The organism is Enterobacter sp. N5-15, from assembly GCF_057221635.1.
Genome location: NZ_CM170150.1, coordinates 344,617 through 575,302, shown reverse-complemented (window position 1 = coordinate 575,302; position 230,686 = coordinate 344,617). Strand labels below are relative to the sequence as shown.

Sequence of the window (230,686 nt, the reverse complement as noted above, 5' to 3'; positions counted from 1 at the left end):
CGTCAGGTAGTCCTGATAATGGCGCGCTTCCGAGCGCAGCAGCGAGAGATAGAACTTCTGCAGGTCATCGTCGAGGAACGGGGCCAGCGCGGCGAAGCGTTCGCAGGAGCGGGCTTCGATGTAGGCGCCGCAGATGAGCTTGTCGATCAGCGTCAGCGGTTCGTGGGTGCGCACTTCCTTCAGCATCCCTTTGGCGTATCGGCTGGCGGTGATTTTGACGTACGGGATGTCGCGGGCCAGCATCGCCTCGCGCACCTGCCAGAAGTGGTGCAGCTCCTCTTTAATCAGCAGCACCATGCTGTCGATAAGCGCCTGGCCCCACGGGTCGTCGGTTTTGGGCATCACGCTTTTGCCAATCTGCTTGTGCAGGGCGATAAAGTCCGGCTCCGGGCCGTCGCGGAAGGTGAACTGTTCGTAGGGTTTGAGCCAGTCGAGCAGCGCGTCGGCACCGCTTTCGTCGGCGACGTATTTACGCACCAGCAGCAGCGCGGTCTGGGCGGCCTTGAGCTCGCACACCATGTGGTCGGTGAGCAGCAGCGGCAGGTTCGCCGGGTCGCGGGCTTTATCAATCCATGCTTGCGGGGTCGGGCACTGGAGGAAGTTGAGTACGGGGGCGAGTATCTGCGGGTAATCCATGGTTCTGCCTTGAAAAAGCGGTGGCGAGCGCCACCGCCTGAAACGCTTAGTGACGCACGCCGTCGTCGTCTTCGTCGACGTAATCTTCGTCGTCGCCTTCTTCGCCGTCTTCACCGTTCGGATCTTCGAAGTAGGTTCCCCAGCCGTCGTATTCCACTTCAAACTTCTCGGCCAGGTTCATCAGCTGTTCTACCTGCGCGTCGATAAGCTCCGCCTTCAGCGCGCCTTCGCTCAGGATGTCGCAGCAGATGACGGTGTCGCCCTCTTCCACTTCCAGCTCTTCCGGCTCGGTCACTTCGTAGCCCAGCTTGAAGGCTTCCACGGCCAGTTTTTCCAGCGCGTCGAAATCATCCGCAGAGAAATGGTGCTCGATGGTGTACAGCGCGTCCGGATCGCTACCGTCTTCCAGCAGTTCTTCAATAATCAGACGCGTCTCTTCGCGTTGCTCTTCCAGGTGTTCCGGGTTTGCCATGGCTCAATCCTCTTTAAAGTGCGGCAGATACTTCTATTTTCACACACGGACGGGTTTGCCTCCACCTTTGTAAGAAAGAATTGTGAAACGGGGTTGCAAATGAATAATTACACATATAAAGTGAATTTTAATTCAATAAGTGGCGTTCGCCATGCGAGGATAAAATGTCCGATTTATACAAAAAACACTTTCTGAAACTGCTCGACTTTACCCCTGCACAGTTCACTTCTCTGCTGACCCTTGCCGCACAGCTCAAAGCCGATAAAAAAAAGGGCAAGGAAGTACAAAAGCTTACCGGTAAAAACATCGCGCTCATCTTCGAAAAAGACTCGACCCGTACACGTTGCTCTTTCGAAGTTGCCGCATTTGACCAAGGCGCGCGCGTTACCTATTTAGGGCCGAGCGGCAGCCAGATTGGGCATAAAGAATCAATTAAGGACACCGCGCGGGTTCTCGGGCGGATGTACGACGGCATTCAGTATCGCGGCCACGGCCAGGAAGTGGTCGAGACGCTGGCGCAGTATGCGGGCGTGCCGGTGTGGAACGGGCTGACCAACGAGTTCCACCCGACGCAGCTGCTGGCGGACCTGCTTACCATGCAGGAGCACCTGCCGGGCAAGGCGTTTAACGAGATGACGCTGGTCTACGCGGGCGACGCGCGCAACAACATGGGCAACTCGATGCTGGAAGCGGCAGCGCTGACCGGGCTGGATCTGCGCCTGGTGGCCCCGAAAGCCTGCTGGCCGGAAGAGAGCCTGGTGGCGGAGTGCAGCGCGCTGGCCCAGAAGCACGGCGGGAAGATCACGCTGACGGAAGACGTGGCGGCGGGCGTGAAGGGCGCGGACTTTATCTATACCGACGTCTGGGTGTCGATGGGCGAAGCCAAAGAGAAGTGGGCGGAGCGGATTGCGCTGCTGCGGGGGTACCAGGTTAATGCCCAGATGATGGCGCAGACCGGCAACCCGAACGTGAAGTTCCTGCACTGTCTGCCGGCGTTCCATGACGACCAGACCACGCTCGGCAAGCAGATGGCGAAAGAGTTCGATCTGCACGGCGGAATGGAGGTGACCGACGAGGTGTTTGAGTCGGCGGCGAGCATCGTGTTCGACCAGGCGGAAAACCGGATGCATACCATTAAGGCGGTGATGGTGGCGACGCTTGGGGAGTGATGGGGTCCTCTGCGCGCTGGTGCCCTCACCCTAACCCTCTCCCACTGTACGGTCCGGGGACATAGTGAACACTTGTTCGGGGACATGGTAGACACTTACAACTAAGGCATAAGAACCCGTTTATGGAGTCGCTTATGCCCTGGGATGCGAGAGATACCATGTCATTACGTACCGAGTTTGTTTTGTTCGCCTCGCAGGACGGGGCGAACATTCGTTCCCTCTGCCGTCACTACGGTATTTCACCTGCCACAGGCTACAAGTGGCTTCGCCGCTGGGCTCAGGAAGGTGCCGCCGGCCTTCAGGACCGCCCGCGCATACCGCACCATTCCCCGAACCGCTCATCTGACGACATCACAGCCCTGCTGCGCATGGCGCATGACCGCCATGAGCGCTGGGGCGCACGCAAGATAAAGCGCTGGCTCGAGGACCAGGGGCACCGCATGCCCGCCTTCAGCACCGTCCATAGCCTGATGGCCCGCCATGGTCTGCTGCCGGGCGCTTCACCGGGCATTCCCCCCACGGGACGGTTCGAACATGACGCGCCGAACCGCCTCTGGCAGATGGATTTTAAGGGCCACTTTCCCTTTGGCGGCGGCCGCTGCCATCCGCTCACCCTGCTGGACGACCACTCCCGTTTTTCCCTGTGCCTGGCGCACTGTACCGATGAACGGCGCGAGACCGTGCAGCAGCAGCTGGTCAGCGTGTTTGAGCGTTACGGCCTGCCGGACCGGATGACGATGGACAACGGCTCACCGTGGGGCGACACCACCGGCACCTGGACGGCGCTGGAGCTGTGGCTGATGCGCCACGGTATCCGGGTGGGGCACTCCCGGCCTTATCATCCGCAGACGCAGGGCAAGCTGGAGCGTTTTCACCGCAGCCTGAAGGCGGAAGTACTGCAGGGAAAATGGTTCGCAGACAGCGGTGAGCTGCAGCGCGCCTTCGACCACTGGCGGACGGTCTATAACCTTGAACGCCCGCACGAGGCGCTGGATATGGCGGTACCGGGCTCGCGGTATCAGCCGTCAGCGCGGCAGTACAGCTGCACCACAACGCCCCCGGAATACGACGAGGGCGTGATGGTCAGGAAGGTGGATATCAGCGGAAAGCTGAGCGTGAAAGGGGTAAGTCTGAAGGCAGGCAAGGCGTTCAGGGGAGAACGGGTCGGGCTGAAGGAGATGCAGGAAGACGGCAGCTACGAGGTGTGGTGGTACAGCACGAAAGTGGGGGTGATCGACCTGAAGAAAAAGTCGATCACCATGGGTAAAGGATGATAAAAAGTGTTCACCATGTCCCCGAACACCTGTCTACCATGTCCCCGGACTGTACACCCACAGGGAGAGGGGACTTTTACACCCTCTCCCCCTGGGTGAGGGAAAATTACTCCACCAACATTTTAACGACCACTTTCCTGACCTTAGCAGGCGTCCCCACCGCGCAAAGCGGCTTATGCACTTCACCCGGCCAGAACACCACAAAATCCCCTTCGCTCAGCACCACGGTTTTCTCCTGCTCGCCTTCCGGCAGGAACGCGATGTCTTTGTCCGCCAGCCAGTCGGTGTCCGGCGTGCCGTACGGCAGGGTGCTGAAGGTCATCCCTTCCTGGCCCTTCGTCACGATCTGAATATCCAGATAGCGCGCGTGGTACTCGGCGCGGCGCTCGGCGAACGGCTGGGTCGTGTCTTCAGAGACCAGATAAAAGAGGCTATTGCCGTTGATGTCGTGTTTCCCGAGCGGCGTGGCGTCGGTGACGTGGGCTTTAACGTGCTCAATGGCCTGGCGCAGATCGTCAGGCAGCCAGGACTGCAGATGGTGGATGTTGCCAATAATCATGTTTCAACCCTCAATATAAAACGATGTTTCATTTTAATCTTTTATACGAGAATCCCGGCTGCCATACCAGCCCTTTTTGGACGAGGTTTGCGCGAGCGCATGTTTATCGGGAAAGGTGTTGATTTTCTGTTAACCCTGCCCAGGCAATTATGCAGGGGTTATGCATAACCTCGATCCGCGCTTATCGCACGACTGTTCTAACCTCTTGATCATGCTCTCTAATTAACAAAACCCGCTGCTGCCTCACACTTTACTGTTTTGATGATTTGCTCTAAAAATCCATAATTATTTATTGATTTTTCTTAAGTCAAAAATAGTTAATTGCATTAATTGCATAGCCATTCTCATGCATAATATTTATCATTTAAAATCAGCCACATAACAACTTATTTCAAAAGATTAAAATCTACAAAATAATAACAACCTCAAATAATGCCACCGGATCCTGCTTAGCTATTCACCCCTCAATAATATGAAATTAATCATTATCTGATGCGAATCATGCAAATGAAAACAAACCTCTTAATATCCGGTTTCGCGTGAGCAACATCACAATACGGATTATTTAACTGCCTAGTATGAATCACGAAATCAATTGAGCTTAGCCGCCATGCAAATAAATACATCACATGGCGCATGCCCTTTTTATTCTGAAAAACAGTTAAAGGAATAATTATGGAAAAGCATTACGTCGGTTCTGAAATTGGTCAATTGCGTAGCGTTATGCTGCACCGCCCAAATTTAAGTCTGAAACGCTTAACGCCATCAAACTGTCAGGAGCTGCTTTTTGATGACGTGCTCTCGGTTGAGCGGGCGGGTGAGGAGCATGACATCTTCGCAAACACGCTGCGCGAGCAGGGTGTCGAAGTCCTGCTGTTGACCGACCTTCTGACACAAACCCTTGATATTGCAGAAGCGAAAGCCTGGCTGTTGGATACGCAGATCTCCGACTATCGCCTCGGCCCCACCTTTGCCGGTGACGTCCGCGGCTGGCTGGCGGATATGCCGCACCGCGAACTGGCGCGCAGACTGAGCGGCGGATTAACCTACGGCGAAATTCCGGCAGCCATTAAAAATATGGTGGTGGATACCCACACGGCGAATGATTTTATTATGAAGCCGCTGCCGAACCATTTATTTACCCGCGATACCTCGTGCTGGATTTATAACGGCGTCTCTATTAACCCAATGGCCAAACCGGCCCGTCAGCGTGAAACCAATAACCTGCGGGCAATATATCGCTGGCACCCGGCGTTTGCCGACGGTGATTTTATTAAGTATTTCGGCGACGAGAATATTAATTACGACCACGCCACCTTAGAAGGCGGCGACGTATTGGTGATTGGCCGCGGAGCGGTATTGATCGGCATGTCAGAACGCACGACGCCGCAGGGCGTGGAGTTCCTCGCCAACAGCCTGTTCAAACACCGTCAGGCCGAGCGCGTGATCGCCGTGGAGCTGCCAAAACACCGCTCCTGCATGCACCTCGACACCGTGATGACCCACATCGACGTGGACACCTTCTCCGTCTACCCGGAAGTGGTGCGCAAGGACGCCCAGTGCTGGACGCTCACCCCGGACGGACGCGGCGGCCTGCTGCGCACGCAGGAAACCGACCTGCTGCACGCCATCGAGAAAGCGCTCGGCATTAGCCAGGTGCGCCTGATCACCACCGGCGGCGACGCTTTTGAAGCCGAACGCGAGCAGTGGAACGACGCCAACAACGTGCTGACCATCCGCCCGGGCGTGGTGATTGGCTACGAGCGCAACGTCTGGACCAACGAGAAGTACGACAAAGCGGGCATCACCGTGTTGCCCATCCCGGGCGACGAACTCGGACGCGGCCGCGGCGGCGCGCGCTGCATGAGCTGCCCGCTTGAACGCGACGGAATTTAAAGGAGCCATCATGGAACGAAAACCCACTCTGGTTGTGGCCCTTGGCGGCAACGCGCTGCTCAAGCGCGGCGAGCCGCTGGAAGCGGAGATCCAGCGCCAGAACATCGAGCAGGCAGCCCGCACCATCGCCGGGCTGACGGCGCAGTGGCGCGTGGTGCTGGTGCACGGCAACGGGCCGCAGGTCGGGCTGCTGGCGCTGCAGAACAGCGCCTACGACAAAGTGACGCCCTACCCGCTGGACGTTCTCGGCGCCGAAAGCCAGGGAATGATCGGCTACATGCTCCAGCAGGCGCTGAAAAACAATCTGCCGCAGCGCGAGGTGAGCGTCCTGCTCACGCAGGTGGAAGTGGACCCCGCCGACCCGGCATTCAGCAACCCGACCAAGTACATCGGCCCGGTGTACAGCGAAGCCCAGGCGAAAGCGCTGGCCGCGGAAAAAGGCTGGGTGTTCAAGGCCGACGGGAGCTACGTCCGCCGCGTGGTGCCGTCGCCGCAGCCGAAGCGCATCGTCGAGAGCGACGCCATCACCGCGCTGATTCAGCGTGACCACCTGGTGATCTGCAACGGCGGCGGCGGCGTGCCGGTGGTGGAGAACGCCAACGGCTATCGCGGGATTGAGGCGGTGATCGACAAAGACCTCTCCGCCGCCCTGCTGGCGAGGCAGATCGAGGCCGACGCCCTGCTGATCCTGACCGATGCCGACGCGGTGTACCTCGACTGGGGCAAGCCGACCCAGCGCCCGCTGGCGCAGGTGACGCCGGAGCTGCTCAGAGGCATGCAGTTCGACGCCGGATCGATGGGGCCGAAAGTGGCCGCCTGCCGCGAGTTTGTTGAAGCCTGCAACGGCATTGCCGGGATCGGCGCGCTGAATGACGGCGCGGAGATCCTGGCGGGCGAGAAAGGCACGTTGATTCGTAACTGAGCACCCTTTCCCCTCACCCACTTCTCCCTCTCCCCGTGGGAGAGGGCCGGGGTGAGGGCATCAGACAGCTAAATTTTAAAAAGGATTTCCCACATGACCATCAACCTGAAAAACCGCAACTTCCTGAAACTGCTGGACTACACCCCGGCGGAGATCCAGTACCTGATCGACCTCGCCATCGAGCTGAAGGCCGCCAAAAAGGCCGGGCGCGAAAAGCAAACCCTGGTCGGGAAAAACATCGCCCTGATCTTTGAAAAAACCTCCACCCGCACCCGCTGCGCCTTCGAAGTGGGCGCGTTTGACCAGGGCGCGCAGGTCACCTACCTCGGCCCAAGCGGCTCGCAGATCGGCCATAAAGAGTCGATGAAAGACACCGCCCGCGTATTAGGCCGTATGTATGACGGCATCGAATACCGCGGCTACGGCCAGGCCATCGTCGAAGAGCTAGGCGAATACGCGGGCGTGCCGGTGTGGAACGGCCTGACCGACGAGTTTCACCCAACCCAAATCCTCGCCGACCTGATGACCATGCTTGAGCACGCGCCGGGCAAAACCCTGCCGGAGCTGAGCTTTGCCTATCTCGGCGACGCGCGTAACAACATGGGCAACTCGCTGATGGTCGGCGCGGCCAAGATGGGGATGGATATCCGCCTCGTCGCGCCGAAATCCTTCTGGCCGGAAGCCGGGCTGGTTGAGCAGTGCCGCGCCATCGCGAAAGAGACGGGCGCGCGCATCACCCTCACCGACGACGTGGAAGAAGGCGTACGGGGCACCGATTTCCTCTACACCGACGTGTGGGTCTCCATGGGCGAGCCGAAGGAGGCCTGGGCCGAGCGCGTCAGCCTGATGAAGCCGTATCAGATTAACGCGCAGGTGATGAAGGCCACCGGCAACCCGAACGTCAAGTTCATGCACTGCCTGCCGGCGTTCCACAACGAGCACACCAAAGTGGGCCGCGAGATCGAGATGGCGTACGGCCTGAAGGGGCTGGAGGTGACGGAAGAGGTCTTCGAATCACCGAACTCCATCGTCTTCGACGAAGCAGAGAACCGCATGCACACCATTAAAGCGGTCATGGTGGCGACACTCGGCGACTAATCACCGCCCGGCGCGCCAAGGGGTGCGCCGGGTTAAGGAGCACATCATGGGCAAGTTTAAGTTTCCCTCCGCTTACACCATTCTCTTTTTTCTGATTGCCGTTGTGGCGGCGCTGAGCTGGGTCGTCCCCGCCGGTCAGTACCAGATGGCGATGAACGAAACCCTCGGTAAAGAAGTCCCGATTGCCGGAACGTACGCCCACGTGGCGGCACATCCGCAGGGACTGGTTTCCGTCCTGATGGCGCCCATCGCCGGGCTGTACGATCCGGTCTCCGGCCAGGCCGGAGCGATCGACGTGGCGCTGTTTATCCTGATCATCGGGGGATTTCTCGGGATCGTCACCAAAACCGGGGCGATTGACGCCGGGATCGAACGCGTCACCACCCGGCTGCGCGGGCGCGAGGAGTGGATGATCCCGATCCTGATGGCGCTGTTTGCCGCAGGCGGCACGATTTACGGCATGGCCGAAGAGTCGCTGCCGTTCTACACCCTGCTGGTGCCGGTGATGCTGGCCGCGCGGTTCGATCCGGTTGTCGCCGCCTCCACCGTACTGCTCGGAGCGGGGATCGGCACGCTCGGCTCCACCATCAACCCGTTCGCCACGGTGATCGCCGCCAACGCCGCCGGGATCCCCTTCACCAACGGTATTGCCCTGCGCGTGGCGCTGCTGGTCATCGGCTGGATCATCTGCGTGGCGTGGGTGATGCGCTACGCCCGCAGGGTACGCCAGGATCCGTCGCTGTCGATCGTGGCGGACAAGCAGGAAGAGAACCGCGCCCATTTCCTCGGCGACAAGGGCGAACAGTCGCTGGAATTTACCCCGGTGCGCAAAATCATTCTGGTGATTTTCGCCCTCGCCTTCGCGGTGATGATCTACGGCGTGGCGGTGCTGGGCTGGTGGATGGCGGAGATCTCGGCGGTGTTTCTCGCCAGCGCGATTATCGTCGGCCTGATTGCCCGCATGAGCGAAGAGGAGCTGACCTCAACGTTTATCAACGGCGCGCGAGATTTGCTGGGCGTCGCGCTGATTATCGGCATCGCGCGCGGTATCGTAGTCATCATGGATAAGGGCATGATTACCCACACCATTTTGCACAGCGCGGAGGGAATGGTCAGCGGGTTGTCGACGGTGGCATTCATCAACGTGATGTACTGGCTGGAGGTCGTGCTGTCGTTTCTTGTGCCTTCTTCGTCCGGCCTGGCCGTTCTGACGATGCCGATCATGGCACCGCTTGCCGATTTCGCTAACGTCAACCGCGACCTGGTGGTCACGGCTTACCAGTCGGCGTCCGGCATCGTTAACCTGGTCACTCCCACCTCTGCCGTCGTGATGGGCGGGCTGGCTATCGCCCGCGTGCCCTACGTGCGTTATCTGAAATGGGTGGCGCCGCTGCTGGGGATATTAACGGTGGTGATTATGGTGGCGTTAAGCCTGGGGGCGATGTTGTGATGTTTTGAAGTTGTAGGCCCGGTACGCGTAGCGCCACCGGGCGTTTTGTTTCAGCCACTTACATGGGAAATAGTTATGACGGAATATGGTGATTACTCTCCAAAAGAACAGCTTCAGCTGACGGTCTGTCAGCGCCTGATCGCAGAAAAGAGTTATCTCTCTCAGGAGGAGATCCGCCGGGATTTGCAGGAGCGTGGTTTTGAGACCATCAGCCAGTCCACCGTTTCACGTCTGCTTAAATTGCTCGGTGTCATAAAAATTCGAAATGCCAAAGGGCTAAAGATTTATTCGCTGAATCCCCAGCTGCGACCTGCCCCCGACGCCGCGCGTACCGTGTCCGAAATGGTGGTCAGCGTCGAGCATAATAGCGAGTTTATCCTTGTTCATACCGTCGCCGGATATGGCCGCGCGGTGGCGCGTATTCTGGATTATCACCAGCTACCGGAAATTTTAGGCGTGGTGGCTGGCAGCAGTATCGTCTGGGTCGCGCCCCGGGTCGTGAAGCGCACCGCACTGGTGCATAAGCAAATTAATTATTTACTCATAACGCATTAATATTCATAAAGAACCGTTTGCATTGAGTAAAGCGTGCATTAAATCGCTTGATCCGAAAAGCGAGCTGCGTATAATGCCCGACAATTTGCCGGGAGGAAGCATGGTCAAGCGTGTACGACATAACGTCTTACCGCGTCTGAAATCAGACGCTGGCCTGCCGTTTTTCTTCCCGTTGCTAAACCTATTCCCAGAGCCCCTCATTTGAGGGGCTTTTTTTTGCCCGGCGTCAGGAGATAAACATGAATCCGCTTTATCAAAAACACATCATTTCCATAAACGACCTCAGCCGCGAAGAGCTGGAACTGGTTCTGGAAACCGCGGCAAAACTGAAGGCCAATCCGCAACCGGAGCTGCTGAAGCACAAGGTGATTGCGAGCTGCTTCTTCGAAGCCTCGACCCGCACCCGCCTCTCCTTTGAGACCTCCATGCACCGCCTGGGCGCGAGCGTGGTGGGCTTCTCGGACAGCAGCAACACGTCGCTGGGTAAAAAAGGCGAGACCCTGGCGGATACCATTTCAGTGATCAGCACCTACGTCGACGCGATTGTGATGCGTCACCCGCAGGAGGGCGCGGCGCGCCTGGCGACCGAGTTCTCCGGCGGCATTCCGGTACTGAACGCCGGTGACGGTGCCAACCAGCACCCGACGCAGACCCTGCTGGATCTGTTCACCATTCAGGAGACGCAGGGCAAGCTCGAGAACCTGAACATCGCCATGGTCGGCGACCTGAAGTACGGCCGCACCGTCCACTCCCTGACCCAGGCGCTGGCGAAATTTAACGGCAACCGCTTCTTCTTCATCGCGCCTGACGCGCTGGCGATGCCGCAGTACATTCTCGACATGCTGGATGAGAAAGGCATTCAGTGGAGCCTGCACGCCAGCATTGAAGAGGTGATGAGCCACGTGGATATTCTCTACATGACCCGCGTGCAGAAAGAGCGTCTGGACCCGTCCGAATACGCCAACGTGAAGGCGCAGTTCGTGCTGCGCGCCAGCGACCTCGAGGGCGCGCGCGACAACATGAAGGTGCTGCACCCTCTGCCGCGCATCGATGAGATCACCACAGACGTGGATAAAACGCCGCACGCCTGGTACTTCCAGCAGGCCGGAAACGGCATCTTCGCCCGCCAGGCGTTACTGGCACTGGTTCTGAATCGCGAATTGGCACTGTAAGGGGAAACGACCATGACACACGATAACAAACTCCAGGTTGAAGCCATCAAGCGTGGCACCGTGATTGACCACATCCCTGCGCAGGTGGGCTTTAAGCTGCTGACGCTGTTCAAACTGACCGAAACCGACCAGCGCATCACCATCGGCCTGAACCTGCCGTCAGGTGAAATGGGCCGCAAGGACCTGATCAAAATCGAGAACACCTTCCTGACCGACGAGCAGGTTAACCAGCTGTCGCTGTACGCGCCGGACGCCACCGTCAACCGCATCGACGAGTATGAAGTGGTGGGCAAATCCCGCCCGAGCCTGCCGGATCGCATCGAAAGCGTGCTGGTCTGCCCGAACAGCAACTGTATCAGCCACGCTGAGCCGGTTTCCTCCAGCTTTGCAGTGAAAAAACGCGCCGATGACATCGCGCTCAAATGCAAATACTGCGAAAAAGAGTTTTCTCATTATGTGGTGCTGGCCAACTAATTGAGGTTGGTAAAGGATCCCGGCCTCCCTATAATGGCCGGGACTCTTAAATCAGCTGTTATTCTGGAGAAATCATGACCAAAGTACTCGCGACGGAAAATGCACCAGCGGCTATCGGCCCATACGTTCAGGGCGTTGATCTGGGCAGCATGATCATCACTTCGGGCCAGATCCCGGTGAACCCAAAAACCGGTGAAGTGCCGGCCGACGTAGCGGCACAGGCGCGTCAGTCGCTGGAAAACGTGCAGGCAATCGTTGAATCTGCCGGCCTGAAAGTGGGCGACATCGTGAAAACTACCGTTTTCGTGAAAGATCTGAACGACTTCGCGACCGTTAACGCCACTTACGAAGCCTTCTTCACCGAGCACAACGCCACCTTCCCGGCGCGCTCCTGCGTGGAAGTGGCCCGTCTGCCAAAAGACGTGAAAATTGAAATTGAAGCGATTGCCGTACGTCGCTAATTTATTTCAATAAACAGAAGGCAGCGTAAGCTGCCTTTATTATTTCGGCTATTTTTACTCTCTGGATAAAATGACACATAGCCCAGTCCATTATTAGACTCCTCCTCGCCTAGTAATATTCTCTAATAATGGATGAGTAATGAAACTTTCAAAAATTGCACTTGCCGTCGCGACGTTAACCGTTGCGTCTTCCGCACTTGCTCACGGATATATTGAATCACCAGCCAGCCGCGCCTATATGTGTAAGCTCGGCCAAAACGTTGACTGCGGCTCCGTACAGTACGAACCACAGAGCGTAGAGAAAACCTCCGGCTTCCCGTCAGGCGCTGAGCCTGCGGACGGACACCTCGCCAGCGCGGGTATTTCTCAATATTCTCAGCTGGACAAACAGAGCCTGAACGCGTGGACCAAAAACCCAATGACGGCGGGTCCTCATCAGTTCGTCTGGCACCATACTGCGCCGCATAAAACCACCAACTGGCGTTATTACATTACCAAACAAAACTGGGATCCAAATAAACCTCTGACCCGCGACCAGTTTGAATTAACGCCATTCTGTACCATCAACGGTAATAACCAGGCGCCGGCCGTCACGCAGTCTATGAACTGTAATGTGCCTGAGCGTACGGGCTATCAGGTTATTTACGGCGTGTGGGAAATTGCAGATACCTCGAACAGTTTCTATCAGGCCATTGACGTTGATTTCGGTAACGGCGGCAACGTTACGCCGGACGAAACGCCAGCGGTTGTTTCCCAGTGGAGCAAAACCCTGAGCGGCCAGATCGCGGGTAACAACCTGAACGCAGGCGATAAAGTGATTGCACGCTTCTTCGACGCGAACGGCGAAGTCACCTCTATGCGTACCGAAATGACCATCGGCTCAGCCGAGCAGGGCGACGCTAACCAGTGGTCTTACGATCTGGCGCAGAAAATCAACACCGCCCAGAGCGACGTGCGCGTCGGCGTGAAGGATGAAGCGGGTGAAATCAGCCCGGTTCACGGCGCAAACAGCGTATTCGTGAAAGACGGCAGCACGCTGCAGTCCGTGGCCGTCTCTTATGAAGAGCAGAAAGCGCAGGTGAATGAGACCATCGCCGTCACCGATCTGCAGTACAGCAAAATCGAGCATGGCAACGCGACCGTGACCTTCCACGTCAACACCAAAGGCGACGTGAATGTGGAAGCACACGTGATGAACCACCACGGTGCCGAAAAAGGCTACCTGAAGCAGGACATGAACAACGCCAACCAGGACGTGACCATGACCCTGAATGACGTGACGCCGGGCCACCACATGCTGAAATACTATGCGACCAACAAAGACGGCACGATGTTCGCCCAGGACGTGCTGAACCTGATGCTGGAAGGCGATGCCGCCGCGGACAGCACCGGTCATCACGACTTCACCTTCCCGGACAATATCGCCTCCTACAAGGCGGGTACCGTGGTGCTGCAGCCGAAAGACGGTAAGACCTACGAATGTAAGCCTTTCCCGTACAGCGGCTTCTGCGTTCAGTACAGCCCAACCGCCAACCAGTATGAGCCAGGCGTTGGCGCACACTGGAAAGAGGCGTGGGTGTTGAAGAACTGAGTTGCCTGATTCCCTCACCCTAACCCTCTCCCAAAGGGAGAGGGAACCGATCGAGCCCCTCGCCCCTTTGGGGAGAGGGGTTGGGGTGAGGGGTATTTTTTCTACTGATTCCGCGTCGCCCTAAGCAGCGTCTCCAGCGGATAGACCGCCGCAATCACCACCTCGTCCTGAACCTTCGCCGCGTTATCCAGCTCGCTCTGAATCGACGCGATCTCTTTATCATCCAGCGTGCCCTGGCGCGCCACCAGATCCGTCAGCCTCAGGCCAATTGAGGCCAGCTTATCCACCTCCTGAATCACCGGCTTCATCGCCTTCAGCTGATAGCTGTTTTCGCCTAGCGCCAGCGCGTCGCTGGTGTTGCTCTGCCAGCGGTTAAAGACGTGGCGCAGCGCGTCGGCGCTTTCCGTGTCTTCCGCATCGCTCACCAGACGGTCCGCCCATTTGTGCATCTGGCGCACGGTGGCGCTTTCGGCGTTCAGCGCATCCGCGAAGCGGTTGAGCGGTTCAAACTGATGGTAGTTTCCCGCCTGGAACTTCAGGTGCTGACGGGTGTAATACTGCGCGGGCTCTACCGCCTGCGCGAGGATCTGCAGCGGCAGCGTGTCGGCATTACCGGCGAGGCGCGTGAACTGCACCTGCTGCTGGGTATGCTGCTGCAGCCCGACCGACACCGTCGACCAGCTGTCCATCGCCTGCAGGCGGGTGTACATGTTGTCGACGTCGTTGACGTCCTTCGCGGACCATAAGCGTTCCGCCACCGCGAAGGCGCGCGGCCACAGGCGAATATCCAGCACCGGTGCGACCACGTTCTCCGCCCACAGCGCCGCTTCGCCGCCGAGCAGGTTGGCCTGATTCGCTACGTCCGGCACGACCGGCGGAATGCCTTTCGGCACCTCGTCCAGACGCGTACCGCTGATTGGGTAGCGCGTGTTCCCCACCAGGAAATAGCCGCTCAGCCTGTCGTTATCGACGGAGACCACCGGGCGCGTTTCGCCCATCCAGGTGTCGACGGTGAAGGTCACCTGATTGTCGTCACGCCATTCAATATCCTGCACCGCGCGGCGGGATTTCCCGGCAAAATCAATAAATCCGCGCCAGCCGGCATCCCCTTTCACCAGCGTGAAGCTCCCCTCCACCGGCTTGCCCTTCAGGCGCGGCATGGTGAAGGCCCAGCTCTGGACGCTGTCGGTGTCGGCAATCACATCCACGCCGTTCAGCCCCTGCGGGACAATTTCGTTGCGATAGTGATAGGCGGTGGACTGGGGCTGGTCGAGATAGAAGCCCGTCGAGAGAATCCCTTTGTAGCCGTTCTGCGCCACCTGCCCCAGCGCGTCCTGCCCCTGCCAGGACTGGATCAGAATGCTTTTCGGCAGGTCGGGATGGTAGATCTCGTCCCAGCCGACCATTTGCCGGTGGTGTTTCTCGAGGATCGTCTCCAGCCTGCGGTTGAAATACGCCTGCAGCGCGTGGCTGTCCGCCAGCCTGTTGTCGCGCATGAAATTCTGGATCGCGGCGTTCGCTTTCCACTGGCTGTCGTCGACCTCATCGCCGCCGATATGCAGATACGGATCGGGGAAGATCGCCGCCAGTTCGCTGACCATCGCGTCGGCAAAGGCGTAGGTTGCCTCTTTTGTCGGATCCAGCACCGGCTTCAGCACGCCCCAGTGGCGCTCCATAGCGTACGGCCCCGGGGCGCTCATCAGCTCCGGATAGGCCACGGCTATCGCCGAGGCGTGGCCCGGCATGTCGATCTCCGGCACCACGCGAATGCCGCGCTCGGCGGCGTAACGCACCACCTCCCGCATCTGTTCAGGCGTGTAAAACAGCCCGTCGCTGGCAAGCTGCGTCAACTTAGGGTAGCGCTTCGTGCTGAAGCGCCAGCCCTGATCGTCGGTCAGGTGCCAGTGCAGAACGTTGAGCTTCGCCGCGGCCATGCCGTCAATCTGGCGCTTGATATCCGGCAGTGGGATAAAGTGGCGCGCCGAATCGAGCAGCAGCCCGCGCCACGGGAAGCGCGGCGAATCTTCGATGGTGACCCACGGCAGCGAGGTGTTTTCCGCCCCGTTCTGCATCAGCTGGAGCAGGGTTTCCATGGCGCGCAGCGCGCCGAAGCGGGTGTTGGCGGAGATATCGACGCCGTTGGCGTCCACCGTGAGCCTATAGCTTTCATCGCTGTCCGGCAGCGGCTGCGGCTTGACCTTTTTGGCAATCGCGATGCGGATGGTCGGTTTGTCTGGCTTTTCAGCCTGCGGCTGCAGCGTCCAGCCGGTTTGCAGGGCAATGCGCTGGCGCAGGCGGTTGACCGCGTCGCCCAGATCGTCGCCGCTGACGCTGACAGAGATTTTATCGTTAAGCACCAGCGCGCCCTGGGTCGTCGGGCGTTCGACCTTCGCAGGCCAGGGCATCAGGGGGAGATCGCCTGCCGGAGCGGCAAAGGCTGAGGCGCCGAGCATCAGCCCGGCGGTTAAGAGACTGTACCGTAACATGAATGTTCCTTATCTGACGGGCCAAATAAAGGCAAAACATTCTGTTAACATGCGCTCAATTTGTCGTCAAGCGAATGCGCCGACGGAGATCACAGGTTGTTGAATTTGGGAGGAAAGCTATTGCCCGGTGGCGCTGCGCTTACCGGGCCTACGTTTCGTAAGTAGGCCGGGTAAGGCGAAGCCGCCACCCGGCAAACATAACTTACTGCCACCCGTACCGACGCGCATAGAATCCTTTCACCATCTGCGTCAGCACCATGTAGCCCGCGAGGATAGCCACCAGCCACGGGAAGTAGCTCAGCGGCAGCGCCTGGAGCTGCAGGTAGCCTGCCAGCGGTGAGAATGGCAGCGCGATACCCAGCGCCATCACAATCCCCGTCATCACAATCAGCGGCCACGCGGCACGGCTCTGGATGAACGGAATGCGGCGCGTACGGATCATGTGCACAATCAGCGTCTGCGACAGCAGGCCTACCACGAACCAGCCGGACTGGAACAGCGTCTGATGTTCCGGGGTGTTGGCGTGGAACACAAACCACATCAGGCAGAAGGTCAGGATGTCAAAGATAGAGCTGATCGGGCCAAAGAACAGCATAAAGCGCCCCAGATCCGCCGGGTTCCAGTGCTGCGGCTTCTGGATCTGCTCGTCGTCTACGTTATCAAACGGGATCGCCACCTGAGACACGTCGTACATCAGGTTCTGGATCAGCAGATGCAGCGGCAGCATCGGCAGGAACGGCAGAAACGCGCTCGCCACCAGCACGCTGAAGACGTTACCGAAGTTGGAGCTGGCGGTCATTTTGATGTACTTGAGCATGTTGGCAAAGGTACGGCGACCTTCGATCACGCCCTCCTCCAGCACCATCAGGCTCTTTTCCAGCAGGATAATGTCCGCCGCTTCGCGGGCGATATCCACCGCGCCGTCCACGGAGATACCGATATCCGCCGCGCGCAGCGCGGGCGCGTCGTTGATGCCGTCGCCCATAAAGCCCACCACGTGCCCTTCGCGCTTGAGCAGGGTGACGATGCGCTCTTTGTGCATCGGCGTCAGGCGGGCAAACAGCGTGGTACGCTGGGCAAGCTTCGCCAGTTCGTCGTCAGAGAGATGTTCAATATCGCTCCCCACGACCACGTCGCCCGCGTCCAGCCCCACTTCATGGCACACTTTGGCCGCCACCAGCTCGCTGTCGCCGGTGAGAATTTTGACGGTAATGCCGCTCGCCTTCAGCGCCTTCAGCGCCGGCGCGGTGGTCTCTTTCGGCGGATCGAGGAATGCGATGTAACCCTCGAGGATCAGATCGGATTCGTCGATACGCTGATAGTCACCCTCGCGGGCGGGCAGGAACTTGCTCGCGACCGCCACGACGCGCAGCCCCTGACGGTTCAGGTTGTCGGTGACGCGCTTGATGCGGCGCAGCATGGTGTCGTCCAGCGGCACGATGTCGCCGTTATAGCGAACCTGCGTCGACACGTTGAGGATCTCCTGCAGCGCGCCTTTGCAGATCAGCTGATGCACGTCCGTCTGCTCGCTCACCACCACCGACATGCGGCGGCGCTCAAAGTCGAACGGGATCTCATCCACCTTCTGCCAGCGGCCGGAGAGCGTGCGGGCGGACTCTTCATCCACCCCTTCCAGCACCGCGACGTCGAGCAGGTTTTTCAGCCCGGTCTGGTAATGGCTGTTCAGCCACGCGCTGTGCAGAACGCGCTCGCTGGTTTTGCCGGAGATATCGGTGTGGTTCTCCAGCACGATTTTATCCTGCGTCAGGGTGCCGGTTTTATCGGTGCAGAGAATGTCCATCGCGCCAAAGTTCTGGATGGCGTCGAGGTGTTTAACGATCACTTTCTGCTTAGAGAGCTTCACCGCCCCGCGCGCCAGCGTGGAGGTGACGATCATCGGCAGCATTTCCGGCGTCAGGCCAACGGCCACGGAGAGCGCGAACAGCGCCGCTTCCCACCAGTCGCCTTTGGTGTAGCCGTTGATCAGCAGCACGATCGGCGTCATCACCATCATAAAGCGGATCAGCAGCATGCTGACGCGGCCAATCCCTTTCTGGAAGGCGTTCGGCTCGCTCTCCTGCTCGCTGACGCGCCCGGCAAGCTGACCAAACCAGGTGTTGCCCCCGGTGGCGGTGACAATCGCCTGCGCGGTGCCGCTAACCACCGTGGTGCCCATAAAGCACAGGGTGTCGCACTCGAGCGGGTTCATCTGCTGCGGGTCGCGGCTGCGCGCCACCTTTTCAACGGGCAGGGATTCCCCGGTCAGGGAGGCCTGTGCGACGAACAGATCCCGCGCCTGGATGATGCGTAAATCCGCCGGGATCATGTCCCCTGCCGCCAGCTTCACCAGATCGCCCGGCACCAGTTGGTCGATAGGCAGCTCCACCCAGGCGTTTTCGCCGAGATCGTTAATCACGCGCGAGACGGTCGCGGTGTTGCTGACCATCGCCTTCAGGGCATCCGCCGCCCTGGTGGAGCGGGCTTCCTGAATGAAGTTCAGCAGCGTGGAGATGCCGACCATCAGGGCAATGACGCCTGCGGCAAACAGATCTTCAGTGGCGTAGGAGATGATGCCCAGCACCGTCAGCAGCAGGTTGAACGGGTTGCGGTAGCAGAGCCAAAGGTGCACCCACCACGGAGAGGGCTTCTGCGCCGGGATCTGGTTATCGCCGTGCACGGCGCGGATTTTTTCCACTTCGGACGCGTTTAGCCCTTCCGGGTGTCCGCCGAACGCGCGCCAGACTTCGTTTTCATCCATCGCCGCCACGTTCAGGCAGCGTTCGGTCAGGGACGCGGGGATCGCCGCCCCCGCCATGTTTTTGGCGTTTGGCAGCGGGTCGCGCTGAACAAGACGGTGTGGCAGGTGGCGGCTCAGCAGGGCCTGCAGCTGCCGGGTGATATTTTTAAACATAGTCATTCCTCCACATCCGCGAATGCGGACGCAGCATTTCCTTCAGGCGTGGCAAGGCCGTACCTGAGAGGCACTCAATTTTTCAAGCAGGAACGTATATGACGTTGCTGCCTCACATCACCGGTGAGTCAGCAACAGGCTGGCTTACCGGAAAGAACGCATTCTCCCGTTCAGGAGAAGTGTGGGATCGGGATCCATGAAGCCTCCGGTAAGTAAAAAGTAGGGTGTCGCCGCGCAGTATAAGGATTTAAGCGTACCCTTTGTGACCATTCGGGCGGTATTATACCCCCCTGCAAATAAACCGAACGTAAACCAGACTTTGCCCATAGCGAAATCGCGCTATAGCATTAGGCTCAATTCACTACATCGTCGTTGTTACAGGGAATACAGCATGCAGAACCGCCTAACGATTAAAGACATCGCACGTTTAAGCGGCGTGGGGAAATCGACCGTCTCACGCGTGCTGAACAACGAAAGCGGCGTCAGCGAACGCACCCGCGAGCGCGTTGAGGCGGTCATGAATCAGCACGGTTTTTCCCCTTCCCGCTCCGCGCGCGCCATGCGCGGGCAGAGTGACAAAGTCGTCGCCATTATTGTCTCGCGTCTGGACTCTCTGTCTGAAAACCTCGCCGTGCAGACCATGCTGCCCGCCTTCTACGAGCAGGGGTATGATCCGATCATGATGGAGAGTCAGTTCTCTCCACAGCTGGTTGAAGAGCATCTGGGTATGCTCCAGCGGCGCAACATCGATGGCGTGGTGCTGTTCGGTTTTACCGGCATTAAAGACGAGATGCTGAAACCCTGGCAGCCTTCGCTGGTGCTGCTGGCGCGCGATGCCCACGGCTTTGCCTCCGTCTGCTATGACGACGAGGGCGCGATCATCACCCTGATGCAGCGCCTGTTTGACGAAGGCCATCGCCACATCAGCTTCCTCGGTGTACCGCACGCGGACGTCACCACCGGCAAGCGCCGTCACGAGGCCTACCTGGCCTTTTGCAAAAGCCACAATCTCTCCGCCGTGGCCTCCCTGCCGGGGCTGGGCATGAAGCAGGGCTACGAGCAGGTCGCCAGCGTTCTGACGCCGCAGACCACCGCGCTGGTGTGCGCCACGGATACCCTAGCGCTGGGTGCCAGCAAATATCTGCAGGAGCAGCGCATCGATAACCTGCAGGTGGCGAGCGTCGGCAGCACGCCGCTGATGAAGTTCCTGCACCCGGAGATCATCACCGTCGATCCGGGCTACGCCGAGTCCGGCAGACAGGCCGCCACGCAGCTGATCGAGCAGATCAACGGGCGCGCTGACCCGCGTCAGATCGTTATTCCCGCTCACCTTTCGTAACCCCCCTAAAACAGATTATTGTGATCTTCGCCCGATTTCGGGAACGTTCCCATTTTCGCCGTCACGCTGAAGGAGTAGGCTTGCGCTCAGGTCATTACACCCCCTCACCATCTGTCATGAGGTTTCATGATGAGTAAAGTCAAACAAGCAGATATCGATCGGCTGATCGTCCTGGTCGGCGGCCGCGAGAACATCGCCACCGTCAGCCATTGCATTACCCGCCTGCGCTTCGTGCTGAACGATCCGGCCAAAGCCAACCCGAAGGCCATTGAAGAACTTTCCATGGTTAAAGGCTGCTTCACCAACGCCGGGCAGTTCCAGGTCGTTATTGGTACCGAAGTGGGCGATTACTATCAGGCTCTGCTGGCAACCACCGGGCACTCCTCCGCCGATAAAGAGCAGGCGAAGAAGGCCGCGCGCCAGAACATGAAGTGGCACGAGCAGCTGATTTCCCACTTCGCGGAGATCTTCTTCCCGCTGCTGCCCGCGCTGATCAGCGGGGGCTTAATCTTAGGCTTCCGTAACGTCATCGGCGATGTGCCGATGAGCGACGGCAAAACCCTGGCGCAGATGTACCCGGCGCTGCAAAGCATCTACGACTTCCTGTGGCTGATTGGCGAAGCCATCTTCTTCTATCTGCCGGTCGGGATCTGCTGGTCCGCGGTGCGCAAAATGGGCGGCACGCCGATTCTCGGTATCGTGCTGGGCGTCACGCTGGTCTCTCCACAGTTAATGAACGCTTACTTACTTGGTCAGCAGGTGCCTGAGGTGTGGAACTTCGGCCTGTTTACCATCGCCAAAGTGGGCTATCAGGCGCAGGTCATTCCGGCATTGCTGGCCGGTCTGGCGCTCGGCTTTATTGAAACGCGCCTGAAGCGCATCGTGCCGGATTACCTCTATCTGGTGGTGGTGCCGGTCTGCTCGCTGATTCTGGCGGTGTTCCTGGCGCACGCCTTTATCGGTCCGTTTGGCCGCATGATCGGCGACGGCGTGGCCTTCGCGGTGCGTCACCTGATGACCGGCAGCTTCGCGCCAGTCGGTGCCGCGCTGTTTGGCTTCCTGTACGCCCCGCTGGTGATCACCGGCGTGCACCAGACCACGCTGGCTATCGACATGCAGATGATCCAAAGCCTCGGCGGCACGCCGGTCTGGCCGATTATCGCCCTGTCTAACATTGCGCAGGCCTCTGCGGTCACCGGCATCATCATCGTCAGCCGTAAGCACAACGAGCGTGAGATCTCCGTTCCGGCAGCCATCTCTGCCTACCTTGGCGTCACCGAACCGGCGATGTACGGTATCAACCTGAAATACCGCTTCCCGATGCTCTGCGCGATGATCGGTTCCGGTCTGGCAGGCCTGGTGTGCGGTCTGAACGGCGTGATGGCGAACGGGATTGGCGTCGGCGGCCTGCCGGGCATCCTCTCCATCCAGCCCGCTTACTGGCAGGTGTTTGCCCTGGCGATGGCCATCGCGATTATCGTCCCAATGGCGCTCACCACCGTGGTTTACCAGCGCAAGTTCCGTCAGGGCTCGCTGCAGATTGTTTAATTCTCTCTTTCGGGGCGCAGTTGCGCCCCTTCGCATTTGCAGGAACGCACTATGAATACTCTCCCTCACTGGTGGCAGAACGGCGTCATCTATCAGATTTACCCAAAGAGTTTCCAGGACACCACCGGCAGCGGCACCGGCGATCTGCGCGGCGTGACGCAGCGCCTGGACTACCTGAAAACCCTCGGCATCGACGCCATCTGGCTGACGCCGTTTTATATCTCCCCGCAGGTGGATAATGGCTACGACGTGGCGAATTACACCGCCATCGACCCGTCCTTTGGCACGCTGGATGATTTCGACGAGCTGGTTGCCCGGGCGCACGAGCGCGGCATCCGCATCGTGCTGGACATGGTGTTTAACCACACCTCGACGCAGCACGCCTGGTTCCGGGAATCGCTGAACAAGGCGAGCCCGTACCGCCAGTTCTACATCTGGCGCGACGGCACCCCGGACGAGCTGCCCAACAACTGGCGATCCAAATTCGGCGGCAACGCCTGGCGCTGGCACGCCGAGAGCGAGCAGTACTATCTGCACCTGTTCGCCCCGGAGCAGGCGGATCTCAACTGGGAAAACCCGGCAGTGCGCGCCGAGCTGAAAAAGGTGTGCGAGTTCTGGGCCGATCGCGGCGTGGACGGCTTGCGTCTGGACGTGATTAACCTGATTTCAAAAGACCAGGATTTCCCAGACGACAACATCGGAGACGGCCGCCGCTTCTACACGGACGGGCCGCGCGTTCACGAATATCTGCAGGAGATGAGCCGCGACGTCTTCACCCCGCGCAACCTGATGACGGTGGGCGAGATGTCCTCGACCTCGCTGGAGAACTGCCAGCAGTACGCGTCGCTCGACGGAAGCGAACTGTCGATGACCTTTAACTTCCATCATCTGAAGGTGGACTACCCCGGCGGCGAAAAGTGGACGAAGGCGAAGCCTGACTTCGTGGCGCTGAAAACCCTCTTCCGCCACTGGCAGCAGGGGATGCACAACAAAGCCTGGAACGCGCTGTTCTGGTGTAACCACGATCAGCCGCGCATCGTGTCGCGCTTTGGTGACGAAGGGGAATACCGCGTTCATGCCGCGAAGATGCTCGGCATGGTGCTGCACGGCATGCAGGGCACGCCGTATATCTATCAGGGCGAAGAGCTGGGGATGACCAACCCGCACTTCAGCCGCATCACCGACTATCGCGACGTGGAAAGCCTGAACATGTTCGCCGAACTGCGGGCCGACGGCCGCGAGCCGGACGAGTTGCTGGCGATTCTGGCGAGTAAGTCCCGTGATAACGGACGAACCCCAATGCAGTGGGACGCGTCGCACAATGCGGGCTTTACCGAGAGCGAGCCGTGGATTGGCGTCTGCGATAACTACGAAACGGTGAACGCCCGCGCGGCGCTCGACGACCCGGATTCGGTGTTCTACACCTACCAGTCGCTGATTAGCCTGCGCAAGACTCTGCCGGTGCTGACGTGGGGAGATTATGAAGACCTCCTGCCGGAACATCCTTCCCTGTGGTGCTATCGCCGTCAGTGGCAGGGGCAGACGCTGATAGTGGCGGCAAACCTGAGTCATACGCCTCAGGAATGGGAAACGGACGTTCTCAGCGGTCAGCCGCAGGTCCTGATGAGTAACTATCCGGCACCGCAAACGACGTCGCTCCGTCCGTTTGAAGCCGTCTGGTGGTTGCAGCAGTAACGTTCCCTGCCGGGTGCCCCCAGTACCCGGCTTATTTTACTGTTTTTGTTGAATAATTAATCAGATTTTTCTCGCACGCCTTTACAATCGCTGAAGCGCCCGCCGTTTGTACTCTCGTCTTTTTACTTTGTTCTGCATCAAATAAATCGCAAACATGTTTGATGCAAATCACTATATGTAGCACTTAAAATGCACGCCGACCCAACATCTTGTATTTATCGTCTACTATTCCAACAACAAGACGGCGCTTACGCTGGCCGGAATTGTGGATAACACGAGCTGGGAACGCGGGAAGTCTTTGGCCCGGCGGGGAATACGCCCGGTGAATACTTCTCCACCTTTGTGGATAACCTGTTTTCAAAAAATGGAGTGATCATGACACCGCATGTGATGAAACGTGATGGCTGTAAAGTGCCGTTTAAATCAGAGCGCATCCAGGAAGCCATTCTGCGTGCAGCTAAAGCAGCGGGAGTCGATGACGCAGATTACTGCGCCACCGTCGCAGAAGTCGTTAGCAGCCAGATGAACGAACGCAGCCAGGTCGATATCAATGAGATCCAGACCGCGGTTGAGAACCAGCTGATGGCGGGGCCTTACAAGCAGCTGGCGCGCGCCTACATTGAGTACCGTCACGATCGTGACGTGCAGCGTGAGAAGCGCGGTCGTCTGAACCAGGAGATCCGTGGCCTGGTGGAGCAGACCAACTCCGCCCTGCTCAATGAAAACGCCAACAAAGACAGTAAAGTGATCCCGACCCAGCGCGATCTGCTGGCCGGTATCGTCGCCAAACACTATGCCCGCCAGCACCTGCTGCCGCGCGACGTGGTGTCTGCGCACGAGCGCGGCGAGATCCACTACCACGACCTCGACTATTCGCCGTTCTTCCCAATGTTCAACTGCATGCTGATCGACCTGAAGGGCATGCTGACCCACGGTTTTAAAATGGGTAACGCCGAGATTGAACCGCCTAAGTCCATCTCCACGGCCACCGCCGTCACCGCGCAGATTATCGCCCAGGTTGCCAGCCACATTTATGGCGGCACCACCATTAACCGTATTGATGAAGTACTGGCCCCGTTCGTGACGGCAAGCTTCAACAAGCATCGTAAAACGGCCGAAGAGTGGCAGATCTCGGACGCTGACGGCTACGCGCACTCCCGCACCGAGAAAGAGTGCTACGACGCCTTCCAGTCGCTGGAATATGAAGTGAACACGCTGCACACCGCCAACGGCCAGACGCCGTTTGTGACCTTCGGTTTTGGTCTGGGCACCAGCTGGGAATCGCGCCTGATCCAGCAGTCCATCCTGCGCAACCGCATTTCCGGCCTCGGCAAGAACCGCAAAACGGCGGTGTTCCCGAAACTGGTGTTCGCTATCCGCGACGGCCTGAACCACAAGTTTGGCGATCCGAACTACGACATCAAACAGCTGGCGCTGGAGTGCGCGAGCAAGCGCATGTATCCGGACATCCTTAACTACGATCAGGTCGTCAAAGTGACCGGTTCGTTTAAAACGCCTATGGGATGCCGCAGCTTCCTCGGCGTGTACGAAGATGAAAACGGCGAGCAGATCCACGACGGGCGTAACAACCTGGGCGTCATCAGCCTGAACCTGCCGCGCATCGCGCTGGAGGCGAAAGGCAATGAAGCTGAATTCTGGACGCTGCTGGACGAGCGTCTGCAGCTGGCCCGTAAGGCGCTGATGACCCGTATTGCGCGCCTAGAAGGGGTCAAGGCCCGCGTGGCACCAATCCTCTATATGGAAGGGGCCTGCGGCGTGCGCCTGAAGGCGGACGATGACGTGTCGGAGATCTTCAAAAACGGTCGCGCGTCCATTTCGCTGGGCTATATCGGTATTCACGAGACCATCAACGCCCTGGCGGGCGATACGCATATGTACGACAGCGAGGCCCTGCGCGAAAAAGGCATCGCCATCGTTCAGCGCCTGCGCGACGCGGTTGACCAGTGGAAAGAGGAAACCGGCTACGGGTTTAGCCTCTACAGCACGCCGAGCGAAAACCTGTGCGACCGCTTCTGCCGTCTGGACACTGCCGAGTTCGGGATTGTGGAAGGCGTGACCGACAAAGGGTATTACACCAACAGCTTCCACCTCGACGTGGAGAAAAAGGTGAACCCGTACGACAAGATCGACTTCGAAGCGGCCTATCCACCGATCGCCAGCGGCGGGTTCATCTGCTACGGCGAGTACCCGAACATTCAGCACAACCTGAAGGCGCTGGAAGACGTGTGGGATTACAGCTATCAGCACGTGCCGTATTACGGGACCAACACGCCAATCGACGAGTGCTACGAGTGCGGCTTTACCGGTGAGTTCGAGTGTACGAGCAAAGGCTTCACCTGCCCGAAATGCGGCAACCACGACGCGGCCCGCGTCTCCGTGACCCGTCGCGTGTGCGGCTATCTCGGCAGCCCGGACGCGCGCCCGTTTAACGCCGGCAAGCAGGAAGAGGTGAAGCGCCGCGTGAAGCATCTGGGGAATGGGCAGATCGGGTAAGTTCTGCGCAGGGTTCTCCCCCTCACCCTACCCCTCTCCCTCAAGGGAGAGGGAACTCCTCCCCCTCTCCCTCAAGGGAGAGGGAACTCCTCCCCCTCTCCCTGTGGGAGAGGGCCGGGGTGAGGGCATCAGCGCGCACACATTCTCTGGACATTTTCTATGCGATACCATCAATACTACCCCGTCGACATCGTCAACGGCCCTGGCACCCGCTGCACCCTGTTTGTTTCAGGCTGCGTCCACGAATGCCCCGGCTGCTACAACAAAAGCACCTGGCGCGTGAACTCCGGCATGCCGTTTACCGCTGAGATGGAAGACAAGATCGTCAACGACCTGAACGACACGCGCATTCACCGTCAGGGGATCTCACTTTCCGGTGGCGACCCCCTGCACCCGCAAAACGTGCCGGATATCCTGAAGCTGGTAAAACGCATTCGGGCAGAATGTACGGGAAAAGATATCTGGGTCTGGACGGGCTACAGGCTGGAAGAGCTGAACGCGCAGCAAATGGAAGTGGTGGATCTGATTAACGTCCTGGTCGACGGCAAGTTCGTGCAGGATTTAAAAGACCCGGCGCTGATCTGGCGCGGCAGCAGCAACCAGGTTGTGCATCATCTGCGGTGAGCGTTAGAGCCGTTTGTTTGCATCATGATAAACGGCTGCTTTCTCTCTCTTACCGATAGCGATAACAAATACCGTTACAACGTTGTCCTGAACCTGATAGACCAAACGATAACCCTGCGATCTGAGTTTGATTTTGTAGCAATCCGGTAGACCAGGCAGGCGGGCCGATTCGACCCTGGGGTTCACCAACACGTCCGCAAGTTTCTTCTTAAACTGGTCTTTTACAGTCTCCCCCAGCTTGCTCCACTCCTTTAACGCCCTCGGATCAAATGCCAGTTCATAAGTCATCCAGACTAACCTTAATTCCCTTTTGCGGATTAGCCAGCCGATCCCGGACTGCCTGTATCAGTTCATCTTCACTGTCGCTAATGGTGACCGTTTTCACGGGCATGCGTCCCGTCTCCGCGACGTACTGAAACAGTAATCGCACGGCTTCCGTTGGGGTGATATTAAGTTTTTCCAGCACGGCATAAGCCTCGTTTTTGAGTTTGTCATCCAGACGGACGTTCAGCGTGGCCATTATGCCTCCGGTAAAATCGAATGTGTAATGCAGTTTAGCATTACATTCGCATTACATCGAATTCTGGATAACGCCTCTCAAAACCGACTCAAACTCTCCATTGCCACCGCCTTAAACTCGGCAAAATCTCCGCAGCTACAGAGCCGCGACATCGCCCGTTCACGCAGGAAGGTGACGAAAATATCGTAAATCGCCATCGCCTCTTCGTATTCGCTTTTGCTGATGGCGAGCAGGAAGATGACGTGCGCGGTTTCGTCGCCCCACTGGACGCCGTGCGGGGCGAGCACGGTATAGACTACCGTTTTCTGCGCCAGCAGGCCGAGGGAGTGCGGGAGCGCAATACCGTCGCCGAGCATGGTGCTGACGATGGCTTCACGCTCGACGACGGAATCCAGGAACTCCGCGCCGACAAACCCCTCGCCTTCAAGCTGCGCGCACAGTTCCCGGAACAGCGTTTGCTGGTCAACGGGCTTGTCGAGAATACGGAAATGGGCCGCGTCGAAGTATTTATCCAGCATCCACGGGCGGGTACGGTCCACCAGCACCAGCTTGCCGATCTGCTCTAACTGATAGTCGGTCGGGAACGGGGCGATCGTCACCACCGGTTTGGACTTTTCGCTGACGCGGGCGGTGGCGATCACAAAGTCTTCGCCAATCGTTTCCGCCAGCTCGTACTCGCGCAGGGTGAGCGTGCGCGTGACCTCAATTTGCGGGTATTTACGCTGCAGCACGGCTTCAATCATGCGGACCATGGCATTACCGGCGTCGCACACCAGCAGCACGCGCGGCTGGCGCTGGTAGCCAATGTTGTAGTGGCGCTCCAGCCCGACGCCGATATGCAGCACCAGGAAGCCAATCTCGTTTTCGCTGATCACATACGGCGTGTATTTGCCCCAGCTCGATACTGCCGCGAGGGTCATATCCCACGCCATCGGGTAGTGCTGCTTGATGTTATCCAGCAGCGGATTGGGGATCATGATTTGATACCGCACGCGGGTGATCATGGTTTTGATGTGCGTGAGCAGGTCCGCGTGCAGCTGCTCGTCGCTGAGCAGATTGTAGTTATAGTGGGTGTTGATGTAGCGCAGGATGTAGTTGACCAGCGCTTCGTCGTCATCAGCGTTAATGGCGCTCGGGGCAATCTCCTGGATCTGCCGCGCCGCAATGTGCACGCAGAGCCAGCTCTCCTCCGAAGGTGAAAGCGCTTTGCCCGCCAGCTGCTGGATAGTGACGGCGATATCTTTCGCCGCCTCGCGCACGTTCTCTTCCACGTCTTCGGCGTGGAATTCCGGCAGCGGATAGCCCTCGCTGATGCGCCGCACCGACACCGCGCAGTACAGGCGCAGGAACAGCTCGCCTTCATCGGTCAGACGGATGTGATGACGCGTCAGCGCCTCGTGCAGCACGGGCACCATCTGCTCCGCCACGCCCGCATTCAGCGCCACGTCGGTCACCAGCGGGTTCAGGCTGTCCTGCTGCGCCAGCTCCCAGAGCAGATCGGTCAGGCAGGCGCGGGTCGACATCTCGCTGCCAAACAGCTTCATGCCGTGGCGCGGACGCGTTTCCAGCGTCAGGTTATAGCGGAGGAACCACTCGCGGACTTCCGCCATGTCGCTTTGCAGCGTGGCGCGGCTGACGAACCACTCGTCCGCCAGGTCCTCGAGCTTAAGAGAAAATGCCGAGGTGAGAAAACGCACCACCAGATAATGCACGCGCTCCGGCCCGGTCCGGGGAATACGCAGCGCGCGCGGGTGGGATGCCTGCAGCTGCTGGTAGCGCTGGGCATCATCAATTTTAAGCTGATAGCCGTTGCCCCGGCTCAATATAAACTGCGCGCCGTGGCCTGCCAGCAGCGCGTTCAGGGCGGTGATATCGGCACGGACGGTTCGCGTGGAGACCGACAGCCGCTGCGCCAGCTCGTCCTGCGGCAGCGTCTCGTTTTGCAACAGATCGAACAGTTGCGCTAAACGTTGGTTCGGAAATCGCACGGGTTTGTCCTCTTACGGCTTAAGGTGAAATGACCATCTGGGATGGGCTGCCGACCGGTGTGTAGTCCGGTTCGAAGCTGAGCTTGCCGTCCTGACCGACTCGGAAACGGGTGATGTTGTCGCTGCGCTGGTTCATGACGTACAGCCAGCGTCCCTGCTTATCAAGCGTCAGGGTGCGCGGATAGTCTCCCCGCGTCCACACGTCGTCCTGATGCGTCAGCGTGCCCTCCGCTGTTACGGTAAAGTGCCCGATGCTGTTATGCAAACGGTTAGCCACATACAGCTGTTTACCGTCGGCGCTTAATGCCAGCCCGGCAGCAAAGCTGGTGCCTTTGTAACCTTCCGGCAGGGCTGAAAGCGTTTTGCCCTCTTTTAAGGTGCCGTTGGCGCTCACGGTATAATGGGTGAGCGTAGACGCCTCTTCGTTAATCAGCCACAGGGCATCGCCTTTTGGCGTAAAGACAAAGTGGCGCGGCCCGGCGCCTTTTGAGGAGGCGCTGATAAACGGCGGATCGTTCGGCGTCAGCTTTCCTGTTCGATCGTCAAAACGGTACTGGTAGAGGCGATCCAGCCCAAGATCGGTTGAAAATACGTACTTCCCGCTCGGATCGGCGGCGATCATGTGCGCGTGGGGGCCGTTATGATCGCTGATGGCAAAGCTGCCCTCCGCTGCCGCTTCCGGCTTCGCCGCGCCCGCTTCGCCTTGATCCTGATGAGTGTCCGTGGCCTCACCCAGGCTGCCGTCTGCGTTGACGGGCAGCACTGCGATCGATCCGCTGACGTAGTTCGCCACCAGAAGATGGCGACCGTTCGGCGTCAGGGAAAGATACACCGGCCCCGCGCCGCCGGAGGCCACCTGATTCAGCTCGCTCAGCGCGCCGTTATCCCCCACCCGCAGCGCCTGCACCACGCCCTGCTCCACTTCGCTTGCCAGATAGAGCGTTTTGCCGTCGCGTGAGACGGCCAGCTGCGCGGCGTTCGGCAGCTTGCTCACCAGCGTTTTATTCGCCAGCGCGCCGCTTTGCGGGTCAACGGTAAAGCGGTACAGCCCTTCGCCGTTGGGGTTGTAGGTGCCCACCCAGGCGTACTGCGTCTGGGCGATGGCGGTGGTGGCGAACATTGAGAGTGAAGCAACAAGCAGGGTACGGGTGTGCATGGTGGCTCCTTTGGGTGTGTGCGGTTTGTTTCCCCTCACCCCGGCCCTCTCCCAAAGGGAGAGGGGGTAAAGGTTCCCTCTCCCTTTGGGAGAGGGTTAGGGTGAGGGGCAGGTTCTACTTAACCAGCGTCTTCGTCATCGCAAGCAGCGTACGCACATCTTCCGGGCGCGTATCGCCGCTGGCCTTGTCGATAATCGAGCTATAGATATGCGGGATGATTTTGCTTACGCCCGCGTCGAGGGCGATCTGCAGGATCTCCTCATAGTTTTCCAGATCGATACCTCCGGTTGGCTCCAGCCAGAAGTCGTGACGGGCGCAGGCTTCCGCCACCGCTTTGTACTCGTCTCGGCACTTCAGGCCGCCCATCGGGAAGTATTTGATGGAGCTGCCGCCGAAATCCTTCAGCAGGGCAATCGCGGTTTCAACCGGTACGATGCCGTCCGGGGCGGTGCTGCTCAGCGGGCCGGTGGAGATTTTGACCATCCCGACGGTGCCGGTCGGAGAGACCAGGCCGTTGACCACAGACTCATTCTGCCCCAGCAGCGCACGGCTGGTGGCCACGCCGGTAAAGACCTGGTTGACGTGCTGCGGCTGCACCTGACGGGAGATTTCACTCACCATCGCCGACTGGTTTGGATCCCCCGCGCCGAGGCCTACGGAGAGCGCGTTATCAATCAGCGCGGCATATTCACGCATATCGGCAACGGCGCTCGCCACGTCCGGGTAATTTTTGGAGAGCACGCCCACCAGCACGTGACCTTCCGCCGCCTCGTAAATGGCGCTGGCGTTGGCTTTCGATCCTGCCAGCACGTTCAGGCAGACGCGGTCACGGTAAAAGTTGGGGGTCAGTTTCATGCTTTTTTCTCCTGTCCTAATACTTCGCTAATACGGCGGTACACGATGTTCAGCTGGTCAGCGTTCACGCTGCGCACATCCGCCTCGATAATCCCTTCGTTGGCCTTGTAGCCACGGAAGTAAATGGCGTATTCACCCTGTTTCAGCTTCGCCACCAGATCGCCCGTGCCGACGCCCGTTGCGGCTTCGTCGAACTTAATCTCGGTGCGCGCGATATCGCGACCGGCGCTGTCCCAGACCACGCGCGCGGTGACGCCGTTCAGGGTGTTGAGCGCCTCGATAAACGGCGTCATTTTCGCCACCATCTCGGCCCCGCTCTCTTTGGTCGCCGTCAGGTAATGTTCGATGGCGCAGGTCAGGCCAAGAATGCCCTCTTTACCCACTTTCATGGCGCGGCCAATGCCCGCGGTCTGACGCTTCACCCACTCAACGTACTGGGTTTTGCCGATCACCAGCCCGCTGGTTGGCCCTTCAATTGCCTTCGCGCCGCTGTAGATCACCAGATCGGCGCCGGATCGGTAGTAGGTATGCAGATCTTCTTCCGCTGCCGCGTCGACGATCAGCGGCAGATCGTGCTTACGCGCGACCACCGCCGCCTGCTCGACGCTGAGCATGCTTTTCTGCACGCAGTGGTGAGATTTGATGTACATGATCGCCGCGGTACGCGGGGTGATCGCCGCCGCCAGCTGATCGGCGGAGCATTCGTTGGCGTAGCCCGCTTCCACCAGCTTACCGCCGCCCAGCGCCACCATGGTGCCCACCGGCGCGCCGAAGTTAACGTTATGGCCTTTCGGCAGGACGATCTCGTTGTTCTCAATCGGGGTCACGTGCAGGTTTTCCAGCAGCCAGTCGCTGTCTTTTACCAAAACCGCCGCCACGGACTGGGCAATGCCCGCCGACGCGCAGGAGACCACCGTCGCCCCTTCCACGTCCAGCAGCTTCGCGATGTATTCCCCGGTTTTGTTAACCAGATCCTTCATCTCGAAATAGTGATTCATGCCGTCCATCGCCGCCTGCACCACTTCCGGGCGCGGGGTGGAGACGCCCAGCGCCGTCATGCGGCCGGAGGTGTTGATCACCTGCTTTAAGTTGTACTTCTCATAAATCGAAGGCATGTTCCGTGCTCCCTTGTTCGGTCATGTAGCCCTTGCCCGCGCGGATCGCGGCAAGCGGCACCAGAATGTGTTCAGCCTGCAGGCTGTCGTTTTCGGCATCCGTCAGCACCGTCGGCTGGCGCTTAAGCGTAAACAGCGTCAGGTCGGCGTCGAGGCCCGGCTGAATGCGGCCTTTATGCGACAGGCGCAGGCCGTCGGCGGCGTTCGCGGTCACGCAGTCAATCACCTGCGGCAGCGACATGCCGATGGCGAGGAATTTCGACATCACGCTTGCCAGCGAGCCGACCGGGCCGTTGATGCGGTTGCGGCAGTAGATATCCGAGCTGATGGTGTGCGGCAGAATGCCCATCGCGATGGCGCGTTTCGCCACCTCAAAGCTGAAGCTCGCCGTGCCGTGGCCGACGTCCAGGCGCACGCCGCGCTTCAGAGCGGAGGTGATGGAGGCGCGCAGCTCGCCGTAGGGCGTCAGAATGCGGTTTGGCTTGCCGTTGTAGCAGTGGGTGATGATGTCGCCGGAGCTCAGCAGCTCGGCAATTTCGTCGAGGTTCGGCGGGTTATTGCCAATGTGCACCATCAGCGGCAGGTCGCCGTTCTCTTTCTGAATGGCCTTAGCGCGCTCCAGCGGCGTAATGCCGTTTTCACCGACCACGCTGCTGCTCATGCGCGCCTTCAGGCCGACGATAAAATCAGGGTGGCGCTTCACCGCCTGCTTCACCGCGTCGGCGTCAATATTCGCCATGTTGGCCAGTTCGTTCTGGGCAATCAGCCCCACGCGGGAGATGTTCAGCAGGGCAAAGACGTCGGTTGTCGCTTTACGGGTGATTTCATAGAAATCGTCCACGTCGTCGGCCCCGGTGCTGCCCGCATCCACCACGGAGGTCACGCCGGTGGCGATGCCGACGCTGTCCGGCTCGTCGTGGTAAATCGGGGAGTTCGGGTAGCAGTGGACGTGGGAGTCAATCCAGCCTGCGCTAACGAATACGTTGCCGTTCAGCTCAACCGTTTTGCTGGCGGGAGCGTCAATGTCGCCCAGCGCCGCAATCTTCCCGTCCTGGATGGCGATATCGGTCAGGGTATCGTCGGCAAGGCGCGCGCGGCGCAGGAGTAAATCAAACATGAGGATCTCCTGATAAGGCGGGCGCCTGAGCGCCCGCAGATATTAAAGGGCGACCGGGAACAGCCAGCCCAACAGCATTGCGCCGAGAATGGCGCCACCGGTGATCGGCTTCTGCCAGATGTAGAACACCAGTGCACCCAGCAGGGAGCCGACGCCGATAGGAATGGAGGCGGTCATGGCGCTGAGGATAATCAACGGCCCGAGGAAGCGGCCGGAGGCGTTACCCGCGCCCATCATCACGTCTGCACCGTAGGTGGAGTTGCTCTGGTTGATGGTGAACTTACGCGCCAGGATAATGACGTAGCCAATCGCCAGACCAATCACCAGGCCGGTAATCAGCGCGGCAATGAAGTTGGTCACCGGGAACATGATGCCCGCGCCCAGCAGCAGCGCCGGAACGCCGAGGCCCACGCCGGTCTGGATGGCGCCGCCGATATCGAGAATACCGACCAGCGACCCTTCGATAATGCGGGCGAACAGGAAGCTTGCGCCGAACGCCGCCACCGCGCCGTAGACGCCGGTATCCATCCCCGCTTTCAGCATCGCCACGAAGGCCACTTCGTTAAACGCGCCGATGCCGTAGAGGTAGTACATGTGCGTCCCGGCGAAGACGCCGGAGGAGAGCAGGCCAACGAAGATCGGGAACGACCAGTCGGCATACCAAAAACCTTTATTCTGTTCCATTTAGAGGCTCCTGTTATTTACCGCTGAGCGAGTTGTGGATCATGTCGAGCCAGTTCGGCACGGTCAGATGGAAGGATTCGATCATCTTCATGTCGAAGCCGCGGAAGAAGCCGCTCAGCACGAAGAGCAGGACGATCGCCGCCATCATCACTTTGGTGACGTGGTTCCAGCCGCTCTCTTCCACGCCTTTACCGATCAGGATCCCCAGCACCAGGCCCGGTACGGCGTTGCCCATGATCAGCTGCGCCGCGCCGCCAAAGATGGTGGCCCAGAAGCCCGATTTTTTACCCGCGTCTATGGCCGCTAGCCAGAAGATCACCGGCATGACGGTGTTCACCAGCAGGTTAGCCGCAGGCACCAGCACCTTGACGGCGGTGACCTGAAGCGCAGCCGGAACGGAGGAGGCGGTCAGGTTCAGGAAGGTCACGACGATCATGCCGATCGCGCCGCAGGCAATCGCCATTTTGCGGGGATCGTGCAGCGTTTCGCCGACGTTACGGTTTTTGATCATCAGAGCAGCAGCACCCCAGTTCGGGATGATGCGGTGGTCAACGTCCTGTGTGAAGGCACCTGCGGCCACGGAAGAGGCCCAGGCGTTAAAGAAGAAACCTAACCCAAAGGAGAAGTGGGATGCCGGATCCCCTTCACAGGAGTTCAGTTCCCCCAACGTACGAAACGCGCCCATACCCTGAGTGGTAGGCGCATGAAACATGCGTGCAGCCCCGGCTCCGACACCGACGCCAACCAGGCCGCCAATGATGAGCGATTTTATTAATATAATTAAGAACATCAGTCTGCCCTTTTATGAATAATCAGCGTTGCGTGACGAAATCCACCTGGTCAAGATTGATAGCGGTCACGTTGACGGTCACATCCAGCTCCACGCTGTAGGTGCGTCTTTCCCGGCGCAGAAAGAAGAACAGAAACGCTTCTTTACGCACCGCTTCTTGCGCCTGAACGACCTGCACATCCTGTGGCTCAATACGCAGTAAGATATGCGGTGAGGCTTTCATCACCGCGGCCTGAACGTGGTTGAGCGCGTCGGCAAAGGCGCGCGCTTTGGCGTCGCCTTTCCCCTTCACTCTCACCGTGGTTGTGAACTGTTCTTTCATGCTTATGCGCCGTATTTCTTCTGCCACGCCTGTACCAGACGCTCGCCCAGCTCTTCTTTATCCATAAAGCCAAAGCCCAGCACGTTGCAGCCTTCGTTGATGGCGGTCACGCCCTCTTCCACGGAACGCATGCCGTATTTGGCTTTGTAGCCATATTTGGTTTGGGCCGTGATGGCACCCGCGCCGCCGCTGCCGCAGAAGGAGATGCCGAAGGTAGCGTTCTCCGCCTTCATCATGTCGCCCAGCTTCATATCCGCCGCCATGCCCGGCACAACCACCGCGCGTCCACCCGCTTTTTCCACACCGGCAGCCACTTTCTGACCTTTACCCAGGCGATCGCCAATCACGACTGTAATCTGTTCCATGTGTTGCTCCTTAAAGGTTGTCTTTCGCGACTTCAAAGTGAACGGAGAGCAGCCAGGCTTCTTCATCAGGAAGATTGCCAAACTGCGCGACCACTTCACGGGCGAGCCGCATTGAATCCGGTGAAATTTCGTCAAACAGCTCTGCTTCAACCTCCGGCAGCGGCTCGCCGGTCACGGACCGGTGCGCCATTGCGCGCACGTGGGAGGTGAGCATCTGCTCCTGTACCGCATTGGGGATGATGTTGTTCCGGGCCAGCAGGGCATAAACCTGCTGCAGCATGGTGTTCGCGAGCTGTTCTGTTTGCTCCGCCTGTTCCCCAACGTCGTTCATTACCGCTCCGTTAATCACTGGTCTTACCCCGTTAATGGCTCTGGAATAAAACTAACGTTGGGGAGGAATTGTTTGTAGCGAGTTGTTTTCCACTTCGAAGTGGAAAGGCGAGCCGCAGCAGTGATCTGTGCCACATAAATGCGGTGAATCTGGATTAATAACGGTATTTGCGTGATGAATATCACGTATTCCAGCGGCAAAACGCGCGCCGGGGAAACGAAAACGTTCAGGCGTGGTGACGCAAAAATGTGATGGCGATAGGGTTTACTTATTACCGCGTAAAAAAAACGGGAGCCACTGGCCCCCGCTGATTGTTTGTCAGATGCGCTATCGGTTAACGGTATTTCTGGTGATAAGTATTACGCGTGGTCGCAAACTGCTCGGCCGCCGCCTGGGCTTCCTTCACTTTGCCTTCGTTAGCCAGCTTCAGCGCGCCGTCGATCTGGCCGACCAGCACGTCAAAGCCGTGGCGATAGTCTTTCATCTCTGCGCTGTCTGCCGCTTTGCTTTCCAGCTTCGGAGGCGTCGCTTTTTGCGCGTCCAGCGCCGCTTCACGCATTTTGGTCAGCGCGTCTTTCATTTCAGCCGCATTGTCCGTCTTCTGCACCACCTTCAGGTTTTGACCGAGGATGCCCATGTCGTCTTCAAGATCGGCAGCAAACGCAGAAGATCCAAGAACCAGCGTTGAAGCCGCGACGATCGCTAACAGGTGTTTACGCATTGCTCACTTCCTTTTTTATTATTAAAACGCCTTTACGGGTATTACTGGCCGGCGATTTTCATTTCCGGCAGAAGTACAGAACCACACTGTATATTGCTACGTGTTTCAATATCGTTACCGACCGTAACCATATTGCGCCACATGTCCTTCAGGTTGCCGGCAATCGTGATTTCGCTCACCGGATACTGGATTTCGCCGTTTTCCACCCAGAAGCCCGCCGCGCCGCGCGAGTAGTCGCCGGTGATGCCGCTTACGCCCTGCCCCATCAGTTCCGTGACGACCAGGCCGGTGCCCATCTCTTTCAGCATCTGCTCAAAGTTCAGGCCCTGCCCGGCAATGCGCCAGTTGTGGATGCCGCCCGCGTGTCCGGTGCTTTTCAGCCCCAGCTTGCGCGCGGAGTAGTTGGTCAGCAGCCACTGGGTCAGAATACCGTCTTTGATGATATCGCGACGTTCTGTGCGTACGCCTTCGCTGTCGAACGGCGTGGAGGCCAGTCCTTTCAGCAGGTGCGGATGCTCTTCGATGGTCAGCCATTCAGGCAGGATTTGCTTGCCCAGCGAGTCGAGCAGGAAGGTCGATTTACGGTAAACCGAGCCGCCCGCGATCGCGCCCACCAGATGACCAAACAGACCGGTCGCCACTTCGTTAGCAAAAATGACCGGGGCCTTCATGGTGGAGAGTTTACGCGGCGACAGGCGAGACAGCGTGCGTTCGGCACACTCTTTACCCACCCACTCTGGAGACTGTAAATCCCCCAGCGCGCGGCCAATGGTGTAGGCGTAGTCGCGCTCCATGTCACCGTTCTCTTCGGCGATGACGCAGCTGGAGAGCGAATGACGGGTGGAGCAGTAGCCCTGCAGCATGCCGTGGCTGTTGCCGAAGACTTTGATGCCGTAGTGGCTGTTGAAGCTGCCGCCTTCGGTATTGGTGATGCGCTTATCCGCCTGCAGGGAAGCCTGCTCGGCGCGCGCGGCCAGCTCGATCGCTTCGTCCGGGGTCACCTCCGCCGGGTGGAAAAGATCGAGATCCGGCGCATCAAACGCCAGCAGATCTTTATCCGCCACGCCTGCGTAAGGATCCGGGGAGGTATAGCGGGCGATATCCAGCGCCGCCTGCACCGTACGGGCAATGGCATCCGGGCTGAGATCGGTGGATGACGCGCTGCCTTTGCGATTCTGGTGATACACCGTGATCCCAAGCGCGCCATCGCTGTTGAATTCTACGTTCTCCACTTCACCATAGCGGGTACTCACGCTGATGCCGGTGGTTTTGCTGACCGCCACTTCGGCGCCATCTGATTTTTCTGAAGCAAGCATCAGCGCGGTGGAGACGGCTTCTTCAAGAATCTTACGCTGCGCTTCAACTTGTGAGGTTACTTTCATCGCAAATGCCATACTGTAAGAGAGAGTTATCTGAAGTCTAACAGAGAACCGTTTTTCAGTGCGCGTCTTAACTGGTAACATTAGCCTCTTTTTTTAAGGAGCCTGACATGACTAAGCAGCCCGAAGACTGGCTCGACGACGTTCCCGGTGATGACATCGAAGACGAAGATGATGAGATCATCTGGGTCAGTAAAAGTGAAATTAAACGTGACGCCGAAGAGTTAAAACAGCTTGGCGCAGAAATGGTAGAACTGGGTAAAAACGCGCTGGACAAGATCCCGCTCGACCAGGATCTGCGTGATGCCATTGAACTGGCACAGAAAATCAAAAAAGAAGGCCGTCGTCGCCAGCTTCAGCTTATCGGGAAAATGCTGCGTCAGCGCGACGTCGATCCGATCCGTCAGGCGCTGGACAAGCTGAAAAACCGCCACAACCAGCAGGTTGCGTTTTTCCACAAGCTTGAGCAGATCCGCGATCGCCTGATTGAACAGGGTGATGATGCCGTACCGGAAGTGCTGAACCTGTGGCCGGATGCTGACCGCCAGCAGCTGCGTTCCTTGATCCGCAACGCGAAGAAAGAGAAAGAAGGGAATAAGCCGCCGAAGTCTGCGCGCCTGATTTTCCAGTATCTGCGCGAGCTGTCTGAGAACGAAGAGTAATCTCTTCCCCTCACCCCGGCCCTCTCCCCTGAGGGGCGAGGGAGAAAACACGGGAAAGTAGGCCCGGTAAGCGCAAGCGCCACCGGGCTTTTTTTTACTCTGCGGCTGCCGCTTCCGCTTTCTTCGCCAGACCGTCCAGCAGCTTCTGATGGATCCCACCAAAACCGCCGTTGCTCATCACCAGAATGTGGTCACCGGGCTGAGCGGCTTTCACCACCATATCCGCCAGGACATCCACATCCGCGCTCCAGTGCGCAGGCTGAATGCAGGCGTCGGCCACTTCCGCCACCTGCCACGGAATATGCTGCGGCTGCAGCAGGAAGACTTCATCGGCGCGTCCTAACGACGGCGCGAGGTCATCTTTGCAGATGCCCATCTTCATGGTGTTCGAGCGCGGTTCCAGCACGGCCAGGATGCGGGCAGTGCCGCCGACCTTGCCACGCAGGGCGGCAAGCGTGGCCAGAATGGCCGTTGGGTGGTGCGCAAAATCGTCATATACGGTAACGCCGTGGGCTTCACCGCGCAGTTCCAGACGGCGACGGGCATTGATAAACGAGCCCAGCGCATTAGCCGCATCCGCAGGCAGAACGCCCACGTGACGCGCCGCAGCAATGGCCATCAGGCCGTTGTGCATGTTGTGCTCGCCCACCAGGCCCCACTTCACCTCACCCACTTTTTCACCGTCGAGCAGCACTTCCCACTCGGAGGCATCGGCGTTGAGTTTCTTCGCCTGCCAGTGGCCCTGCTCGCCCACCAGCTCCTGCTCGCTCCAGCAGCCCATCGCCAGGGTCTGCTTCAGGTTGATGTCGTTCTCCGGCAGGATGATGCGTCCCTGGCCCGGCACGATGCGCACCAGGTGGTGGAACTGTTTCTGAATCGCTTTCAGATCGTCAAAAATATCCGCGTGATCGAACTCAAGATTGTTGAGGATCAGCGTGCGCGGGCAGTAATGCACGAACTTAGAACGCTTGTCGAAGAACGCGCAGTCGTACTCGTCGGCTTCGATCACAAAGAACGGGCTGTCGCCCAGACGTGCAGAAACGTCGAAATTACCCGGTACGCCGCCAATCACGAAGCCCGGCTTGTAGCCGCAGGCTTCGAGGATCCAGGTCGCCATTCCGGCGGTGGTGGTTTTGCCATGGGTACCGGCAACGGCAACCACCCAGCGGTCGCGCAGGACGAAGTCATGCAGCCACTGCGGGCCGGACATGAACGGAATATTGCGTTCCAGTACCGCCTCGACGCACGGATTGCCGCGGGTCATGGCGTTGCCAATGATCACCAGGTCCGGCTCGGGATCCAGCTGGCTGGCATCGTAGCCCTGAATTAAAGAGATGCCCTGTTTCTCCAGAAGTGTGCTCATTGGCGGATACACATTGGCGTCCGAACCTGTCACTTCATGGCCCAGCGAGCGCGCCAGCATTGCCAGTCCGCCCATGAAAGTGCCACAAATCCCCAATATATGAATGCGCATACGTCACTATCCTTCTTCAATGTGGCGCACATTTTACTCACATGTTAGCGGCTGTGAAACGCATTTCAGGTAAATCCGTATGTTGCTGGCGCGATTCACCTCTGCGCTAATATTTGAATGTTTGTTAAGATTGTTGGGCTTTAGTCGTTTTAGTGAACATACAATCGCTCTACTCACAAAGATGCAGGGAAAGTGTTATGAAAACGTTAGGTGAATTTATTGTCGAAAAGCAGCACGAGTTCTCTCATGCTACCGGTGAACTCACTGCTTTGCTGTCGGCAATAAAGCTGGGCGCTAAGATCATCCACCGTGATATCAACAAGGCCGGTCTGGTCGATATCCTGGGTGCCAGCGGTGCCGAGAACGTTCAGGGCGAGGTTCAACAGAAGCTCGATCTGTTCGCAAATGAAAAATTGAAAGCTGCACTGCGCGCGCGCGACATCGTTGCGGGTATCGCCTCTGAAGAAGAAGATGAAATTGTTGTTTTCGAAGGGTGTGAACACGCTAAATACGTTGTTCTGATGGATCCGCTCGACGGTTCCTCAAACATCGACGTTAACGTTTCTGTCGGTACCATTTTCTCCATCTACCGCCGCGTCACGCCTGTTGGCACGCCGGTGACCGAAGAAGATTTCCTGCAGCCGGGCATTAATCAGGTTGCTGCCGGTTACGTCGTTTATGGCTCCTCCACCATGCTGGTGTATACCACCGGGTGCGGGGTTCACGCCTTTACGTACGATCCGTCACTGGGCGTTTTCTGTCTGAGCCAGGAACGCATGCGCTTCCCGCAGAAGGGCAACACCTACTCCATCAACGAAGGCAACTACATCCGCTTCCCGAACGGCGTGAAGAAGTACATTAAATTCTGCCAGGAAGAAGATAAAGCGACCCAGCGTCCGTACACGTCCCGCTATATTGGCTCTCTGGTCGCGGATTTCCACCGTAACCTGCTGAAAGGCGGTATCTACCTCTACCCAAGCACCGCCAGCCACCCGGACGGGAAGCTGCGCCTGCTGTACGAGTGCAACCCGATGGCGTTCCTCGCCGAACAGGCGGGCGGCAAGGCGAGCGACGGTAAAGAGCGTATTCTGGATATCGTGCCGGAAAGCCTTCACCAGCGCCGTTCATTCTTCGTCGGCAACAACCACATGGTTGAAGACGTTGAACGTTTTATCCGTGAGTACCCGGACGCGTAATACCTCTCTTCAGGGGAGCCGTTCTGGCTCCCCTGGTCATTTATATATTTTACCGTATAAGTGTTTATAAAAAACATGCTTTAATATTCACCACTGCTCCTGCATTATTTCCATAACAGTTTGACAGATATTTCGTGGAGCAGAATCGCAATGAAAAATTATTCCCGTGCTAATACCGGCATTGATTTAAATCTTATCCCTGTATTTATTGAAATCGTCCGCTGCGGCAGCATGGCAAAGGCCTCTTTGCGTCTGGAGATGTCCCGCCCCGCGGTAAGCCTGGCATTAAAGCGCTTTAATCAACTCTTTGATGAGCCGTTATTTTTCCGCAAAGGTTTATATCTTGAACCGACGGAAAAGGCGTTAGCCTTAACCAGCTCGCTGGAAATATTAATGGGTGATATTCATGATAATATTGCGGCAGTTAATTCCGGAATAAATAAAACCCCGGCACAGAGCGTACCGGGGCTGGGTAATATTATGCAGCGGTCTGAGTCGTCACTTTGAATGATGACATGGCTTCCATCAGCTGACGCGACTGCTCCTCAAGGGAGCGGGTCGCGGCGGAGGATTGCTGCACCAGCGCCGCATTCTGCTGCGCGGTTTCGTCCATCTGGTTCACCGCAATATTCACCTGCTCAATGCCGCGGCTCTGCTCCTGAGACGCGGTCGCAATCTCACGCATCAGTTTGGTCATGCGCAGCACTTCTGTTGCGATCTCGTCCATCGTTTCGCCAGCCTGCTGGGCCAGCTCGCTGCCCTCGGTAACGTGGGTCTGCGAATCACTGATAAGCGTTCGGATCTCTTTCGCCGCGTCGGCGCTGCGGCTGGCGAGGTTTCGCACTTCGCCCGCGACGACGGCAAACCCGCGCCCCTGCTCGCCCGCGCGCGCCGCTTCCACGGAGGCGTTAAGCGCCAGGATATTGGTCTGGAAGGCAATACCGTCGATCACGCTCAGGATGTCGGCGATGCGCGCCGAGCTGCCGGAGATATCGCGCATTTTTTCAATTACGTAGCAGACCATCTCGCTGCCGTGATCGGCCGTGTCGGACACCGACTTCGCCAGCTGGTGCGCCTGCTCGGCGTTATCGGCGTTGAGCTTCACCGTGGCGGTGATCTGTTCCATGCTGGCCGCCGTCTGCTCAAGCGACGTGGCGGTGGATTCCGTACGCTCGGCAAGATCGCGGTTTCCCAGCGTCAGCTCGCGGCTGCCGGTGTCAATTTGCGCGCTGGCATCGCGTACCCGCATAACCGAGTTCATCAGCGACTGGCGCATCTCCTCTATCACCGCGTTGAGGCGGTTAAACTCCTGGCTCGCGGGGGCATTCAGCGTATGGGTTAAATCCCCCGCCGCCACGTTCTCCAGCTGAGCAATGGAGGCCGAGAGCGGGTTGAGCAGCATATGGCGCAGCACCAGCCAGGCGAGCACGATAATGCCCGCCGTCAGCAGCGCGGCGACGATAATCAGGATCAGTACGCGGGTTTTACTCGCCTGCACGGCACTCACTTCCGCCTGACCACGCGCTTCGCTCCATTTCTGAAACGCCTGCATATCGTTATCAAACTGCTTCGCCACCGGTATCAGCGTCTTCTCCAGAAGATCGTAGTACCCGTCCGCGCTCTGGTCATTCAGGGTTTTCAGCATCGGGTTGATCCCCTGCTGGCTATACGTCGCCAGGCTGGCCGCCACTTTATCGAGCAGCTGTTGTCCCTGCTCGTCAGCCACGCCGCCGTCGATCACGCCTTTCAGCGTTTTCTGGGCCAGGGCAACTTCCTGATTGATGTTTTTTACCGCTTTAGCCGCATCGTCCAGCATGCCGATTTCCATCATGCGGACGGCCTGGCCCGCCTCATTGCGCGCGCGCAGGATCAGCGTATAGCCTGAATTAAGCTGCACCATCTGCTCACCCTGAAGGTGATTAATACGCTGCAGTGAAGAAGAACTCTGTGTGAGGGCATAAATGCCGATGCCGCTGACAATCAGCAGCAGAAGGGTCATAACGGCCAGTAAAGAGAGCAAGCCGGTACGAATCGATAGCGTTTTAAGCATGATATTATTTCCGGTAGCGAGATATTTCTGGGCATAAAAAAAGAGTATCGGCCGCTACCGGAAAATGTTTAGACTTTAAGCAAATTCAGCGTGTTATCGCTCTGTTACCGATGTGTTTACGCGAGTAACAGGCGAGCTTTGACGGTTCTCCCAGAGCACCGTCAGCCCCCGCTGCAGGGCAATAAAAATAAACAGCAGAATGCCGATGGCGATCTTCGTCCACCAGGAGCTGAGCGTGCCGTCAAAGTTGATATAGGTTTGTATCAGCCCCTGGATGGCCACGCCGAACAGCGTCCCCAGCACCGTGCCCACCCCGCCGCTGAGCAGCGTGCCGCCAATGACCACAGAAGCAATCGCATCCAGCTCAACGCCCACGCCTGCAAGGGCATAGCCCGCCTGGGTATACACCGAGAAGACAATACCTGCCAGCGTCGCCAGGCCGGTCGAGAGCATATAGATGCGGATGGTGGTGCTGCGGGTTGAGATCCCCATCAGGTTTGCCGACGTGGCGTTACCGCCGATGGCGTACACCTGATTGCCAAACCGGGTACGATGGGCGAGGAAGATGCCAATCACTACCACGCCCAGCATCAGCAGCCCCATCGCGCTCAGGCGGCCGCCGCCGGGAATTTTCCACGCCAGGCTGGAGAGCGTGTCGTACACCGGGTGGTTAATCGGGATCGACTCTTCCGACACCAGATAGCTCACCCCGCGCAGGAAGAACATCCCCGCGAGGGTAATGATAAACGCCGGGATTTTCAGCGCGTCGATCAGCAGCCCCATAAAGGCGCCAAACGCGCAGCCCATCGCCAGCACCAGCGGAAACGCCACCAGCGGAGAGATCCCCCAGAAGCCGATCGCCTTCGCGAGGAACACGCCCGTAAACGCGATCACCGACCCGACGGAGAGATCGATCCCGCCGGAGAGGATCACAAAGGTCATCCCGACGGCGATGATGCCTAAAAAGGCATTATCGGTCAGGATATTGCAAATCACGCGCGTCGAGGCAAAACCGGGGAACTGCGTCAGACAGTAGAGGTACCCCAGCACAAACACGCCCAGCGTGATCATGAGCGGTAAATTACGTTTTATCATGGCCACGGATCCCCTTAATGATGCTGACAAAGCGCGGCGACTGGACGATCAGCACGCAGAGCACGACCACCGCCTTCACCACCTGGTTAAGCTCCGGCTGGAATCCCGAAAGCAGGATCCCGGTGTTCATGCCCTGAATGATCAGCGCGCCGATCACCGAGAGCAGCAGGTTAAAGCGCCCGCCCATCAGCGACCCGCCCCCGATCACCACCGCGAGGATCGCGTCCAGCTCCAGCCACAGTCCCGCGTTGTTGGCATCGGCCCCGCGAATATCCGCCGCGACGATGACCCCGGCAATGGCGGCGCAGATGCCGCTCAGCACGTAGGTCAGCATAACCATCAGCCGGGTGTTGACCCCGGCGTTGCGCGCGGCGCGGATGTTGATCCCGACGGCCTCAATGAACATGCCCAGCGCCGTTTTGCGGGTGAAGAGCCAAAAGACGACGAGCGTGGCCAGGGCAATAATCACCGGCGTGGGGAAGAACAGGAGGTTGCCGCTACCGAGCCACGCCAGGCTCGGGGAGTTAAAGGTGACAATCTGTCCGGAGGTAATCAGCTGCGCCACGCCGCGCCCGGCCACCATTAAGATAAGGGTGGCGACAAAGGGCTGAATTTTCAGCACCGCCACCAGAATGCCGTTCCATAATCCAGCCAGCACGCCGGTGCCTAAGGCCGCCAGCAGGACCACCGGCAGGCTGTGTCCGGCCACGGTCATGGAGGCGGCCGTAGCCCCGGCGATGGCCATCACCGCGCCGACGGAGAGGTCAATCCCGCCGGTGGCGATGACCAGCGTCATCCCGATGGCCAGCAGCGCCACGGGCGCGGCGCGGTTTAAAATATCAATCGGGCTGCCAAACAGGCGGCCATCCTGCACGATAATCTGGAAGAAATGCGGCGCGACCAGGCTATCCACCAGCAGTACCACCAGCAGCGCCGCGATTTGCGGCGTGCCGGTCGGCCAACTGAAGCGGCGCTTTGACTCACCGGTTTGCGAAAGTGAACGGGGCATCACGATTCACTCCTTATGCCGCGATGGCATTCATGATTGCCGGAACGGACAGCTTATCCAGCGGGATCTCTGCCACCTGCTTGCGATCGCGCATGATGATGACGCGATCGGCATAGCCCACCAGCTCTTCCAGCTCGGACGAGATGACCAGCAGCGCCAGACCGTCCGCGCACAGCGTTTCGATAAGCCGGATAATTTCAGCGTGCGCGCCCACGTCAATGCCGCGCGTCGGCTCGTCGAGGATCAGGAACTGCGGTTTGGTCAGCAGCCAGCGCGAGAGGAGAACCTTCTGCTGGTTACCGCCGGAGAGAAACTCGATAGGCTGTTCCGCGCTCGGGGTGCGGATGCCGAGCTGGCGGATAAAGCGCTCGGCTATGGCGTTTTGCTCTTTTCGTGGGATAGGCCTTAACCAGCCGCGCTGCGCCTGCAGCGCCAGAATGATATTTTCCCGCACCGAGGCCGCGGCGATAATGCCGTCCGTTTTCCGGTCTTCCGGGCAGAAGCCGACGCCCAGACACGACGCCTGATGCGGCGATCGCAGGGTTTGCGGTTTGCCCTTGATCAGCGCGCTGCCGCTGTCGGCCGGCTTGATCCCGAAGATCACCTCGGCGGTTTCGGTCCGGCCGGAGCCCAGCAGGCCCGCCAGCCCGACAATTTCGCCCGGGCGGACTTCCAGGTTAAACGGCGAGATCACCCCTTTCCTGCCGTAATCGCTGAACGCAGCGACCGGCTTCTCGCTCAGCAGCGTGCGCCCTGCGCGCTGAAGGGCGTTGGTTTCCAGCTCGCGGCCGAGCATCATTTTGACCAGCTCGATCTGCGGCAGCTCGCGGGTTTCGCGGCAGCCGACAAAGCTGCCGTTGCGAAGCACCGTAATGCGATCGCTTACCTCATACACCTGATCGAGGAAGTGCGTAACGAAGATCAGGCTGACGCCCTGATCGCGCAGCTGGCGCATCAGGGTAAAGAGCATCTCCACTTCCTGGGTATCGAGGCTGGCGGTGGGTTCGTCGAGGATGAGGACCTTCGCGGAGAGATCGATCGCGCGACAAATGGCGACGATCTGCTGCATCGCCACGGAAAAGCGGTTCAGCGGCTCGCGGACGTCGAGGGAGAAGCCGTACGATTCCATCAGCTTTGTCGCCCGCGCCTCCATCTCTTTGCGGCGCAGCAGGCCAAAACGGCGTGGCTCGCGGCCAATAAACAGGTTATCCGCCACCGACATATTCGGCAGCAGGTTCACTTCCTGATACACCGTCCCGATCCCCAGCTGTTGGGCATGGGCGGTATTTTTTGGCGAAATGGCGTTGCCTTCCAGCCAGATGGTGCCGCGATCGGCGTGATAAACGCCGGTGAGGGATTTAATCAGCGTCGATTTTCCCGCGCCGTTCTCGCCCAGCAGCGCCATAATCTCACCGCGCCGGAGGCTGAAATCAACGCTATCCAGCGCCTTTACGCCGGGAAAGAATTTACTCAAGCCCTCTGTGCGGAGGATTTCCTGGTGTTGTTCAGTTTTCATATTTACGTCCCCGGCACGTTCCCGTAGGCCGGGTAAGCGCAGCGCCACCCGGCAATTTCACTGGATCAGTAGCCCATATTTTTCTTCTTCTCTAACTCTTCTTTCGCCGTGTCAGGCAGGTAGAGCGTGGACTTGGTGACCGTCACCTTCTCAGGCATCGTGCCGTCTTTCTTGAATTTCTCCAGCGCGTCGAATGCCGGGCCCGCCATGTTTGGCGTCAGCTCCACGCTGGCGTTGGCTTCGCCGTCGATCATCGCTTTATAGATGTCCGGCACGCCGTCGATAGAGCCGGTGAGGATATCTTTGCCCGGCTTCAGGCCCGCTTCTTTAATCGCCTGAATCGCACCGATCACCATGTCATCGTTGTGGGCGTAAACCATGCAGATGTTCTTGCCGTTGTTTTCAGCCTTAATGAAGCTCTCCATAACCTCTTTACCTTTACTGCGCGTAAAGTCGCCGGACTGAGAGCGGATAATCTTGATGTTTGGCGCTTTAGCGATGGCTTCAGCAAAGCCTTTTTTACGGTCGATGGCCACGCTCGCGCCGACGGTGCCCTGCAGCTCAACGACGTTACACGGCTTGCCGTCGACCTGCTTCACCAGCCAGTCGCCAATCAATTGCCCTTCAAGCACGTTGTTGGCGGTGACGGTAGTCATATAGAGGGATTTGTCTTTGACGTCGATGGAACGGTCGAGCAGGAAGACCGGGATCTCAGCGTCTTTCGCTTCCTTCAGGACGGGTTCCCAGCCGGTCGCCACGACGGGTGCAATAAAGATGGCATCCACGCCCTGGGCGATAAAGGAGCGCACGGCTTTGATCTGATTCTCTTGTTTTTGCTGACCATCGGCGATTTTCAGGGTAATGCCGCGTTTCTGAGCCTCGCTTTTCGCCACGTTGGTTTCTGCCGCTCGCCAGCCAGATTCAGAGCCGACCTGCGAAAAACCTACGGTTAAGGGAGCGGCCATCGCCATAGACGACATGGCTGCCGAAACTGCTGTGACCAGGAGTAAGCGCTTCCACATATGAACGTCCTCGTAGGGTGAGTTATTGTTGGTTAAAAGATGTTCTGCGGAATGACTATAGCCCATGAAATATGTAACGAATTGCGTTACATCACACTTCAGAAAAGTGAATAAAACGTTAATCACAAGTTTGTAATCGCTTTCATTTCGCCATGAAAAAAGCGGCTGAGTTTATGGATTTTCCTGTCATGGAATCGGTCTGAAAAGTGGGGAAAGCGGGGAGAGAAAGCGAAAACAGGCGGAGACATTCAGCGCGAGTTGGCTATAATACCTGCCACTTGTTTACCATCCATTTTAAAGGACACCGACATGAGCTTACTCAACGTCCCAGCGGGTAAAGAACTGCCAGAAGATATCTACGTAGTTATCGAAATCCCGGCTAACGCAGATCCGATCAAATACGAAGTGGACAAAGAGAGCGGCGCCCTGTTCGTAGACCGTTTCATGTCTACCGCGATGTTCTATCCGTGCAACTACGGTTACATCAACCACACCCTGTCTCTGGACGGTGACCCGGTTGACGTGCTGGTCCCAACGCCATACCCACTGGAGCCAGGCTCCGTCATTCGCTGCCGTCCAGTTGGCGTGCTGAAAATGACCGACGAATCCGGTGAAGATGCGAAGCTAGTTGCGGTACCGCACACCAAGCTGAGCAAAGAATACGATCACATCAAAGATGTGAACGACCTGCCAGAGCTGCTGAAAGCGCAGATCACTCACTTCTTCGAGCACTACAAAGACCTCGAAAAAGGCAAGTGGGTTAAAGTTGACGGCTGGGACAACGCAGAAGCGGCGAAAGCAGAAATCATCGCCTCTTTCGAACGCGCTGCTAAGAAGTAATTCTTACTGCCGATCAAAAAATGCCCCGCGAGTCGGGGCTTTTTTGTGGCTGGAGCGCAGCGCCACCCGGCAAGAGGCGCAAAAAAACAACGCCACCTCACGGTGGCGTTGTTTTTTTTCAGTACTGGTCTCTGTCTAACCAGTTACCGCTTACAATCCGCGTTAACCCTTCGACCGGACGCTGGTAGACATACATCCACGCACTTCCGTACGGCGTCTGGATCAACTGGCGTGCGTATTCACCGCCCTTGGTGCGCAAGGCATCAAGTTCGGCAAGCGTCGCGTTATCAATACGATAGACTTCACCCTGTACTGTTCCTTCGCCCGGAACCGCGCCTGGATAGTGGCCCAGGCTGTACAACTGGTAGTTCTCGATATTGTAATTCCCCAGCAGCAGGGCATTGGTCATCCAGTGACTGTTGCCTTGCTTGGTTCGTAAACTGCCGTAGACAAATATTCGCATTGCTAAAACTCAAACTGATAGAGCAGATCAAGTGCCTGGTCTACGCCGGACACTGCTTCCAGATATAGCTTAGGCATCAGGCGATAGCGTAACGTGAGTGTTGCCAGTGAGTCAAAGATCCCCACACCATATTTTACCTGCAGACCCGGCAGTACATAGCCGCTGACCACCACCTGCGAGGAGTCACCCACGCCCTGGGTGTCCAGCGCCAGATTGCTTACGCCGAACGTCTCGCCGATTTTACCCACAACCTGCCCACTTTGTGCAACCCCCAGACCCACTAACATCGAGGTCATCGCCGCGCTGTCGCTTTGTCCGCTGTCCAGACCTTGTCCACGCAGCAGATAAGAGAGAGCTTCCTGCTGCGACATCGCCGGGTCAGAGAAGATCTCCGCCTTCGGTTCGTCAGCAGAACCGGTGACGCGAACGCCTGCAATGACGTCGTTTTCCGTCGCTTCCGGGTTACGAATGGCTTCGATGTTCAACAGGGGCTGATCCGGTGGACCGGAGAACAGCAGCTCGCCTTTGCGAACAATCAGATCCTGACCATAGGCGTGGAAACGCCCTTCAGGAATAGTGATCTGCCCGTTCAGGCCAAGCCCTTGTTTATCCTGCGCCACCTTCAGGTCGCCCGTGAGCCTCGCCTTCAGCCCAAACGCATCCAACCGCACGTTATTCCCCACGTGCACGATAAGGTTACTATTAATCGGTATGCCAGCGCTCTTCTGTTCGACAGGTTTCAGATTTTCATTGAGCATAACTTCATCACTTGAGACGCCGACCGCACTTTCCGGCACGTCGTGAACCACGATGCGCGCCCAGGGTACGTCGACGCGTCCGTCAAGCGTGAAGAGGCTTGGCGTCGCCTCAAAGACCACATCAGGCGAGACGTCCAGGCGCACCATTGGCGGTACGGTGATGCGTACCCGGCTCCCCTTCGCCGCGATACGGGCGCGCCAGTTGTCGAGCTGACTCCAGTCCGCGTCGCCGCTCAGGTTGATTTGCCCCTGCTGGGTGAGCACCGAGCCGCTCAGCGTCGAGCTCATACCGTTGAAGTTCATCGCGATCTGGCTGGGCTGCATGTCAAACGGCATAAAGTTGCCGTCAATATCCACGCCGCTGAGCCGCAGCTGGCCGAACAGCTGCGGGCTTTGCACGTTGCCGGCCAGGCGCAGGTTGGCATTCACCATGCCCTCGGCTTTTTCCCCACGCGCGAAAATCGGGTTCACCATCGCCAGGTTGAAGTTACGAATGTTGACGTTGCCGCCCAGATTACGCCGTCCCTGCGGATCGGTAATCTGTATCTGTCCGTCCATCTGGCCGTTGTTGGTCAGACGGATAAGCCACCCCAGCTCCGCACGGTTGTTATGCAGGTCAGCACTCAGGTTTAGGGTGTCGAACGCCACCGGCAGCGGCGCGTCGTTGACCTCCTGCGTCACCTTCACGTTACGCCCGGACAGCGTGACGCTGCCCTGCGGCAGCCCCTCTTTGGTGGTGTCCCAGGCCACATCGGCCTTCCCGCTGAAGACGCCGCTGGCCTGGGTCGTGTCCGGCATAAACGGCTTCAGCATCGCCAGATCGAAGCGGTTGAGGTTGATCTGCGCGCGTCCTTCCGCGCCCGCATCAATGGTCTGCGGCACGCACAGCTCCGCATTCGGGTTGGTCCAGCAGTGTGGACCAATGCTGATCTTCTGCTCGGCATTGCGGTAGTCCAGCGCGATGGAGCGCGACAGCGCCAGCGGCCCGACCGGAGTGTTGAAGCGGGTGTTGTCCAGCGTTCCTTTCCAGCGTTCTTCCTTGCGGTCGAAGCTGCCGGTCAGGTGCAGCTGGCCGGAGACCGGCTCGCCCTGCACGCGCAGCTGGAGATCGTGCTGCTTCTCGTTCCCTTTGGCGTCCAGGGTAACCAGGTTAATGTTGACGTCCGGCTGTGAAATGCGCTCCACGCGCAGGTTCAGGTTACCGCCGATCTGATCGGTGGATTTCACATCCCCTTCCACGCGAACGCGGGCCACGCTCAGCTCCTGCCAGCGCAGGTTATTGGCGGTAATGTCCGCCAGCAGCTGCGGCGCATCCACGGTGCCGCGCACTTTCACGAGCCCTTTCGCGGTGCCGCCAAGCCCCGGCAGGGCGTTATCCAGATTCGGCGCGTCGATGGTGGCGTCCAGATTGAGATCTTTTACCCCCAGCTCGCCTTTGATATCCGCCGTGTTGCGGCCCAGCGCCACGTGCAGCCCCGGGATAACCCACTGGAGATAGCTGTTGCCTTTCACCGAGCCTTCAACGTTAACCTTGTTCTGCTTCACGTTGCCGGTGAGCTTAATTTCCGGCACGTCCATCTGCCACGTACCGCCGTACAGGCTGCCGCGGGTTTTGATCAGGCCATCCAGTTTTGACGGCCAGTCCGGCACCTCTTTGGCGGTGTTAATGCCCGTCAGCTTCAGCTCGCCGCGCCAGCTGATCGCCTGCTGCCAGTCGAGCAGCGCGGTCAGCTCGGTTTTGCCCTCCAGCGCCGCGACGGTCAGCTTGTCGAGGTTGACCTGCTGCTCGTTGCCCTTCGCATCCAGCGTGATGTTCGCGGGCGGTACGCCCTGCCCCTTCACCGCGGTGCGGAACGAGAGCGTGTAGTCGGTCATCTTGCCGCTCAGCTTCAGCTTCAGGTCATCGGCCTGGAACTGCTTTTCGCCGGTGAACGGCCAGGAAAGCTGCTTGCTGACAATCTCAAGATTGAGCGGCAGCCCGGCTTCTGCCAGCTGCGCTTGCGCGCGCAGGACCATGTCCACAGGACCGGAGAGATTGACCCCGACGTCCAGCTTCTCGCGCAGCGCCCCGCCCACTTTGACCTTCACCTTTTCGCCTTTCAGCGGATCGATGTTAAGCGCGCTGTTCAGCGTAATATCCACCGGCCAGCTGTCGCGCAGCAGCGCATTCCCTGACGCATTCACCGAGCCCTGGTTAGTGTCGATATCCAGCGCGTCGAGCTTCATGTTGCCGTCAATGCTGCTGACCTTCAGCAGCATGGTGTAGACCGTCAGATCGGTATCGCCGGTCAGGCGCAGCTGTTCGCCTTTGAACTCCTCAATGTTGAGATTCAGCGGCAGGTGAACGTCGGTCATTTCCGGCAGGACAGGCTTCGAGAAGAGATCTTTCAGCGTTTCGCCCAGCGGCTTTTCTTCCGGCTGCGGGTTCTGGATCTTCGGCTCGACGATCTCCTCCTGCGCCACGTCGGCCACCTTCGGCAGCGCGATCAGCAAGCCCTGCAGGGACGTCGGCGTCAGGGTGAGGTTTTTCTCCTGCCAGCGCAGGCCGGAGGTGAAATCCATCACGGACACGGTGGTGTCGTCGATTTTGATATTGACGTTATCCAGCGCCACCCGATAGAGCGCGATCGGGTACGGCGTGGAGAGATTCAGCGGGCCGCTGTCCTCCTCCTCGACCGGCGCAGACTTCGGCATTTTTTTCGAATCTATCGCCACGTTAACGTCTTTAAGCGACAGATCGTTGACGCAGAGCCTGCTGTCACGCAGGCAGCCCAGCTTCACCGCGAGATGGAACTCCCCGGCGTTGACCGCCACGCCCGGCTGCTCGTAGCGGATATTCTTCAGACGCAGATCGCGCCAGCCGCCCGTCACCTGACCAATCTCCAGCCCCGGCACCCAGCGGTTCGCAGCGTTAAACAGCAGATGCAGCCCGGTCGTCGTTCCTACCAGAAACGCCACCGTACCGAGCAGCAGCACGATAAAAATCAGCACCCCGAGGCTTATTTTCTTCCATAAACTCATAATTCAGGCCCCAGACCGATGTAAAACTGTAATCCGTGTTCTTCTTTGTCGCCGACAGGCACGGCGAAATCGAGCTTGATGGGCCCGACGGGTGACTGCCAGCGTACGCCCACGCCCGCGCCGGTTTTAAAGTCGCTGCGGCGGATATCGTTCACCGCTTCACCGCCGTCAACAAACATGGCACCCCACCACTTTCCGCTGACGTTGTACTGATACTCCAGCGATCCCGTCGCCAGTTTTGACGCACCGGTTAGCTGGCCCTTTTCGTTCTCAGGCGAGATCGATTTGTACTTATACCCACGAATGCTGCGGTCGCCCCCGGCGAAGAAGCGCAGATCCGGCGGAACGCGCTCGAAGTCTCCCGTTTCAATCCAGCCGAGATTGCCGCGCATCACAAAGCGGTGTTTGTCATACAGCGTGCGGATCCAGACGTTTTGCGCCTGCAGGACGGAGAAGTCCACGTCGGAGCCCCAGGCGGAGTTGGAATAATCGATGGAGTAGCGCTGCGAGTCGCCCCAGGTCGGCATCAGGCCCCCACGCGAGCGGGTGCGGCTGATCATCACGCCCGGATAAAGCAGCATGGTGGTGTTGGTGACGTTGGCCTGGGTAAAGTGGTCCAGGCTCCAGCGCAGGTTAATGGCGCGCTGCCAGCCGCTGGAGAGATCCCAGAAGCGGGAGACCGCAAGCGTCGTAGAGTCCTGCTTGGTGTCGTTCAAATCGGTGCGCTTAAAACCGCCCTGCAGAAGGTAATATTGCTCAAGCGGATTTTTCAGCAGCGGCATTTTGTAGCTGAAATCCAGCTGCTGCTCGGGCGCAGAGAGGCTCAGGCTGGTGGTCAGGCTGTGGCCGTACGAGTTCATCCACGGTTTTTTCCACGAGGTTTTCACGCGTGGTCCAACATCCGTCGAGTAGCCAACACCGGTCTCAATGGTGTTCTCGGTGCGCGGCGAGACAACGCCATGCAGCGGCAACACCTTGGTTTTGCGAGACTTATCAAATTCCGGCGCGACAACCACGGAGTTAAACCAGCCGGTAGCGGAAAGGCGACGGTTCAGTTCCGCCAGGTCCCTCGACTGGTAGTAATCCCCTTTTTTGAACGGCACGAGGTTCTGCAGGTACTCTTCACGAATCTGCGAACCTTCAAACGTCACATCGCCAAAGCGGTAGCGTTCCCCGCTGTCGTAGTCGATATCCCAGAAGGCCTGACGTCGATCCAGCGCAATGCCCAGCTGGCTTTTATTGAACTGGCTGTCGAAGTAGCCCTTGCGCAGGGAAACGCTCGTCAGCTCTTTTTTGAAATGGTCGTAGTCGCCGTGGTTAAGCACGGTACCGACTTTCGGCCGCGTGCTGAGCAGGTCCAGGTAATCCCGGTCGGTACGCGCCCCGCCGCGCAGGATGACGTTCGTACCGCCAATCAGTACCGGCTCACCCGGCGAAACGCGGGCAATAAGGACCTGGCGCCCCTTCTTTGGCGGCGGGCGGAGATCGAAATCAATGGTGGGTTCGTAATACCCCAGCGCTTTCAGCCCTTCACGGATGGCGTCATCGACGCGCGCGCGAAAACGCCGGTCCGGCGTCACCTCATCACTCTGGATGGTCGATAGCTGCGCACGCACGTTTTTTTCCAGCGCCCCGGATAACCCCTCAACCTGCAAACGGACATTCGCCGCGCTGGCAATCCCGCTTGTCAGCAACACACTGACCAAACATAACTGGCGGATTTTTGTCACGTTTTCTCCTGAATATCCCTGTTTCCACCCTGGAAGCAAATGAAGTGCCGCTCCGCGGCAAAACACGGCCTGTTGGCCAAAAACCCGAATCGCGGGTTGAAAATGGGTGTAACACCCAAATATTTCTTATGATTAAATCTAGACTCATTCAGCGCATTTATTGTGTTCAATTAAACGCTTCGTGACAACCTTAACTGAAACATCGCACCCCGGGAGGCCCCATCGTGAGTTTATTCGACAAAAAGCATCTGGTTTCACAAACCGATGCATTACCGGGACGCAACACCCCTATGCCTGTGGCGACCTTACACGCCGTCAATAACCATTCCATGACCAACGTGCCGGAGGGAATGGAAATCGCCCTGTTCGCCATGGGCTGTTTCTGGGGCGTTGAGCGCCTCTTCTGGCAGCTGCCCGGCGTTTACAGCACGGCGGCGGGCTACACGGGCGGTTACACGCCGAATCCGACCTATCGCGAAGTCTGCTCCGGCGAAACCGGGCATGCGGAAGCGGTACGCGTGGTCTATGACCCTGCGGTGATTAGCTACGAGCAGCTCCTGCAGGTCTTCTGGGAAAACCACGACCCGGCGCAGGGCATGCGTCAGGGCAACGACCACGGCACCCAGTACCGCTCGGCCATTTATCCGCTCACGCCTGAGCAGGACGCCGCCGCGCGCGCCAGCCTTGAGCGCTTCCAGCAGGCCATGCGTGAAGCGGGCGATACGCGCGAGGTAACGACGGAAATCGCCACCGCGAAACCGTTCTACTATGCCGAGGACGACCACCAGCAGTATCTGCATAAAAACCCGTACGGCTACTGCGGAATCGGAGGCATCGGCGTCTGCCTGCCGCCACAGCTGGCCTGATTATTGATCCAGCGCCACGCGCGCCGCGTGGCGCGTGGCGTTACTGACCGAACCGTAATCCATCACTTTGCCCTGCAGCAGCAGGTTAAAGACCGCCGCCTGCGGTCGGTTAAGCCGCGTTTGCAGCAGGTGAACGGCCTCAATCCCCAGCTCGCGGCAGGGCACCGTGACGCCCGTGACCGGTTTTTCCAGACGGTGCGCTAAATTCCATGCAAAATCGGTCGTAATTAGCGAAATGTCTTCCGGAATACGCAGCCCGTGGCGCGTTAACGCTCTGACCACGCCTTCCACCATACTGGTACTGTTCGGGAAAATGACCTCCGGCCACTGGGAACGATCATGACTCAACAGCCACGCATCCAGCGCCTGCTCGGCCTCTTCAGCGGTAAACCACTCCGTCACGAGCAAATCGCGCTGCGGGTCAAAGGCCACGTGAAAATGGCGGTACGCCTCTTTGATGCCGTCCAGACGCGCATACAGCGTATCCCGCCGCAGGCAGGTGAGCGTCAGCACACGGCGATGCCCCTGCTCAAAAAGGTACTGCATGGCGGTGAAGCCAATCGCCCGGTGATCGGGCGACACGGCATCCAGCACCCGATCCCGATCGACGGAATTAATCAAAACGCAGGGCTTATTCAGCGTGCTCGCCAGTTTAAATATGGTGGAATCATCAGTCCCGATAATAATTATCGCGTTGATATTCTTATGACTGGCCTTTTCCATAAAAACTTTCACATCGGCGTGCTGTTCTTCTAAACCACAGCAGCTGACCCACACGTTGTGCCGCGAGCAGGCTTCAGCGATCCCTTTCGTCACTTCCAGATAAAAAATATCCCCGCGTCCCTGAAAGGTTCTTTCCGGCGCAAAAACAGCGATACCGTTAATTAGTAGTCTTCCGCTCGCCATTGACTCCAGCACCCCTAATTCTCGCGCGGTGCGAACGATCGCCTCTCTGGCTTTATCGCTGGTATAAGACTTGCCGCTTAATACCCGCGAAACCGTGCTGACGGAATAGCCCGTCAGGGCCGCAATTTCCTCCATTTTCAACCTGCCCGGCATAGTGTGACCTCGCTCTCATTCAGTTTTTGCAAATATTTGCAGAAACAGTCCGTTGATTTTAAAACTAAATTTCAGGAAGCCTGGAGATTACTTAATCACCTTGCGAGTATTCTCACAAAAACACATTGTCGCTGCGGCTCCCCTTTCCTATTTTCCGGTCATCACTCATTTCAACTGAAATTAAGGTGTGACATGGAAAAGGTACGTTTTGGCATTATTGGAATAGGTAATATCGGTACGGTCCATGCGCGTTATTTACTGGCGGGTACGGTCAGCGACGCCTGCCTGGCGGCGGTTTGCGATAATGCACCGGAAAAGCACCCCGCTATCCGCCAGCTGGTCGGCACCCTTCCGTTATTCAGCGACGCGCAGGAGATGCTCCAGAGCGGGCTTATCGACGCGGTGATTATCGCCACGCCGCACTACGAGCATCCGCGCCTGTCGATGCTGGCGATGCGCAGCGGCATCCATACCCTGTGTGAAAAACCAGCGGGCGTGTATACGGCGCAGGTGCAGGAGATGAACGCCTGCGCCCAGGCGTGCGACGTGGTGTTCGGCATCATGTACAACCAGCGCCCGAATCCGCTCTACCAGAAGGTGAAAGATCTTATCGACAGCGGCGAGCTGGGTGAGATCCGCCGCTCCAACTGGATCATCACCAACTGGTATCGCTCGCAGAGCTACTACAACTCCGGCGGCTGGCGCGCTACCTGGAAAGGAGAAGGCGGCGGCGTACTGCTCAACCAGGACCCGCATCAGCTCGATCTCTGGCAGTGGCTGGTCGGCATGCCGGTCCGCCTGCGCGCGTTCTGCCAGTTCGGCAAGCATCGTCAAATCGAAGTGGAAGACGAGGTCACCGCCTACGCCGAGTACGCCAGCGGCGCGACGGGCGTGTTTATCACCACCGTGGCGGAAACGCCGGGCACCAACCGGCTGGAAATCGTCGGCGATCGCGGCAAGGTGGTCGTCGAAGAGGGCAAGCTGCGCTACTGGCGGCTGCGTGAATCAGAAACCGCCTTCAACGCCCGCTGGCAAAACGGTTTTGGTGAACCCGAATGCTGGGAAGTCACGCTTCCCGTCGCCCCGGAGTGCAGCGAACACCACGTCATTACCGCCAACTTCTGTGCCGCCATCCTGCGCGGCGAGCCGCTCATTGCGCCGGGCCTGGAAGGGATCCGCGGGTTGACGCTCTCCAACGCCATGCACCTCTCCACCTGGACGGACGACTGGGTCGAACTCCCGCTCAACGAGAAACAGTATCTGCGCCTGCTTCAACAGCGCATCAGCACCTCAGTGGCTAAAGAGACAGCCAGCGTCACGCTGGATGCCTCCGGCACCTGGTAACTCCGGAGAAGAATCGATGTTAAATGTCGCTATTGTGGGAACAGGGAATATCTCGCATAACCATATTCAGGGCTATTTGCAGTTTGGCCAACGCTGCCGGATCGTCGCGCTGGTGGATATCTACCCGGAAAAAGCCCGCGAGAAAAAAACGCGCTACGGCCTGACGGAAGCCCGCGTGTATGACAGCCACCAGCAGATGCTGGCCTCAGAGCCGGATATCGACATCGTCGACGTCTGCACGCCGCCCTACGTCCACGCAGAGATCGGCATTGATGCCCTGAACGCGGGGTGCCACGTACTGTGCGAAAAACCGATGGCCGCCTCGCTAGAGGAGTGCGACGCGATGATCGCCGCACAAAAGGCCAGCGGCAAAACGCTCGCCATCATTGCGCAGAACCGCTTTACCGATGCCTTCTGGCGTCTGAAAGCCGCGCTCGACTCCGGCCTCGCGGGAAAAGTCTGCCACGCGCAGGTGGATTCGTTCTGGTGGCGCGGACACTGCTACTACGACCTGTGGTGGCGCGGCACCTGGGAAAAAGAGGGAGGCGGCTGCACCCTAAACCACGCGGTTCACCACATCGACGCCATTCAGTGGATGCTCGGCTTCCCGTCCGAGGTAGTGGCGATGATGACCAACGTGGCGCACGATAACGCCGAAGTTGAAGACCTCAGCGCCGCGATCTTCAAATACCCCAGCGGCGCGCTCACGCAGCTTACCGCCTCGGTCGTGCACCACGGCGAAGATCAGAAAATTATTATTCAGGGCGATAAGGCGCGCATCTCCGCGCCGTGGCAGGCCTTTGCCAGCGTCAGCGCCGATAACGGCTTCCCGCAGGAAACCCACGACCAGCAGCGAGAAGCGCAGCTTAACGCCGTTTTTCAGGAGACGCCGAAGCTCGAGTGGACGCTGCACACCGGGCAGATCGATGACCTGCTTTATGCCATCGAGCACGGCACGGCACCGTTAGTGGATGGCCTGCAGGGCAAACGCTCGCTGGAGCTGATTACCGCGATCTATAAATCCGCCATTACCCGCAGCGTGGTCTCGCTGCCGATTCAGCGCGATGACCCGTTTTACCGCACCGGCGGGACCAACGCCCTCGCCCCCCGTTTTTATGAAAAATCCGCAAGCGTCGCCAACTTCAGCGAAGTGGGTGCGATTCCCCTTGGCAAAGATCTGGATTAAGGAGTGACACCATGAACAAGCATGACGGAATGAACTACGCCCCGGTGGGCAAACCGCAGCCGGTTGTCCGCGAGGGTGAATTCGTCTTCGCCGCCGCCGCGCTCGACCACGGCCATATCTACGGGATGAGTAACGGCCTGATAGAAGCCGGGGCCACCCTGAAATGGGTGTACGACCCCGATCCGGCCAAAGTGGATAAATTTATCCAGCAGTACCCGCAGGCAAAAGTGGCGGAGTCGCTGGAGGCGATCCTCAACGACGACGAGGTGCGGCTGGTTGCGGGTGCGGCCATCCCCTCCGAGCGCTGCGCGCTGGGGCTAAAAGCCATGGCCGCAGGCAAGGACTACTTCACCGATAAAGCGCCGCTCACCACCCTTGAACAGCTGGCCGATGCCAAAGCGATGGTGGAAAAAACCGGGCGGAAATACGCGGTGTACTACAGCGAACGCCTGCACGTCGAGAGCGCGGTGTTTGCCGGACAGCTGGTGCAGCAGGGGGCGATCGGTCGCGTGGTGCAAACCCTGGGAACCGGCCCGCACCGGGAAGGTACGGGCCGCCCGGACTGGTTCTACGATCGTCGCTACTTCGGCGGCATTCTGTGCGATATCGGCAGCCACCAGATCGAGCAATTTCTCTTTTACACGGGCAACAGTGAGGCATGCGTGGTCGCCAGCCAGGCACGCAATTTCAACCATCCGCAGCATCCGGCATTTGAAGATTTCGGCGACGCGACGCTCAGAGGCGAAAACGGCGCCAGCGGCTATTTCCGCTGCGACTGGTTCACCCCGGACGGACTCTCAACCTGGGGCGATGGCCGTCTGACCCTGCTCGGCACCGAGGGTTATATCGAAATCCGCAAATATGTCGATCTCACCCGCGGCGAGCAGGACGTGGTTTATCTCGTCAATAAGGAGGGGGAATTGCGTTATCCGGTCGCCGGGCAGGTCGGGTTCCCGTTCTTTGGCGAACTGATCCTCGACTGTCTGCATCGTACCGAAAACGCCATGACGCAGGCGCACGCCTTCAAAGCGGCGGAGCTCTGCGTGAAGGCTCAGATGCTGGCGAACGCGACGGAATAACGGGAGGCGATAATGACGATCCTGAACACGGCGGTTATCGGTGCCGGAGCAATTCACGGCTGCCACGTGAACGCGTTGCGCCAAATGCCCAACGTTGCGCTGCGCGCGCTGGTAGACATCGACAGCGTCAAAGGGCTGAAGCTGGCGATGGGCTATCAGTGTCGCTTTTATCAGGATTACCGGGAAATGCTGCTGGATGAGGCCATCGACGTGGTCCATATCTGCACCCCGCATTTCGAGCATAAAACCATGATCCTGGCGGCGCTCGCCGCCGGGAAGCATGTTTTCTGCGAAAAACCGGTGGGGATGAACGGCAGCGAGCTCGAGGAAATCACCCGCGCCGCAGAGCAGGCACCGGGGCTGCTGGGCGTGTGCTACCAGAACCGGCTTAACCCCACCAGCCTGGGTATTCTCCAGGCGCTGGACGACGGCGAGCTGGGGAAAATGCTCAGCATCAAAGCGGTGCTGACGTGGTCACGCTCGGCCGCGTACTACACCGAAAGCCCGTGGCGCGGGCGGCTGGCAACGGAAGGCGGCAGCCTGCTGATCAACCAGGCCATCCATACCCTCGACCTGATGCAGTGGTTCGCCGGCGGCGTGACGCGGGTGAAAGGCATGGTGGACCGCGGCGAGCTGGCGGACGTGACCGAGGGGGAAGACAGCGCGATGGCGACGCTGCAATTTGCCAACGGCGCGCGCGGCCTGTTTTATGCCAGCAACTGCAATACCGCGGACTCCCCCCTCTGGCTCGAAATCCACTGCGAACGGGGCTCGCTGCTGCTCAGTGACAACGTGCTCTGGCGCATCACTCCCGGCAAGCGCCTCAGGCTGGCCTGCGATAACTCCCCTGACGGCCAGGTCAAAAGCTACTGGGGGCTGGGGCATGAGCAGGCGATCCGCCGTTTTTATCATGCCATTTCTCATCCAGGAAACGCGAATTACACCGACATCCGCGAAGCCGGAAAATCACTCACCCTTGTGGAGGCTATTTATCGTTCATCTCAGTTAAGACAATGGATAGAAATCAATAAGTAGAACGTAATGTGTTGTCCAGATTTGAATAAAAATACGACCTGAAAAACAGGTTAATCATTACCCTACACTGGATATTATTATGGTCAAACCTACTGAACGTAGAGTGGGTTACGGCGTGGCGCTTGGCTACGGCGTAACCGATCTGTTTGGCGGAGGAGCTTTCGCCATTATCGGCACCTGGCTGCTCTTTTTTTATACCACCTATTGCGGGCTCTCGGTTATTGAAGCGGGCTCTATATTCGCCATTGCCCGCGTGATTGATGCGTTATTAAGCCCGATTATGGGCTATATCACCGATAATTTCGGCGATACCTGGCTCGGGCGTAAATTTGGCCGTCGCCGCTTCTTTTTATTACTCAGTTCGCCGCTCATGTTTTTGTATGCCCTGCTGTGGCTGACGGACATGGGCTACTGGTATTACCTGGGGACCTATCTCTCTATTGAGCTGCTGTCGGCAATGGTGCTGGTGCCCTGGGAGACGCTGGCGGCGGAGATGACAAACCGCTATGAAGAGCGTAGCCGCCTCTCCGGCGTGCGTATGATCTGCTCTCAGCTGGGCGGTTTTCTTGCGGTTTCCGTTCCCGGCGTGATTATGCAGTTCACGGGGAAAGATAATCCGTTTACCTATACCCTCACCGGGCTGATATTTTCCTGCGTGTTCTGCATCGCGGTATTTATTACCTGGTACACCACCTGGGAAGCAAAGGATGTGCATCAAGAGTCCGATTTTAAGGTGGACAACCAGCGCAGCAGCGGGATACTCAATCACCTGAAATATCTGGTGCTGGATCTCTTTTCCTCCTTCCGCATTCGCGCGTTTCGCCTGCATATCATTATTTACATCTTTTCGTTCACGGCGATGGACGTATTCGGCTCGGTCTTTACCTATTACGTCGTGTATTGTCTGAGCCAGGATGCCTCGGCAGTTTCCGGCTGGCTGAGTATTGCCGCCTTTGCCTCAGTACCGGGTACCTATGGATTTATGCTGCTATTGAACCGTCTGAACATGACGCCGTCTGCCGCCCTGCGGCTCGCGTACGGCTGTATCCTTCTGGTGCTGGCGTTCCTGTTTACGGTCTACCTGACCAAAACGCAGGTGCCGACGCTGCTGTTCTCGGCGGTCTTTGTCCTGTTAGGCGCCGCCCGCGCGGGCCTCTATTATATTCCGTGGAACATTTACAGCTTCATTCCGGATATCGATGAGATGGTGACGCAGCAGCGCCGCGAAGGCATTTTTGCCGGCGTGATGGTCCTGACCCGTAAGAGCACCGTGGCGATTGCCATCATGATCATTGGCCTGGTGCTACAGGAGTCCGGCTTTGTGAAGGGCAGCGGCGCACAGCCTGAAAGCGCGCTGGGGGCGATTATCGGCCTGATGATCTTCGCGACGGCAGCGCTGCTGGCGGTCAGCTTCTTCACCACCTACAGGTTCAAGCTCACCCGCGAGACGCACAAGCTGCTTCTGAAGGAAATTGCACGCCGCAAGCTGGGCGGTGATTACCGCGACTGCGACGCCAGGACCCGCGTGGTGATTAAGCAGTTAACGGGTTATGAGTATGACCAGGTGTGGGGAGGAAGCGCCTCACGACGCGCGGAGGGGAACGCCCGCTTATCCGCCGCGAAATAGCGCCCTGTACCGGACAGCGCCACGCTGTCCGGTCTTTTTTATGCCAAAATGTGACCTCTGGCAGATTTACATCTCTTTACGCTATACTACCCGCTGAAATAATCGGCTCAACGCTACGAGCTGACGTTCAATGTGTTTTCACACAAATGGTATCAACTCCCCTTCTGAGGATCTGGCGATAAGCCGGATAAACTATGTTAAACAGTATTTTAGTAATACTTTGTCTGATTGCCGTCAGTGCATTTTTCTCGATATCTGAGATCTCGCTGGCCGCGTCCCGTAAAATCAAACTGAAGCTGCTTGCCGATGAAGGCAACATCAATGCTACCCGCATCCTGAAAATGCAGGAAAACCCCGGCATGTTCTTCACCGTGGTGCAGATTGGCCTCAACGCGGTCGCCATTCTTGGCGGTATCGTGGGCGATGCGGCGTTTTCCCCGGCGTTTTATAGCCTCTTTGTTAAGTACATGTCCGTTGAGCTGGCCGAACAGCTGAGCTTTATCCTCTCCTTCTCGCTGGTAACCGGCCTGTTCATTCTCTTTGCAGACCTGACCCCGAAACGCATCGGTATGATTGCGCCAGAAGCTGTGGCTTTGCGTATCATCAACCCGATGCGCTTCTGTCTGTACGTGTTTCGTCCGCTGGTGTGGTTCTTCAACGGCCTGGCGAACGTCATTTTCCGCATCTTTAAGCTGCCGATGGTGCGTAAAGATGACATCACCTCTGACGACATTTATGCGGTCGTGGAAGCCGGCGCGCTGGCCGGGGTGCTGCGCAAGCAGGAACACGAGCTGATTGAGAACGTATTTGAACTGGAATCCCGTACCGTGCCGTCTTCCATGACCGGCCGTGAGAACATTATCTGGTTCGATTTACATGAAGATGAGCAGAGCCTGAAGAACAAAGTGGCGCAGCATCCGCACTCCAAGTTCCTGGTCTGTAATGAGGATATCGACCACATCATCGGTTACGTCGACTCCAAAGACCTGCTGAACCGCGTGCTGGCAAACCAGAGCCTGGCGCTCAACAGCGGCGTGCAGATCCGCAATACCCTGATTGTGCCGGACACCCTGACGCTCTCAGAAGCGCTGGAAAGTTTCAAAACCGCCGGGGAAGACTTCGCGGTTATCATGAACGAATACGCGCTGGTGGTGGGTATTATCACCCTGAACGACGTGATGACCACGCTGATGGGCGACCTGGTTGGCCAGGGGCTGGAAGAGCAGATTGTTCAGCGTGACGAAAATTCATGGCTGATTGATGGCGGCACACCGATTGAAGACGTGATGCGCGTGCTGGATATCGACGAGTTCCCGCAGTCCGGCAACTACGAGACCATCGGCGGCTTTATGATGTTTATGCTGCGTAAAATCCCGAAACGTACCGACTCGGTGAAGTTCTCCGGCTACAAGTTTGAGGTGGTGGATATTGATAACTACCGCATCGACCAGCTGCTGGTGACGCGCATCGACAACAAACCGACCGTACTGGTGCCGAGACTGCCGGACGCGGAAGAGAAGGTTTCGGCGTAAACTCCCTGCCCCACATACATCAACGGCTCCCATTGGGAGCCGTCTTTTTATCTACTACTACTGCATAGCACGTTGGTTAAGCCATCTCAGTTTGCAGACGCATAACCTGACGGTTGACTTCGGACATCACAGACAGGTGCTGTTTGTCCTTCACTTTTGGGACAAGGATCTTGCCCTTATCAAACTCAAAAGCGCCAACATCCTTGATATACAACCGTCCACGGAACAGGATCTTCACGTACTTCGCCACCTGAAGCGGGTTGTAGCGTTGGAAAATTTTCATTCTTGTATCTCCTGCGAATCATACGCTCTTGCGGTGCCACAATCGGCCCGACTGTCCTGAGCGCAAATTTTAATGCCCAATGACTATAGACCAGAACAACGATGTAACCCAGTATGCATAAGTTTATTTACCGTTTGATTACAATTATTCAGAATAATCTTTGCAAAGCGTGACTGAGAGCAGTATAAGCCGTCGTTTTTTCATGGATATGTGCGTTCACCCGCAAACTGGCATCGGGATTGCGGGAAAACCCCATTGATCGCACTTATGATTAAAAGCGCAAGACCAAGTGGTCGGATCACCTGCAAACAATAAGGAAACGCCATGACCCTACGTAATATCCTTGCAGCAGCCTGCCTGCTGCTGCCCCTGTGGGCTTCCGCTCACAGCATTGAAAAAGGACAACGTGTACCACCAGTCGGCATTGCTGACCGGGGAGAATTGATTCTCGACAATGATAAGTTTAGCTACAAACCCTGGAATAGCGCGCAGCTCGCGGGCAAAGTGAGAGTTGTACAACATATTGCCGGTCGTACATCCGCAAAAGAGAAAAATGCCAATCTGGTGGAAGCGATCAAGGCCGCAAAATTCCCTCACGACCGCTACCAGACCACCACGATCGTGAATACCGACGACGCTATTCCGGGCTCCGGGATGTTCGTGCGCTCAAGCCTTGAGAGCAATAAAAAGCTCTATCCGTGGTCGCAGTTTATCGTCGACAGCAACGGCGTAACCCGTAAGGCCTGGCAGTTGGAGGAAGAGAGCTCCGCGATTGTCGTGCTGGATAAAGAGGGCCGCGTACAGTGGGCAAAAGACGGCGCGTTAACCCAGGAAGAGGTGCAGCAGGTTGTCGACCTGCTGCATAAGCTGCTGGCTCAATAAATAGAGACGCGGAAGCCGGGGTTGAGGAAGGATTCGCGCGGGGTATAGTCCAGCGGCTTGCCCTGCCAGTCATGAACGTGCGCCCCGGCGGCCGCGGCAACGGCATGACCTGCCGCGGTATCCCAGACGTTGGTTGGCCCAAAGCGAGGATATAGCTGCGCATGGCCTTCTGCCACCAGGCAGAATTTCAGCGATGAGCCAATCGACGTGGTCTGGTGTTCACCCAGCTGCTGCAGGTACTCCTGCAGCTCGCTGTCGCTGTGCGAGCGGCTAATCACCACCAGCGGTGGACGCGCATCGCGCACCTGGATCTGCTTGCGCACGCCGCACTCTTCCTTCCACGCCTTCCCTTCGGCGGCGCTGTACATCACCTTCATAACCGGCGCGTAAACCACGCCCAACACCGCTTTGCCCTTCTCAATCAGAGCGATATTGACGGTGAATTCACCGTTGCGCTTGATGAACTCTTTTGTCCCGTCGAGCGGATCGACCAGCCAGTAGCGCTGCCAGTGCTGGCGTTCATCCCAGCTTTGCGGCGCTTCTTCTGACAGAACGGGGATGTCCGGCGTTAAGGCCTGTAACCCTTTCAGGATCACCTTATGCGCCGCAATATCCGCCGCCGTGACCGGAGAGTCGTCGGCTTTGCTGACCACCTCCATAGGTTTACTACCGTCATACACCTGCATGATGGCATCTCCCGCATCCCGTGCGAGCTGACAAATTTTATCTAGCATTTTCCACCTCTTTGTTAACGCAGTGAGGTTAACTCTTTGTTTTAGTTATATCGTAATGTGAACAATTCCGCTATCTGTGAAGCAATTCCGGTTTCAGGTTACTTTTTTCTGTCAGGATTCACATTTCTGTAAGCAACACGCTATAGATACATACTCTTTTGTGGTCTGCATCGAAAAAAGGACTCCTCTGATGATTAAGTTTAGTGCAACGCTTCTGGCGACGCTGATTGCAGCAAGCGTACAGGCGGCGACGGTAGATCTGCGTATTCTGGAAACGACCGATCTGCACAGCAACATGATGGACTTCGATTACTACAAAGATACCCCAACGGAAAAATTCGGACTGGTACGCACGGCAAGTTTGATCGATGCGGCGCGTGGCGAAGTGAAAAACAGCGTGCTGGTCGACAATGGCGATCTCATTCAGGGCAGTCCGCTCGGGGATTACATGGCGACCAGGGGCCTGAAAAAAGGCGAGGTTCATCCGGTATATAAGGCGATGAACACCCTGGACTATACCGTCGGCAACCTCGGCAACCATGAATTCAACTACGGTCTGAAATACCTGCATGACGCGCTGGCCGGTGCGAAATTCCCGTACGTTAACGCCAATATCATCGACGTTAAGACCCAAAAGCCGCTCTTTACCCCTTACCTGATTAAAGAGACAAACGTCGTCGACAAGGACGGCAAAAAACAGACGCTGAAAATCGGCTATATCGGTTTTGTTCCACCGCAGATCATGACGTGGGATAAGGCCAACCTCGACGGTAAAGTGACCGTTAACGACATCACCGAAACCGCGCGCAAATACGTGCCGGAAATGCGCGAAAAAGGAGCCGATCTGGTGGTCGTTGTCGCCCACTCGGGTCTCTCCGCCGATCCGTACCAGGCCATGGCAGAAAACTCCGTTTACTACCTGAGTGAAGTCCCGGGCGTCGACGCGATCCTGTTCGGCCACGCCCACGCGGTCTTCCCGGGCAAAGATTTCGCCAGCATCAAAGGCGCGGACATTGAGAAAGGGACGCTCAACGGCGTGCCGTCGGTGATGCCGGGCATGTGGGGCGACCACCTGGGCGTGGTGGATCTGGTGCTGAATAACGACAGCGGCAGCTGGAAGGTGACGCAGTCAAAAGCAGAGGCACGCCCGATTTACGACGCTGCGGCTAAAAAATCTCTGGCGGCTGAAGATAAAAAGCTGGTCGACGTGCTGAAGCACGATCACGACGCCACGCGCGAATTTGTCAGCAAGCCGATCGGCAAATCCGCCGACAACATGTACAGCTTCCTGGCGCTGGTTCAGGACGACCCGACCGTTCAGGTCGTCAACATGGCGCAGAAAGCCTATGCCGAACACTTTGTGCAGGGCGATCCGGATCTGGCAAAACTGCCGGTCCTGTCAGCCGCTGCGCCATTCAAGGTGGGCGGGCGTAAGAATGACCCGGCAAGCTATGTTGAAGTCGAAAAGGGCCAGCTGACCTTCCGTAACGCCGCCGATCTCTACCTCTACCCGAACACGCTGGTGGTGGTAAAAGCGACGGGCCAGGAGGTAAAAGAGTGGCTGGAGTGCTCTGCCGGACAGTTTAACCAGATTGACCCGCACAGCGGTAAGCCGCAGTCGCTGATTAACTGGGACGGCTTCCGTACCTATAACTTCGACGTGATCGACGGCGTGAACTACCAGATTGACGTCACCCAGCCGGCGAAATATGACGGCGAGTGTCAGGCGATTAACCCGCAGGCGGAGCGCATCAAAAACCTGACCTTCAACGGCAAGGCGATTGACCCGAATGCCACCTTCCTGGTGGTGACCAATAACTACCGCGCCTACGGCGGTAAGTTTGCCGGTACGGGAGATAGCCACATCGCCTTTGCCTCGCCGGACGAGAACCGCTCGGTGCTGGCGGCGTGGATCAGCGCGGAGTCGAAAAAGGCGGGCGAAATCCATCCGGCAGTGGATAACAACTGGCGTCTCGCGCCGATCCACAGCGATACGAAACTGGATATCCGCTTCGAAACGTCGCCATCCGATAAAGCTGCCGCGTTCATTAAGGACAAGGCGCAGTATCCGATGAAACAGGTCGCAACGGATGATATCGGGTTCGCGATTTATCAGGTGGATTTGAACAGGTAAAAGCAAAACGGCAACGCACGTTGCCGTTTTTAGTGTTTGTTCCCTCTCCCTGTGGGAGAGGGTCAGGGTGAGGGCATCAGGCCGCACATACCCGGCTTTTACGCCGCACGATCGTCCCTGTTCGCCATCACCTTCGGCGTGTTCACCTCAATCCAGTCCGCCAGCGCGGCGACCTTCTCGCTCACCTCAACGCCCAGCGGCGTCAGGCTATACTCTACGTGCGGCGGCACCACCGGATACGACACGCGATCGACAAACCCGTCCAGCTCCAGCGCCTGGAGTGACTGGGACAGCATTTTTTCGCTCACCCCGCCCATTTTACGGCGCAGATCGCTAAAGCGATGCGTTCCCTGGCGCAGGGCCAGCAGAATCAGAACCCCCCAGCGGCTGGTCACGTGTTTGAGTACCTCGCGTGAAGGGCACTGCTCCGCGAAAAGATTGCCATCGCGCATTTGTTCGCTGAGCGTTGGTATCGTTGTTTTCATACTTACCTTTTTGTACGTACTTACTAAAAGTTAGCTATGGTGCTAGTGTGCCACAACACCAGACAAACACGAAGGAGATTCATCATGATCGCGATTACCGGCGCTACCGGCCAGCTTGGCCATCTCGTTATTGAACAGCTGTTGAAAACCGTACCGGCCAACCAGATTGTGGCCATCGTACGTAACCCGGCGAAAGCGCAGGCCTTAAGCCAGCAGGGAATTGTGGTTCGTCAGGCGGACTACACGGATGAAGCCGCATTCACCGCCGCGCTGAGCGGCGTTGATAAGCTGCTGCTGATCTCTTCCAGTGAAGTCGGCCAGCGCGCAGCCCAGCACCAGAACGTGATTAACGCCGCCAAAACGGCAGGCGTGAAATTTATCGCCTACACCAGCCTGCTGCATGCGGACAAATCACCGCTGGGTCTGCACGTTGAACACGTTGCCACTGAAAAAGCGCTGGCGGCGTCCGGCATTCCTTATGCCCTGCTGCGCAATGGCTGGTATACCGAAAACTACCTGGCGAGCGCGCCGCCTGCCCTGGAGCACGGCGTGTTTATCGGTGCGGCAGGCGAAGGCAAAATTGCCGCTGCGACCCGTGCTGACTATGCCGCGGCGGCAGCCAAAGTGATCGCTGAAGAAGGCCATGCGGGCAAGGTCTATGAACTGGCGGGCGACCACGGCTGGACGCTGAGCGAACTGGCGGCTGAACTCAGCAAGCAGAGCGGGAAGCCGGTAACCTATCAGAACCTCAGTGAAGCGGATTTTGCCGCCGCGCTGAAAAGCGTCGGCCTGCCTGCCGGGCTGGCAGATATGCTGGCTGACTCCGATGTGGGCGCGTCCAAAGGGGGACTTTTTGACGATAGCCATACGCTGAGCAAACTGATCGGGCGCGCGACTACGCCGCTGGCGCAGAGCATTAAAGCCATTCTGTAACGGTGTCACCGTTCTTTCCTGCGGCCGGGTGATTTCCCTTACCCGGCCCGCACTTATATGGCATTCTGTTCCCCCGACAGATACCGATACCCCGCTATGTTTACTGCGATAAACACAGATTCAGCGCCCCCTTTTATTCACTCCGTTGAGATGGGCAACGTCGACCCTTTTCCCGCACTGCGCTACTGCCTGGTCTCATTCACCGCGCGTGATTACCATGACGGACTCTTTGATAACTGGGGCATCCCCTTTCCCGGTCAGCTCGATAGCGCCGTGGTCAAACGCAGGGCGGAGTATCTTGCGGCACGTTACGCCGCGCAGCGGGTGCTGAAATCCTGGGGCTGTGACGCTACGCCGGGCAGCGCGCCGGACCGTTCTCCGGTGTGGCCTTCCGGCTGGCGGGGAAGCCTGTCACATTCTCAGGAATGGGCGCTGGCGGTCGTTGCCCCAGAGGCGTCGGGCCTGACGCCGGGCGTCGACATTGAGTTTTTGGCACCCGAGACGATCCAGCGGACAGCGCACCTGTTTACCACACCGCAGGAGCGGGAGTGCCTTGCCGCCAGCCCGTTCGACGAAGCCAGCGCGCTATTGATGACCTTTTCCGCGAAGGAGAGTCTCTATAAAGCGCTCTATCCTGACGTTGGCCGCGTCCTCGATTTTGACGCGGCCCGCGTGTGCCACATCGCGCCTGAACAGCAGAGGATCGTCCTGGAGCTGACCCGGACGCTTTCCCACCAACGCGTACAGGGCAGCCGGATCCAGGGCTATTATCAGCTCTCAGGCGACAGGGTTATCACGATCATTGCCTGACGCCAGCAAGGGGGCCAGATAGGTCATCACCATGTCGATCCCCTCCCCCGGACGGCGCAGCGGATTATGCCCCTGACCGTGGGTCTCTGCCAGCCTCGCGCCGGGCCAGGCGTTGACCAGGCATTCAGCTTCGACCCGCAATACGATGTCATCGCTGCTGTCGTGAATAACAAGGGCGGGCTGATCGACCTGCTGCAGCCCCTCATAGGCGTTAAAGCGCTGCCAGACCGCCTCGCCAATGCCAAAGTACCCTTCAATATACCGGCGCAGCCTCTGCTGCTGGCGTCCCGGGAGGTTAAGGATCGCGGCATATTTGGTGACCAGCCCGCTAAAGTGCGTCGGTGCCCCTACGACAACCAGCGCGCGGGTCCGCAATCCCGCCTTTACCGCATTAATGACGGATAAACCGCCAAAAGAGTGCGCCACAATCGCGTCAAAACCACCTTCCTGCTGCGCCAGCTGTTCAATGATTTCAATGAACTCGACGATGCTACTCTGGCGTCCTGCCGCGTCGCCATGCGCGGGAGCGTCAAACCCGATGACCTGAAAGCCCTTTTCGACCAGCGTCTTGATCAGCCTGCCAAAATGGGAAGCCCTCGACTCCCAGCCGTGGGCTAATAGCACGGTGGGTCCCGCGCTGCCCCAGCGGTACACCACCGCATGTTTACCATTACTCAGAGGGAGGGACTCAATGCGGCTCGCCAGCGCCGTTATCTCTTTATCGCTTGCACGCGTCGGCACCCGGCGCGGCGTAAAAAAACGATTGCCCAGCCAGTCGGCGGTCACCCCCGGCACAACCCGATCCATCAGGCGGATACCGGCCTTCACGCATGAAACCATCGGAGAGCGCAGGTAGGCGGGTCCACGATACTGCTGGTAGGCTTGCTCAATCAGTCGATCAAATTGCTCACTCATGGGACTCTCCAGAAACACAGGGAACAGTGGACTGAACCGCGGATGATTCAGACTGGCGGATCAAGGCACGCTCTGCGTCACTGGCAACGTGTTCGTCCCAGTACGCGAGTTTTGCTTCCATTCGCTTAAACCACAGTGGCGGTATCAGCGCGTGAAAAATATGGGCGACATACCCTTTTTCTATTCCCACCGCGTAGCTGTGCGCCTGCAGATTCCAGTATTCACGACGCGGATGGGTGTGATGATCGGAGTGGCGCGTCAGGTTCAACAGACCGGCCGACGAGGCCCGGTTATTGCAATCCCAGCTGTGTCGTGGCTCCACGCGCGTTCCGGGAAGGCGGACCAGACCGTAGTGCTGGATGTAATTCACCGTTTCAAACAGGAATTTAGACACCAGCATGGTCACCAGACACGCCAGCGCGCCCCTGACGCCCGCCGCCGTGAAGCAGACCGCCACGATCAGCAGGCTCATCAGCACTCCGCGCATCACCCGGTTCGCCAGCATGGCGCCGCGCCGGTTCTGCTGCGACAGCCGCTGCGCTTCCACCTGCCAGGATTCAACATACTGCGACAGAGAAGAACGGATAAAGAAGCGATACACAGTCTCTCCACGACGCGCCGTCGCGCCGTCCGCCGGGGTCGCCACGTTTGGATGATGCGAATAGACGTGTGAAATCGAAAACTGCGCATCGCCGACCAGCGCCAGAAGCCAGCGCCCGACCACCATCGCCGTCAGACTGTGGGTTTTGTGGATAAGCTCATGGGCCACCACGGTATTGGTGCTCATGGTATAGCCGGTGGATGCCGCCGCAAGCAGCAGCTCCGGCAGGGCAAGGTTATGCAGCGCCATGACGTTGTGACCCGTCAGAGCGGAAAGCCATGCGCCAAACCCGAGCAGATCGCCCGGAGCGGCCTGCCAGATAAGGGTGAACAACGCCAGCAGCGCGGCCGGGAGCTGTAAATACGGGATGATCTCCAGCAGCGCCGGAAGCCGGTAGTGGCGATCGGCGGTGTCGTGCGTGGTTGCGTTATCGAAAAGGACATAGCTCAGCGTCACGCAGAGCATGGAAACGACGATCCACACGCCGCCGAGCAGGGTGGTTAGCGCGGTTAGCGGTAAAAAAACGCAGGGGACAAGGGCAAATCTCAGGTAACTCAACATACGGGCTCCTTATTGTTATGACTGTTTTTTGCACCGACCGGCGGAGAGAAGCAGTCCATTTCAAGCAGGTGGCTCATCACCCCTCCGGCAAGCAGCCTTTGCCGGCACGCCTGCGCCAGCGCTGGATTGCCGCAAATCACGACGCGCCATTCGGCTACCGCCGTCCGGCGGGGATAGAGGGCACGCCAGTCGTCCAGCCAGCAGGTAATACGACCTGCCAGCTCCTGCTCCTGAACCTCGCGCTCACGGGATAACGCGTGCAGAAAGTGAAAACCGGGATAGTGCTGACGCAGACGCTGCAGCTCAGGCAGGTCGAATGTGTCCTGTCGCCTGCGAACCGCGTGGATCAGCATGACCTCGCGGTGGGGATGACGCGCCAGCGCGGCGCGGACCAGACCCAGCGTCGTTCCCAGCCCCGATCCACTGGCGATGGCCAGCAGCGGACCGTTACCGTCATCCTGCTGGCCAAACTGCCCCCGGCAGTCTGAGAGCCACACCTTCCGGCCAGCCCCCCGTTCATCACACAGCAGCGGGGATAGCCGCCCCTCTTCACGGCGCGTGATATCCAGAACAATCTCTCGCCCGCGGCTCGGCCAGCTAACGGAGAAGCTCCTGATATCCTTATCCTTTTCGAGACCGACCTGAACGTATTGTCCTGGCTGAAAGGGCAGCGCCTGCTCCGCCAGCAGCGTCACGCGCCATACCGTTGCTGAGAGCGCGACAGCCTGCTTGATTCGCGCAGGCGTCCAGGCCGTGGATGCCGCGGCCAGCGTTACATCCGATTCCGGCAGGCACTGGCATGCCAGCACGTGGCCAGCGGCAATCTCCTCCTGGCTGAGCAAATAGCTCAGGTCGACAAGCGAACGCACCTTGCCGCTCGTTACCCGGCAAAGACAGGATTTACACGAGCCGACCTGGCAGTTATACGGCAGGGAAACACCGGCGTTGAGCGCGCTTTCGAGGAGCGTATGGCCGGACGTCAGGGAGAATACCCGTCCCTCAAGCGTCCCCTGAAAATGACCGCGTCGGGAAAACCATCTCTTCAGCATTTTATTGCTCCCCGCACAGCAGCAGCCCGTCGTCAAAGACGCTGCCCATCATCACCTTTCCGCCCGCTGGCGCGGCGACGCTGACCGCCGCCAGCGCCTCGCCGTGGCTCTGATAGAGCATACTGGCCTGAGCGATCTCCCCCTGTGCGCCGGTTGTCAGCCGCCACACCATGGACGGTGAACGCGCCTGTGCATCTTTCTGATAGGCGGCCAGCTTCAGAAGCTGCGGGTGCGCCGCCACCAGCATTCCCTGCCCGTCCGGCAGGATATTGTCGACGCCATGCAGACCGCTGAAGCGCCCCAGCAGGACGGGCGCAGCCTCGCTCGGCTGCCACGCCCAGCTGCTCACCGCTCCGCGGGTGGTTTCCGCCACGTACAGACGCCCCCGCGCTCGGCTGTAGTAAATGCCGTTCGCAAAATGCAGGCCATCAATCAGGGTATGCAGCCCCGCCTCGTCTGCCAGCAGAACGCTGGACAGCGGCAGCCGCAGATAGTCCTCCACGCGTCCCGCGAAGCCCTTCCACCGATGGTCCCGCGTCAGCAGCCAGCGGGTTTTATCAATGACGCTGATATCATTGATGTTGTTTCCGACCGCGCGCGACAGGGCGGGCTGATACTCGAGACGCATCTGCGCGCGATTAAAGCGAAACACATCAATGCTGTCCTCCTGCGGGCGGTGGTTCACCACGTAGATCCACGTCTCGCCCTCGTGCTGCCAGACATCGATGCCGTGCGGGAAGAAGGCATCCGGATAGTCGCCAGCCAACCGCCGCGGCTTGTCGCTGCCGTTGAGGTAATACAGCGCCCCGGGCGCGCTGCCGTGTCGGTTGAGGCTACTGGCTATCGCCCCGCCGTCCGATAAGGGAGCGATATCCTCCGCGCCCTCAATGCCCGTTATTTTTTGGCACTGTTCCCCGCCGCTCTCCTGCACTCGATAAAACAGTCCGGCATCGATCAGCAGGTTAACGGCGAACGCCAGCACGGCGCCCGCGAGGACGATAATCGTCAGCTTTTTCATGATGCGACCAGCGCCTCTGACGACGAGAATAATGCTTCGGCGGCCTCTTCTCCCTGCTCGGCCAGCACGGTTATCGCCTTCAGGAAATGCTCCAGCAACGCGCGGGCACGTTCCTCGGTGAAATAGCGCATCTGGTAATCCAGCTCGACGGACAGCCCCTCTTTCGTCTCGAGAATGTTAACCATCAGCGGGAATTCGACGGCGCCGATCGGGAGCAGCGACAGGCTGGCCTCCCACTGCCGCATTTCTGCCAGCGGAGCATGCGGCTCGACGTTAAAGGTCGCCAGCAGCGGAAGCGGCGCATCCTGACCGTGGAAGCAGCGTGACGGCATTGCGGGCTCGCCGCGCTGCGCGAGGATACCGTCATGGATTGCCCTGGCGACCCCGGAGACCGACGCGCAGACAGCGCTGTCGATACACAGCGGCAACAGCCTGACGCACTGGCCGACAAGGGCGTCGCCCTGCCCGAAATCCCGCCCGGCATCCGGCACGCCGACCGGCACCGGAGCGTGGCCGAACGCCTTCTCCAGGGTCAGGGTAAAGAGCGCATTCAGCATCGCGAAGCGGGTCACCCGCAGCTCGGCGGAGGCTTTGCGCAGCTGCCCGGTCAGGCCCGGATACGACAGGCGCTGTACCAGCCGCTGCCCCTGATACGTCCGGGAGGGGGCCAGCACGGTAAGAGCGTCTGGCGTTGCCCGGCGCGCAGGAAGCGCCGCAAGACGCGCAGATAGCTCCGCCTCGCTGACGATGTTCTGCGCACGGATGACCTGCAGATAGCTTGCCGCAGCCGCCAGCTCAGGACGTTTACCCGACGCCAGGGCATCGTAAAGATGCAGCAGCTCGCGCAGCATCACCATAAACGACCAGCCATCCGCCACCGAATGATGTGCCGAGATGGCGAGCGTGGTTTTCCCCTCATGGCGGACCAGCAGCAGGCGAGCCAGCGGCGCGGCGGTAAGATCAAAAGGACGCGCGGCAAAATCAGCGAGACAGGCGGCAGGCGCAGCGTATTCCTCGCAGACGTCGACGGCGGGCGCCAGGGCTACCTGAAGTTCGCCTGCGTCAGTGAACTGCATCCGCAGCGCGTCATGGCGCTCGCACAGCAGCTGCCAGGCGGCGCGCATGATATCGCTGTCTACATTGCGCGGCGTTTCAATGACGCCGCCGATCGTCCCGGCCAACAGGCCGCTTTCATCCTGCGCGGCCAGCTGCAGAAAACGCTGCTGGCTGTCTGCAGCAGCATAACGCGTGTCGGGGCGCAATCCCGCCTCCCCAAAGAAGCCGTCCACGCGCATGGCGTTAACGCTCTCTTTCACTGCCGCAATAAACCGATCGATATCCTCGTCCGCGTGTGCAACAGAGACAAAACAGTTACGCCCTTCCCAGATGAAAATGCCGCGCAGCATCAGGTGGTGGAAGAGGATGTCGTAGTTGCCGTTGAATTTGAAACGGAACAGGCTGCCGGCAGAGACGATCTCAATCGGCGTACCGGTTGCAGAGAACCAGGTATTGAGCGACATCGTCAGACGCGCGGTTTTTTGGTTGATGTCGTCATAGAGCGCCGGATGGGCTTTGATGTACTCCAGCACGGCTTTGCTTGCCGCCATGGTCAGCGGATGCTTGGAGAACGTACCGGCAAAGAAGATCAGTTCAGCCTGCGGCCAGGAGTCATCGCCATACTGCCAGAATCCGCCGTCGATACTGTCCATAAAGCGGGCCGAGCCTGCAATCACGCCGATCGGCATACCGCCGCCGACAATCTTTCCGTAGGAGGCGATATCCGCCTGAACGCCGTAATACGCCTGCGCGCCGCCGGCCGCCAGACGGAAACCGGTGATCACCTCGTCAAACATCAGCGCAATGTTGTGGGCTGCGGTCAGTTCACGCAGGGTATGCAGATAGTCGCGCGGCTGATGATCGGGATAACGGCTCTGCACCGGCTCAACGATCACCACCGCCAGCTCGGCGGCATAGCGGGCGATAAGCGCCAGACTCTCTTCGCTACCGTAGTCGAGCACCAGCAGGTCGTCCACCAGCGATGGCGGCGTGCCTGCGGCAATCGGCGTGGCGCGCTCGGGGGTGTCGCCCCCCTGCTGTCGCCCAAGAATGCCGTCAAACACGCCATGATACGAGCCGCTAAACAGCGCGACTTTATTTTTCCCCGTCACGGCGCGCGCCAGGCGCACGGCGCTCATTACCGCTTCAGAGCCGGAGTTACAAAATGCCACGCGCTGCTGGCCGGTCAGCTCGCTGACAAGCGTTGCCACCTCGCCCGCCAGCGCGCTTTGCGGCCCAATCTGCATGCCCTGCGCTAGCTGGTCGGCTACCGCCTGCTGTACACAGTCCGGGGCATGCCCCAGCAGGTTAGCGCCAAACCCCATCGTAAAATCAATATACTCGTTGCCATCGACATCCCAGATGCGCGATCCCTGAGAGCGTTCTCCCACTAAGGGGTAAAGCATCTCTTTGGTGGATAAACGAAAGCCCGCAGAGGCCCGGTTATCCGCCAGCACGGCGCGGTATTGCTGGGCATTGCGTTTCGACCCGCCCGTTTTATCGACAAACCGCTGTGTGAGTTGCGCCAGATGCTGGTCTCGCTCGGCGCCCAGGGAGACCTTTTTCGTCTCTTTTTTAAACCAGCTGTTGTGTGCGCTGGCCTTCACGGGTGCGGCCGGGGTCGCAACAGGCGCAGGCGCGATAACGTCCGGCGTCGCGGGTGCGGCTGGCATCGGAAGAGTTTGCGCCGTGCCGTTGAGCAGCGTGAGCTGCTGGGACATAAGCTCCAGCTGGCGGGCAATCAGATCCTGAACCGTATCAGGCACCGGCCTGCTGGCGCCCTGCTGTGCCACGACAGGCGGTGCCGCCTGCCCAGCGGTTTCCGGGGGGCTGAGCGGAGCCGCAGCCGCCGCTGGCTGCGCGTGCTCCACCACATAACCGATCACCGCATCCAGCGTATTGAGCTCTTCAAACAGCGCCCGCACCGGGATGGCCACGCCGTAGCGGTCTTTAATGGTATTGATGGCATCCAGCAGCACCAGCGAGTCCGCTCCCATTTCCAGGAAGGGCAGAGAGTCGTCAAGCGCGGCGGGATCCGCCTCAAGAAAACCGGCAATAATCGCTTTTATTTCAGCGGCTAAATGGTGTTGATTTGACATAGCGTCCTCTTTTGCAGATGGGGTCTGCGCTGGCGTCTCACCCGCCAGCCAGTAACGTTTGCGGCAGAACTGGATTGCGGGCAGGGTTAGCGCCTCCCGCGTGGTCGCGTGGTATAGCCCGCTCCAGTTGATGTCGTGCCCTTGCTGCCACAGCGTACCCAGCAGCGTCAGCAGTGATTTGTACTCATGTCGCCGATCGCCTGCGGCCAGCACCCGGTGACGGCGGTCGGTTGCGGTCACAAATTTGCCCAGCGAACCGTCCGCGCTCAGATCGATAAAGGTGAACTCCCCCTGCGCAAGCACGTTTTGCACGCCCTGAAGGAAACTCACGGGCTGGCGAATTTGCCGGGTCCAGTAGTCGGCGCCGGTTCGGCCGCACGCCTCGCCGTTCAGGTTGCTGTAAAACGGGATCGTCCCGCGGGTGAAGGTGACGTTGTTGACCAGCCACTCGCGCCAGGCACCGAGGATCGGATCCATCATCGAGGAGTGAAATGCGCTGGCGGTTTTAATTTTTCTGGCGTGACCACCCTGAGAAGAAATGGCCTGAAGGCAGGCGTCAATCGCCGTCTGGCTGCCTGCTATGGTGGTCAGCGTCGGCGTATTGAATGCGGCAATATCAATGTCGCCCGCCCAGGGCGAAATCATCTGACGGACGTCGGCTTCGCCGCTGAAGACGACCGCCATCGCCCCTTCCTGCGTCAGGGCTGACATCAGCAGCGCGCGCTGATGAACCATTGCCAGCCCGTCGTCCAGCGAGAGATAACCGGCGATAACCGCCGCGCAGTACTCTCCCAGGCTGTGGCCCATCACGGCTGCCGGACGCGGGCCGAACTGCATCACGCTCTGAGCAAGCGCGTAGCTACAGGCAAATAAGGAGAGCTGACACGTTCTGGCGCAGCGCTGCCAGCTATCGTCTCGGGCAAACAACGCCTGCGTGATATCAATCTGATAGCGCTGCTGGATGGTCGTCGCCAGCGCGTCAAACTGGGTGCGATAGTGCGGCAGATGGTGATACAGCTCTGCACCCATGCCGATTTGCTGGGTGCCCTGCCCCGGGAAGAGCCAGACCTGGGGCTGGGCTTTACCCGCCTTGCAGGCCGTGAGCTGCGCAAGGCTTTCTGCCAGCTGGGTGCGATCCGCGCCATACGCTACGCCGCGATAGCGGGCCGCGTCGTAGCGGGTGTTCACCAGCCGACACCAGGTGGCGATATCGCTCTCCCGACATGCAGATAACCCTTTTTTGACCTCCTCCCGCTGAAGGGCAAACGCCCCTTCATCATGTGAACCGATCAGAAGCAGGCCGTGGGGCGCAGCGGGCTCCTGGCGTTTTTCCACCGCTGGCGCGCTGCGCAAAATCACGTGACCGTTAGTACCGCCGAAGCCAAAGCTGCTTACGCCCGCGTAGCGTGCTTCGCCATCGGCATGCCATGAGGCAGGCTGCGCGCCACTCACCTCAACATGACGGCTAATCGCCGCAATATGCGGGTTTTTATGCTGGAAGTTGAGGTGCGGCACGTATTGTCGGTAGTGCAACATCAGAGACGTTTTCACCACGCCCAGCACGCCCGCCGCCGCCTCCAGGTGGCCAACGTTGGTTTTAATCGACCCCATCTGGACAGGTGCGGTTTTTTTCCGGTCCGCAAATACCGCTTCCAGCGCCTGATATTCGATCAGATCGCCCAGCGCCGTTCCCGTCCCGTGCGCTTCGATATAGTCAATGCTGTCGCTGTCCACTCCGGCATCCGCCATTGCCTGCCGGATGACCGCCTGCTGCGATGGGCCATTTGGCGCGGTAATGCCGTTGCTGCGGCCGTCCTGGTTCACGGCGCTCGCCACCAGCGTGGCATAAACCCGATCGCCATCCGCCAGCGCCTGGGTCAGCGGCTTGAGCACCACGACGCAACACCCTTCGCCACGAACGTAGCCATCGGCGCGGGCGTCAAAGGTTTTACACCGGCCGTCAGGGGCCAGCATCTGGGCGTCGGTGAAGACTTTTTGCAAATGCGGCGTCAGCGCCAGATTAACGCCTCCGGCAATGGCCAGAGCGCAACGTCCGCTCCGCAGGCTCTGCATTGCCCCCTCTATCGCCACCAGCGAGGAAGAGCATGCCGTGTCGACGGCGACGCTTGGCCCTTTTAAATCATAAAGATAAGAAATTCGGTTGGCCGCGATGCTGTGCGCGTTGCCTAAGCCGCTGTAGGCCGAGACGTTATCGCCGCAGGCCAGCGCGTAGTCGCTGGCGCTGATCCCAACAAAGACCGCCGTATCGCTACCGCGCAGGGATGACGCCTTAAGACCAGCATCGGTTAGCGCCTGTTGAACGGTTTCTAGCAGCAGACGATGCTGCGGATCGATATAGACGGCTTCACGGGGAGAGATGCCGAAGTAGCCTGCGTCGAACGCATCGACCTCGTCAAAGAAACTGCCTTTACGGTTAAAGCCGTCAAGGGACGAGGTACGCCAGCGGTGCGCCGGGATCTCGCCGGTCGTGCTGTGGCCCTGCAGCAGCAGCGACCACAGCGCCTCCACGCCGCTATGCCCCGGCAGCTCCACGCCGATGCCGATCACCGCAATGGCGCTCTCTGCAACGGCGGAGCTGACCGGCCGGGCCGCAGCGGGTTGTCCCAGCGCGGCCGCCAGCTGATTGATGGTGGGATAGTCATAAATCAGCGCCGGAGAGAGCTCGCGGCCCAGCCGCTGTTCAAGCTCGCCAATAACGCCCACTGCCTGCAGAGAGCTCATGCCAAAGCGGGTAAACGCGTCATCCCACTGGGATTCGCCGATCGTCGTATTCATCGCGCTGCTGATTATCCCGGCAATCAGCGCCGCCAGCGCGGGTGGGGTTTCCCCCTCGGTTACGGCAGGTTTAGACGCGGCCTGGCGGCTGCGCCACGCCACGTCCAGGGTCCCCTGCTGATACATCACTTTTGCGCGGGTGCGCTGTAATTTCCCGCTGGTGGTGCGGGGGATTGCCCTTCGTTCGACAAGGAGCAGTTCATCCAGCGTAATGCCGTGACGCTCCGCTACCGCCGCGGCAATACGCGGGGTCAGCGCCGCCATATCGAGGTCATTTTTTTGACGCGCCATCAGCTCAAGCAGCGCAACCGGGCGTTCGGCTTCGCTGGCAAACACGCAAACCGTCGCTTCCGCCAGCGCGGGGTCAGCCTGACGGATCGTCTCTTCTATATCCGTCGGGTAGTGGTTCTGACCGTTGATAATCAGTAGCTCTTTGAGCCGTCCGGTGACGTACAAATGACCGGACTGGAGAAAACCCATATCGCCGCTGCGCAGCCACGGGTGCGGATGGCCAGCCAGAGACGCCTGGAAGGTTTCGCGCGTGGCGGCGTCATTGTCCCAGTAACCAGCGGCAACGCTCGGACCACGCAGCCATATTTCTCCGCTCTCACCGTCAGCAAGCGGCTGATGGTGGTCAGGATCGACGATACGCACCTCGGTATCAGCCAGAGACTGCCCGCAGCTCACCGCACCGGCCTCGTCGGAAACGCGGAGCCCCTGTCCTTTGTCCATTCCGGTGACGATGAGCGTGGTTTCCGCCATGCCGTAGCAGGGCAGGAACGCGCCGGGCCGAAACCCTGCGGGCGCAAAGTGTTCGCTAAACTGCTGGAGCGTGGCGGGCCGAATCGGCTCTGCGCCGCAAAAGGCCACATCCCAGCGCGAAAGATCCAATGCCTCAACCTGCTCTCGGCCTATCTTGCGCACGCACAGCTCGTAGGCGAAATTAGGGCCTCCGGAGGTCGTCGCCTGATAGTCGGAAATCTGTTTGAGCCAGTTAAGGGGGTTTTTCATTAGCATCATGGGCGACATCACCCGACAGGGGAAGGCGCCAAACACGGGCTGCAGCAGCCCGCCAATAAGCCCCATATCATGAAAGTGCGGCAGCCAGATCGTGCCCCGGCTTTCGCTGTGGTGGCCGAAAAAGCGGTGAATGGCATGCGAGTTAGCCCACAGGTTTCCATGGGTCACCATCACGCCTTTCGGAGAGCCCGTCGAGCCCGAGGTGTACTGTAAAAAAGCCAGATCGTTTTCTGCTACCGAAACCGGGTGAAATTCCCCGGAGAACGTGCGCTCAAGATGATGCAGACGATAGCCCGCAGGTAGCGCAGCTGTGTCTGGTTTGTCGAAGGTAAAAATAAGCGGGGATAACGGAAGCGATAGCTGGCCTAACGTTTCTGCTCCCTTTGCTGTCGTAACAATACATTCCGTTTGCGCATTACGTAATACTCCGGCGAAACGCTCCCACGCGCTTCCTGACGATTTTGCGGGCATCGGGACGGGAACCGCCACCCTGCCGGCATAAAGACAACCAAAAAAAGCGCCAATAAAATCTTCGCCATCCGGATAAAGCAATATTACCCGGTCGCCCCGCTGCCCGTATTGCATTAATGCTTGTGCAAGCGACGCGGCGCGCTGGTGTAACTGGTCATAGCTTTGGCTGTGAATATCTCTGGCGCTGCGGACGAATTCAAATGCCGTCTGAGTAGTCTGTTGAACAGCAAGTTCGGGCAAAAGCTGGTTGAAGGAATGATATCCCCTGTTAAACAACTGATGAGACGGCATCATAATTCGCTCTATATTTTCAAATGTAATGAGGGTGAAAAGGTTATTTTCCGGCGCGGCCAGCCAGCAGATCGTTACAGAAGTCGTTCCAGACCTTCAGCCAGAGATCGACGCGCTGCTCCATCTCGGCATAACGGTCTTCAGTCAGCGCCTGGCAGAACAGGATCCATGCATCTTCGGAGTGGCCATCTTCAATGGACTCTCCCGTTTCGCTTTCTACATGGATGCTGTGATAGCCCTTGGTGACGTCAATATCCGTCGCTTTATCAACACCTTTGGCCCACGGCGTGGCGAAGTCATGGAAGACGGTCTCGGCCACGGCCAGCAACCCCACCAGCTGGGTATAGTCGCCATAGGCATTCTCAAACGTTGCGCGGCAGGCCAGAGAGCTGGACATCGGCAGCCAGGATTTCACCTCGTGCTCTGTCATCCCCAGCTGCTGGATGGTCGTAAAGAACTGGACATAGTGCGCCAGCGCGGGCTGGCCGTTGTAATTGCCCTCGGCGTCTTCGCCAGGGTGGAAGCCCAGCTCATCCAGCAGGTTGATTTGCAGCAGAAAACGGGCCGCCATTTTCGCCTGCGCGCCCAGCGGAGCTTCCAGCTGTTTCGCCGCGCTTAACGCTTCAATAACGGCATCGGTAAAGACTTGCGCAAAAGCGTGATAAAACTCCAGATGGAATACGCGCATCTGTTGAAGATCGACTTCACCGCTGTTCATTTTTGATAATATAGGGCTGCGCATCAGCGGATGGGATTCAATCCGGTCAATAAGCCTGCTGGCAAATGCGCGGTTTTCTGTATAAACGTGCTTATCTACGGTCGCGACAATAGCGTCCCGACCCAGCTGGCGGGTATTCAGTAACGTTTTCATTTTTATATCTCAGGTAGGTGATAGTTTACAGGGCTGAAACCCTGCCAATTGCCATTACGACTAACGCATACATTCCACAGCTAAACGGTATAACCTGCACATATTTAAATGGCAGATAAAAACACGATGCAATCAGGAGAACCGGAATACCAACCGAAAGTATCATCATGCAAATAACGGCATAATATTTATAGGTATAAGACACGGCGAGGTCATCAATACACATGCCATAGAGCATGGATATTAACGGCAGCATAATAAAGGCAATATGTGCCAGCCTTAACATTCTGCGGTTTAAATCGGTATAGTTTTCATGTCCTTTGGGGGCGCGAAACGGTCCCTTAAAAGCATACATCCCCATTAATCCGCCCATCATTATGCCGACAACAATACCGCTCCAGCCAAAGGCAATCAGTATTGCACTGAGATTAGCCACTCTCTTTCTCCTGTTTAGTGGTGCACAAAGGTAAGGCGCCTGAGAAAATACAAGCACCTTTATTTATTAATAATAAAATCAGATATAACGATTAAAAGTCCGGGTATTCTTTATCCGTCGCGTACGTTATCGGTTTTTCAAATCCGGGAATGGTGATGCCATTCCTATCAATCTTAATATCTTCCTCATTTATCCCCTGCTGTCCGAACAGATAAATGACATTGAGTTCCCCCTGCGAAGCCGCCTCGTCGTACGCGTTAGCCTGACGTCGCACCTGGCGGTTACGCTGCTGATATTCCGCAAACACCGCGTCCCCATAGCGTTTGCGCAACCATTGATGGGTAAGCTTTGGCGAGTAAACCACCCCCGTGGCATTATTACCGCCAAAGCCTTTTGAATTTATAAAGGCGATTTGTCCCTGGCCTTCCTCTAATTTGCAGTCCTGAAGAGGAATGGTTAAGCGTGCGTTGTTCACCTGCGGCGCGATGTGCGACACGCTTTTAATTCCCGGCAAAATACCGTAGCGGAAGACGCCGAGGCAGCCGATCAGCTGGTCGCCGCTGGCGGGCCCCAGGGAGTGGCCGAGATACGATTTCACCGCCGTCACCGGCCAGTCGCGAATCGAAAAGGCTTGCGCAACGCGGTCAAAAATATCCGCCTCGGAGACGCAATTCTTCGGCGTGCTTGAACCGTGCGCCTGAATAAACGATCCCTTCTGCACCGTCTCCATCCCGGCCATCGATACCGCAGAGGCTACGGCTTTCGCCATGGTGATGTAGTTCCCCGGCCCCGGTGACGCGATAGAACGTTTAAAGCCGTCAGCGTTGATGAAGACATTCCCCACCGAACCGTGGATCTCTGCGCCAAGCTGCAGCGCCAGCTCGTCGTCCATTAACACGACATACTGGCTGGATTCCGAGATCACAAAACCGCAGCTGTTGCCAAACGGGCGGCTGCTGTTGCGCCAGTCGGCCGTTTCCTTTTCATCAATATGCTTAAGCTTACTCTCCGTTGCCAGGGCGCCCATGGCATCGAATCCTTCAATCACTTCTGAGGTGACCGGCGCTTCGGCGCTGCCAACGACGGCTACGCGAATGCGCCCCGCTTTGATATCTTCAACTGCCGCATTCAGGTTATACAGAAACGTGGCGCATGCCCCCAGCGTGGCGCTGGTGTGGCCGACGCTACCCAGCACATACGCATTGAGGAAATCGGCGCACATGCTGTTCAGCCCCAGCGGACACTGCTTGGCGCTGACGCGATGGCCTTTCAGGCGCGACTGCAGCATCCCGCCAAAGCCATAATCGTCGAGCTGCCCCATGATATTGCCCGAATAAACGCCGAGCTGATCCGGCGTGATATTTGCCTGCACCTCTCGCCACGGGATCCCCAGGGCGTTGATGGCGTCTGACGCCCCGACAATCGCCATTTGTAACGCCCGCGGATGGAACTGCGAGTTGTAATGGTCGCCCGGGCGGAATCCCTGCGGCAACAGCCCGGCAGCCTGCACCTCCGTGCGCAGCAACGCCTCAATTTTACAGTCCATCTCTCCCTGAACGGTGATACGAACACGCTGATCCGCTAATTCTTCAACGTGCCATCCCGCCGGTAAGGGGTGAGGTAATTGTCTGGCAGATATATTAAAACTGAACCCTTCTTCGCCTGAAACCATATTCAATTTTGCATGACTGGCGATAGCATCGACATCAAAATAGTCGCGCGTGATTTTTCTGATAAGGGTCCCCTCAAGCGCCTCGTCTTTTATCCTCGCGGCGGCCTGAGCAGGTGTAAATCTTTTACCGGAAATGTCGCAATACCCGCCCTCATCATATTTCAGTACGCCCATCAGGATGGCTAACGATAATAACGTCTCCTGCCTTTCCTCTTCCGATAATGACTCAATTATCATTCGACGAAATGCATGATGTGAAGAACTACGACCAGCTGGACCATAGCCGCCAAAAGCCGTTATTACGGGTAATTTCACCATAATTCATCCTGTAGTGGTCGTGGATTTATTTTGTTAAGTAAGTGCGATAATTTCAGATATTAGTTTACAAATTACCAACAAAAGCTAATATGAAAATCCAGCCAAAATGCTGACTTTTTTGGCCAGGACAACGATGAGCTACCAAAAATAATAGTCAAAACAGGTATTAATCAAAAATGACAAATACACAAATAGGATTTGTGTTATGCGAACGCATGCTAAGTTCCGGTCTCAGTCTTCCGATTGAAATGTGGAAAGCCGCAGCCAGTAGCTATTTAGCTGAGCAAAAAACAACATCCCACGCAGACACGCACAAACCGGAGAAGTCACCCTTCAGGCTCTGTCGCCCGGAGAATATTCTGAAGGTGAATACCATTGGCATAAACAGCGAGCCCATCCTGACGCACAGTGGCTTTAGCATTACCGCCGATACCACCCTTGCCGCAGACAGACACTATGACGTTATCTATCTTCCTGCCCTGTGGCGCAATCCTCGCGGAGTGGTCAGACAACAGCCTGAACTCCTGGAATGGCTGACCGAACAGGCCGCGCGAGGAACCCGCATCGCCGCCGTCGGAACGGGCTGCTGCTTTCTCGCGGAGTCGGGACTGCTCGACGGGAAACCCGCCACCACCCACTGGCACTACTTCAAACAATTCTCGCGCGACTACCCCACCGTAAAATTACAAACAAAACATTTCCTCACTCAGGCCGATAATATTTTCTGCGCCGCAAGCGTTAAGGCCCTGTCAGACCTGACGATCCATTTTATAGAAACGATATACGGGAAACGGGTAGCCACACATACCCAACGGACATTTTTCCATGAAATTCGCAGCCAGTTTGAGCGTCAATGCTACAGTGAAGAAAACAAACCCCATCCGGATGAAGATATTGTTCAAATTCAAATCTGGATAAAAGCCAACTGCGCTTCGGATATATCCATGCAAAGTCTTGCAGATATGGCCGGCATGAGTTTGCGCAACTTTAATCGCCGCTTTAAAAACGCCACCGACATGTCTCCTCTGCAGTATTTATTAACCGCCAGAATTGAATCCGCCATGACAATGCTGCAATCCACCAATCTGTGCATTCAGGAGATCGCGAATGCGGTTGGATATCAGGATATTGCGCACTTTAATCGCCAGTTTAAGCATAAAACAACGGTTTCACCGGGGGATTACCGTAAGACCGTCCGGGCAAAGATGTTTAGTGCATAAACGCCGGTCATCTCTGATAATGAAAAGATGACCACGAGGAGGCTCACCGTGCAAGGCGTACCGGAACAGTTTACTGATGAAAGAGACAGCGCGCGCTTTCGCCATCTGGCGCAGCTGCCGGGCCTGGAGCTTTATCACGCGCATATTTCTGACTACGCCTTTGAGCCTCACACCCATGAAGCCTTCGGGATCGGCACGATTGAAACCGGTGCCGAACGCTTTCGCTATCGCGGTACCCAGCATCTCGCGGCGGAAAAATCCGTCGTCACCATGAACCCGGACGAGATCCATACCGGTGAATCCGCCACCGAAGACGGCTGGCGCTACCGGATGGTCTATATCGAACCCGACCTGCTGGAAGAGGTGACCGGCCTCCGGCACTGGTGGTTTAGCGATGTCACGCGTCATGACCCGCAGCGCTCGCAGCAAATCGGCAGGCTCATTTACAGCCTGTGGCACACGGACGATCCGCTTGCGCAAAAAGGATTGCTGCTGGATTTGATTGAGACCTTCCGGCCGTTTGCCCATCACGCGCCGGTGGTTCTGGAAGGCGCGCACCGCTTCGAACGCGTGCGCGAGTATCTGCACGACAACTATATGCGCGCCCTGACGCTGGACGAGCTGGCCAGCGTCGTTTCGCTCAGCCCGTATCACTTCCAGCGCCAGTTCAAAGCCCATTTTCACGTTACGCCGCACCAGATGCTGATGGCCATTCGCCTCTGGCGCGCTAAAGCGTTCCTCACCCACGGCATGCCTGCGGCAGAGGTCGCCGCCGCAACCGGGCTGACCGACCAGTCGCATTTAACCCGCGCGTTTACCCACCGCTACGGCATTACCCCCGTGCGCTACCAGAAGCAGGTCACCCGGCGCTAATGCGCAATCTCATACAATACGCGCGCATTTTCCCCTCCTACACTGCATACAGCGTAAATATCTGTGGATGGAAAAATGATTAGTGGTGTGTTGTATGCCCTGCTGGCCGGGATGATGTGGGGGCTGATTTTTGTCGGCCCATTAATTGTGCCCGAGTATCCGGCAATACTGCAGTCGACCGGGCGTTATCTGGCGCTGGGGCTGATTGCCCTGCCTCTGGCGTGGCTGGGACGCGCGCGCCTGCGTCAGCTCAGCCGTCAGGACTGGGGTACCGCGCTGGCGCTGACCATGATGGGCAATCTTATCTACTACGTTTGCCTCGCGAGCGCCATTCAGCGTACCGGTGCGCCGGTATCTACCATGATTATCGGCACGCTGCCGGTCGTTATCCCCGTCTTTGCGAACCTGCTCTACAGCCACCGCGATGGCAAACTGGCGTGGTCAAAAATGACCCCGGCGCTGGTATGCACCGCCGTGGGGCTGGTATGCGTCAATATTGCCGAGCTGCGTCATGGGCAGGCGGAAGTTGACCTGTGGCGTTACGGCTCTGGCATTATGCTGGCGTTCATTTCCGTGGCGTGCTGGGCATGGTATGCCCTGCGCAACGCGCGCTGGCTGCGGGAGAACCCGGACAAGCACCCGATGATGTGGGCGACGGCGCAGGCGTTGGTCACGCTGCCCGTCTCGCTGGTGGGGTATGTCGGGGCGTGCATCTGGTTAGGCCATCAACAGCCGGACTTCGCCCAACCCTTCGGGCCAAGACCGTGGGTGTTTATCGGCCTGATGGTGGCGATTGCGGTGCTGTGCTCCTGGGTGGGCGCGCTGTGCTGGAACATTGCCAGCCAGAAGCTGCCGACGGTGATTTTAGGTCCGCTGATTGTCTTCGAAACCCTGGCCGGGCTGCTTTATACCTTCCTGATGCGCCAGAGCGTGCCGCCGTTATTCACGGCCTGCGGGATCGCACTGCTGGTGGTGGGGGTGGTAATGGCGGTAAGAGCGAAGCCGGAAAAACCGCGGGTCGTTCCGGCGTCGGAGGTGTGAGCATTGCCCAGCGGCGCTGCGCTTGCAGGGCCTACAAAACCGTAGGCCCGGTAAGGCGTAGCCGCCACCGGGCAAGCCCTTAAAACGTTTCCCAGTTCCCTTCAGACGCCGCCGCTGCGGGCTGCGCTTTTGGCACATAGGTTTTCACCGGCGCCGCTTTGACCGCCTGGTTGCGGGTGATTTTGAACACCGCCACCGCTTCGTTCAGGCGTGCAGCCTGATCTTCCAGCGCCGCCGCCGCGGCCGCAGACTCCTCTACCAGCGAGGCGTTCTGCTGGGTCACGCGGTCCATCTCGGCTACCGCCTGACCCACCTGGTCGATACCGCGGCTCTGCTCGTCAGAGGCCGAGGCAATTTCGCCCATGATGTCGGTGACGCGGGTGACCGCATTGACGATCTCCGCCATCGTCTCCCCGGCTTCGTTAACCAACTGGGAGCCCGCGTTTACGCGCTCGCCGGAATCATCGATCAGCGCTTTGATCTCTTTCGCCGCCTGGGCGCTGCGCTGTGCGAGAGTGCGGACTTCCCCTGCCACCACCGCAAAACCACGGCCCTGCTCGCCCGCGCGCGCCGCTTCCACCGCCGCGTTCAGCGCCAGAATGTTAGTCTGGAAGGCAATACCGTCGATCACGTTAGTAATTTGCGCGATTTTACTGGAGCTGGTGGCGATTTCGTCCATTGTACGCACCACGCCTTCCACCACGTTACCGCCCTTCTTCGCCGTTGAGGAGGCGTCCAGCGCCAGGCGGGACGCCTGACGCGCATTATCGGCGTTCTGCTTCACGGTAGCCGTCAGCTGTTCCATGCTGGCTGCCGTTTCTTCCAGAGACGCGGCCTGCTGCTCGGTACGGGAAGAGAGATCGTTACTGCCCGCAGAGATTTCGCCTGCACCGGTGTAAATGGTATCTGCGCCTTCACGCACCACGCCCACCGTGTTCGCCAGCGAGGTTTGCATCTCCTGAACGTTGCGCGCCAGGATAGCCATCTCATTTTTACCGTCAGCCTGAATGGGCTGGGTTAAATCCCCTGCCGCAATGGCGCGAATATGGTTAATCACCTCTTCCAGGGGCAACAGCAGCACGCGGCGCATGGCTACCCAGCTGGAAATAATCACCACAATCACCAGCAGCATGACCGCAGAGAGGATCCACAGGATGTGTTTGTAATCACTTTCATTATCCTGAATGCCTTTATCGGTGAGCGCAGCCTGCGCTTCACGCCACTCACGATAAACCGTCTGCATCGCGTTTTGCTTTTGTTCTGCATTCTGCTTGAACATATCTTCCAGATTGCCCTGGCTCAGCAGAACGTTCATTTGGGTCAGCGTTGCAGAGTAAATGCGGTACTGCTCTTCGAGTCGGTTAGCCAGGTTCTCGTCCAGGCCTGGCGTATTCGGCAAGGCATAGTATTTATCGTAATGGACTTGGGCTTCAGTCAGCAGATTTTTCGCCGTCGTCACCAGCTCATTCAGCTGACCGCCGTTAATTTGCGAGGCCATGCTGCTTTGCAGGCGCAACATCCCGCGGTTCAGGGTGACGCGTGCCTGGTTCAGACTGATCCACGCATCGGTAAACTCCGCCACGTTCTGGCTGGAGAGCTGCGACACGGTGAAGTTGTCTTTATCGTTGTTCAGCGCGTTGATAAAGATACCGGCGGAAATCACTTGCATGATGCCGAGCACAAGCAGCACCGAAATCAGAAGGGTAATGACTTTTATACGTTTAAACATGCGTTGCCTTTGTTATATGCAGGTTTGTCTGACGTGGATATATCGGCAGGCGCGACGGGTTGTTTACTGTTTCTACACCTTTAAAAAGTTTCTAAACCACTTTCCTAAGTCCATTCAGAGAGTTAAACGGGGTATTTTTTTGTGATCTGCATCTCATTTTTTCCCTTCCCTCTAAAGGGTTATAGCGCCGCCTTAAAGATGCATTTAATATACATCTTATATTATTAATGACGAGGTAACTGCTATGGCCTTTCGCGACCAACCCCTTGGCGAGCTGGCGCTCTCCATTCCTCGCGCTTCTGCGCTGTTCCGTAAATACGATATGGATTACTGCTGCGGCGGTAAGCAAACCCTGGCGCGTGCGGCCTCACGCAAAGAGCTGGACGTTGAGGTGATTGAAGCAGAGCTGGCGCTGCTGGCCGAGCAGCCCGTCGACAAAGACTGGCGAACCGCCCCGCTCGCTGAAATCATCGACCATATCATCGTGCGATACCATGACCGTCACCGTGAACAGCTGCCGGAGCTGATCCTGCAGGCAACCAAAGTTGAGCGCGTACATGCCGACAAACCATCCGTACCGCGCGGTCTGGCGAAGTACCTGACCCTGCTGCACGAAGAGCTTTCCAGCCATATGATGAAAGAAGAGCAGATCCTCTTCCCGATGATTAAACAGGGAATGGGAAGCCAGGCGATGGGGCCTATCAGCGTGATGGAAAGCGAGCACGATGACGCGGGTGAACTGCTGGAAGTGATCAAACACACCACCCACAACGTCACGCCGCCGCCAGAAGCGTGCACAACGTGGAAAGCGATGTACAACGGCATTAACGAAACGATCGACGACCTGATGGAACACATCAGTCTTGAGAACAACGTTTTGTTCCCGCGGGCATTAGCTGGGGAATAAAAAAGGCCGCTGCGGCCTGATGCCCTCACCCCGGCCCTCTCCCACGGGGAGAGGGTGCAAAAACTAAAAACGGCAACCGAAGTTGCCGTTTTGCTTTTACCTTACGCCTGCCATACGTTTCTTACCGATAAACACCCAGCCCAGCCCCAGCGCGATAAACCACAGCGGCGTGACGAGGAGTGCCTGACGGGTATCATCTTCCAGCGTCAGCAGAACCAGCACGAAGACGAAGAACGCCATGCACACCCAGCACATCAGCTTGCCCAGCGGCATCTTATAGATCGATTTTTCATGCAGGTGTGGACGCTGCTTGCGGTACACCAGGTATGAACAGAGGATGATGGTCCAGACGAACATAAACAGGATCGCAGAGACCGTGGTAATCATGGTGAACGCGCCAATCACGCTTGGGTTCACGTAGAGCATCACCACGCCGCCCAGCAGGCACATACAGGAGAAGGTCAACCCTTTTGCCGGTACCGCACGCTTAGACAGCTTGGCGAACGCGCTTGGCGCCACGCCCTCCTGTGCCAGACCAAACAGCATACGGCTGGTGGAGAATACGCCGCTGTTGGCAGACGAGGCAGCAGAGGTCAGCACCACGAAGTTAATCAGGCTCGCGGCAGCAGGCAGGCCTACCAGCACGAACAACTCAACGAACGGGCTCTTGGTTGGCACCACGGAGCTCCACGGCGTCACGGACATAATGATGACCAGCGCGAAGACGTAGAACATGATGATACGAACCGGAATAGAGTTAATGGCGCGCGGGAGAGACTTCTCGGGATCTTTGGTCTCCGCCGCCGTGGTGCCCACCAGCTCAATCCCCACGAAAGCAAATACCGCGATCTGGAAGCCGGCAAAGAAGCCGCTGATGCCTTTCGGGAACCAGCCGCCGTCATTCCACAGATGGGTAAACGACGCCTGAACGCCCGTTGGCGACTGGAAGTGGGTGAGAACCATCACCAGACCCACAACGATGAGCCCGACAATCGCCACAATCTTGATCATCGCGAACCAGAACTCCATCTCACCGAACATTTTAACGGTGGCGAGGTTAAGGCTCAGCAGCAGGACAATGACCGCCAGCGAGGCGACCCAGTCCGACAGCCCGGGGAACCAGAACTGCGCGTAGGCGGTAATCGCCACGACGTCCGCCATACCGGTGACGACCCAGCAGAACCAGTAGGTCCAGCCGGTGAAATAGCCCGCCCACGGCCCGAGCAGGTCAGAAGCGAAGTCGCTAAAGGATTTGTATTCGAGGTTCGAGAGCAGCAATTCACCCATTGCACGCATCACGAAGAACAGCATAAAACCGATAATCATATAGACAAATATGATTGACGGTCCGGCGAGACTGATGGTTTTGCCCGATCCCATAAACAGCCCGGTACCGATGGCACCCCCAATCGCAATGAGCTGAATATGACGGTTTGTGAGATTGCGCCGTAGCGACTGTTCAGACGACGCCTCTTCGTCGGCGACGACTTTGACCTGATCTACCATGTGATATTTTCCTGTTTATGCCTGTCTGTGTTGTTAAGGCTCTTCTGGCCTTTAAATACGTCAAAAGATGACGTTCCCTTGTAAGGGCTAATCGATATTAGGTAAGAATCGGCGGGATGAATACTATGATTTAGATATTATGTTAATAATATGTTGAAAGTGAGTGTCATATCACTCATACAGCGCGAAACAGCTCACAAAAATACACGCAACAGTTTCGTTTGCAAGATAAAATGTTGATAGCACCGTAACTATAGGTTTTTACACTATTTTCCTCTCCCCAACCGGGGAGAGGAAATAAGAAAATTCGATTACAGAATTTCCAGCAGCTCGACTTCAAAGACCAGGGTGCTGAATGGCGGGATGGACGCGCCAGCGCCGCGCTCGCCGTAGGCCAGGTTATGCGGGATAGTCAGTTCCCATTTGGAACCGACCGGCATCAGGGTCAGGGCTTCGATCCAGCCTGCGATAACGCCATTCACCGGGAATTCAGCCGGTTCGCCGCGCGCCACGGAGCTGTCGAAGACGGTACCGTCAATCAGCTTACCGGTGTAGTGTACGCGAACGTGGTCGGTACGTGCCGGGATTGCGCCGTCGCCCTGATTGATCACGCGGAACTGCAGACCTGACTCGGTGCTGTTCACGCCTTCACGCTCGCGGTTCTCTTCCAGATATTTCACACCTTCGGCGGCCATCTCTTCGAAGCGCGCGCGACGCACAGCGTCAGCACGTTCGTGGATTTCACGCAGCGCACGGTGCACGACGTCAACCGGAACGGCAGGCTGTTTGCCTTCCAGCGCGTCAGCGATACCCGCCACCAGCGCTTCTGGTAACAGACCTTCCAGGCCGGATTCGCTCAGCTGCTGTCCTACCTGCAAGCCGATACCGTAACTTGCCTGCGCTTCGATAGTGTCAAAAGTCGGGGTGGTCATGGGTTTTCCTTCCATCACATTTAAAGTAGCGGGCAGCATATCAGCCATGCCCTTATGGGTAAAACTTTGTCTGAAGTTAAGGTGACAAACCGCGACGAAACAGAAACAATAGAGATAACCAGGATTAATCCCGAACTGATGTCACGGATGTCGGGTTTACTACGCCGTTCAGGCAGTTAGCAAACTATACTTCGGGACACAGGATAAAAAATACGCGGAGCAGGAGGAGTGCCATGCCCGGGCGATTTGAACTGAAACCTACCCTGGCGAAAATCTGGCAGGCGCCGGACAATTTTCGCATCATGGACCCGCTGCCTCCTCTGCATCGCAGAGGGATCATCATTGGCGCGCTGATGGTGATCGTGGGCTTCCTGCTTCCTTCCGGGGGCGATGATGTTGATACCGCACCCGTCACCCGCAATGCCCAACTGGACATTCAGTCGCAGACGCGGCCGCAGCCTGACGCACAGCCGATGCAGACGCAGCTCGTCACCCCGTCTAACGATCCGGGTCAGGTCGCGCCGGTTGAGCCAGAGCCTATTCAGGATGAACAGCCGCAGGATCAAGCCGCCGCCCCGTCTCAGCCTCAGGCGCAACAGCCCACCGGCATTGAGCAACAGTGGCGTTCCTATCGCGTAGAGCCGGGCAAAACTCTGGCGCAGCTGTTCCGCGACCACAACCTGCCGCCGACCGACGTCTATGCCATGGCGAAGGTGGAAGGCGCAGGCAAGCCGCTGAGCAACCTGCAAAATGGTCAGATGGTGCAGATCCGCCAGAACGCCAGCGGCGTGGTGACCGGCCTAACGATCGATACCGGAAATGGTCAGCAGGTGCTGTTTACCCGTCAGACCGACGGCAGTTTTATTCGCGCACGCTAGTTCTGTAGGCCGGGTAAGGCGTAGCCGCCACCCGGCACACTGTTCTCAGGCACTCCGCTTGTTTACCCACCAAATCCCCGAGCAGACCAGCACCAGCGCAATCGCATATTTGATATCCAGAATATTTTCCCCGAGGAAAATGGCGGATAATACTGTGCCTGCCACCGGCACAACGAAGTTAAACGGCGCAATCATACTGACTCGGTTGACTTTCAGCAGCATGCTCCACAGCGCAAAGGCTACGGATGAGAGCAGCGTCAGATATCCCAGCACGGCGATGGCCTTCATACCGTGCACTTCCAGCGTTCCGCCAGTCGCATATCCGCCCCCCACCAACACCAGCCCGCCGATAGCCAGCTGCCAACCGGTCATCACCGTGGGGTCGACGGTCTGGGAGATGCGTTTTCCGTACAGCGTGGCAGCGGAGAGAATAAAAGCAGCCAGCACCACAAACCCGTCACCATTCCAGACAAACTGGAAATCGCTTAACCCGCTGTGGAAGTTCACCAGCATTACCCCTGCAAACCCGAGAATACAGCCCAGCGTTTTGTTATAGCTGAGTTTGTCGTTGTGGTAGATAAAGTGCGCCAACAGAACGCTGAAGAAGGTTCCAGTGGCGTTCATGATTGAACCATTCACCCCCGTCGTGTAGGCCAGGCCTATATAGAAGAAAGTGTACTGAATGGTCGTCTGGGTCAGCCCGAGGATGGTGAGCTGGCCAAACTGCCTGGGCGTAAGCCTGCCAATCGGTTTTCGCTGAGCCAATGCAAACAGCAGCAGCAACACACCGGCAAACAGGAAACGGTATCCGGCAAACACCACTTTCGATGGAATATCATCGGTTGCGATCTGGAAAAGTTCATAACCACTTTTAATGGCCGGGTAGGAGCTACCCCAGAGTAGACAGCAGAGCGTGGCGCAGGCATAGGCCACATTTCGACGAGCAAAGACAGGCGTGGGCAGAGCGGTATCCATGACAAATCTCATAAATAAAATTGCGTTTCAATTTATTGTCAGAGAATGCGACAGGAATAGCTACCATACAAGAAGAAATGATGAATTCTGGTCTCCCAGAAAAGCAAAACGCCGGCACAAGGCCGGCGTTTCAACGTGAGCAGAGTAAAAAATTACTCAGCTACAACGTTAACAACCAGTTTAGCGAACACTTCGCTGTGAACCTGGAAGTCAACTTCGTGCTCACCAGTGGTACGCAGAACGCCGTTCGGCAGACGAACTTCGCTCTTAGCCACTTTAACGCCTGCTGCAGAAACTGCATCAGCGATATCGCGGGTACCGATGGAACCGAACAGTTTACCTTCGTCGCCAGATTTAGACGCGATGGTAACGGTGCCCAGTGCGTTGATTGCTTCAGCGCGAGCATTAGCAGCCGCCAGAACGTCAGCCAGTTTGGCTTCCAGTTCAGCGCGACGTGCTTCGAAAAACTCTACGTTTTTCTTGGTAGCTGGAACAGCTTTACCCTGTGGAACCAGGAAGTTACGTGCGTAACCCGCTTTAACGTTAACCTGATCACCCAGGCTGCCCAGGTTTGCTACTTTATCAAGCAGAATAACTTGCATTACCTTATCCTCTTAAAGTCGTATTAATGGACCGTGCCCGATTACTGATGACGATCAGTGTACGGCAGCAGGGACAGGTAGCGAGCGCGTTTGATAGCGCGAGCCAGCTGACGCTGGTATTTTGCACGAGTACCGGTGATACGGCTTGGGACAATCTTACCGCTTTCGGTGATGTAGTTTTTCAGCGTTGCGATATCTTTATAGTCGATCTCTTGAACGCCTTCCGCGGTGAAACGGCAGAACTTGCGACGACGGAAATAACGTGCCATATGGCTAGTCTCCAGAATCTATCAAATCAATCTGCTCGGCATGCAGAACCATTTTGCTCAGGCCGTTCTTTGCCTTGTGGCAAGAGATGAACCCCTGAACGATTACTGCGCTACCGACCGTTAAACTGTGAGTAATGGCCTGGTTTTCGTGTCCGCTAATAATTACGGGCATTTGGCACCACGCCTGCCGGTGAAACCCGGCTTCCTCTTGCACAGAACGATGCTCAAGCACGAACTGGCAATGCGGAATTCCTGATGGACTGACCTTTCGAAGGGGAGCCCTGCATACGATGCCGGACAACGCCAGACGGTTGGTCATCAGAAATTACTCTTCAGAATCCCCAGCATCAGAATCATCTGCGGTTTCGTTTGCGAAATCATCGCGACGCTCACGGCGCTCGTCTTTCGCTTTAACCATCGGAGATGCTTCGGTAACTGCGTTTTTGGTACGCATAACCATGCTGCGGATAACGGCATCGTTGAAGCGGAAGGTAGTTTCCAGCTCATCGATCACTTCCTGCGGCGCTTCAACGTTCATCAGAACGTAGTGTGCTTTGTGCAGTTTGTTGATCGGGTAAGCCAGCTGACGGCGGCCCCAGTCTTCCAGACGGTGGATCGTACCTTCTGCACCAGTGATGGCAGCAGTGTAACGCTCGATCATACCCGGAACCTGTTCGCTCTGGTCAGGATGGACCATAAAAACGATTTCGTAATGACGCATCGAATTGCTCCTTACGGATTATTCAGCCTCCTGTCTGGGTCAGCCGAGGCCCGGGGAGGCAAGGAACGTGTTAAAGGTCGGCTGAAAAATTGACGCGTCATAATACTTGCGCGCCCCTGGAAACTCAAGCTGATTGCACAAATAATTCGCACAAAGCGCGAAGCGGGTCTAAGTGAGTGATTTAAAATTGGTCACACCCGGAAGCGCTGTTTTTTTGAACAACTGCATCAGAAATGGTCACGCATCCCCGCCGGATGAGTGATTACACTTTAATCAGAGATCACCTGAATTAAAGAAGGAGCATCCCCCCTCTCGCAGCACGTAGTCGTGGAGCGCATATCATGAAAAAATGAGTGATTACACTTTAATCAGAGATCACCTGAATTAAAGAAGGAGCATCCCCCCTCTCGCAGCACGTAGTCGTGGAGCGCATATCATGAAAAAAATCGCATTAGCCATAATGGCGGCGCTTTTGCTCAGTGCAAACGCGATGGCAGCCATCAAGATAGACAGCCGACAGGCCAGAAACATGGATGATGTGCAAAGCTTGGGCGTAATTTACATCAATCATAATTTCGCCACGGAAAGTGAAGCAGATCAGGCATTAAACGAAGAAACCGATGCGCAGGGCGCAACCTATTACCACGTGATGTTAACCCGTGAGCCCGGCAGCAACGGCAATATGCACGCCAGTGCAGATATTTACCGATAAAGCTTTAACGCTAGCACAAGGAAAGCCAACAACGAGAACATAGCCATAGTTGACGTTGCCCCCTGCCCGGGGGCTTTTTTTTGTGAATGGCTCCGGAATACCACCGGTTACAACTGTTTTTCGGTATTCCGGAGCACTTATTCACTTCTGCCCGTAGTAGGCATTCGGGCCGTGCTTGCGCATGAAATGCTTGTTCATCAGGTAGTCATCAATGCCCTGAAGCTGTGGGTTGATGCCGCGGGCAATCCACGCCATACGTGCCACTTCCTCCATGACGACCGCATTATGGACGGCGTCGTGGGCATCCTTTCCCCAGGAGAACGGACCGTGCTGATACACCACAATACCCGGCGTATGCAGCGGTTCGCTTTCACCCAACGTTTCGATGATGACCTTACCGGTGTTGAGCTCGTATTCGCCTTCCACTTCAGCCTGCGTTAATGCGCGCGTGCAGGGAATGTCGCCAAAGAAGTAGTCCGCGTGGGTCGTGCCCAGCGCCGGGATGGGCAGCCCCGCCTGTGCCCAGGCCGTCGCGTGCGTGGAGTGGGTATGCACCACGCCGCCAAGCGACAGATAACGCCGGTACAGCGCCAGATGGGTTGCGGTATCTGAAGAGGGACGCCATTTTCCCTCCACGACGTTTCCGTCGAGATCCACCACCACCATATCCTCTGCTTTCATGGTGTCATACGCCACGCCGCTCGGCTTAATCACGATCAGCCCCTGCTCGCGGTCGATCGCGCTCACGTTGCCCCAGGTGAACGTGACCAGACCATAGCGCGGCAGATCCATATTGGCTTCAAAGACCTGCTGTTTAAGCTTAAGCATGTTCAGCCTCCAGCAACCCTGCCCGCGCCATACGTTCCCGCACCCAGTCCCGCGCCTTCGCCACTTCCGCAGCCGGGTCGTCCGACGTCTCGCTCCACATCTCAATCAGGTAAGGCCCGCAATAGCCTGTCTGCCTGAGCGTCTCGAAGCACCGTTCAAAATCCACCACCCCGGTGCCGAACGGTACGTTTTTAAACACGCCAGGACGGGTATCTTTGACGTGCACCGCCACGATATGCCCGACGCCCGCCTGCAGCTCCATCTGTACGTCGTTATCCCATGCCGACAGGTTGCCGATATCGGGATAAAGCTGGAACCACGGGTTATTCAGATAGTGCGCGTAGCCCAGCGCCTTGCTGATGGAGTTCATCAACGGGTAGTCCATGATCTCCATCGCCAGCGTGACCTGCGCGCGGCTTGCCATCTCGACGCTCTCTTTCAGGCCGTCACGGAAACGACGGCGCGTTTCATCGTTGGCTTCCTGATAGTAAACGTCATAACCCGCCAGTTGGATCACGCGGATACCGACATCCTGCGCAAAGCGAATGGCTTTACGCATGATCGCCAGCCCCTGCGCGCGTACGGCATCGTCTTCGCTGCCAAGCGGAAAACGACGGTGGGCGCTCAGGCACATGGACGGCACGCGTACGCCCGTTTCAGCAACGGCGCTCACCAGCGCCAGGCGCTGTTCGCGGCTCCAGTCGAGGCGAGAGAGACGCTCGTCCGTCTCATCCACGGACATTTCGACAAAATCGAAACCCAGCTGTTTTGCCAGCTGTAGCCGCTCCAGCCAGCACTCCCCCGCAGGGAGTGCCTTTTCATAGATGCCAAGCGGGACCTGTTTTGACAACATACCCGCTCCTTAGCCCCAAAGCTGAGCGATTGAGCGTTTGAACTGACGCGCCGCTTCCACCGGAGACGCCGCATCACGAATGCTACGACCGGCAATAAAGACGTGAATCGGGATACCCTGGAACAGCGGCAGATCCTCCAGCGCCAGGCCGCCGGTGACGGTGACTTTGAAGCCCATATCCGCCAGACGTTTGATAGCGCTGATATCCGCATCGCCCCACGCCACGCCTGCGGCCTGCGCATCACGGCTACGGTGGTAAACCACCTGCTGAATGCCCGCATCGCGCCACTCCTGCGCCTGCTCCCAGGTCCAGAAGCCGGTCAGCTCAATCTGCACGTCGCCGTTAAACTCTTTCGCTACGTCCAGCGCGCCTTTCGCGGTGTTGATATCCGCACAGCAGATCACGGTGACCCAGTCGGCGTTGGCTTCGAAGCACATGCGGGAAAGGATTTTGCCTGCGTCGGCGATCTTGGCATCCGCCAGTACGATTTTATGTGGATAGAGCGCCTTCAGGTCGCGAACGGCACGCACGCCTTCGCCCACGCACAGAATGGTACCCACTTCGATGATGTCGACTTCTTCCGCGATCAGGCGGGTGGTTTCGTAAGCGTGGGACAGCGTTTGGTTATCCAGCGCAACCTGCAACATTGGTAATGACATGTTCAATTCCTCTTAGACTGCCGCCGCAGTGGCGTTATCAATTAAATCCAGCACTTCCTGCTCGGTACGGCAGGCGCGTAAACGGTCGAAATTGGCTTCGTCATCAAACAGATTGACGATCTGCATGATGCCCACCTCCTGGTGGGTGTTGGCATCCACGGCGGCCATGGTGATCAGGATGTCGACCGGGTCGTTATCTTCGTGGTTGAACACCAGCGGCGTTTTCAGCGTCACCAGCGCGAAGCCGGTTTTCTTCACGCCCTCTTCAGGGCGCCCGTGCGGCATTGCCAGCCCTGGCGCTATCACAAAGTAAGGACCGTGCTGCGCGACGCCATCAAGAATGGCCTGGTAGTAACGCGGCTCGACAACGTCAGCCTTAACCAGCAGATCCACGCTCAGCTTCACCGCTTCCTGCCAGGTGCTGGCTTCAGCCTGTAAAAGGATGGATTTATTCTCTGCCAGCGAATCACGTAGTTTCATGGTGGCGTCCTTACTTCACGTCTTGTGGGAAGTGCTCTTTAATCACTTCCAGCAGTTTTGGTCCGAAATCCGCAGGCGACAGCATGTTGCGCACGCCCACCACATATTTATTGCCTGACACGCTAATTTCGCCGGCGATGTGGGTAGAGGCGATGATGATGTCCGCGCCGTTCAGTTCACTTTTGTATTCACCCACCGCGCAGCTGTTCACCGTGTGGTCGATGTTTGACTGGGTTAAAAACTGGTCCACTTTCATCTTCATGATCATGGAGCTGCCTTGCCCATTGCCACACACAGCCAGGATACGTACGGTCATAATCGAAACTCCTTAATGAGCAGACACTTCTGCTGTTTGTTTTTCCGCATCTTCTTCAGCTCGCAGCGAACGGCCAGCGAAGAACATATAAGCCAGAGCAATCAGGATGATGACGGCCATAAAGACCAGCCCGACGGAGGCAAAGCCCTGCATCATCGGCGGGGCCAGAATTGACCAGTCCGCCATGCCCATCCAGGCACTCATACCGGTGAGCTTGACCGCCCACACGCAACCGAAGATTTCGACCATGCCCATGACCAGGCAGATCTTGAGCGCCGCCCGCCAGCCGCCGAAGTGGTTAGCGAAGACGCCGATGGTGGCGTTGGAGAAGAACATCGGGATAAAGCCAGGAATAATCAGGATTGAGGAGCCGCAGCCGACCAGGATGCCCACCGCAATCAGCTGACCAATGGTGCCCCACATAAAGCCCCAGACCACCGCGTTTGGCGCGAAGCTGTAGATAGCGGCACAGTCAATTGCCAGCACTGCACCGGGGATCAGGCGCTGGGAGATACCGTTGAAGGCTTCCGACAGTTCGGCGACGAACATACGCACGCCCTGCGTGATGATGAAAATGGCCACCGCGAAGGAGAAGCCGGTCTGCAGGATATAGACCGTCCAGTGCGTTTTACCCGCCATCGCCTGAACAACGTCAATGCCGAAGGAGAGCAGAATGGCGCCGAAGAAGATGGTCATCACAATCGCGGTGGAGACGATGTTGTCGTGGAAGATATTCAGCCAGCCCGGCAGCTTAAGGTCTTCAACGCTCTCTTCTTTTTTGCCCAGGTACGGCGCAACTTTATAGGCAATCCAGGAGGCGAACTGCTGCTGGTGGCCGATGGAGAAGCCGCAGCCGTCAGTCACTTCCTGGGTTGGCTTGTACATCATGTTGGAGGTGATACCCCAGTAGAGCGAAACCAGCACCGCGGTGCAGATAATCGTGGTCCACATTGGGTAGCCGAAGATATAGAGAGAAACCGCGATCAGCCCCGCCTGCTGGAACATGATGTGCCCGGTAAGCATGATGGTGCGAATGCCGGTAATACGGCGCAGAAGAACGTAAATGATGTTCAGCGCCAGGGCGAGCAGAACCGCATAACCCACCCAGCTATAGGCATCACCCATGCGTTCGATGGTCGCCATCATCGAGGCGTAGGTGTCAGAGATGGCACCGTTGATGCCATATACCTCAGACATTTTGGCGACGACCGGCTTAAAGGTGCTGGTCAGAATGCCTGACCCCGCCTGCAGCAGCATGAAACCGATAATGGTTTTGATGGTGCCTTTAATAATCACGCTGACGCTTTTGCGCAGCAGGATATAGCCCAGGCACGTCACGATACCCAGCAGCAGCGGGGCGTTGGTCATTACCTGATTAAAGAACACGGTAAAGACGTTGTAGAGGATCTCCATAACTCTCTCCAGAAATGAGAACACGAGGGGCAATCCCTGTGTGGTTGGTGCCATCACTCTATTAATCACAAATAATCACCACAAGATTGCATTTGATTATTTGTGACGTATCACGCAAATTATTTCCATGGTGTTAGTAATGATTTTCACTACCGTACATGAAAAATGAATTAGTCCTTATAATTCATGCAATTAATGTTTAATACAGGATAGTCTAACAAGGACTAAGTGCAGAATCCGTGAAGTCGAGCAGATAAAATTCCGCATTTTTACCATTGCAAAGCGCGTCAAATGGTGACAGCATTAATCATAATAAATCATTAAATGATTATTTTTGATTAAACCAGGAGTCAAAACGATGAGTAAAGTGAACACCATCACCCGTGAGTCATGGATTCTGAGCACCTTCCCGGAGTGGGGCAGCTGGCTGAATGAAGAGATCGAGCAGGAACAGGTTGCTCCTGGCACGTTTGCAATGTGGTGGCTCGGCTGTACCGGTATCTGGCTGAAATCAGAGGGTGGCGCCAATATCTGCGTCGATTTCTGGTGCGGCACCGGCAAGCAGAGCCACGGCAATCCGCTGATGAAAAAAGGCCATCAGATGCAGCGCATGGCGGGCGTAGAAAAACTGCAGCCGAACCTGCGTACCACACCGTTTGTGCTTGATCCGTTTGCCATTCGCCAGATCGACGCCGTCCTTTCCACTCACGATCACAACGATCATATCGACGTGAACGTGGCGGCAGCGGTAATGCAAAACTGCGCGGACGACGTGCCGTTTATTGGGCCACAGACCTGCGTGGATCTCTGGATTGGCTGGGGCGTGCCGAAAGAGCGCTGCATCGTGATGAAGCCTGGCGACGTGGTGAAAATCAAAGATATTGAAATCCATGCGCTGGATGCCTTTGACCGTACCGCATTGATTACCCTGCCAGCCGACCAGAAAGCCGCTGGCGTACTGCCGGACGGCATGGATGAGCGTGCGGTCAACTACCTGTTTAAAACCCCTGGCGGTTCCCTGTACCACAGCGGCGACTCTCACTACTCCAACTATTACGCGAAGCACGGTAACGAGCACCAGATTGACGTGGCGCTCGGCTCCTACGGCGAGAACCCGCGCGGCATTACCGACAAAATGACCAGCGCCGATATGCTGCGTATGGCGGAAGCGCTGAATACCAAAGTGGTTATTCCGTTCCACCACGATATCTGGTCAAACTTCCAGGCAGATCCGCAGGAAATCCGCGTGCTGTGGGAAATGAAAAAAGACCGCCTTAAGTATGGCTTCAAGCCGTTCATCTGGCAGGTCGGCGGCAAGTTCACCTGGCCGCTGGACAAGGACAATCTGGAATATCACTACCCACGTGGTTTCGATGATTGCTTCACCATTGAGCCAGACCTGCCGTTCAAGTCCTTCCTCTGATAGCGCAGCCAAATCGCCAGACGTGATGTCTGGCGATGTCATATTTCTTTTAGTAATTTCACGCTATTTCAAATATCATCTTTTCAAATCAATTCTTATCGGAATAGCTCATGACGGAAGCGCAACGGCATCAAATTCTCCTGGAACTCCTGGCGCAAACAGGGTTTATCACCGTCGAGAAAGCGATCGAACGTTTAGGGATCTCCCCGGCAACGGCGCGGCGAGACATTAACAAGCTGGATGAAAGCGGCAAGCTGAAAAAGGTCCGCAACGGCGCGGAAGCCATCAGCCAGCAGCGCCCCCGCTGGACGCCGATGAATATTCATCAGGCGCAAAATCATGATGAAAAAGTACGGATCGCCAGAGCCGCTTCGCAACTGGTGAATCCCGGTGAGAGCGTGGTCATCAACTGCGGCTCCACGGCGTTTCTGCTGGGTCGTGAAATGTGCGGCAAGCCGGTGCAAATCATCACCAACTACTTGCCGCTCGCCAACTATCTCATCGATCAGGAGCATGAGAGCGTGGTGATCATGGGCGGCCAGTACAACAAAAGCCAGTCCATCACCCTTAGCCCTCAGGACAGCGAAAACAGTCTCTATGCCGGGCACTGGATGTTTACCAGCGGCAAAGGCCTGACGGCGGATGGCCTGTATAAAACCGATATGCTGACCGCGATGGCGGAGCAAAACATGCTCAACGTTGTGGGCAAGCTCGTTGTGCTGGTCGACAGCAGCAAAGTGGGCGAGCGCGCAGGGATGTTATTCAGCCGTGCCGAACAAATCGACATGGTGATCACCGGCAAAGGCGCCAACCCTGAGATCCTCCAGAAGCTGGAAGATCAGGGGGTGAAAGTCCTGCGCGTCTAAAGATGCTGGCGGAAAAACGCCACCGTGGCGTCGAGCGCCGTTGGCGTGATGCGGTGGCGGACGCCCGGCTCCCACAGACAGGTCAGATTACCGTCCAGTCCTTCATTCATTAACGCCTGCTGAAGACGGAAGGTTCCCTCGGGCGGGACCACATCATCCGCGTCACCGTGCCACAGCAGCAGCGGGCGATCGGCCACGCGCGGCAAAGCCCGGGTCACTTCCCACTCAGCCAGCGTCGCGGTCATTTCCGTTAAATCCTGAAGGGGAAAAAGCGTCTTCGCCAGCGAAGTAAAGTAGCCCGAGCCCATCAGACAGGCGACAGACTTCACTTCAGGATGATGCGTCATAATCCCCAGCGCCGTCATACCGCCCATCGATGCCCCAGCGACAGCCAGACGATTGTCGGCCACCAGCCCTGCCTCATAAAGCGCATCGCGCAGCCCGGCAAACTCGGTCAGGCTCCCGTGCAGAATCTGCCAGAACTGCCCCAGCCGCGCCTGCTCATTGCCCATAAAGCGTGCGCCGTGGTCTGGTGCATCTGGCATTACCACGCGAAAACCCGCCTGCGCCAGCGCTACCGCAAAATAACTGTAAACCAGCTTCGATGAGGTAAACCCGTGATAAAAAACCACAACTGGCAGCGGTTTATCACGTTTACCCGCTGGCATCGCGTGTAAAATTTCATGGTCGCCGAGGTGGCGTATTTCAATTTCAATCATTGTCGACCCTGTGCGAATGTATGATTCATAATGTTGAGAACTGGGTTACGCTTTCACGTCATTTTCATTCGAAATATACGTCCCAGATAACACTTCGGGAACATTCCCCCAAAACTAAATTCACAGACAACTACACTATGGCTATCAGGAAACGAGATATGGTTATGCGCAGGTTTGCTGCTTTATTGCTGGTGTTTCTGCTGAGTGGCTGTAGCGCGCTGCAGGGAACGCCGCAACCCGCTCCACCGGTCGCCGATCATCCACAGGAGATTCGTCGTAATCAGACGGAAGGATTACAACGAATGGGCACCATCTCCGCGCTGGTTCGCGGCTCTCCGGATGACGCAGAATCGGCAATAAAAGCACAGGCCGTCGCTGCCAAAGCAGATTATTACGTCATCATTATGATCGACGAAACCATCATAACGGGACAGTGGTATTCACAGGCCATTTTGTACCGGAAATAATGGTTTTCCTTTGAACGAGATTTACACTGCTTTGCGTCCATAGACATTTTCCTGTCCACAATAAACTCCATGCCCGCGTCAATGGAAGGGAGTTTATTTGCGAAGGATTGCCCGGCGGATACCGGATATATGTGAAATGGAGCTGACGATGAAACGAACTCTTGCTTTGACCTCACTGTTGCTCTCAGCAGGCCTGCTGAGCACCACCGCGCAGTCAGCAGAATTCGCCAGTGCTGATTGCGTGACTGGCCTGAATGAAATTGGCCAGATCTCCGTGAATAATATCTCGGGGAGCCCGCAAGACGTTGAACGTGTCGTGGCATTAAAGGCCGATGAGCAGGGTGCTTCATGGTATCGCATCATCCAGATGCAGGAAGATAACCATATCGATCGCTGGCGGGTACAGGCCATTCTCTACGTGTAATCTCCCTCCTGATAAAAGCCACTAATTTTTAGTGGCTTTTCGTTTTTGCAAATTTTTTATCTTATATAAAACCAATTAAGAACAATAAAATAACATTTTGTTACATTAATTCAGTAAACGTAATCCCCGCTCTGCCGTTGAAGAACCATACCTTTTCAATGATGAGCAATTTATGATCAACGTTTTTCGCCGCGCAGGCCTGGGTGCGAAGCTGTCACTGCTTACGGGCGTCAGTGTCGCCACGCTGTTTCTGCTTTTCACTTTTCTGCTCAGCCAAAAAGCCAGCCAGCAGCTTGAAGCCCTTGCGGTAGAAGATCTGCACAATCAGTCCACCGGCATGGTCGACATGGTGCAGATGTTTAACACCAGCCTGAGTGAAGAGGTTGAGAGCTATACCCGTCTGTTCACCACCTTTTTACCGCAGCCCCTGAACATTGATACTTCCCAAACCCAGACGATTAACGGGCTCAGCGTTCCGCTTCTGAAAGGCGGAGAAACCGGGCTGCATGAAAACAACACGCTTTCGGACGAGTTCCTGAACCGTACGGGAGCCATTTCGACGCTGTTTGTACGCAGCGGTAACGACTTTGTTCGCGTAGCCACTTCCCTGCGCAAAGAGAACGGCGAGCGCGCAATGGGTACCGTTCTGGATAACGCCAGCCCGGCCTTTGCCGCCGTCAGCAAAGGTGAAGTCTACCGCGGCCTGGCGCTGCTGTTTGGCAAACGCTACATCACCCAGTACCAGCCGGTGAAAAACGCCGAAGGACAGGTCATTGCGATCGTTTTTGTCGGGGTGGACATCACCCACTCCTGGAACGTCATGCGTGAGAAAATCCTCAACCGCCGGCTGGGCGAGAGCGGTCACTTCTTTGTGCTGGATCGCAGCAACGGAAAAACGCGCGGGCAATATCTGTTCCACGCCAGCGAAGAGGGAAAACTGCCGAAGTGGGACGGCGCGACGCAGCAGCAGCTTCTGAGTGATAAATCCGGCACGCTGGAGCGCGTAAGCGACGACGGCCGCACGCTGAAAATGGCCTATACCCCGCTGCCGGGCTGGAACTGGACTATCGTGGGTGAAGTGGATAAATCGGTGCTGCTCTCAAGCGTCACCGCCATGCGCGATCGCTTCCTGCTGGCCGGCGTGGTCTTATCCATCCTTTTTGCTGGCCTGTTCGTGGTCCTGATTCGCCGCGTGCTGACCCGACCGCTGCGCAATGTGATCCACCTTGCCCGGCAATATGCCGCAGGGGATCTCCGTTCCAGCCTGCCCGTGACGCGCCAGGACGAAGTCGGCCAGCTGATCGATGCCATCAACGGCATCGGCGGTGGCCTGCAAAAAATTGTGCTGCAGGTCCGTGAGGCCGCAGGCGAGATCCATTCAGGCACCAACGCGCTGGCCGCCGACACTGGCGAGATTTCAGAGCAGATCAACAAGCAGGCCAGCAGCGTGGAAGAGACGTCCGCCAGCATGGAGCAGCTGGCCGCCACCGTGCAGCAAAATGCCGCCAATATGGAGCAAACGCAGCAGCTGGTGGGTGAAACCTCGCTTGCGGTTCATCAGGGCGGTGAGACGGTCACCCACGCGGTGTCGACCATGGACGACATTCGCGAAGCGTCAAAACGCATCGAAGACATCACCCGCGTGATCGAGTCCATTGCTTTCCAGACCAATATTCTGGCGCTGAATGCGGCAGTGGAAGCGGCTCGCGCGGGCGAGCACGGAAAAGGATTTGCGGTAGTCGCCCAGGAAGTTCGCGCGCTGGCGGGACGCAGCGCTAACGCGGTGAAGGAGATTGAACAGCTGATTGGCGATACGCTCAGAAAAGTGAGTGAGGGTCATGCGCTGTCTGAACAGACGCGCCTGGCGATGAATGACATCATCATTCATATCGATAACATCAGCCAGCTGGTCACCGAGATTAACCATGCTTCACGCGAGCAGTCCGCCGGGATCGGCCAGGTGAACCTCGCCATGACCCATATTGGCGAAGCGTCGCATATCAATGCCGATCGCATCTCGCGCAGCGAGCAAACGGCTCAAACGCTGCGCGAGAAGGGTTCACACCTGACTCAGTTGGTGAGTCTGTTCCAGCTAAAAGGCTAGCCGACTCTGCCCGTGGCGCGCAGCAGCAGGTCACTTTGCACCTGCTCGCTCATCAGCGTACCGCCACGGGTGTCCAGCATCATGCGGCACCACGCCTGCGCCACCGGCGGCGATGCGTGCCGCAGCATCTGGCTCCCGGTACCGAGCAGGAAAAGCTGCTGCGCGATCTCCCGCCCCTGCGCCTCCTGCGGTTTACGCAGTTTTTGCTGCAGCTGTCGCCAGCTGCGGTCGAAGTGTCTGTCCTGCCCTTTTACCTGCGCAAACTCGTCGGCAAGCAGATCGTGAATACCGGGCTGCTTCGCCAGCACGCGCAGAACGTCCAGGCACATGATATTCCCCGATCCTTCCCATATGCTGTTGACCGGCATCTCACGGTACAGGCGGGGAAGTTCGCTCTCTTCGCAATATCCGATCCCACCCAGCACCTCCATCGCCTCAGCGACAAACGGGATGCCCGCTTTACAGACGCTAAATTTCGCCGCCGGGGTAAACAGCCGCGCCCAGGCGGCCTCTTGCGGATCGGCACGCTTGTCCCACGCCCGGGCCAGGCGGAACAGCAGCGCCGTGTGCCCCTCGAGCACCAGCGCCATCCGGCTTAGCACTTCACGCATTAGCGGCTGGTCGATGAGATTTTTGCCGAAGGTTTGCCGCTGATGGGCATGGTACAGCGCCACCGAGAGCGCCCGACGCATCAGTCCGTGGCTGCCCAGCGCGCAGTCAAAGCGCGTCAGACCGCCCATTTTGAGGATCTGCCGTACCCCTTCGCCCTCTTCCCCCAGCAGCCAGCCGGAGGCATCAAGAAACTCCACCTCGCTGCTGGCGTTGGAGCGGTTCCCGAGCTTGTCCTTGAGACGCTCCAGCCGGACGGCGTTGCGCTGTCCGTCAGGCAAAAAGCGCGGCACAAAAAAGCAGGATAGCCCACCTTTCGCCTGGGCCAGCACCAGGTGCGCATCGCTTTGCGGGACGGAGAAAAACCATTTATGCCCCACCAGCCTGTAACTGCCGTCGCTGCATTTTTCCGCTTTGGTGGTGTTGCTGAGCACGTCTGAGCCGCCCTGCTTTTCCGTCATTCCCATGCCGATCAGCAGGCCGCGCTTTTGCGCGCCAGGGGACAGATGCGGATCGTAGCGATCGCTGAGCAGCGGCGTCAGCCAGTCGTGAAATGCTTTGGGGAGCGCCTGCTGCAGCAGCGGCGCGGCGGCGAACGTCATGGTGACCGGGCAAAGCGTGCCCGCCTCCACCTGAGCATGAAGCACAAACCGTGCGGCCCGAGCGACAAACGACCCTTTACGCGCCTCCTCTTCCCACGCCAGGTTATGCACGCGGTTGGCGCAGAGTCCCTGCATCAGCAGGTGCCACGCCGGGTGAAAGCGGACGTCATCCAGCCGCTCGCCGGCGGCGTCATAACGGAGTAGCTCCGGAGGATTAACGTTTGCCAGCCTGCCCAGCTCCAGCGACTCCGCCGTACCCAGTTGCTGACCAATGCTGGCGAGGAGTTCGATATCCCACTCGGCCCCTTCACGCGCGACCGCATCGCGCAGGGCGCAGTCCGAGAGGAAAAGGTTGCTGTTGGAAAGCGGTGCAGGTTGATTAAAAACGGTATGGGTCTGCCAGTGCATGCTGTCTCCCTCCTTCAGTGGCAATGACGATAAGTATGGACAGACCGCGCACACGCTGCATGGGAGGGGAGTCACACGTTCACGATCCCGCTGATATCATTCGTGAATTAGCTCACAGAACATAAGAATAAACTATTTCATGACTTCGCTTTTGTTGAATAATTTATTCTTACCCTTTTCAGTGAGGATCGTTATGCAACCGGATGCGCACAAGCGAGCATTAATTGCAGGCTCCATTGGTAACTTTATCGAGTGGTATGAGTTTGCGGTCTACGGTTTTCTGGCGACCGTGATTGCGAAAAACTTCTTCCAGCTTGAAGGAGAAGCGGGGCTTACCAGCCTGATCCTCACCTACGCCTCGTTTGCCATCGCCTTCTTCTTCCGCCCGCTGGGTGCGGTGGTGTTTGGCCGCATCGGCGACCGGATTGGCCGTAAGCCGACGCTAATCATTGTGCTGGTATTGATGACGCTCGCTACCGCCGCCATCGGCGTTGTGCCGGTCTATGCCAGCATCGGGATTGCCGCGCCGCTCATTATTACGCTGCTGCGCATCCTGCAGGGGCTGTTCGCGGGCGGCGAGTACGGCGGTGCGGTCTCGCTGATGACGGAGTTCGCCCCGCGCGGCAAGCGTGGGCTCTATGGCGCGTGGCAGTCCTTTACCGTGGCGCTGGGGCTGTTAGCGGGCGCAGGCATCGTGGCGCTGCTCTCCGCCCTCCTCACGCCTGAAGCCCTGCACGACTGGGGCTGGCGCATTCCTTTCTTCCTGGCGCTGCCCATGGGCGTCGTTGCGCTGTGGCTTCGCGTCAGCATGGAGGAGACGCCCAGCTTTGTGCAGCAGCAGGATAAACCGGCTGTCGCTCAGGCGGATACTGCCGCCACGCTCCGGGCCATCGTGATGGGGATTGGGCGCGTAATGGTCTGGTCTGCGGCGGGGTACACCTACCTGGTGATTATGCCGACCTATCTGCAGTCGGCGCTGCATACCGGGTTTAACCAGGCGCTGCTGATAGCGGTGATTTCGAATATTGGGTTTGCGCTGACTATTATCCCGTCGGGGATCCTGAGCGACAGGATCGGGCGCCGCACGGTGATGATTATCGCCACCGCGATGCTGCTGCTCCTCGCCCTGCCGCTGCTGAAAATCCTTCAGGCGGAGTCGAGCACGCTGGCGGTGAAGGCTGGCGTGGTACTGATTGCGGGCGGTCTGGTGGGCATGCTGGCGGGTCCGGGTCCGGCGATGCTATCTGAGATGTTCCCGACGCGCGTGCGCTATACGGGGCTGGGGCTGGCCTACTCTTTGTCGAACGCGATTTTCTCGGGATGTGCGGGGCTAATCATTACCGGACTGATTAAGCAGACGGGCAACCTGGATATTCCAGCGTATTACGTGATGGCGACGGCGGTAGTGAGTATTTTCGCGCTGATGACGCTGAGGAAGGATGACCATTTGCGGTCGTTAGAGGAGTGAGTTTGTCACCGTCTGGTGCCCTCTCCCACGGGGAGAGGGAGAAAACACTAAAGGCCGTCCTTTGGACGGCCTTGCTGTTTATTCTCCGCGCTGGCGCACCGCTTCAAACAGGCAGATGCCCGTCGCAACGGAAACGTTCAGGGACGATACGCTGCCCGCCATCGGGATGCTAATTAGCTCGTCGCAGTGCTCGCGGGTCAGACGACGCATGCCTTCGCCTTCCGCCCCCATCACCAGCGCCAGACGGCCGGTCATTTTGCTCTGGTACAGAGTATGATCCGCTTCACCGGCAGTACCGACGATCCAGATGTTCTCTTCCTGCAGCAGACGCATGGTGCGCGCCAGGTTGGTCACGCGGATCAGCGGAACGTTTTCCGCCGCGCCGCAGGCCACTTTCTTCGCCGTCGCGTTCAGCTGCGCGGAGCGATCTTTCGGCACGATCACCGCATGCACGCCCGCCGCATCCGCACTGCGCAGGCACGCGCCGAGGTTGTGCGGATCGGTAACGCCATCGAGGATCAGGAAGAACGGGTTATCCAGCTCGGCAATCAGATCCGGCAGATCGTTTTCCTGATACTGACGACCCGGCTTCACGCGGGCAATGATCCCCTGGTGAACCGCGCCTTCGCTTTTCTCATCCAGGAACTGGCGGTTCGCCAGCTGGATCACCACGCCCTGTGCTTCCAGCGCGTGGATCAGCGGCATCAGACGCTTATCTTCACGCCCTTTCAGAATAAACACTTCCTGAAAACGCTCCGGTGCGCGCTCGAGAAGGGCCTGCACCGCGTGGATGCCGTAAATCATTTCACTCATTGATGGTTCTCGTAATAAGTATTTCCCCTCCCCCCGTTGGGGAGAGGGTCAGGGTGAGGGGAGAATTTACTCCGCCTGCTTTTTCTTGGCCGCGCGCTTCGCTTTGGTCGCGGCAGCTATTTTCTGCGTTTTCGCGGACGGTTTTTTCGCTGAACGGGCTTCTTTCTTCGCCGCCTTCGGCTTCTGTTTCTTCTCGCCGCGGAACGCGCTGTCCGGCTCGAAGTTTACCTTCTTGCCCGCCTGACGACGTTTACCGCCGCCCGGTTTACCGTTACCGGTTTTTTTTGCCCTTTCACGCTCGGTTTTCCCGACGTTACGCGGCGCGCGCTCGCTGGAGATCAGGCTGAAGTCGATTTTACGGTCGTCCATATTCACGGCTTCGACCTTCACTTCCACGCGGTCGCCCAGACGATAGGTCTGGCCGCCAGATTCGCCAATCAGGCGCTGACCGACCTGGTCAAAGCGATAGTAGTCGTTATCCAGGCTGGAGACGTGCACCAGACCGTCAATGAACAGCTCGTCCAGACGAACAAAGAAACCAAAGCCGGTCACGCTGGCAATCACGCCTTTAAAGACGTTACCCACCTGATCGAGCATGAAGTCACACTTCAGCCAGTCCGCCACGTCGCGGGTTGCCTCATCGGCACGACGTTCGGCCATGGAGCAGTGCTGGCCCAGCTGCAGCATCTCTTCCATCGAATAGTGGTAGCCACCGGTTTCGGTGGTGTTCCCTTTATGGCCCTGCTCCTGCGCCAGCAGATACTTGATCGCACGGTGCAGAGAGAGGTCAGGATAACGACGGATCGGCGAGGTAAAGTGGGCGTAAGACTGCAGCGCCAGGCCGAAGTGTCCCCGGTTTTCCGGATCGTAAATCGCCTGCTTCATAGAGCGCAGCAGCATCGTCTGCAGCATTTCTGCGTCAGGACGATCGCCAATGGACTCCAGCAGCTCGGCGTAATCGCGCGGCTCTGGCTTGTTACCGCCAGGCAGCTCCAGACCCAGTTCAGCCAGCACGGAGCGGAACGCGGTGATGGCTTCCGTCGACGGTTTATCGTGAATACGGAACAGCGCAGGCTCTTTGGCTTTCTCGACGAATCGTGCCGCCGAGATATTCGCCAGAATCATACACTCTTCAATTAGCTTGTGCGCATCGTTACGCTGGGTCTGCTCGATACGCTCAATGCGGCGTTCTGCGTTGAAAATGAATTTCGCTTCTTCACTCTCAAACGAGATCCCGCCGCGCTCTTCGCGCGCCTGATCCAGCGTTTTGTAGAGGTTATGCAGCTCTTCGATGTGTTTGACCAGCGGCGCGTACTGTTCGCGCAGATCCTGGTCGCCCTGCAGCATATGCCAGACCTTGGTATAGGTCAGACGCGCGTGCGAGCTCATCACCGCTTCGTAGAACTTGTAGCCGGTTAAGCGCCCTTTGGTGGAGATGGTCATCTCGCAAACCATACAGAGGCGGTCAACCTGCGGGTTCAGGGAGCACAGGCCGTTAGACAGCACTTCCGGCAGCATCGGCACGACCTGCGACGGGAAGTAGACCGAGGTACCGCGGCTGCGCGCTTCGTTATCCAGCGGGGTGTGCGGACGAACATAGTAGCTTACGTCTGCAATAGCGACCCACAGGCGCCAGCCGCCGCCGCGTTTTTTCTCGCAGTAGACGGCGTCATCGAAGTCGCGGGCATCTTCACCGTCGATAGTGACCAGCGGCAAATCGCGCAGATCCACGCGGCCCACCTTGGACTCTTCCGGCACTTCTTCGCGCAGGCTTTCGATCTGATCTTCAACCGCTTTCGGCCAGACGTAGGGGATCTCATGGGTGCGCAGCGCCATATCAACGGCCATGGTTGTGCCCATGTTGTCGCCAAGCACTTCAACGATTTTACCTACCGCTTTGGTGCGACGGGTTGGGCGCTGGGTGAGTTCCACCACCACCACAAAGCCCATGCGGGCACCCATCACCTCTTCAGGTGGGATCAGAATGTCGAAGCTCAGACGGCTGTCGTCCGGCACCACGAAGCCCACGCCCGCGTCGGTAAAGTAGCGGCCGACGATCTGGCTGGTTTTTGGCACCAGAACGCGTACCACGCGCGCTTCGCGGCGGCCTTTACGGTCCGCGCCCAGCGGCTGCGCCAGGATCTGGTCGCCGTGGATGCACATTTTCATCTGTTCAGATGAGAGGTACAGATCGTCTTTACGGCCTTCCACGCGCAGGAAGCCAAAGCCATCGCGGTGACCAATGACGGTCCCTTTCAGCAGATCGAGGCGTTCTGGCAGCGCGTAGCACTGGCGGCGGGTAAAGACCAGCTGCCCGTCACGCTCCATCGCGCGCAGGCGGCGGCGAAGGGCTTCAATTTGCTCTTCACCTTCAATGTTTAATTCAACGGCAAGTTCTTCACGATTGGCGGGTTTTTCGCGTTTTGTTAAGTGTTCAATGATGAACTCGCGGCTGGGAATAGGATTCGCGTATTTTTCAGCTTCGCGTTCCTGGAAAGGATCATGTGACATGTCGGTTCCTCCGTTGTCAGCTCCGGTGGAAATTTTCTTCATTCCACCAGCAATAATTTATAAAGCGGTTGATTCTCTTCAACCAAATCGGCCAGCGTGTAGTTATCCAGTTCCATGAGAAAACTCTGCACGGCCTTTGAAAGCGCCTTTTTCAGGCGGCAAGCGGGCGTGATGTGGCAGAACTCGCTGCTGCAGTTCACCAGAGACAGCGGCTCCAGTTCACGTACCACATCGCCCACACGAATACTCTGTGCCGGTTTACCGAGACGGATCCCACCATTCTTCCCGCGGACGGCAGCAACGTATCCGGCACGACTAAGTTGATTGATTATTTTGACCATATGATTACGGGATACGCCGTAAACTTCCGTGACTTCAGAGATACTGGTCATCTTCCCCTCAGGTAACGACGCCATGTAAATCAGCGCACGTAAGCCGTAATCGGTGAAACTTGTTAACTGCACATCAACCTCAGGAAAAAAGGGAAAACGCGGTCAAACCGCAGAGATATTCATTAATGATGATAAACCAGCCAGATAGTTAGCGGCTAATTTATTTGACAGACGGGGCGAAAAAGCGGAGATCCAGGAGCGTTCGCCGGATGGCGCTACGCTTATCCGGCCTACGGGTCACCCCGCAGGCCAGCATTCACGAAGATTATGCGTCGAACGGGTCGCGCAGGATCATCGTTTCAGTACGATCCGGGCCGGTAGAAATAATATCGATCGGCACTTCGGTCAGTTCTTCAATACGCTTGATGTAATCCAGCGCCGCCTGCGGCAGGCCGCTACGCTCTTTCACACCGAAAGTGGTCTCAGACCAGCCCGGCATGGTTTCGTAGATTGGCTCAATGCCTTCCCAGTCGTCAGCAGCCAGCGGAGTAGTGGTCACTTCGCGGCCATCTGGCATACGGTAGCCTACGCAGATTTTCACTTCTTTCAGGCCGTCCAGTACGTCCAGCTTGGTCAGGCAGAAGCCAGACAGGGAGTTGATCTGCACTGCACGACGCACTGCAACCGCATCCAGCCAGCCGGTACGACGACGACGACCGGTGGTCGCGCCAAACTCGTTACCCTGCTTGCACAGGAACTCGCCGGTTTCATCAAACAGCTCGGTCGGGAATGGACCCGCACCCACGCGAGTGGAGTACGCTTTGATGATGCCCAGAACGTAATCCACATAACGTGGACCCAGGCCAGATCCGGTCGCCACGCCACCTGCAGTGGTGTTAGAGGAGGTAACGTACGGATAGGTACCGTGGTCGATGTCCAGCAGCGTACCCTGCGCACCTTCGAACATGACGAAATCGCCACGCTTGCGCGCCTGGTCCAGCAGATCGGACACATCAACAACCATACCGGTCAGAATGTCAGCGATCGCCATGACGTCATCCAGCACTTTCTGGTAGTCAACAGCGTCAGCTTTGTAGAAGTTCACCAGCTGGAAGTTGTGATATTCCATCACTTCTTTCAGTTTTTCAGCGAAGGTTGCTTTGTCGAAGAGGTCGCCCACGCGCAGACCGCGACGTGCAACTTTATCTTCATAAGCCGGGCCGATACCACGACCGGTGGTACCGATCGCTTTCGCACCGCGCGCTTTTTCACGCGCTACGTCCAGCGCCACGTGATAATCCAGGATCAGCGGGCAGGCTTCGGAGAGCAGCAGACGCTCACGAACAGGGATACCACGGTCTTCCAGACCTTTCATCTCTTTCATCAGCGCAGCAGGAGACAGCACAACGCCGTTACCGATGATGCTGGTGACGTTATCACGAAGAATGCCTGATGGAATAAGATGGAGGACGGTTTTTTCACCGTTGATTACGAGAGTATGGCCTGCGTTGTGACCGCCCTGGTAGCGTACAACATATTTAGCCCGTTCAGTCAGAAGATCAACAATCTTCCCTTTACCTTCGTCACCCCATTGGGTGCCCAGTACGACGACGTTGTTACCCATTTTTTTCAAAATCACCGTTTGCTTAAAAATGGATTCTACCATCGCTTTTTCAGATATACAGCACTTTTTGACCTCAAAATACGCCGATTGCGCCTACTTTTTGATCAGCCAATCGTTTTCCTCAACATGTAGTAGATCACGATGCCCGCAACCACAAGACCTCCGCCAAAACGACGCAAAATATTATCCGGCAGTTGGCTCATCGTGGCGATCATTCGACGCCAGGCGCGCGGATAAAGCATCGGTCCAAGACCTTCCAGCACCAGGACCAAAGCCAGTGCGAGCCAGATCGTTGAATTCATTTTTATTCCTTATAAAAGAAAACCACCGCTCCGTTGAGAGCGGTGGTTTGAATACTCAAACGAGCCTGAGTTTATCGCGTTGCGTTAGTCGGCGTCTTCATATAACGGAAGAAATCGCTGTCCGGGCTGAGCACCATCACATCCTGGTTGCTCTGGAAGCTATTCTCGTAAGCACGCAGGCTACGGATAAAGGCGTAGAAGTCAGGATCCTGGCTGAAGGCATCCGCGAACAGCTTCGCCGCTTCGGCATCGCCTTCACCGCGCAGGATACGGCCCTGGCGCTCAGATTCCGCCAGCGTCTTGGTGACTTCATAGTCCGCTGCTGCACGCAGCTTCTCAGCCTCTTCCTGGCCCTGTGAACGGTGACGACGGGCTACCGCTTCACGCTCGGCGCGCATACGGTTGTAAATCGCCTCGGACACTTCTACTGGCAGGTTGATCTGCTTGATACGCACGTCAACCACTTCGATACCCAGCGCAGCCATACTGTTCGGGTTGATCACCGGCACTTTACCGTTGGTCTCCGCCTGAACGCGTTCCGCCGCTTTGGCAATCGCATCATCTGCTGCCGGCGTTGAAACTTCATCTTCCGTGCCCGCTGTACCGGAGTTCAGCGCATCGCGAACTTCCAGGGTCAGACGACCGCGGGAGTCGGTCACGATGTCTTTCACATCCAGACGACCAATCTCGGAACGCAGACGGTCAGAGAACTTACGTTTCAGCAGCACTTCTGCCTGAGAAACGTCACCGCCGCCCGTTGCCAGGAAGTAACGGCTGAAGTCGCTGATGCGCCATTTGATATAGGAATCAACGATCAGGTCTTTCTTCTCTTTGGTCACGAAACGGTCGGCCTGGTTATCCATGGTCTGGATACGCGCATCAAGCGTTTTCACTGACTGAATGAACGGCACCTTGAAGTGCAGACCCGGCTCATAAATCACCGGGCGTTTGTCGCCATCACGCACGACGCTGCTGAACTGGAACTTAATCCCACGCTCGCCTTCTTTCACCACAAAGATCGAGGTATAAAGCGCGACCAGTACGATGACGATGATCGCAATAACTGACTTACGCATCCTTATTCCCCCTGACGCTGGTAGTCGTTACGCTGCGCGTTAGCACGGCGTTGGTCCATAATGTCACCATCGTTCGAAGAAGGCGTTGTGTTCGTGCTGGCGCTGCCTGATGAGGCTGGCGGCAGACGCAGCAGGTTGTTCGCGCCGCTGGTGTCGCCTTTCGCTGCTGGCGCAGCACTGCCTTTCAGCATCTGATCCAGCGGCAGAACCATCAGGTTTCCGCCTTTACTGTCGTTAACCAACACTTTGCGGGTGTGGCTCAGCACTTTTTCCATGGTCTCGATATAGAGACGCTCACGGGTAATTTCAGGTGCCGCTTTATATTCCGGTAGGATCTTCGCAAAGCGAGCCACTTCACCCTGAGCTTCCAGGATGGTCTGCGTCTTATACGCGCGCGCTTCTTCCAGAATACGCTGCGCCTGACCGTTAGCGCGTGGCTGAACTTCGTTGGTGTACGCTTCTGCCTCACGGATGTACTGCTGTTCGTTTTCACGGGCAGCAATCGCATCGTCAAATGCGGCTTTCACCTCTTCCGGCGGACGCGCAGCCTGGAAGTTGACGTCCAGCAGGGTGATACCCATGTTGTACGGACGAATGGTCTCTTCCAGCTCGCGCTGGGTATCGCTACGAATAACGGTACGACCTTCGGTCAGGATACGGTCCATGGTGTATTTACCGATCACACCGCGCAGAGCGCTGTCGGTCGCCTGACGCAGGCTGTCATCGGCGCTGGTCACGCTAAACAGATAACGCTCAGGATCGGTCACGCGGTACTGCACGTTCATCTCAACGCGCACCACGTTTTCGTCAGAGGTCAGCATCACGCCAGAGGCGGCCAGTTCACGGACGGACTCCACGTTTACCGCGGTCACGTCGTCAATGAAGGTCGGCTTCCAGTTCAGACCCGGCTCAACCAGATGGCTGAACTTACCGAAACGGGTGACCACGCCGCGTTCTGCTTCTTTAATGGTGTAGAACCCGCTGGCTGCCCAGATGATGACTACCGCAGCGGCCACGATGCCCACTACGCGGCCACCCATTGGCGGGCGCGAACTCTGAGTGGAATTGCCACCCGAGCCAGAACCTTTTCCTCCGCCAAGGCCACCAAGCTTCTTGCTCAGTTTGCGGAAGATATCATCCAGATCCGGCGGCCCCTGCTCGCGACCACCTTTGTTGCCATTTCCCTCAGAGTTGCCGCCAGGTTTGCTGCTTCCCCACGGGTCGCGGTCTTGTCCGTTATTACCGGGCTGATTCCACGCCATGTATATGCTCCATATTTGTTATGCAAGGGCGAATTATTCAGGCATCCCCTTTCTGATCAGACGATATAGTCGACCAGCGCAGGTTCTTGTTTACAGAGGCGACGCCAGTCAACGATCGGCATACGCACCTGCATCCCCACGCTGCCGTCATCCTCCATCCACTCTTTTTCTATCGCCTGAAGCTGATAAAACCGGCTGCGCAGCCTGCCTTCCTGTGGCGGCAGTCGCAGCGTGTGCTGAGCTACCTCACCGGAAAGACGTTCTGTCAAAGCCTGGAAAAGCAGTGGCACACCAATACCGGTCTGGGCAGAAAGCCAGACCCGAATCGGTTTGTTTTCTTCATCTCTGTCGATACGCGGTTCGAAATCGTCCAGCATATCGATCTTGTTCATGACCAACAGCGTTGGGATCTCATGGGCGTCGATCTCTTCGAGCACCACGTTCACCGCGTCGATATTCTCCTGCACGCGCACGTCTGCTGCATCAATCACGTGCAGCAGCAGAGTCGCCTGTCGCGTCTCCTGCAGGGTGGCTTTAAACGCCGCCACCAGGTCATGCGGCAGATGGCGAATAAACCCTACGGTATCCGCCAGCACCGTTTCACCGACATCTGCAACGTCAATACGGCGCAGCGTAGGGTCCAGGGTCGCAAACAGCTGGTCTGCGGCATAAACCTGGGCCTCGGTTATCTGGTTAAACAGGGTGGATTTACCGGCGTTGGTATAGCCCACCAGCGACACCGTCGGGATGTCGGCTTTCGTTCGCGCCCGACGTCCCTGTTCACGCTGTTTCTCTACACGTTCCAGACGTGAGAGGATCTGGGTAATTCGGCCACGCAGCAAACGACGGTCGGTTTCGAGCTGGGTTTCACCCGGGCCGCGCAAACCAATCCCGCCTTTTTGTCTTTCAAGGTGTGTCCAGCCACGCACCAGACGCGTTGCCAGATGGCGCAGCTGCGCCAGCTCAACCTGCAGTTTCCCTTCGTGGGTACGTGCACGCTGAGCAAAAATATCTAAAATCAAACCCGTGCGATCGATAACACGGCATTCGCAAAGGGCTTCCAGGTTGCGCTCCTGGGCTGGAGACAGCGCATGATCAAACAACACGACTGACGCGCCGGTTGCTTTTACGGCATCCGCAATTTCGACTGCTTTACCTTCACCAACAAAATACTTTGGGTGCGGCGCTTTACGGCTACCGGTAATCACCTGCATTGCTTCGACACCGGCGGAAGAGACCAGAGATTCAAACTCCTGGAGGTCTTCCATATCTTTGTCTTGCGAAAAATAGATGTGTACCAGCACCGCCTGCTCACCGGCATCATAACGGTCAAACAAGCGTAAACCTCTCTAAAAAGATCAGCGGGGAACGCAGGATCCCTGGCTCCCCGTGTGGATAACAGTGCGAAACCTTATTCGGTTTCGTCGCTGTCCTGCGCCGGCGTTGAAGAACCCTGCGCGCTGCTGCCATGATGGTAGTTACTACCAGTGCCGCCGCCAGCGTTATTGCTGTGATGAGATACCGGACGGGACGGAACAACAGTAGAAATAGCGTGCTTGTAGACCATCTGACTGACCGTGTTTTTCAACAGAATCACAAACTGATCGAAAGACTCAATCTGACCTTGCAGCTTAATACCATTCACCAAATAAATAGAAACTGGAACACGTTCCCGACGCAATGCGTTCAGGAACGGATCTTGTAAAGATTGCCCCTTAGCCATTCTATCTTTTCCTTATATGCTTGTTTTGTACTTAGAACCTTGCGATTCTGAAAAATTGCGCACGATACGTCTCAATTGTACACATTCAGTGAGCGATATCACCAACAACCTCAATCACTTCGTTTAACGCCTGTTGTGGTTTTTCACTGTCTAACCAGTGAACGCCGTCCCAACCGCGCAACCAGGTGATCTGGCGCTTCGCTAACTGTCTCGTGGCGCAAACACCTCTATAAACCATTTCATCGTATGAAATCTCACCTTCAAGATACGACCACATCTGGCGGTATCCCACACAACGAATGGAAGGCATGTCCGTATGCAAATCTCCACGGGCAAATAGCGCCCGCACTTCTGCTTCAAAATCTGAAGCTAACATCTGATGAAAACGCTGCTCAATTCGCTGATGGAGCAGTTCACGGCTCGCCGGGGCGATGGCGAACTGATGCACCTGATACGGCAGAGCCTCTCCTGACGTTTGCGTCAGTTCCGTTAAAGTTTTACCCGAAATGAAAAAAACTTCCAGTGCCCGGGAAAGCCTTTGCGGATCATTTGGATGGATCCGTGCTGCCGCAACCGGGTCAATCTCCGCCAGTTGCTGATGCAAAACGTCCCAACCCTGCTCTGCCGCCTGCTGCTCAATTTTCGCTCTTACTTCCGGATCCGCGGATGGCAGAGGTGACAACCCCTCCAGCAACGCCTTGAAATAGAGCATAGTTCCGCCAACCAACAGCGGTATACGTCCCGCCGCCGTTATCTCGGCCATCTCGGCTAAGGCATCCCGGCGGAAATCCGCTGCGGAGTACGCCTGAGCCGGGTCGAGAATATCCAGCAAACGGTGCGGTGCCGCACGCAACTCTTCTGCGTCAGGCTTCGCCGTGCCGATGTCCATCCCTCGGTAGATGAGGGCGGAGTCGACGCTAATCAACTCTACAGGCAAAACTTTACGCAACTCAATGGCTAGCGCCGTTTTGCCGGAGGCCGTTGGGCCCATTAAAAAAATTGCCTTAGGCAGGCTCGCCTTACTTGCGTCAATCATGTTTCAGGGCGTTCATCGCCGTTTGTAAATCAACAGGTTGTAATAACCCACCCGGCGGCGTTTTCACCAGATGCGGACAGAGGCGTTCCACCTCCGCCAACACGCTAATGGCCTGTGCCATACTCCACGGCGCGTGTTCGCTTGCCAGATGGCGGGCGATCCACTGCGCGGTGTTGGCGGCATCAAACGATGTTTGCTGCGCCAGGTAGCCTATCAGTTCAGGAATCAAGTTTTGTAAATTTTGTTGGCGTAAGGGTAAAGGCACTGCACGAATTGTCACATGTTGTGGTTCGAGCACAGTTTCAATACCCATTTGCGCCAGCTGCGGCTCGGCGCGCTGCAATACCCTTGTTTCCTCAGGGGATATTTTCAGGCGAACCGGAATTAACAACGGCTGCGCGCAGGCTGCATTTTCACCTGGCGTGAGCTGCACCTGCTTGAGCCAGCGTTCGGCGACCGGCAGTGCCAGAAGCATCAATTTGCCGTCACGCTCAAGCAGTGCCATATCCGGCGCAATAATCGTCAGCACCCGGCCAAAACTCTGGCTATGGCCGTCCAGAGAAGGCTGAGCGGCCTGAATGTGCTCTTTACGCTCCACGGCTGGCGTTTCCAGCAGCTTGCGGTACAGCGTGCCCTGCTGCTTCTGATAGCCAGGCTGGGCATTCGGGTAGTTCGCGCCCGTTGGACGCGGTGCGCTCCCTGCCGGGGAGAAACGCGGGGCTTCCGGTTCACGCGCGACGGCAGGCTCCGCAAAATGGTTACGGCCTGCCGCGACACGGTTTTCTGGCAGCGGACGCGGTGCAGGGGCGTCGTTCTCCAGCGGCAGCGTTGGCTCTGCCTGCTGCTGCAACACGGTGGCTACGCCCTGATAAATAAAGTCGTGAACCAGACGCGACTGGTGGAACCGCACCTCATGCTTGGCGGGATGGACGTTCACATCCACCTGATGGGGGTCGATTTCCAGATAAAGGACGAAAGCAGGCTGCTGATCGGCCCCGAGTTTGTCTTCGCAGGCCTGGCGAATCGCGTGATTGATGAGACGGTCGCGCATCATGCGGCCGTTTACGTAGCAATACTGGATCTCCGCAAACGCAGCACTGCTCGCGTTTGGATCGGCAACCCAGCCGCGTAAAGCCAGATCGCCGTGCTGCCACTCAATGGCCAGCGCCTGTTCCAGAAACGGCGTACCGCAGATCGCCCCCAAACGGCGCTCTTTCTGTCCCCCTTCTGCCACCGCGCGATACTGGCGCATCACCTTGCCGTTGTGGCTGAGGTTGATGGTGACATCGAAGCGGGCCAGCGCGATACGGCGAATGATCTCGTCGATATGGCCGAACTCGGTCTTCTCGGTACGCATAAACTTGCGTCGGGCGGGGGTGTTGTAGAACAGATCCAGGACTTCCAGCGTCGTGCCAACAGGGTGCGCTGCGGGTTTAACCGTCACATCCATATCGCGCCCTTCGGCGTAAGCCTGCCAGGCTTCCTGCTGTTCAGCGGTACGGGAGGTCAGCGTTAAGCGCGAAACCGAGCTGATACTGGCCAGCGCTTCACCGCGAAAACCAAGGCTAATAATCGCTTCCAGGTCATCCAGAGAGGCTATTTTACTGGTGGCGTGACGGGCCAGCGCCAGCGCCAGCTCGTCTTTTTTGATGCCACAGCCGTTGTCGCGAATGCGGATAAGCTTCGCGCCACCGCGTTCGATATCAATATCGATGCGGGTTGCGCCCGCATCGAGGCTGTTTTCCACCAGCTCCTTCACCACCGACGCAGGGCGTTCCACCACCTCACCGGCGGCGATTTGGTTCGCGAGCTGCGGCGGTAGAACCTGAATCGGCATGAATTCTCCTTAGTTGGTCGCGGTCATCTCACCCGGTAGCGCTGCACTGGCCGTCTGGGCAGCGCCGCTTTGCGGCGCGGACTGCAGCGGATGGGCATCAAAATATTTACGCAGACCGTTATAAATCGCTTCGGCAATTTGCTGCTGGTAGCTGTCGCTTCCCAACAGACGCTCTTCACCGTTGTTACTGATAAAGCCCGTCTCTACAAGGATGGACGGGATATCCGGCGAGCGCAGAACGCCGAGGCTGGCATGTTCCGGACGACGCTTATGCAGCACGCCAACGCTTTGCAGCTGGTTCAATACGTTAGTGGCGACATCATACCCGACGCGCTGAGAATGACCGAACTGTAAATCCAGCACCGCCTGGCTGAGGTACGGATCGGACTGGCTGTTCGCCAGCACGTCGCCCGCGCCGCCTAACAGTTCAGACTGCTTCTCATGCTCTTCCAGCCAGTTGGCCATTTCGCTGTTAGCGCGACGGTTCGACAGCACCCAAACCGAGGCGCCGGTGGCGCTACGATTCGGTGCGGCGTCCGCATGAATGGAGACCAGGAAGTTCGCGTTTTGCTTACGCGCCACATCCGAGCGTCCCATTACGGAGATAAAGTAATCCCCGTCGCGGGTCAACACGCCTTTAAACATAGGGTCATCATTGAGTAGCGAACGCAGCTTACGCGCGATAGCGATAGTCACGTTTTTTTCTCGCGTGCCGCCAGGGCCAATCGCCCCCGGATCTTCCCCGCCGTGGCCCGCATCAATGGCGATAATCACTTTGTCACCGCTGACCGTCGCGCGTCGCGCGCTGGCCGCCGGACGCGTCACCGTATTGCTGCTGATTGCCGCAGTAATGCGGTCGTTCTGCGATTTAAACGGATTACGCGCAGGTTCAGAAGGACGCGGCGTATATACCGGTTCTTCCACGCGCTTCGCTACGACCGGCGGCGGTGGAGGCGGTGGCGGTGCGTCGGCATTGATGGTAAAGACCACCGTATAGTTCGCCCCGTTTTGCTGCTTCACCGCCTTCGTTTTGCCCTTTTCGGTCAGATCGACCACCAGGCGTAACGACTGGCTATCCTGCGGCGTTCCCGAACGGATACTTTTCACCAGGTTGTTGCCGCTAAACCGCAGCGGTAGCCCCTGGATCACGCCAGTCTGCTTGATATCCAGCGCCACGCTGTGGCTGTCTGGCTGTGAAAACGCATATTCAGGATCGCCCATAAAGCTGAACGTGATACGGGCCTGGCTTTCGCCGTTTGATACCTGAATATCTGAGAGGTTTGCCGCCCCGGCCTGCGCGCACAGCAGCACGGTGGCAGCCAACAACCAACCTTTAACGCGATTTATCATCCCGTCATCCCTACGCTTAACCGGCCAGTCGCGCCAGTAAGGAACTGCCTGATGAGGAAACAGCACTGATGCGTGCCTCACGCCCTTGTGCCTGGTAATCTAAGTGAATTTCGACATCCGGGTCAGGCAGCACACCCGCACCTTGTTGCGGCCACTCCACCAGGCAAATGGCGTCGTTGGCAAAATAATCACGGATCCCCATAAATTCCAGCTCCTCAGGATCCGCAAGGCGGTATAAATCAAAGTGGTACACCATGAGATTTTCAAGGGTGTACGGTTCGACCAGCGTGTAGGTTGGGCTTTTCACATTCCCGTTATGCCCTAACGCCTGCAAAAAACCCCGGCTGAAGGTGGTTTTACCCGCACCTAAATCACCATACAGATAAATGACGGTTGCCCCCTGACAGGCCTGCGCCACGCGCTTGCCGAGGTCTAAAGTGGCTTGTTCATCAGGTAAAGGAATCGCTCGATTAGTCATTTTCTACGTCAATCACATCCGGGTTAACAACACGCCGCAGCGTGCAAAAAAGATCGGTGGCCAGCATACCGCGTGTACCGTAACGCGCGGCGAGTTTATCCGCCGCGACACCGTGGGCCACGCAGCCCGCACAGGCTGCATCATAAAGGGGAAGTTTCTGTCCAAGCAATGCGCCAATGATGCCGGAAAGCACATCGCCCATGCCGCCGCTTGCCATGCCCGCATTTCCAGCATCAATAATGCCCTGCGTCTCGTCACTGGCGACAACGGTTCCTGCCCCTTTCAAAACAGCAACACCTCCGTAACGTTTTACCAGACGCTGAGCAGAAAGTAAGCGATCGCTTTCAATTTCTGCCACGCTGCAGTTAAGCAGGCGCGCGGCTTCGCCGGGGTGTGGCGTCAGAATGCGATTGTGACGCTTATCCGGGTTTATTGCCAGAAGGTTAAGCGCGTCGGCATCCCACAGCATCGGTTTACGAAAATTCTCGACCTTTTGCAGGGCCTGTTTACCCCATGCCTGCTGCCCAAGACCCGGGCCAATTACCACCACATCCGCCCATTCAAGGCTCTCTTCAAGCGCCTGGGGCGTAAGCTCGTGCACCATCAGCTCCGGTCGGGCTGTAACGATCGGCGCAATATTCTCGATGCGAGTGAGTACTCGCACTAATCCGGCACCGCTGCGCAGAGCCGCTTCGCCGGTCATGCGAATCGCACCTGCCGTACCATGGTCGCCGCCAATAATCACCAGCCTGCCGTGATCGCCCTTATGGGACGTCGGCCGGCGCGGCGGAAGCCATGCAGCAAGATGCGACGCATCAAAACGCGCGATGCGCATTTCCTGCCCGGCCAGCCAGCTCTCCAGCCCCAGCGCATTGTGGTGCAGCACGCCAACGACGTCTCGCGCTTTACCGGTCAGTAGCCCTGGCTTGAGGGCGATGAAGGTCACCGTATGGGCAGCATGAATGACCGCCCCCGGCGTCGCGCCGGTTTGTGCAATCAGGCCAGAGGGAATATCCAGGGCGACTACCGGCGCGGAATGTCTGTTAGCGTGTTCAATAAGCGCGGCAATGTTCTCACGAGGCACACTGCGTAGCCCGGTACCCAGCAGACCATCAACAATCAGATCCACCTCTTCCGGCCAGACGATATCAGGCGCATGAATCACACCGCCCGCGTTAAGCCACGCCTCCCGCGCCGCGTCGGCCTCTTCCGGCAGCGGTTTATCGCTCTCCAGGGCCAGCAACGTCACGCGGATACCCGCCGCAACCGCCAAACGGGCGACGACGTAGCCGTCGCCGCCGTTATTGCCGTGCCCGCACAGAATCAGCCAGTGGGCGGCCTGCGGGTACGCGCTGCGGGCAACGTTAAACGCCGCCTCACCCGCGCGCAGCATCAGTTCATAGAGGGTAATTCCGAGGCTGTCTGCGGCCTCTTTTTCGGCGCGCCGGAGGTCATCCGCATGCCAGATGGAATGTGGTATACTTGCGGGGTTTTTCTTCACCGTATGGTCCGTCATGTCACAGCCCCTCGATCTCAATGAATTAGCGCAAAAAATAAAACAGTGGGGTGCTGAGCTTGGCTTCCAGAAGGTGGGCATTACCGATACCGACCTTTCCGCCAGCGAGCCGAAACTGCAGGCCTGGCTGGACAAACAATACCACGGCGAAATGGAATGGATGGCGCGTCATGGCATGATGCGCGCGCGTCCTCACGAGCTTTTGCCGGGCACATTACGCGTCATCAGCGTGCGCATGAACTACCTGCCCGCCAACGCGGCCTTTGCGCGCACGCTAAAAAATCCCTCTTTAGGTTACGTCAGCCGGTACGCCCTGGGACGTGATTACCATAAGCTTTTGCGTAACCGTTTAAAAAAACTCGGGGAAACTATTCAGCAGCACTGTGTTTCGCTGAATTTTAGACCCTTTGTCGATTCTGCGCCTATTCTTGAGCGCCCGATCGCCGAAAAAGCCGGGCTTGGATGGACAGGTAAGCACTCACTTATCCTCAGCCGCGACGCCGGATCGTTCTTTTTCCTGGGTGAACTGCTGATTGATTTACCGCTGCCGGTAGACGGTCCGGTAGAGGAAGGCTGTGGCCGCTGCGTGGCCTGCATGACCATCTGCCCGACGGGTGCCATCGTAGAGCCTTACACCGTTGATGCGCGCCGCTGCATCTCCTACCTCACTATCGAACTGGAAGGGGCCATTCCCGAAGAGTTTCGACCGCTTATCGGCAACCGCATCTACGGCTGCGACGACTGCCAGCTGATCTGCCCGTGGAACCGCTATTCGCAGCTCACGGACGAAGAGGATTTCAGCCCGCGTAAGGCGCTGCATGCGCCGCAGCTCATTGAGCTGTTCGCCTGGACCGAAGCCTGGTTCCTGAAGGTGACGGAAGGTTCGGCCATTCGCCGTATCGGTCATCTGCGCTGGCTGCGTAATGTTGCCGTCGCGCTGGGTAATGCCCCGTGGGATGAAGCGAACGTGCGGGCGCTTGAAAGCCGTAGAGGTGAGCACCCACTTCTTGATGAACACATAGAATGGGCGATTGCGCAGCAAATTGAGAAGCGTAATGCCTGTGCGATCGAGGTGCAGCTACCGAAGAAACAGCGTCTGGTGAGGGTGATTGAAAAAGGGCTTACGCGGGATGCCTGAACTATTCACAGCCTGTGAATAAAATTATAAACTCAAGCGCCATCTGGGCTAGAGAAGAGGTCAAGTGATCTCACTAACATTTTGAAATGAAAATTTATCCATTAAATACAGTAAGTTAAATAGATACTATTCACCCTGCTAAGTTTTAACCCTGTTTAGGGTAAGCGCGGTTTCTGTGGATAACTCTGTTCACAAGAGTATTTCAGAGACGATAGAAAACGTCCCCAACGAGTTTCTTCGCTGTGGATACTTTAGAGATTAAGAAGAATTTGGAGCGGGAAACGAGACTCGAACTCGCGACCCCGACCTTGGCAAGGTCGTGCTCTACCAACTGAGCTATTCCCGCTTGGGTGGTCCGTGCTTTAGAAGCACTTTCAAATTTTGGAGCGGGAAACGAGACTCGAACTCGCGACCCCGACCTTGGCAAGGTCGTGCTCTACCAACTGAGCTATTCCCGCTTGGGTGTTCTGGTGCTGGGCGTATCCGGAGATACTTTCAAATTTTGGAGCGGGAAACGAGACTCGAACTCGCGACCCCGACCTTGGCAAGGTCGTGCTCTACCAACTGAGCTATTCCCGCAAATCTGTACTGCTTTTGTTGCTGTCGTAACGTGTAATTCTCTGTCGTTACGGGAGGCGCATTATACGAGAAATCCTTTTAGCTGCAACCCCCCTTAAAGCGATTTTTTCGAAATTAAGTTCAAATGCTTATTAAATCGGCAAGCTGAACAATTTAACGACAAAAACCCGGCCACGCAAGGCGCCGGATCTCAAAATCACAGCTTTATAAAGTTTTCGCGGTAGTAGGAAAGCTCCGCCACGGACTCACGGATATCGTCCATCGCCTGGTGGGTCCCCTGCTTTTTAAAGCCGTCGAGGATTTCAGGCTTCCAGCGACGCGCCAACTCTTTCAGGGTGCTGACATCCAGATAGCGATAGTGGAAGTAAGACTCCAGCTCCGGCATGTACTTAAACAGGAAACGGCGATCCTGGCCGATGCTATTCCCACAGATTGGCGATTTGCCTGCCGGAACCCACTGTTTCAGGAACTCAAGCGTCGCCAGCTCCGCCTCACGGTCGCCGAACGTGCTCGCCTTCACGCGCTCCACCAGGCCACTGCCGGTGTGGGTACGCACGTTCCATTCATCCATCAAAGCCAGCTGATCGTCGGACTGATGCACCGCAATCGTTGGCCCTTCAGCCAGGATATTCAGGTTGGCGTCCGTCACCAGAGTAGCAATTTCAATGATGCGATCGCGCTCGGGATCCAGCCCGGTCATTTCGAGATCGATCCAAATCAGGTTGTTTTCATCCGCGCTCATGTTATTTTCCACCCTTCTCGCATAACCGGCAGTAGCAGGTTAACTAGTATTAATTAGAGTGTATCATAGAGGTTTTGCCCCTTACGGGCGACCAGGAGCCAGCGCGATTGAGTAAAAATAAACTCTCCAAAGGGCAGCAGCGCCGCGTAAACGCCAACCACCAGCGCCGTCTTAAAACCACTTCGGAGAAGCCGGATTATGACGACAACCTGTTTGGTGAAGCGACAGAAGGCGTAGTCATCAGCCGTTTCGGTATGCATGCCGATGTCGAATCCGCCGACGGTGACATTCACCGTTGCAATATCCGTCGCACCATCCGTTCACTGGTTACCGGCGATCGCGTGGTCTGGCGTCCGGGTAAAGAGGCCGCTGAAGGTGTCACGGTTAAGGGCATCGTCGAAGCCGTGCATGAACGCACGTCGGTGCTCACCCGCCCAGACTTTTACGATGGCGTAAAACCGATTGCCGCCAACATTAACCAGATCGTCATTGTTTCGGCGATTTTACCTGAGCTTTCACTCAATATTATCGACCGATACCTTGTCGCCTGCGAAACGCTGCAGGTTGAACCGATCATCGTGTTGAATAAAATCGATCTGCTGGATGACGACGGCATGGCCTTTGTGAATGAGCAGATGGATATCTACCGTAAGATCGGCTATCGCGTGCTGATGGTCTCCAGCCACACCAAAGATGGCCTTAAGCCGTTAGAAGAGGCGCTGACCGACCGTATCAGCATCTTTGCGGGCCAGTCCGGCGTGGGTAAATCGAGCCTGCTGAACAACCTGCTTGGCCTCCAGCAAGAGATCCTGACTAACGATGTGTCCAACGTCTCGGGTCTGGGCCAGCACACCACCACCGCCTCGCGCCTGTATCATTTCCCGCACGGCGGCGACGTGATTGACTCCCCGGGGGTGCGTGAGTTCGGTTTGTGGCACCTTGAGCCGGAACAAATCTTTAACGGATTTGTCGAATTCCATGATTATTTAGGCGCTTGTAAATACCGCGACTGTAAACACGATAACGACCCAGGCTGCGCTATCCGTGAAGCGGTTGAGAAAGGCGAGATCGCGGAAACCCGCTTCGAGAATTACCACCGTATTCTTGAGAGCATGGAAGACGTAAAAACGCGTAAAAACTTTTCTGATTCTGATAACTGACAACTAAGCTAAGCATCGCTAAAATCGTCCCCTTTTTTCAGGTTCCGGCGGCTTAACGCCGGATCAGGAACGACAAAACAATGGCCTGGAGGCTACCTTGTTAAACGCATTTAAACTTTCGCTTCAATACATTCTGCCAAAACTGTGGCTCACTCGCCTGGCGGGCTGGGGCGCAAGCAAACGCGCGGGCTGGCTGACCAAACTGGTCATCGACCTTTTCGTAAAATATTACAAGGTCGACATGAAAGAGGCGCAGAAGCCGGACACCGCCAGCTACCGCACCTTCAACGAGTTCTTCGTGCGCCCGCTGCGTGACGAAGTTCGCCCGCTGAACACCGATCCTAACGTCCTGGTGATGCCAGCAGACGGCGTGATCAGCCAGTTGGGTAACATCGAAGACGACAAAATCCTGCAGGCGAAGGGCCATAACTACAGTCTGGAAGCGCTGCTGGCAGGTAACTACCTGATGGCGGATCTGTTCCGCAACGGTACGTTTGCCACTACCTATCTGTCACCGCGCGACTATCACCGCGTGCATATGCCGTGTAACGGTATCCTGCGTGAAATGATTTACGTTCCGGGCGACCTGTTCTCCGTAAACCACCTGACCGCGCAGAACGTGCCGAACCTGTTTGCCCGTAACGAGCGCGTCATCTGTCTGTTCGATACTGAATTTGGCCCTATGGCACAGATTCTGGTGGGTGCAACCATCGTAGGCAGCATTGAAACCGTCTGGGCCGGCACCATCACCCCACCGCGCGAAGGCGTGATCAAACGCTGGACCTGGCCTGCCGGTGAAGCGGAAGGCTCTGTGGCCCTGCTGAAAGGTCAGGAGATGGGTCGCTTCAAGCTGGGCTCCACCGTGATTAACCTGTTTGCGCCGGGCAAAGTGAAGCTGGCTGAACAGCTCGAAAGCCTGTCGGTCACCAAACTGGGCCAGCCGCTGGCGGTCTCTACCGAAACCTTCGTGACGCCAGATGCAGAACCTGCTCCGCTGCCACAGGAAGAGATCAACGCCGAGCACGACGCCAGCCCGCTGGTTGACGACAAAAAAGACGAAGGCTAACAACAGAAGGATCGCTGACGTGCGCCCGATTATCGTTCTACTGATGGCCTGGTGCCTCAGCATGGGGGCGTACGCAGCGACAGCCCCCGACGCCAAACAGATAACCCAGGAACTGGAGCAGGCAAAAGCGGCCAAACCCGCTCAGCCAGAGACCGTCGAGTCGCTCCAGGCTGCCCTGAACGCGCTTGAGGAGCGGAAAGGCTCTCTTGAGCGCGCTCAGCAGTATCAGCAGGTTATCGACAACTTCCCCAAACTCTCGCAGACGCTGCGCGCGCAGCTCAATAATCTGCGTGACGAACCGCGCGATGTTCCTGCGGGCTTAACCTCCGATGCGCTAAACCAGGAGATCCTCCAGGTCAGCAGCCAGCTTCTGGAAAAGAGCCGCCTGGCGCAGCAGGAACAGGAGCGCGCGCGCGAAATCGCCGACTCGCTCAGCCAGCTTCCGCAGCAGCAAACCGACGCCCGCCGCCAGCTAAACGAGGTGGAGCGCCGCGTGGGCACGCAGTCTGGCAATTCAGCACAAAGCCAGGCGCAAAATCTTGGGATTCAGGCTGAATCCGCCCGACTTAAAGCGCTGGTTGATGAACTCGAGCTGGCGCAGCTTTCTGCCAACAACCGTCAGGAGCTGTCGCGCATGCGCGCCGAGCTGGCGCAAAAGCAGAGCGAGCAGCTTGATGCCTACCTTCAGGCCCTGCGTAATCAGCTGAACAGCCAGCGCCAGCGTGAAGCCGAACGGGCGCTGGAAAGTACAGAACTGCTCGCTGAAAACAGCGAAAACCTGCCTGCCGGTATCAACGAACAATTCAGGGTCAACCGCGAACTTTCTGCCGCGCTGAACCAGCAGGCGCAGCGCATGGATCTGGTTGCCTCCCAGCAGCGTCAGGCGACCAATCAAACGTTGCAGGTGCGTCAGGCGCTCAACACCCTGCGCGAACAGTCACAGTGGCTCGGGTCATCAAACCTTCTCGGCGAAGCGTTGCGCGCCCAGGTCGCGCGCCTGCCGGAAATGCCGAAGCCGCAGCAGCTGGATACCGAGATGGCCCAGCTGCGCGTTCAGCGCCTGCACTTTGAAGATCTTCTCAACAAGCAGCCGCAAATCCGCCAGATCCGTCAGGCTGACGGACAGCCGCTGACCAGCGAGCAAAACCGTATTCTGGAAGCCCAGATGCGTACCCAGCGTGAACTGCTGAACTCTCTGCTCCAGGGCGGGGATACGTTGATTCTGGAGCTGACCAAGCTAAAAGTATCCAACAGCCAGCTGGAAGATGCGCTGAAAGAGGTGAACGAGGCTACGCACCGTTATCTCTTCTGGACGTCTGACGTGCGTCCGATGACCTTCTCGTGGCCGATTGAGATTGTCCAGGACCTGCGCCGCCTGATTTCACTGGATACCTTCAGCCAGCTGGGACAGGCCAGCGTGATGATGTTCACCAGCAAAGAGACCATTTTCCCGCTGCTGGGAGCGTTGATTCTGGTGGGCTTCAGCATTTACTCGCGCAGACATTTCACCCGTTTCCTGGAGCGTTCCAGCTCCAGGGTCGGGAAAGTCACCCAGGATCACTTCTGGCTGACGCTGCGCACCGTCTTCTGGTCGATTCTTGTCGCCTCTCCGCTGCCGGTGCTGTGGATGACGCTGGGGTATGGCCTGCGGGAAGCCTGGCCCTATCCGCTCGCGGTAGCGATTGGCGATGGCGTCACCGCCACGGTGCCGCTGCTTTGGGTGGTCATGATTTGCGCCACCTTCGCGCGCCCCAATGGCCTGTTCATCACCCACTTTGGCTGGCCACGTAACCGTGTGGCGCGCGCCATGCGTTACTACCTGATGAGCATCGGGTTGATTGTGCCGCTGATTATGGCGCTGATCATGTTCGATAATCTCAACGACCGGGAATTCTCAGGCTCGCTGGGCCGCCTCTGCTTTATGCTGATATGCGGGGCGCTGGCCATCGTCACGCTCAGCCTGAAACGCGCGGGCATTCCGCTCTATCTGGATAAATCCGGCAGCGGCGACAACATGTTCAACCGGCTGCTCTGGAACCTGCTGCTTAGCGCGCCGCTGTTTGCGATGCTGGCAGCCGCGGTGGGCTATCTGGCAACCGCGCAGGCGCTGCTGGCAAGGCTGGAAACCTCGGTAGCCATCTGGTTCCTGCTTCTGGTGGTGTACCACGTGATCCGCCGCTGGATGCTGATCCAGCGCCGCCGTCTGGCCTTTGACCGAGCCAAGCATCGCCGGGCGGAGATCCTCGCCCAGCGTGCGCGGGGTGAGGAAGAGCCAAACCATGTGAACAGTACGGAAGGCACAACGGATGCGGACGAGGTCGAACTGGATCTGGATGCCATCAGCACCCAGTCCCTGCGCCTGGTTCGCTCCATCCTGATGCTGATTGCCCTCCTTTCGGTGATCTTCCTGTGGTCAGAGATCCACTCCGCGTTTGGCTTCCTGGAGAACATCTCTCTCTGGGACGTGACGTCCACGGTGCAGGGTGTTGAAAGCCTGGAGCCAATTACCTTAGGGGCGGTGCTGATTGCCATTCTGGTGCTGATCATCACCACGCAACTGGTGCGCAACTTCCCGGCGCTGCTGGAGCTGGCGCTGCTGCAGCACCTGGATTTAACCCCGGGGACGGGTTATGCGATTACGACCATCACCAAATATCTGATCATGCTGTTTGGCGGGCTGGTTGGCTTCTCGATGATCGGTATTGAGTGGTCGAAGCTGCAGTGGCTGGTGGCGGCGCTCGGTGTAGGGTTAGGTTTTGGTTTACAGGAGATCTTCGCCAACTTCATCTCCGGCCTGATCATTCTGTTCGAAAAACCGATCCGCATTGGCGATACCGTCACGATCCGCGATCTGACCGGCAGCATCACGAAGATCAACACCCGTGCGACGACGATCAGCGACTGGGATCGGAAAGAGATCATCGTGCCAAACAAAGCGTTTATCACCGAGCAGTTCATCAACTGGTCGCTGTCAGACTCCGTTACCCGTGTGGTGCTGACGGTACCGGCACCGTCGGACGCCAACAGCGAAGAGGTCACCCAGATCCTCTACACCGCCGCTGAGCGCTGCTCGCTGGTCATCGACAACCCGGCGCCGGAAGTCTTCCTTGTGGATTTACAGCAGGGGATCCAGATTTTCGAGCTGCGTATCTACGCCGCCGAAATGGGACACCGTATGCCGCTGCGCCATGAGATCCACCAGCTGATTCTGGCAGGCTTCCGCGAGCACGGTATCGATATGCCGTTCCCACCGTTCCAGATGCGTCTGGAAAGCCTGGACGGGCGTAAAACGGGAAGAACGCTGACGTCAGCGACGCGTACGCGCCCGGCGGGAAGTTTGTAACGCTGCTCCCCTCCCTTTCGGGAGGGGAATATTCCCGCTACGCCACTTCTGCGACGTACGCCATCGCGCGTCGGCGGTAATTCTCATAAATCCCCATCGCCAGCAGCGAGAAGAAAATAGGCCCGCCCACCATCCACAGCGCGCTGTTCCAGTCGTTCGCCTCAATTACCGGCTGAATAATGGTGAAGATGTTGGCAAACGCCACCACCAGCACCACCACCGTGGTCGCCAGCAGCGTTGCCGCGCGGGTTTTAAAAATCACAAACGGACGTTCAAGATCCTGCTTCGCCTTAAAGAACGGGAACGCCAGGGTCAGGAACAGGTACGGCAGCGTCATCGACACGTTCGCCATCAGGGTCAGCTTGTTGTAAAACGCAGACGCCGTATCGCCGCCAAATGACACCAGCAGAATGAACACGCACACCAGCAGACACTGCATCCACATGGCGTTGGCGGGCATGCCTGCGGTATTCAACTGGGTCATACGTGCGGGCCACAGCGCTTTTGGCGTACCCTGAATAATCGCTTTCAGCGGCGAGTAGATCAGCGTGAAGAACGCACCGGTATAGGCCAGGAACATCGACAGGCCGGTAATACGCGCGAACCAGACCCCCATTACCGATGCCGCCTCGGGACTCAGGTTCATCGCCTGTCCCAGCGTCATCCCCAGGCTTTTCATCAGCACATAGGTGATGTTGCCAAGGTTAGTGGTGTTGTTGCTCAGCACCTGCTGCCAGTTGGTGCTGACGCCCCAGAGGAAAATCGCCAGCGAATAGCCAATGGAAATGACGATGGCGGCAAAAATAATGCCTTTCGCAAAGTTCTTTTCCGGGTTCTCCGTTTTATCGACCAGGCCGCCTACGGCTTCAATACCGCCGTAAGCGAAGATGGCAAACACCACGAAGGAGAGCATGGCGAGCCCGGACTGGTAGCTCGGATTTGGCGAGGAGGCAAAGTTCACCTCCTGCGCGAAATGACCACCGTTCAGGCACAGGATAGCGATGCTCGCCAGCAGCAGTACCAGATTCAATCCCATAACCGAGATCCCGCCCACGGCGGTAATCCGGGCAATTTTATTGATGCCTTTAGACGCCACCAGGGTGACCACCACCATCCAGCCTACCGCCAGAATCCCGACGACCTGCGTGGAGCTCAGCCCGGCTAAAGACCAGACCTGCGTTTTATCGGCACCAAAAAGAAACGTTGAGAACGGCACCCAGACTTTGGCCGCCGTACTGACCATCCAGACGACGTAGGATGAAAACCACATAAACGTGCCGATAAACGCATAGCGCGGCCCGACGCTGTTATTCATCCATGAGTAGATCCCGCCCTCTTCTTTCCGGTAAGCCGAGCCCATCTCCGCCATCATCAGCGCAAACGGGATAAAGAAGAACAGAGCAGAAACGATATAAAACAGCGTCGCGCTGTAGCCCATCAGATAGAACGCTGACGGGCTGTTGGCAAAGCCAAAGACTGAGGTAAATATCATCAGGATGAGCCCGGTGAGGGTCATCTTTTTGAGTGACTGGGACATAGAACCATCCGAAGAGGAATTAAACTGCGCGGATGGTAGCAGAAGACCAGATAAATATTGTGGCTATACGGGGCAAATTAAGAAAAAGACCCGTGTATAGAGAATGTGGCAGTTTTTAATGTTGCCGTGCTGAAATGGAAAGGTTAATTGACAGGAATGGTAGGCCGGGTAAGCGCAGCGCCACCCGGCATTTTATTAGGCGCGATCGACCGTAAAGGCAATCACATCGCCTAGCTGCTCTGCGCCAAGCGCCAGCATCACCAGACGGTCAACGCCCAGCGCCACGCCGGAGCAATCCGGCAGACCTGCTTTCAATGCTTCAAGCAGATTAACATCAATAGGCTGCTGCGGCAGACCGCGCGCGGCGCGCTTGCGGTTATCCTGCTCGAAGCGCTGCTGCTGCTCGCGGCCATCAGTCAGTTCGTGGAAGCCGTTCGCCAGCTCGATGCCTTTGTAATAGACCTCAAAACGCTCTGCAACACGATGATCTTCGGTACTGATCTGCGCCAGTGAGGCCTGGCTTGCCGGGAAGTGATAGACAAACGTCGGACGATCTTTGCCAATCTGCGGTTCAACGCCAAAAGTGAACAGCAGCTGCAGCAGCGTGTCGCGATCCTCTTCGGTATCCGCCACGTTGCTCAGATCCAGTTTTGCCGCCACTTCGCGCAGCTGGGCTTTGTCCGCCGACAGCGGATCGATTTCCAGATGGCGCTGGAAAGCCTGCTGATAGGAGAGCGTTTCGGCTTCTGAGCATTCCAGGACCTGCTGCAGCAGATCGTCCACCTCATTCATCAGGCGGTACATGTCATAATGCGGGCGGTACCACTCCAGCATGGTGAATTCCGGGTTGTGATGACGACCCATCTCTTCATTACGGAAACTGCGGCACAGCTGATACACCGGACCACACCCCGCTGCCAGCAGGCGTTTCATGTGGTATTCCGGGCTGGTCATCAGATACAAATTCATGCCCTGAGAGTGGCCGGGGCCAACAAAACGGGTTTCAAACGGGACCAGATGAATATCCGTTACCGTTGCCTGACTCATGCACGGCGTTTCCACCTCCAGGACTCCGCGGTCGGCAAAGAAACGGCGGATCTCCGCCATAATTGCAGCGCGTTTTAACAGATTATGGATGGATGCGCTCGGCTGCCAGGTGGCCGTTTCGCTCATGAGTTGTTCTCCGATTTCAGACAAGGGCACGAAGTCTACTCGTTAGCTGGGGCAGAGACAAATTTTGCGCAGTAAAAAAGCGCATTTCATTTAGGTGGGCAATTACGTGACGTAATTCATCAATCTTCATGATAAATCGCCTGACAGAACAGCAAAAAAATCGAACACGTCAAATTTCCCTGACATCTACACGGTTATACTGTTTTACCCATAAAGGAGCAGTGGAAACGCTTTCGCAATCGTCCTTTTGGACGGGTGAACTACCTTTAGTTTGTCGCGTTGCGAAATAACAAAAATCTGGAGGAATGTCGTGCAAACTTTTCAAGCCGATCTTGCCGTAATAGGCGCTGGCGGGGCTGGATTACGTGCTGCGATTGCTGCAGCACAAGCTAATCCCAACGCTAAAATCGCATTGATTTCAAAAGTCTATCCAATGCGTAGTCACACAGTGGCAGCAGAAGGAGGGTCCGCCGCCGTTGCGCAGGATCATGACAGCTTTGAATACCATTTCCACGACACGGTTGCAGGGGGCGACTGGCTTTGCGAACAGGATGTCGTTGACTACTTTGTGCATCATTGTCCAACGGAAATGACCCAGCTTGAACAGTGGGGATGTCCGTGGAGCCGCCGTCCGGACGGCAGCGTCAACGTTCGCCGCTTTGGCGGAATGAAGATTGAACGCACCTGGTTCGCCGCCGATAAAACCGGCTTCCACATGCTGCACACCCTGTTCCAGACCTCCCTTCAGTTCCCACAAATTCAGCGCTTCGATGAACATTTCGTCCTCGACATTCTGGTCGATGACGGTGAGGCTCGCGGTCTGGTAGCGATGAACATGATGGAAGGCACGCTTGTCCAGATCCGCGCGAAAGCCGTGGTGATGGCAACAGGCGGTGCAGGCCGCGTTTATCGCTACAACACCAACGGCGGTATCGTCACCGGCGACGGCATGGGCATGGCGCTCAGCCACGGCGTGCCGCTGCGCGATATGGAGTTCGTGCAGTATCACCCGACCGGCCTGCCGGGCTCCGGCATTCTGATGACGGAAGGCTGCCGCGGTGAAGGCGGTATTCTGGTCAATAAAAACGGCTACCGCTATCTGCAGGATTACGGCATGGGCCCGGAAACCCCGCTCGGCGAGCCGAAGAACAAATACATGGAACTCGGCCCGCGCGACAAAGTCTCTCAGGCCTTCTGGCACGAGTGGCGCAAAGGCAACACCATCTCCACGCCGCGCGGCGATGTGGTCTATCTCGACCTGCGTCACCTTGGCGAGAAGAAACTGCTGGAACGTCTGCCGTTCATCTGCGAGCTGGCGAAAGCTTACGTCGGCGTCGACCCGGTGAAAGAGCCGATTCCGGTGCGTCCAACCGCGCACTACACCATGGGCGGGATCGAAACCGACCAGCAGTGCGAAACCCGGATTAAAGGCCTGTTCGCCGTCGGCGAGTGTTCCTCAGTCGGCCTGCACGGCGCTAACCGTCTCGGGTCTAACTCGCTGGCAGAGCTGGTCGTCTTTGGCCGCATGGCGGGCGAGCGGGCGATGGAGCGAGCGGCTACCGCAGGCGAAGCCAACGGTGCCGCGCTGGATGCGCAGGTCGCAGACGTTGAAAAACGCCTGAAAGATCTGGTGAACCAGGAAGGCAATGAGAACTGGTCGAAGATCCGCGACGAAATGGGCCTGTCGATGGAAGAAGGCTGCGGTATCTACCGTACCCCTGAGCTGATGCAAAAAACCGTCGACAAGCTGGCGGAACTGCAGGAGCGCTTCAAGCGCGTGCGCATCACCGACACCTCCAGCGTATTCAACACCGACCTGCTCTACACCATCGAGCTGGGCCACGGCCTGAACGTCGCGGAATGTATGGCGCACTCTGCGCTGGCGCGTAAAGAGTCGCGTGGGGCCCACCAGCGTCTGGACGAAGGCTGTACCGAACGTGACGACGTCAATTTCCTGAAACACACTCTCGCCTGGCGCGATGCGGATGGCACCACACGTCTGGACTACAGCGACGTGAAAATCACCACGCTGCCGCCGGCTAAACGCGTGTACGGTGCAGAAGCAGAAGCCGCCGAGAAGAAGGAGAAGGCGAATGGCTGAGATGCAAAAAATGAAAGTTGAAGTGGTGCGCTACAATCCGGAAGTGGACGCCGCACCGCACAGCGCTTTCTATGAAGTCCCTTATGACGAGCAAACCTCTCTGCTGGATGCGCTCGGCTATATCAAAGATAACCTGGCGCCAGACCTGAGCTACCGCTGGTCCTGCCGCATGGCCATCTGCGGCTCCTGCGGCATGATGGTCAACAAGGTGCCAAAGCTGGCCTGTAAGACCTTCCTGCGCGAATACACCAAAGGCATTAAGGTCGAAGCGCTGGGCAACTTCCCGATTGAACGCGATCTGGTGGTCGATATGACCCACTTTATCGAAAGCCTGGAAGCCATTAAGCCGTACATCATTGGTAATCCGCGCACGCCGGATCAGGGGCCAAACACCCAGACGCCGGCGCAGATGGCGAAATACCATCAGTTCTCCGGCTGCATCAACTGCGGTCTTTGCTACGCCGCCTGCCCACAGTTTGGCCTGAACAAGGAGTTCATCGGCCCGGCCGCCATTACCCTGGCGCACCGCTATAACGAGGACAGCCGCGACCACGGTAAAAAAGAACGTATGGCGCAGCTTAACAGCCAGAACGGCGTGTGGAGCTGTACCTTTGTGGGTTATTGCTCCGAAGTTTGTCCGAAGCACGTCGACCCGGCCGCCGCAATTCAGCAGGGTAAAGTGGAAAGCTCGAAAGACTTTCTTATCGCTACCCTGAAACCACGCTAAGGAGTGCATGATGACGACTAAACGCAAAGCCTATGTGCGGCCTGTGCCGTCCACCTGGTGGAAAAACCTGCCGTTTTATCGCTTCTACATGCTGCGTGAAGGCACGGCGGTACCGGCGGTCTGGTTCAGCCTTGAGCTGATGTACGGCGTTTTTGCCCTCAAGCACGGTCCGGAAGCCTGGGCCAGCTTTGTCGGTTTCCTGCAAAACCCGATCATTGTGGTTCTGAACCTGATCGTGCTCGCGGCCGCGCTGCTTCATACCAAAACCTGGTTTGAGCTGGCGCCAAAAGCGGCGAACATCATCGTAAAAGGCGAGAAAATGGGGCCAGAGCCGGTGATTAAAGGGCTCTGGGCAGTGACGATTCTGGTCACTGTGGTCATTCTGTTTGTCGCACTGTTCTGGTAAGGAGACACCTGTGATCAATCCAAATCCAAAACGTTCTGACGAGCCGGTCTTCTGGGGCCTGTTTGGCGCAGGCGGCATGTGGAGTGCCATCATCGCCCCCGTCATCATCCTGCTGGTTGGCATTATGCTGCCGCTGGGGCTGTTCCCGGGCGATGCGCTGAGCTACGAGCGCGTGCTGGCGTTCGCGAGCAGCTTTATCGGCCGCGTGTTCATCTTCCTGATGATCGTCCTGCCGCTGTGGTGTGGTCTGCACCGTATTCACCATGCGATGCATGACCTGAAAATCCATGTACCAAGCGGTAAATGGGTGTTCTACGGTCTGGCGACCATCCTGACCGTGGTGACGCTGATTGCCGTGGTCACCCTCTGACGCTTCTGGCCCGCCATCCGGCGGGCCTTTTATTTCTGCATCTTCCCCACCAGCCACTGGGCAAACTCGCGCATTGCGGGCGTTTCTGTCCGCGACTGTAGTCTTGTGAGCCAGTAGCTGCCGAGGTCAATCTGCGTTGCAAACGGCTGCACGATGCGCTCGCTGCTGAGTAAATGGGTAAACATGTCGACAGGCGCAATGGCAATCCCTGTGCCTGCCTGCGCGGCTTCCAGCATGGTCACAGACGAATCAAACACCATCACCCGGTGCGTCGGCGAGGGAGGATGTTCACCCGCTGCCTGCATCCACGCAGCCCACTCGTCGCGCCGGTAGGAGCGCAGCAGGGTAAACTTCAGGATATCTGCCGGGCTTTTTAGACAGGAGGCAATGTCGGGTGTACAGAGCGCAGACAGCGGCGCAGGGCAAAGGAATTCAGCATCGGTTCCATGCCACGCGCCGCCGCCGTAGCGAATGGTGTAATCAAGCCCTTCAGCCGCCGGGTCGACGCGATTGTTATGGGTGGAAAGCTGAAGATCAATATGCGGATAGCAGCGGCGAAAGTCCGCAAGCTCAGAGAATAAAACCCCCGTGGCAAAGGTCCCTACCACACCTATTTTGAGCTTCTCCTGAGCGCGCTGGCTGGCAAAGCGATCCAGCATTCCGGCGATACGATCGAACGAGTCATTCAGCACCGGCAGCAAATTCTCGCCTTCGGTGGTCAACATCAGCCCACGCGAAACGCGGACAAACAGCTGGCAATTAAGGTGCTGCTCCAGCGCCTTTACGTGCTGGCTAATCGCGGAATGGGTGACGTTCAGCTCGATAGCGGCATGCGTAAAACTGAGGTGCCTGGCAGCAGCTTCAAACGCCCGCAGGGAATTAAGAGGAAGATAGCTGCGCGTCATGGCCTCGTCCGTTAGAAAAATTAACAGCTAATGCTAAATTTAACCGTTTGTCAGCCATAGTCAAATCCAACAGACTACAGCGGTCTGACGGGCCCGGACACTCCCTTGAACTGCTATTACGGAAGATAAATGATGATGACAAAATCCCTTTGCTGCGCCCTGCTGCTCAGCACCTCCTGCTCGGTATTGGCTGCCCCGATGTCAGAAAAACAGCTGGCTGAGGTGGTTGAACGTACCGTTACGCCGCTGATGAAAGCGCAGGCCATTCCGGGCATGGCGGTGGCGGTGATTTATCAGGGTCAGCCGCACTACTTTACCTTCGGTAAAGCCGATGTTGCGGCAAACAAGCCTGTCACCCCACAAACCTTGTTCGAACTGGGTTCTATAAGTAAAACCTTCACCGGCGTACTGGGTGGCGATGCGATTGCTCGCGGTGAAATATCGCTGGGCGATCCGGTGACCAAATACTGGCCTGAGCTGACGGGCAAGCAGTGGCAGGGGATCCGCATGCTGGATCTGGCAACCTATACCGCAGGCGGTCTACCGTTACAGATACCGGATGAGGTCGCGGATAACGCCGCTCTGCTGCGCTTTTATCAAAACTGGCAGCCGCAGTGGAAGCCGGGTACCACGCGTCTTTATGCCAATACCAGCATCGGCCTTTTTGGCGCGCTGGCGGTCAAACCTTCCGGCATGAGCTATGAGCAGGCCATAACGACGCGGGTCTTTAAGCCGCTCAGGCTGGACCATACCTGGATTAACGTTCCGAAAGCGGAAGAGGCGCATTACGCCTGGGGATACCGTGACGGTAAAGCGGTACACGTTTCGCCAGGCATGCTCGACGCGGAAGCCTATGGCGTAAAAACCAACGTGCAGGATATGGCAAGCTGGGTAATGGTCAACATGAAGCCGGACTCCCTTCAGGATAATTCACTCAGGCAAGGCATTGCCCTGGCGCAGTCTCGCTACTGGCGCGTGGGGGCCATGTATCAGGGGTTAGGTTGGGAAATGCTTAACTGGCCCGTCGATGCCAGAACCGTGGTTGAAGGTAGCGACAATAAGGTGGCGCTGGCGCCGCTGCCCGCGAGAGAAGTAAATCCACCAGCGCCTCCGGTAAAAGCCTCATGGGTGCACAAAACCGGCTCAACCGGCGGGTTTGGCAGCTACGTGGCCTTTATTCCTGAAAAGCAGCTCGGCATTGTGATGCTGGCAAATAAAAGCTATCCGAACCCGGCACGCGTTGAGGCGGCATACCGTATCCTCGACGCGCTGCAGTAAAACATTGCCGGGTGGCGGCTTAGCCTTACCCGGCCTACAAAATCCACGGTGTGACGCCGCACAAAAACCACATTTTCCTTGCCGTCATCTACACTTAACAAAAAAACAGTAAGGAAACTCCTATGCGCATTCTGCCTGTTATCGCCGCGGTGACAGCCGCGTTTTTAGTGGTTGCCTGCAGTTCCCCTACCCCACCGCCTGGCGTTACCGTCGTCACGCCTTTTGATGCACAACGCTTCCTTGGAACATGGTATGAAATCGCGCGCCTCGACCATCGGTTTGAGCAGGGCCTGGAGAAGGTCACGGCAAATTACAGTCCGATGGACGATGGCGGTATTCAGGTGATCAACCGGGGCTATAATCCCGACCGGGAGATGTGGCAACAGTCGATTGGGAAAGCGTACTTCACGGGCGACCCGCGACGGGCCGCGCTCAAAGTCTCTTTCTTTGGTCCGTTTTATGGCGGCTACAACGTGATAGCGCTCGACAGAGAGTACCGTCACGCGCTGGTCTGCGGGCCGGATCGCGACTATCTGTGGATACTTTCCCGCACGCCAACTATTTCGTCAGAAATGAAACAGCAGATGCTGGACGTCGCGACCCGGCAAGGGTTTGATGTGTCAAAACTTATCTGGGTAAAACAACCCCGTTAATGGGTACTGAGCTTCAGCCCAATGATCCCGGCCACAATCAAGGCGAGGCTGGCGATACGCGCCAGACTCGCTGACTCTCCCAGCAGCAGAATGCCGGTGATGGCGGCCCCTACCGCACCAATGCCCGTCCAGACGGCATAAGCCGTTCCCACAGGCAGCGAGCGCATCGCCCAGGATAACAGGACAATACTCACGATCATCGCGGTGATGGTAATGACGCTGGGCGTCAGACGGGTAAATCCGTGGGTGTATTTGAGACCAATCGCCCATACCACTTCGAGCAGGCCAGCAATAAAAAGAATGATCCAGGACATTTCAGGCTCCTTAACTTAATTCAAGTTGGGGCCGTCCCCGGTGAAAGAAATGCTTACGGGTCGTCCCGTAAGGCAGAGATTACGCCCCATATTGTGGTTAGCGTGCTATTTTTTTTCAATCATTTTTTGCTGAACACGTTAAGGCAAGAAATAGCCGCAGTATGGCGCGTAGTTCCGGCATTTAGCACTCATCCGACTTCTCTATGATGATGTGCTTTCTGATGGCAGGAAGCCAAACCACTAGCCGACTGCGAATAAAATATGTTCAAAATTCTTTTGATTGACCGTTGTCACTTCACCCGCACGGGATTTGAAGCATGGCTCAATCATTCCGGTTTGTTCCCGGGACACTACGTTGTGACCGGGCTGAATAATCTGTTCCTTGCCAGAGAGCACATTCTGCAATGGAAACCCACGCTGGTTATCGCTGACCTGTACGGCTTCAGGCAGGATATTCATCATTTTCAGCAGCTCTCGTCCTTGCTCAACGCCAGTGAACGCTTACCGTTTATTTTGCTGCAATCGGGAGAGGACAACGGCATGACAGACTGGCTCGGCCAGTTCCCGGTGTGGTCGTCGTTGTTGAAAAACGCCAGTCTCGGAGAGGTGGCAACGGTTATCAACGACGCATTGATCTCGCGCTCATGCGCTGAAAGGCCAACGGCAGCCGCCCCCTTGCTAACCCGGCAGGAAGAGAAAGTGCTGACATTGTGGATGGACGGCGCGAGCAATCAAAAAATTGCCGCTCACCTGAGTATCAACGGAAAAACGGTCTATACCTATAAGCGCAATATCCGCATGAAATTGCATATGGATACGCGTTTTTCTCCGTTCTTATCCCTGCAGGAATCAGAAAGCTGACGGTACGAAACCCGCTGGTCCCGTACCGTGTGTTAATTACTGCTGAGCTTTTGATGCCGCGCCAGAGATTGCGCTACCACCTTCAGAAATATCCTGACCGACGCCACGCGTGGTATTACAGGCCGTTAACACTGAAGAAAGTACCAGGACTGAAAAGATCGCTGCAATTGTCTTCTTAACCATAATATCTTCCTTTTATAGCCAAAGTTGTTTTGTGTATAGCAACTTAAGAATAGACAAGATCCCGCCGGTTGACGGAAAAGGAAGCATTTTTAGGAAAATTAGACGAACTTAGCTGGCGGCGTGAGAAATGATATGACCGAGATCCTGGATATCTTGTCCCATTCCACGCGTGGTGTTACAGCCGGAGAGCAATGCGCTGGAAAGCGCTAACAGAAGCAGAATTTTAACGGTACGTTTCATCATCCCTGCCTGCAAAAATCAGGCGCAGCGGGCGCTGCGCCTTCAATCATGACGTAAATTACTTCACGCGGGACACGTATTCGCCGGAGCGGGTATCCACTTTGATCACTTCGCCAGTCTGTACGAACAGGGGCACTTTAACCACTGCACCGGTAGACAGTTTGGCTGGTTTACCGCCGGTACCTGCGGTATCACCTTTCAGACCTGGATCGGTTTCAACGATTTCCAGTTCTACGAAGTTTGGTGGGGTCACAGCGATAGGCTGGCCGTTCCACAGGGTCACGATGCACTCAGCCTGATCCAGCAGCCATTTAGCGCTGTCACCTACCGCTTTCTCATCAGCAGACAGCTGTTCGAAAGTGGAGTTGTTCATGAAATGATAGAACTCACCGTCGTTGTACAGATAGGTCAGGTTCATATCAACAACATCAGCGCCTTCAGCGGAGTCAGTAGACTTGAAGGTTTTCTCAACACGGGTACCGGTCAGCAGACGGCGCAGCTTAACGCGTGCGAATGCCTGGCCTTTACCTGGTTTAACGAATTCGCTGGCTTCAACCGCGTACGGTTCGCCGTCCATCATGATTTTAAGACCAGCACGAAAATCGTTGCTATAGTACGTTGCCATAAGGCCCTCTAAATTTGTTAACTGGTAGCTAAGCCACAAAATGGCGCATATTGTAACCCTAAACACCCCGTCCAGAGAAGATTGGTTATCGCAACTTGCCGATGTAATCACCAGTCCTGATGAATTGCTGCGTCTTTTAGACCTCGATCAGCACCCAGAGTTGCTTGCAGGCCGCGAGGCAAAGCGCCTTTTCGCCCTGCGCGTTCCCCGTGCGTTTGTGGCGCGGATGGAGAAAGGCAACCCTGACGATCCGCTATTAAAACAAACGCTTACTTCGCAGGATGAGTTTGTCACCGCGCCGGGTTATAGCACCGATCCGCTAGAAGAGCAGAACAGCGTGGTGCCGGGTTTACTGCATAAGTATCTCAACCGCGCCCTGCTGCTGGTAAAAGGCGGCTGTGCGGTAAATTGTCGTTATTGCTTCCGTCGGCACTTCCCTTACGCCGAAAATCAGGGCAATAAACGCAACTGGCAGGTCGCGCTGGACTATATCGCCGCCCATCCGGAGCTGGATGAGATTATTTTTTCCGGCGGCGACCCGCTGATGGCGAAAGATCATGAGCTGGACTGGCTGCTGACCGAGCTTGAAGCCATCCCGCATATTAAGCGCCTGCGTATTCACAGCCGTTTACCGATTGTTATTCCGGCGCGGATCACGGACGGCCTGGTATCACGCCTGGAGCAGTCTCGCTTGCAGGTGCTGCTGGTGAACCATATCAACCATGCGAACGAAATTGACGATGCGTTTCGCGCGGCGATGGCGCGTATGCGTAAAGCGGGCGTGACGCTGCTGAACCAGAGCGTGCTGCTGCGCGGCGTGAATGACAGCGCCCGCGTGCTGGCCGACCTGAGCAATGCCCTGTTTGATGCGGGCGTGATGCCCTATTACCTGCACGTGCTGGATCGCGTTCAGGGCGCGGCCCATTTCATGGTGACGGATGAAGAAGCCCGGCAGATTATGCGCGAACTGTTAACGCTGGTTTCAGGCTATATGGTGCCGAAGCTGGCACGCGAGATTGGCGGAGAGCCGAGCAAGACGCCGCTGGATTTGCAGCTGCGGCAGCTCTAAAAAGGCAGGTGGCGCTACGCTTACCTGCCCTACGGGGTCCGGGCGCAGCGCCATCAGCAAGTTAACTCAGTTCGGGCACTTGTAGACCTGGCCGTTCATCTGGCTGGCGGTCGGCACGAAGCTGGACAGCATACTCTGCGTTGGGCTGCTCACGCCGTAAATTACGTTACCGCCCATTGCCGCAGCCTGGTTACGCAGGGCATTCGCCGCACCGCGCATAGAACCACCTTCTTCGCCATGCTGACCTGACATCCAGTTACTTTGCTCACCGGTTGCCGTGCCTAACAGCTGGCATTCACTGCCAGGCTTATCTTCCACAAAGCGAACGCCCTGGCCCGCTGCCGACAGCTCATTGCTGGAGCTACAACCCGCCAGCAGCAATGCTGCCCCTACAATCCCTGCACAGACTTTTACGCGCATGTTATTCCTCGTTTTCAATAAGCTGGACAGTAGTTGTCCGTGTGTAAATCTTATACCTAAAAGATGACCAAAAGAAAAACCCCCGAGCATTTCTGCCCGGGGGTTTTTCACATTCTACGACGTAGAGCGCACGATTACATCATGCCGCCCATACCGCCCATGCCGCCCATGCCTGCAGCACCTAAGTCAGGTGCATCGCCTTTAGGCAGGTCGGTTACCATGCACTCGGTAGTGATCATCAGGCCAGCAACAGATGCCGCGTACTGCAGAGCAGAACGGGTCACTTTAGTTGGGTCCAGGATACCGAAGTCGATCATGTTGCCGTATTCTTCAGTTGCCGCGTTGTAACCGTAGTTACCTTCGCCCGCTTTCACGTTGTTGGTCACAACAGATGGCTCTTCACCGGCGTTGGACACGATCTGACGCAGAGGCGCTTCCATTGCGCGCAGCGCAACTTTGATACCCACGTTCTGATCTTCGTTCTGTGCGGTCAGGCCTGCCAGCTTAGCGGCAACACGCACCAGCGCAACACCACCACCAGCAACCACGCCTTCTTCTACCGCAGCACGGGTCGCGTGCAGGGCATCGTCAACGCGTGCTTTTTTCTCTTTCATTTCAACTTCGGTCGCTGCACCAACTTTGATTACCGCAACGCCGCCAGCCAGTTTCGCTACGCGCTCCTGCAGTTTTTCACGGTCGTAATCGGAAGTTGCTTCTTCGATCTGCTTACGGATCTGACCCACGCGGCCCTGAATAGCGGCTTCTTCACCCACGCCATCGATGATGGTGGTGGTGTCTTTGTTGATCACAACGCGTTTCGCCTGGCCCAGGTCTTCCAGGGTCGCTTTTTCCAGCTCCATACCGATCTCTTCAGAGATAACGGTACCGCCGGTCAGGGTAGCGATATCCTGCAGCATCGCTTTACGGCGATCGCCGAAGCCAGGTGCTTTAACCGCAGCCACTTTCACGATGCCGCGCATGGTGTTAACCACCAGGGTCGCCAGCGCTTCGCCTTCAACGTCTTCAGCGATGATCACCAGCGGCTTGCCTGCTTTCGCAACGGCTTCCAGCACTGGCAGCATTTCGCGGATGTTGGAGATTTTCTTGTCAGCCAGCAGGATGAACGGGCTTTCCAGCTCAACAGCGCCAGTCTCTGGCTTGTTGATGAAGTATGGGGACAGGTAACCGCGGTCGAACTGCATACCTTCAACCACGTCCAGTTCGTCTTCCAGACCGGTACCGTCTTCAACGGTGATCACGCCTTCTTTACCGACTTTGTCCATCGCTTCAGCGATCAGTTTACCTACGGTTTCGTCGGAGTTAGCGGAGATGGTACCAACCTGAGCAATGGCTTTAGAGTCAGAGCACGGTACGGACAGCGCTTTCAGTTCTTCAACAGCGGCAGTGACGGCTTTGTCGATACCACGTTTCAGATCCATTGGGTTCATGCCCGCAGCAACGGCTTTCAGACCCTCGGTGATGATCGCCTGCGCCAGTACGGTCGCGGTGGTGGTACCGTCGCCTGCAGCGTCGTTCGCTTTAGAGGCAACTTCTTTCACCATCTGCGCGCCCATGTTTTCGAACTTGTCTTCCAGCTCAATTTCACGTGCTACAGAAACACCATCTTTGGTGATGGTTGGCGCGCCGAAGGATTTATCCAGCACTACGTTACGGCCTTTCGGGCCCAGGGTCACTTTAACTGCATCTGCCAGTACGTTTACGCCGCGGAGCATTTTTACACGAGCGTCGTTACCGAATTTTACGTCTTTAGCTGCCATGTTCTTATTTCCTCAAATTCTCGTGCGTAAATTACGCTTCAACAATTGCCAGAATGTCGCTCTCGGACATGATCAACACTTCTTCATTGTCGATCTTCTCGGATTTCACGCCGTAGCCATCGTTGAAAATTACGATGTCACCAACTTTAACGTCCAGTGGCTGCACAGTTCCGTTTTCCAGGATGCGGCCCTTACCGACAGCGATGATTTCGCCACGCGTTGATTTGGCTGCTGCAGAACCGGTCAGAACGATGCCGCCAGCAGACTTGGTTTCAACTTCTTTACGTTTGACGATCACACGATCATGTAACGGACGAATACTCATTGATAGCTCTCCTTTGAGAAAGTCATTATCAGTTATGGATGACGCCGGCCCGCATGCGGTTTTCCGACTAGTGCCCTGAGAGATGGGGATAGCTTTTTACCCCTTCAAGGGGGAGTCGAAAAAAAAATTTGCGAAAGTGTTACCATCGCCTCTCTTTTGGTACGGGCAGGGCGATGTCAATGAGTGGACTCAAGCAGGAGTTGGGGCTGGCGCAGGGCGTTGGACTGCTCTCAACCTCCTTGTTAGGTACGGGCGTGTTTGCCGTCCCTGCGCTGGCGGCGCTGGTGGCTGGAAATAACAGCCTGTGGGCGTGGCCAGCGCTGATTGTACTGGTTTTCCCGATAGCCATTGTGTTTGCCATTCTGGGGCGGCATTTCCCCAGCGCGGGCGGCGTGGCGCACTTTGTCGGCCTGGCCTTTGGCCCGCGGCTGCAGCGCGTCACCGGCTGGCTGTTTCTCTCCGTCATTCCGGTTGGCCTTCCTGCGGCGCTGCATATTGCGACCGGCTTTGGTCAGGCGCTGTTTGGCTGGCATAACGAGCAGTTATTGCTGGCCGAACTGGGTACGCTGGCTATCGTCTGGTGGGTAGGCTCTCGCGGAGCGAGCTCCAGCGCCAACCTGCAGACGCTGGTTGCGGTGCTGATTGTCGCGCTCGTTGCCGCTATCTGGTGGGCAGGCGATATCACAATCAAGGAAATTCCCTTCCCGGCGGTGACAGACGTCGACCATTCACAGCTTTTCGCCGCGCTCTCCGTCATGTTCTGGTGTTTTGTAGGTCTGGAAGCCTTTGCCCATCTGGCGTCGGAATTTAAGCAGCCTGAACGCGATTTCCCCCGCGCGCTGATGATAGGCCTGCTGCTGGCAGGTACGGTCTATTGGGCCTGCACCGTGCTGGTATTACACTTCAACGCGTTCGGTGCGGATCTCGCCGCTGCTGCATCGCTGCCGGGTATCGTGGTGGAGCTGTTCGGCGTGAAGGCGCTGTGGATCGCCTGCGTCATTGGCTATCTGGCCTGTTTTGCCAGCCTGAATATTTATATCCAGAGCTTTGCGCGCCTGGTGTGGTCGCAGGCGCTCGACAAACCTGAGAATCGCCTCGCGCGCCTGTCTAAACGCCAGCTTCCGCTGAATGCCCTGAATGCCGTACTGGGCTGCTGCGTGCTGAGCACGCTGTGTATTTACGCGCTGAAGATCAATCTGGACGCGCTGATCGTCTAAGCCAACGGTATTTTCATCATGATCTACCTGCTGTGCATGCTGGCGGGATGTCGCTTGCTGAAAGGTCGATATAAAGCACTGGCGGTCGTCGGGGGCGTGCTTTGCCTGCTGTTGCTGGCGATGGTGGGATGGAAGAGTCTGTACGCGATTGTCATGCTGGCAGGGCTGTGGCTGTTTTTGCCGAAGCGCGGTGCGCTGCCGGAGGCCCGGTAAGCGAAACGCCACCGGGCAACAACATCACCGATCGTCTTTATGGTCTAAACGGTCGTGCTGTTCATCCTTACGCTGATACTCCCCTTCAAAGGTATCGCCCGGCCCGGTGCTGAACCCGCCCCCCGGCATACGGCTAAAGCGCAGATGCGGCAGCAGCTTCATGGTCAGGTGTTTTTGCACCGGCGGCAGAAGCAGCAGAAGGCCGAGGAAGTCGGTGAAGAACCCCGGCAGGATCAGCAGCAGCCCCGCAATAATCAGCGATACGCTTTTGATCATCTCCGCTGCCGGGCTTTCGCCTGCAGCCATCTTCTCCTGCATTAACAGGAAATTTTTGAAACCCTGATTACGCACCAGCGACATGCCGATGACGGAGGTGAAAATCACCAGAATCAGCGTCAGCAGGACGCCCAGCACATGGGCAACCTGGATGAAAATGGAAATCTCAATGTAAACATAGAGAAAGAAAGCAATAAACGGTATCCAGCGCACTGGCATCTCCTGTGTGGCAAGGGCCATCGGGCCCCTGTCTGAATGTGTTCGCGACGCGCGTTTGTATGAAATGGTGACGGTTAGCGAAAATTCAATCAGTTTGCACGGATATTTTTTTTGGAAATATTAAAGCGGTGACCCATTTCACAGATTAATAATTATCATGGAATCGGCTCGATAATAAGTGATCCAGCTTACGGCAATTCGCTATCATCAGCATATGATCTCGAGCATCTGGCTGATTGAGGGAATAATCGTCGGCCAGAAAATATTCAAAACCACATAAATACTGTGTGTTTAGTACAATCCATCGGCAGCTTGAAAAGAAGGTTCACATGTTAAACAACATTCGTATCGAAGAAGACTTGTTGGGTACCAGGGAAGTTCCAGCGGATGCCTACTACGGTGTTCACACTCTGAGAGCGATTGAAAACTTCTACATCAGCAACAGCAAAATCAGCGACATCCCTGAGTTTGTCCGTGGCATGGTGATGGTGAAGAAAGCCGCAGCGCTGGCCAACAAAGAGCTGCAAACCATTCCTAAAAGCGCGGCAAATGCGATTATCGCGGCCTGCGATGAAGTGCTGAACAACGGCAAATGCATGGACCAGTTCCCGGTTGACGTCTATCAGGGCGGCGCGGGCACCTCCGTCAACATGAACACTAACGAAGTACTGGCAAACATTGGCCTGGAGCTGATGGGTCACCAGAAAGGTGAATACCAGTACCTGAACCCGAACGACCACGTTAACAAATGCCAGTCCACCAACGACGCCTACCCTACCGGCTTCCGTATCGCGGTGTATGCCTCTGTAGTGAAACTGGTAGATGCGATCAACCAGCTTGGTGATGGCTTCCAGCGTAAAGCGGTTGAGTTCCAGGACATCCTGAAAATGGGTCGTACCCAGCTGCAGGACGCAGTGCCGATGACGCTCGGCCAGGAATTCCACGCGTTTAACGTGCTGCTTAACGAAGAGACCAAAAACCTGCTGCGCACCTCCGAGCTGCTGCTGGAAGTGAACCTGGGCGCAACCGCCATCGGTACGCGTCTGAACACCCCGGACGGCTATCAACAGCTGGCGGTACAGAAGCTGGCTGAAGTCTCTAACCTGCCGGTTGTGCCTGCAGAAGACCTGATTGAAGCGACGTCCGACTGCGGCGCCTACGTCATGGTACACAGCGCCCTGAAACGTCTGGCAGTGAAACTGTCCAAAATCTGTAACGACCTGCGCCTGCTCTCTTCCGGTCCGCGCGCTGGCCTGAACGAAATCAACCTGCCAGAACTGCAGGCCGGTTCGTCCATCATGCCAGCCAAGGTGAACCCGGTTGTGCCAGAAGTGGTGAACCAGGTTTGCTTCAAAGTCATCGGTAACGATACAACCGTGACCATGGCCTCTGAAGCGGGTCAGCTGCAGCTGAACGTGATGGAGCCAGTGATTGGCCAGGCGATGTTTGAATCTATCCACATCCTGACCAACGCCTGCTACAACCTGCTGGAAAAATGCATTAACGGCATCACAGCGAATAAAGAAGTCTGTGAGGGTTATGTCTATAACTCCATCGGGATCGTCACCTACCTCAACCCGTTCATCGGTCACCACAACGGTGACATCGTCGGTAAGATTTGCGCCGAAACCGGTAAGAGCGTACGTGAAGTGGTGCTGGAGCGCGGGCTGTTGACCGAAGCTGAGCTGGACGATATCTTCTCGGCCCAGAACCTGATGCACCCGGCATATAAAGCAAAACGATATACCGATGAAAGCGAACAGTAACCGTTCAGGCTAGGCTTCTTAAGGCACGTCACTTGTGACGTGCCTTTTTTCTTTTTAGGCGTTACCAAAATACAACAATTCAATATCAACTTGTTAATAAGCAAGGAAGGTCCTTATGTTTGGAGCAGAACTCGTCATCGTCTTGTTGGCGATTTATTTGGGAGCAAGACTCGGGGGTATCGGCATCGGTTTTGCTGGCGGTCTCGGGGTGCTCGTTCTTACCCTTATCTTTCAGATTAAACCCGGCGCAATCCCGTTTGACGTTATCGAAATCATCATGGCAGTTATTGCCGCTATCGCCGCCATGCAGGTGGCAGGCGGTATGGACTACCTGGTGAGCCTGGCGGAGCGTATGCTGCGCCGCCATCCAAAATACATTACCTTCCTTGCCCCGCTGGTGACCTGGTTTATGACCATTCTCGCCGGTACGGGCCACACCGCCTTCTCTACGCTGCCGGTGATTACCGAAGTGGCGAAAGAGCAGGGTATCCGCCCGTCTCGTCCGCTCTCTATTGCCGTTGTTGCGTCCCAGATTGCGATTACCGCCTCGCCGATTTCCGCTGCGGTGGTCTTCTTCGCCGGTATCCTTGAGCCGATGGGCGTGAGCTACCTGACGCTGCTGGCGATCTGTATCCCGGTGACGCTGATTGCGGTGATGATCACTGCCGTGCTGTGTAACTTCCTCGGCGCCGAACTGAAAGACGATCCGGTTTATCAGGAACGTCTTGCCAAGGGCGAAGTGAAACTGCGCGGCAGCCAGGTCTTCGAGCTGAAGCCGCACGCAAAACGCTCCGTACTGCTGTTCCTGATCGGTATTGTCGCCGTCATGTTCTACGCGACCGCTATCAGCGATACCGTGGGCCTGATCCAGAACCCGGTCCTGCCGCGTAACGAAGCGATTGTGGTGTTTATGCTGACCATCGCGACGCTGATTAGCATCACCTGTAAAATTGATACCAGCGAAGTGCTGAACGCCAGCACCTTCAAATCCGGTATGAGCGCCTGCGTGTGCGTCCTCGGCGTAGCCTGGCTTGGTGATACCTTCGTGAAAGCGCACATCAGCGACATTCAGACCGTAGCAGGCGACCTGCTGCACAACTATCCGTGGCTGCTGGCGGTGGTGCTGTTCTTTGCAGCTACCCTGCTTTACTCCCAGGCGGCGACCACCAAAGCGCTGATGCCTGCGGCACTGATGCTGGGCGTTACCCCGCTAACGGCGATTGCCTCTTTCGCGGCGGTTTCTGCCCTGTTCGTTCTGCCAACCTACCCAACCCTGCTGGCGGCGGTTGAAATGGACGACACCGGCTCAACCCGTATCGGTAAGTATGTGTTTAACCACGCGTTCCTGATCCCGGGCGTGGTCGCCATTTCGCTGTGCGTGATCCTCGGCTTTATCATTGGCGGCGTGGTGCTGTAAACGGTGAGTGGTTGTAAAAATAGTTAAAATCGGGCCGCTCTGCGGCCCGTTTCATTAATGACCAACCGCCTTGCGTGATATAGTGAAGCCTTTCGTGATGAGGAGGTCGACTTGTGAACACGCCTGATGCTGTTGTCGTACTGTGTACCGCCCCTGATGAAGCCTCTGCCCAGGATCTCGCCGCCAAAGTGCTGGCCGAAAAACTGGCTGCCTGCGTGACGCTCCTCCCCGGTGCCACCTCCCTTTATTACTGGGAAGGCAAGCTGGAGCAGGAGTACGAAGTCCAGATGTTGCTCAAAACCAATCTGGCGAATCAGCAGGCGCTCCTGGACTGCCTCAAATCTCATCATCCTTACCAAACCCCGGAACTGCTGGTCTTGCCAGTGGTTCATGGCGATAACGACTATCTCTCATGGCTCAACGCTTCTTTACGCTGATCCTGCTGCTGTGCAGCACGTCAGCTTTTGCCGGGTTGTTTGACGCGCCCGGCCGTTCGAACTTCATCCCTGCCGACCAGGCTTTCGTTTTTGACTTTCAGCAAAACCAGCACGATCTCAGTCTTACCTGGCAGGTGAAAGAGGGCTATTACCTCTATCGCAAGCAGGTGAGTATTACTCCTGCCCAGGCCAACGTGGGCGCATTACAGTTGCCCGCTGGCGAGTGGCACGAGGACGAGTTCTACGGCAAGAGTGAGATCTACCGCCAGCGCCTAAGCGTCCCCGTCACGGTGAATCAGGCGGATAAAGGCGCGACGCTGACGGTCACCTATCAGGGGTGCGCGGACGCCGGATTCTGCTATCCACCGGAAACGAAGGTCGTTCCGCTCAGCGAAGTTAAGGCTGCCGCCGCTTTCTCCCCTCTCCCCTCGGGCGAGACAAGCGAAGAGCGCACAGACCTTCCGTTCTCAGCGCTTTGGGCCTTGCTGATCGGTATCGGCATTGCCTTTACGCCGTGCGTGCTGCCGATGTATCCGCTCATCTCTGGCATCGTGCTGGGCGGTAAGCAACGGCTTTCCACCGCACGCGCCCTGCTGTTGGCCTTTATTTATGTGCAGGGCATGGCGTTGACCTACACAGCCCTTGGCCTTGTGGTTGCCGCTGCCGGGTTACAGTTCCAGGCCGCGCTGCAGCATCCTTACGTCCTTATTGGCCTGTCGGTGGTCTTCATCCTGCTGGCACTGTCGATGTTCGGCCTGTTTACCCTGCAGTTACCGTCGGCTTTGCAGACTCGCTTAACGCTGATGAGTAACCGCCAGCAGGGTGGCTCGGCGGGTGGGGTATTCGCGATGGGAGCCATCGCCGGTTTGATTTGTTCCCCTTGCACCACCGCACCGCTGAGCGCCATCCTGCTCTATATCGCCCAGAGCGGCAATATGTGGCTCGGCGGTGGAACGTTGTACCTGTATGCCCTGGGCATGGGCCTGCCGCTGATTCTGGTCACGGTTTTCGGCAATCGACTGCTGCCGAAGAGCGGCCCGTGGATGGAGACGGTGAAAACCGCGTTTGGCTTTGTCATCCTCGCGCTGCCGGTGTTCCTCCTTGAGCGTATCATCGGCGACGCCTGGGGTTTGCGCCTGTGGGCGATGCTCGGCGTAGCATTCTTTGCCTGGGCGTTTATCGTCAGCCTGGGGGCGAAAAAAACGTGGATGCGCCTGGTGCAAATCCTCCTGCTCGCTGCCGCGCTGGTGAGCGTACGCCCTCTGCAGGACTGGGCGTTCGGCACACCAGTGGGTCAGACGCAAGCGCATCTGAACTTCACCCAGATTAAAAACGTGGATGAACTCAACATCGCCCTGGCAGAGGCAAAAGGCAAACCGGTGATGCTCGATCTCTATGCCGACTGGTGTGTCGCCTGCAAAGAGTTTGAAAAATATACCTTTAGCGATCCACAGGTGCAAAGCGCCCTGAAAGAGACCGTTTTGCTCCAGGCGAACGTGACCGCCAATAATGCGCAGGATAAGGCTCTGCTGAAGCAGCTTAACGTGCTCGGGCTGCCAACCATTCTGTTCTTCAATCAACAGGGCCAGGAGCAGCCAGAACAGCGTATAACCGGGTTTATGGATGCAGCGGCATTTAGCGCGCATTTGCGCAATCGCCAACCGTAAACAACACTTTAAACGGGACAAACCGTTGGGAATAGCGGAGGAGATAACCGTGCAACGTGAAGACGTACTGGGACAAGCCCTGCAACTACTTGAGATTCAAGGGATCGCCAGCACCACGCTTGAGATGGTAGCCGACCGTATCGATTATCCCCTGGATGAACTTAAGCGCTTCTGGCCGGATAAAGAGGCGCTACTCTATGATGCCCTGCGCTATCTCAGCCAGCAGGTTGATATCTGGCGCAGGCAACTGATGCTGAATGAAGAACTGACTGCGGAGCAAAAGCTTCTGGCGCGCTATACCGCCCTGACGGAGTGCGTCAGCAACAACCGCTACCCGGGTTGTCTGTTCATCGCCGCCTGCACTTATTTTCCCGACCCAGGCCATCCTATCCACCAGTTGGCGGAGCAGCAAAAACGGGCGGCGCATGACTTCACCCACGAGCTGCTGACCACGCTGGAAGTCGATGATCCGGCGATGGTGGCGAAGCAGATGGAGCTGGTGCTGGAAGGTTGCCTCAGCCGCATGCTGGTGAACCGTAGCCAGGCCGATGTGGATACGGCACACCGTCTGGCGGAAGATATTTTGCGATTTGCTCAGTGTCGTATGGGTGGGGCACTGACCTAAGCCAGGATGCCCGCCCAGGCAGAGACGAGAAGACACAGCGCCATCAGGCGCTGAAACCGCACCATCGCCACGGTGGTGCGAAAAATTCGGTTCACCGCTTTACCCAACCACGCCCAGCACATCAAACAGACTATTGAGATCAGCAGAAACCATAGCGCCATTAGCGCAATCTCCCGCAATGCATGGTCGCCAGCAGGGGCAAACAGACTGACGACGGCCAGCGCCATCATCCAGGTTTTCGGGTTCACGATCTGCAGCAGCGCCGCCGCCTGAGCGGTGAATCGGATACGGTTCTCAGCGGAAAGACGGGCGGCCGGAGCGCGAAATAGCTGCCAGCTCATCCAGCTTAGCCACAGCACGCCTGCCCAGCTCATTATCTGACGTATCAGAGGATACTGACGCAGCACTTCTCCTGCGCCCGCGCCTGATACCAGCACGATCGCACTGGCTGCGATACACCCGCCCAGAATAGCAGGTACGGTATTTTTTACGCCAAAGTGCTGGCTGTTCGTCAGCACCAGAATATTGGTTGGCCCCGGCGTAATGGAGGCGACAAATGCGAACAACAGAAAGGGTATCAAACTCACAGGTGGCTCCTTTTTATTAGAGCCATGAATGTGCCGTTATTTTTTGGAAACGTCTGGAAGGTTTGTGCACAACCGGCGGTAGTGTGCAGGAGAGATACGATAAGCCCGCTGAAACCAACGCCCCAAATGGCTTTGATCGGCAAAACCCACTGCGGCAGCCACATCAACGGGCTGGTCACCGCGCGCCAACAGCTGTCGGGCCTTTGCCAGACGCAGCTGAATAAGCCATGCGTGGGGCGCCAGGTTGAACTCGCGCTTGAAACAGCGCGTCAGGGTAAAGCGATCCGTGCCCGTCTCGCGCGCAAGGTCTGACAGCCCCACGTTCTCACCGATATGGGCATAGAGATAGTCGCGCGCACGATGCGCCACGGCAGCGCTTTGTAACTGCGACGGCAGTTTCTTACGCCAGTGACAATGGGCGGTGATCCGGGAGAGCAGATTATCCATTGTGCTCTGCTGAACGATTTTCATCTCGTCATTATGCAGGGTAGAGAATGTCTCACCGATAGCGCGCACCAGCTGCGGTTCCCGCGTCAGCGTTTGGGCAAAGTGGAGTGAATAACTCCCGGGAGTCGATTCGTAGAGCCCCTGTAGCGCACCGGTAAGCCAGCACTCATCAAGATAGAAGGTCAGATAGGTAAAACCGCCCTCAACAGGCGCATCTCCGTCGTGAATTTCTCCAGGCTCGAGGAGAAATGCGTCGCCCGGCTGGCTACGATGACGCTCACGGCGGCAATGAAACTGCTGCGTGCCGGAGAGGGTTATCCCTACCAGATAGCTATCGTGCCAGTGCGGATCAAAGGCATGCCCTTCGAAATGCGCTTTAATCGTCTCAATACCCGTATCTGCATGCTGACGCAGTTCAAGCCAGTCATTCGTCATACTGCCCTCCTCTTACTCTCAGCATTGCCGTATCACGCAGGTACTGTCTGGAAGATTTGTGCATTTTCACGGCGAAAGCGGACAGATTGCCGCAAACTTAAGCAGTTGAACAGCTTTTCCCGAAATAATGTTGACGATCGGACGTGATTGCGGTTTAATGCGCTCCGTTGCCCGGATAGCTCAGTCGGTAGAGCAGGGGATTGAAAATCCCCGTGTCCTTGGTTCGATTCCGAGTCCGGGCACCACTATTTAAAGAACCCAGCCTATGGCTGGGTTTTTGCTTTTCTGCGTTTATAAATCCCTTCTTTGTATTCTTGTTTCTTTTTATCGTGCGATCCGCTTGTCGAGCCTGTGGATTTTGTAGGCCGGATAAGGCGAAGCCGCCATCCGGCATCATTTCTGACGCACAAAGCAAAAAACCCCGCACCTTCCGGTACGGGGTTCTTCTAATTGATGCCTGGCAGTTCCCTACTCTCACATGGGGAGACCCCACACTACCATCGGCGCTACGGCGTTTCACTTCTGAGTTCGGCATGGGGTCAGGTGGGACCACCGCGCTAAAGCCGCCAGGCAAATTCTGTTAATCTGTATCAAGCTGAGTTGAATGTGTCGTCTCTTCGCCGAAACAGCTTCGGCGTTGTAAGGTTAAGCCTCACGGTTCATTAGTATCGGTTAGCTCAACGCATCGCTGCGCTTACACACCCGACCTATCAACGTCGTAGTCTTCAACGTTCCTTCAGGACCCTTAAAGGGTCAGGGAGAACTCATCTCGGGGCAAGTTTCGTGCTTAGATGCTTTCAGCACTTATCTTTTCCGCATTTAGCTACCGGGCAATGCCATTGGCATGACAACCCGAACACCAGTGATGCGTCCACTCCGGTCCTCTCGTACTAGGAGCAGCCCCCCTCAATTCTCCAGCGCCCACGGCAGATAGGGACCGAACTGTCTCACGACGTTCTAAACCCAGCTCGCGTACCACTTTAAATGGCGAACAGCCATACCCTTGGGACCTACTTCAGCCCCAGGATGTGATGAGCCGACATCGAGGTGCCAAACACCGCCGTCGATATGAACTCTTGGGCGGTATCAGCCTGTTATCCCCGGAGTACCTTTTATCCGTTGAGCGATGGCCCTTCCATTCAGAACCACCGGATCACTATGACCTGCTTTCGCACCTGCTCGAGCCGTCACTCTCGCAGTCAAGCTAGCTTATGCCATTGCACTAACCTCCTGATGTCCGACCAGGATTAGCTAACCTTCGTGCTCCTCCGTTACTCTTTGGGAGGAGACCGCCCCAGTCAAACTACCCACCAGACACTGTCCGCAACCCGGATTACGGGTCTACGTTAGAACACCAGCCATTAAAGGGTGGTATTTCAAGGTCGGCTCCACGCAGACTGGCGTCCACGCTTCAAAGCCTCCCACCTATCCTACACATCAAGGACCAGTGTTCAGTGTCAAGCTATAGTAAAGGTTCACGGGGTCTTTCCGTCTTGCCGCGGGTACACTGCATCTTCACAGCGAGTTCAATTTCACTGAGTCTCGGGTGGAGACAGCCTGGCCATCATTACGCCATTCGTGCAGGTCGGAACTTACCCGACAAGGAATTTCGCTACCTTAGGACCGTTATAGTTACGGCCGCCGTTTACCGGGGCTTCGATCAAGAGCTTCGCGTTGCCGCTAACCCCATCAATTAACCTTCCGGCACCGGGCAGGCGTCACACCGTATACGTCCACTTTCGTGTTTGCACAGTGCTGTGTTTTTAATAAACAGTTGCAGCCAGCTGGTATCTTCGACTGATTTCAGCTCCACCCGCAGGGGCTTCACCTACACATCAGCGTGCCTTCTCCCGAAGTTACGGCACCATTTTGCCTAGTTCCTTCACCCGAGTTCTCTCAAGCGCCTTGGTATTCTCTACCTGACCACCTGTGTCGGTTTGGGGTACGATTTGATGTTACCTGATGCTTAGAGGCTTTTCCTGGAAGCAGGGCATTTGTTACTTCAGCACCGTAGTGCCTCGTCATCACACCTCAGCGTTAATAAGGTACCGGATTTACCTGGAACCTCCGCCTACATGCTTAAACCGGGACAACCGTCGCCCGGCTAACATAGCCTTCTCCGTCCCCCCTTCGCAGTAACACCAAGTACAGGAATATTAACCTGTTTCCCATCGACTACGCCTTTCGGCCTCGCCTTAGGGGTCGACTCACCCTGCCCCGATTAACGTTGGACAGGAACCCTTGGTCTTCCGGCGTGCGGGCTTTTCACCCGCATTATCGTTACTTATGTCAGCATTCGCACTTCTGATACCTCCAGCACCCCTCACAGGACACCTTCAACGGCTTACAGAACGCTCCCCTACCCAACAACACCTAAGTGTCGCTGCCGCAGCTTCGGTGCATGGTTTAGCCCCGTTACATCTTCCGCGCAGGCCGACTCGACCAGTGAGCTATTACGCTTTCTTTAAATGATGGCTGCTTCTAAGCCAACATCCTGGCTGTCTGTGCCTTCCCACATCGTTTCCCACTTAACCATGACTTTGGGACCTTAGCTGGCGGTCTGGGTTGTTTCCCTCTTCACGACGGACGTTAGCACCCGCCGTGTGTCTCCCGTGATAACATTCTTCGGTATTCGTAGTTTGCATCGGGTTGGTAAGCCGGGATGGCCCCCTAGCCGAAACAGTGCTCTACCCCCGAAGATGAGTTCACGAGGCGCTACCTAAATAGCTTTCGGGGAGAACCAGCTATCTCCCGGTTTGATTGGCCTTTCACCCCCAGCCACAAGTCATCCGCTAATTTTTCAACATTAGTCGGTTCGGTCCTCCAGTTAGTGTTACCCAACCTTCAACCTGCCCATGGCTAGATCACCGGGTTTCGGGTCTATACCCTGCAACTTAACGCCCAGTTAAGACTCGGTTTCCCTTCGGCTCCCCTATACGGTTAACCTTGCTACAGAATATAAGTCGCTGACCCATTATACAAAAGGTACGCAGTCACACCACGAAGGTGCTCCCACTGCTTGTACGTACACGGTTTCAGGTTCTTTTTCACTCCCCTCGCCGGGGTTCTTTTCGCCTTTCCCTCACGGTACTGGTTCACTATCGGTCAGTCAGGAGTATTTAGCCTTGGAGGATGGTCCCCCCATATTCAGACAGGATACCACGTGTCCCGCCCTACTCTTCGAGTTCACAACCTGTGTGCTTTCGTGTACGGGGCTATCACCCTGTATCGCCGGACTTTCCAGACCGTTCCACTAACACACAAGCTGATTCAGACTCTGGGCTGCTCCCCGTTCGCTCGCCGCTACTGGGGGAATCGGTTGATTTCTTTTCCTCGGGGTACTTAGATGTTTCAGTTCCCCCGGTTCGCCTCGTTAACCTATGTATTCAGTTAACGATAGTGTGTCGGAACACACTGGGTTTCCCCATTCGGACATCGCCGGGTCAAAGGTTCATATCACCTCGCCGGCGCTTTTCGCAGATTAGCACGTCCTTCATCGCCTCTGACTGCCAGGGCATCCACCGTGTACGCTTAGTCGCTTAACCTCACAACCCGAAGATGTTTCTTTCGATTCATCATCGACTTGCGAAAATTTGAGAGACTCGAACACACCAATTAAGATGTGTCGTTTCAATTTTCAGCTTGATCCAGATTTTTAAAGAGCAAATATCTCAAACGTCACCCGAAGATGAGTTTTGAGATACGGGGGTCGGCGACTTTCACTCACGAACCAGCAAGTGGCGTCCCCTAGGGGATTCGAACCCCTGTTACCGCCGTGAAAGGGCGGTGTCCTGGGCCTCTAGACGAAGGGGACACTGAAGTCTCAATCGCAAGACGCCTTGCTATTTACTTTTCATCAGACAATCTGTGTGAGCACTACAAAGGCAGGTTCTTTAAGGTAAGGAGGTGATCCAACCGCAGGTTCCCCTACGGTTACCTTGTTACGACTTCACCCCAGTCATGAATCACAAAGTGGTAAGCGCCCTCCCGAAGGTTAAGCTACCTACTTCTTTTGCAACCCACTCCCATGGTGTGACGGGCGGTGTGTACAAGGCCCGGGAACGTATTCACCGTAGCATTCTGATCTACGATTACTAGCGATTCCGACTTCATGGAGTCGAGTTGCAGACTCCAATCCGGACTACGACGCACTTTATGAGGTCCGCTTGCTCTCGCGAGGTCGCTTCTCTTTGTATGCGCCATTGTAGCACGTGTGTAGCCCTACTCGTAAGGGCCATGATGACTTGACGTCATCCCCACCTTCCTCCAGTTTATCACTGGCAGTCTCCTTTGAGTTCCCGGCCGAACCGCTGGCAACAAAGGATAAGGGTTGCGCTCGTTGCGGGACTTAACCCAACATTTCACAACACGAGCTGACGACAGCCATGCAGCACCTGTCTCAGAGTTCCCGAAGGCACCAAAGCATCTCTGCTAAGTTCTCTGGATGTCAAGAGTAGGTAAGGTTCTTCGCGTTGCATCGAATTAAACCACATGCTCCACCGCTTGTGCGGGCCCCCGTCAATTCATTTGAGTTTTAACCTTGCGGCCGTACTCCCCAGGCGGTCGACTTAACGCGTTAGCTCCGGAAGCCACTCCTCAAGGGAACAACCTCCAAGTCGACATCGTTTACGGCGTGGACTACCAGGGTATCTAATCCTGTTTGCTCCCCACGCTTTCGCACCTGAGCGTCAGTCTTTGTCCAGGGGGCCGCCTTCGCCACCGGTATTCCTCCAGATCTCTACGCATTTCACCGCTACACCTGGAATTCTACCCCCCTCTACAAGACTCTAGCCTGCCAGTTTCGAATGCAGTTCCCAGGTTGAGCCCGGGGATTTCACATCCGACTTGACAGACCGCCTGCGTGCGCTTTACGCCCAGTAATTCCGATTAACGCTTGCACCCTCCGTATTACCGCGGCTGCTGGCACGGAGTTAGCCGGTGCTTCTTCTGCGGGTAACGTCAATTGCTGAGGTTATTAACCTCAACACCTTCCTCCCCGCTGAAAGTACTTTACAACCCGAAGGCCTTCTTCATACACGCGGCATGGCTGCATCAGGCTTGCGCCCATTGTGCAATATTCCCCACTGCTGCCTCCCGTAGGAGTCTGGACCGTGTCTCAGTTCCAGTGTGGCTGGTCATCCTCTCAGACCAGCTAGGGATCGTCGCCTAGGTGAGCCGTTACCCCACCTACTAGCTAATCCCATCTGGGCACATCTGATGGCAAGAGGCCCGAAGGTCCCCCTCTTTGGTCTTGCGACGTTATGCGGTATTAGCTACCGTTTCCAGTAGTTATCCCCCTCCATCAGGCAGTTTCCCAGACATTACTCACCCGTCCGCCGCTCGTCACCCAGGAGCAAGCTCCCTGTGCTACCGCTCGACTTGCATGTGTTAGGCCTGCCGCCAGCGTTCAATCTGAGCCATGATCAAACTCTTCAATTTAAGTTTGATGCTCGTGAATTAAACTTCGTAATGAATTACGTATGTTCACTCAGAGACTTGGTATTCATTTTTCGTCCGAGGACGTTAAGAATCCATGTCACTTTGAGTGCCCACACAGATTGTCTGATAAATTGTTAAAGAGCAGTGCAACGCGGCTTTCGCTCACCGTTGCGAGGTGGCGTATATTACGCTTTCCTCTTTCAGAGTCAACCCGTTATTTCAGGATTTTTTCTCTTCAACCGAACCGCTTGTTGTGTGAAGTGATTCACATCTGCCGTGTCGATGGAGGCGCATTATAGGGAGTTCTCAGCAGGCCGCAACCGCTAAATGACAGAAAAATGACTGACTGCTGCATTCCACAGCAAAACCCCGCCTTATACCCTTTTATGCACAAAGTTATCCACAATCCTGAGCGGATCGCGATGCGATCCTACGAATTGAGCGGGAAGATCAACTATACTAGCGGCAAATACTCTCCTCTGTGCAGGCCCATCCTCATGACCACACAACGCCTCGCCCGTGACTGGCGCCTCCCTACCGCAGGGGTGATGCTGCTGGCAATCCTCTTTGCCGGTTTTACCCTGCATGCGCACTGGAACGCTTTTATCCAGTGGTGTCTCGCCACACAAATTACGCTGCACCGTTATCTGGTGATGTATCTGCTGCAGCTTAATAACCACCAGTACAGCGGCGGATTATGGCTGTTAACGGGGGCTTTCCTTTATGGTGTCCTTCACGCCATCGGACCCGGGCACGGAAAATTCATTGTAACGACCTATCTGACCACCAATAAGGAAAGCGAGCTGGCCGCCCGGGTCGTCCCCTTCCTGGGTAGCCTGATGCAGGGCGTGAGCGCTATTCTGTTTGTCTTTATTCTGGCGGTGGGGTTTAACCTCGCCTCAGGGGATATCAGTACCAGCCGCTGGTACGTGGAGAAGATAAGCGCAGTGCTTATTGGCGCATTTGGCGCGTTTGTTATTTACCAGGCGCTGAAGAGCCTGCGTCCACACAGGTTAACGATCTCAGCCATCAAGCCGCTTCATCAGCACGATGAACACTGTGGCTGCGGTCATCATGGCGTGGGGACCAACCTGACACAAGGCGACTGGAAAACGCGCCTGGGCGTCATTCTGGCGATTGGCGCACGCCCGTGCAGCGGGGCGATCATGATTCTGATGTTTTCGAACGCGCTGGGCATTGTCACCTGGGGGGTGGCCGCAGTCATGACCATGTCTTTGGGAACCGCGCTCTCTATCGTGGGGCTTTCACTGGCAGTACGCTACGCCCGCGAGCGCACGGTGAGCTGGTTCGGAGAAAGCGCCTCATTGAGATGGCTCGTACCGTCAGTCAAAATAGCCGGAGGGATAGTCCTGATCCTGTTCGCGACGGTGCTGTTCCTGACGGTGATCCCCGTCAGCGCCAATGGCGACTACATCGCTGCTGGATGCTAATAAAAGAAAACCCGCCGTTGGCGGGTTTCTTTATTACTCGTTGATGCGTGGATGCTGGTCCACCAGTCGGGAGCGTTTTTTCTGCAGCTCTTCAATCTCTGCGTCAATATCCTCAATCTTCTGCTCTACGTTATCGTAGTGCTCACGCAGGATCTCTTTCGCTTCCTGGATATCAGACGCCGCAGGCGTTGCACCTTTCAGAGGGCGATTCGCCGTCTCCTTCATGGTAATACCGGTAATCAAACCAATCACCGCGATCACCATCAGGTAATAAGCCGGCATCATCAGGTTCTGCGTACTCTCTACCAGCGAGGCGGCAAGCGTCGGGGTCAGACCGGCAATCAGCACCGAGATGTTAAAGGCCGCGGCCAGCGCGCTGTAGCGAATGTGGGTCGGGAACATCGCAGGCAACGTTGAGGCCATCACCCCGATAAAGCAGTTAAGGATCACCGCCAGCATCAGCAGACCGGCAAAAATCAGCCCCAGCACATCGCTGTTAATCAGTATGAATGCCGGAATGGCCAGAGCAAACAGCGCGACGCTTCCCAGGATAATGAACGGTCGACGGCCAAAACGGTCACTCAACAGGCCCATAATCGGCTGCACAAACAGCATACCGACCATGATGGCGATAATAATCAGCACACCGTGATCTTCCGAGTAGTGCAGGTTATGCGACAGATAGCTCGGCATGTAGGTCAACAGCATGTAGTAGGTCACGTTGGTCGAAATCACCAGGCCAATACAGGTCAGCAGGCTGCGCCAGTGCTTAGTGGCAATCTCTTTGAACGACACCTTCGGACCATCCTGCAGCCCTTCGCGGTCACCCTGTTCCAGTTTTTCGACGTGCTGCTGGAACGCGGGCGTCTCCTCAAGCGCATGACGCAGGTAGAGACCAATAATCCCCAGCGGCAGTGCCAGGAAGAACGGGATACGCCAGCCCCAGTCGAGGAAGTTATCTTCGCCCACCACGGTTGAAATCAGCACCACTACGCCCGCGCCCATAACAAACCCGGCAATCGAGCCAAAGTCCAGCCAGCTCCCCATAAAACCGCGCTTACGGTCCGGGGAATACTCGGCAACAAAGATCGAGGCACCGGTATATTCACCGCCCACGGAGAAGCCCTGAGCCATCTTACAAATCAGCAGCAGAATCGGTGCCCAAATGCCGATGGTGGCGTAGGACGGTATAAGGCCGATACAGAATGTACTGATCGACATAATGACGATGGTGATGGCAAGGATTTTCTGGCGACCATATTTATCGCCGAGCATACCGAAGAACAGACCGCCCAGCGGGCGAATCAGGAAGGGAACGGAGAACGTACCCAGTGCGGCAATCATCTGCAGGCTGGGATCGGCCCCGGGGAAAAACACTTTACCTAACGCATAGGCCACAAAGCCGTAAACACCAAAATCGAACCATTCCATCGCATTACCGAGCGAGGCTGCGGTAATGGCTTTACGCAGCTTTGCGTCATCAATAATGGTGACGTCGCGAAGCGTGATGGGTTTAATCTTTTTCCTTCTTAGCATAGCTATCCTCGTTGACTCGGCCCTGTCTGTTTCACAGTCCAGTTTGCGTTCTGTGAACCATGGGATCCGCTCCATGCGAATCGCCTTATTCAAGCGTAGCAGGTTTACTTACATTGACGTTTTACGTCGATACAACCGAACCTGTTGACGCCTGCCTGGGCAGTTAATGACCTTTTTACCCTACCAGCGTTTATATTTGTGATCAACTTCACACATATTTTCGCGTCCGGTCAGCTCAGGCAAATTTTTGTCAAGGAGTGCCAATAAGCACTTCCTTAACCTACCTAAAGAACATCCTCCCGCGCGTCATTATTTCTTTCCTAACAGAAAAACAAACCACGTTAATTCACATCAGCTTTACATAAATTTCCATCAACAGGAACCGGCCTCAAGTTTTGCATTGAATATGTGACAAAGATAACTAAAACGATGTTTTATTTTAATTGAATCACTATTCCAATGATCGCATGATAAATCCGAATTCAGCGTTTAAGGTGTTTCTGAATGAGGTTAATCGGGAGCACACATTTAAATATGCTGCAGAGCTATCGAAAAAGACCGCAAGCAAAAAGAGCAATTGATTGAATTTATTGACTAATTTTTAACACCTATCACCCGTCCTGCGGGACCCGATGTGAGGTTTGTCCATGAAGATTAAAGCCACGATAGAACGCATACCTGGCGGTATGATGCTGGTTCCGCTGGTACTGGGCGCGATCCTGAATACCCTTGCTCCTGATACCGGAGCTTATTTTGGCGGTTTCACAAAAGGCATGATAACAGGCACGGTTCCCATTCTTGCCGTCTGGTTTTTTTGTATCGGCGCATCCATTAATTTGCGGGCAACGGGTACTGTAATACGCAAATCCGGTACGCTGGTGATAACCAAAATAGCCGTAGCCTGGGCGGTGGCGATGATATGCGCGATGTTCATTCCGGAGGATGGAATTCAGACCGGGTTCTTCGCGGGTTTATCAGTCCTGGCGATTGTCTCGGCGATGGATATGACCAACGGCGGATTGTACGCCAGCCTGATGAACCAGTACGGGACGAAAGAAGAGTCCGGCGCATTTGTGTTGATGTCTCTGGAGTCCGGCCCGCTGATGACGATGCTGATCCTGGGGTCTGCTGGCCTGGCCTCGTTTGAACCCCACCACTTTGTCGGCGCGATCCTGCCCTTCCTGATCGGTTTCGCCCTTGGCAATCTCGATCACGATCTGCGTGATTTCTTTAGCAAAGCCACGCCGGTGCTGATCCCGTTCTTCGGTTTCGCGCTGGGGAACACCATCAACCTGAAAGTCATTCTCGATACCGGCCTGCTGGGGATTGTGCTGGGTGTCGCCGTGATCGTCATCACCGGTATTCCGCTGATTATTGCCGACCGTGTAATCGGAGGAGGAAACGGCACGGCTGGCGTCGCCGCCTCTTCAGCCGCGGGTGCTGCTGTCGCAAACCCGGTGATTATTGCCCAAATTAACCCGGCCTTCGAACCGGTGGCCGCTTCAGCGACGGCGCTGGTTGCCGCAAGCGTGATTGTGACCGCGATTCTGGTCCCCATCATCACGGCGCTGTATGCGAAACGCTACGGGAATATGCCAGAGACCCAGCCTGAGCCGAAACCAATAGAAATGAATCATTAACACACCGCACCAAACCATCCCCTCTCCCCTACGGGGAGAGGGTTAGGGTGAGGGGTAAGGGATTTACCCAAAAATCTCTTCTACCATCGCGTCCACCAGCCGTTTTGCCGAACAGAGCCTTGGCATACCCAGCGCGACGGTCTGCCAGTTTTGCGTGACTGACCAGCTCACCGGATGTTGATCCGCCTGACACCAGTCCCCCAGCCACCCCAGCATGTCTTTATGATCGATTAAACCCGGAGAGGCAGGCGTTGTCAGCCACTGGTGATAGAAATGGCGGGTCGTGGGGGATGCATTGATGCCCTGCGCCAGATAGTTAGCCGCCATGCTGCGCAGGTTATCCTTAAGCATTGCCGCTACATCTTCATTCGCGAGGCGGCATGCATCACCAAATGCCCCCCAGCGCAGCTCTTCCAGCACGATAAAACAGCGCCCGGCCAGCGACCAGCCATCATAATGCCCGGCCCGCCAGCGGGTAAAAATCTGCTCGCTGTGCTCGCCCGCCTGCACCGTGAGCCCGCGCTGGGTCAGCGCCTTTTCTTTATAAGCTGCACGTTGGGTAAAATGAGAGGCGAGTTCAGCGTACTGCTGCATCAGACCGGGGGATTGCGGGGCGCGCGGGTTCGTCTGCTGGCGCAAAGCAATCAGCTTCTCTGCCATCAGCGTCAGCGCCAGATGACCCGGATCAAGCATGCCGGCCAGTTTTTCCGCCAGCCCCAGGCGCAGCGCTGCATTTTCATTGAGCATACCCGCCATCGCCCAGGGGCGTAGCCGGGTATGCGTCATGATTTCTTGAGTCAAACGCTCGCGAAACTGAAGCTGTTGTGGTCCCAGGTGAGAATGACGCGCCGCGTCTCCCCCCTGCACCAGATCGACCATAAATTTTGGATTAATACACTCCAACGTTCGCCCGGGGCCGTCCAGTAGTGGTGTTGTCATGGTTGCTCTGCCGCGAATAGAGTTTGAATATCATCGCGTAACAGTCGGGTATCTTCCTGTATCCACGTCGCAGTAGTGATACTTTGCTTCAACAGCTGACAGAGCGCTCGGGTTGAATGCTCATTCTGTTGACGCACTGCGAGGCTATCACGCAAGCTTTCCTGTAACCCGGTCAGGCACAGCGAAAATTCCGCAAAGAACGTTGCCATTCCTGCCGTAACAGAGACATCGACCTGCGCGGACAAAGCTTTACGTATTTGTTCACAAAACTGTTCAATATGTTGCTTAAATTTGTCATGTAGCTGCGCAATGTCGATAACATAGCGCGTGCGCGTTTCCACATACTCATCCCAGCCCCAGCCCGGATTATTGAGCCAGCGAGAGACCGTCTCTCGCATGCTGCTCCCACTCGATGGCAGGCCTGCCTGGCTGTCATCCTGCGCAATCGCATCGTTAAACAGCGCCCGCGTATTGAAGTTAAGCTGGCTCGCCTGAAACGCCGGGAAACTGATTCGCGCCCGAAAACCCGCATGGCTCAGATGCTCTTTAATACGCGTTTCGATGGGACGCATGGCCTCGTTCAGGGAGCGCGCCAGCGTAGACTCAAGCTGGTCGAAGCGTAACGCCAGCTCCCGGCAAATCTTCGTCTGCGCATCCAGCATCACCCGCTCGCAGGAGGAGCGGATTTTACTCAGCGCAATCTGCGCCTGCCCTTCGTCGTCCAGAACCAGCTGCTTCAGCTCGTCACCGTGAGCGTTCTGCCGATCGATGCCTGCCAAATCACGAATATGCTGAGCGCTGAACACCTCGCCAATCGCCTGGTTAAGCGCGGTTTTTTGGGCACCCATAAAGTCCGCGGTAGCGTTCAGCGCCTCCTCAACTTCATGTTTCACCTCATCGCTCACCACGCTCTGGCGCGTCTGCAGAAGCGCCATGTCCTCTTCCAGACGTGTGATATTTAATTCCAGCGCCTCAAAGGCGACCGTCAGACCCTGATAGCGGAAGTCGAGGTACTCCCGGGCATTTTGTGCGTAATTAAGGAGCTTATGCGAGGCCGAACGCAGCGCGTATAGCGAGGCGTTGGCATAGGCGGCGTAAATCAATTTGCGTATGGGTTGTTCGAAGAGCGAATCTTCCCAGAGCAAATCGGCAGAATGACGAACATGCTCGATATCGTCCAGGTCCGCCGTACGCCAGCGCCGCCCAAGCGCCGCTTCGGCAAAATCCTGCACCCAGGGTTGCTCCTGATGATCCGGCAGCTGTCCGTGGGTACTCATCTCGTAGCGAGCGCGGTTCGCCAGATACGCCCACATGGAGGAAACGGGGTAGATCTGGCCAGGCGAAATATTGCCTTTCATTAAGGTGCCGGAGATCATCGCCCGGATCTGCTCTTCATCGTCGCTATTGCGATCTTTCTGATCGAACTTATTGACCAGCGCATACAGCGGCACGGATTTTCCCGCCGCGGAAATGGCCTGGCGGACTTCTTCATCAGAGATGGATTTAAGCTGGGTATAATCCATCACGGCCAGCACCGCCGACGCGCGGGACAACTGTTCGTTGAGCATTTTTTGCAGATGCGGCTGTCCGGCCTCATTCGGCCCGGGCGTATCGAGCAGCGTCAGCTGTCCGAGGTGAGCATCCAGACCCGCAAGATGCACGAACTCCACTTCAATCACCGGAATATGTTCGATGGCGGCATATTCAGAGAAGGGAAACTCCACGCCTAACGCCTGGGAAAGTCTCACCAGGTCGTTAAGGCTTTTCAGACAATGAAATATCGGCTGCGCGCCCAGGTGATGCTTCTCAAAAGCTTCTCCTTTTTCAATGCGCTCCAGCAGCGTATTCATGTCTTTATCAATTTCCAGATGCTGAGCCAGCTTCCCGCGATCGTAATCGCATAGCTTTTTCTGAAGCAGTTGAATCAAATCATCAATCGGCGAGGCATGTGAGAAATGCAGCACCGGATCCTTCTGACCCGGCGTATGGCGAATCAGGGTAGGTAGCGCCGTCATCGGACGATTGCGGTTCGGCAACACTTCGGTACCCACAATCGCATTAATGGTGGTCGATTTCCCCGCTTTCATGGTGCCAACAATAGCGAGGACCATTTCCAGCCGGGTTATTTTCCGTAATTCATTATTCAGCATCGCCTGCTGTGCTTCGACACCGCGCGCACTAAAATGCAAAGGTAAAACGTTGTTCTTTTCACCCGTAATGGCAGCCGCTGTGCTCTCCAGCATCGCAGTCGGCATTGATTTCAACGTATCAAGATTTTGCAGGGCGAGCTGTAACAAACGCTCAGCTTCCTGGCTTAATTCAAAAATGGTCTGTGTGTGCATGATAAAAGCCTTTCCTTAACGCAAATTTATTACTTTTATTAAGCCACTGGTATTAATTATGTTGTTCAGGCTTATATGATCACGTGTGGAAAACATGTTCGCCGAAATATAACCGATTGATGATAATCAGAAATAATTCGCTATCCTTGCATGGCGTGTATAGCTCCCCTCCTGGCCTGACGGCCAAAAGAAAAAAGCGTAGCCCAATTTTAAGAAACTTCAGGATATATCATCATTATTTACCCACCTAAAAAGAGAGGTAATACGCCCCTGCCAAAAGATATGGATGGCAGCGAAGTCAGGAGATAAATAACAATGTGTCGCTTCACCTTATCCGAAATGGAGGAGCGTAGCAATTTGCCGCAATAAAATATTCGATATATTTAGCACCCATTCTTTCCACCGTGTTAATGACGTAAGCATCGCTTAACTGACTGACAGGAAGTGTCACTCCCGATACGCTTTTTGCATTTTTTTAATTCACAATATCACCGACAACCGTGTGGATTTGCGCTATACTTGCCGCCTTTTTCGGCACGCTGCCGTCATTTAGCTGGCACTTTCCAGCGCGTTTACACTTTTTTGAGGATACCGATATGTCACTCCCACATTGCCCAAAATGCAATTCTGAATACACCTATGAAGATAATGGCATGTTCATCTGCCCGGAATGCGCTCACGAATGGAATGATGCCGAACCATCACACGATGCTGATGCACTTGTCGTAAAAGATGCGAACGGCAATTTGCTGGCGGACGGCGACAGCGTAACCGTGGTTAAAGACCTGAAAGTGAAAGGCAGTTCTTCCATGCTGAAAATTGGCACCAAAGTGAAGAATATCCGTCTGGTTGAAGGCGATCATAATATCGACTGCAAAATTGACGGCTTCGGTCCGATGAAGCTGAAATCCGAGTTCGTGAAAAAGAACTGATTTACCCGCCCGGTGGCGCTTCGCTTACCGGGTTTTCGGGAACTACACTTAACGGGCTTTTCTTACGTGAGGTAAAGATTATGCCGTTAAGTCCCTACATCTCTTTCGCCGGCAACTGTGCAGAAGCCACTTCTTTCTACCAGCAAGCCGTCGGCGCAGAACTCCTCTATAAAATCACCTTCGGCGAAATGCCAAAAAGCGATAACAGCGATGAAGGCTGTCCGTCCGGTATGCAATTTCCGGATTCGGCTATCGCTCACTCCAACGTTCGCATTGCGGGCAGCGATATCATGATGAGCGACGGGATGCCGCCGGGCAGCAACGCGCAGTACGCGGGTTTCACGCTGGTACTCGATACCCAGGACGTTAATGAAGGCAAGCGCTGGTTCGACAACCTCGCCGCGGGCGGGAATATCGAAATGGCCTGGCAGGAAACCTTCTGGGCGCACGGTTTCGGTAAAGTCACCGATAAATACGGCGTGCCGTGGATGATTAACGTCGTTAAACAGCAGCACTAATCTTCGGGCGGAGGGCCGTCTGCCTCCGCCTGTCATCAAACCCCCCTCAACTCTTCAAACTCCCGCAACCCAGACTTAACCCAAATGTCACATTGATGCGCCAGCATGAGGCCACATTTATCGTGAGGCCCAGCACATGCAAACCGTCATCCGCGTCGAGAAACTGAGCAAGACCTTCAATCACAATAAGGCTCTGCATGCCGTTGATCTGACCGTCCAGCAGGGCGAAATGGTGGCGCTGCTGGGGCCATCCGGTTCAGGTAAATCCACCCTTCTGCGTCATTTAAGCGGCCTTATCACCTGCGATAAAACGCCGGAAAGCCACGTCGAGCTGCTGGGCAATACCGTGCAGCGCGCGGGGCGTCTCGCCAGCGATATCCGCAAGAGCCGCGCCCAGACGGGCTACATCTTCCAGCAGTTCAACCTGGTGAACCGCCTGACGGTGCTGGAGAACGTGCTGATTGGCGCGCTCGGCAGCACGCCGTTCTGGCGCACCTGTCTGCGCTGGTTCTCCCCTTCCCAGAAGCAGGAAGCCTTACAGGCGCTGACCCGCGTCGGCATGGCGCATTTCGCCCACCAGCGCGTCTCCACCCTGTCCGGTGGACAACAGCAGCGCGTCGCCATTGCCCGCGCCCTGATGCAAAAAGCGCAAATCATTCTCGCTGACGAACCCATTGCCTCGCTGGACCCGGAGTCCGCACGCATCGTGATGGAGACCCTGCGCGACATTAACCAGAACGACGGCATCACCGTGGTGGTCACGCTGCATCAGGTGGATTACGCCCTGCGCTACTGCGAACGCATTGTCGCCCTGCGTCAGGGACACGTGTTCTTTGATGGCGCGAGCCATCAGTTTGATAACGAACGTTTTGACCATCTCTACCGCAGCATTAACCGCGTCGAAGAGAACGCGCAGGCTGCTTAATTAAACCCGATCCGAGGAAAGTACATGAGCTACAAAGCCGTTGCCGCGCTGGCCTTTACCAGCATGTTCAGCATCAGCACCCTGTTAAGCCCAGCGTATGCGGAAGAGCAGGAAAAAGTGCTGAACTTCGGCATTATTTCGACGGAATCACAGCAGAACCTGAAGCCTCAGTGGGAACCGTTCCTGAAAGATATGGAAACCAAGCTGGGGATCAAAGTGAACGCCTTCTTCGCCCCGGACTACGCGGGCATCATCCAGGGGATGCGCTTTAATAAAGTGGACATCGCCTGGTACGGCAACCTCTCCGCCATGGAAGCGGTGGACCGCGCGAACGGCCAGGTGTTTGCCCAGACCGTCGCGGCAGATGGCTCCCCGGGCTACTGGAGCGTGCTGATCGTGAACAAAGACAGCCCGATCAACAACCTCAACGACATGCTCGCCAAACGCAAAGAGCTGACCTTCGGCAACGGCGATCCGAACTCCACCTCCGGTTACCTTGTCCCCGGCTACTACGTCTTCGCCAAAAACAACGCCTCCGCCAGCGACTTCAAGCGCACGGTGAACGCCAGCCACGAAACTAACGCCCTGGCCGTGGCCAACAAGCAGGTGGACGTTGCCACCAACAACACCGAAAACCTCGACAAGCTGAAAACTTCCGCGCCGGACAAGCTGAAGGAAATCAAGGTTATCTGGAAATCGCCGCTGATCCCGGGCGACCCGATCGTGTGGCGTAAAAACCTGTCTGAAAACACCAAGGACAAGGTGTACGACTTCTTTATGACCTATGGCAAAACGCCGGAAGAGAAAGCGGTCCTGGAGCGTCTGGGCTGGGCACCGTTCCGCCCGTCAAGCGACCTGCAGCTGGTCCCGATTCGTCAGTTGGCGCTGTTTAAAGAGATGCAGGGCGTGAAGGACAACAAAGGGCTGAAGGACGAGGAGAAGACCAGCAAAGTGGCCACCATTCAGGCCCAGCTGGAAGACCTCGACCGCCTGACCGCCGCGCTGAGCGCCATGACCAGCGTGAATAAAGCGGTGCAGTAACTCAAGTCCCCTCTCCCTTGAGGGAGAGGGTTAGGGTGAGGGGGAAATGCGCACGCTGATGCCCTCACCCCGGCCCTCTCCCACAGGGAGAGGGAGAACAGATTAAGGAGCCAACATGCAAACCATCACCCTCCCACCGCCGAAGCGCAGCTGGTTCTCGCTCATAAGCTGGGCCATCCTGCTGGCGGTGCTGTTTATCTCCTGGAAGGGCGCGGAAATGGATCCGCTGCTGCTCTTCAAAGACGCTGGCAACATGGCGACCTTCGCCGCCGACTTCTTCCCGCCGGACTTCAGCCAGTGGCAGGACTATCTCAGCGAAATGGCGGTCACCCTGCAAATCGCCGTCTGGGGCACCGCCCTTGCCGTCGTTCTCTCCATTCCATTTGGCCTGATGAGCGCCGAAAACATCGTGCCGTGGTGGGTGTATCAGCCGATGCGTCGCCTGATGGACGCCTGCCGCGCCATCAATGAAATGGTCTTTGCGATGCTGTTCGTGGTCGCCGTCGGCCTGGGTCCGTTTGCCGGCGTGATGGCGCTGTTCATCCACACCACCGGCGTGCTTTCCAAGCTGCTCTCCGAAGCGGTCGAAGCCATCGAGCCCGGCCCGGTGGAAGGCATCCGCGCCACGGGCGCAAACAAAATCGAAGAGATCCTTTACGGCGTCCTGCCGCAGGTGATGCCGCTGCTGATCTCCTACTCCCTGTACCGCTTTGAGTCCAACGTCCGCTCCGCCACCGTGGTCGGCATGGTGGGCGCAGGCGGGATTGGCGTCACCCTGTGGGAAGCGATTCGCGGTTTCCAGTTCCAGCAAACCTGCGCCCTGATGGTACTCATCATCGTCACCGTCAGCCTGCTGGATTTCCTCTCTCAACGTTTGCGTAAGCACTTCATCTGAGAAGCGAGGCTTTGTTTTCTATGCACTTATCCAGACATCCGACCAGTTACCCGACCCGCTGGCAGGAGATTGCGGCAAAGCTCGAAGTGGAGCTGCGCACGCACTACCGCTGCGGGGACTACCTGCCCGCCGAGCAGCAGCTTGCCGACCGCTATGAGGTGAACCGACACACCCTGCGCCGCGCCATTGACCAGCTGGTCGAGCGCGGCTGGGTCCAGCGCCGTCAGGGCGTGGGCGTGCTGGTGCTGATGCGCCCGTTCGACTACCCGCTAAACGCCCAGGCGCGCTTCAGCCAGAACCTGCTGGATCAGGGCAGCCACCCGACCAGCGAAAAGCTGCTCTCGGTATTGCGCCCGGCCTCCAGCCACGTGGCGGACGCGCTGGGCATTCAGGAGGGCGATAACGTCATTCACCTGCGCACCCTGCGCCGGGTTAACGGCGTGGCGGTGTGCCAGATAGACCACTACTTCGCGGACCTCGCCCTCTGGCCCGTGCTCCAGCATTTCTCCAGCGGCTCGCTGCATGACTTTCTTCAGGATGCGACAGGCGTTGCGCTCAAGCGCACCCAGACGCGCATCAGCGCCCGTCGCGCGCAGGCGAAAGAGAGCAAGGTGCTCGAAATTCCCAATATGGCCCCGCTGCTCTGCGTGCGCACCCTCAACCACCGTGACGGCGAGATCAACGCGACGGAATACTCCGTCAGCCTGACCCGCGCCGACATGATCGAATTCACCATGGAGCACTGAATGCACTTCGACACCTCCACCCGACAGCGCTGGATGCGCGTGCTGGCCCACAGCCAGCCTGCCGCGCTCTCTGCCCGCATGAGCGCCCTGAGTCTGGCACCCGATTACGACACCCTTCGCGCCCCGGAGATCGGCCTCGTTCAGATCCAGGCGCGCATGGGCGGCACCGGCGAGCGCTTCTTCGCCGGAGACGCCACCCTCACCCGCGCGGCGATCCGCCTGAACAGCGGCACGCTGGGCTACAGCTACGTGCTGGGGCGCGACAAAGCGCACGCCGAGCGCTGCGCGGTAATCGACGCGCTTTTACAGGAACAACCCTATTTCCAGACGTTAATGGAAACCCTTATTGCCCCGCTGGAAGCCGACCGCGCCGCGCGCATTGCCGCACGTCAGGCCGAAGTGAACGCCAGCCGGGTCGACTTCTTTACGCTCGTTCGCGGAGACAACGCATGACGCTTCAACCTGCTTTTACCCTGGCCGTCCAGGATGCCCAACACAGTTTTCGTCGCCTGCTGAAAGCGATGAGCGAGCCGGGCGTGATCGTCTCGCTGCACCAGCTCTCCCAGGGCTGGCTGCCGCTGAACCTGGCGACCACCAGCGTGCTGCTGACGCTTGCCGATAACGACACCCCGGTGTGGCTCTCGGGCGCGCTGTCGAACGATATCGCCAGCCAGAACCTGCGTTTTCACACCGGCGCCCCGCTGGTCGATCAGCCCCAGCAGGCGGTTTTTGCCGTGGCCGACGAGCAAATCAGCCATGAACAGCTTAACGCCCTGAGCGAAGGCAGCGCCGTCGCCCCGGAAACCAGCGCCACGCTGATCCTGCAGGTCTCCAGCCTGAGCGGCGGCCGCATGCTGCGCCTCACGGGGGCAGGCATCGCCGACGAGCGCATGGTCGCGCCGCAGCTGCCGGAGTGCATCATTCACGAGCTGACCGAACGCCCGCACCCGTTCCCGCTGGGCATTGACCTGATCCTGACCTGCGGCGAACGCCTGCTGGCAATCCCGCGGACCACCCACGTGGAGGTGTGCTGATGTACGTTGCCGTCAAAGGGGGCGAGAAGGCCATCGCCGCCGCCCATGCGCTACAGGCGCACAGACGACGGGGCGATGAACGGCTTCCCGAGCTGAGCGTCGCCCAGATTGAACAGCAGCTAAACCTTGCCGTCGACCGCGTGATGACTGAGGGCGGCATCGCCGACCGCGAGCTGGCGGCGCTGGCCCTGAAGCAGGCCAGCGGCGATAACGTGGAAGCCATCTTCCTGCTGCGCGCCTACCGCACCACGCTTGCCAAACTGGCGGTGAGCGAGCCGGTGAACACGGCGGAGATGCGCCTGGAGCGCCGCATTTCTGCCGTTTATAAAGACATTCCCGGCGGCCAGCTGCTTGGCCCGACCTACGACTACACCCATCGCCTGCTGGATTTTACCCTGCTGGCGAACGGCGAAGCGCCGCAGCTGAGCGCTTCCGACGCCGAACAAGAACCGTCTCCGCACGTCTTCAGCCTGCTGGCGAAGCAGGGTCTGGCGAAGGCGGAGGAAGATTCAGACGCGCAGCCGGATGACATCACCCGCACGCCGCCGGTTTACCCGTGCTCGCGCTCGTCCCGCCTGCAGCAGCTGATGCGCGGCGACGAAGGCTATCTGCTGGCGCTGGCCTACTCCACCCAGCGCGGCTACGGGCGCAACCACCCGTTTGCGGCCGAAATTCGCAGCGGCTACATCGACGTCGAAATCGTGCCGGAAGAGCTGGGTTTTGCGGTGAACGTCGGCGAACTGCTGATGACCGAGTGCGAAATGGTGAACGGATTTATCGCGCCCGAAAATGAAGACCCGCACTTTACCCGCGGCTACGGGCTGGTGTTCGGCCTCGGCGAGCGCAAGGCCATGGCAATGGCGCTGGTTGACCGCGCACTCCAGGCACCGGACTACGGCGAGCACGTTGCAGGCCCGGCGCAGGACGAAGAGTTCGTGCTGGCCCACGCGGATAACGTTGAGGCCGCCGGCTTTGTCTCGCACCTCAAGCTGCCGCACTACGTCGATTTCCAGGCCGAACTGGAACTGCTGAAACGCCTGCAACGGGAGCGCGCCAATGGCTAACTTAAGCGGCTACAACTTTGCCTATCTTGATGAGCAAACCAAACGCATGATCCGCCGCGCGATACTTAAAGCGGTGGCCATTCCGGGCTATCAGGTGCCGTTCGGCGGCCGCGAAATGCCGATGCCCTACGGCTGGGGCACGGGCGGTATTCAGATCACCGCCAGCGTGATCGGCGAGGCGGACGTGCTGAAGGTCATCGACCAGGGTGCCGACGACACCACCAACGCCGTGTCGATCCGAAGCTTCTTCCAGCGCGTCACCGGCGTCACCACCACCGAAAAAACCGAAGACGCGACGCTGATCCAGACCCGTCACCGCATCCCCGAAACCCCGCTGGCTGAAGATCAGATTTTGATTTTCCAGGTGCCGATCCCGGAGCCGCTGCGCTTTATCGAGCCGCGCGAAACGGAAACCCGCACCATGCACGCGCTGGAGGAGTACGGGGTAATGCAGGTGAAGCTGTATGAGGATATCGCCCGCTTCGGCCATATCGCCACCACCTACGCCTACCCGGTGAAGGTCAACGGGCGCTACGTGATGGACCCGTCGCCGATCCCGAAGTTCGATAACCCGAAGATGGACATGATGCCCGCCCTGCAGCTGTTCGGCGCCGGGCGCGAAAAGCGCATCTACGCCGTCCCGCCTTACACCCGCGTGGAAAGTCTCGATTTCGACGATCACCCGTTTACGGTGCAGGAGTGGGACGAGCCGTGCGCCATCTGCGGATCCCAACACAGCTATCTGGACGAAGTGGTGCTGGACGACACGGGCAAACGGATGTTTGTCTGCTCCGACACCGATTACTGCCGCCAACAGAGCGAGGCGAACGGCCAATGAAACCGCTGCTTTCGGTTAATCACCTGACTCACCTGTATGCGCCGGGCAAAGGCTTTAGCGACGTGTCGTTCGAGCTGTGGCCGGGCGAAGTGCTGGGGATCGTCGGCGAGTCCGGCTCCGGCAAAACCACCCTGCTGAAGTCCATCTCCGCGCGCCTGACGCCGCAACACGGCGAGATCCTGTATCAGGGACGCTCCCTCTACGGCATAAGCGAGGCCGAGCGCCGCCGCCTGCTGCGCACCGAGTGGGGCGTGGTGCATCAGCACCCGATGGACGGCCTGCGCCGTCAGGTCTCCGCCGGGGGCAACATCGGCGAACGCCTGATGGCCACCGGCGCGCGCCACTACGGCAACATCCGCGCCACTGCCCAGCACTGGCTGGAGGAAGTTGAAATCCCCGCCTCGCGCATCGACGACCTGCCGACAACCTTCTCCGGTGGGATGCAGCAGCGCCTGCAGATTGCCCGCAACCTGGTGACCCATCCGAAGCTGGTGTTTATGGACGAACCCACCGGCGGGCTGGACGTCTCCGTGCAGGCGCGCCTGCTCGACCTGCTGCGCGGTCTGGTGGTGGAGCTGAACCTTGCGGTGGTGATTGTCACCCACGATCTGGGCGTTGCGCGCCTGCTGGCGGACCGTCTGCTGGTGATGAAGCAGGGTCAGGTGGTGGAAAGTGGGCTCACCGACCGGGTGCTCGACGATCCACACCATCCGTACACCCAGCTGCTGGTGTCGTCCGTGTTGCAGAATTGAGGGCGCTGTCGCCGGGTGGCGCTGCGCTTACCCGGCCTACGAACACCGCACCTGAAGGCCGGGTAAGGCGAAGCCGCCACCCGGCAAAACGAATCGCGAGGCCAACATGATCCACGTACAAAACGTAAGTAAGACCTTCGTGCTCCACCAGCAAAACGGCGTGCGCCTGCCGGTGCTGCAAAATGCCTCGTTAGAGGTCAGCAGCGGCGAATGCGTGGTGCTGCACGGCCATTCCGGCAGCGGAAAATCCACCCTGCTGCGCTCCCTGTACGCTAACTACCTCCCGGACGAAGGCCATATCCGCATTCGCCACAACGATGAGTGGGTCGATCTGGTGCAGGCCCCCGCGCGTAAAGTGCTGGAAGTGCGCCGCACGACGATCGGCTGGGTCAGCCAGTTTCTGCGGGTGATCCCGCGGATCTCTGCCCTGGACGTGGTGATGCAGCCGCTGCTGGATCTCGGCGTGCCGCGCGAAACCTGCGCCGCCAAAGCCGCCAGCCTGCTGACGCGCCTCAACGTGCCTGAACGCCTGTGGCACCTCGCTCCGTCGACCTTTTCCGGCGGCGAACAGCAGCGCGTCAATATCGCCCGCGGCTTTATTGTCGACTACCCGATTTTACTTCTGGATGAACCCACCGCCTCGCTCGACGGTAAAAACAGCGCCGCCGTGGTGGCGCTGATCGAACAGGCCAAAGCGCGCGGGGCGGCGATCGTCGGGATCTTCCACGACGACGCCGTACGCAGCCGCGTGGCGGACAGACTGCACCCGATGGGGACAAACGCATGATTATCAATAACGTCAGGCTGGTGCTGGAAAATGAAGTCGTTGATGGCTCGGTTGAAGTCCATGAAGGCGTTATTCGCGCCTTTGCAGAAACCCAGAGCCGTACCCCTGAAGCGATGGACGGTGAAGGCGGCTGGCTGCTGCCGGGGCTGATTGAGCTGCATACCGATAATCTGGACAAATTTTTCACCCCGCGCCCGAAGGTGGACTGGCCCGCCCATTCGGCGATGAGCAGCCACGACGCGCTGATGGTCGCCAGCGGCATCACCACCGTGCTGGACGCGGTGGCCATTGGCGACGTGCGCGACGGCGGCGACCGCCTGGAGAATCTGGAGAAGATGATCAACGCCGTGGAGGAGACGCAAAAACGCGGCCTCAACCGCGCCGAGCACCGTCTGCACCTGCGCTGCGAGCTGCCGCACCACACCACCCTGCCGCTGTTTGAAAAGCTGGTCGGGCGCGAGCCGGTCTCGCTGGTCTCCCTGATGGACCACTCGCCGGGGCAGCGCCAGTTCGCCAACATTGAAAAGTATCGCGAATACTATCAGGGCAAATACTCGCTCAACGACGCCGAGATGGCGCGCTACGAGGAAGAGCAGCTGGCGCTTGCGGCCCAGTGGTCGCAGCCGAACCGCCTCAAGATTGCCGCGATGTGTCGTGACCGCAACATCGCGCTGGCCAGCCATGACGACGCCACGCACGATCACGTGCGCGAATCGCACCTGCTTGGCAGCGCGATCGCCGAATTTCCCACCACGTTCGAGGCGGCTGAAGCCTCCCGCAGGCACGGCATGAACGTGCTGATGGGCGCACCGAACATCGTGCGCGGCGGATCGCACTCCGGTAACGTGGCGGCAAGCAGGCTCGCCGCCCTCGGCCTGCTGGATATTCTCTCGTCCGACTACTACCCCGCCAGCCTGCTGGATGCGGCGTTCCGGGTGGCGGACGACGAGGACAACAGCTTTACGCTGCCGCAGGCGATTCGCCTGGTGACGAAAAACCCGGCCAGGGCGCTCAACCTTCAGGATCGCGGGGAAATCGCCGAGGGAAAACGCGCGGACCTGGTGCTGGCCCACCGCAAGGGGGAGCACGTTCATATCGACCACGTCTGGCGTCAGGGAAAAAGGGTGTTCTGATGGGAAGGCTCATCTGGTTAATGGGGCCCTCCGGCTCCGGTAAGGACAGCCTGCTGTCCGCCTTGCGGCAGCGGGAACATCCGCAGCTGCTGGTTGCGCACCGCTATATTACCCGCGCGGCTAATGCCGGGAGTGAAAATCATATCGCCCTGAGCGAGCAGGAATTTTTCATTCGTGCCGGGCAAAACCTGCTGGCGCTGAGCTGGCATGCCAACGGTTATTACTATGGGATCGGCATTGAGACCGATCTGTGGCTGCATGCGGGCTTCGACGTGCTGGTTAACGGCTCGCGTGCGCATCTGCCACAAGCGCGCGCCCGCTATGAGGCGGCCCTGCTGCCGGTCTGTCTGCAGGTTTCGCCGGACGTCCTGCGCAGCCGGTTGCAGAGTCGGGGGCGTGAATCAGCCCGTGAGATCGATCAGCGGCTTGAGCGTGCGGCCCGCTATGCCCCGTCCGACTGCCACATCCTCAATAACGACGGAAGTTTGCTACAGTCAGTCGATACCTTTTTATCGCTTATCCGTCAGAAGGAGAAACAGCATGCCTGACTGCCAGCTTCGCCCCGCTACCGCCGACGATGCGCAGAGTGTTTACGCCCTGATCTGCGAACTGAAGCAGGCAGAGTTCGATCGCCAGGCGTTTCACGCGGGCTATCTTGCCAATCTGCAGGATCGCAACATGCGCTACCAGCTTGCGGAGAGAGAGGGACAGGCCATCGGCATGATAGGCCTGCACATGCAGTTTCACCTCCATCACGCGCGCTGGATCGGCGAGATCCAGGAGCTGGTGGTGATGCCGCAGGCGCGTGGGTTAAAGGTGGGAAGTCAGCTGCTGGCCTGGGCGGAAGAGGTAGCACGACAGGCCGGCGCGGAGCTGACCGAACTTTCCACCAGCGTGAAGCGCACCGACGCGCACCGTTTTTACGTTCGTGAAGGATACACGCAGAGCCATTTCCGATTCACCAAACCGCTGTAGAGGTGCGTTATGAGTCTGACCATCACGTTGACGGGAACGGGTGGCGCCCAGCTGGTGCCGGTCTTTGGCTGCGACTGCGCGGCCTGCCGCCGGGCGCGCCTGCAGGACAACTATCGCCGTCGCCCCTGCAGCGCGGTGGTCAAATTCAACGATGCGGTGACGCTGCTGGACGCGGGCATTCCGCACCTGATGGACGACTGGCCCGCAGGCAGCTTTCAGCAGTTTTTGCTGACCCATTACCATATGGATCACGTTCAGGGTCTCTTCCCCCTGCGCTGGGGCGTTGGTGCGACGATTCCGGTTTACGGTCCGCCGGACGAAGCGGGCTGCGACGACCTGTTTAAACATCCGGGGATTCTGGATTTCAGCCACACGGTCGAACCGTTCGTCATGTTTGAACTTCAGGGAATGCGGGTTACGCCGCTGCCGCTTAACCATTCAAAACTGACCTTCGGGTATTTGCTAGAATCGGCCCACAGCCGCGTGGCCTGGCTTTCCGACACTGCCGGGCTGCCGGAAAAAACGGTGAAGTTCCTGCTCAACAATCAGCCGCAGGCGATGATTATCGACTGCAGCCATGAACCGCGCGACGAGACGCCGCGAAACCATTGCGACTTAAATACCGTGATTGCGTTAAACGAGGCGATTGGCTGTCCGCAGGTGATCCTGACGCACGTCAGCCATCTGTTTGATGTGTGGATGATGAATAACCCGCTGCCGCAGGGCATAGAAGCGGGCTATGACGGGATGGTGCTGGTACTGGATTAGGTTTTCTCCCTCTCCCGTGGGAGAGGGTCGGGGTGAGGGCAACAGGCCGCACTTAACCTCGATCGTAATCGTCTTCTAACCTGCGCTCATCTTCTTCTAACCGACGGCGATCGTCATCCAACTGACGCTGACGCTCGTCGAGACGGCGACGTCTGTCTTCAAGCTGCCGACGACGATCGTCGTACTGTCGGCTGTCGATTTGACGGCTGCGGTCATAACGATCGTCATCGCTGCTGCTACGGCTGCTGCTGGGATTATAGGCATCGTTGATCGCCTGCTGAATGTTGCCAATAGCATCATCAACAATATCGGCATGAGCCAGCTGGCTGGTGAGTGACAGCAGACCGAATAACAGAGCAGTTGAGTAACGTTTCATAAGGCCAGACTCGCAGGTGAACTGGCTTTACGATAATAAACGACAGGGAGCGGGGGTAGCGGAGGAATCTCAAATTACCATCACTTTCCGCAGCGCCTGCGCCAGCTGCACCCGCGTAAACGGCTTACGCAGTAGCTGGACGTCCGGCAGCTGAGGGTTATGCTCGGATCGTAAATCCTGGCCGCTGATCAGCAGCACCGGAAGCTGCGGATAATGATTACGCACATGGTTAATCACTTCGGCCCCGCTGAGGCTGCCGGGCAGCATCAGGTCGCTGATAAACATGCCAATATCCGGCGACGCCGCCAGCATATTCAGCGCCTGCTCGCCGTTGTCCGCTTCCAGCGTCAGGTAACCAAGCTGGTGCAGCTGCTCGCACAGGGTCTGACGGACATCCGCCTCATCTTCCAGCACCAGAACCAGCCGCTCGCTATCCACGGAGTCGGTGGCTGACAGCGCTTCATCATCTGCAGCGGCGGGCAGCACAGAGCGCGGGAGGTGAAGCCGGACGGTCGTTCCCTGTCCCGGCGCGCTTTCAATCTCCACGCGACCGCCGGACTGACGCACAAAGCCGTAGACCATCGACAGGCCCAGCCCGCTCCCGCTTCCGGTCTGCTTGGTGGTGAAGAACGGTTCAAAGACCCGGGATTTTACCTCCTGCGACATGCCGCTGCCGCGGTCAATGACCTCCAGCGCCACCATATCCTGCCTGCGCCCGTCGCTGCGGGTAACACGCTGATTCCAGGTGCGGATTTTTATCACCCCGCTTTGCCCTTCCATCGCATCGCGCGCGTTCATCACCAGGTTGATGATGGCGTTTTCAAGCTGGCTGACGTCTATCCACGCGGGCCAGGCCGGCGATTGCGCTTCAATCTCCAGGGTCAGGGTGGCAGGCAGGGAGTGGCGCATCAGTTCCCGGAGGTTCTCCAGCAGCGGCAGCATCTCTACCGCATGCGGCGTCAGGGATTGCTTGCGGGAAAACGCCAGCAGGCGCTGCGTCAGTAAGGCACCACGCTCGGCCGCCTTCAGCGCCCGGGTAATGCGCGGCGCGTCTTTTGATTCGGGGTCGGTGAGCTCAAGGCTGCCGATGATCACCGCCAGCAGGTTGTTAAAATCATGCGCCAGCCCGCCGGTCAGCTGTCCGACCGCCTTCATTTTCTGGCTGTGCAGCAGCGCCTCTTCCAGCCCCTGACGCTCAACGCGGTCGATCTCCATCTGCGTGGTTTTCTCTTTCAGCAGGCGCGTGGTGTGCTCAAGCGAGGCGGTATTGCGGGCAAAAACGTTAAACGCGCGCGCCAGCTCGCCCAGCTCATCGCGCCGCTGGAGGGCGGGAACGGAAACATCCTGTTCGCCGTGAGCAAGGCGCGACATCGCCCGGGAAATGGCCGTCAGGTTAGAGGCCAGATTGCGGTAGATATACCAGCAGGCGCACCCGGTAATGATCAGCGCCAGGACGGCGAAGATGCTGATAAACACGCTGATGGACTGCAGCTCGTGATGACTCTGGGCCGTACGAAGGCGGGAGGCCTGCGCCACCTGCTCGACGTACTGATTAATGTCACCGTTGAGGATCGCCACCAGCGCCTTGATGTGGAACATATACCAGCTTATCGCCAGATCGCTCTCTTCCAGCTGCTTCGACAGCGGGGCGAGCTTGCCTAACTCGGCATTAAAATCAGGCAGAACCCCCTTCACAACAGGCTGTACGGCATTTTGAGGCAGCGCTGCGGCCACTGCGTCCAGTTGATGAATGGTCGCGCGCGGCGAAGGGGTGTCGATGGCGGCAGCGATCAGCCGGTCCATCTCCATCAGCTGCTGCGCATCCGGTACGTTGCTGCCATAGCGGCGGTTGATGTCCTGCAGATGACGCAGGTAGCTCTGGCTTTGATACAGCGAACTCAGCAGCGCGTTACGCTCCAGATGGCGCCGCTGTCCGCGCTCAAGCATCTCCGTCACGCTCTGCTGGAGCTCATTGCTTCGTTGAATAATGCGCGCCACCAGCGCCGGCTCCTGCTGCGCCAGCGGCGCATCCGCAAGCTGTTCCAGCGAGCGGCGCAGCGCCATTTGCGTCTGCTTCAGGCGCTCGGCTTCGCCTTTGTACTCCAGCGCCCCCACCACCTGCGAAAGCCGTACCGCCGCCGTCGCCACGTTGGCGGTATCACGAGCCAGGTTCATGCTGCCGGTCATGTCATCCAGCGTTTGCTGCTGAACCTGTTCCTGGATTTGACTGGCGTGACGAAAGCCGAGCACCGCCACGCCGCTCACCATCAGCGTAACGGCGACCACCAGCAGATTGAAAATCAGCAGGCGGCCACGGGCGCTGGCGAAGAAGGGGGGACGGCGTGATGGCATGGATTTGGACTCCTGTGCGGTTTGGTGCCCTCACCCTGTGGGAGAGGGAAAAGGAAAATGTGACGGCGATTAGCTATTCATAACTATGACAAATATGAACAGCTTCTGACATTTTGCATTTACGCACCTGTGATGAAGTTCTGATATCGGCATTCGCAGGAGATCCGCCATGAGCAGAACCCCGGTATTAGAGATGCGCAGCATTGCCAAAACGTTTGGCAGTTTCCACGCGCTCAAGGGTGTAGATTTGACGGTCTTTCCCGGAGAGATCCATGCGCTGATGGGGGAAAACGGCGCGGGAAAAAGCACGCTGATGAAAATCCTCGCCGGAGCCTATACCGCCACCAGCGGCGAGATCCTGATCGACGGTCAGCCGTTTCACATTAAAGGGCCGAAAGATGCGCTGGCCGCAGGCATTACCCTGATTTATCAGGAGATGCAGCTCGCGCCCAATCTGACCGTTGCCGAGAATATCTTTCTCGGCAGCGAGCTGTCGCGCGGTGGGATGGTGCAGCGCAAAGAGATGGCCGCCCAGGCGCAGGCGGTGATTGAGCGCCTCGGCGCACAGTTCAATGCCACCGACCTGGTGATGAAGCTGACCATTGCCGAGCAGCAGCAGGTGGAAATTGCCCGCGCGCTGCACCGCAACAGCCGCATTCTGGTGATGGATGAACCCACCGCCGCCCTCTCCTCGCGGGAAACGCACCGCCTGTTCGAACTGATTTTGCGCCTGCGCGATGAAGGGATGGCGATCATCTATATCAGCCACCGCATGGCGGAAGTGTATGAACTCTCCGACCGCGTCAGCGTGCTGCGCGACGGGCAGTACGTCGGTAGCCTGACGCGCGACAAGCTGAATGCCTCCGAGCTGGTGCGCATGATGGTGGGCCGCCCGCTCAGCGACCTGTTCAATAAAGAGCGTGATATTCCTCTCGGCAGCCCGCGCCTCAACGTCCACCACCTCACCGACGGTAAAAAAGTAAAGCCGTGCAGCCTGCAGGTACGTTCCGGCGAAATCGTCGGGCTGGCGGGCCTGGTCGGTGCCGGGCGCTCCGAGCTGGCGCAGCTCATCTTCGGCGTGCGTAAAGCCACCGGCGGCATGATTGAGGTCGACGGCGAGCCGGTGGTGATCCACTCCCCGCGCGCGGCCATTGATAACGGCATCGGTTTTCTCACCGAAAACCGCAAGGAGCAGGGGCTGTTTCTGGAGCTGGCGGCGCAGGAGAACATCACCATGGCGACGCTGGAGCGCGACGCCACCTTCGGCATGCTAAACCGCAAAAAAGCCCAGTCGATTTCCGATGACGCTATCGCCCTGCTCAACATCCGCGTACCGCATTCGCAGGTGCGCGCGGGCGGGCTCTCTGGCGGCAATCAGCAAAAGCTGCTGATCTCCCGCTGGGTCGCCATCGGCCCGCGCATTCTGATTCTGGACGAACCCACGCGCGGCGTGGACGTCGGCGCGAAAAGCGAGATCTACCGCATCATGAACCAGATGGCGCGCAAAGGGGTGGCGATTTTAATGATCTCCAGCGAGCTGCCGGAAGTGGTAGGCATGAGCGACCGGGTCTACGTGATGCGGGAAGGCAGCATCGCGGGTGAACTTCACGGGCGCGACATCTCTCAGGAAAACATCATGACGCTGGCAACCGGCGTGAACGACACTCATCATCAGGCGGTGTAACCATGACACATTCAACCAGTCCGCAGCAGGTGGCGAAATCCGCCTCCGCAAAAAAAATGCTGATGAGCGATCTGATGCAAACGGTCGGCATTTTGCCGATTCTTATCCTGATTGTGGCGGTATTTGGCTTTATCGCCCCTAACTTCTTCACCGAGAGCAACCTGCTCAACATTACCCGTCAGGCGTCGATCAACATCGTGCTGGCGGCGGGAATGACCTTCATCATTTTAACCGGCGGGATTGACCTCTCCGTGGGCTCGATTCTGGGCACTACGGCGGTAGCGGCGATGGTGGTGTCGCTCATTCCCGAATTCGCCATGCTCTCCATTCCGGCGGCGCTGATGCTCGGCATGGTGCTGGGGCTGTTTAACGGCGCGCTGGTGGCCTTTGCCGGGCTCCCTCCCTTTATCGTGACGCTCGGCACCTATACGGCGCTGCGCGGCGCGGCCTATCTGCTGGCGGACGGCACCACGGTCATTAACTCCAACATCAGCTTCGAGTGGATCGGCAATAACTACCTCGGCCCGATTCCGTGGCTGGTGGTGATCGCCCTGGCGGTCATTGCTATCTGCTGGTTCATCCTGCGCCGCACCACGCTCGGCGTACACATCTACGCGGTGGGCGGCAACATGCAGGCGGCGCGACTGACCGGCATCAAGGTCTGGCTGGTGCTGCTGTTTGTCTACGGCATGAGCGGCCTGCTCTCGGGCTTAGGCGGCGTGATGAGCGCCTCGCGCCTCTATAGCGCCAACGGCAACCTGGGGATGGGCTACGAGCTGGATGCGATTGCGGCGGTGATCCTCGGCGGTACCAGCTTCGTCGGCGGGATCGGCACGATCACCGGCACGCTGGTCGGCGCGCTGATCATCGCCACCCTCAACAACGGCATGACGCTGATGGGCGTCTCCTACTTCTGGCAGCTGGTGATCAAAGGGGCGGTGATCATCATAGCGGTGCTGATCGACAAATACCGTACCCGACACCATCAAAGTGCATAACAACAAAACCCTACAGCTTCGAGGAAAATCCTATGCGTTTGAAACCGTTAGTGACCGCGCTCTGTGCTGGCGCGCTGCTTGCCGCAACACCGTTTGCGCAGGCAAAAGATCTGAAGTCCATCGGCGTGACGGTGGGCGACCTGGCTAACCCGTTCTTCGTGCAGATCACCAAAGGTGCCGAGCTGGAAGCGCGCAAGCTGGCTGGCGATAACGTCAAGGTGACGCTGGTCTCCAGCGGGTACGATCTGGGCCAGCAGGTGGCGCAGATCGATAACTTCATTGCCGCAAAGGTAGACATGATTATCCTCAACGCTGCGGATTCCAAAGGGATCGGCCCGGCGGTGAAGCGAGCTAAAGAGGCGGGGATCGTGGTCGTTGCGGTTGACGTGGCGGCGGAAGGGGCTGATGCGACCATCACCTCCGATAACACCCAGGCGGGCGAAATGGCCTGTAAGTACATTACCGACCGCCTGAAAGGCAAAGGCAACGTGGTGATCATCAACGGACCACCGGTCTCTGCGGTGCAAAACCGCGTGGAAGGTTGCCAGACGGAATTCAAAAAACATCCGGATATCAAGGTGCTCTCGGATAACCAAAACGCCAAGGGCAGTCGTGAAGGCGGTCTGGAAGTCATGACCTCCCTGCTGGCGGCCAATCCGAAGATCGACGGCGTGTTTGCGATTAACGATCCGACGGCGATCGGCGCCGATCTGGCCGCGAAGCAGGCTCAGCGCAACGAGTTCTTTATCGTCGGCGTGGATGGTTCCCCGGACGGTGAGGAAGCGCTGAAGCGGGAAAACTCCCTGTTTGTGGCGACCCCGGCGCAAGATCCGCAGGTGATGGCGGCAAAAGCGGTGGAGATCGGCTATGACATTCTACAGGGCAAACCTGCGCCGAAAGCGCCGGTGCTGATCCCGGTGACGATGATCGATAAAAAGAACGTCGGTACGTATAAGGGTTGGACGGTTAAGTAACGGTTGTGCGGCCTGATGCCCTCACCCTAACCCTCTCCCACAGGGAGAGGGAACTTATTCTCCCGGTGGGAGAGGGCCGGGCGGCAAAAAATTCCAGGAGTCCCCATGAAACGCTCCGACATCAATGAAATTCTCGGCCACACGCGACAGTTCTTTTCCATGCACGACGTGCATCTCCCGCCGTTTGCCAGCTTTCCGCCAACAAAATGGCAGCAGCTTGACCAGGCCGCATGGCAGGAGGTGTTCGATCTCAAGCTCGGCTGGGACGTGACGGCGTTCGGCGGCAACAGCTTTGCCGCCGAGGGCCTGACGCTGTTTACCCTGCGCAACGGTTCGCCCAACGGCGTGCCTTATGAAAAAGGCTATGCCGAAAAAATTATGCACGTGCGCGACGGCCAGGTGACGCCGATGCATTTTCACTGGCGTAAGCGAGAAGACATCATCAACCGGGGCGGCGGGAACCTGATTGTAGAATTGTGGAATGCCGGTGCACATGAAGAGACGGAAAACACCGACGTCACGGTCACCGTCGACGGCTGCCGTCAGACCCACGCGCCCGGCAGCCAGCTGCGCCTCGCGCCAGGGGAAAGCATCTGCCTGACACCCGGCCTGTACCACAGCTTCTGGGGCGAACGCGGCTTCGGCGACGTGCTGGTCGGCGAAGTGTCATCGGTAAACGACGACGAGCACGACAACCACTTTTTGCAGCCCGTTGCCCGCTATAACAACATCGAAGAAGACGAACCGGCGCTGCTGGTGCTGTGCAACGAGTACAACCTGTTTCGGATATAAGGGGTGAATGATGCCATTGATTTCTCTTGCCGACGGTCTGGAGCACGCCAGGGCGCATCGCTATGCGCTGGGCGCGTTTAACGTGCTCGACTCCCACTTCCTGCGCGCGCTGTTCGCCGCCGCGAAGCAGGAACGCTCGCCGTTTATCATCAATATCGCCGAAGTGCATTTTAAGTATGTGTCGCTGGATTCGCTTGTCGAAGCGGTGAAGTTCGAGGCCGCCCGCCACGATATTCCCGTGGTGCTCAACCTCGACCACGGCCTGCATTTCGAGGCGGTCGTGCGCGCCCTGCGCCTGGGGTTCAGCTCGGTGATGTTCGACGGCTCTACGCTGAGCTACGAGGAAAACATTCGCCAGACCCGGGAGGTAGTGAAGATGTGCCACGCGGTGGGCGTGTCGGTAGAGGCGGAGCTGGGCGCGGTCGGCGGTGATGAAGGCGGCGCGCTTTACGGCCATGCGGACGAAGCGTTCTTTACCGACCCGCAGCTGGCGCGCGAATTTGTCGATTCAACCGGCATTGACGCGCTGGCGGTTGCCATCGGCAACGCGCACGGCAAATACAAGGGCGAGCCGAAGCTCGATTTCCCCCGTCTGGACGCCATTCGCCAGCAGACGGGGCTGCCGCTGGTTTTACACGGCGGCTCCGGGATTAGCGATGCCGATTTCCGCCGCGCCATCGAGCTGGGCATTCATAAAATCAACTTCTATACCGGCATGTCGCAGGCCGCGCTCGCCGCCGTTGAGCAGCGCATGGCAAACCGCCAGCCGCTGTACGATGAATTTGCCGAGCTGCTGCTGGGGATAGAAGAGGCGATAACGGATACGGTCGCCGAACAGATGCGCATCTTCGGCAGCGCGGGGCAGGCATGATGGAACGCAAAGGCATTATCGCCGCAGGCAATATGCTGGTGGATCACGTCCACCAGATCGTGCAGTGGCCGGAGCGCGGCTGGCTGGCGGAAATTACCCACAGCGAACGCTCAACCGGCGGCGCGCCGCTCAACGTGCTGCTGACGCTGGCGAAAATGCACGTTGGCCTGCCGCTTCAGGCGGTGGGGCTGATTGGCGAAGACGGCGACGGGGATTACATTCTGGCGATGCTCGACCAGTACCACGTTAATCGCCAGCGCGTGCAGCGCACCACCTTCGCACCGACCTCCATGTCGCAGGTGATGACCGATCCCAGCGGACAGCGCACCTTTTTCCACTCGCCGGGCGCCAACCGCCTGCTGGATCTTCCCGCCTTCGATCGCTTAGACGGATCGATGAAGATCTTCCATCTCGGCTACCTGCTGCTGCTCGACAGCCTGGATATGCCCGATGACGAATTTGGCACCCGCAGCGCGCGGCTGCTGGCGCAGATGCGCGACCAGGGGTATGAAACGTCGCTCGATCTGGTGTCCCGCAAGGGCGACCCGCGCTACCAGCCGCTGGTGCTCCCTGCCCTGCGCCATCTGGATTATCTGGTGATTAACGAGCTGGAAGCCGGTGAGTTTAGCGGGCTTGAGATGCGCGACGACAGCGATGCGCTGAACATGGCCCATATCGCCGATGCCGCCGCGCAGCTGCTGGCTGCAGGCGTTCGCCAGCGGGTGGTGATCCACTGCCCGGAAGGCGCATGGGGTGAAGCACCGGGTGAGCAAGGCCGCTGGATCCCATCATGGTTACTGGAGCAGAAAGACATTGTCGGCAGCGTCGGCGCGGGCGATGCGTTTTGCGCGGGGTTTTTATACGGTTGCCATGAATCGCTGCCGCTGACGGAGAGCATTTATCTGGCGCACGCCTGCGCGCGGGCAAGCCTGCTGGCCGCCAACGCGATTGACGGCGCAAAAACGCTGGCCGAGCTGCAGCTGTTTATCAAAGAGAATACCTAGGCCGCTTTCTCGCTATGGGAAACGTCGGTGGCAAACACATAGCCCAGCCCACGGATGGTTTTGATGAGCGCTGGCTGATGCGGGTTAGCCTCGATCTTCCGGCGCAGGCGCATGATCAGCACGTCAATCGTGCGGTCGAACACGTCGGCGCTTTCGCTGTGGGTCAGCTCAAGCAGCCGGTCACGGCTCAGCACCCGACGGGCATTTTGCGTGAGCGCCAGGAGCAGGCCGTACTCGCCCTGGGTTAAAGGGACGGTATTCCGCTGCGGATCGCTCAGCTCGCAGCGGGTGGTATCGAGCGTCCATCCGTTAAAAGCAATGCCCGCGACGGGCGCTGCCGGGACTTCAGCAGCAAGCACGCCGGTACGGCGCAATACCGCTTTAACGCGGGCGACCACCACGCGCGGGTTGAACGGTTTGCCAATATAATCGTCGGCCCCCATCTCCAGCCCTACCACCACGTCTGACTCACTCCCCAGCCCGGTTAACATCACAACCGGTAATGCCGGTCGCTGCTTTTGCAGCTGCAGCAGAACCTGCAGGCCGTTGATATCCGGCAGCATCATATCCAGCAGCACCAGCGCGATATTCGGCTCCTGCTGTACCTGCCGAAGTGCATCCTGGCCGTTATGGCAGACAAGCACGCTAAAGACGTGCTCGCTCAGCACGTCCTGAAGCAGTTCGCAGACTGCCGTATCGTCATCTACCACCAGAATCGCCGGTTTCATCGTATGCTTCCGTCAGGGGATTATGTTAAGTCTGAACCATTCTGCCGCCGGCTCCAGTCAAATGTTTTTTTCAGTGACGGAAATTCAACCCATGTCACATCCGCTGCCCTGTCGACACGTCAATTTTGACGATTGGCTGTTTTTTGTCAGGGTTTTCACCGCGAATGAACCGTAAAGTCAGGGTATACCCATACGAAAAACATGGCATAGAAGCTGCATAGTGGGTGCGAATGATTCGATTAACTGGAGCAGACTGATGAAAAAAGTCGTCACGGTTTGCCCTTATTGTGCCTCAGGTTGCAAGATCCACCTGGTGGTCGATAACGGCAAAATCGTCCGGGCAGAGGCCGCACAGGGGAAAACCAACCAGGGCACGCTATGCCTGAAAGGTTACTACGGCTGGGATTTTATTAACGATACCCAAATCCTCACCCCGCGCCTGAAAACCCCTATGATCCGCCGCGAGCGCGGCGGCAAGCTGGAAGCCGTCTCCTGGAGCGAGGCGCTGGATTACGTCGCTACGCGCCTTAGCGCCATCAAGGCCAAATATGGCCCGGATGCGATTCAGACCACCGGCTCCTCACGCGGGACGGGGAATGAAACCAACTATGTGATGCAAAAATTCGCGCGCGCCGTTATTGGAACCAATAACGTCGACTGCTGCGCTCGCGTCTGACACGGCCCATCGGTTGCAGGTCTGCACCAGTCGGTCGGTAACGGCGCAATGAGTAATGCCATCAACGAGATAGATAATACCGATCTCGTGTTTATTTTCGGCTATAACCCGGCGGATTCTCACCCTATCGTCGCGAACCACGTTATTCGCGCCAAGCAGAATGGGGCGAAAATCATCGTCTGCGATCCGCGCAAAATTGAAACCGCGCGCATTGCGGATATGCACATCGCGTTGAAAAACGGCTCGAACATCGCGCTGCTGAACGCAATGGGGCACGTCATTATTGAGGAGAACCTGTACGACCAGGCGTTTGTCGCGACCCGTACGGAAGGCTTTGAAGAGTATCGGAAAATTGTCGAAGGCTATACGCCAGAGTCTGTGGAAACGATCACCGGCGTCAGCGCGCAGGAGATCCGCCAGGCGGCACGGATGTATGCCGGGGCGAAAACCGCCGCCATCCTGTGGGGTATGGGCGTGACCCAGTTCTACCAGGGCGTGGAAACCGTGCGTTCTCTGACGAGTCTCGCGATGCTGACCGGCAATCTGGGTAAAGCGCACGTCGGCGTCAACCCGGTACGCGGTCAGAATAACGTCCAGGGCGCCTGCGACATGGGCGCGCTGCCGGATACCTATCCGGGCTACCAGTACGTGAAGTTCCCGGAAAACCGCGCCAAGTTCGCGAAGGCCTGGGGCGTGGAAAGCCTGCCGGAACACACCGGGTATCGCATCAGCGAGCTGCCGCACCGCGCGGCGCACGGCGAAGTGCGTGCGGCCTATATCATGGGTGAAGATCCGCTCCAGACCGACGCCGAGCTGTCTGCGGTGCGCAAAGGGTTTGAGGATCTGGAGCTGGTGATTGTCCAGGATATCTTCATGACCAAAACCGCGGCGGCGGCGGATGTGATTCTACCGTCGACCTCCTGGGGCGAGCATGAAGGCGTCTACACGGCGGCGGACCGCGGCTTCCAGCGCTTCTTTAAGGCGGTCGAGCCGAAGTGGGATCTCAAAACCGACTGGCAGATCATCAGCGAAATCGCCACCCGCATGGGCTACCCGATGCACTACAACAACACTCAGGAGATCTGGGACGAGTTGCGCAGCCTGTGTCCGGACTTCTACGGCGCCACCTATGAAAAAATGGGTGAGCTGGGGTACATCCAGTGGCCGTGCCGCGATGAGTCCGAAGCCGACCAGGGGACGTCGTATCTTTTTGAAGAGAAGTTCGACACCCCGAACGGGCTGGCGCAGTTCTTCACCTGCGACTGGGTCGCGCCGATCGATAAGCTCACCGATGAGTATCCGATGGTGCTCTCCACCGTGCGTGAGGTGGGCCACTACTCCTGTCGTTCGATGACCGGCAACTGCGCCGCGCTGGCGGCGCTGGCGGACGAACCGGGCTACGCGCAAATTAATACCGCTGACGCGCAGCGCCTGAGTATTGAGGACGAAGCGCTGGTGTGGGTGAACTCGCGTAAGGGCCGCATCATCACCCGTGCGCAGGTCAGCGATCGTCCGAACAAAGGGGCGGTCTATATGACCTACCAGTGGTGGATTGGCGCCTGCAACGAGCTGGTGACGGAGAACTTAAGCCCGATAACCAAAACCCCGGAGTATAAATACTGCGCCGTGCGCGTGGAGCCGATTGCGGATCAACACGCGGCAGAACAGTACGTAATCGACGAATATAACAAGCTGAAAGCCCGACTGCGCGAAAGCGCTATGGGGTGAAGCCGTTAATTCATCGTTGAATAAAGGGAGTGAGATATTCACTCCCTTTTTATTTCCGATTAACCCATCAATAATATCAATTATTATTCTGGAAAGCGGCTCGCAGAAATAATGTAATTTTCGCGAAAAAGAATTACATCTTTGCATTTTAATTCAGAGGGATAAGATGTGCGGCGGGTGCTTAAGACTTTCTGTCTTGAGCATTGTTGAGGGACAGAAAGTAGGAAGCCCCGGGAAATTTTCATTTACCCGAGGCTACTCCCTCAACAACCAACATGTTGAGAGTAGCCTCTTATTCTTTTTTTGACAAGGAGTAAAAGGCATGACGCCATTAAAAACTGCGTTAGGCATCGTCTTTATTATTTGCCTGACGATAGTGATCTTTACCTTTATTACTCGCGGGAAACTTTGCGAGTTTTCAATAAAGGGTGAACATCAGGAGGTGGCGGCAAAATTAGCCTGCGTTGCAGGCTAACCTCTACGGGCGGAACAAGGGTTCCGCCCGGCTTGTAGGATGCTGAGGTCTTAATGCACCCATTTTTTTCTTCCGCCACCGCGATTATACTGCGCGGCGTGTACCCAGATGATAAGAATCCATGAAACCCATTTTCCTGTTGTTATTCTTTTTAACCTCTTTCGCCCGCGCGGATGAGATCGGCAGCCAATATCAGAAGCAGGCGGAAGCAGGCGATGCCCGCGCCCAGTATTATCTTGCTGATACGTACTTCAGTTCCGGTGACAGCAAGCAGGCAGCGCTGTGGGCAGAGAAAGCCGCAAAAGGCGGCGACGTTGACGCCATGGCGCTGCTATCGCAAATCCACTTTACGCAGGGCGATTACGCTCAGGCCAAAGCCCTGGCGCAGCAGGCAAACATTGCTGGCAGCAAACGCGGCGCGATCATGCTGGCACGCGTGCTGGTGAACACCCAGGCGGGGAAAACTGACTATCCGCAGGCCATTAAACTGCTGCAAACGGCGACCGAGGATATCGACAACGACTCCGCGGTTGATGCGCAACTGCTGCTTGGGCTGATTTATGCCAACGGCGTTGAAGTGGCGCAGGATGACGCTCAGGCGGCTGCGTGGTTTAAGCGCAGTTCGTCTCTGTCGCGTACGGGATACGCAGAATACTGGGCTGGGATGCTGTTCCAGCAGGGCGAGAAAGGCTTTATCACACCCAATAAACAGAAAGCACTGTACTGGTTGAACCTGAGCTGCACCGAAGGGTTTGATACGGGATGTGAAGAGTTTGATGCGTTGAGCGGGGAGTAAACCATTGCCCGGTGGCGCTGCGCTTACCGGGCCTACGGCTTGTGTAGGCCGGGTAAGGCGAAGCCGCCACCCGGCTTTTTACATTACTGGTCAGCCGTCTTATCAAAACGACCCAGCACCTCGCGTTCATACGCCAGCGCTTTTTTGCGGTCGAATTTGTGTTCCCACTTGGCGATAACCAGCACCGCCAGGGCATTCCCCACCACGTTCAGCGCCGTACGCGCCATGTCGAGGATACGGTCCACACCGGCGATAAATGCCAGACCTTCGAGCGGAATACCGACGCTGCCGAGCGTAGCCAGCAGCACCACGAAGGAGACCCCCGGAACGCCTGCAATACCTTTGGACGTCACCATCAGCGTCAGCACCAGCACGATCTCCTGCCACAGAGACAGGTCAATGCCGTACAGCTGCGCAATAAAGATAGCGGCGATACTCTGGTACAGCGTCGAACCGTCCAGGTTAAAGGAGTAGCCGGTCGGTACCACGAAGCTGGTAATAGAGGCAGGCGCGCCGTAGGCTTCCATCTTCTCAATGATACGCGGCAGCACGCTCTCAGAGCTTGCCGTGGAGTACGCCAGAATCAGTTCATCTTTCAGGATACGAATCAGGATCCAGATGCTCAGCCCGCACAGGCGCGCCACGATCCCCAGCACCACCAGCGCGAAGAACAGGATGGCGAAGTGCACCAGGAGCACCAGCTTCGCCAGCGGCCACAGGGAAGCAAAACCGAAGTTCGCCACGGTGACGGCGATAAGCGCAAACACCCCTACCGGCGCGTAGCGCATCACCATGTGGGTCACTTTAAACATGGTTTCGGAGATAGAGCGGAACACGGTCACCAGCGGTTCGCGATGCGTCGCTGGCAGTGAAGAGAGTCCCAGACCAAACAGCACCGAGAAGAAGATGATAGGCAGCATCTCGCCCTTCGCCATCGACGCCACGATGTTGGTCGGCACCAGCGACAGGATTGTGCCCATCAGGCCATGCGCGTGGCTCTGCACGTCAGCGGTCGTACTTTGGTATTTCGAAATATCCACCGTGGCCAGCTGCGACATATCGATTCCGGAACCCGGCTGGAACACGTTCGCCAGCGTGATACCGAGGATAATCGCAACCGTAGTGATCACTTCGAAATAGATAATGGTTTTCGCACCAATACGGCCTAACTGCTTCGCATCGCCGACGCCCGCAATACCGACCACCAGCGTCGAGATCACAATCGGTACCACAATCATCTTAATCAGATGAATAAAGATATCCCCTGCCGGTGAAAGCAGGTTCGCAATCAGCCATTCGCGGCTGTCGCTGTGATAGTGAAGGTAACTGCCCAGCAAGATGCCCAGCACAAGGGCGATTAAGATCTGCCAGGCAAGGCTGACTTTAACGTTTTTCATAGAAACTGACTTCCTCAATGAAGCGCCTTATTCACTCAAACTGCATGAATATGGAGACATACTGAAAGGGTATGAATTGTGTTGCGTTGGTTTATGGGATTTTTTAACGCGGCGTATGAGTATCATTTGCGCGACCTGTTGCGCAAGCCTTAAAGAACGACGCGTTTCACTCACAAAAGCGACGATGACGGGAGTTTGTTCTAATTCTGATAAATAACCTTTTGTTATAAAAACGCTTTTTTAAACATAAATGTGAATAATCGTCAGCATAAATTATTTTCCTTCAAAGTTTCATTCGCTCATTTTTCATACTCTTCAAACAATGCGTGATCTGTAGCCCAAATACTAAACAAAGCTTGTAAAGCCCCTACAATTAACGTTTTTGCGACATATTATTAACATCTTACAAGGAGAAAAAAAGCCATGAGCCAAATCCACAAACATGACATTCCCGCAAATATTGCGGACCGTTGCCTGATCACCCCGGAGCAGTACCACGAGAAATATCAGCAATCTATCACCGCCCCGGACACCTTCTGGGGCGAGCAGGGCCATATCCTTGACTGGATCAAACCTTATCAGAAGGTGAAGAACACCTCCTTTGCGCCCGGCAATGTCTCCATTAAATGGTATGAAGATGGCACCCTGAACCTGGCGGCGAACTGCCTTGATCGCCATCTTGCCGAGCGCGGGAACGAGACGGCCATCATCTGGGAAGGCGATGACGCCTCGCAAAGCAAACACATTACCTACAAAGAGCTGCACCGCGACGTGTGCCGCTTTGCCAACGTCCTGCTGGAAAAAGGCATTAAAAAAGGCGACGTAGTCGCTATCTATATGCCGATGGTGCCGGAAGCGGCGGTGGCCATGCTGGCCTGCGCGCGTATCGGTGCGATTCACTCGGTGATTTTTGGCGGGTTCTCGCCAGAGGCGGTTGCGGGTCGTATTGTCGATTCAAGTTCAAAACTAGTTATCACTGCCGATGAAGGCGTGCGCGCCGGACGCGGTATCCCGCTGAAGAAAAACGTCGACGAAGCGCTGAAAAACCCGAACGTCAAAACGGTCAGTAACGTCATCGTCCTGAAGCGTACCGGCGGCAAAATCGACTGGAACGAAGGGCGCGACCTGTGGTGGAGCGACCTGATTGAAAAAGCGAGCGACCAGCATCAGCCGGAAGAGATGAACGCAGAAGATCCGCTGTTCATTCTTTATACCTCCGGCTCCACCGGTAAGCCGAAAGGCGTGCTCCATACCACCGGCGGCTATCTGGTCTATGCGGCCACCACCTTCAAATACGTCTTCGACTACCATCCTGGCGACATCTACTGGTGTACCGCCGACGTGGGCTGGGTCACCGGACACAGCTACCTGCTGTACGGCCCGCTGGCCTGTGGCGCAACAACGCTGATGTTTGAGGGCGTACCAAACTGGCCGACCCCGGCGCGTATGTGTCAGGTGGTCGACAAGCACCAGGTCAACATTCTCTACACCGCGCCAACGGCGATCCGCGCATTAATGGCGGAAGGCGATAAAGCCATCGAAGGCACGGATCGTTCTTCATTGCGCATCCTCGGTTCCGTGGGTGAGCCCATTAACCCGGAAGCCTGGGAGTGGTACTGGAAGAAAATCGGCAACGAGAAATGCCCGGTGATGGACACCTGGTGGCAGACCGAAACCGGCGGCTTCATGATCACCCCGATGCCGGGCGCCACGCAGCTGAAGGCCGGTTCCGCAACCCGTCCGTTCTTCGGCGTGCAGCCTGCGCTGGTGGATAACGAAGGCAACCCGCAGGAAGGTGCCACCGAAGGCAACCTGGTGATTACAGACTCCTGGCCGGGTCAGGCGCGTACCCTGTTCGGCGATCACGATCGCTTCGAGCAGACCTACTTCTCGACCTTTAAAAACATGTACTTCAGCGGCGACGGCGCGCGTCGTGACGAAGACGGTTATTACTGGATAACCGGGCGCGTGGACGACGTGCTGAACGTCTCCGGCCACCGTCTGGGCACCGCTGAGATTGAATCGGCGCTGGTGTCGCATCCGAAGATTGCCGAAGCCGCCGTTGTCGGTATTCCGCACAACATTAAAGGCCAGGCGATTTACGCCTATGTCACCCTGAACCACGGCGAAGAGCCGTCGCCAGAGCTGTATACCGAGGTGCGCAACTGGGTGCGTAAAGAAATTGGCCCGCTGGCGACGCCGGACGTGCTGCACTGGACCGACTCGCTGCCGAAAACCCGCTCCGGCAAAATTATGCGTCGTATCTTGCGCAAAATCGCGGCAGGAGACACCAGCAACCTCGGCGATACCTCAACGCTCGCGGATCCTGGCGTGGTGGAAAAACTGCTCGAAGAGAAGCAGGCCATCGCGATGCCATCGTAATCTTTTCTCCCTCTCCCCGTGGGAGAGGCCCGGGGTGAGGGCATCAGACCGCACCTTCCTCCCCTCACCCTAACCCTCTCCCCAAAGGGGAGAGGGGACTAAAAACAAACCAACCTTACCTTTGGAGACTCTGTGATGAATAACGATATTTGTCAGCAGATAGAGAATAGTGCGCACTACAGGGAGCTCGTCGATAAGCGGCAACGGTTTGCCTTCATCCTTTCCATCATCATGCTGGTTATCTACGTCGGCTTTATTCTGCTGATCGCCTTTGCCCCGCACTGGCTGGGCACCCCGCTGCACGAGGGGACCAGCGTGACGCGCGGCATTCCGATTGGCATTGGCGTGATTGTGATTTCATTCCTGCTGACCGGCGTCTACGTCTGGCGCGCGAACGGTGAATTCGATCGTCTTAACAGAGAAGTCCTGCGCGAGGTAAAAGCATCATGAAGCGAGTTCTGACGGCGCTCGCCGCCACACTTCCCTTTGCCGCCCACGCGGCGGATGCCATTACCGGCGAGGTCCAGCGCCAGCCAACCAACTGGCAGGCCATTGTGATGTTCCTGATTTTCGTCCTGCTGACGCTGTACATTACGTACTGGGCGTCGAAACGCGTGCGCTCCCGTAACGATTACTACACCGCAGGCGGCAACATTACCGGCTTCCAGAACGGGCTGGCGATTGCGGGTGACTTTATGTCCGCCGCCTCTTTCCTCGGGATCTCCGCGCTGGTGTACACCTCCGGCTATGACGGTCTGATCTACTCTCTCGGCTTCCTCGTCGGCTGGCCGATCATCCTGTTCCTGATTGCCGAACGCCTGCGTAACCTGGGCCGCTATACCTTCGCAGACGTGGCTTCGTATCGCCTGAAGCAGGGGCCGATTCGCACCCTATCCGCCTGCGGCTCGCTGGTGGTGGTGGCGCTGTATCTGATTGCGCAGATGGTGGGCGCGGGTAAATTGATCCAACTGCTGTTCGGCCTCAACTACCACATCGCGGTGGTGCTGGTTGGCGTACTGATGGTGATGTACGTGCTGTTCGGCGGCATGCTGGCGACCACCTGGGTGCAGATCATCAAAGCCGTCCTGCTGCTGTTCGGCGCCAGCTTTATGGCCTTTATGGTGATGAAGCACGTCGGCTTCAGCTTCAATAACCTGTTCACCGAAGCGATGGCGGTCCACCCGAAAGGGGAAGCGATCATGAGCCCGGGCGGGCTGGTGAAAGACCCGATATCCGCGCTCTCGCTGGGTCTCGGCCTGATGTTCGGTACCGCGGGCCTGCCGCATATCCTGATGCGCTTCTTTACCGTGAGCGATGCGCGTGAAGCGCGCAAGAGCGTCTTCTACGCCACCGGCTTCATGGGTTACTTCTATATCCTGACCTTTATCATCGGCTTTGGCGCGATCATGCTGGTGGGGGCGAACCCGGCGTTTAAAGACGCGGCGGGCGCGCTGATTGGCGGTAACAACATGGCGGCGGTGCACCTGGCCGACGCGGTGGGCGGTAACCTGTTCCTCGGCTTTATCTCCGCCGTGGCCTTCGCCACCATTCTGGCGGTGGTTGCAGGGCTGACGCTGGCCGGCGCGTCTGCGGTGTCGCATGACCTCTACGCCAACGTCATCCGCAAAGGCGCGAGCGAGCGCGATGAGCTGAAGGTCTCGAAAATCACCGTGCTGGTGCTGGGCGTTGTGGCGATTCTGTTAGGCATTCTGTTCGAGAAGCAGAACATCGCCTTTATGGTGGGGCTGGCCTTCTCGATTGCCGCAAGCTGTAACTTCCCGATCATTCTGCTCTCCATGTACTGGTCGAAACTGACCACCCGTGGCGCAATGATTGGCGGCTGGCTGGGGCTGCTGACGGCGGTGATCCTGATGATTCTGGGCCCAACCATCTGGGTGCAGATCCTCGGTCACGCAAGCGCCATCTTCCCGTATGAATACCCGGCGCTGTTCTCTATCGCCGTGGCGTTTATCGGCATCTGGTTCTTCTCGGCCACCGACAATTCGCCGGAGGGTAACCTGGAGCGTGAGAAATTCCGCGCCCAGTTTATCCGCTCACAAACCGGTCTCGGCGTTGAGCAGGGCCGCGCGCACTAAGTCCTTCTCCCCGGCCATCCGGTCGGGGAGTTTAAAACATCACCCACGCCACCAGCGGCGCAATCAGCACCATTACCACGCCCGAAAGCATCATCACCAGGCTCGCGACAACGCCCTCCTGCTGCCCCAGCTCATACGAACGTGCCGTGCCCGCGCCGTGCGACGCCGCGCCAAACCCCGCCCCTTTTGCCATCCCTTCACGGATCGACAAGCGCAGGAATAGCATATCGCCGACCGCCATGCCGAACACGCCCGTCACGACAACAAACAGCGCCACCAGATCCGGCTGCCCGCCGAGCGGTTTAGCCGCCGCCAGCGCAAACGGCGTGGTCACCGAACGCACGGCCAGGCTGCGCTGAATTTCATCGGGCAGCGTAAACAGGCGCGCCAGCCAGACGGAGCTGCACACCGCCACCACCGTGGCGGTGACAACGCCCGCGCTGAGCGACATCCAGTGGCGTTTGATAATCGCCAGGTTGTCATAAACGGGGACGGCAAACGCGATGGTCGCCGGGCCGAGCAGCCACAGCAGCCAGTGGGATTCACCAATGTAGTTTTGCCAGGAGATATGGCCGAAGACCAGCATCAGCACCAGCAGGATCGGCGTGAAGACCAGCGGCATCAGCGGCAGGGCATGGAAACGACGATACAGCCGCTTGTTGGCAAAGTAGATAATTAGCGTGGCGACCAGGCACAGCACGCTAACCTGAAAGTTAGTCATGCTTCTGCCTGCTAATTTCAAAGCGATACACTTTATCCACCACCCAGGCGGTCGCCCCCAGCACCATCAGCGTGCTCAGCGCGATAACGGCAAAGATTCGCCAGCCGTCGACCATCAGCAGCTGCGCGTAGTTCACCACCGCCACCACGGCAGGGACAAAGAACAGCAGCATCTCCGCCAGCAGCCAGCGCGCCCCGGCGCGCACCCAGTTCAGGGGGATCACGCGACACAGAATAAGCGTCAGCATCAGCAGCATCCCCACCAGGTTGGCAGGCAGCGGCAGATGCAGCCAGCCGACAAGATATTCCGCGAAAACAAACAGTCCCGCATAGAGCAGTACCTGAACCGGGACCTGGAGTCGTTGCACAACGGCAGGCGTAACACGGCTTAACGCCACGGCCATGGAGGGTTTCCTCAAAAATGAGACGAGGCGCCAGTATAGAGACCGCACGGTGTGGACTGAAATGAATTAAAATCATCAAAGGTATAGTTTCGAGGAATAATCATGGACATAAGAACGCTGCGCTATTTTGTCGAAGTGGTTCGTCAGCAAAGCTTTACCCGCGCAGCGGAGAAGTTGTTTGTTACCCAGCCTACTATCAGCAAGATGTTGAAAAACCTCGAAGATGAACTGAACTGTACCCTGCTGATCCGCGACGGACGCAAGCTGTTGCTGACCGACACCGGACGCGTGGTGTTCGAACGCGGGCTGGCGATTCTGGCGGAGTTCCGCCAGCTGGAAGCGGAGCTGGACGATATTAATCATCTGACGAAAGGGGTGCTTCGCCTCGGCATTCCGCCAATGGTGGGGATGATGATGGCCGGGCCGATTAGCCTGTTTCGCCAGCGTTATCCCGGCGTTGAGCTGAAGATTTCGGAGTTTGGTGGGTTAACCGTCCAGCAGGCCGTCACCAACGGCGAGCTCGACGTGGCAATGACCGCCCTTCCCGTTGAGGAAGAGAGCGGCCTGGCGACGCTTCCGCTCTTTAGCCACCCGCTGTGCGTGCTGGTTCCCCGCTCCGGCGACTGGCTGAAGCGAGACTCGGTGAAGCCTGAACTGCTCGGCGAGCACCCTCTGCTGATCTACAACGAAGACTTTGCCCTCAGCCGCCAGCTGATGACGCTGTTTAGCCACCATAACGTCAAGCCGCGCATTGCGGTGCGCAGCGGCCAGTGGGATTTTCTGGCGGCGATGGTGCAGGCAGGCGTGGGGATTGCCATTCTGCCGCAGCCGATTTGCGAGCGGCTGGATAAAAACACGCTGCGCTGGATCCCGCTGGAAAGCGACCTGCACTGGCAGCTGGGGATGATCTGGCGTGAAGGGGTGTATTTATCGCACAGCGCGCAGGCGTGGCTGCAGTGTTGTGAGGGGTTTTGGGTGCCCTCACCCTAACCCTCTCCCACAGGGAGAGGGAACCGTTCGAGCACGTAGGCCGGGTAAGGCGAAGCCGCCACCCGGCAAAACAGCGCTACTGATTCTCTATCAACAGCGCTTCCAGTAGGTCCAGATCGTGCAGCAGCTTTTGCAGCGTTTCGTTGCTGATCTGCCGCGTGGCGCGCAGGTGATACAGCTCGGCACGCTCGGAGCGCAGCGCCGCCAGGCGGAACCGGCGCTCCAGGTTCTCCTCCTGCAGCGAGCTTTCCACGTCGTTACGCCCGTCCGCGCGGCGGCGCAGGTTACCAATCACGCGGGAACTCACTTCCGTCAGCAGCTGATTATCGATGTTCTCTTCCGCATCCGCGGCCAGACGCTCTTCCATTTTCTGAATCGCGACAATTGCCACTTCGGCGGTAGCCGCCCGGGCAATACGTTCTTCTTTATGCTGCTGGGTCGAATCACCGGCATCAATATGCTGGAGTAAAATCGGCAGCATAATCACGCCGACAAACAGGGAGAACAGAATCACGCCCGCCGCCAGGAAGACCAGCTCGTAGCGCGCCGGGAAGACGTCGCCCGTGGGCAGCAGCAGCGGAATGGAGAGCACACCGGCAAGGGTGATCGCCCCGCGTACGCCCGCAAATGAGGCGATCAGCAGCTCACGCGTTGTCCACGAGCCGAACTCCATCGGCTTTTTCTTCAGGAAACGTACGCTGAAGTTTTTCATCGTCCACAGCCAGCCGAAACGCACCAGCATCAGCGCCAGGTAGATCAGCACGATGTCGGTAAACAGCATCCAGACCTCAACGTTCGGGTCGGCTTCGGCCGCCACCAGCGAGGATTCCATAATGCCCGGCAGTTGCAGGCCCAACAGCAGGAACACCATGCCGTTAAACACGAATTCCAGCATGGCCCAGGTGCTGTTAGCACGCAGGCGCATGGCCAGCGGCGCGCGGCGCATTACGCCGGAGCGGGTGATGGTCATCCCTGCTGCCACCGCTGCCAGAATGCCCGACACGCCGATATGCTCGGCAATCAGATAGGAGGCAAACGGCAGAAGGAACAGCAGTACGATCTGCGTAGCGGGCTCATCGCCGCCCCAGCGGCTGAGGAAGCGCAATGAGCGGCCGTACAGCCAGCTCACCACGAAGCCTGCGAGAATACCGCCAATCGCTACCTTGAAGAATTCCAGCGTCGCGCCGCCGACGGTAAAGACCATCGTGCCCATCGCAACGGCCACGGCAAACTTCAGGGCGACCAGGCCGGAGGCGTCGTTCATCAGCGCCTCACCCTGTAAAATCCCCATGATTTTCTTCGGAATACGGCCTTCACCCACGATGCCGGACAGCGCCACGGCATCGGTTGGCGACAGTACGGCGGCCAGCGCAAAGGCCGGTATTAATGGAATCCCCGGCACCGCCCAGTAGATCAGAAAACCAATCCCGACGACGGTGACCACCACCAGCGCCAGCGCCAGGCCGAAGATCTCGCGCCCGTGCTCAAGGAATTCGCGCGTGGGCGTTTTCCAGCCATCGGCAAACAGCAGTGGCGGGATAAACAGCACGAGGAACAGTTCGGGGTCAAATTCCACGTGCAGGCCAAACGTCGGCCACGCCAGCAGCGCGCCGATGGCAATTTGCATTAATGGCAGGGGGACCTGAAAGGGCAGTACGCGTGTAACCACCCCGGATAGCGAGACCACAAGGGTCATGATGAGTATTGTGAAGAAGATTTCCATGCGTTCCCTGTTTGCTGTGTTGCTTATGTACTCCGGAAGGCGTCGTGCCTTTTATTCTATCTTCACCAGAGTAACGCAAAAGGCAACAGGATGAGTCCTGAAAATAAAAACGGGCGGCCTGAGCCACCCGTTTTCGCATCAAAGGACAACTTAGATTGCCCAGCCGCCCGCGTAGAACGCCACCAGCGCAACGGCGATAATCACGGTGCCGATGTTCAGCTTGCGCCATTCACCGGAAACCAGACGACCAATCACCAGCGACGCGAAGCCGATCATAATGCCCGTCACGATGTTACAGGTCAGTACGATGAAGACCGCGGTAATCAGGCCAGACATGGCGTCCACGAAATCTGCAAAGTCGATTTTCGCCACGTTGCTCAGCATCAGCAGGCCAACGTACATCAGCGCTGGCGCGGTCGCATACGCCGGAACCAGATAGGAGAGCGGAGAGAGGAACAGGATCAGCATGAACAGCACGCCGACGGTGATCGCCGTCAGGCCGGTTTTACCGCCTGCCGCCGTACCCGCTGCGGATTCGATGTACACCGCCGCAGGCGCCGCGCCCACCAGGCCAGAGAAGACGCTGCTCAGGGAGTCAGTGGTCAGCGCTTTGCCGCCATCAATAATCTGACCGTCTTTATCCAGCAGGTTCGCCTGACCGGCCACCGCACGAATGGTACCGGTCGCGTCAAACACGGCGGTCATCACCAGCGCCAGTACGCTTGGCAGGATCACCGGGTTCAGCGCGCCAACGATATCCAGGCTACCAATCAGGGAGTTGCCTTTGTCATCGCTCAGCGACGGCATGGCGAAGATACCGGAGAAGTGTACGGTTGGATCGAAAATCAGGCCAACAACGGAAACACCGATAATGGTCAGCAGAATGCCGCCCGGGACCTTCAGTTTTTCCAGACCGATAATCACCGCCAGACCGATCAGCGACATAATCACCGGGAAGCTGGCGAAGTGGCCCAGCGCCACCGGCAGGCCGTCCAGCGGGTTCTTGATGACCAGACCAACGCCGTTGGCGGCGATCAGCAGCAGGAACAGGCCGATGCCAATACCGGTACCGTGCGCCACGCCCTGCGGCAGGTTGCGCAAAATCCAGCTCCGGATGCCGGTTGCGGAAATCACGGTAAACAGCACGCCCATCAGGAACACGGCACCCAGCGCAACCGGTACGCTGATGTGCTGACCCAGCACCAGGCTAAACGCGGTAAACGCGGTCAGAGAGATGGCGCAACCAATCGCCAGCGGCAGGTTCGCCCACAGGCCCATCACGATGGAGCCCACGCCGGCCACGAGGCAGGTCGCTACAAAGACGGCCGCTGGCGGGAAGCCTGCTTTGCCCAGCATGCCCGGCACAACGATGACGGAATAAACCATCGCCAGAAACGTTGTCAAACCGGCAACGATCTCCTGGCGCACGGTGCTGCCGCGAGCCGAAATTTTAAACATGGCGTCAAGTGAACCGCCAGTACGCGCAGATGGCGTAGACATAGAAAACATCCCCTGAGAGTTTTTTAGGAAGTCCGTAAGCGAGGTGGAGACGCCACTGCCAGCTGAACGTCAAATCCTTGTGTTGCGTTTGTGACGAAAGGGCGTCACAAAAAAAGCAAACGTTTAGCTCCGCGCTTACAAACGGGTGGTCAAATTAAGGCAAACGATTATCTAGCGTAATCCCCGCCCTTTTCAACTGAACTTTCTCGTTTTTCGCTAAAATTCACTTATGACGCTGAAGAAATAAACAGAGGATGCGCAAACGTTATCGTCTATGCGCAATTTGTTTACATTTCAATCCTCGCCCGGGATGGATAACGGACCCCCTTGCTCCAGGGTTCTTTGCCAGCCAGGGCTGCTCTCAACTTTTGTCTTCCATGCCTGAATATGCGGCAGATTAGCGATACCGCCGCGCGCCAGCAGGGCAAAGATCGGAAAGCTCATCTGAATATCGGCCATGCTGAGCGAATCCCCGGCAAACCAGCTGTTTTCGGCAAGATGTGACTCAATAAAGCGCGCATGGGTTTCCAACTGACGGTTGAGATACGCTTTCTGCACCCCCTGCCCCAGCGCTTTGCCCAGGGTTCTGATACCAAACGGCACCGGCGGCTTGCCGAGACTGTTGAAGACCAGCTTCATTAACAGCAGCGGCATCAGGGATCCTTCGGCGTAATGCAGCCAGAAGCGGTATTGCACCTTATGCGCCGGATCTAAAGGCTTAAGGCGTGACTCGGAATCATACGTTTCCTGCAGGTACTCCAGGATGGCGCCCGACTCCGCAAGGATCAGCCCATTGTCTTCGATGACTGGTGATTTGCCCAACGGATGCACCTTTTTGAGAGCCTCCGGTGCCAGCATGTTCTTTTCGCGCTGGTAGTGAACGATCTCATAAGACAGGTCGAGTTCTTCCAGCGCCCAAATCACCCGGTGCGAGCGCGACTGGTTAAGGTGGTGTACCGTGAGCATGGTTTTCTCCTGTTATTCATACTTTTTAACTATAGAAAATTGAACAACACCGCGAAAAAAATTCGTCGAAAAAACGCTCAGCAAGGCTGGCGAAAAAACGGGTCTTGCATAGAATTAAAGTGTCAGCACAATCCGGAACCTCACCAACCAGCTCGACACGAGGGGTACTGACGTCGGGGGAAACCCTCCCGTGAACCAGCGGGATAGAGTGAAAGACAAAGACCGGGAAAAACTAAAGCGCCCTTATGTGGCGCTTTAGTTCTTTATGTATGCGGGGTTTTGCCGGCCTACGTTCTCGGTTTTGTAGGCCGGGTAAGGCGTAGCCGCCACCCGGCAAACAGGCCGCACAGGCTCAATCCTCTTCCAGCAGCCGCGCCCCCGTCCCCTGCTCGCCCAGCCTGTCACCGGGGTTACGCAACGGACAATCGCTACGCGACAGGCAGCCGCAGCCGATACAGCCATCCAGCTCGTCACGCAGGGCGACCAGCGTATGAATACGTCTGTCCAGCTCTTCACGCCACTGGGACGACAGCTCTTTCCACTCTTTCGGGCTCAGCGTGTGACCTTCCGGCAGCACGCCAAACGCCTCGCCGATCGTGGCCAGGGGAATTCCGATTCGTTGCGCAATTTTGATAATCGCTACGTAGCGGAGCACGTCGCGGGTATAGCGACGCTGGTTGCCACCGTTACGAATACTCTTGATTAACCCTTTGCTTTCATAGAAGTGGAGCGCCGATACCGCCACGCCGCTTCGCTTTGCCACTTCACCGGGGGTTAACAGCGCTTTAATTCGCGGCAATCTCTTTTCCATAAAACCTCTTTACCTCAAGTTAACTTGAGGAATTATACTCCCCCGCAGAGAAAACGACGAATTAACCGAGATAGTTGTATCTACAGAGGGGCAACCTTATGTCGCATCAGCAGATTATTCAGACACTTATTGAATGGATTGATGAACATATCGACCAACCGTTGAACATTGATGTGGTCGCTAAAAAGTCGGGCTATTCGAAATGGTATTTACAGAGAATGTTCCGCACGGTCATGCATCAGACGCTGGGTGAGTACATTCGCCAGCGCAGACTGCTGCTGGCGGCGCAGGCGCTACGCTCAACGCAGCGGCCCATTTTTGATATCGCGATGGATCTTGGCTATGTATCGCAACAAACCTTTTCCCGCGTGTTTCGCCGCGAGTTTGACCGCACGCCGAGCGACTATCGCCACCAGTTGAATTAATCACCCTCAGTGCAAAGGCTGCTGCTGCCAGGTCATAAATTCCTGGGGCGGCATCGCTTTCGCGAAGTGCCATCCCTGACAAAACTGGACGCCGCGCTTCAGCAGCCAGCTTACCTGCTCTGCCGTCTCTACCCCTTCCGCAATGGTTTTCAGCCGCAGGCTTTGCGCCATCTCGATAATATGCTCGGCGATCAGGTGGCTGGTGCTGTTGGTCGTTAAGGTATCGATAAACGATTTATCGATTTTCAGAATATCCACGTTCAGCGAGTAGAGGTTGTGCAGGTTCGAATAACCGGTGCCGAAATCATCGATCGCGACTTCATAACCCGCCTGACGGAAAGCCTGAATCACCGGCGTAGTTTTTGGCACATCGATAAAACCGCGTTCCGTCACTTCTATTTTGATTTGCTGCGCACGGACGGCGTAGTGGCGAGCCTTGTCGGAAATCATGGCGATCAGCCGCGAGGAGTGGAAATCCGTGGCCGACAGGTTAATCGAAATATAGAGATGCGGATGCTCGGCCAGGAAATGGCCCAGATCGTTGAACACCTCTTCAACGACATAGTCCGTAATCCGCTCGCTCATCCCCTCATTTTCCGCCAGCGGAATAAACTCCGCCGGGCTCATCACCTGCCCGTTAAAACCAGGCCAGCGTAACAACGCCTCCGCGCCCACGCACTGGTTGTTCTTGATATCAATAATCGGCTGATAGTGCACGCAAAGCTGTCGTTTGTTCAGCGCCCGGTGCAGCAAGCGCCCCGGCGAATTGAGCTCACGATGGGTGCGGGACCATACCAGCAAAATAATAATGCTGCAGATCATACCCAGCGGCAGCGTCAACGTCGCCTGGTGATAAAGCGTTTCATAAAAGCGTTTATTCGATGTCGACACAATGGCCGCAATAGGTCTTTTAGGGGATGTTACGATCGTATAAAAGCGGTTATCTTTTTGAAATACCGATTCCTTATCCCGAATCATCGAATTTAATAAAGAAACATTGGCTTTCTGGCTGACGGAAAAGAAAGCATTGGTTACCGTGTCGTACACGCCCCAGGAGAGAGAATGATCCGCAGACATGACTTCGCTGTATGAAAGCGGGTTGACGACCACCACATAATTTCCGCGCTGCATATATGTCATTTTATAGCCAGTATAAAATGGGGTATCGCGATAATAATAGATAGCAACGTCAGGTTTACGCGTGTAATTAGCGACAGGAATGGCGTAGGGGTGATCCGGTGTAAAAACGGTCGAACAAAGAAAATTCTGACCTTCAGCGTAAATTAAATCGGCGACAAACAGGCGGCCACGAACAACGTTCAGCATATATTGACGATGTCCCGGCGTGCAAAGCTCACCCTGATATTTTTCAGCCTCGTCCCGGGCCAGCTCAACCTGTTGAATAACCAGTTCTGTTTTGTCTAAAGCCAGTTCAGCAAATGTGCGTAGCTGGGCGCTTGTTTCAGACACGGCTCGTAGCTGGGCAAACCATAGCGCAAGCATCACCGGCAGCATAACTACCATGATGATCCCTACTACCCTGAGCATTTTGCGCCGCGCGCTACGATTCATTTCCCGCCCTATATCCCTGCATGTTGTACGCCTGTAGTAATGAAGGCCGGATGCTTTGTTAAACAGGTGATTACGTTGCATGAATCATGCGAAGTTAGCAACTGACTTTTCGTATTAAAAATCTTAAATTTCGTTATGACGATAATATTTTCCCGTAAGTTAAACTGTAAGTATTCGTTCCGTTTCAATTAAGGAAAATAATTATCCAGCCCGCCGGGGCAGGCGGGAAGATAACACAACAGACGATCGCTGATTAAGCTAAACGTCTGACAGCATGAAAAAAGTACAACTTCATCATGACGTTTTATGCTATTTGCTCTGGGGTATTGTGCTCGTTGATTTATAAATAATCAGACTTCGCACATTATTTTCAGCTTCGGCTGAGAATAACGCCCCACTTATAAAAACCGAATTTGCGGTATTCCCACCTGCCCGATGGGCTTTTCCGGCGCGTTGTGGGTCCATCCCCTCATGCGCCGAAGGCAGAACCAGCCTGCACAATCACCTTTTCCGAGGAATAAAATCCTCTTTTTTGATCGCATAGAGGCTGGCGAATAAATCAACAAACGTGATATAGTTCACACATATTTTGTAACGAGAAACACCGTTTCATTCAGTTCGTCTGTTTTGTAGAGGATGGGGTTTATGGCAACCATTACTACCAGCATGGTTCTCCTGCGCTGGCCTTTGTTGAGTGCGGTACTGATGTTTTTAGCCAGCACGCTGAACATTCAGTTTCGTAAATCTGACTATGCGGCTCTTGCTGTCATCAGCACACTGCTGGGGCTGGGTGCAGCCTGCTGGTTTGCAACGGGTCTGCTTGGCATCACCCTGCTGGATATTGCCGCCGTCTGGGAAAATATTAAAGTGGTGATGGTTGAGGCGATGAGCCACACGCCACCAGACTGGCCGATGGTGATTACCTGATCCCTTACGGACTAAAAAAACCCAGACCATGGTCTGGGTTTTTTGTTTTAAGCACTCGGAAATCAGAACGGAATGTCGTCGTCGAAATCCATTGGTGGTTCGTTAGACGGCGCCGGAGCAGACTGCTGCTGCGGACGTGACTGTGCGCCACCGCTGAACTGGTTGCCGCCCTGCGGCTGCTGAGGCTGACCCCAACCGCCCTGCTGCTGGCTCTGGCCGCCACCTGCCGGTGCACCACCGCCCTGACGGCCACCCAGCATCTGCATGGTGCCGCCCACGTTAACCACAACTTCAGTGGTGTACTTCTCAGCACCGGACTGATCGGTCCATTTGCGGGTACGCAGCTGGCCTTCGATATAGACCTGAGAACCTTTACGCAGATACTCACCGGCCACTTCGGCCAGTTTGCCAAACAGCACAACGCGGTGCCATTCGGTCTGCTCTTTCATCTCACCGGTCGCTTTATCACGCCAGGATTCGGAAGTAGCCAGCGTAATGTTGGCAACTGCGCCACCACTCGGCATGTAGCGTACTTCCGGGTCCTGGCCCAGATTACCGACGAGAATCACCTTGTTTACGCCTCTGCTGGCCATGTTCGTGTCTCCTGAATACGTTTCTTAATAGTGTAAACGCGCGAGTGTACCATTTCCATGCTGCATTTTGATAGCTGCGAGATGGATTCCAGAGTTCTCGTGCGAACACAACATTGTTACACAGCCAATCAGAAAATGCATTCCAATACTGTATATTCAAACAGGTCAAATTGTGTCATAATTAGCCGTTTCTGACAGCCGTTTGTCCTTCAAACAAATCAGGCAATCCGTGTTCCAACCGGGAAAGGTGAATGGATAAGATCGAAGTTCGGGGCGCCCGCACCCACAATCTCAAGAATATCAACCTCATAATCCCTCGCGACAAACTCATTGTCGTGACCGGGCTTTCGGGGTCTGGCAAATCCTCACTGGCTTTCGACACTTTGTATGCCGAAGGACAGCGTCGTTACGTTGAATCACTCTCTGCGTACGCGCGTCAGTTCCTGTCGCTGATGGAAAAACCGGATGTCGACCATATTGAAGGGTTGTCCCCTGCTATCTCTATTGAGCAGAAGTCCACCTCGCATAACCCGCGCTCAACGGTCGGTACCATTACCGAAATTCATGACTACCTGCGTCTGCTGTATGCCCGCGTGGGCGAGCCGCGCTGCCCGGACCACGACGTTCCGCTGGCGGCCCAGACCGTAAGCCAGATGGTGGATAACGTGCTGTCGCAGCCGGAAGGCAAACGCCTGATGCTGCTGGCGCCGATCATCAAAGAGCGAAAAGGCGAACACACCAAAACGCTGGAGAACCTGGCAAGCCAGGGCTATATCCGCGCCCGTATCGACGGCGAGGTGTGTGACCTGTCCGATCCGCCAAAGCTGGAGCTGCAGAAGAAGCACACCATCGAAGTGGTGATTGACCGCTTCAAGGTGCGTGACGATCTCGCCACGCGTCTGGCGGAATCCTTTGAAACGGCGCTGGAACTCTCTGGTGGCACGGCCGTGGTCTCCGACATGGATGACCCAAAAGCGGAAGAGCTGCTCTTCTCCGCCAACTTTGCCTGCCCGATTTGCGGCTACAGCATGCGCGAGCTGGAACCGCGCCTGTTCTCGTTCAACAACCCGGCGGGCGCGTGCCCGACGTGTGACGGCCTGGGCGTACAGCAGTATTTCGACCCGGACCGCGTGATCCAGAACCCGGAGCTGTCGCTGGCGGGCGGCGCCATTCGCGGCTGGGACAAACGTAACTTCTACTACTTCCAGATGCTGAAATCGCTGGCGGAGCACTACAAGTTCGACGTCGAAGCGCCGTGGGCGAGCCTGAGCCCGAACGTGCACAAAGTGATCCTGTTCGGTTCCGGCAAAGAGAACATCGAGTTCAAGTACATGAACGATCGCGGCGATACCTCCGTGCGTCGTCACCCGTTCGAAGGGGTGCTGCACAACATGGAGCGCCGCTACAAAGAGACCGAATCCAGCGCGGTGCGCGAGGAGCTGGCGAAGTTCATCAGCAACCGCTCCTGCGCCACCTGTGAGGGCACACGTCTGCGTCGCGAAGCGCGCCACGTGTTTGTGGAAAACACCGCGCTGCCAACCATCTCAGACATGAGCATCGGCCACGCGATGGACTTCTTCAACAACCTGAAGCTCTCCGGCCAGCGCGCAAAAATTGCCGAAAAAGTGCTGAAAGAGATCGGCGATCGCCTGAAGTTCCTGGTGAACGTCGGCCTGAACTACCTGACGCTTTCCCGCTCGGCGGAAACGCTCTCCGGCGGTGAGGCCCAGCGTATCCGTCTGGCCAGCCAGATTGGCGCGGGCTTAGTCGGCGTGATGTACGTGCTTGATGAGCCGTCCATTGGCCTGCACCAGCGCGACAACGAGCGTCTGCTCGGGACGCTGGTTCACCTGCGCAACCTCGGCAACACGGTGATCGTGGTCGAGCACGACGAAGATGCGATCCGCGCGGCTGACCACGTCATCGACATTGGCCCAGGCGCTGGCGTACACGGCGGTCAGGTGGTCGCGGAAGGCACGCTGAAGGACATCATGGCGGTGCCCGAGTCGCTGACCGGCCAGTTCATGAGCGGCAAGCGCAAGATTGAAGTGCCGAAACAGCGCGTAGCGGCAGATCCGGAAAAAGTGCTGAAGCTGACCGGCGCGCGCGGCAACAACCTGAAAGACGTCACCCTGACGCTGCCGGTTGGCCTGTTTACCTGCATCACCGGCGTATCCGGTTCCGGTAAATCGACGCTGATCAACGATACGCTGTTCCCGATTGCGCAGACGGCGCTGAACGGCGCGACGCTGGCCGAGCCTGCTCCGTACCGCGACATTCAGGGGCTGGAGCATTTCGATAAGGTTATCGACATTGACCAGAGTCCGATTGGCCGTACCCCGCGCTCTAACCCGGCGACCTATACCGGCGTCTTCACGCCAGTACGTGAACTCTTCGCGGGCGTGCCGGAATCACGTTCACGCGGCTATACGCCAGGACGTTTCAGCTTTAACGTGCGCGGCGGCCGCTGCGAAGCGTGCCAGGGCGACGGTGTGATCAAGGTTGAGATGCACTTCCTGCCGGATATCTACGTGCCGTGCGACCAGTGCAAAGGCAAGCGCTATAACCGTGAAACGCTGGAGATTAAGTACAAAGGCAAGACCATCCACGAAGTGCTGGATATGACCATCGAAGAGGCGCGCGAGTTCTTTGACGCCGTCCCTGCGCTGGCGCGTAAGCTTCAGACGCTGATGGACGTGGGCCTGACCTATATTCGTCTGGGACAGTCCGCCACCACGCTGTCCGGCGGTGAAGCGCAGCGCGTGAAGCTGGCGCGTGAGCTGTCAAAACGCGGCACCGGTCAAACGCTCTATATTCTGGACGAGCCGACCACCGGCCTGCACTTTGCCGACATCCAGCAGCTGCTCGAGGTTCTGCATCAGCTCAGAGACCAGGGCAACACTATCGTGGTCATCGAACATAACCTGGACGTGATTAAAACCGCGGACTGGATTGTCGATCTCGGCCCGGAAGGCGGCAGCGGCGGCGGTGAAATTCTCGTCTCCGGTACGCCAGAGACCGTTGCAGAGTGCGAAGCCTCGCACACCGCGCGCTTCCTTAAACCGTTGCTGTAACTGTCACACGGAGAGTTGCTGTCGGGTGGTTTCCGGCAGCAGCTCAACCGCCTGCTGATAGGACGCGTCCACCAGGTAGTAAATCTGCGAGCCAGGAATCGATCCGTCCAGATAGACGGTGCTCCAGTGCGCCTTATTGAGGTGCTTGCTCGGCCTCACGTCATCATGCTGCTGGCGTAGCAAATCCGCCAGTTCAGGGCTGGTTTTCAGCGACGCCGCCGGGCGGCCTTCCACCTCTTTCACCATCGCAAACAGCACATCTCCCACCTTAATCTGCGTGGCTTTCCAGTCGCTGTGGACGCTCTGCTCCGCGCCGGGCTTGCTCATGCAGTACTGAAGTATCTCCGAAATTGTCATCTTTATTCCCCTTGTAGCGTGGCGATAATTTTACGCGAACCACCGTGAATGCGATGCTCTCCCAGCCAGATCCCCTGCCACGTTCCCAACATCAGCCGCCCGTTGTGAATCGGCAGCATCAACGATACGCCCAGCAAAGAGGATTTAATATGCGAAGGCATGTCGTCCGCCCCCTCATAGTCATGCTCATAAGGCGCGTTGTCCGGGACGCTCTTCAGAAAATAGTGCTCCATGTCGGACCGGACGGTGGGATCGCAATTTTCATTAAGCGTGAGAGAGGCGGACGTGTGCTGAAGCAGCAGATGCAGCAAACCCGTTCTGACGCGCGACAGGTCGCGGAGTTGCCCGATGACTTCATCCGTCACCAGGTGAAATCCGCGTGGTTTTGCGCTTAAGGTCAGGGTCTGTTGGTACCACATGTGCTGCTCCGTGATGAAAGATGAATCTTTCTAAGTGTGCAGCAAGAAGACGAAAGGTAAAACCCGCAGCAGCGAGATTTGATTAAAAAAGAGTCAAACCCGCTGCCGGGTACTTAATACTCCGAATTGACGATCACCTCTTCGCCAAACTTTCCGGCCATCGGCAGCGGTCGATACGTGGAGTTAGAGGCACGTAACACCCTGATCCCTCTGGCACCCACGTCATGCGCGGCGGTGATGTCGTTATCTGAATCGCCGTAGAATACTTTGATATTTTTCTTTTCCAGCCACTGGGTTTTGGTGTTTTGCCCTTCTTTGTCACCGGCAAAAATTACCGGATTCATGCTAGTCGCCGGGATCTGGAAATCATCCTGCAGCGTTTTAGAGACGGTTTCCGTTTTGGTCTGGCTGCGGCCGGTCACAAAATAAATGCTGTCACCGCGCTTCACGTGCATGGCAATAAGCGCACGGGCAACCTCTTTCGGGATGCTGAATTCGTCCCAGCCGTTATTCATTTTTTCCCAGAATTCCGGGTTCTTCAGATACGCTTCGCTGTCTGGTGAATACGTTTTCTTACCGCGCCAGAAGCCGGGGCTTGAGAACAGCACGGTATCGTCAATGTCAAAACCTACGGCCATTGGCGCACGGCCCATCAGGCTATTTTCGATTTGGGCCACGGAAACCCAGTGAATGGGCGCCTGCTCGGCAAGAATGGCGGCGGTGGTGCCGGTATAAAGCGGCGTCGGGGCAGAAGCTCGAGCGACGACGGCGCTATTAAGCGAGAACAATAAGCAGGCGGCGCTGAGCGCCAGTGTGATCTTGCGCATATTTTCCCCTGAATATTCAGTTTGTTATCGTTTTAATTTGAGCGGATGGTCAAAAAACTATCCGACCATAACCCCAGCGGGAGGTGAAGGAAAGGAGTTTTTGCTTATGAAGCTGAATAAAAAGAAGACGATCACAAAAGGCCGGGCAACCTTTTTGTGCGGCCTGATGCCCTCACCCCGGCCCTCTCCCACGGGGAGAGGGAGGGTTGGTAAGTACTTACATCACAGCAGCAAACGCCTGCGCCACGCGATGAACGTTGCTGGCATTCAAACCCGCCACGCACATACGGCCGCTGGCGATCAGGTAGACGCCGAACTCTTCGCGCAGGCGATCGACCTGGGCCGCACTCAGTCCGGTATAGCTGAACATCCCGCGCTGCTTGAGCAGATAGTCGAAATTATGTCCCGGCACGGCCTCTTTCAGGACGTTAACCAGCTCCTGACGCATCGTCTGAATGCGCTGGCGCATGGCTTCCACTTCCGCAAGCCAGGACGCTTTCAGCTTTTCGTCACCGAGCACCGTCGCCACCACCTGCGCACCAAAGTTCGGCGGGCTGGAGTAAATGCGGCGCACCGTCGCCTTAAGCTGGCCGAGCACGCGACCTGCCGCTTCGGCGTCTTCACACACCACGGAAAGACCGCCAACGCGTTCACCGTACAGGGAGAAGATTTTAGAGAAGGAGTTGCTGACCAGCGCTGGCAGCCCGGCGCTGGCAACGGCGCGAATGGCGTATGCATCTTCTTCCATGCCCGCGCCAAAGCCCTGGTAGGCAATGTCGAGGAACGGGATCAGGTTGCGGGCCTTCAGAACTTCAATCACCGCATCCCACTGGGCATTGGTGAGATCCGCACCGGTCGGGTTATGGCAGCATGGATGCAGCAGTACAATACTGCGCTCCGGCAGGGTGTTCAGTTTTTCCAGCAGCGCTTCAACGCGCACGCCATTAGTTTCGCTGTCAAACCACGGATAGGTCGCCACTTTGAAGCCTGCGCCCTCGAAGATCGCAACGTGGTTTTCCCACGTCGGGTCACTCACCCACACGCCTGAATCCGGGAAGTATTTTTTCAGGAAGTCTGCACCCACTTTCAGCGCACCCGAGCCGCCCAGCGTCTGGATGGTCGCCACGCGTTTTTGCGCGAGCACCGCGTGATCGGCACCAAACAGCAGCGGCGCAATGGTGCTGCGATAGGCATTTAACCCTTCCATCGGCAGATAGAGCGACGCGCCGTGTGGAACAGCGTTCAGACGCGCTTCAGCTTCGGCTACGGCCTGCAGCTGAGGAATAAAACCCTCGTGGTTGTAATACAAACCGATGCTCAGGTTCACTTTGTCGCTGCGAGGATCTTCTTTGAAACGCTCCATTAAGGAGAGGATAGGGTCGCCGGCATAGGCGTCAACTTTCTGAAACACGCGATGAGTCTCCGGAATTCGATGAGGCAGGGATTTCAACAATAAACCGGAATATCACACAACACCACCCCTTAAGATTATCCTGCGTTCGGCATAGGTTTTTTGCGTCCTCTCGCCATGCCATTTACCCAATATTTTCCCCTTCTCGCTTTCCGTAATGTGGCTCCTGCGCAACCGCGCATTCACTGATTCAAGGAGTTCACATCATGGATTCACAATTTATTGGTTCAGTTATTAACGCCCTGCCGCTGGAGCATATGATCGGCGGTCCGCTGCAGGCGATGATCAAAGCACAGGTCCAGGCGAGCAAGGCCTATACCGACTTCCTGCTCTCCGTCTGTATTAAAGACGGCAAAGCTGTCGCGATCGAATTCGACTACGACGAAACCGTGGTTGACGAACAGGGGGTCAATAAAGGCAGCGTGACCCGTAAGATGAGCATTCCGCTCCTGGCGGCTGTCACCCACCCCATCATCTGCATCGAGGACGGCACCATCGACTTTGAGCTGGAAGTGAGCCAGAGCGAAGCCAGCTCCAGCAGCACCGAAGCGGAAGCCTCCGTGGAAGCGTCCGTCGGCTGGGGCGTATTCAAAGCGAAAATGACCGGCAAGGTCTCCCATAAATCGGAGCAGACCCGTTCGACCGATACACGCGCTAAATACTCCATCCATACCCAGATTAAACGCCAGGAGCCACCTGAAGCTCTGCAGCGCGTAATTGATTACCTGACCAACGCCAAAACCAAGCCCGTCGCCGCGCAATAATCTCCCACGCCGCGACATACGTGCGATTCCGTAACGCAGGGGCTACCCGGGTAGCCCTTTTTTCAGGAGCGAAATATGTCTTTTAAAAAATGGCTGCGCGGCGGCAAGGATGAAGAGCCGGAAAACAGGGCGGGCAAAGAGGATGAAGGCACGCCGCCGGTACAGGAAAACACGCCTCCAGCGCCTCCAGCCGATATTCCCGGCGTACCGATCTCGCTTGAAGATATTACGCGAGGGATGCAGTACGCGGCCACTGCGGCCAACGAACTGATTGCTCAGCAGTATATGAAGGCACTGGATCCTTTTTTCGAGCCCGCAGAAGACGGTTCGTTGATTCCGCGCACGGTACAGCTGGCACTGGACGAAAAGCACTACTTTGACCTGCCCTTAGTCGCACTTTCGACACCGCGCGGGCTGATGCTGGAAAAGATGAAGGTCAACCTGACGATCCGCACGGAAGGCATGCAGGCACCTTCCCGCCAATCCGGTGAAAACGAATTTGGCCGCTTTCACGTCAGCCTTTCGCCTTCCAGCGATAACAAAGGCGGGCGTGATAGCCGCCACGTCGATGTGGAGATGCAATTTACCGCGCTTGAGCCGCCGGAGAGCGTCATGCGTTTGATTGACGAATACACCAACAAGGTGATTCCCCGCCCGAAAGCAGAGGAGACTTCGTAATGCAAAAACAACCAGAACGTACAGGTGATAAGGGCATTCAGCTTATTTGCCAGTTCGAAGGGCTGAAGCTGGAGCGTTATCGCGATGCCGTAGGTTTGTGGACCATCGGCTACGGCCATTTGATCCTCAAAGAGGAGATGGAAAAGTTCACCAAAATTACCACCGGTGAAGCCAAAGATCTGCTGCGCAAAGATCTGAAACGCACCGAGGAGGGCGTGAAAAAACTGCTGAGCAGCGCTTCGACACAGAACCAATTCGACGCGCTGGTTTCATTCGCCTTCAACCTTGGCGTGGGCAATTTAAAGAAATCAACGCTGCTCAAAAAATTCAACGCAGGCGATATCCAGGGCGCCGCACTGCAGTTCAAAAGCTGGAATAAAGCAGGCGGTAAGGTTTTGACCGGTCTAACCCGACGCCGCGAAGCAGAAATGAAGCTATTTCTCAGTTAACTCAACAGGAAAAACACAATGAAACCACTATCCATAGTCAAAATAGCGATGCTGTCTGTTTCATTATTTACCGTTTTACAGGCAACCGCCGCCACGCCAACCTGCGAAGATGAAATAAAGGAAGCCAACGCCTTTTTATCTTCTCAGGGTATGCCGCCCGTCAATAACGTGACCGATCTGGCGACAACGCTTCGTAATATAAAAAATTTTGGGCGTCTGCCCGACCGCTATATCACCTCCGAGGAAGCCAAACGCCTCGGCTGGTCGGGTAGTGAAAGCGAATCGCTTTGGGGGGTGAAACTCACCCATCAAAAATGGATCGGTGGCGATAAGTACAGCCGTAGCGATCTTCCTGCCAGTCAGCCCTGGCTTAGCGCGGATGTCGATGTCGTGAAAGGATATCGTTCTCCTAAGCGCTTGATTTACAGCCTGTCAGGGCAACAGCGTTTTATTACAACCGATAAGTACCAGCATATTGTTGAGCTGGATCCCTGCCAATAATAAGCGCCCGTTACGATAATAAATCCCCTTTTCCAGGGGGATTTATCCTTGCAGAGGATGAACGTATGTCTGACATCTATCTCCCGACTCTCATCAGTGAAGCCTTGCTGGCTTTTTCAGGTTTATTTGGCGGCGTCAGTATCTCGTTTTTCTGGCAACCGCAGCGATTGCACCAGCACAGCCGATTTATGGCAGGCATTATTTTTGGCGGAATCAGCATGGGCGCGGCCGTCGCATTAGGTGGATTATCAGCCCGCTGGTTAAAGATAGACCTCAATCAGGCCGATATCACGCTTGGTTTAGGGTATATCCTCGGTGCAATGAGTAATGGCCTGATCGTCTGGCTGGCAAACTTTTTCCGCCGGCATGAACAGCGCGATATTTTTGATGTTGCAAGCGTCATCAAAAGTAAAGTCAGACATGAGTCACTTTCTCCGCCTGATTTAACCCACAACAAACCCGATGGAGAATAAATGCTTAACATGATGAATGGCTGGGTGCTCCCCTTTATTATCTTCGTCGACCTGGTTACATCGCTGCTGATTTTGTTTGCCGCCTATAGTCGACGAGTCCATGCCCTGCCGGTAATGTGTAAAATCGGCTTAGCCGCCCTTGCCTTTGGTTTTTTTGGTGAGAGCAGCTTAAACATGAAATTTATTCTTACCGGCGCTGATATACTGAGTGACAGCTTTCCGTTCTGGCTATTGCAGGACTTCGGAACGCTGGTAGTGGTGATATATTATTTTAAATCTCAGTACCGTTAAAAAAACAAAGCGCAACAGAAGTCTGCTGTTGCGCTTTTCTCTTAACGCGTTTTGACTGCAGCCCTTCGTTTTGCTGAAAATTGCCTAATTAGCCATATATTTAAAATAGAGCATTGCGGCCTGAGTCCGATTGTTGACCTGTAATCGGTGAAAGATGGATTCCAGATGCACTTTGACCGTACCTGCACTGATATTCAATTGCCTGCTGATCTGCTTATTTGTTCCTCCATTAGCCAGCAGCTTGAGAACCTCCTTCTGCCGACGACTCAGGGAGTGGATCGGCAAACCGCCAGTGGGTTGTTCTCGCTGGACCACTGCTTGTTCCGGAAAGCAGACCACCCCCGAGGAGACCATGCTAAGTATCTGGCTGATTTTTTCGGCGGGTAGATCCTTGGTAAAAATACCCTTAATGCTTTGGCGGATGTAGAAGTTGAATATCTTATCCGTCGCTTTTCGTAACATTACCACGATCGGTAGCTCAGGCCAGTTTGTCATCAAACTAGTGATAAAATCACGGCACTTCATTTCACCATCCAGCAAAATAATGCTGACCGGCATAGCGGTTAAAATTGCGTGTGCATCCTCAAAATTGTTCGCTGCAAAAACAGTGCATTCCGGCATTACGCGTTCCAGCTCTGTTTTCATACCGTGAATGAAGATCGGTAATTCATCGATCATTAATATATTCATCGTAGCATAACCCCGTGTGAAATCTATTTTCTTAGATTATTCAACCTACTTATTCCGAAATTAAGTATGCGTGCTATTGCAAAACTGTAAAAACAGCATTCGGCATAAGGCGAATGTCATATACCCTAAGCAAAAAGTTAAGCAGTACTACACATTAAACATAGCTATGTTTAATTAAGAACGATCTTATCGTTATCAAAAATAGCCTGGGCTCAATAGCATATTCCCCGAAATATTGCTGACACGTATTATTTAACTGCACGCGTGTCATCCACCTACATATTAATATTTCAATGAGGTCATTTATGACAATACTAACAGTGTATTTCTGTGGTACTGGATCTAATAAATTTGATGAGTCTCATGCTAATTACTGGAACGGCGAACTCATCTCTTCTCTGGCTGCCAATAACAAGGGTAAAGAGTTCGCCGAATGGGTCATTCTTGATGGCCCGGGAAGCGGCAATCTACAAAGCGATGAGCTTTGGGTCAAAAGCGGAGAATATTCTCAGCTTCGCGCCCAGCTTCTGGGCAGCGGCTGGAATGAAAATGTTCAGCACGCGATCAATATTATCAAAGGCCACGTTGACTGGCAGCGTGAGAAGCTCACAAAAGAAAACTACGAACAGCTCAAAAAGGCGGGCGTGCCGATTCAGGACGTTGAGGTTACCGGTTCTTTTTGGTGGCGTAAATATGACTATGGCGATCGTAAAGTGACCCAGCAGGCGCTGCAGCAGCAAATCATCAAAACCTTCCGTCAGGGGCAGATCCTGCCCACTCAGGTGAATCTTGTTGGGTGGAGCCGGGGAGGAATTAGCTGCCATATGCTTGCCAATGCAATGTTGGCCGATCCCCTTTTAACGACGATCCCGGTGAATATTTTTGCGGTCGATCCGGTCCCGGGCATGGGTAATTTCCAGACGGAAAAAGTCACTCTGGGTAGCAACGTTAAGGAGTATGTGGCTTTCTACGCCAGACATGAGCGGTCAAAAGGTTTCTCGTGCGTCATTCCACAGACCGATAGCGCAACAAAAGTACATATTTACCCCATGTCTGGCCGCCACGCTACGCTGGTGGGGAATGCTTCGGCCAATGGGAATAGCGGGGAAAAAGTAGTCCATGAACCCGGCACAATAGTGCGCCATTTCGCCGAAGTCTGCCTGCAAAGATGGGGCGTCACGCTGGATAAAAAGCTCAATCTGGATGGGGTGCAGCTGCTGGAATTGCATCAGACCATTCAGCGTAACGCTCCGCTATTCGCCGAGATGCAGAAAACGGTGTACACCATTTCGGAAAACGATGGAGGGGAACGCTATGTCTCGCTGGGCAGCACTGGAAAACGGTTCTCGTCCATCCAGGGTTCCCGCTTCAGTCCGGAGTCAGGGCTAGCGTCGGATTATTTGACTAATCAGGCGATCTATAACGTGTTGAAATAAGCGTTACGCGTCCAACGGCAGCTTATGCCGTTGGACTACTCTATGCGAGTCTCAATCAATGTACTTCATCGCTACCCTTGACGTCAGGCGCGTGATAAGTTCGTAAGCACTTACTTTCGTGATTTCAGCAATGCGTTCAACGGGCAGGCCCTCTCCCCACATCACGACATCGTCGCCTGGCTTATCCTGGGCTTCAGGCCCCAGATCGACACAAATCATGTCCATCGCCACGCGGCCAACAATCTTCACCTCGCGACCGTTGACCAGAACCGGCGTACCCGACGGTGCGGCACGCGGATATCCGTCACCATAGCCCATCGCCACCACGCCAAGACGGGTGTCACGCTCGCTGGACCAGGTACCGCCGTAGCCCACCGGCTCACCCGCTTTATGGTCACGCACGGCAATCAGGTTAGAGACCAGTGACATGACCGGCTGGAAGCCAAAGTCCGGCCCCCAGGGTTTGTTCTCCAGCGGCGACACGCCGTAGAGAATGATGCCCGGTCGCGCCCAGTCGAAATGCGACTGCGGCCACAGCAGAATACCGCCGGATGCCGCAATCGAGCGCATCCCCGGCTTGCCTTCGCAGAAGGTGTTAAAGATATCCAGCTGCCGCTCGGTCGCACCGCACTCGGGCTCATCGGCGCGGGCGAAGTGGCTAACGATATTCACCGGCTGGCGCACGTTTTTGCACCGGCATAAACGCTGATAAAACGCTTCCGCGCTCTCCGGACGCACGCCCAGACGGTGCATGCCCGTGTCGAGCTTCATCCATACGGTCACCGGCTCGCTCAGCTCGGCGGTTTCGAGTGCGGCGAGCTGTTCTTCGTTATGCACTGCCGTGTGAAGATGCTGGTCAGCGATGGTCGGCAAATCTGTGGCTTCGAAAAAGCCTTCGAGGAGCAAAATGGGTTGAGTAATGCCGCCCGCGCGCAGGCGGAGGGCTTCTTCAAGACGGGCGACGCCAAAGGCATCGGCATCGGGGAGCGTTCGCGCGGTCTCCAGAAGACCGTGTCCGTAAGCGTTCGCTTTCACGACTGCAACGAGCTTGCTGGCGGGTGCCAGTTCACGCAGACGTTGCAGGTTGTGTCGCAGAGCGCGGCGGTTAATAACAACAGTTGCCGCTTGCATTTGAATTCCTTAGAAATTACTCATCATCATATTGAGGACCGGCATAGTTGTCGAAACGCGACCACTGTCCGTTAAAGGTCAGGCGCACCGTCCCGATCGGGCCGTTACGTTGTTTACCAATAATAATCTCGGCGATCCCTTTCAGGTCGCTGTTCTCGTGATAAACCTCATCACGGTAGATAAACATGATTAAGTCGGCATCCTGCTCGATGGAGCCGGACTCACGCAGGTCGGAGTTGACCGGGCGTTTGTCGGCACGTTGTTCCAGGGAGCGGTTCAGCTGCGACAGCGCCACCACCGGCACGTGCAGCTCTTTGGCCAGCGCCTTGAGCGAGCGGGAAATCTCTGCAATTTCCAGCGTACGGTTGTCGGAGAGCGACGGGACGCGCATAAGCTGTAAGTAGTCGATCATGATAAGACCGATGCCGCCGTGTTCACGGGCGATACGGCGCGCGCGGGAACGAACCTCCGTCGGCGTCAGGCCGGAGGAGTCATCAATATAGATGTTACGTTTTTCCAGCAGAATGCCCATGGTGCCGGAGATGCGCGCCCAGTCTTCATCATCGAGCTGGCCGGTACGAATGCGGGTCTGATCCACGCGCGACAGCGACGCCAGAGAACGCATCATAATCTGCTCGGAGGGCATCTCAAGACTGAAGATAAGCACCGGCTTATCCTGCAACATTGCCGCGTTTTCGACGAGGTTCATCGCAAATGTGGTTTTACCCATCGACGGACGCGCGGCGACGATGATCAAATCCGACGGCTGCAGGCCGGCGGTTTTCTTGTTCAAATCGTCATAGCCTGTGTTCACGCCGGTGACGCCATCGTGCGGCTGCTGGAACAGCTGTTCGATACGGGCCACGGTGGCGTCGAGGACATCGGCAATGTTTTTTGGGCCTTCGTCTTTATTGGCGCGGCTTTCGGCGATTTTAAAGACGCGGGACTCAGCGAGGTCGAGCAGGTCTTCACTGGTGCGCCCCTGCGGATCAAAACCGGCTTCGGCGATCTCGTTCGCCACCGAGATCATCTCGCGAACGACGGCACGTTCGCGCACGATATCGGCATAAGCGCTGATGTTCGCCGCACTAGGCGTGTTTTTTGACAGTTCCGCAAGATAGGCAAACCCACCGCAGCTGTCGAGTTGCCCAAGACGCTCCAGCGATTCCGCGAGCGTGATCAGGTCGATCGGGCTGCCCGACTCCTGCAGACGCGCCATTTCGGTAAAGATATGGCGGTGAGGGCGGGTGTAGAAATCTTCCGCCACGACGCGCTCGGCGACGTCGTCCCAGCGTTCGTTATCCAGCATTAAACCGCCCAACACCGACTGTTCCGCTTCAATCGAGTGCGGCGGGACTTTTAACCCTGCGACCTGGAAATCACGCTCGCGAGGTTCAGTCTGTTTGTTGAAGGGTTTGTTTCCTGCCATAGTGAATGGAGTTACCGAGATAAAGAGTGGGTCGAAAGATTACCATATTTTTCTTACGGAGGGAGCATGGCAACGCGCATTGAATTCCAGAAACACGGTGGGCCAGACGTACTGAAAGCGGTGGAGTTCACCCCTGCCGCGCCTGGCGAAAACGAAGTGCAGGTTGAAAACAAAGCCATCGGCATAAACTACATCGACACCTATATTCGCGGCGGTCTCTACCCGCCTCCGTCAATGCCGAGCGGCCTGGGCACCGAGGCAGCCGGTGTCGTCGTCAAAGTGGGCAGCGCGGTCAAGCATATTAAAGAGGGCGACCGCGTGGTGTACGCGCAGTCTGCGCTGGGCGCTTACAGCTCCGTCCACAACGTTCCGGCGGATAAAGCCGCCCTGCTGCCTAACGCCATCTCCTTTGAGCAGGCGGCAGCCTCGTTCCTGAAAGGTTTGACGGTTTACTACCTGCTGCGCAAAACCTATGAAATTAAACCCGACGAGCAGTTCCTGTTTCATGCCGCTGCGGGTGGCGTCGGGCTCATCGCCTGTCAGTGGGCAAAAGCACTGGGCGCGAAGCTGATCGGCACCGTAGGAAATGCACAAAAAGCGCAGCGCGCGCTGCAGGCGGGCGCCTGGCAGGTGATTAACTACCGTGAAGAGAGCATTGTTGAGCGGCTGAAGGAGATCACAAGCGGCA

Annotated in this window: 209 protein-coding genes, 5 tRNA genes, 3 rRNA genes and 3 pseudogenes (2 of these 220 running past the window's edge); 106 read left to right on the top strand and 114 right to left on the bottom strand. The window is 57.0% G+C overall.

The features are described from left to right. Nucleotides 1–636 carry the 5' portion of a tRNA isopentenyl-2-thiomethyl-A-37 hydroxylase MiaE gene (gene miaE / locus AC2TE5_RS02695; protein WP_048225408.1) on the bottom strand. The gene continues 123 nt to the left of window position 1, outside the view, so only the first 636 of its 759 coding nucleotides appear in the window; its start codon is at nt 634–636; its stop codon lies beyond the left edge, outside the window. A 46-nt stretch (nt 637–682) separates the two neighbouring features. After that, the gene (rraB, locus tag AC2TE5_RS02690) at nt 683–1,108 is read right to left on the bottom strand and encodes a ribonuclease E inhibitor RraB (RefSeq protein WP_029739283.1); all 426 of its coding nucleotides are present in this window, start codon (nt 1,106–1,108) and stop codon (nt 683–685) included. Nucleotides 1,109–1,207: 99 nt separating this feature from the next. Here rraB and argL point away from each other — a divergent pair, with 99 nt between their 5' ends. The 3 genes and pseudogenes from argL to AC2TE5_RS02675 all read left to right on the top strand — a co-directional run. Then, nucleotides 1,208–1,303: a putative translational regulatory protein ArgL gene (gene argL, locus AC2TE5_RS02685; RefSeq protein ID WP_211180486.1), complete on the top strand. Its 96-nt coding sequence runs from the start codon at nt 1,208–1,210 to the stop codon at nt 1,301–1,303. After that, a complete protein-coding gene (argF, locus tag AC2TE5_RS02680) occupies nt 1,273–2,277 on the top strand; it encodes an ornithine carbamoyltransferase (protein WP_484612608.1) in 1,005 nt (334 codons plus the stop codon). Before argL ends, argF (AC2TE5_RS02680) begins: the two co-directional genes overlap by 31 nt. Nucleotides 2,278–2,411: 134 nt before the next feature. Beyond that, a pseudogene (locus AC2TE5_RS02675) lies at nt 2,412–3,548 on the top strand (IS481 family transposase); the annotation flags it as partial. 109 nt (nt 3,549–3,657) lie between these two features. Here the strand turns inward: AC2TE5_RS02675 and AC2TE5_RS02670 are convergent. Continuing rightward, nucleotides 3,658–4,110: a YhcH/YjgK/YiaL family protein gene (locus AC2TE5_RS02670; protein ID WP_484612607.1), complete on the bottom strand. Its 453-nt coding sequence runs from the start codon at nt 4,108–4,110 to the stop codon at nt 3,658–3,660. Between the two features lie 675 nt (nt 4,111–4,785). Here AC2TE5_RS02670 and arcA point away from each other — a divergent pair. The 5 genes from arcA to AC2TE5_RS02645 all read left to right on the top strand — a co-directional run bounded on the left by arcA (nt 4,786) and on the right by AC2TE5_RS02645 (nt 10,031). Then, entirely contained in the window at nt 4,786–6,006 is a 1,221-nt protein-coding gene (arcA, locus tag AC2TE5_RS02665; RefSeq protein ID WP_042717403.1) for an arginine deiminase, read from the top strand. A 10-nt stretch (nt 6,007–6,016) separates the two neighbouring features. Then, a complete protein-coding gene (gene arcC, locus AC2TE5_RS02660; protein ID WP_484612606.1) occupies nt 6,017–6,928 on the top strand; it encodes a carbamate kinase in 912 nt (303 codons plus the stop codon). 93 nt (nt 6,929–7,021) lie between these two features. Beyond that, complete coding sequence (gene argF / locus AC2TE5_RS02655) at nt 7,022–8,026, top strand: ornithine carbamoyltransferase (RefSeq protein WP_032651476.1); 1,005 nt, start codon at nt 7,022–7,024, stop codon at nt 8,024–8,026. 46 nt (nt 8,027–8,072) lie between these two features. Continuing rightward, nucleotides 8,073–9,476: a YfcC family protein gene (locus tag AC2TE5_RS02650; protein WP_484612605.1), complete on the top strand. Its 1,404-nt coding sequence runs from the start codon at nt 8,073–8,075 to the stop codon at nt 9,474–9,476. A 75-nt stretch (nt 9,477–9,551) separates the two neighbouring features. Then, on the top strand, nt 9,552–10,031 hold the full coding sequence (locus AC2TE5_RS02645) for an arginine repressor (protein ID WP_484612604.1): 480 nt from the start codon (nt 9,552–9,554) through the stop codon (nt 10,029–10,031). Nucleotides 10,032–10,034: 3 nt separating this feature from the next. Here AC2TE5_RS02645 and AC2TE5_RS02640 read toward each other — a convergent pair. Then, a pseudogene (locus AC2TE5_RS02640) lies at nt 10,035–10,152 on the bottom strand (hypothetical protein). Between AC2TE5_RS02640 and AC2TE5_RS02635 the strand changes: the two are divergent. The 5 genes from AC2TE5_RS02635 (at nt 10,132) to gbpA (ending at nt 13,729) form a co-directional block, all read left to right on the top strand. Further along, nucleotides 10,132–10,236 (top strand): pyrBI operon leader peptide, encoded by a 105-nt coding sequence (locus tag AC2TE5_RS02635; RefSeq protein ID WP_022646880.1) that lies wholly within the window; start codon nt 10,132–10,134, stop codon nt 10,234–10,236. The pseudogene AC2TE5_RS02640 and the gene AC2TE5_RS02635 overlap by 21 nt on opposite strands. Before the next feature lie 34 nt (nt 10,237–10,270). Further along, on the top strand, nt 10,271–11,203 hold the full coding sequence (gene pyrB, locus AC2TE5_RS02630; protein WP_023310198.1) for an aspartate carbamoyltransferase: 933 nt from the start codon (nt 10,271–10,273) through the stop codon (nt 11,201–11,203). Nucleotides 11,204–11,215: 12 nt separating this feature from the next. Continuing rightward, on the top strand, nt 11,216–11,677 hold the full coding sequence (gene pyrI / locus AC2TE5_RS02625) for an aspartate carbamoyltransferase regulatory subunit (protein WP_023310197.1): 462 nt from the start codon (nt 11,216–11,218) through the stop codon (nt 11,675–11,677). Nucleotides 11,678–11,751: 74 nt separating this feature from the next. Beyond that, the gene (gene ridA, locus AC2TE5_RS02620) at nt 11,752–12,138 is read left to right on the top strand and encodes a 2-iminobutanoate/2-iminopropanoate deaminase (RefSeq protein ID WP_014882305.1); all 387 of its coding nucleotides are present in this window, start codon (nt 11,752–11,754) and stop codon (nt 12,136–12,138) included. A gap of 139 nt (nt 12,139–12,277) precedes the next feature. Then, nucleotides 12,278–13,729, top strand: coding sequence for an N-acetylglucosamine-binding protein GbpA (gbpA, locus tag AC2TE5_RS02615; RefSeq protein ID WP_213328996.1), 1,452 nt, complete (start codon nt 12,278–12,280; stop codon nt 13,727–13,729). A 101-nt stretch (nt 13,730–13,830) separates the two neighbouring features. On the opposite strand, the gene AC2TE5_RS02610 is transcribed toward gbpA, so the two are convergent. Beyond that, on the bottom strand, nt 13,831–16,215 hold the full coding sequence (locus tag AC2TE5_RS02610; RefSeq protein ID WP_484612603.1) for a beta-N-acetylhexosaminidase: 2,385 nt from the start codon (nt 16,213–16,215) through the stop codon (nt 13,831–13,833). Nucleotides 16,216–16,417: 202 nt separating this feature from the next. Beyond that, nucleotides 16,418–19,126 (bottom strand): magnesium-translocating P-type ATPase, encoded by a 2,709-nt coding sequence (gene mgtA, locus AC2TE5_RS02605; protein WP_484612602.1) that lies wholly within the window; start codon nt 19,124–19,126, stop codon nt 16,418–16,420. A 391-nt stretch (nt 19,127–19,517) separates the two neighbouring features. Between mgtA and treR the strand changes: the two genes are divergently transcribed. The 5 genes from treR to nrdG all read left to right on the top strand — a co-directional run bounded on the left by treR (nt 19,518) and on the right by nrdG (nt 26,846). After that, nucleotides 19,518–20,465, top strand: coding sequence for a trehalose operon repressor TreR (treR, locus tag AC2TE5_RS02600; RefSeq protein ID WP_213328999.1), 948 nt, complete (start codon nt 19,518–19,520; stop codon nt 20,463–20,465). Between the two features lie 129 nt (nt 20,466–20,594). Continuing rightward, a complete protein-coding gene (treB, locus tag AC2TE5_RS02595) occupies nt 20,595–22,013 on the top strand; it encodes a PTS trehalose transporter subunit IIBC (protein WP_484613306.1) in 1,419 nt (472 codons plus the stop codon). Nucleotides 22,014–22,064: 51 nt separating this feature from the next. Then, a complete protein-coding gene (gene treC, locus AC2TE5_RS02590; protein WP_484612601.1) occupies nt 22,065–23,708 on the top strand; it encodes an alpha,alpha-phosphotrehalase in 1,644 nt (547 codons plus the stop codon). A gap of 375 nt (nt 23,709–24,083) precedes the next feature. Continuing rightward, nucleotides 24,084–26,222, top strand: a complete 2,139-nt coding sequence (nrdD, locus tag AC2TE5_RS02585) for an anaerobic ribonucleoside-triphosphate reductase (protein WP_484612600.1) — start codon at nt 24,084–24,086, stop codon at nt 26,220–26,222. A gap of 159 nt (nt 26,223–26,381) precedes the next feature. Then, complete coding sequence (nrdG, locus tag AC2TE5_RS02580; RefSeq protein ID WP_484612599.1) at nt 26,382–26,846, top strand: anaerobic ribonucleoside-triphosphate reductase-activating protein; 465 nt, start codon at nt 26,382–26,384, stop codon at nt 26,844–26,846. A gap of 3 nt (nt 26,847–26,849) precedes the next feature. Here the strand turns inward: nrdG and AC2TE5_RS02575 are convergent, their stop codons facing one another. From AC2TE5_RS02575 to pmbA, 14 genes are all read right to left on the bottom strand, one after another. Further along, nucleotides 26,850–27,134 (bottom strand): type II toxin-antitoxin system RelE family toxin, encoded by a 285-nt coding sequence (locus AC2TE5_RS02575; RefSeq protein WP_484612598.1) that lies wholly within the window; start codon nt 27,132–27,134, stop codon nt 26,850–26,852. Beyond that, nucleotides 27,124–27,366, bottom strand: a complete 243-nt coding sequence (locus tag AC2TE5_RS02570; protein ID WP_063144050.1) for a type II toxin-antitoxin system RelB/DinJ family antitoxin — start codon at nt 27,364–27,366, stop codon at nt 27,124–27,126. Before AC2TE5_RS02570 ends, AC2TE5_RS02575 begins: the two co-directional genes overlap by 11 nt. A 77-nt stretch (nt 27,367–27,443) precedes the next feature. Continuing rightward, nucleotides 27,444–29,354: a BglG family transcription antiterminator gene (locus AC2TE5_RS02565; RefSeq protein ID WP_484612597.1), complete on the bottom strand. Its 1,911-nt coding sequence runs from the start codon at nt 29,352–29,354 to the stop codon at nt 27,444–27,446. Between the two features lie 19 nt (nt 29,355–29,373). Further along, complete coding sequence (locus AC2TE5_RS02560; protein ID WP_484612596.1) at nt 29,374–30,510, bottom strand: lactonase family protein; 1,137 nt, start codon at nt 30,508–30,510, stop codon at nt 29,374–29,376. 115 nt (nt 30,511–30,625) lie between these two features. Next, entirely contained in the window at nt 30,626–31,366 is a 741-nt protein-coding gene (gene dagF, locus AC2TE5_RS02555; protein WP_213329005.1) for a 2-dehydro-3-deoxy-phosphogluconate aldolase, read from the bottom strand. Then, on the bottom strand, nt 31,363–32,481 hold the full coding sequence (locus tag AC2TE5_RS02550; protein WP_484612595.1) for a DgaE family pyridoxal phosphate-dependent ammonia lyase: 1,119 nt from the start codon (nt 32,479–32,481) through the stop codon (nt 31,363–31,365). The genes dagF and AC2TE5_RS02550 overlap by 4 nt, the downstream gene beginning before the upstream one ends. After that, a complete protein-coding gene (locus tag AC2TE5_RS02545; protein ID WP_484612594.1) occupies nt 32,465–33,598 on the bottom strand; it encodes an amidohydrolase/deacetylase family metallohydrolase in 1,134 nt (377 codons plus the stop codon). Before AC2TE5_RS02545 ends, AC2TE5_RS02550 begins: the two co-directional genes overlap by 17 nt. 42 nt (nt 33,599–33,640) lie before the next feature. Continuing rightward, the gene (locus tag AC2TE5_RS02540; protein ID WP_010427370.1) at nt 33,641–34,282 is read right to left on the bottom strand and encodes a DUF4310 family protein; all 642 of its coding nucleotides are present in this window, start codon (nt 34,280–34,282) and stop codon (nt 33,641–33,643) included. Between the two features lie 13 nt (nt 34,283–34,295). After that, nucleotides 34,296–35,072, bottom strand: a complete 777-nt coding sequence (locus tag AC2TE5_RS02535) for a DUF4311 domain-containing protein (RefSeq protein WP_063144056.1) — start codon at nt 35,070–35,072, stop codon at nt 34,296–34,298. Between the two features lie 22 nt (nt 35,073–35,094). Next, nucleotides 35,095–35,394 carry a DUF4312 family protein gene (locus tag AC2TE5_RS02530; RefSeq protein ID WP_006810338.1) on the bottom strand — a complete coding sequence of 100 codons (300 nt, stop codon included), beginning with the start codon at nt 35,392–35,394 and terminating at the stop codon, nt 35,095–35,097. A 2-nt stretch (nt 35,395–35,396) separates the two neighbouring features. After that, nucleotides 35,397–35,759 carry an SFCGS family glycine-rich protein gene (locus AC2TE5_RS02525; protein ID WP_010427372.1) on the bottom strand — a complete coding sequence of 121 codons (363 nt, stop codon included), beginning with the start codon at nt 35,757–35,759 and terminating at the stop codon, nt 35,397–35,399. 10 nt (nt 35,760–35,769) lie between these two features. After that, a complete protein-coding gene (locus AC2TE5_RS02520; RefSeq protein ID WP_025911967.1) occupies nt 35,770–36,108 on the bottom strand; it encodes a glycine dehydrogenase in 339 nt (112 codons plus the stop codon). Between the two features lie 316 nt (nt 36,109–36,424). Further along, complete coding sequence (gene cybC, locus AC2TE5_RS02515; protein ID WP_032651443.1) at nt 36,425–36,811, bottom strand: cytochrome b562; 387 nt, start codon at nt 36,809–36,811, stop codon at nt 36,425–36,427. 41 nt (nt 36,812–36,852) lie between these two features. Next, nucleotides 36,853–38,205: a metalloprotease PmbA gene (gene pmbA, locus AC2TE5_RS02510; protein WP_484612593.1), complete on the bottom strand. Its 1,353-nt coding sequence runs from the start codon at nt 38,203–38,205 to the stop codon at nt 36,853–36,855. A gap of 95 nt (nt 38,206–38,300) precedes the next feature. Between pmbA and yjgA the strand changes: the two genes are divergently transcribed. Further along, nucleotides 38,301–38,852: a ribosome biogenesis factor YjgA gene (gene yjgA / locus AC2TE5_RS02505; protein WP_023334300.1), complete on the top strand. Its 552-nt coding sequence runs from the start codon at nt 38,301–38,303 to the stop codon at nt 38,850–38,852. A gap of 94 nt (nt 38,853–38,946) precedes the next feature. Here yjgA and mpl read toward each other — a convergent pair whose 3' ends face one another. Beyond that, nucleotides 38,947–40,326, bottom strand: a complete 1,380-nt coding sequence (gene mpl, locus AC2TE5_RS02500; protein ID WP_121424883.1) for a UDP-N-acetylmuramate:L-alanyl-gamma-D-glutamyl-meso-diaminopimelate ligase — start codon at nt 40,324–40,326, stop codon at nt 38,947–38,949. Between the two features lie 197 nt (nt 40,327–40,523). On the opposite strand from mpl, the gene fbp reads away from it, so the two are divergent. Further along, a complete protein-coding gene (fbp, locus tag AC2TE5_RS02495) occupies nt 40,524–41,522 on the top strand; it encodes a class 1 fructose-bisphosphatase (protein WP_024907283.1) in 999 nt (332 codons plus the stop codon). A gap of 150 nt (nt 41,523–41,672) precedes the next feature. Next, nucleotides 41,673–42,029: a helix-turn-helix domain-containing protein gene (locus tag AC2TE5_RS02490; RefSeq protein ID WP_213329010.1), complete on the top strand. Its 357-nt coding sequence runs from the start codon at nt 41,673–41,675 to the stop codon at nt 42,027–42,029. On the opposite strand, the gene AC2TE5_RS02485 is transcribed toward AC2TE5_RS02490, so the two are convergent. From AC2TE5_RS02485 to ytfQ, 5 genes are all read right to left on the bottom strand, one after another. Beyond that, nucleotides 42,001–43,572 (bottom strand): methyl-accepting chemotaxis protein, encoded by a 1,572-nt coding sequence (locus AC2TE5_RS02485; RefSeq protein WP_484612592.1) that lies wholly within the window; start codon nt 43,570–43,572, stop codon nt 42,001–42,003. The genes AC2TE5_RS02490 and AC2TE5_RS02485 overlap by 29 nt on opposite strands. Before the next feature lie 93 nt (nt 43,573–43,665). Continuing rightward, a complete protein-coding gene (yjfF, locus tag AC2TE5_RS02480; RefSeq protein ID WP_023293434.1) occupies nt 43,666–44,667 on the bottom strand; it encodes a galactofuranose ABC transporter, permease protein YjfF in 1,002 nt (333 codons plus the stop codon). Continuing rightward, nucleotides 44,654–45,679, bottom strand: coding sequence for a galactofuranose ABC transporter, ATP-binding protein YtfT (ytfT, locus tag AC2TE5_RS02475; protein WP_484612591.1), 1,026 nt, complete (start codon nt 45,677–45,679; stop codon nt 44,654–44,656). The genes yjfF and ytfT overlap by 14 nt, the downstream gene beginning before the upstream one ends. Before the next feature lie 10 nt (nt 45,680–45,689). Continuing rightward, nucleotides 45,690–47,192 (bottom strand): galactofuranose ABC transporter, ATP-binding protein YtfR, encoded by a 1,503-nt coding sequence (ytfR, locus tag AC2TE5_RS02470; protein WP_311391303.1) that lies wholly within the window; start codon nt 47,190–47,192, stop codon nt 45,690–45,692. Nucleotides 47,193–47,257: 65 nt separating this feature from the next. After that, the gene (gene ytfQ, locus AC2TE5_RS02465) at nt 47,258–48,214 is read right to left on the bottom strand and encodes a galactofuranose ABC transporter substrate-binding protein YtfQ (protein ID WP_014882271.1); all 957 of its coding nucleotides are present in this window, start codon (nt 48,212–48,214) and stop codon (nt 47,258–47,260) included. A 309-nt stretch (nt 48,215–48,523) separates the two neighbouring features. On the opposite strand from ytfQ, the gene ppa reads away from it, so the two are divergent. After that, nucleotides 48,524–49,054, top strand: a complete 531-nt coding sequence (gene ppa, locus AC2TE5_RS02460) for an inorganic diphosphatase (RefSeq protein ID WP_010427397.1) — start codon at nt 48,524–48,526, stop codon at nt 49,052–49,054. 118 nt (nt 49,055–49,172) lie between these two features. On the opposite strand, the gene AC2TE5_RS02455 is transcribed toward ppa, so the two are convergent. The 3 genes from AC2TE5_RS02455 to tamA are packed head-to-tail and all read right to left on the bottom strand — an operon-like array spanning nt 49,173 to nt 55,026. After that, nucleotides 49,173–49,517, bottom strand: coding sequence for a gamma-glutamylcyclotransferase family protein (locus AC2TE5_RS02455; protein WP_484612590.1), 345 nt, complete (start codon nt 49,515–49,517; stop codon nt 49,173–49,175). A gap of 2 nt (nt 49,518–49,519) precedes the next feature. Then, nucleotides 49,520–53,296 carry an autotransporter assembly complex protein TamB gene (gene tamB, locus AC2TE5_RS02450; protein WP_484612589.1) on the bottom strand — a complete coding sequence of 1,259 codons (3,777 nt, stop codon included), beginning with the start codon at nt 53,294–53,296 and terminating at the stop codon, nt 49,520–49,522. Next, nucleotides 53,293–55,026, bottom strand: coding sequence for an autotransporter assembly complex protein TamA (tamA, locus tag AC2TE5_RS02445; RefSeq protein ID WP_484612588.1), 1,734 nt, complete (start codon nt 55,024–55,026; stop codon nt 53,293–53,295). Before tamA ends, tamB begins: the two co-directional genes overlap by 4 nt. A gap of 224 nt (nt 55,027–55,250) precedes the next feature. On the opposite strand from tamA, the gene msrA reads away from it, so the two are divergent. Continuing rightward, nucleotides 55,251–55,892 carry a peptide-methionine (S)-S-oxide reductase MsrA gene (msrA, locus tag AC2TE5_RS02440; protein ID WP_023334288.1) on the top strand — a complete coding sequence of 214 codons (642 nt, stop codon included), beginning with the start codon at nt 55,251–55,253 and terminating at the stop codon, nt 55,890–55,892. Here msrA and AC2TE5_RS02435 read toward each other — a convergent pair whose 3' ends face one another. Further along, nucleotides 55,893–56,951 (bottom strand): LacI family DNA-binding transcriptional regulator, encoded by a 1,059-nt coding sequence (locus tag AC2TE5_RS02435; RefSeq protein WP_484612587.1) that lies wholly within the window; start codon nt 56,949–56,951, stop codon nt 55,893–55,895. Between the two features lie 192 nt (nt 56,952–57,143). Here AC2TE5_RS02435 and AC2TE5_RS02430 point away from each other — a divergent pair, with 192 nt between their 5' ends. From AC2TE5_RS02430 to paeA, 6 genes are all read left to right on the top strand, one after another. Beyond that, nucleotides 57,144–58,295, top strand: coding sequence for a Gfo/Idh/MocA family protein (locus AC2TE5_RS02430; RefSeq protein ID WP_339276121.1), 1,152 nt, complete (start codon nt 57,144–57,146; stop codon nt 58,293–58,295). Between the two features lie 16 nt (nt 58,296–58,311). Then, nucleotides 58,312–59,481, top strand: a complete 1,170-nt coding sequence (locus AC2TE5_RS02425; protein ID WP_484612586.1) for a Gfo/Idh/MocA family protein — start codon at nt 58,312–58,314, stop codon at nt 59,479–59,481. An 11-nt stretch (nt 59,482–59,492) separates the two neighbouring features. Further along, a complete protein-coding gene (locus AC2TE5_RS02420) occupies nt 59,493–60,560 on the top strand; it encodes a Gfo/Idh/MocA family protein (RefSeq protein WP_484612585.1) in 1,068 nt (355 codons plus the stop codon). Nucleotides 60,561–60,572: 12 nt separating this feature from the next. Further along, entirely contained in the window at nt 60,573–61,595 is a 1,023-nt protein-coding gene (locus tag AC2TE5_RS02415) for a Gfo/Idh/MocA family protein (protein WP_484612584.1), read from the top strand. Between the two features lie 79 nt (nt 61,596–61,674). Then, on the top strand, nt 61,675–63,222 hold the full coding sequence (locus tag AC2TE5_RS02410) for an MFS transporter (protein WP_484612583.1): 1,548 nt from the start codon (nt 61,675–61,677) through the stop codon (nt 63,220–63,222). A gap of 194 nt (nt 63,223–63,416) precedes the next feature. Continuing rightward, nucleotides 63,417–64,754, top strand: coding sequence for a polyamine export protein PaeA (gene paeA / locus AC2TE5_RS02405; RefSeq protein ID WP_063144067.1), 1,338 nt, complete (start codon nt 63,417–63,419; stop codon nt 64,752–64,754). Between the two features lie 76 nt (nt 64,755–64,830). On the opposite strand, the gene AC2TE5_RS02400 is transcribed toward paeA, so the two are convergent. After that, on the bottom strand, nt 64,831–65,037 hold the full coding sequence (locus AC2TE5_RS02400; protein ID WP_008501430.1) for a DUF1107 domain-containing protein: 207 nt from the start codon (nt 65,035–65,037) through the stop codon (nt 64,831–64,833). 324 nt (nt 65,038–65,361) lie between these two features. Here AC2TE5_RS02400 and AC2TE5_RS02395 point away from each other — a divergent pair, with 324 nt between their 5' ends. After that, a complete protein-coding gene (locus AC2TE5_RS02395; RefSeq protein WP_213329022.1) occupies nt 65,362–65,919 on the top strand; it encodes a YtfJ family protein in 558 nt (185 codons plus the stop codon). On the opposite strand, the gene cysQ is transcribed toward AC2TE5_RS02395, so the two are convergent. Further along, nucleotides 65,913–66,653, bottom strand: a complete 741-nt coding sequence (gene cysQ / locus AC2TE5_RS02390) for a 3'(2'),5'-bisphosphate nucleotidase CysQ (protein WP_023310160.1) — start codon at nt 66,651–66,653, stop codon at nt 65,913–65,915. The two genes, AC2TE5_RS02395 and cysQ, sit on opposite strands and share 7 nt — an antisense overlap. Nucleotides 66,654–66,843: 190 nt before the next feature. Here cysQ and AC2TE5_RS02385 point away from each other — a divergent pair, with 190 nt between their 5' ends. After that, the gene (locus AC2TE5_RS02385) at nt 66,844–68,787 is read left to right on the top strand and encodes a bifunctional 2',3'-cyclic-nucleotide 2'-phosphodiesterase/3'-nucleotidase (RefSeq protein WP_484612582.1); all 1,944 of its coding nucleotides are present in this window, start codon (nt 66,844–66,846) and stop codon (nt 68,785–68,787) included. 98 nt (nt 68,788–68,885) lie between these two features. On the opposite strand, the gene AC2TE5_RS02380 is transcribed toward AC2TE5_RS02385, so the two are convergent. Beyond that, a complete protein-coding gene (locus AC2TE5_RS02380; protein ID WP_023334278.1) occupies nt 68,886–69,272 on the bottom strand; it encodes a winged helix-turn-helix transcriptional regulator in 387 nt (128 codons plus the stop codon). An 84-nt stretch (nt 69,273–69,356) separates the two neighbouring features. Here AC2TE5_RS02380 and AC2TE5_RS02375 point away from each other — a divergent pair, with 84 nt between their 5' ends. Beyond that, complete coding sequence (locus AC2TE5_RS02375; RefSeq protein WP_484612581.1) at nt 69,357–70,205, top strand: SDR family oxidoreductase; 849 nt, start codon at nt 69,357–69,359, stop codon at nt 70,203–70,205. Nucleotides 70,206–70,301: 96 nt separating this feature from the next. Then, a complete protein-coding gene (locus AC2TE5_RS02370; RefSeq protein WP_484612580.1) occupies nt 70,302–71,015 on the top strand; it encodes a 4'-phosphopantetheinyl transferase family protein in 714 nt (237 codons plus the stop codon). Here AC2TE5_RS02370 and AC2TE5_RS02365 read toward each other — a convergent pair. From AC2TE5_RS02365 to AC2TE5_RS02330, 8 genes are all read right to left on the bottom strand, one after another. Beyond that, nucleotides 70,983–71,930 (bottom strand): alpha/beta fold hydrolase, encoded by a 948-nt coding sequence (locus AC2TE5_RS02365; RefSeq protein ID WP_484612579.1) that lies wholly within the window; start codon nt 71,928–71,930, stop codon nt 70,983–70,985. The genes AC2TE5_RS02370 and AC2TE5_RS02365 overlap by 33 nt on opposite strands. Further along, nucleotides 71,923–73,092 carry an alkane 1-monooxygenase gene (locus AC2TE5_RS02360; protein WP_484612578.1) on the bottom strand — a complete coding sequence of 390 codons (1,170 nt, stop codon included), beginning with the start codon at nt 73,090–73,092 and terminating at the stop codon, nt 71,923–71,925. Before AC2TE5_RS02360 ends, AC2TE5_RS02365 begins: the two co-directional genes overlap by 8 nt. After that, the gene (locus tag AC2TE5_RS02355; protein ID WP_484612577.1) at nt 73,086–74,141 is read right to left on the bottom strand and encodes a 2Fe-2S iron-sulfur cluster-binding protein; all 1,056 of its coding nucleotides are present in this window, start codon (nt 74,139–74,141) and stop codon (nt 73,086–73,088) included. Before AC2TE5_RS02355 ends, AC2TE5_RS02360 begins: the two co-directional genes overlap by 7 nt. 1 nt (nt 74,142) lies before the next feature. After that, nucleotides 74,143–75,159 carry an arylesterase gene (locus tag AC2TE5_RS02350; protein WP_484612576.1) on the bottom strand — a complete coding sequence of 339 codons (1,017 nt, stop codon included), beginning with the start codon at nt 75,157–75,159 and terminating at the stop codon, nt 74,143–74,145. Further along, nucleotides 75,156–82,892: an aminotransferase class III-fold pyridoxal phosphate-dependent enzyme gene (locus AC2TE5_RS02345; protein ID WP_484613305.1), complete on the bottom strand. Its 7,737-nt coding sequence runs from the start codon at nt 82,890–82,892 to the stop codon at nt 75,156–75,158. The genes AC2TE5_RS02350 and AC2TE5_RS02345 overlap by 4 nt, the downstream gene beginning before the upstream one ends. A 43-nt stretch (nt 82,893–82,935) precedes the next feature. Next, nucleotides 82,936–83,763, bottom strand: coding sequence for a hypothetical protein (locus AC2TE5_RS02340; RefSeq protein WP_484612575.1), 828 nt, complete (start codon nt 83,761–83,763; stop codon nt 82,936–82,938). Between the two features lie 25 nt (nt 83,764–83,788). Continuing rightward, nucleotides 83,789–84,199, bottom strand: coding sequence for a membrane protein (locus tag AC2TE5_RS02335; RefSeq protein WP_024907308.1), 411 nt, complete (start codon nt 84,197–84,199; stop codon nt 83,789–83,791). Between the two features lie 91 nt (nt 84,200–84,290). Next, entirely contained in the window at nt 84,291–85,745 is a 1,455-nt protein-coding gene (locus AC2TE5_RS02330; protein ID WP_484612574.1) for a beta-ketoacyl synthase, read from the bottom strand. Between the two features lie 620 nt (nt 85,746–86,365). Here AC2TE5_RS02330 and AC2TE5_RS02325 point away from each other — a divergent pair. The 3 genes from AC2TE5_RS02325 (at nt 86,366) to AC2TE5_RS02315 (ending at nt 89,323) form a co-directional block, all read left to right on the top strand. Continuing rightward, the gene (locus tag AC2TE5_RS02325; protein WP_484612573.1) at nt 86,366–87,409 is read left to right on the top strand and encodes a GlxA family transcriptional regulator; all 1,044 of its coding nucleotides are present in this window, start codon (nt 86,366–86,368) and stop codon (nt 87,407–87,409) included. A 48-nt stretch (nt 87,410–87,457) separates the two neighbouring features. Then, nucleotides 87,458–88,282, top strand: coding sequence for an AraC family transcriptional regulator (locus AC2TE5_RS02320; RefSeq protein WP_484612572.1), 825 nt, complete (start codon nt 87,458–87,460; stop codon nt 88,280–88,282). 75 nt (nt 88,283–88,357) lie between these two features. Continuing rightward, nucleotides 88,358–89,323: a DMT family transporter gene (locus AC2TE5_RS02315; protein WP_484612571.1), complete on the top strand. Its 966-nt coding sequence runs from the start codon at nt 88,358–88,360 to the stop codon at nt 89,321–89,323. 79 nt (nt 89,324–89,402) lie between these two features. Here the strand turns inward: AC2TE5_RS02315 and AC2TE5_RS02310 are convergent, their stop codons facing one another. Beyond that, nucleotides 89,403–91,052, bottom strand: coding sequence for a methyl-accepting chemotaxis protein (locus tag AC2TE5_RS02310; RefSeq protein WP_121424858.1), 1,650 nt, complete (start codon nt 91,050–91,052; stop codon nt 89,403–89,405). A gap of 244 nt (nt 91,053–91,296) precedes the next feature. Here AC2TE5_RS02310 and ytfE point away from each other — a divergent pair, with 244 nt between their 5' ends. Next, the gene (gene ytfE, locus AC2TE5_RS02305) at nt 91,297–91,959 is read left to right on the top strand and encodes an iron-sulfur cluster repair protein YtfE (protein ID WP_159515381.1); all 663 of its coding nucleotides are present in this window, start codon (nt 91,297–91,299) and stop codon (nt 91,957–91,959) included. A 96-nt stretch (nt 91,960–92,055) separates the two neighbouring features. Here ytfE and cycA read toward each other — a convergent pair whose 3' ends face one another. Both cycA and bamJ read right to left on the bottom strand, forming a co-directional pair. Continuing rightward, nucleotides 92,056–93,465 carry a D-serine/D-alanine/glycine transporter gene (gene cycA / locus AC2TE5_RS02300; RefSeq protein WP_213329033.1) on the bottom strand — a complete coding sequence of 470 codons (1,410 nt, stop codon included), beginning with the start codon at nt 93,463–93,465 and terminating at the stop codon, nt 92,056–92,058. Between the two features lie 311 nt (nt 93,466–93,776). After that, a complete protein-coding gene (gene bamJ / locus AC2TE5_RS02295; protein WP_008502892.1) occupies nt 93,777–94,397 on the bottom strand; it encodes a BamJ family beta-barrel-assembly machinery protein in 621 nt (206 codons plus the stop codon). Nucleotides 94,398–94,630: 233 nt separating this feature from the next. Between bamJ and AC2TE5_RS02290 the strand changes: the two genes are divergently transcribed. Continuing rightward, a complete protein-coding gene (locus AC2TE5_RS02290) occupies nt 94,631–95,275 on the top strand; it encodes an OapA family protein (RefSeq protein WP_213329034.1) in 645 nt (214 codons plus the stop codon). Nucleotides 95,276–95,320: 45 nt separating this feature from the next. Here AC2TE5_RS02290 and AC2TE5_RS02285 read toward each other — a convergent pair whose 3' ends face one another. The 5 genes from AC2TE5_RS02285 to rpsF all read right to left on the bottom strand — a co-directional run bounded on the left by AC2TE5_RS02285 (nt 95,321) and on the right by rpsF (nt 97,842). Continuing rightward, on the bottom strand, nt 95,321–96,250 hold the full coding sequence (locus AC2TE5_RS02285) for a DMT family transporter (protein WP_213329035.1): 930 nt from the start codon (nt 96,248–96,250) through the stop codon (nt 95,321–95,323). A gap of 152 nt (nt 96,251–96,402) precedes the next feature. Beyond that, nucleotides 96,403–96,852 (bottom strand): 50S ribosomal protein L9, encoded by a 450-nt coding sequence (gene rplI, locus AC2TE5_RS02280; protein ID WP_023310148.1) that lies wholly within the window; start codon nt 96,850–96,852, stop codon nt 96,403–96,405. 41 nt (nt 96,853–96,893) lie between these two features. After that, on the bottom strand, nt 96,894–97,121 hold the full coding sequence (gene rpsR / locus AC2TE5_RS02275; protein WP_000135199.1) for a 30S ribosomal protein S18: 228 nt from the start codon (nt 97,119–97,121) through the stop codon (nt 96,894–96,896). A 4-nt stretch (nt 97,122–97,125) separates the two neighbouring features. Then, nucleotides 97,126–97,440, bottom strand: a complete 315-nt coding sequence (gene priB, locus AC2TE5_RS02270) for a primosomal replication protein N (protein ID WP_008502895.1) — start codon at nt 97,438–97,440, stop codon at nt 97,126–97,128. A 6-nt stretch (nt 97,441–97,446) separates the two neighbouring features. Next, nucleotides 97,447–97,842: a 30S ribosomal protein S6 gene (gene rpsF / locus AC2TE5_RS02265; RefSeq protein WP_080328808.1), complete on the bottom strand. Its 396-nt coding sequence runs from the start codon at nt 97,840–97,842 to the stop codon at nt 97,447–97,449. A 436-nt stretch (nt 97,843–98,278) separates the two neighbouring features. On the opposite strand from rpsF, the gene yjfY reads away from it, so the two are divergent. Further along, nucleotides 98,279–98,554, top strand: coding sequence for a DUF1471 family protein YjfY (gene yjfY / locus AC2TE5_RS02260; RefSeq protein WP_010427445.1), 276 nt, complete (start codon nt 98,279–98,281; stop codon nt 98,552–98,554). A gap of 141 nt (nt 98,555–98,695) precedes the next feature. Here yjfY and AC2TE5_RS02255 read toward each other — a convergent pair whose 3' ends face one another. Genes AC2TE5_RS02255 through ulaA form a run of 6 tightly spaced genes read right to left on the bottom strand, consistent with a single transcriptional unit; the run spans nt 98,696 to nt 103,104 of the window. Continuing rightward, on the bottom strand, nt 98,696–99,382 hold the full coding sequence (locus tag AC2TE5_RS02255) for an L-ribulose-5-phosphate 4-epimerase (protein WP_484612570.1): 687 nt from the start codon (nt 99,380–99,382) through the stop codon (nt 98,696–98,698). After that, entirely contained in the window at nt 99,375–100,235 is an 861-nt protein-coding gene (locus AC2TE5_RS02250; RefSeq protein ID WP_023334266.1) for an L-ribulose-5-phosphate 3-epimerase, read from the bottom strand. The genes AC2TE5_RS02255 and AC2TE5_RS02250 overlap by 8 nt, the downstream gene beginning before the upstream one ends. A gap of 9 nt (nt 100,236–100,244) precedes the next feature. Beyond that, entirely contained in the window at nt 100,245–100,895 is a 651-nt protein-coding gene (gene ulaD / locus AC2TE5_RS02245) for a 3-keto-L-gulonate-6-phosphate decarboxylase UlaD (protein ID WP_063144079.1), read from the bottom strand. A gap of 12 nt (nt 100,896–100,907) precedes the next feature. Beyond that, nucleotides 100,908–101,375: a PTS ascorbate transporter subunit IIA gene (gene ulaC, locus AC2TE5_RS02240; RefSeq protein WP_213329036.1), complete on the bottom strand. Its 468-nt coding sequence runs from the start codon at nt 101,373–101,375 to the stop codon at nt 100,908–100,910. A gap of 10 nt (nt 101,376–101,385) precedes the next feature. Beyond that, on the bottom strand, nt 101,386–101,691 hold the full coding sequence (ulaB, locus tag AC2TE5_RS02235) for a PTS ascorbate transporter subunit IIB (RefSeq protein ID WP_003856022.1): 306 nt from the start codon (nt 101,689–101,691) through the stop codon (nt 101,386–101,388). Between the two features lie 12 nt (nt 101,692–101,703). After that, on the bottom strand, nt 101,704–103,104 hold the full coding sequence (ulaA, locus tag AC2TE5_RS02230; RefSeq protein ID WP_126545637.1) for a PTS ascorbate transporter subunit IIC: 1,401 nt from the start codon (nt 103,102–103,104) through the stop codon (nt 101,704–101,706). Nucleotides 103,105–103,462: 358 nt separating this feature from the next. Between ulaA and ulaG the strand changes: the two genes are divergently transcribed. Both ulaG and ulaR read left to right on the top strand, forming a co-directional pair. Continuing rightward, entirely contained in the window at nt 103,463–104,527 is a 1,065-nt protein-coding gene (ulaG, locus tag AC2TE5_RS02225) for an L-ascorbate 6-phosphate lactonase (RefSeq protein WP_010427455.1), read from the top strand. A gap of 110 nt (nt 104,528–104,637) precedes the next feature. After that, nucleotides 104,638–105,393 carry an HTH-type transcriptional regulator UlaR gene (ulaR, locus tag AC2TE5_RS02220; protein ID WP_032643819.1) on the top strand — a complete coding sequence of 252 codons (756 nt, stop codon included), beginning with the start codon at nt 104,638–104,640 and terminating at the stop codon, nt 105,391–105,393. Here ulaR and yjfP read toward each other — a convergent pair. After that, the gene (yjfP, locus tag AC2TE5_RS02215) at nt 105,390–106,112 is read right to left on the bottom strand and encodes an esterase (protein WP_484612569.1); all 723 of its coding nucleotides are present in this window, start codon (nt 106,110–106,112) and stop codon (nt 105,390–105,392) included. The genes ulaR and yjfP overlap by 4 nt on opposite strands. A gap of 137 nt (nt 106,113–106,249) precedes the next feature. Here yjfP and bsmA point away from each other — a divergent pair, with 137 nt between their 5' ends. From bsmA to AC2TE5_RS02200, 3 genes are all read left to right on the top strand, one after another. After that, nucleotides 106,250–106,579, top strand: a complete 330-nt coding sequence (gene bsmA / locus AC2TE5_RS02210) for a biofilm peroxide resistance protein BsmA (protein WP_029740376.1) — start codon at nt 106,250–106,252, stop codon at nt 106,577–106,579. A 136-nt stretch (nt 106,580–106,715) separates the two neighbouring features. Beyond that, nucleotides 106,716–107,003, top strand: coding sequence for a DUF1471 family protease activator YjfN (gene yjfN / locus AC2TE5_RS02205; protein ID WP_032665074.1), 288 nt, complete (start codon nt 106,716–106,718; stop codon nt 107,001–107,003). Nucleotides 107,004–107,175: 172 nt separating this feature from the next. Beyond that, the gene (locus AC2TE5_RS02200; RefSeq protein ID WP_484612568.1) at nt 107,176–109,107 is read left to right on the top strand and encodes a methyl-accepting chemotaxis protein; all 1,932 of its coding nucleotides are present in this window, start codon (nt 107,176–107,178) and stop codon (nt 109,105–109,107) included. Here the strand turns inward: AC2TE5_RS02200 and AC2TE5_RS02195 are convergent. Next, complete coding sequence (locus AC2TE5_RS02195; protein WP_484612567.1) at nt 109,104–110,726, bottom strand: isovaleryl-CoA dehydrogenase; 1,623 nt, start codon at nt 110,724–110,726, stop codon at nt 109,104–109,106. The two genes, AC2TE5_RS02200 and AC2TE5_RS02195, sit on opposite strands and share 4 nt — an antisense overlap. Before the next feature lie 193 nt (nt 110,727–110,919). On the opposite strand from AC2TE5_RS02195, the gene AC2TE5_RS02190 reads away from it, so the two are divergent. Then, nucleotides 110,920–112,194, top strand: a complete 1,275-nt coding sequence (locus AC2TE5_RS02190) for an MFS transporter (protein ID WP_484612566.1) — start codon at nt 110,920–110,922, stop codon at nt 112,192–112,194. Between the two features lie 78 nt (nt 112,195–112,272). On the opposite strand, the gene rlmB is transcribed toward AC2TE5_RS02190, so the two are convergent. The 14 genes from rlmB to nnr form a co-directional block, all read right to left on the bottom strand. Next, nucleotides 112,273–113,007 carry a 23S rRNA (guanosine(2251)-2'-O)-methyltransferase RlmB gene (gene rlmB / locus AC2TE5_RS02185; RefSeq protein WP_010427468.1) on the bottom strand — a complete coding sequence of 245 codons (735 nt, stop codon included), beginning with the start codon at nt 113,005–113,007 and terminating at the stop codon, nt 112,273–112,275. Nucleotides 113,008–113,073: 66 nt separating this feature from the next. Next, nucleotides 113,074–115,518 (bottom strand): ribonuclease R, encoded by a 2,445-nt coding sequence (gene rnr, locus AC2TE5_RS02180; RefSeq protein ID WP_193940751.1) that lies wholly within the window; start codon nt 115,516–115,518, stop codon nt 113,074–113,076. Between the two features lie 38 nt (nt 115,519–115,556). After that, complete coding sequence (gene nsrR, locus AC2TE5_RS02175; RefSeq protein ID WP_023334253.1) at nt 115,557–115,982, bottom strand: nitric oxide-sensing transcriptional repressor NsrR; 426 nt, start codon at nt 115,980–115,982, stop codon at nt 115,557–115,559. A gap of 193 nt (nt 115,983–116,175) precedes the next feature. Continuing rightward, entirely contained in the window at nt 116,176–117,474 is a 1,299-nt protein-coding gene (locus tag AC2TE5_RS02170; RefSeq protein WP_024907332.1) for an adenylosuccinate synthase, read from the bottom strand. 104 nt (nt 117,475–117,578) lie between these two features. Beyond that, complete coding sequence (locus AC2TE5_RS02165; protein WP_003855996.1) at nt 117,579–117,776, bottom strand: DUF2065 domain-containing protein; 198 nt, start codon at nt 117,774–117,776, stop codon at nt 117,579–117,581. Between the two features lie 71 nt (nt 117,777–117,847). Beyond that, complete coding sequence (gene hflC, locus AC2TE5_RS02160; protein ID WP_023334250.1) at nt 117,848–118,852, bottom strand: protease modulator HflC; 1,005 nt, start codon at nt 118,850–118,852, stop codon at nt 117,848–117,850. Nucleotides 118,853–118,854: 2 nt separating this feature from the next. Continuing rightward, nucleotides 118,855–120,114, bottom strand: coding sequence for an FtsH protease activity modulator HflK (gene hflK, locus AC2TE5_RS02155; RefSeq protein WP_213329041.1), 1,260 nt, complete (start codon nt 120,112–120,114; stop codon nt 118,855–118,857). A 56-nt stretch (nt 120,115–120,170) separates the two neighbouring features. After that, a complete protein-coding gene (gene hflX, locus AC2TE5_RS02150; RefSeq protein ID WP_023310136.1) occupies nt 120,171–121,451 on the bottom strand; it encodes a ribosome rescue GTPase HflX in 1,281 nt (426 codons plus the stop codon). Nucleotides 121,452–121,525: 74 nt separating this feature from the next. Continuing rightward, nucleotides 121,526–121,837, bottom strand: a complete 312-nt coding sequence (hfq, locus tag AC2TE5_RS02145; protein ID WP_023334248.1) for an RNA chaperone Hfq — start codon at nt 121,835–121,837, stop codon at nt 121,526–121,528. Between the two features lie 85 nt (nt 121,838–121,922). Next, complete coding sequence (gene miaA / locus AC2TE5_RS02140; RefSeq protein WP_213329042.1) at nt 121,923–122,873, bottom strand: tRNA (adenosine(37)-N6)-dimethylallyltransferase MiaA; 951 nt, start codon at nt 122,871–122,873, stop codon at nt 121,923–121,925. Further along, a complete protein-coding gene (mutL, locus tag AC2TE5_RS02135; RefSeq protein ID WP_484612565.1) occupies nt 122,866–124,710 on the bottom strand; it encodes a DNA mismatch repair endonuclease MutL in 1,845 nt (614 codons plus the stop codon). The genes miaA and mutL overlap by 8 nt, the downstream gene beginning before the upstream one ends. A 9-nt stretch (nt 124,711–124,719) precedes the next feature. Next, entirely contained in the window at nt 124,720–126,060 is a 1,341-nt protein-coding gene (amiB, locus tag AC2TE5_RS02130) for an N-acetylmuramoyl-L-alanine amidase AmiB (protein ID WP_484612564.1), read from the bottom strand. A 16-nt stretch (nt 126,061–126,076) separates the two neighbouring features. Beyond that, the gene (gene tsaE / locus AC2TE5_RS02125) at nt 126,077–126,538 is read right to left on the bottom strand and encodes a tRNA (adenosine(37)-N6)-threonylcarbamoyltransferase complex ATPase subunit type 1 TsaE (protein ID WP_008502923.1); all 462 of its coding nucleotides are present in this window, start codon (nt 126,536–126,538) and stop codon (nt 126,077–126,079) included. Then, entirely contained in the window at nt 126,531–128,054 is a 1,524-nt protein-coding gene (nnr, locus tag AC2TE5_RS02120; RefSeq protein WP_213329044.1) for a bifunctional ADP-dependent NAD(P)H-hydrate dehydratase/NAD(P)H-hydrate epimerase, read from the bottom strand. Before nnr ends, tsaE begins: the two co-directional genes overlap by 8 nt. Here nnr and queG point away from each other — a divergent pair. Continuing rightward, nucleotides 128,053–129,192 carry a tRNA epoxyqueuosine(34) reductase QueG gene (queG, locus tag AC2TE5_RS02115; protein ID WP_148244452.1) on the top strand — a complete coding sequence of 380 codons (1,140 nt, stop codon included), beginning with the start codon at nt 128,053–128,055 and terminating at the stop codon, nt 129,190–129,192. The two genes, nnr and queG, sit on opposite strands and share 2 nt — an antisense overlap. A gap of 270 nt (nt 129,193–129,462) precedes the next feature. Here queG and AC2TE5_RS02110 read toward each other — a convergent pair. From AC2TE5_RS02110 to orn, 4 genes are all read right to left on the bottom strand, one after another. After that, a tRNA-Gly gene (locus AC2TE5_RS02110) sits at nt 129,463–129,538 on the bottom strand. Between the two features lie 36 nt (nt 129,539–129,574). Then, a tRNA-Gly gene (locus AC2TE5_RS02105) sits at nt 129,575–129,650 on the bottom strand. A 45-nt stretch (nt 129,651–129,695) separates the two neighbouring features. Beyond that, nucleotides 129,696–129,771, bottom strand: a tRNA-Gly gene (locus AC2TE5_RS02100). Nucleotides 129,772–129,967: 196 nt separating this feature from the next. After that, complete coding sequence (gene orn, locus AC2TE5_RS02095; RefSeq protein WP_023310130.1) at nt 129,968–130,513, bottom strand: oligoribonuclease; 546 nt, start codon at nt 130,511–130,513, stop codon at nt 129,968–129,970. Between the two features lie 107 nt (nt 130,514–130,620). Between orn and rsgA the strand changes: the two genes are divergently transcribed. The 3 genes from rsgA (at nt 130,621) to mscM (ending at nt 136,082) form a co-directional block, all read left to right on the top strand. Then, complete coding sequence (gene rsgA, locus AC2TE5_RS02090; protein ID WP_023334242.1) at nt 130,621–131,673, top strand: small ribosomal subunit biogenesis GTPase RsgA; 1,053 nt, start codon at nt 130,621–130,623, stop codon at nt 131,671–131,673. A 97-nt stretch (nt 131,674–131,770) separates the two neighbouring features. After that, complete coding sequence (gene asd / locus AC2TE5_RS02085) at nt 131,771–132,739, top strand: archaetidylserine decarboxylase (protein WP_033144458.1); 969 nt, start codon at nt 131,771–131,773, stop codon at nt 132,737–132,739. A 19-nt stretch (nt 132,740–132,758) separates the two neighbouring features. Beyond that, nucleotides 132,759–136,082, top strand: coding sequence for a miniconductance mechanosensitive channel MscM (gene mscM / locus AC2TE5_RS02080; protein WP_484612563.1), 3,324 nt, complete (start codon nt 132,759–132,761; stop codon nt 136,080–136,082). Between the two features lie 37 nt (nt 136,083–136,119). Here the strand turns inward: mscM and yjeM are convergent, their stop codons facing one another. Together yjeM and epmA are read right to left on the bottom strand one after the other, a co-directional pair. Next, a complete protein-coding gene (yjeM, locus tag AC2TE5_RS02075) occupies nt 136,120–137,619 on the bottom strand; it encodes a glutamate/gamma-aminobutyrate family transporter YjeM (RefSeq protein WP_484612562.1) in 1,500 nt (499 codons plus the stop codon). Nucleotides 137,620–137,814: 195 nt separating this feature from the next. Then, nucleotides 137,815–138,792: an elongation factor P--(R)-beta-lysine ligase gene (gene epmA, locus AC2TE5_RS02070; RefSeq protein ID WP_484612561.1), complete on the bottom strand. Its 978-nt coding sequence runs from the start codon at nt 138,790–138,792 to the stop codon at nt 137,815–137,817. A gap of 310 nt (nt 138,793–139,102) precedes the next feature. On the opposite strand from epmA, the gene frdA reads away from it, so the two are divergent. The 4 genes from frdA to frdD are packed head-to-tail and all read left to right on the top strand — an operon-like array spanning nt 139,103 to nt 142,396. Continuing rightward, complete coding sequence (gene frdA, locus AC2TE5_RS02065; RefSeq protein ID WP_063144110.1) at nt 139,103–140,893, top strand: fumarate reductase (quinol) flavoprotein subunit; 1,791 nt, start codon at nt 139,103–139,105, stop codon at nt 140,891–140,893. Next, nucleotides 140,886–141,620, top strand: coding sequence for a succinate dehydrogenase/fumarate reductase iron-sulfur subunit (locus AC2TE5_RS02060; protein ID WP_023310124.1), 735 nt, complete (start codon nt 140,886–140,888; stop codon nt 141,618–141,620). The genes frdA and AC2TE5_RS02060 overlap by 8 nt, the downstream gene beginning before the upstream one ends. Before the next feature lie 10 nt (nt 141,621–141,630). Continuing rightward, the gene (frdC, locus tag AC2TE5_RS02055; protein ID WP_029739890.1) at nt 141,631–142,026 is read left to right on the top strand and encodes a fumarate reductase subunit FrdC; all 396 of its coding nucleotides are present in this window, start codon (nt 141,631–141,633) and stop codon (nt 142,024–142,026) included. Between the two features lie 10 nt (nt 142,027–142,036). Beyond that, nucleotides 142,037–142,396, top strand: a complete 360-nt coding sequence (frdD, locus tag AC2TE5_RS02050) for a fumarate reductase subunit FrdD (protein ID WP_032662398.1) — start codon at nt 142,037–142,039, stop codon at nt 142,394–142,396. Nucleotides 142,397–142,425: 29 nt separating this feature from the next. Here frdD and ampR read toward each other — a convergent pair whose 3' ends face one another. Continuing rightward, a complete protein-coding gene (ampR, locus tag AC2TE5_RS02045) occupies nt 142,426–143,301 on the bottom strand; it encodes a LysR family transcriptional regulator AmpR (protein ID WP_484612560.1) in 876 nt (291 codons plus the stop codon). Nucleotides 143,302–143,433: 132 nt separating this feature from the next. Between ampR and blaACT the strand changes: the two genes are divergently transcribed. Together blaACT and AC2TE5_RS02035 are read left to right on the top strand one after the other, a co-directional pair. After that, nucleotides 143,434–144,579: an ACT family cephalosporin-hydrolyzing class C beta-lactamase gene (gene blaACT, locus AC2TE5_RS02040; RefSeq protein WP_484613304.1), complete on the top strand. Its 1,146-nt coding sequence runs from the start codon at nt 143,434–143,436 to the stop codon at nt 144,577–144,579. 122 nt (nt 144,580–144,701) lie between these two features. Further along, nucleotides 144,702–145,232: a lipocalin family protein gene (locus AC2TE5_RS02035; protein WP_213329048.1), complete on the top strand. Its 531-nt coding sequence runs from the start codon at nt 144,702–144,704 to the stop codon at nt 145,230–145,232. On the opposite strand, the gene sugE is transcribed toward AC2TE5_RS02035, so the two are convergent. Next, nucleotides 145,229–145,546 (bottom strand): quaternary ammonium compound efflux SMR transporter SugE, encoded by a 318-nt coding sequence (sugE, locus tag AC2TE5_RS02030; RefSeq protein WP_148244443.1) that lies wholly within the window; start codon nt 145,544–145,546, stop codon nt 145,229–145,231. The genes AC2TE5_RS02035 and sugE overlap by 4 nt on opposite strands. Before the next feature lie 261 nt (nt 145,547–145,807). On the opposite strand from sugE, the gene AC2TE5_RS02025 reads away from it, so the two are divergent. Next, the gene (locus AC2TE5_RS02025) at nt 145,808–146,407 is read left to right on the top strand and encodes a helix-turn-helix transcriptional regulator (protein ID WP_213329049.1); all 600 of its coding nucleotides are present in this window, start codon (nt 145,808–145,810) and stop codon (nt 146,405–146,407) included. A gap of 36 nt (nt 146,408–146,443) precedes the next feature. Here the strand turns inward: AC2TE5_RS02025 and ecnB are convergent, their stop codons facing one another. The 3 genes from ecnB to efp form a co-directional block, all read right to left on the bottom strand. After that, complete coding sequence (gene ecnB / locus AC2TE5_RS02020) at nt 146,444–146,590, bottom strand: lipoprotein toxin entericidin B (protein ID WP_014168289.1); 147 nt, start codon at nt 146,588–146,590, stop codon at nt 146,444–146,446. A gap of 108 nt (nt 146,591–146,698) precedes the next feature. Beyond that, on the bottom strand, nt 146,699–146,830 hold the full coding sequence (locus AC2TE5_RS02015) for an entericidin A/B family lipoprotein (RefSeq protein WP_024907352.1): 132 nt from the start codon (nt 146,828–146,830) through the stop codon (nt 146,699–146,701). Between the two features lie 58 nt (nt 146,831–146,888). After that, nucleotides 146,889–147,455, bottom strand: a complete 567-nt coding sequence (efp, locus tag AC2TE5_RS02010; RefSeq protein ID WP_010427766.1) for an elongation factor P — start codon at nt 147,453–147,455, stop codon at nt 146,889–146,891. Nucleotides 147,456–147,495: 40 nt separating this feature from the next. Here efp and epmB point away from each other — a divergent pair, with 40 nt between their 5' ends. Continuing rightward, nucleotides 147,496–148,524, top strand: a complete 1,029-nt coding sequence (gene epmB, locus AC2TE5_RS02005; protein WP_484612559.1) for an EF-P beta-lysylation protein EpmB — start codon at nt 147,496–147,498, stop codon at nt 148,522–148,524. 66 nt (nt 148,525–148,590) lie between these two features. Here the strand turns inward: epmB and AC2TE5_RS02000 are convergent, their stop codons facing one another. The 3 genes from AC2TE5_RS02000 to AC2TE5_RS01990 all read right to left on the bottom strand — a co-directional run bounded on the left by AC2TE5_RS02000 (nt 148,591) and on the right by AC2TE5_RS01990 (nt 151,047). Beyond that, nucleotides 148,591–148,944, bottom strand: a complete 354-nt coding sequence (locus AC2TE5_RS02000) for a DUF4156 domain-containing protein (RefSeq protein ID WP_023310115.1) — start codon at nt 148,942–148,944, stop codon at nt 148,591–148,593. A 134-nt stretch (nt 148,945–149,078) separates the two neighbouring features. Then, nucleotides 149,079–150,722 carry a chaperonin GroEL gene (groL, locus tag AC2TE5_RS01995; RefSeq protein WP_029742112.1) on the bottom strand — a complete coding sequence of 548 codons (1,644 nt, stop codon included), beginning with the start codon at nt 150,720–150,722 and terminating at the stop codon, nt 149,079–149,081. 31 nt (nt 150,723–150,753) lie between these two features. Then, nucleotides 150,754–151,047, bottom strand: a complete 294-nt coding sequence (locus AC2TE5_RS01990) for a co-chaperone GroES (RefSeq protein ID WP_003855929.1) — start codon at nt 151,045–151,047, stop codon at nt 150,754–150,756. Nucleotides 151,048–151,226: 179 nt separating this feature from the next. On the opposite strand from AC2TE5_RS01990, the pseudogene yjeH reads away from it, so the two are divergent. After that, nucleotides 151,227–152,477 (top strand): annotated as a pseudogene (yjeH, locus tag AC2TE5_RS01985) (L-methionine/branched-chain amino acid transporter). A 24-nt stretch (nt 152,478–152,501) separates the two neighbouring features. Here yjeH and AC2TE5_RS01980 read toward each other — a convergent pair. After that, nucleotides 152,502–152,966, bottom strand: a complete 465-nt coding sequence (locus tag AC2TE5_RS01980) for an FxsA family protein (protein ID WP_032651318.1) — start codon at nt 152,964–152,966, stop codon at nt 152,502–152,504. 335 nt (nt 152,967–153,301) lie between these two features. On the opposite strand from AC2TE5_RS01980, the gene aspA reads away from it, so the two are divergent. From aspA to AC2TE5_RS01955, 5 genes are all read left to right on the top strand, one after another. Continuing rightward, a complete protein-coding gene (gene aspA / locus AC2TE5_RS01975) occupies nt 153,302–154,738 on the top strand; it encodes an aspartate ammonia-lyase (RefSeq protein ID WP_003855923.1) in 1,437 nt (478 codons plus the stop codon). 115 nt (nt 154,739–154,853) lie between these two features. Beyond that, nucleotides 154,854–156,155 carry an anaerobic C4-dicarboxylate transporter gene (locus tag AC2TE5_RS01970; protein ID WP_032662382.1) on the top strand — a complete coding sequence of 434 codons (1,302 nt, stop codon included), beginning with the start codon at nt 154,854–154,856 and terminating at the stop codon, nt 156,153–156,155. Nucleotides 156,156–156,268: 113 nt separating this feature from the next. Beyond that, nucleotides 156,269–156,592 (top strand): divalent cation tolerance protein CutA, encoded by a 324-nt coding sequence (gene cutA / locus AC2TE5_RS01965; protein WP_014168278.1) that lies wholly within the window; start codon nt 156,269–156,271, stop codon nt 156,590–156,592. Then, complete coding sequence (locus tag AC2TE5_RS01960; protein ID WP_484612558.1) at nt 156,568–158,259, top strand: protein-disulfide reductase DsbD; 1,692 nt, start codon at nt 156,568–156,570, stop codon at nt 158,257–158,259. The genes cutA and AC2TE5_RS01960 overlap by 25 nt, the downstream gene beginning before the upstream one ends. A 49-nt stretch (nt 158,260–158,308) precedes the next feature. Beyond that, a complete protein-coding gene (locus AC2TE5_RS01955; protein ID WP_023310110.1) occupies nt 158,309–158,884 on the top strand; it encodes a transcriptional regulator in 576 nt (191 codons plus the stop codon). On the opposite strand, the gene AC2TE5_RS01950 is transcribed toward AC2TE5_RS01955, so the two are convergent. Then, nucleotides 158,881–159,471, bottom strand: a complete 591-nt coding sequence (locus tag AC2TE5_RS01950) for a LysE family translocator (protein ID WP_213329054.1) — start codon at nt 159,469–159,471, stop codon at nt 158,881–158,883. The genes AC2TE5_RS01955 and AC2TE5_RS01950 overlap by 4 nt on opposite strands. Nucleotides 159,472–159,507: 36 nt before the next feature. Continuing rightward, nucleotides 159,508–160,353 (bottom strand): AraC family transcriptional regulator, encoded by an 846-nt coding sequence (locus AC2TE5_RS01945; RefSeq protein WP_213329055.1) that lies wholly within the window; start codon nt 160,351–160,353, stop codon nt 159,508–159,510. A 169-nt stretch (nt 160,354–160,522) separates the two neighbouring features. On the opposite strand from AC2TE5_RS01945, the gene AC2TE5_RS01940 reads away from it, so the two are divergent. Then, a tRNA-Phe gene (locus AC2TE5_RS01940) sits at nt 160,523–160,598 on the top strand. Nucleotides 160,599–160,808: 210 nt separating this feature from the next. Here the strand turns inward: AC2TE5_RS01940 and rrf are convergent. The 4 genes from rrf to AC2TE5_RS01920 form a co-directional block, all read right to left on the bottom strand. Then, nucleotides 160,809–160,924, bottom strand: a 5S ribosomal RNA gene (gene rrf, locus AC2TE5_RS01935). 70 nt (nt 160,925–160,994) lie between these two features. Continuing rightward, nucleotides 160,995–163,898, bottom strand: a 23S ribosomal RNA gene (locus AC2TE5_RS01930). 193 nt (nt 163,899–164,091) lie between these two features. Beyond that, nucleotides 164,092–164,167: transfer RNA gene (locus AC2TE5_RS01925), tRNA-Glu, on the bottom strand. An 85-nt stretch (nt 164,168–164,252) separates the two neighbouring features. Then, nucleotides 164,253–165,792, bottom strand: a 16S ribosomal RNA gene (locus tag AC2TE5_RS01920). Together the 16S, 23S and 5S rRNA genes with 1 tRNA gene alongside form the textbook arrangement of a ribosomal RNA operon. Before the next feature lie 497 nt (nt 165,793–166,289). On the opposite strand from AC2TE5_RS01920, the gene AC2TE5_RS01915 reads away from it, so the two are divergent. Further along, nucleotides 166,290–167,243, top strand: a complete 954-nt coding sequence (locus AC2TE5_RS01915) for a nickel/cobalt transporter (protein ID WP_213329579.1) — start codon at nt 166,290–166,292, stop codon at nt 167,241–167,243. Nucleotides 167,244–167,276: 33 nt separating this feature from the next. Here AC2TE5_RS01915 and proP read toward each other — a convergent pair whose 3' ends face one another. Beyond that, on the bottom strand, nt 167,277–168,779 hold the full coding sequence (gene proP / locus AC2TE5_RS01910) for a glycine betaine/L-proline transporter ProP (protein WP_213329581.1): 1,503 nt from the start codon (nt 168,777–168,779) through the stop codon (nt 167,277–167,279). 647 nt (nt 168,780–169,426) lie between these two features. Between proP and kdgT the strand changes: the two genes are divergently transcribed. Beyond that, a complete protein-coding gene (gene kdgT / locus AC2TE5_RS01905; protein ID WP_121426274.1) occupies nt 169,427–170,419 on the top strand; it encodes a 2-keto-3-deoxygluconate transporter in 993 nt (330 codons plus the stop codon). Between the two features lie 63 nt (nt 170,420–170,482). Here the strand turns inward: kdgT and AC2TE5_RS01900 are convergent, their stop codons facing one another. Both AC2TE5_RS01900 and crfC read right to left on the bottom strand, forming a co-directional pair. Continuing rightward, on the bottom strand, nt 170,483–171,358 hold the full coding sequence (locus AC2TE5_RS01900; protein WP_213329587.1) for a diguanylate cyclase regulator RdcB family protein: 876 nt from the start codon (nt 171,356–171,358) through the stop codon (nt 170,483–170,485). Continuing rightward, a complete protein-coding gene (gene crfC / locus AC2TE5_RS01895; protein WP_484612557.1) occupies nt 171,355–173,700 on the bottom strand; it encodes a clamp-binding protein CrfC in 2,346 nt (781 codons plus the stop codon). Before crfC ends, AC2TE5_RS01900 begins: the two co-directional genes overlap by 4 nt. Before the next feature lie 596 nt (nt 173,701–174,296). Between crfC and AC2TE5_RS01890 the strand changes: the two genes are divergently transcribed. The 16 genes from AC2TE5_RS01890 (at nt 174,297) to phnP (ending at nt 186,108) form a co-directional block, all read left to right on the top strand. Beyond that, complete coding sequence (locus AC2TE5_RS01890) at nt 174,297–174,632, top strand: zinc ribbon domain-containing protein YjdM (protein WP_023334217.1); 336 nt, start codon at nt 174,297–174,299, stop codon at nt 174,630–174,632. 80 nt (nt 174,633–174,712) lie between these two features. Continuing rightward, complete coding sequence (gene yjdN, locus AC2TE5_RS01885; RefSeq protein WP_029740238.1) at nt 174,713–175,150, top strand: VOC family metalloprotein YjdN; 438 nt, start codon at nt 174,713–174,715, stop codon at nt 175,148–175,150. 136 nt (nt 175,151–175,286) lie between these two features. Next, nucleotides 175,287–176,075, top strand: a complete 789-nt coding sequence (phnC, locus tag AC2TE5_RS01880) for a phosphonate ABC transporter ATP-binding protein (RefSeq protein ID WP_023334215.1) — start codon at nt 175,287–175,289, stop codon at nt 176,073–176,075. A gap of 24 nt (nt 176,076–176,099) precedes the next feature. Beyond that, the gene (gene phnD / locus AC2TE5_RS01875) at nt 176,100–177,116 is read left to right on the top strand and encodes a phosphonate ABC transporter substrate-binding protein (RefSeq protein ID WP_484612556.1); all 1,017 of its coding nucleotides are present in this window, start codon (nt 176,100–176,102) and stop codon (nt 177,114–177,116) included. Between the two features lie 115 nt (nt 177,117–177,231). Further along, nucleotides 177,232–178,011: a phosphonate ABC transporter, permease protein PhnE gene (gene phnE / locus AC2TE5_RS01870; protein WP_213329596.1), complete on the top strand. Its 780-nt coding sequence runs from the start codon at nt 177,232–177,234 to the stop codon at nt 178,009–178,011. A gap of 20 nt (nt 178,012–178,031) precedes the next feature. Beyond that, nucleotides 178,032–178,757 carry a phosphonate metabolism transcriptional regulator PhnF gene (phnF, locus tag AC2TE5_RS01865; protein ID WP_029740235.1) on the top strand — a complete coding sequence of 242 codons (726 nt, stop codon included), beginning with the start codon at nt 178,032–178,034 and terminating at the stop codon, nt 178,755–178,757. Further along, on the top strand, nt 178,758–179,210 hold the full coding sequence (gene phnG / locus AC2TE5_RS01860) for a phosphonate C-P lyase system protein PhnG (RefSeq protein ID WP_121426267.1): 453 nt from the start codon (nt 178,758–178,760) through the stop codon (nt 179,208–179,210). Continuing rightward, the gene (gene phnH / locus AC2TE5_RS01855) at nt 179,207–179,791 is read left to right on the top strand and encodes a phosphonate C-P lyase system protein PhnH (RefSeq protein ID WP_096150964.1); all 585 of its coding nucleotides are present in this window, start codon (nt 179,207–179,209) and stop codon (nt 179,789–179,791) included. The genes phnG and phnH overlap by 4 nt, the downstream gene beginning before the upstream one ends. After that, nucleotides 179,791–180,855 (top strand): carbon-phosphorus lyase complex subunit, encoded by a 1,065-nt coding sequence (locus AC2TE5_RS01850; protein ID WP_213329602.1) that lies wholly within the window; start codon nt 179,791–179,793, stop codon nt 180,853–180,855. The genes phnH and AC2TE5_RS01850 overlap by 1 nt, the downstream gene beginning before the upstream one ends. Next, nucleotides 180,848–181,693 (top strand): alpha-D-ribose 1-methylphosphonate 5-phosphate C-P-lyase PhnJ, encoded by an 846-nt coding sequence (locus AC2TE5_RS01845; protein WP_063144955.1) that lies wholly within the window; start codon nt 180,848–180,850, stop codon nt 181,691–181,693. Before AC2TE5_RS01850 ends, AC2TE5_RS01845 begins: the two co-directional genes overlap by 8 nt. Next, nucleotides 181,690–182,445: a phosphonate C-P lyase system protein PhnK gene (gene phnK / locus AC2TE5_RS01840; RefSeq protein WP_213329605.1), complete on the top strand. Its 756-nt coding sequence runs from the start codon at nt 181,690–181,692 to the stop codon at nt 182,443–182,445. The genes AC2TE5_RS01845 and phnK overlap by 4 nt, the downstream gene beginning before the upstream one ends. Nucleotides 182,446–182,551: 106 nt before the next feature. Next, a complete protein-coding gene (phnL, locus tag AC2TE5_RS01835) occupies nt 182,552–183,232 on the top strand; it encodes a phosphonate C-P lyase system protein PhnL (RefSeq protein ID WP_484612555.1) in 681 nt (226 codons plus the stop codon). Further along, complete coding sequence (phnM, locus tag AC2TE5_RS01830) at nt 183,229–184,365, top strand: alpha-D-ribose 1-methylphosphonate 5-triphosphate diphosphatase (RefSeq protein WP_484612554.1); 1,137 nt, start codon at nt 183,229–183,231, stop codon at nt 184,363–184,365. The genes phnL and phnM overlap by 4 nt, the downstream gene beginning before the upstream one ends. Beyond that, complete coding sequence (gene phnN, locus AC2TE5_RS01825) at nt 184,362–184,913, top strand: ribose 1,5-bisphosphokinase (RefSeq protein ID WP_152594386.1); 552 nt, start codon at nt 184,362–184,364, stop codon at nt 184,911–184,913. Before phnM ends, phnN begins: the two co-directional genes overlap by 4 nt. Next, on the top strand, nt 184,906–185,340 hold the full coding sequence (phnO, locus tag AC2TE5_RS01820; protein WP_484612553.1) for an aminoalkylphosphonate N-acetyltransferase: 435 nt from the start codon (nt 184,906–184,908) through the stop codon (nt 185,338–185,340). The genes phnN and phnO overlap by 8 nt, the downstream gene beginning before the upstream one ends. A 9-nt stretch (nt 185,341–185,349) precedes the next feature. Beyond that, complete coding sequence (gene phnP, locus AC2TE5_RS01815) at nt 185,350–186,108, top strand: phosphonate metabolism protein PhnP (protein WP_484612552.1); 759 nt, start codon at nt 185,350–185,352, stop codon at nt 186,106–186,108. 52 nt (nt 186,109–186,160) lie between these two features. On the opposite strand, the gene yjdP is transcribed toward phnP, so the two are convergent. Further along, nucleotides 186,161–186,484, bottom strand: coding sequence for a DDRRRQL repeat protein YjdP (yjdP, locus tag AC2TE5_RS01810; RefSeq protein ID WP_032650638.1), 324 nt, complete (start codon nt 186,482–186,484; stop codon nt 186,161–186,163). A gap of 69 nt (nt 186,485–186,553) precedes the next feature. After that, nucleotides 186,554–188,836 (bottom strand): ATP-binding protein, encoded by a 2,283-nt coding sequence (locus AC2TE5_RS01805; RefSeq protein WP_484612551.1) that lies wholly within the window; start codon nt 188,834–188,836, stop codon nt 186,554–186,556. Nucleotides 188,837–189,005: 169 nt separating this feature from the next. Here AC2TE5_RS01805 and AC2TE5_RS01800 point away from each other — a divergent pair, with 169 nt between their 5' ends. From AC2TE5_RS01800 to AC2TE5_RS01775, 6 genes are all read left to right on the top strand, one after another. After that, on the top strand, nt 189,006–190,520 hold the full coding sequence (locus AC2TE5_RS01800; RefSeq protein WP_484612550.1) for a sugar ABC transporter ATP-binding protein: 1,515 nt from the start codon (nt 189,006–189,008) through the stop codon (nt 190,518–190,520). A gap of 2 nt (nt 190,521–190,522) precedes the next feature. Beyond that, nucleotides 190,523–191,518: an ABC transporter permease subunit gene (locus tag AC2TE5_RS01795; protein ID WP_063144964.1), complete on the top strand. Its 996-nt coding sequence runs from the start codon at nt 190,523–190,525 to the stop codon at nt 191,516–191,518. Nucleotides 191,519–191,550: 32 nt separating this feature from the next. Further along, the gene (locus AC2TE5_RS01790) at nt 191,551–192,492 is read left to right on the top strand and encodes an ABC transporter substrate-binding protein (protein WP_023617259.1); all 942 of its coding nucleotides are present in this window, start codon (nt 191,551–191,553) and stop codon (nt 192,490–192,492) included. A 105-nt stretch (nt 192,493–192,597) separates the two neighbouring features. Beyond that, nucleotides 192,598–193,284 carry a D-lyxose/D-mannose isomerase gene (locus AC2TE5_RS01785; RefSeq protein WP_213329626.1) on the top strand — a complete coding sequence of 229 codons (687 nt, stop codon included), beginning with the start codon at nt 192,598–192,600 and terminating at the stop codon, nt 193,282–193,284. Between the two features lie 10 nt (nt 193,285–193,294). Beyond that, nucleotides 193,295–194,155, top strand: a complete 861-nt coding sequence (locus AC2TE5_RS01780) for a ketose 1,6-bisphosphate aldolase (protein ID WP_023310075.1) — start codon at nt 193,295–193,297, stop codon at nt 194,153–194,155. Continuing rightward, nucleotides 194,155–195,159 (top strand): carbohydrate kinase family protein, encoded by a 1,005-nt coding sequence (locus AC2TE5_RS01775; protein WP_332986093.1) that lies wholly within the window; start codon nt 194,155–194,157, stop codon nt 195,157–195,159. The genes AC2TE5_RS01780 and AC2TE5_RS01775 overlap by 1 nt, the downstream gene beginning before the upstream one ends. Here the strand turns inward: AC2TE5_RS01775 and AC2TE5_RS01770 are convergent. Beyond that, the gene (locus AC2TE5_RS01770; RefSeq protein WP_193941009.1) at nt 195,156–195,887 is read right to left on the bottom strand and encodes a response regulator; all 732 of its coding nucleotides are present in this window, start codon (nt 195,885–195,887) and stop codon (nt 195,156–195,158) included. The genes AC2TE5_RS01775 and AC2TE5_RS01770 overlap by 4 nt on opposite strands. Before the next feature lie 256 nt (nt 195,888–196,143). On the opposite strand from AC2TE5_RS01770, the gene fdhF reads away from it, so the two are divergent. From fdhF to AC2TE5_RS01755, 3 genes are all read left to right on the top strand, one after another. Beyond that, nucleotides 196,144–198,291 (top strand): formate dehydrogenase subunit alpha, encoded by a 2,148-nt coding sequence (gene fdhF, locus AC2TE5_RS01765; RefSeq protein ID WP_484612549.1) that lies wholly within the window; start codon nt 196,144–196,146, stop codon nt 198,289–198,291. Nucleotides 198,292–198,613: 322 nt separating this feature from the next. Then, nucleotides 198,614–198,766: a Hok/Gef family protein gene (locus tag AC2TE5_RS01760; RefSeq protein WP_484612548.1), complete on the top strand. Its 153-nt coding sequence runs from the start codon at nt 198,614–198,616 to the stop codon at nt 198,764–198,766. Between the two features lie 121 nt (nt 198,767–198,887). Further along, complete coding sequence (locus AC2TE5_RS01755; RefSeq protein ID WP_213329635.1) at nt 198,888–199,562, top strand: tetratricopeptide repeat protein; 675 nt, start codon at nt 198,888–198,890, stop codon at nt 199,560–199,562. 83 nt (nt 199,563–199,645) lie between these two features. Here the strand turns inward: AC2TE5_RS01755 and gltP are convergent, their stop codons facing one another. Next, nucleotides 199,646–200,959, bottom strand: a complete 1,314-nt coding sequence (gene gltP / locus AC2TE5_RS01750) for a glutamate/aspartate:proton symporter GltP (RefSeq protein ID WP_023310067.1) — start codon at nt 200,957–200,959, stop codon at nt 199,646–199,648. A gap of 423 nt (nt 200,960–201,382) precedes the next feature. On the opposite strand from gltP, the gene acs reads away from it, so the two are divergent. The 3 genes from acs to actP all read left to right on the top strand — a co-directional run bounded on the left by acs (nt 201,383) and on the right by actP (nt 205,437). Beyond that, complete coding sequence (gene acs, locus AC2TE5_RS01745; RefSeq protein WP_484612547.1) at nt 201,383–203,341, top strand: acetate--CoA ligase; 1,959 nt, start codon at nt 201,383–201,385, stop codon at nt 203,339–203,341. A gap of 135 nt (nt 203,342–203,476) precedes the next feature. Then, entirely contained in the window at nt 203,477–203,791 is a 315-nt protein-coding gene (locus tag AC2TE5_RS01740) for a DUF485 domain-containing protein (RefSeq protein WP_063144972.1), read from the top strand. Further along, entirely contained in the window at nt 203,788–205,437 is a 1,650-nt protein-coding gene (actP, locus tag AC2TE5_RS01735; RefSeq protein ID WP_038417698.1) for a cation/acetate symporter ActP, read from the top strand. The genes AC2TE5_RS01740 and actP overlap by 4 nt, the downstream gene beginning before the upstream one ends. A gap of 31 nt (nt 205,438–205,468) precedes the next feature. Here the strand turns inward: actP and AC2TE5_RS01730 are convergent, their stop codons facing one another. Both AC2TE5_RS01730 and AC2TE5_RS01725 read right to left on the bottom strand, forming a co-directional pair. Beyond that, entirely contained in the window at nt 205,469–206,158 is a 690-nt protein-coding gene (locus AC2TE5_RS01730) for an LrgB family protein (RefSeq protein WP_484612546.1), read from the bottom strand. Beyond that, the gene (locus AC2TE5_RS01725; RefSeq protein ID WP_059312929.1) at nt 206,151–206,561 is read right to left on the bottom strand and encodes a CidA/LrgA family protein; all 411 of its coding nucleotides are present in this window, start codon (nt 206,559–206,561) and stop codon (nt 206,151–206,153) included. The genes AC2TE5_RS01730 and AC2TE5_RS01725 overlap by 8 nt, the downstream gene beginning before the upstream one ends. 102 nt (nt 206,562–206,663) lie before the next feature. Between AC2TE5_RS01725 and AC2TE5_RS01720 the strand changes: the two genes are divergently transcribed. Next, nucleotides 206,664–207,551 carry a LysR family transcriptional regulator gene (locus AC2TE5_RS01720; RefSeq protein ID WP_213329641.1) on the top strand — a complete coding sequence of 296 codons (888 nt, stop codon included), beginning with the start codon at nt 206,664–206,666 and terminating at the stop codon, nt 207,549–207,551. A gap of 76 nt (nt 207,552–207,627) precedes the next feature. On the opposite strand, the gene AC2TE5_RS01715 is transcribed toward AC2TE5_RS01720, so the two are convergent. The 4 genes from AC2TE5_RS01715 to soxR form a co-directional block, all read right to left on the bottom strand. Continuing rightward, nucleotides 207,628–209,274 carry a Na+/H+ antiporter gene (locus AC2TE5_RS01715; RefSeq protein WP_024906728.1) on the bottom strand — a complete coding sequence of 549 codons (1,647 nt, stop codon included), beginning with the start codon at nt 209,272–209,274 and terminating at the stop codon, nt 207,628–207,630. Nucleotides 209,275–209,424: 150 nt separating this feature from the next. Next, a complete protein-coding gene (gene ghxP, locus AC2TE5_RS01710; protein ID WP_063144977.1) occupies nt 209,425–210,774 on the bottom strand; it encodes a guanine/hypoxanthine transporter GhxP in 1,350 nt (449 codons plus the stop codon). A 294-nt stretch (nt 210,775–211,068) separates the two neighbouring features. Continuing rightward, the gene (locus tag AC2TE5_RS01705; RefSeq protein ID WP_484612545.1) at nt 211,069–211,740 is read right to left on the bottom strand and encodes a glutathione S-transferase family protein; all 672 of its coding nucleotides are present in this window, start codon (nt 211,738–211,740) and stop codon (nt 211,069–211,071) included. A 352-nt stretch (nt 211,741–212,092) separates the two neighbouring features. Beyond that, on the bottom strand, nt 212,093–212,551 hold the full coding sequence (gene soxR, locus AC2TE5_RS01700) for a redox-sensitive transcriptional activator SoxR (protein WP_023331806.1): 459 nt from the start codon (nt 212,549–212,551) through the stop codon (nt 212,093–212,095). Between the two features lie 98 nt (nt 212,552–212,649). Between soxR and soxS the strand changes: the two genes are divergently transcribed. After that, nucleotides 212,650–212,976 (top strand): superoxide response transcriptional regulator SoxS, encoded by a 327-nt coding sequence (soxS, locus tag AC2TE5_RS01695; protein ID WP_013095071.1) that lies wholly within the window; start codon nt 212,650–212,652, stop codon nt 212,974–212,976. 6 nt (nt 212,977–212,982) lie between these two features. Here soxS and AC2TE5_RS01690 read toward each other — a convergent pair whose 3' ends face one another. Next, a complete protein-coding gene (locus tag AC2TE5_RS01690) occupies nt 212,983–214,548 on the bottom strand; it encodes an EAL domain-containing protein (protein WP_111964200.1) in 1,566 nt (521 codons plus the stop codon). Nucleotides 214,549–215,193: 645 nt separating this feature from the next. On the opposite strand from AC2TE5_RS01690, the gene AC2TE5_RS01685 reads away from it, so the two are divergent. Next, nucleotides 215,194–215,475, top strand: coding sequence for a YjcB family protein (locus AC2TE5_RS01685; RefSeq protein WP_193941017.1), 282 nt, complete (start codon nt 215,194–215,196; stop codon nt 215,473–215,475). Between the two features lie 62 nt (nt 215,476–215,537). Here AC2TE5_RS01685 and ssb1 read toward each other — a convergent pair whose 3' ends face one another. After that, nucleotides 215,538–216,068, bottom strand: coding sequence for a single-stranded DNA-binding protein SSB1 (gene ssb1, locus AC2TE5_RS01680; protein WP_023310055.1), 531 nt, complete (start codon nt 216,066–216,068; stop codon nt 215,538–215,540). A gap of 251 nt (nt 216,069–216,319) precedes the next feature. On the opposite strand from ssb1, the gene uvrA reads away from it, so the two are divergent. Further along, nucleotides 216,320–219,142, top strand: coding sequence for an excinuclease ABC subunit UvrA (gene uvrA, locus AC2TE5_RS01675; RefSeq protein ID WP_108418088.1), 2,823 nt, complete (start codon nt 216,320–216,322; stop codon nt 219,140–219,142). Between the two features lie 3 nt (nt 219,143–219,145). On the opposite strand, the gene AC2TE5_RS01670 is transcribed toward uvrA, so the two are convergent. The 4 genes from AC2TE5_RS01670 to tyrB form a co-directional block, all read right to left on the bottom strand. Next, nucleotides 219,146–219,499 carry an MmcQ/YjbR family DNA-binding protein gene (locus AC2TE5_RS01670; protein WP_023310053.1) on the bottom strand — a complete coding sequence of 118 codons (354 nt, stop codon included), beginning with the start codon at nt 219,497–219,499 and terminating at the stop codon, nt 219,146–219,148. Nucleotides 219,500–219,501: 2 nt separating this feature from the next. Next, nucleotides 219,502–219,918: a secondary thiamine-phosphate synthase enzyme YjbQ gene (locus tag AC2TE5_RS01665; protein WP_484612544.1), complete on the bottom strand. Its 417-nt coding sequence runs from the start codon at nt 219,916–219,918 to the stop codon at nt 219,502–219,504. Nucleotides 219,919–220,031: 113 nt separating this feature from the next. Continuing rightward, on the bottom strand, nt 220,032–220,745 hold the full coding sequence (gene aphA, locus AC2TE5_RS01660) for an acid phosphatase AphA (RefSeq protein ID WP_059347291.1): 714 nt from the start codon (nt 220,743–220,745) through the stop codon (nt 220,032–220,034). Between the two features lie 217 nt (nt 220,746–220,962). Next, the gene (gene tyrB, locus AC2TE5_RS01655) at nt 220,963–222,156 is read right to left on the bottom strand and encodes an aromatic amino acid transaminase (protein ID WP_395305173.1); all 1,194 of its coding nucleotides are present in this window, start codon (nt 222,154–222,156) and stop codon (nt 220,963–220,965) included. 206 nt (nt 222,157–222,362) lie between these two features. Between tyrB and AC2TE5_RS01650 the strand changes: the two genes are divergently transcribed. The 6 genes from AC2TE5_RS01650 to AC2TE5_RS01625 all read left to right on the top strand — a co-directional run bounded on the left by AC2TE5_RS01650 (nt 222,363) and on the right by AC2TE5_RS01625 (nt 225,312). After that, complete coding sequence (locus tag AC2TE5_RS01650) at nt 222,363–222,920, top strand: DUF2589 domain-containing protein (RefSeq protein WP_023334176.1); 558 nt, start codon at nt 222,363–222,365, stop codon at nt 222,918–222,920. A gap of 75 nt (nt 222,921–222,995) precedes the next feature. After that, nucleotides 222,996–223,598, top strand: coding sequence for a DUF2589 domain-containing protein (locus tag AC2TE5_RS01645; RefSeq protein ID WP_484612543.1), 603 nt, complete (start codon nt 222,996–222,998; stop codon nt 223,596–223,598). Continuing rightward, entirely contained in the window at nt 223,598–224,047 is a 450-nt protein-coding gene (locus AC2TE5_RS01640; protein ID WP_213329659.1) for a lysozyme, read from the top strand. The genes AC2TE5_RS01645 and AC2TE5_RS01640 overlap by 1 nt, the downstream gene beginning before the upstream one ends. A gap of 18 nt (nt 224,048–224,065) precedes the next feature. Next, on the top strand, nt 224,066–224,548 hold the full coding sequence (locus tag AC2TE5_RS01635; protein ID WP_213329662.1) for a ribonuclease domain-containing protein: 483 nt from the start codon (nt 224,066–224,068) through the stop codon (nt 224,546–224,548). A gap of 65 nt (nt 224,549–224,613) precedes the next feature. Further along, nucleotides 224,614–225,021, top strand: coding sequence for a hypothetical protein (locus AC2TE5_RS01630; RefSeq protein ID WP_023334172.1), 408 nt, complete (start codon nt 224,614–224,616; stop codon nt 225,019–225,021). After that, nucleotides 225,022–225,312, top strand: a complete 291-nt coding sequence (locus AC2TE5_RS01625; protein ID WP_213329665.1) for a hypothetical protein — start codon at nt 225,022–225,024, stop codon at nt 225,310–225,312. An 84-nt stretch (nt 225,313–225,396) separates the two neighbouring features. On the opposite strand, the gene AC2TE5_RS01620 is transcribed toward AC2TE5_RS01625, so the two are convergent. After that, nucleotides 225,397–225,990 carry a response regulator transcription factor gene (locus AC2TE5_RS01620; protein ID WP_484612542.1) on the bottom strand — a complete coding sequence of 198 codons (594 nt, stop codon included), beginning with the start codon at nt 225,988–225,990 and terminating at the stop codon, nt 225,397–225,399. Between the two features lie 317 nt (nt 225,991–226,307). Between AC2TE5_RS01620 and AC2TE5_RS01615 the strand changes: the two genes are divergently transcribed. Beyond that, on the top strand, nt 226,308–227,438 hold the full coding sequence (locus tag AC2TE5_RS01615) for an ENY2 family protein (protein ID WP_213329671.1): 1,131 nt from the start codon (nt 226,308–226,310) through the stop codon (nt 227,436–227,438). A gap of 51 nt (nt 227,439–227,489) precedes the next feature. Here the strand turns inward: AC2TE5_RS01615 and alr are convergent, their stop codons facing one another. Both alr and dnaB read right to left on the bottom strand, forming a co-directional pair. After that, entirely contained in the window at nt 227,490–228,569 is a 1,080-nt protein-coding gene (alr, locus tag AC2TE5_RS01610) for an alanine racemase (RefSeq protein ID WP_448637970.1), read from the bottom strand. A gap of 16 nt (nt 228,570–228,585) precedes the next feature. Then, nucleotides 228,586–229,998: a replicative DNA helicase gene (dnaB, locus tag AC2TE5_RS01605; protein ID WP_023310046.1), complete on the bottom strand. Its 1,413-nt coding sequence runs from the start codon at nt 229,996–229,998 to the stop codon at nt 228,586–228,588. 66 nt (nt 229,999–230,064) lie between these two features. Between dnaB and AC2TE5_RS01600 the strand changes: the two genes are divergently transcribed. Next, nucleotides 230,065–230,686, top strand: the 5' portion of a protein-coding gene (locus AC2TE5_RS01600) for a quinone oxidoreductase (protein WP_121932734.1). The gene runs 362 nt beyond the window's last position; the window shows 622 of its 984 coding nt (coding positions 1–622); its start codon is at nt 230,065–230,067; its stop codon lies beyond the right edge, outside the window.

Bases quoted from the DNA above. Each gene is read 5' to 3' on its own strand.
- ulaD (WP_063144079.1), bottom strand. From the start codon at position 100,895: ATGTCATTACCAATGTTGCAGGTTGCGCTGGATAACCAAACGCTGTCC.
- AC2TE5_RS01960 (WP_484612558.1), top strand. From the start codon at position 156,568: ATGGCTCAACGCTTCTTTACGCTGATCCTGCTGCTGTGCAGCACGTCA.
- AC2TE5_RS02170 (WP_024907332.1), bottom strand. From the start codon at position 117,474: ATGGGTAACAACGTCGTCGTACTGGGCACCCAATGGGGTGACGAAGGT.
- AC2TE5_RS02255 (WP_484612570.1), bottom strand. From the start codon at position 99,382: ATGCTTAAGCTTAAACAGCAGGTCTTTGAAGCCAATATGGATCTGCCG.
- AC2TE5_RS02285 (WP_213329035.1), bottom strand. From the start codon at position 96,250: ATGGATACCGCTCTGCCCACGCCTGTCTTTGCTCGTCGAAATGTGGCC.
- mgtA (WP_484612602.1), bottom strand. From the start codon at position 19,126: ATGTTTAAAAATATCACCCGGCAGCTGCAGGCCCTGCTGAGCCGCCAC.
- AC2TE5_RS02365 (WP_484612579.1), bottom strand. From the start codon at position 71,930: ATGAGTGAGCAATTTGATCGACTGATTGAGCAAGCCTACCAGCAGTAT.
- AC2TE5_RS02325 (WP_484612573.1), top strand. From the start codon at position 86,366: ATGACAAATACACAAATAGGATTTGTGTTATGCGAACGCATGCTAAGT.
- AC2TE5_RS01795 (WP_063144964.1), top strand. From the start codon at position 190,523: ATGACACATTCAACCAGTCCGCAGCAGGTGGCGAAATCCGCCTCCGCA.
- AC2TE5_RS02430 (WP_339276121.1), top strand. From the start codon at position 57,144: ATGGAAAAGGTACGTTTTGGCATTATTGGAATAGGTAATATCGGTACG.
- treR (WP_213328999.1), top strand. From the start codon at position 19,518: ATGCAGAACCGCCTAACGATTAAAGACATCGCACGTTTAAGCGGCGTG.
- AC2TE5_RS02570 (WP_063144050.1), bottom strand. From the start codon at position 27,366: ATGGCCACGCTGAACGTCCGTCTGGATGACAAACTCAAAAACGAGGCT.
- AC2TE5_RS02290 (WP_213329034.1), top strand. From the start codon at position 94,631: ATGCCCGGGCGATTTGAACTGAAACCTACCCTGGCGAAAATCTGGCAG.
- aspA (WP_003855923.1), top strand. From the start codon at position 153,302: ATGTTAAACAACATTCGTATCGAAGAAGACTTGTTGGGTACCAGGGAA.
- AC2TE5_RS02345 (WP_484613305.1), bottom strand. From the start codon at position 82,892: ATGCCGTCTCATCAGTTGTTTAACAGGGGATATCATTCCTTCAACCAG.
- ampR (WP_484612560.1), bottom strand. From the start codon at position 143,301: ATGACGCGCAGCTATCTTCCTCTTAATTCCCTGCGGGCGTTTGAAGCT.
- ulaC (WP_213329036.1), bottom strand. From the start codon at position 101,375: ATGAAACTACGTGATTCGCTGGCAGAGAATAAATCCATCCTTTTACAG.
- AC2TE5_RS01770 (WP_193941009.1), bottom strand. From the start codon at position 195,887: ATGAAACCGGCGATTCTGGTGGTAGATGACGATACGGCAGTCTGCGAA.
- nnr (WP_213329044.1), bottom strand. From the start codon at position 128,054: ATGACGGACCATACGGTGAAGAAAAACCCCGCAAGTATACCACATTCC.
- ssb1 (WP_023310055.1), bottom strand. From the start codon at position 216,068: ATGGCCAGCAGAGGCGTAAACAAGGTGATTCTCGTCGGTAATCTGGGC.
- yjfN (WP_032665074.1), top strand. From the start codon at position 106,716: ATGGAGCTGACGATGAAACGAACTCTTGCTTTGACCTCACTGTTGCTC.
- AC2TE5_RS02575 (WP_484612598.1), bottom strand. From the start codon at position 27,134: ATGACTTATGAACTGGCATTTGATCCGAGGGCGTTAAAGGAGTGGAGC.
- actP (WP_038417698.1), top strand. From the start codon at position 203,788: ATGAAGCGAGTTCTGACGGCGCTCGCCGCCACACTTCCCTTTGCCGCC.
- AC2TE5_RS01740 (WP_063144972.1), top strand. From the start codon at position 203,477: ATGAATAACGATATTTGTCAGCAGATAGAGAATAGTGCGCACTACAGG.
- acs (WP_484612547.1), top strand. From the start codon at position 201,383: ATGAGCCAAATCCACAAACATGACATTCCCGCAAATATTGCGGACCGT.
- AC2TE5_RS02025 (WP_213329049.1), top strand. From the start codon at position 145,808: ATGTTCAAAATTCTTTTGATTGACCGTTGTCACTTCACCCGCACGGGA.
- yjdN (WP_029740238.1), top strand. From the start codon at position 174,713: ATGCCGTTAAGTCCCTACATCTCTTTCGCCGGCAACTGTGCAGAAGCC.
- AC2TE5_RS02410 (WP_484612583.1), top strand. From the start codon at position 61,675: ATGGTCAAACCTACTGAACGTAGAGTGGGTTACGGCGTGGCGCTTGGC.
- AC2TE5_RS02165 (WP_003855996.1), bottom strand. From the start codon at position 117,776: ATGAATTCAACGATCTGGCTCGCACTGGCTTTGGTCCTGGTGCTGGAA.
- AC2TE5_RS01665 (WP_484612544.1), bottom strand. From the start codon at position 219,918: ATGTGGTACCAACAGACCCTGACCTTAAGCGCAAAACCACGCGGATTT.
- yjfP (WP_484612569.1), bottom strand. From the start codon at position 106,112: ATGATTGAAATTGAAATACGCCACCTCGGCGACCATGAAATTTTACAC.
- ulaA (WP_126545637.1), bottom strand. From the start codon at position 103,104: ATGGAGATCCTCTACAACGTCTTTACCGTGTTCTTTAATCAGGTAATG.
- AC2TE5_RS02395 (WP_213329022.1), top strand. From the start codon at position 65,362: ATGACCCTACGTAATATCCTTGCAGCAGCCTGCCTGCTGCTGCCCCTG.
- AC2TE5_RS01720 (WP_213329641.1), top strand. From the start codon at position 206,664: ATGGACATAAGAACGCTGCGCTATTTTGTCGAAGTGGTTCGTCAGCAA.
- epmB (WP_484612559.1), top strand. From the start codon at position 147,496: ATGGCGCATATTGTAACCCTAAACACCCCGTCCAGAGAAGATTGGTTA.
- AC2TE5_RS01805 (WP_484612551.1), bottom strand. From the start codon at position 188,836: ATGCCATCACGCCGTCCCCCCTTCTTCGCCAGCGCCCGTGGCCGCCTG.
- dagF (WP_213329005.1), bottom strand. From the start codon at position 31,366: ATGAAACTGACCCCCAACTTTTACCGTGACCGCGTCTGCCTGAACGTG.
- AC2TE5_RS01990 (WP_003855929.1), bottom strand. From the start codon at position 151,047: ATGAGTATTCGTCCGTTACATGATCGTGTGATCGTCAAACGTAAAGAA.
- tamB (WP_484612589.1), bottom strand. From the start codon at position 53,296: ATGAGTTTATGGAAGAAAATAAGCCTCGGGGTGCTGATTTTTATCGTG.
- AC2TE5_RS02035 (WP_213329048.1), top strand. From the start codon at position 144,702: ATGCGCATTCTGCCTGTTATCGCCGCGGTGACAGCCGCGTTTTTAGTG.
- phnE (WP_213329596.1), top strand. From the start codon at position 177,232: ATGCAAACCATCACCCTCCCACCGCCGAAGCGCAGCTGGTTCTCGCTC.
- ulaG (WP_010427455.1), top strand. From the start codon at position 103,463: ATGAGTAAAGTGAACACCATCACCCGTGAGTCATGGATTCTGAGCACC.
- frdC (WP_029739890.1), top strand. From the start codon at position 141,631: ATGACGACTAAACGCAAAGCCTATGTGCGGCCTGTGCCGTCCACCTGG.
- AC2TE5_RS02355 (WP_484612577.1), bottom strand. From the start codon at position 74,141: ATGCTGAAGAGATGGTTTTCCCGACGCGGTCATTTTCAGGGGACGCTT.
- AC2TE5_RS02340 (WP_484612575.1), bottom strand. From the start codon at position 83,763: ATGAAAACGTTACTGAATACCCGCCAGCTGGGTCGGGACGCTATTGTC.
- blaACT (WP_484613304.1), top strand. From the start codon at position 143,434: ATGATGACAAAATCCCTTTGCTGCGCCCTGCTGCTCAGCACCTCCTGC.
- hfq (WP_023334248.1), bottom strand. From the start codon at position 121,837: ATGGCTAAGGGGCAATCTTTACAAGATCCGTTCCTGAACGCATTGCGT.
- ridA (WP_014882305.1), top strand. From the start codon at position 11,752: ATGACCAAAGTACTCGCGACGGAAAATGCACCAGCGGCTATCGGCCCA.
- ppa (WP_010427397.1), top strand. From the start codon at position 48,524: ATGAGCTTACTCAACGTCCCAGCGGGTAAAGAACTGCCAGAAGATATC.
- AC2TE5_RS02375 (WP_484612581.1), top strand. From the start codon at position 69,357: ATGATCGCGATTACCGGCGCTACCGGCCAGCTTGGCCATCTCGTTATT.
- rpsR (WP_000135199.1), bottom strand. From the start codon at position 97,121: ATGGCACGTTATTTCCGTCGTCGCAAGTTCTGCCGTTTCACCGCGGAA.
- AC2TE5_RS02535 (WP_063144056.1), bottom strand. From the start codon at position 35,072: ATGTTCTTAATTATATTAATAAAATCGCTCATCATTGGCGGCCTGGTT.
- gltP (WP_023310067.1), bottom strand. From the start codon at position 200,959: ATGAAAAACGTTAAAGTCAGCCTTGCCTGGCAGATCTTAATCGCCCTT.
- phnK (WP_213329605.1), top strand. From the start codon at position 181,690: ATGAAACCGCTGCTTTCGGTTAATCACCTGACTCACCTGTATGCGCCG.
- epmA (WP_484612561.1), bottom strand. From the start codon at position 138,792: ATGAGCGAAACGGCCACCTGGCAGCCGAGCGCATCCATCCATAATCTG.
- phnM (WP_484612554.1), top strand. From the start codon at position 183,229: ATGATTATCAATAACGTCAGGCTGGTGCTGGAAAATGAAGTCGTTGAT.
- arcA (WP_042717403.1), top strand. From the start codon at position 4,786: ATGGAAAAGCATTACGTCGGTTCTGAAATTGGTCAATTGCGTAGCGTT.
- AC2TE5_RS02490 (WP_213329010.1), top strand. From the start codon at position 41,673: ATGAAAAATTATTCCCGTGCTAATACCGGCATTGATTTAAATCTTATC.
- yjfF (WP_023293434.1), bottom strand. From the start codon at position 44,667: ATGATAAAACGTAATTTACCGCTCATGATCACGCTGGGCGTGTTTGTG.
- amiB (WP_484612564.1), bottom strand. From the start codon at position 126,060: ATGATAAATCGCGTTAAAGGTTGGTTGTTGGCTGCCACCGTGCTGCTG.
- groL (WP_029742112.1), bottom strand. From the start codon at position 150,722: ATGGCAGCTAAAGACGTAAAATTCGGTAACGACGCTCGTGTAAAAATG.
- ytfR (WP_311391303.1), bottom strand. From the start codon at position 47,192: ATGAAAACTGAACAACACCAGGAAATCCTCCGCACAGAGGGCTTGAGT.
- AC2TE5_RS01630 (WP_023334172.1), top strand. From the start codon at position 224,614: ATGTCTGACATCTATCTCCCGACTCTCATCAGTGAAGCCTTGCTGGCT.
- AC2TE5_RS02200 (WP_484612568.1), top strand. From the start codon at position 107,176: ATGATCAACGTTTTTCGCCGCGCAGGCCTGGGTGCGAAGCTGTCACTG.
- ytfQ (WP_014882271.1), bottom strand. From the start codon at position 48,214: ATGTGGAAGCGCTTACTCCTGGTCACAGCAGTTTCGGCAGCCATGTCG.
- phnO (WP_484612553.1), top strand. From the start codon at position 184,906: ATGCCTGACTGCCAGCTTCGCCCCGCTACCGCCGACGATGCGCAGAGT.
- arcC (WP_484612606.1), top strand. From the start codon at position 6,017: ATGGAACGAAAACCCACTCTGGTTGTGGCCCTTGGCGGCAACGCGCTG.
- hflK (WP_213329041.1), bottom strand. From the start codon at position 120,114: ATGGCGTGGAATCAGCCCGGTAATAACGGACAAGACCGCGACCCGTGG.
- yjdP (WP_032650638.1), bottom strand. From the start codon at position 186,484: ATGAAACGTTACTCAACTGCTCTGTTATTCGGTCTGCTGTCACTCACC.
- soxR (WP_023331806.1), bottom strand. From the start codon at position 212,551: ATGGAAAAGAGATTGCCGCGAATTAAAGCGCTGTTAACCCCCGGTGAA.
- cysQ (WP_023310160.1), bottom strand. From the start codon at position 66,653: ATGCTAGATAAAATTTGTCAGCTCGCACGGGATGCGGGAGATGCCATC.
- AC2TE5_RS01645 (WP_484612543.1), top strand. From the start codon at position 222,996: ATGTCTTTTAAAAAATGGCTGCGCGGCGGCAAGGATGAAGAGCCGGAA.
- AC2TE5_RS02385 (WP_484612582.1), top strand. From the start codon at position 66,844: ATGATTAAGTTTAGTGCAACGCTTCTGGCGACGCTGATTGCAGCAAGC.
- AC2TE5_RS02360 (WP_484612578.1), bottom strand. From the start codon at position 73,092: ATGTTGAGTTACCTGAGATTTGCCCTTGTCCCCTGCGTTTTTTTACCG.
- treC (WP_484612601.1), top strand. From the start codon at position 22,065: ATGAATACTCTCCCTCACTGGTGGCAGAACGGCGTCATCTATCAGATT.
- efp (WP_010427766.1), bottom strand. From the start codon at position 147,455: ATGGCAACGTACTATAGCAACGATTTTCGTGCTGGTCTTAAAATCATG.
- AC2TE5_RS02530 (WP_006810338.1), bottom strand. From the start codon at position 35,394: ATGAAAGAACAGTTCACAACCACGGTGAGAGTGAAGGGGAAAGGCGAC.
- AC2TE5_RS02370 (WP_484612580.1), top strand. From the start codon at position 70,302: ATGTTTACTGCGATAAACACAGATTCAGCGCCCCCTTTTATTCACTCC.
- AC2TE5_RS01890 (WP_023334217.1), top strand. From the start codon at position 174,297: ATGTCACTCCCACATTGCCCAAAATGCAATTCTGAATACACCTATGAA.
- AC2TE5_RS01705 (WP_484612545.1), bottom strand. From the start codon at position 211,740: ATGCTCACGGTACACCACCTTAACCAGTCGCGCTCGCACCGGGTGATT.
- AC2TE5_RS01970 (WP_032662382.1), top strand. From the start codon at position 154,854: ATGTTTGGAGCAGAACTCGTCATCGTCTTGTTGGCGATTTATTTGGGA.
- AC2TE5_RS01755 (WP_213329635.1), top strand. From the start codon at position 198,888: ATGAAACCCATTTTCCTGTTGTTATTCTTTTTAACCTCTTTCGCCCGC.
- AC2TE5_RS01915 (WP_213329579.1), top strand. From the start codon at position 166,290: ATGACCACACAACGCCTCGCCCGTGACTGGCGCCTCCCTACCGCAGGG.
- AC2TE5_RS02420 (WP_484612585.1), top strand. From the start codon at position 59,493: ATGAACAAGCATGACGGAATGAACTACGCCCCGGTGGGCAAACCGCAG.
- tsaE (WP_008502923.1), bottom strand. From the start codon at position 126,538: ATGACTAATCGAGCGATTCCTTTACCTGATGAACAAGCCACTTTAGAC.
- argF (WP_484612608.1), top strand. From the start codon at position 1,273: ATGTCCGATTTATACAAAAAACACTTTCTGAAACTGCTCGACTTTACC.
- ulaR (WP_032643819.1), top strand. From the start codon at position 104,638: ATGACGGAAGCGCAACGGCATCAAATTCTCCTGGAACTCCTGGCGCAA.
- AC2TE5_RS02635 (WP_022646880.1), top strand. From the start codon at position 10,132: ATGGTCAAGCGTGTACGACATAACGTCTTACCGCGTCTGAAATCAGAC.
- AC2TE5_RS01620 (WP_484612542.1), bottom strand. From the start codon at position 225,990: ATGATCGATGAATTACCGATCTTCATTCACGGTATGAAAACAGAGCTG.
- AC2TE5_RS02330 (WP_484612574.1), bottom strand. From the start codon at position 85,745: ATGGACTGTAAAATTGAGGCGTTGCTGCGCACGGAGGTGCAGGCTGCC.
- AC2TE5_RS01790 (WP_023617259.1), top strand. From the start codon at position 191,551: ATGCGTTTGAAACCGTTAGTGACCGCGCTCTGTGCTGGCGCGCTGCTT.
- rpsF (WP_080328808.1), bottom strand. From the start codon at position 97,842: ATGCGTCATTACGAAATCGTTTTTATGGTCCATCCTGACCAGAGCGAA.
- argF (WP_032651476.1), top strand. From the start codon at position 7,022: ATGACCATCAACCTGAAAAACCGCAACTTCCTGAAACTGCTGGACTAC.
- AC2TE5_RS01650 (WP_023334176.1), top strand. From the start codon at position 222,363: ATGGATTCACAATTTATTGGTTCAGTTATTAACGCCCTGCCGCTGGAG.
- AC2TE5_RS01725 (WP_059312929.1), bottom strand. From the start codon at position 206,561: ATGGCCGTGGCGTTAAGCCGTGTTACGCCTGCCGTTGTGCAACGACTC.
- soxS (WP_013095071.1), top strand. From the start codon at position 212,650: ATGTCGCATCAGCAGATTATTCAGACACTTATTGAATGGATTGATGAA.
- queG (WP_148244452.1), top strand. From the start codon at position 128,053: ATGTCACAGCCCCTCGATCTCAATGAATTAGCGCAAAAAATAAAACAG.
- cycA (WP_213329033.1), bottom strand. From the start codon at position 93,465: ATGGTAGATCAGGTCAAAGTCGTCGCCGACGAAGAGGCGTCGTCTGAA.
- rlmB (WP_010427468.1), bottom strand. From the start codon at position 113,007: ATGAGTGAAATGATTTACGGCATCCACGCGGTGCAGGCCCTTCTCGAG.
- AC2TE5_RS01640 (WP_213329659.1), top strand. From the start codon at position 223,598: ATGCAAAAACAACCAGAACGTACAGGTGATAAGGGCATTCAGCTTATT.
- AC2TE5_RS01775 (WP_332986093.1), top strand. From the start codon at position 194,155: ATGGAACGCAAAGGCATTATCGCCGCAGGCAATATGCTGGTGGATCAC.
- AC2TE5_RS01945 (WP_213329055.1), bottom strand. From the start codon at position 160,353: ATGACGAATGACTGGCTTGAACTGCGTCAGCATGCAGATACGGGTATT.
- AC2TE5_RS01800 (WP_484612550.1), top strand. From the start codon at position 189,006: ATGAGCAGAACCCCGGTATTAGAGATGCGCAGCATTGCCAAAACGTTT.
- bsmA (WP_029740376.1), top strand. From the start codon at position 106,250: ATGGCTATCAGGAAACGAGATATGGTTATGCGCAGGTTTGCTGCTTTA.
- ecnB (WP_014168289.1), bottom strand. From the start codon at position 146,590: ATGGTTAAGAAGACAATTGCAGCGATCTTTTCAGTCCTGGTACTTTCT.
- AC2TE5_RS01625 (WP_213329665.1), top strand. From the start codon at position 225,022: ATGCTTAACATGATGAATGGCTGGGTGCTCCCCTTTATTATCTTCGTC.
- AC2TE5_RS02190 (WP_484612566.1), top strand. From the start codon at position 110,920: ATGCAACCGGATGCGCACAAGCGAGCATTAATTGCAGGCTCCATTGGT.
- fbp (WP_024907283.1), top strand. From the start codon at position 40,524: ATGAAAACGTTAGGTGAATTTATTGTCGAAAAGCAGCACGAGTTCTCT.
- AC2TE5_RS02485 (WP_484612592.1), bottom strand. From the start codon at position 43,572: ATGCTTAAAACGCTATCGATTCGTACCGGCTTGCTCTCTTTACTGGCC.
- AC2TE5_RS02310 (WP_121424858.1), bottom strand. From the start codon at position 91,052: ATGTTTAAACGTATAAAAGTCATTACCCTTCTGATTTCGGTGCTGCTT.
- hflC (WP_023334250.1), bottom strand. From the start codon at position 118,852: ATGCGTAAGTCAGTTATTGCGATCATCGTCATCGTACTGGTCGCGCTT.
- argL (WP_211180486.1), top strand. From the start codon at position 1,208: ATGAATAATTACACATATAAAGTGAATTTTAATTCAATAAGTGGCGTT.
- pyrB (WP_023310198.1), top strand. From the start codon at position 10,271: ATGAATCCGCTTTATCAAAAACACATCATTTCCATAAACGACCTCAGC.
- paeA (WP_063144067.1), top strand. From the start codon at position 63,417: ATGTTAAACAGTATTTTAGTAATACTTTGTCTGATTGCCGTCAGTGCA.
- yjfY (WP_010427445.1), top strand. From the start codon at position 98,279: ATGAAAAAAATCGCATTAGCCATAATGGCGGCGCTTTTGCTCAGTGCA.
- AC2TE5_RS02670 (WP_484612607.1), bottom strand. From the start codon at position 4,110: ATGATTATTGGCAACATCCACCATCTGCAGTCCTGGCTGCCTGACGAT.
- ytfE (WP_159515381.1), top strand. From the start codon at position 91,297: ATGGCCTTTCGCGACCAACCCCTTGGCGAGCTGGCGCTCTCCATTCCT.
- AC2TE5_RS01780 (WP_023310075.1), top strand. From the start codon at position 193,295: ATGCCATTGATTTCTCTTGCCGACGGTCTGGAGCACGCCAGGGCGCAT.
- mutL (WP_484612565.1), bottom strand. From the start codon at position 124,710: ATGCCGATTCAGGTTCTACCGCCGCAGCTCGCGAACCAAATCGCCGCC.
- priB (WP_008502895.1), bottom strand. From the start codon at position 97,440: ATGACCAACCGTCTGGCGTTGTCCGGCATCGTATGCAGGGCTCCCCTT.
- AC2TE5_RS02315 (WP_484612571.1), top strand. From the start codon at position 88,358: ATGATTAGTGGTGTGTTGTATGCCCTGCTGGCCGGGATGATGTGGGGG.
- rraB (WP_029739283.1), bottom strand. From the start codon at position 1,108: ATGGCAAACCCGGAACACCTGGAAGAGCAACGCGAAGAGACGCGTCTG.
- nrdD (WP_484612600.1), top strand. From the start codon at position 24,084: ATGACACCGCATGTGATGAAACGTGATGGCTGTAAAGTGCCGTTTAAA.
- AC2TE5_RS02455 (WP_484612590.1), bottom strand. From the start codon at position 49,517: ATGCGAATATTTGTCTACGGCAGTTTACGAACCAAGCAAGGCAACAGT.
- ghxP (WP_063144977.1), bottom strand. From the start codon at position 210,774: ATGTCTACGCCATCTGCGCGTACTGGCGGTTCACTTGACGCCATGTTT.
- bamJ (WP_008502892.1), bottom strand. From the start codon at position 94,397: ATGACCACCCCGACTTTTGACACTATCGAAGCGCAGGCAAGTTACGGT.
- crfC (WP_484612557.1), bottom strand. From the start codon at position 173,700: ATGCACACACAGACCATTTTTGAATTAAGCCAGGAAGCTGAGCGTTTG.
- yjeM (WP_484612562.1), bottom strand. From the start codon at position 137,619: ATGTCCCAGTCACTCAAAAAGATGACCCTCACCGGGCTCATCCTGATG.
- kdgT (WP_121426274.1), top strand. From the start codon at position 169,427: ATGAAGATTAAAGCCACGATAGAACGCATACCTGGCGGTATGATGCTG.
- AC2TE5_RS01635 (WP_213329662.1), top strand. From the start codon at position 224,066: ATGAAACCACTATCCATAGTCAAAATAGCGATGCTGTCTGTTTCATTA.
- treB (WP_484613306.1), top strand. From the start codon at position 20,595: ATGAGTAAAGTCAAACAAGCAGATATCGATCGGCTGATCGTCCTGGTC.
- AC2TE5_RS01760 (WP_484612548.1), top strand. From the start codon at position 198,614: ATGACGCCATTAAAAACTGCGTTAGGCATCGTCTTTATTATTTGCCTG.
- aphA (WP_059347291.1), bottom strand. From the start codon at position 220,745: ATGCGCAAGATCACACTGGCGCTCAGCGCCGCCTGCTTATTGTTCTCG.
- gbpA (WP_213328996.1), top strand. From the start codon at position 12,278: ATGAAACTTTCAAAAATTGCACTTGCCGTCGCGACGTTAACCGTTGCG.
- AC2TE5_RS02540 (WP_010427370.1), bottom strand. From the start codon at position 34,282: ATGGAACAGAATAAAGGTTTTTGGTATGCCGACTGGTCGTTCCCGATC.
- rnr (WP_193940751.1), bottom strand. From the start codon at position 115,518: ATGTCACATGATCCTTTCCAGGAACGCGAAGCTGAAAAATACGCGAAT.
- AC2TE5_RS02380 (WP_023334278.1), bottom strand. From the start codon at position 69,272: ATGAAAACAACGATACCAACGCTCAGCGAACAAATGCGCGATGGCAAT.
- AC2TE5_RS01785 (WP_213329626.1), top strand. From the start codon at position 192,598: ATGAAACGCTCCGACATCAATGAAATTCTCGGCCACACGCGACAGTTC.
- yjgA (WP_023334300.1), top strand. From the start codon at position 38,301: ATGACTAAGCAGCCCGAAGACTGGCTCGACGACGTTCCCGGTGATGAC.
- AC2TE5_RS02545 (WP_484612594.1), bottom strand. From the start codon at position 33,598: ATGTTTGATTTACTCCTGCGCCGCGCGCGCCTTGCCGACGATACCCTG.
- phnD (WP_484612556.1), top strand. From the start codon at position 176,100: ATGAGCTACAAAGCCGTTGCCGCGCTGGCCTTTACCAGCATGTTCAGC.
- AC2TE5_RS02415 (WP_484612584.1), top strand. From the start codon at position 60,573: ATGACGATCCTGAACACGGCGGTTATCGGTGCCGGAGCAATTCACGGC.
- uvrA (WP_108418088.1), top strand. From the start codon at position 216,320: ATGGATAAGATCGAAGTTCGGGGCGCCCGCACCCACAATCTCAAGAAT.
- AC2TE5_RS02525 (WP_010427372.1), bottom strand. From the start codon at position 35,759: ATGGAACAGATTACAGTCGTGATTGGCGATCGCCTGGGTAAAGGTCAG.
- AC2TE5_RS02645 (WP_484612604.1), top strand. From the start codon at position 9,552: ATGACGGAATATGGTGATTACTCTCCAAAAGAACAGCTTCAGCTGACG.
- AC2TE5_RS02650 (WP_484612605.1), top strand. From the start codon at position 8,073: ATGGGCAAGTTTAAGTTTCCCTCCGCTTACACCATTCTCTTTTTTCTG.
- AC2TE5_RS02250 (WP_023334266.1), bottom strand. From the start codon at position 100,235: ATGTTGTCAAAACAGGTCCCGCTTGGCATCTATGAAAAGGCACTCCCT.
- sugE (WP_148244443.1), bottom strand. From the start codon at position 145,546: ATGTCCTGGATCATTCTTTTTATTGCTGGCCTGCTCGAAGTGGTATGG.
- miaA (WP_213329042.1), bottom strand. From the start codon at position 122,873: ATGATTGACGCAAGTAAGGCGAGCCTGCCTAAGGCAATTTTTTTAATG.
- AC2TE5_RS02195 (WP_484612567.1), bottom strand. From the start codon at position 110,726: ATGCACTGGCAGACCCATACCGTTTTTAATCAACCTGCACCGCTTTCC.
- AC2TE5_RS02015 (WP_024907352.1), bottom strand. From the start codon at position 146,830: ATGAAACGTACCGTTAAAATTCTGCTTCTGTTAGCGCTTTCCAGCGCA.
- dnaB (WP_023310046.1), bottom strand. From the start codon at position 229,998: ATGGCAGGAAACAAACCCTTCAACAAACAGACTGAACCTCGCGAGCGT.
- phnG (WP_121426267.1), top strand. From the start codon at position 178,758: ATGCACTTCGACACCTCCACCCGACAGCGCTGGATGCGCGTGCTGGCC.
- pmbA (WP_484612593.1), bottom strand. From the start codon at position 38,205: ATGGCATTTGCGATGAAAGTAACCTCACAAGTTGAAGCGCAGCGTAAG.
- phnC (WP_023334215.1), top strand. From the start codon at position 175,287: ATGCAAACCGTCATCCGCGTCGAGAAACTGAGCAAGACCTTCAATCAC.
- alr (WP_448637970.1), bottom strand. From the start codon at position 228,569: ATGCAAGCGGCAACTGTTGTTATTAACCGCCGCGCTCTGCGACACAAC.
- cybC (WP_032651443.1), bottom strand. From the start codon at position 36,811: ATGCGTAAACACCTGTTAGCGATCGTCGCGGCTTCAACGCTGGTTCTT.
- AC2TE5_RS02350 (WP_484612576.1), bottom strand. From the start codon at position 75,159: ATGAAAAAGCTGACGATTATCGTCCTCGCGGGCGCCGTGCTGGCGTTC.
- AC2TE5_RS02060 (WP_023310124.1), top strand. From the start codon at position 140,886: ATGGCTGAGATGCAAAAAATGAAAGTTGAAGTGGTGCGCTACAATCCG.
- pyrI (WP_023310197.1), top strand. From the start codon at position 11,216: ATGACACACGATAACAAACTCCAGGTTGAAGCCATCAAGCGTGGCACC.
- AC2TE5_RS01845 (WP_063144955.1), top strand. From the start codon at position 180,848: ATGGCTAACTTAAGCGGCTACAACTTTGCCTATCTTGATGAGCAAACC.
- AC2TE5_RS01685 (WP_193941017.1), top strand. From the start codon at position 215,194: ATGGCAACCATTACTACCAGCATGGTTCTCCTGCGCTGGCCTTTGTTG.
- orn (WP_023310130.1), bottom strand. From the start codon at position 130,513: ATGAGCGCGGATGAAAACAACCTGATTTGGATCGATCTCGAAATGACC.
- phnH (WP_096150964.1), top strand. From the start codon at position 179,207: ATGACGCTTCAACCTGCTTTTACCCTGGCCGTCCAGGATGCCCAACAC.
- AC2TE5_RS02435 (WP_484612587.1), bottom strand. From the start codon at position 56,951: ATGCCGGGCAGGTTGAAAATGGAGGAAATTGCGGCCCTGACGGGCTAT.
- AC2TE5_RS01730 (WP_484612546.1), bottom strand. From the start codon at position 206,158: ATGACTAACTTTCAGGTTAGCGTGCTGTGCCTGGTCGCCACGCTAATT.
- AC2TE5_RS01850 (WP_213329602.1), top strand. From the start codon at position 179,791: ATGTACGTTGCCGTCAAAGGGGGCGAGAAGGCCATCGCCGCCGCCCAT.
- AC2TE5_RS02400 (WP_008501430.1), bottom strand. From the start codon at position 65,037: ATGAAAATTTTCCAACGCTACAACCCGCTTCAGGTGGCGAAGTACGTG.
- AC2TE5_RS02550 (WP_484612595.1), bottom strand. From the start codon at position 32,481: ATGCCTTCGATTTATGAGAAGTACAACTTAAAGCAGGTGATCAACACC.
- AC2TE5_RS02610 (WP_484612603.1), bottom strand. From the start codon at position 16,215: ATGTTACGGTACAGTCTCTTAACCGCCGGGCTGATGCTCGGCGCCTCA.
- AC2TE5_RS02000 (WP_023310115.1), bottom strand. From the start codon at position 148,944: ATGCGCGTAAAAGTCTGTGCAGGGATTGTAGGGGCAGCATTGCTGCTG.
- nrdG (WP_484612599.1), top strand. From the start codon at position 26,382: ATGCGATACCATCAATACTACCCCGTCGACATCGTCAACGGCCCTGGC.
- phnF (WP_029740235.1), top strand. From the start codon at position 178,032: ATGCACTTATCCAGACATCCGACCAGTTACCCGACCCGCTGGCAGGAG.
- phnP (WP_484612552.1), top strand. From the start codon at position 185,350: ATGAGTCTGACCATCACGTTGACGGGAACGGGTGGCGCCCAGCTGGTG.
- AC2TE5_RS01690 (WP_111964200.1), bottom strand. From the start codon at position 214,548: ATGAATCGTAGCGCGCGGCGCAAAATGCTCAGGGTAGTAGGGATCATC.
- AC2TE5_RS01615 (WP_213329671.1), top strand. From the start codon at position 226,308: ATGACAATACTAACAGTGTATTTCTGTGGTACTGGATCTAATAAATTT.
- AC2TE5_RS01900 (WP_213329587.1), bottom strand. From the start codon at position 171,358: ATGACAACACCACTACTGGACGGCCCCGGGCGAACGTTGGAGTGTATT.
- AC2TE5_RS01715 (WP_024906728.1), bottom strand. From the start codon at position 209,274: ATGGAAATCTTCTTCACAATACTCATCATGACCCTTGTGGTCTCGCTA.
- proP (WP_213329581.1), bottom strand. From the start codon at position 168,779: ATGCTAAGAAGGAAAAAGATTAAACCCATCACGCTTCGCGACGTCACC.
- phnL (WP_484612555.1), top strand. From the start codon at position 182,552: ATGATCCACGTACAAAACGTAAGTAAGACCTTCGTGCTCCACCAGCAA.
- AC2TE5_RS01670 (WP_023310053.1), bottom strand. From the start codon at position 219,499: ATGACAATTTCGGAGATACTTCAGTACTGCATGAGCAAGCCCGGCGCG.
- ulaB (WP_003856022.1), bottom strand. From the start codon at position 101,691: ATGACCGTACGTATCCTGGCTGTGTGTGGCAATGGGCAAGGCAGCTCC.
- AC2TE5_RS02560 (WP_484612596.1), bottom strand. From the start codon at position 30,510: ATGCACACCCGTACCCTGCTTGTTGCTTCACTCTCAATGTTCGCCACC.
- rplI (WP_023310148.1), bottom strand. From the start codon at position 96,852: ATGCAAGTTATTCTGCTTGATAAAGTAGCAAACCTGGGCAGCCTGGGT.
- AC2TE5_RS02425 (WP_484612586.1), top strand. From the start codon at position 58,312: ATGTTAAATGTCGCTATTGTGGGAACAGGGAATATCTCGCATAACCAT.
- mpl (WP_121424883.1), bottom strand. From the start codon at position 40,326: ATGCGCATTCATATATTGGGGATTTGTGGCACTTTCATGGGCGGACTG.